This is a genomic window from Noviherbaspirillum humi (assembly GCF_900188095.1).
Classification (GTDB): Bacteria; Pseudomonadota; Gammaproteobacteria; order Burkholderiales; family Burkholderiaceae_D; genus Noviherbaspirillum; species Noviherbaspirillum humi.
This window is the reverse complement of record NZ_FZOT01000010.1, coordinates 1-165,138: the sequence shown is the minus strand read 5'-3', so window position 1 is coordinate 165,138 and position 165,138 is coordinate 1. Positions and strand designations below refer to the sequence as shown.

The 165,138-nt window shown below is 64.2% G+C and carries 141 protein-coding genes; 77 read left to right on the top strand and 64 right to left on the bottom strand.

Translation table 11 applies throughout. The annotated features are described in order from the left end of the window. The coding region (locus CHB88_RS25400) for a hypothetical protein (RefSeq protein WP_217900181.1) at positions 1-215 on the bottom strand (215 nt) is incomplete at its 3' end. A 145-nt stretch (positions 216-360) separates the two neighbouring features. Between CHB88_RS25400 and CHB88_RS15315 the strand changes: the two genes are divergently transcribed. Both CHB88_RS15315 and CHB88_RS15310 read left to right on the top strand, forming a co-directional pair. Next, the gene (locus CHB88_RS15315; protein ID WP_089400199.1) at positions 361-1,491 is read left to right on the top strand and encodes a fatty acid desaturase family protein; all 1,131 of its coding nucleotides are present in this window, start codon (positions 361-363) and stop codon (positions 1,489-1,491) included. Positions 1,492-1,505: 14 nt separating this feature from the next. Then, positions 1,506-2,375 carry a crotonase/enoyl-CoA hydratase family protein gene (locus CHB88_RS15310; protein ID WP_089400198.1) on the top strand — a complete coding sequence of 290 codons (870 nt, stop codon included), beginning with the start codon at positions 1,506-1,508 and terminating at the stop codon, positions 2,373-2,375. Between the two features lie 52 nt (positions 2,376-2,427). On the opposite strand, the gene pdeR is transcribed toward CHB88_RS15310, so the two are convergent. Then, a complete protein-coding gene (pdeR, locus tag CHB88_RS15305) occupies positions 2,428-4,413 on the bottom strand; it encodes a cyclic di-GMP phosphodiesterase (RefSeq protein ID WP_089400197.1) in 1,986 nt (661 codons plus the stop codon). A 391-nt stretch (positions 4,414-4,804) separates the two neighbouring features. Here pdeR and zwf point away from each other — a divergent pair, with 391 nt between their 5' ends. After that, positions 4,805-6,289 (top strand): glucose-6-phosphate dehydrogenase, encoded by a 1,485-nt coding sequence (gene zwf, locus CHB88_RS15300; RefSeq protein ID WP_245844995.1) that lies wholly within the window; start codon positions 4,805-4,807, stop codon positions 6,287-6,289. 41 nt (positions 6,290-6,330) lie between these two features. On the opposite strand, the gene CHB88_RS15295 is transcribed toward zwf, so the two are convergent. From CHB88_RS15295 to CHB88_RS15280, 4 genes are all read right to left on the bottom strand, one after another. Continuing rightward, positions 6,331-6,792, bottom strand: coding sequence for a GFA family protein (locus CHB88_RS15295; RefSeq protein WP_176442502.1), 462 nt, complete (start codon positions 6,790-6,792; stop codon positions 6,331-6,333). 1 nt (position 6,793) lies between these two features. Further along, positions 6,794-7,090 carry a DUF427 domain-containing protein gene (locus tag CHB88_RS15290; RefSeq protein WP_089400195.1) on the bottom strand — a complete coding sequence of 99 codons (297 nt, stop codon included), beginning with the start codon at positions 7,088-7,090 and terminating at the stop codon, positions 6,794-6,796. 74 nt (positions 7,091-7,164) lie between these two features. Continuing rightward, positions 7,165-7,716, bottom strand: coding sequence for a chromate transporter (locus CHB88_RS15285; RefSeq protein WP_089400194.1), 552 nt, complete (start codon positions 7,714-7,716; stop codon positions 7,165-7,167). After that, positions 7,713-8,309 (bottom strand): chromate transporter, encoded by a 597-nt coding sequence (locus CHB88_RS15280; protein ID WP_089400193.1) that lies wholly within the window; start codon positions 8,307-8,309, stop codon positions 7,713-7,715. The genes CHB88_RS15285 and CHB88_RS15280 overlap by 4 nt, the downstream gene beginning before the upstream one ends. Positions 8,310-8,506: 197 nt before the next feature. Here CHB88_RS15280 and CHB88_RS15275 point away from each other — a divergent pair, with 197 nt between their 5' ends. Further along, entirely contained in the window at positions 8,507-9,364 is an 858-nt protein-coding gene (locus CHB88_RS15275) for an SMP-30/gluconolactonase/LRE family protein (protein WP_089400192.1), read from the top strand. A gap of 456 nt (positions 9,365-9,820) precedes the next feature. On the opposite strand, the gene CHB88_RS15270 is transcribed toward CHB88_RS15275, so the two are convergent. Further along, positions 9,821-10,633 (bottom strand): SDR family NAD(P)-dependent oxidoreductase, encoded by an 813-nt coding sequence (locus CHB88_RS15270; RefSeq protein WP_089400191.1) that lies wholly within the window; start codon positions 10,631-10,633, stop codon positions 9,821-9,823. 152 nt (positions 10,634-10,785) lie between these two features. On the opposite strand from CHB88_RS15270, the gene CHB88_RS15265 reads away from it, so the two are divergent. The 3 genes from CHB88_RS15265 to CHB88_RS15255 all read left to right on the top strand — a co-directional run bounded on the left by CHB88_RS15265 (position 10,786) and on the right by CHB88_RS15255 (position 15,850). Further along, positions 10,786-11,109, top strand: a complete 324-nt coding sequence (locus CHB88_RS15265; protein ID WP_089400190.1) for a thioredoxin family protein — start codon at positions 10,786-10,788, stop codon at positions 11,107-11,109. Positions 11,110-11,429: 320 nt separating this feature from the next. Then, entirely contained in the window at positions 11,430-14,285 is a 2,856-nt protein-coding gene (locus CHB88_RS15260) for a bifunctional diguanylate cyclase/phosphodiesterase (protein WP_176442501.1), read from the top strand. Beyond that, positions 14,282-15,850 carry a methyl-accepting chemotaxis protein gene (locus CHB88_RS15255; RefSeq protein ID WP_089400188.1) on the top strand — a complete coding sequence of 523 codons (1,569 nt, stop codon included), beginning with the start codon at positions 14,282-14,284 and terminating at the stop codon, positions 15,848-15,850. The genes CHB88_RS15260 and CHB88_RS15255 overlap by 4 nt, the downstream gene beginning before the upstream one ends. 500 nt (positions 15,851-16,350) lie before the next feature. Here the strand turns inward: CHB88_RS15255 and CHB88_RS15250 are convergent, their stop codons facing one another. From CHB88_RS15250 to CHB88_RS15190, 13 genes are all read right to left on the bottom strand, one after another. Further along, positions 16,351-16,602 (bottom strand): hypothetical protein, encoded by a 252-nt coding sequence (locus CHB88_RS15250; protein WP_089400187.1) that lies wholly within the window; start codon positions 16,600-16,602, stop codon positions 16,351-16,353. A 36-nt stretch (positions 16,603-16,638) separates the two neighbouring features. Then, positions 16,639-17,157, bottom strand: a complete 519-nt coding sequence (locus CHB88_RS15245; protein WP_089400216.1) for a FixH family protein — start codon at positions 17,155-17,157, stop codon at positions 16,639-16,641. Positions 17,158-17,168: 11 nt separating this feature from the next. Continuing rightward, entirely contained in the window at positions 17,169-18,569 is a 1,401-nt protein-coding gene (gene ccoG / locus CHB88_RS15240; protein WP_245844994.1) for a cytochrome c oxidase accessory protein CcoG, read from the bottom strand. A 47-nt stretch (positions 18,570-18,616) separates the two neighbouring features. Beyond that, a complete protein-coding gene (gene ccoP / locus CHB88_RS15235; protein WP_089400186.1) occupies positions 18,617-19,561 on the bottom strand; it encodes a cytochrome-c oxidase, cbb3-type subunit III in 945 nt (314 codons plus the stop codon). Then, on the bottom strand, positions 19,554-19,736 hold the full coding sequence (locus CHB88_RS15230) for a cbb3-type cytochrome oxidase subunit 3 (RefSeq protein WP_089400185.1): 183 nt from the start codon (positions 19,734-19,736) through the stop codon (positions 19,554-19,556). Before CHB88_RS15230 ends, ccoP begins: the two co-directional genes overlap by 8 nt. Before the next feature lie 2 nt (positions 19,737-19,738). Next, positions 19,739-20,353 (bottom strand): cytochrome-c oxidase, cbb3-type subunit II, encoded by a 615-nt coding sequence (ccoO, locus tag CHB88_RS15225; protein ID WP_089400184.1) that lies wholly within the window; start codon positions 20,351-20,353, stop codon positions 19,739-19,741. A gap of 28 nt (positions 20,354-20,381) precedes the next feature. Further along, complete coding sequence (ccoN, locus tag CHB88_RS15220) at positions 20,382-21,830, bottom strand: cytochrome-c oxidase, cbb3-type subunit I (RefSeq protein WP_089400183.1); 1,449 nt, start codon at positions 21,828-21,830, stop codon at positions 20,382-20,384. 386 nt (positions 21,831-22,216) lie between these two features. Beyond that, entirely contained in the window at positions 22,217-22,378 is a 162-nt protein-coding gene (ccoS, locus tag CHB88_RS15215; protein WP_089400182.1) for a cbb3-type cytochrome oxidase assembly protein CcoS, read from the bottom strand. Between the two features lie 57 nt (positions 22,379-22,435). Next, positions 22,436-23,077 (bottom strand): hypothetical protein, encoded by a 642-nt coding sequence (locus CHB88_RS15210; protein ID WP_089400181.1) that lies wholly within the window; start codon positions 23,075-23,077, stop codon positions 22,436-22,438. 155 nt (positions 23,078-23,232) lie between these two features. Next, positions 23,233-25,731: a heavy metal translocating P-type ATPase gene (locus tag CHB88_RS15205; protein WP_089400180.1), complete on the bottom strand. Its 2,499-nt coding sequence runs from the start codon at positions 25,729-25,731 to the stop codon at positions 23,233-23,235. Continuing rightward, the gene (locus CHB88_RS15200; protein WP_089400179.1) at positions 25,731-26,516 is read right to left on the bottom strand and encodes a sulfite exporter TauE/SafE family protein; all 786 of its coding nucleotides are present in this window, start codon (positions 26,514-26,516) and stop codon (positions 25,731-25,733) included. Before CHB88_RS15200 ends, CHB88_RS15205 begins: the two co-directional genes overlap by 1 nt. Positions 26,517-26,527: 11 nt before the next feature. Then, positions 26,528-27,997, bottom strand: a complete 1,470-nt coding sequence (gene hemN / locus CHB88_RS15195; RefSeq protein WP_089400178.1) for an oxygen-independent coproporphyrinogen III oxidase — start codon at positions 27,995-27,997, stop codon at positions 26,528-26,530. Between the two features lie 111 nt (positions 27,998-28,108). After that, positions 28,109-28,426, bottom strand: a complete 318-nt coding sequence (locus CHB88_RS15190) for a hypothetical protein (RefSeq protein WP_143131310.1) — start codon at positions 28,424-28,426, stop codon at positions 28,109-28,111. A 108-nt stretch (positions 28,427-28,534) separates the two neighbouring features. Here CHB88_RS15190 and CHB88_RS15185 point away from each other — a divergent pair, with 108 nt between their 5' ends. Together CHB88_RS15185 and CHB88_RS15180 are read left to right on the top strand one after the other, a co-directional pair. Continuing rightward, complete coding sequence (locus CHB88_RS15185; protein ID WP_089400176.1) at positions 28,535-28,747, top strand: hypervirulence associated TUDOR domain-containing protein; 213 nt, start codon at positions 28,535-28,537, stop codon at positions 28,745-28,747. A 250-nt stretch (positions 28,748-28,997) separates the two neighbouring features. Further along, complete coding sequence (locus CHB88_RS15180; RefSeq protein ID WP_089400175.1) at positions 28,998-31,394, top strand: bifunctional diguanylate cyclase/phosphodiesterase; 2,397 nt, start codon at positions 28,998-29,000, stop codon at positions 31,392-31,394. A 185-nt stretch (positions 31,395-31,579) separates the two neighbouring features. On the opposite strand, the gene CHB88_RS15175 is transcribed toward CHB88_RS15180, so the two are convergent. Both CHB88_RS15175 and CHB88_RS15170 read right to left on the bottom strand, forming a co-directional pair. Beyond that, positions 31,580-33,706, bottom strand: a complete 2,127-nt coding sequence (locus tag CHB88_RS15175) for a diguanylate cyclase domain-containing protein (RefSeq protein WP_089400174.1) — start codon at positions 33,704-33,706, stop codon at positions 31,580-31,582. A gap of 630 nt (positions 33,707-34,336) precedes the next feature. Continuing rightward, positions 34,337-35,344 (bottom strand): Bug family tripartite tricarboxylate transporter substrate binding protein, encoded by a 1,008-nt coding sequence (locus CHB88_RS15170; protein ID WP_089400173.1) that lies wholly within the window; start codon positions 35,342-35,344, stop codon positions 34,337-34,339. Between the two features lie 348 nt (positions 35,345-35,692). On the opposite strand from CHB88_RS15170, the gene CHB88_RS15165 reads away from it, so the two are divergent. Both CHB88_RS15165 and CHB88_RS15160 read left to right on the top strand, forming a co-directional pair. Further along, positions 35,693-36,151 (top strand): (2Fe-2S)-binding protein, encoded by a 459-nt coding sequence (locus tag CHB88_RS15165; RefSeq protein ID WP_089400214.1) that lies wholly within the window; start codon positions 35,693-35,695, stop codon positions 36,149-36,151. A 2-nt stretch (positions 36,152-36,153) separates the two neighbouring features. Then, positions 36,154-38,361, top strand: coding sequence for a xanthine dehydrogenase family protein molybdopterin-binding subunit (locus CHB88_RS15160; protein ID WP_217900180.1), 2,208 nt, complete (start codon positions 36,154-36,156; stop codon positions 38,359-38,361). A gap of 198 nt (positions 38,362-38,559) precedes the next feature. Here CHB88_RS15160 and CHB88_RS15155 read toward each other — a convergent pair whose 3' ends face one another. Next, positions 38,560-39,084 carry a hypothetical protein gene (locus CHB88_RS15155; protein ID WP_089400171.1) on the bottom strand — a complete coding sequence of 175 codons (525 nt, stop codon included), beginning with the start codon at positions 39,082-39,084 and terminating at the stop codon, positions 38,560-38,562. Positions 39,085-39,158: 74 nt separating this feature from the next. Continuing rightward, positions 39,159-39,563 (bottom strand): hypothetical protein, encoded by a 405-nt coding sequence (locus tag CHB88_RS15150; protein ID WP_143131309.1) that lies wholly within the window; start codon positions 39,561-39,563, stop codon positions 39,159-39,161. Between the two features lie 317 nt (positions 39,564-39,880). Here CHB88_RS15150 and CHB88_RS15145 point away from each other — a divergent pair, with 317 nt between their 5' ends. The 3 genes from CHB88_RS15145 (at position 39,881) to CHB88_RS15135 (ending at position 44,245) form a co-directional block, all read left to right on the top strand. Next, entirely contained in the window at positions 39,881-41,797 is a 1,917-nt protein-coding gene (locus CHB88_RS15145; RefSeq protein ID WP_089400169.1) for a DUF4153 domain-containing protein, read from the top strand. Between the two features lie 301 nt (positions 41,798-42,098). Then, positions 42,099-42,665 (top strand): hypothetical protein, encoded by a 567-nt coding sequence (locus CHB88_RS15140; RefSeq protein WP_143131308.1) that lies wholly within the window; start codon positions 42,099-42,101, stop codon positions 42,663-42,665. Between the two features lie 329 nt (positions 42,666-42,994). Continuing rightward, on the top strand, positions 42,995-44,245 hold the full coding sequence (locus CHB88_RS15135; RefSeq protein WP_089400167.1) for a TIGR03862 family flavoprotein: 1,251 nt from the start codon (positions 42,995-42,997) through the stop codon (positions 44,243-44,245). 150 nt (positions 44,246-44,395) lie between these two features. Here CHB88_RS15135 and CHB88_RS15130 read toward each other — a convergent pair whose 3' ends face one another. Continuing rightward, positions 44,396-46,600, bottom strand: a complete 2,205-nt coding sequence (locus CHB88_RS15130) for an OsmC domain/YcaO domain-containing protein (RefSeq protein WP_089400166.1) — start codon at positions 46,598-46,600, stop codon at positions 44,396-44,398. A gap of 226 nt (positions 46,601-46,826) precedes the next feature. On the opposite strand from CHB88_RS15130, the gene CHB88_RS15125 reads away from it, so the two are divergent. Further along, positions 46,827-47,327, top strand: a complete 501-nt coding sequence (locus CHB88_RS15125; RefSeq protein ID WP_089400165.1) for a DUF2127 domain-containing protein — start codon at positions 46,827-46,829, stop codon at positions 47,325-47,327. 180 nt (positions 47,328-47,507) lie between these two features. On the opposite strand, the gene CHB88_RS15120 is transcribed toward CHB88_RS15125, so the two are convergent. Next, the gene (locus tag CHB88_RS15120; protein WP_089400164.1) at positions 47,508-48,287 is read right to left on the bottom strand and encodes an IclR family transcriptional regulator; all 780 of its coding nucleotides are present in this window, start codon (positions 48,285-48,287) and stop codon (positions 47,508-47,510) included. Between the two features lie 172 nt (positions 48,288-48,459). Here CHB88_RS15120 and CHB88_RS15115 point away from each other — a divergent pair, with 172 nt between their 5' ends. From CHB88_RS15115 to CHB88_RS15105, 3 genes are read left to right on the top strand one after another with little or no spacing between them, the layout of a single operon-like run. Further along, positions 48,460-49,452 (top strand): tripartite tricarboxylate transporter substrate binding protein, encoded by a 993-nt coding sequence (locus tag CHB88_RS15115; RefSeq protein ID WP_089400163.1) that lies wholly within the window; start codon positions 48,460-48,462, stop codon positions 49,450-49,452. 27 nt (positions 49,453-49,479) lie between these two features. Continuing rightward, positions 49,480-50,280 (top strand): enoyl-CoA hydratase/isomerase family protein, encoded by an 801-nt coding sequence (locus tag CHB88_RS15110; protein WP_089400213.1) that lies wholly within the window; start codon positions 49,480-49,482, stop codon positions 50,278-50,280. Positions 50,281-50,285: 5 nt separating this feature from the next. Next, on the top strand, positions 50,286-52,373 hold the full coding sequence (locus tag CHB88_RS15105; protein WP_089400162.1) for an acetate--CoA ligase family protein: 2,088 nt from the start codon (positions 50,286-50,288) through the stop codon (positions 52,371-52,373). 183 nt (positions 52,374-52,556) lie between these two features. Here CHB88_RS15105 and CHB88_RS15100 read toward each other — a convergent pair whose 3' ends face one another. Both CHB88_RS15100 and CHB88_RS15095 read right to left on the bottom strand, forming a co-directional pair. Beyond that, positions 52,557-53,120 carry an NADPH-dependent FMN reductase gene (locus tag CHB88_RS15100; RefSeq protein WP_089400161.1) on the bottom strand — a complete coding sequence of 188 codons (564 nt, stop codon included), beginning with the start codon at positions 53,118-53,120 and terminating at the stop codon, positions 52,557-52,559. A gap of 109 nt (positions 53,121-53,229) precedes the next feature. Continuing rightward, a complete protein-coding gene (locus tag CHB88_RS15095) occupies positions 53,230-54,249 on the bottom strand; it encodes a Bug family tripartite tricarboxylate transporter substrate binding protein (RefSeq protein ID WP_089400160.1) in 1,020 nt (339 codons plus the stop codon). Between the two features lie 241 nt (positions 54,250-54,490). Here CHB88_RS15095 and CHB88_RS15090 point away from each other — a divergent pair, with 241 nt between their 5' ends. From CHB88_RS15090 to CHB88_RS15075, 4 genes are all read left to right on the top strand, one after another. Then, on the top strand, positions 54,491-55,660 hold the full coding sequence (locus tag CHB88_RS15090; RefSeq protein WP_089400159.1) for a zinc-dependent alcohol dehydrogenase: 1,170 nt from the start codon (positions 54,491-54,493) through the stop codon (positions 55,658-55,660). A gap of 23 nt (positions 55,661-55,683) precedes the next feature. Continuing rightward, complete coding sequence (locus CHB88_RS15085) at positions 55,684-56,235, top strand: hypothetical protein (protein WP_217900179.1); 552 nt, start codon at positions 55,684-55,686, stop codon at positions 56,233-56,235. Positions 56,236-56,515: 280 nt separating this feature from the next. Beyond that, on the top strand, positions 56,516-57,103 hold the full coding sequence (locus CHB88_RS15080; protein WP_089400158.1) for a BPSL1445 family SYLF domain-containing lipoprotein: 588 nt from the start codon (positions 56,516-56,518) through the stop codon (positions 57,101-57,103). A 130-nt stretch (positions 57,104-57,233) separates the two neighbouring features. Next, positions 57,234-58,265, top strand: coding sequence for a sensor domain-containing diguanylate cyclase (locus CHB88_RS15075; protein ID WP_143131307.1), 1,032 nt, complete (start codon positions 57,234-57,236; stop codon positions 58,263-58,265). A 45-nt stretch (positions 58,266-58,310) separates the two neighbouring features. On the opposite strand, the gene CHB88_RS15070 is transcribed toward CHB88_RS15075, so the two are convergent. From CHB88_RS15070 to CHB88_RS15055, 4 genes are all read right to left on the bottom strand, one after another. Continuing rightward, on the bottom strand, positions 58,311-61,475 hold the full coding sequence (locus CHB88_RS15070; RefSeq protein ID WP_089400156.1) for an efflux RND transporter permease subunit: 3,165 nt from the start codon (positions 61,473-61,475) through the stop codon (positions 58,311-58,313). 18 nt (positions 61,476-61,493) lie between these two features. Next, entirely contained in the window at positions 61,494-62,687 is a 1,194-nt protein-coding gene (locus CHB88_RS15065) for an efflux RND transporter periplasmic adaptor subunit (protein ID WP_089400155.1), read from the bottom strand. 4 nt (positions 62,688-62,691) lie between these two features. Next, the gene (locus CHB88_RS15060; RefSeq protein ID WP_245844992.1) at positions 62,692-63,909 is read right to left on the bottom strand and encodes a TolC family protein; all 1,218 of its coding nucleotides are present in this window, start codon (positions 63,907-63,909) and stop codon (positions 62,692-62,694) included. Positions 63,910-64,289: 380 nt separating this feature from the next. Next, positions 64,290-65,639 (bottom strand): N,N-dimethylformamidase beta subunit family domain-containing protein, encoded by a 1,350-nt coding sequence (locus CHB88_RS15055; protein WP_089400153.1) that lies wholly within the window; start codon positions 65,637-65,639, stop codon positions 64,290-64,292. A 700-nt stretch (positions 65,640-66,339) separates the two neighbouring features. Between CHB88_RS15055 and pabB the strand changes: the two genes are divergently transcribed. The 5 genes from pabB to CHB88_RS15030 all read left to right on the top strand — a co-directional run bounded on the left by pabB (position 66,340) and on the right by CHB88_RS15030 (position 74,106). Next, positions 66,340-68,160 carry an aminodeoxychorismate synthase component I gene (gene pabB / locus CHB88_RS15045; protein ID WP_089400151.1) on the top strand — a complete coding sequence of 607 codons (1,821 nt, stop codon included), beginning with the start codon at positions 66,340-66,342 and terminating at the stop codon, positions 68,158-68,160. Between the two features lie 350 nt (positions 68,161-68,510). After that, on the top strand, positions 68,511-69,011 hold the full coding sequence (locus CHB88_RS24595) for a hypothetical protein (RefSeq protein WP_143131306.1): 501 nt from the start codon (positions 68,511-68,513) through the stop codon (positions 69,009-69,011). A 10-nt stretch (positions 69,012-69,021) separates the two neighbouring features. After that, complete coding sequence (rpoD, locus tag CHB88_RS15040) at positions 69,022-71,520, top strand: RNA polymerase sigma factor RpoD (protein ID WP_089400150.1); 2,499 nt, start codon at positions 69,022-69,024, stop codon at positions 71,518-71,520. 306 nt (positions 71,521-71,826) lie between these two features. After that, positions 71,827-73,071 carry a Gfo/Idh/MocA family protein gene (locus CHB88_RS15035; RefSeq protein WP_089400149.1) on the top strand — a complete coding sequence of 415 codons (1,245 nt, stop codon included), beginning with the start codon at positions 71,827-71,829 and terminating at the stop codon, positions 73,069-73,071. 36 nt (positions 73,072-73,107) lie between these two features. Further along, entirely contained in the window at positions 73,108-74,106 is a 999-nt protein-coding gene (locus CHB88_RS15030) for an SDR family oxidoreductase (RefSeq protein WP_089400148.1), read from the top strand. On the opposite strand, the gene CHB88_RS15025 is transcribed toward CHB88_RS15030, so the two are convergent. The 3 genes from CHB88_RS15025 to CHB88_RS15015 all read right to left on the bottom strand — a co-directional run bounded on the left by CHB88_RS15025 (position 74,019) and on the right by CHB88_RS15015 (position 76,854). Then, a complete protein-coding gene (locus tag CHB88_RS15025) occupies positions 74,019-74,276 on the bottom strand; it encodes a hypothetical protein (RefSeq protein ID WP_143131305.1) in 258 nt (85 codons plus the stop codon). The genes CHB88_RS15030 and CHB88_RS15025 overlap by 88 nt on opposite strands. Before the next feature lie 306 nt (positions 74,277-74,582). Next, positions 74,583-75,761: an ABC transporter substrate-binding protein gene (locus CHB88_RS15020; RefSeq protein WP_089400146.1), complete on the bottom strand. Its 1,179-nt coding sequence runs from the start codon at positions 75,759-75,761 to the stop codon at positions 74,583-74,585. Positions 75,762-75,783: 22 nt separating this feature from the next. Then, positions 75,784-76,854 carry an aromatic ring-hydroxylating dioxygenase subunit alpha gene (locus CHB88_RS15015; RefSeq protein WP_089400145.1) on the bottom strand — a complete coding sequence of 357 codons (1,071 nt, stop codon included), beginning with the start codon at positions 76,852-76,854 and terminating at the stop codon, positions 75,784-75,786. A 152-nt stretch (positions 76,855-77,006) separates the two neighbouring features. Between CHB88_RS15015 and CHB88_RS15010 the strand changes: the two genes are divergently transcribed. Together CHB88_RS15010 and CHB88_RS15005 are read left to right on the top strand one after the other, a co-directional pair. After that, positions 77,007-77,708, top strand: a complete 702-nt coding sequence (locus tag CHB88_RS15010) for a TetR/AcrR family transcriptional regulator (protein WP_089400144.1) — start codon at positions 77,007-77,009, stop codon at positions 77,706-77,708. A gap of 138 nt (positions 77,709-77,846) precedes the next feature. Continuing rightward, positions 77,847-78,050, top strand: a complete 204-nt coding sequence (locus tag CHB88_RS15005; protein ID WP_089400143.1) for a hypothetical protein — start codon at positions 77,847-77,849, stop codon at positions 78,048-78,050. 56 nt (positions 78,051-78,106) lie between these two features. Here the strand turns inward: CHB88_RS15005 and CHB88_RS15000 are convergent, their stop codons facing one another. The 4 genes from CHB88_RS15000 to CHB88_RS14985 form a co-directional block, all read right to left on the bottom strand. Continuing rightward, positions 78,107-79,444, bottom strand: a complete 1,338-nt coding sequence (locus CHB88_RS15000) for a M20/M25/M40 family metallo-hydrolase (protein WP_089400142.1) — start codon at positions 79,442-79,444, stop codon at positions 78,107-78,109. 115 nt (positions 79,445-79,559) lie between these two features. Continuing rightward, a complete protein-coding gene (locus tag CHB88_RS14995) occupies positions 79,560-81,230 on the bottom strand; it encodes an L-lactate permease (protein WP_176442504.1) in 1,671 nt (556 codons plus the stop codon). 434 nt (positions 81,231-81,664) lie between these two features. Next, entirely contained in the window at positions 81,665-82,288 is a 624-nt protein-coding gene (locus CHB88_RS14990) for a YbhB/YbcL family Raf kinase inhibitor-like protein (RefSeq protein ID WP_089400141.1), read from the bottom strand. An 18-nt stretch (positions 82,289-82,306) separates the two neighbouring features. After that, on the bottom strand, positions 82,307-83,203 hold the full coding sequence (locus CHB88_RS14985) for an SDR family oxidoreductase (protein ID WP_089400140.1): 897 nt from the start codon (positions 83,201-83,203) through the stop codon (positions 82,307-82,309). Between the two features lie 193 nt (positions 83,204-83,396). Here CHB88_RS14985 and CHB88_RS14980 point away from each other — a divergent pair, with 193 nt between their 5' ends. Continuing rightward, positions 83,397-84,005, top strand: coding sequence for a type 1 glutamine amidotransferase domain-containing protein (locus tag CHB88_RS14980; protein ID WP_089400139.1), 609 nt, complete (start codon positions 83,397-83,399; stop codon positions 84,003-84,005). 63 nt (positions 84,006-84,068) lie between these two features. Then, on the top strand, positions 84,069-84,323 hold the full coding sequence (locus tag CHB88_RS14975) for a hypothetical protein (RefSeq protein WP_089400138.1): 255 nt from the start codon (positions 84,069-84,071) through the stop codon (positions 84,321-84,323). 123 nt (positions 84,324-84,446) lie between these two features. On the opposite strand, the gene CHB88_RS14970 is transcribed toward CHB88_RS14975, so the two are convergent. Both CHB88_RS14970 and CHB88_RS14960 read right to left on the bottom strand, forming a co-directional pair. After that, a complete protein-coding gene (locus CHB88_RS14970) occupies positions 84,447-85,670 on the bottom strand; it encodes an extracellular catalytic domain type 1 short-chain-length polyhydroxyalkanoate depolymerase (RefSeq protein WP_143131304.1) in 1,224 nt (407 codons plus the stop codon). A 19-nt stretch (positions 85,671-85,689) separates the two neighbouring features. Next, positions 85,690-86,103, bottom strand: a complete 414-nt coding sequence (locus tag CHB88_RS14960) for a CopG family transcriptional regulator (RefSeq protein WP_089400136.1) — start codon at positions 86,101-86,103, stop codon at positions 85,690-85,692. A gap of 573 nt (positions 86,104-86,676) precedes the next feature. Here CHB88_RS14960 and CHB88_RS14955 point away from each other — a divergent pair. Next, on the top strand, positions 86,677-87,270 hold the full coding sequence (locus tag CHB88_RS14955) for a class I SAM-dependent methyltransferase (protein ID WP_089400210.1): 594 nt from the start codon (positions 86,677-86,679) through the stop codon (positions 87,268-87,270). Between the two features lie 646 nt (positions 87,271-87,916). Here CHB88_RS14955 and CHB88_RS14950 read toward each other — a convergent pair. Beyond that, the gene (locus CHB88_RS14950; protein ID WP_089400209.1) at positions 87,917-88,117 is read right to left on the bottom strand and encodes a globin family protein; all 201 of its coding nucleotides are present in this window, start codon (positions 88,115-88,117) and stop codon (positions 87,917-87,919) included. Positions 88,118-88,300: 183 nt separating this feature from the next. Between CHB88_RS14950 and CHB88_RS14945 the strand changes: the two genes are divergently transcribed. From CHB88_RS14945 to CHB88_RS14920, 6 genes are all read left to right on the top strand, one after another. Next, entirely contained in the window at positions 88,301-89,374 is a 1,074-nt protein-coding gene (locus tag CHB88_RS14945; RefSeq protein ID WP_089400135.1) for a LacI family DNA-binding transcriptional regulator, read from the top strand. Positions 89,375-89,626: 252 nt separating this feature from the next. Continuing rightward, a complete protein-coding gene (gene kdgD / locus CHB88_RS14940; RefSeq protein WP_089400134.1) occupies positions 89,627-90,538 on the top strand; it encodes a 5-dehydro-4-deoxyglucarate dehydratase in 912 nt (303 codons plus the stop codon). 31 nt (positions 90,539-90,569) lie between these two features. Next, positions 90,570-91,922 carry a glucarate dehydratase gene (gene gudD, locus CHB88_RS14935; protein WP_089400133.1) on the top strand — a complete coding sequence of 451 codons (1,353 nt, stop codon included), beginning with the start codon at positions 90,570-90,572 and terminating at the stop codon, positions 91,920-91,922. A 152-nt stretch (positions 91,923-92,074) separates the two neighbouring features. Then, a complete protein-coding gene (locus CHB88_RS14930) occupies positions 92,075-93,055 on the top strand; it encodes a Bug family tripartite tricarboxylate transporter substrate binding protein (RefSeq protein ID WP_245844991.1) in 981 nt (326 codons plus the stop codon). A 112-nt stretch (positions 93,056-93,167) separates the two neighbouring features. Next, positions 93,168-94,757 (top strand): aldehyde dehydrogenase (NADP(+)), encoded by a 1,590-nt coding sequence (locus tag CHB88_RS14925; protein WP_089400132.1) that lies wholly within the window; start codon positions 93,168-93,170, stop codon positions 94,755-94,757. Between the two features lie 378 nt (positions 94,758-95,135). Then, positions 95,136-96,656: a methyl-accepting chemotaxis protein gene (locus CHB88_RS14920; RefSeq protein WP_245844990.1), complete on the top strand. Its 1,521-nt coding sequence runs from the start codon at positions 95,136-95,138 to the stop codon at positions 96,654-96,656. A 197-nt stretch (positions 96,657-96,853) separates the two neighbouring features. Here CHB88_RS14920 and CHB88_RS14915 read toward each other — a convergent pair whose 3' ends face one another. Genes CHB88_RS14915 through CHB88_RS14905 form a run of 3 tightly spaced genes read right to left on the bottom strand, consistent with a single transcriptional unit; the run spans position 96,854 to position 98,486 of the window. Further along, positions 96,854-97,204, bottom strand: coding sequence for a cupredoxin domain-containing protein (locus CHB88_RS14915; protein WP_176442499.1), 351 nt, complete (start codon positions 97,202-97,204; stop codon positions 96,854-96,856). A gap of 11 nt (positions 97,205-97,215) precedes the next feature. Continuing rightward, positions 97,216-97,740, bottom strand: a complete 525-nt coding sequence (locus CHB88_RS14910) for a DUF4142 domain-containing protein (protein ID WP_089400129.1) — start codon at positions 97,738-97,740, stop codon at positions 97,216-97,218. Between the two features lie 32 nt (positions 97,741-97,772). Further along, positions 97,773-98,486 (bottom strand): RNA polymerase sigma factor, encoded by a 714-nt coding sequence (locus CHB88_RS14905; protein ID WP_089400128.1) that lies wholly within the window; start codon positions 98,484-98,486, stop codon positions 97,773-97,775. A 234-nt stretch (positions 98,487-98,720) separates the two neighbouring features. Here CHB88_RS14905 and CHB88_RS25680 point away from each other — a divergent pair, with 234 nt between their 5' ends. The 3 genes from CHB88_RS25680 to CHB88_RS14890 all read left to right on the top strand — a co-directional run bounded on the left by CHB88_RS25680 (position 98,721) and on the right by CHB88_RS14890 (position 101,238). Further along, the gene (locus CHB88_RS25680; RefSeq protein WP_245844989.1) at positions 98,721-99,245 is read left to right on the top strand and encodes a glycine zipper 2TM domain-containing protein; all 525 of its coding nucleotides are present in this window, start codon (positions 98,721-98,723) and stop codon (positions 99,243-99,245) included. A gap of 123 nt (positions 99,246-99,368) precedes the next feature. Continuing rightward, a complete protein-coding gene (locus CHB88_RS25200) occupies positions 99,369-101,030 on the top strand; it encodes a methyl-accepting chemotaxis protein (protein ID WP_176442498.1) in 1,662 nt (553 codons plus the stop codon). Continuing rightward, positions 101,002-101,238 carry a hypothetical protein gene (locus CHB88_RS14890; RefSeq protein WP_176442497.1) on the top strand — a complete coding sequence of 79 codons (237 nt, stop codon included), beginning with the start codon at positions 101,002-101,004 and terminating at the stop codon, positions 101,236-101,238. The genes CHB88_RS25200 and CHB88_RS14890 overlap by 29 nt, the downstream gene beginning before the upstream one ends. 33 nt (positions 101,239-101,271) lie before the next feature. Here CHB88_RS14890 and CHB88_RS14885 read toward each other — a convergent pair whose 3' ends face one another. The 3 genes from CHB88_RS14885 to CHB88_RS14875 form a co-directional block, all read right to left on the bottom strand. Then, positions 101,272-101,757 carry an SRPBCC family protein gene (locus CHB88_RS14885; protein ID WP_089400125.1) on the bottom strand — a complete coding sequence of 162 codons (486 nt, stop codon included), beginning with the start codon at positions 101,755-101,757 and terminating at the stop codon, positions 101,272-101,274. Positions 101,758-101,825: 68 nt separating this feature from the next. Further along, positions 101,826-102,728 carry an alpha/beta hydrolase gene (locus tag CHB88_RS14880; protein WP_089400124.1) on the bottom strand — a complete coding sequence of 301 codons (903 nt, stop codon included), beginning with the start codon at positions 102,726-102,728 and terminating at the stop codon, positions 101,826-101,828. 124 nt (positions 102,729-102,852) lie between these two features. Continuing rightward, positions 102,853-103,794, bottom strand: a complete 942-nt coding sequence (locus CHB88_RS14875; protein ID WP_089400123.1) for an alpha/beta hydrolase — start codon at positions 103,792-103,794, stop codon at positions 102,853-102,855. Positions 103,795-104,036: 242 nt separating this feature from the next. Between CHB88_RS14875 and glf the strand changes: the two genes are divergently transcribed. After that, the gene (glf, locus tag CHB88_RS14870) at positions 104,037-105,188 is read left to right on the top strand and encodes a UDP-galactopyranose mutase (RefSeq protein WP_089400207.1); all 1,152 of its coding nucleotides are present in this window, start codon (positions 104,037-104,039) and stop codon (positions 105,186-105,188) included. Between the two features lie 12 nt (positions 105,189-105,200). Here glf and CHB88_RS14865 read toward each other — a convergent pair whose 3' ends face one another. Then, the gene (locus CHB88_RS14865; RefSeq protein ID WP_089400122.1) at positions 105,201-105,467 is read right to left on the bottom strand and encodes a hypothetical protein; all 267 of its coding nucleotides are present in this window, start codon (positions 105,465-105,467) and stop codon (positions 105,201-105,203) included. A 200-nt stretch (positions 105,468-105,667) separates the two neighbouring features. Here CHB88_RS14865 and CHB88_RS14860 point away from each other — a divergent pair, with 200 nt between their 5' ends. The 5 genes from CHB88_RS14860 (at position 105,668) to CHB88_RS14840 (ending at position 116,028) form a co-directional block, all read left to right on the top strand. Next, positions 105,668-106,606, top strand: a complete 939-nt coding sequence (locus CHB88_RS14860) for a 2-hydroxyacid dehydrogenase (RefSeq protein WP_089400121.1) — start codon at positions 105,668-105,670, stop codon at positions 106,604-106,606. Between the two features lie 186 nt (positions 106,607-106,792). After that, positions 106,793-108,133 carry an efflux RND transporter periplasmic adaptor subunit gene (locus CHB88_RS14855; protein WP_089400120.1) on the top strand — a complete coding sequence of 447 codons (1,341 nt, stop codon included), beginning with the start codon at positions 106,793-106,795 and terminating at the stop codon, positions 108,131-108,133. Between the two features lie 21 nt (positions 108,134-108,154). Next, on the top strand, positions 108,155-111,244 hold the full coding sequence (locus CHB88_RS14850; protein ID WP_089400119.1) for an efflux RND transporter permease subunit: 3,090 nt from the start codon (positions 108,155-108,157) through the stop codon (positions 111,242-111,244). Continuing rightward, a complete protein-coding gene (locus CHB88_RS14845) occupies positions 111,241-114,591 on the top strand; it encodes an efflux RND transporter permease subunit (RefSeq protein WP_089400118.1) in 3,351 nt (1,116 codons plus the stop codon). The genes CHB88_RS14850 and CHB88_RS14845 overlap by 4 nt, the downstream gene beginning before the upstream one ends. 33 nt (positions 114,592-114,624) lie before the next feature. After that, the gene (locus CHB88_RS14840; protein ID WP_089400206.1) at positions 114,625-116,028 is read left to right on the top strand and encodes an efflux transporter outer membrane subunit; all 1,404 of its coding nucleotides are present in this window, start codon (positions 114,625-114,627) and stop codon (positions 116,026-116,028) included. Positions 116,029-116,036: 8 nt separating this feature from the next. On the opposite strand, the gene CHB88_RS14835 is transcribed toward CHB88_RS14840, so the two are convergent. The 7 genes from CHB88_RS14835 to CHB88_RS14800 form a co-directional block, all read right to left on the bottom strand. Beyond that, positions 116,037-117,122 (bottom strand): FecR domain-containing protein, encoded by a 1,086-nt coding sequence (locus CHB88_RS14835; RefSeq protein WP_143131302.1) that lies wholly within the window; start codon positions 117,120-117,122, stop codon positions 116,037-116,039. A gap of 125 nt (positions 117,123-117,247) precedes the next feature. Beyond that, on the bottom strand, positions 117,248-118,201 hold the full coding sequence (locus CHB88_RS14830) for a diguanylate cyclase domain-containing protein (RefSeq protein ID WP_217900178.1): 954 nt from the start codon (positions 118,199-118,201) through the stop codon (positions 117,248-117,250). 13 nt (positions 118,202-118,214) lie between these two features. Continuing rightward, positions 118,215-118,535, bottom strand: coding sequence for a sensor histidine kinase (locus CHB88_RS14825; protein ID WP_089400116.1), 321 nt, complete (start codon positions 118,533-118,535; stop codon positions 118,215-118,217). Positions 118,536-118,541: 6 nt separating this feature from the next. Continuing rightward, on the bottom strand, positions 118,542-120,635 hold the full coding sequence (locus CHB88_RS14820; protein ID WP_089400115.1) for a CHASE2 domain-containing protein: 2,094 nt from the start codon (positions 120,633-120,635) through the stop codon (positions 118,542-118,544). A gap of 1,573 nt (positions 120,636-122,208) precedes the next feature. After that, on the bottom strand, positions 122,209-123,210 hold the full coding sequence (locus tag CHB88_RS14810) for a hypothetical protein (RefSeq protein WP_089400113.1): 1,002 nt from the start codon (positions 123,208-123,210) through the stop codon (positions 122,209-122,211). Between the two features lie 459 nt (positions 123,211-123,669). Further along, complete coding sequence (locus CHB88_RS14805; protein WP_089400112.1) at positions 123,670-124,647, bottom strand: ParB/RepB/Spo0J family partition protein; 978 nt, start codon at positions 124,645-124,647, stop codon at positions 123,670-123,672. Then, positions 124,644-125,771, bottom strand: a complete 1,128-nt coding sequence (locus tag CHB88_RS14800) for a ParA family protein (RefSeq protein WP_245844996.1) — start codon at positions 125,769-125,771, stop codon at positions 124,644-124,646. The genes CHB88_RS14805 and CHB88_RS14800 overlap by 4 nt, the downstream gene beginning before the upstream one ends. 334 nt (positions 125,772-126,105) lie before the next feature. On the opposite strand from CHB88_RS14800, the gene CHB88_RS24585 reads away from it, so the two are divergent. Continuing rightward, positions 126,106-126,333, top strand: coding sequence for a hypothetical protein (locus tag CHB88_RS24585; RefSeq protein ID WP_143131301.1), 228 nt, complete (start codon positions 126,106-126,108; stop codon positions 126,331-126,333). Between the two features lie 622 nt (positions 126,334-126,955). Here the strand turns inward: CHB88_RS24585 and CHB88_RS14795 are convergent. After that, positions 126,956-127,942 (bottom strand): XdhC family protein, encoded by a 987-nt coding sequence (locus CHB88_RS14795; protein ID WP_089400110.1) that lies wholly within the window; start codon positions 127,940-127,942, stop codon positions 126,956-126,958. A 68-nt stretch (positions 127,943-128,010) separates the two neighbouring features. Next, on the bottom strand, positions 128,011-128,394 hold the full coding sequence (locus tag CHB88_RS14790) for a non-heme iron oxygenase ferredoxin subunit (RefSeq protein ID WP_089400109.1): 384 nt from the start codon (positions 128,392-128,394) through the stop codon (positions 128,011-128,013). A 369-nt stretch (positions 128,395-128,763) separates the two neighbouring features. Between CHB88_RS14790 and CHB88_RS14785 the strand changes: the two genes are divergently transcribed. The 13 genes from CHB88_RS14785 to CHB88_RS14725 all read left to right on the top strand — a co-directional run bounded on the left by CHB88_RS14785 (position 128,764) and on the right by CHB88_RS14725 (position 139,204). Next, positions 128,764-129,264, top strand: a complete 501-nt coding sequence (locus CHB88_RS14785) for a hypothetical protein (protein WP_089400108.1) — start codon at positions 128,764-128,766, stop codon at positions 129,262-129,264. A 20-nt stretch (positions 129,265-129,284) separates the two neighbouring features. Continuing rightward, positions 129,285-129,584, top strand: coding sequence for a hypothetical protein (locus CHB88_RS14780; protein ID WP_089400107.1), 300 nt, complete (start codon positions 129,285-129,287; stop codon positions 129,582-129,584). 69 nt (positions 129,585-129,653) lie between these two features. Beyond that, on the top strand, positions 129,654-130,601 hold the full coding sequence (locus tag CHB88_RS14775) for a substrate-binding domain-containing protein (RefSeq protein WP_089400106.1): 948 nt from the start codon (positions 129,654-129,656) through the stop codon (positions 130,599-130,601). 68 nt (positions 130,602-130,669) lie between these two features. Continuing rightward, entirely contained in the window at positions 130,670-131,512 is an 843-nt protein-coding gene (locus CHB88_RS14770) for a 3-methyl-2-oxobutanoate hydroxymethyltransferase (protein ID WP_089400105.1), read from the top strand. A gap of 9 nt (positions 131,513-131,521) precedes the next feature. Beyond that, positions 131,522-132,382 (top strand): alpha/beta fold hydrolase, encoded by an 861-nt coding sequence (locus CHB88_RS14765; RefSeq protein WP_089400104.1) that lies wholly within the window; start codon positions 131,522-131,524, stop codon positions 132,380-132,382. 41 nt (positions 132,383-132,423) lie between these two features. After that, positions 132,424-133,467 (top strand): amidohydrolase family protein, encoded by a 1,044-nt coding sequence (locus CHB88_RS14760; protein ID WP_089400103.1) that lies wholly within the window; start codon positions 132,424-132,426, stop codon positions 133,465-133,467. A 28-nt stretch (positions 133,468-133,495) separates the two neighbouring features. Then, on the top strand, positions 133,496-134,191 hold the full coding sequence (locus CHB88_RS14755) for an RraA family protein (RefSeq protein WP_089400102.1): 696 nt from the start codon (positions 133,496-133,498) through the stop codon (positions 134,189-134,191). Positions 134,192-134,245: 54 nt separating this feature from the next. After that, positions 134,246-135,358 (top strand): zinc-dependent alcohol dehydrogenase, encoded by a 1,113-nt coding sequence (locus tag CHB88_RS14750; protein ID WP_089400101.1) that lies wholly within the window; start codon positions 134,246-134,248, stop codon positions 135,356-135,358. A gap of 6 nt (positions 135,359-135,364) precedes the next feature. Next, positions 135,365-136,426, top strand: a complete 1,062-nt coding sequence (locus CHB88_RS14745) for a CobW family GTP-binding protein (protein WP_089400100.1) — start codon at positions 135,365-135,367, stop codon at positions 136,424-136,426. Between the two features lie 20 nt (positions 136,427-136,446). After that, complete coding sequence (locus CHB88_RS14740; protein WP_089400099.1) at positions 136,447-136,935, top strand: hypothetical protein; 489 nt, start codon at positions 136,447-136,449, stop codon at positions 136,933-136,935. A gap of 147 nt (positions 136,936-137,082) precedes the next feature. Then, positions 137,083-138,072 (top strand): Bug family tripartite tricarboxylate transporter substrate binding protein, encoded by a 990-nt coding sequence (locus CHB88_RS14735; protein WP_089400204.1) that lies wholly within the window; start codon positions 137,083-137,085, stop codon positions 138,070-138,072. Between the two features lie 18 nt (positions 138,073-138,090). Further along, complete coding sequence (locus CHB88_RS14730) at positions 138,091-138,852, top strand: molybdate ABC transporter substrate-binding protein (RefSeq protein ID WP_176442496.1); 762 nt, start codon at positions 138,091-138,093, stop codon at positions 138,850-138,852. Positions 138,853-138,988: 136 nt separating this feature from the next. After that, the gene (locus CHB88_RS14725) at positions 138,989-139,204 is read left to right on the top strand and encodes a hypothetical protein (RefSeq protein ID WP_089400097.1); all 216 of its coding nucleotides are present in this window, start codon (positions 138,989-138,991) and stop codon (positions 139,202-139,204) included. 356 nt (positions 139,205-139,560) lie between these two features. On the opposite strand, the gene CHB88_RS25675 is transcribed toward CHB88_RS14725, so the two are convergent. Beyond that, positions 139,561-139,836, bottom strand: coding sequence for a hypothetical protein (locus CHB88_RS25675; protein WP_245844987.1), 276 nt, complete (start codon positions 139,834-139,836; stop codon positions 139,561-139,563). On the opposite strand from CHB88_RS25675, the gene CHB88_RS14720 reads away from it, so the two are divergent. Then, positions 139,810-140,754: a YsnF/AvaK domain-containing protein gene (locus CHB88_RS14720; protein ID WP_245844986.1), complete on the top strand. Its 945-nt coding sequence runs from the start codon at positions 139,810-139,812 to the stop codon at positions 140,752-140,754. The genes CHB88_RS25675 and CHB88_RS14720 overlap by 27 nt on opposite strands. A 78-nt stretch (positions 140,755-140,832) precedes the next feature. Here the strand turns inward: CHB88_RS14720 and CHB88_RS14715 are convergent, their stop codons facing one another. Together CHB88_RS14715 and CHB88_RS14710 are read right to left on the bottom strand one after the other, a co-directional pair. Beyond that, a complete protein-coding gene (locus CHB88_RS14715; protein WP_089400095.1) occupies positions 140,833-142,356 on the bottom strand; it encodes a sensor domain-containing diguanylate cyclase in 1,524 nt (507 codons plus the stop codon). 77 nt (positions 142,357-142,433) lie between these two features. Further along, the gene (locus CHB88_RS14710; RefSeq protein WP_089400094.1) at positions 142,434-143,612 is read right to left on the bottom strand and encodes an MFS transporter; all 1,179 of its coding nucleotides are present in this window, start codon (positions 143,610-143,612) and stop codon (positions 142,434-142,436) included. Positions 143,613-143,835: 223 nt separating this feature from the next. Here CHB88_RS14710 and CHB88_RS25670 point away from each other — a divergent pair, with 223 nt between their 5' ends. Then, on the top strand, positions 143,836-144,399 hold the full coding sequence (locus CHB88_RS25670) for an SEC-C metal-binding domain-containing protein (protein ID WP_245844985.1): 564 nt from the start codon (positions 143,836-143,838) through the stop codon (positions 144,397-144,399). Positions 144,400-144,412: 13 nt separating this feature from the next. On the opposite strand, the gene CHB88_RS14700 is transcribed toward CHB88_RS25670, so the two are convergent. Together CHB88_RS14700 and CHB88_RS14695 are read right to left on the bottom strand one after the other, a co-directional pair. Next, the gene (locus CHB88_RS14700) at positions 144,413-145,762 is read right to left on the bottom strand and encodes a hypothetical protein (protein WP_089400092.1); all 1,350 of its coding nucleotides are present in this window, start codon (positions 145,760-145,762) and stop codon (positions 144,413-144,415) included. A 41-nt stretch (positions 145,763-145,803) separates the two neighbouring features. Continuing rightward, positions 145,804-146,412 carry an isochorismatase family protein gene (locus CHB88_RS14695; protein WP_089400091.1) on the bottom strand — a complete coding sequence of 203 codons (609 nt, stop codon included), beginning with the start codon at positions 146,410-146,412 and terminating at the stop codon, positions 145,804-145,806. A 160-nt stretch (positions 146,413-146,572) separates the two neighbouring features. Between CHB88_RS14695 and CHB88_RS14690 the strand changes: the two genes are divergently transcribed. Next, positions 146,573-148,492 carry a thiamine pyrophosphate-binding protein gene (locus CHB88_RS14690; protein WP_245844984.1) on the top strand — a complete coding sequence of 640 codons (1,920 nt, stop codon included), beginning with the start codon at positions 146,573-146,575 and terminating at the stop codon, positions 148,490-148,492. Between the two features lie 634 nt (positions 148,493-149,126). Here the strand turns inward: CHB88_RS14690 and CHB88_RS14685 are convergent. Further along, a complete protein-coding gene (locus CHB88_RS14685; protein ID WP_176442494.1) occupies positions 149,127-149,507 on the bottom strand; it encodes a c-type cytochrome in 381 nt (126 codons plus the stop codon). A gap of 490 nt (positions 149,508-149,997) precedes the next feature. Between CHB88_RS14685 and CHB88_RS14680 the strand changes: the two genes are divergently transcribed. The 13 genes from CHB88_RS14680 to CHB88_RS14620 all read left to right on the top strand — a co-directional run bounded on the left by CHB88_RS14680 (position 149,998) and on the right by CHB88_RS14620 (position 165,023). Beyond that, on the top strand, positions 149,998-150,798 hold the full coding sequence (locus CHB88_RS14680) for a HoxN/HupN/NixA family nickel/cobalt transporter (RefSeq protein WP_089400089.1): 801 nt from the start codon (positions 149,998-150,000) through the stop codon (positions 150,796-150,798). Positions 150,799-150,887: 89 nt separating this feature from the next. Next, positions 150,888-151,724 carry an IclR family transcriptional regulator gene (locus CHB88_RS14675; protein WP_176442493.1) on the top strand — a complete coding sequence of 279 codons (837 nt, stop codon included), beginning with the start codon at positions 150,888-150,890 and terminating at the stop codon, positions 151,722-151,724. Between the two features lie 59 nt (positions 151,725-151,783). Continuing rightward, complete coding sequence (locus CHB88_RS14670) at positions 151,784-152,797, top strand: 2Fe-2S iron-sulfur cluster-binding protein (protein WP_089400088.1); 1,014 nt, start codon at positions 151,784-151,786, stop codon at positions 152,795-152,797. Between the two features lie 188 nt (positions 152,798-152,985). Beyond that, complete coding sequence (locus CHB88_RS14665) at positions 152,986-154,806, top strand: ethanolamine ammonia-lyase reactivating factor EutA (protein ID WP_089400087.1); 1,821 nt, start codon at positions 152,986-152,988, stop codon at positions 154,804-154,806. A 72-nt stretch (positions 154,807-154,878) separates the two neighbouring features. Continuing rightward, the gene (locus CHB88_RS14660; RefSeq protein ID WP_089400086.1) at positions 154,879-155,571 is read left to right on the top strand and encodes a class II aldolase/adducin family protein; all 693 of its coding nucleotides are present in this window, start codon (positions 154,879-154,881) and stop codon (positions 155,569-155,571) included. Positions 155,572-155,771: 200 nt separating this feature from the next. After that, a complete protein-coding gene (locus CHB88_RS14655) occupies positions 155,772-157,517 on the top strand; it encodes an ABC transporter permease (RefSeq protein WP_089400085.1) in 1,746 nt (581 codons plus the stop codon). A 31-nt stretch (positions 157,518-157,548) separates the two neighbouring features. Continuing rightward, complete coding sequence (locus tag CHB88_RS14650) at positions 157,549-158,670, top strand: ABC transporter ATP-binding protein (protein WP_089400084.1); 1,122 nt, start codon at positions 157,549-157,551, stop codon at positions 158,668-158,670. Between the two features lie 55 nt (positions 158,671-158,725). Continuing rightward, positions 158,726-159,325 (top strand): cupin domain-containing protein, encoded by a 600-nt coding sequence (locus CHB88_RS14645; protein ID WP_089400083.1) that lies wholly within the window; start codon positions 158,726-158,728, stop codon positions 159,323-159,325. A gap of 42 nt (positions 159,326-159,367) precedes the next feature. Continuing rightward, positions 159,368-159,982, top strand: a complete 615-nt coding sequence (locus CHB88_RS14640; protein WP_089400082.1) for a cupin domain-containing protein — start codon at positions 159,368-159,370, stop codon at positions 159,980-159,982. Between the two features lie 70 nt (positions 159,983-160,052). Then, positions 160,053-161,168: a cupin domain-containing protein gene (locus tag CHB88_RS14635; RefSeq protein WP_089400081.1), complete on the top strand. Its 1,116-nt coding sequence runs from the start codon at positions 160,053-160,055 to the stop codon at positions 161,166-161,168. Positions 161,169-161,368: 200 nt separating this feature from the next. Further along, the gene (locus tag CHB88_RS14630; RefSeq protein WP_089400080.1) at positions 161,369-162,622 is read left to right on the top strand and encodes a porin; all 1,254 of its coding nucleotides are present in this window, start codon (positions 161,369-161,371) and stop codon (positions 162,620-162,622) included. 163 nt (positions 162,623-162,785) lie between these two features. Beyond that, positions 162,786-163,874, top strand: a complete 1,089-nt coding sequence (locus tag CHB88_RS14625) for an ABC transporter substrate-binding protein (protein WP_245844983.1) — start codon at positions 162,786-162,788, stop codon at positions 163,872-163,874. A 66-nt stretch (positions 163,875-163,940) separates the two neighbouring features. Further along, complete coding sequence (locus CHB88_RS14620; protein WP_217900177.1) at positions 163,941-165,023, top strand: ABC transporter substrate-binding protein; 1,083 nt, start codon at positions 163,941-163,943, stop codon at positions 165,021-165,023. Positions 165,024-165,138: the final 115 nt, after the last annotated feature.

The window sequence follows — 165,138 nt, the reverse complement described above, 5'->3', positions numbered from 1 at the left end:
GGTACCGCTCCGCAGGCGAGCGGCATGCCGCTCGAAACCCCTGCTTCGCCCTTGCACTGCATCCCTTCCTGCTTGAACGCACATGCCACAAAGATACTGAACAGGCTCTGAGGCATGTCCGAATGCAAACCCGGGATGTTACGCCCCTCTTCGGCAAACTGCCAAACGGCTGCACCGGCCCGAAAGCGGCGCCAATCAGATTCAGAAGTTTGCATATTGATATTTATCAGACTTTCATAAACCGCCTAAAGAAAGATAAGGCGGGTGAGTTGCGTTCTTTTCACCGTCTTGCTTCGCGGTAAGCGCCACTATGATGTGTCAAAAGGCGACTCCTGGACAACCAATACAACGAAAAAAGCCATGACCCCCATCCTGAAAAGCCCTGCATCGCTTCCGTCCATGACCCGAGCGAAGAAGCCGCAAATCTCTCACCGCGATCTGGTCATGGAAATGGCCGGCTTCGCCGAGAAGAACACGGCCCATGGCCTGACGCTTTTCATTGCCGACTTCGCCCTGTTCTCGGCCGCGATTGCCGGAGTGCTGTTTGCCCCTCACCTGGCACTCAAGCTGCTGGCCTCGATCGTCGCCGGCGCCAAAATGGCGAACCTGGCCTCGCTGGGCCACGATGCCGCGCACAACAGCCTCACCGCTTCGCGCCGTCTCAACTGGCTGCTCGGCGTGCTGTCCTTCATGCCCTGCCTGTTCAATTACCGGCTGTGGGTCTATGACCATCACGCGCTGCACCACCCGCACGTCAACGGCGACCATGTCGACTCCTTCAAGCCGCTGTCCAAGGCGGAGTACGATGCGCTGCCGCCTTCGGCCCAGGCCTGGCATCGCTTCATCCGTTCCGGCAACCCGCTCGCCTTCGGCCTGTACTATATCTGCCAGCGCTGGTGGCAGGTGAAGCTGATGCCTCGGGCCTTCCTGCCGCGCGCCCAGCATGCCTCCGCCTGGAAGCACTTCGCCTTCGTCGCGACCTATTTCGCCGCTTTCACTACCCTGCTGGCGTGCGCCCCGCTGTTCGCGCCGGTTTCTTTGCTGGAAGCAGTGGCGCTCGGCTTGCTGCTGCCTTTCTTCATCTTCCAGGCGCTGATGTCGGCTTCGCTGTACATCAACCATACCCATCCCGACATTCCCTGGTTCACGGCCGGCGCGCCGCGCGCCCTGACCCAGCAGGCGGAGATGCTGACGGTGCATCTGCGCCTGCCGCGCCTGCTGGCGAAGCTGGTGCACCACTTCTTCGATCATCCGGCGCATCACGTTTATCCGGCGATTCCCTGCTATCAGCTGGGCAAGGCGCAGGAGCGCATGAATGAACTGCTGGGCGAGCGCGCCGTCGTAGTCGACTTTTCGTTCTCCGCCCTGGCGCGCATCGTCAACCAATGCAAGCTGTACGACTACGAAAATCACCGCTGGCTCGATTACCAGGGCGTACCGACCACGCCGGTTTGCCGGCCGGTCGCCGAATACAACACTCTTCCCCGCTGACAGGAGCACCGACCATGGAACTGCGCAACCACCCGAACTGCCGCATCTTCACTGAAGCCGGCCCTCTTTCCCAGATCACCGCCTGGTATGAAGAAGGCCGCAATATCCTCTGGACCATGCTGCATGCCCATCCGCGCCCCTGCTTCAATCCGGAACTGCTGAAGGATATCCAGACGCTGATGCACGCGGCGCGCGACAGCGGCCTGCCCATCGATTTCTGGGTCACCGGCTCCACCGTGCCCAACATCTTCAACGTCGGCGGCGACCTGTCCTACTTCGCGGAACACATCCGCGCCGGCGACCGCGAAGCGCTGCGCCGCTATGCGCTGGATTGCGTCGAGGCGGTCCATGCCGCCATGGTCGGCTTCGGCATCAATGCCATCTCGATCGCCATGATCGAGGGCAGCGCCCTCGGCGGCGGCCTGGAGGCGGCGCTGGCGCATGAATACGTGCTGGCGCAAAAGGATGCGAAGATGGGCTTCCCGGAAATCGCCTTCAACCTCTACCCGGGCATGGGCGCCTACTCGCTGGTGGCGCGCAAGGCCAGCTGCCGCGTCGCGGAGGAACTGATCAGCACCGGCGAATCGCATACCGCCGAATGGTTCGCCGCGCGCGGCCTGGTGGACCGCACCTTCGACGCCGGCGATGCCTACAAGGCCACCCGTACCTTCGTCGACGAGATGCGCCCCAAGCTCAATGGCATCCGCGCCATGCTGCGCGCCCGCCGCCGGGTGCAGGCCATCGACCGCGCCGAACTGATCGAGATCACCGAGGATTGGGCGCGCTCCGCCTTCATGCTGGAAGAAAAGGATCTGGCTTACATGGAACGGCTGGTGATGCTGCAGAACCGCCGCGTCGGCAAGACGCACCTGCTCGCGGCCTGAAGGCCGTTCCAACCCGGCGGGGTCGACAAGCGCTCCGTCGGCGGCGGCAGGCTCAGGCCACGGCCTTGAGCCTGCCGTTGCTTGCCAGCCATGCCGGCACGTCCTTGGCCGGCATGGGCTTGCTGAACAGGTAGCCTTGCGCGTGATTGACGCCGATGGTGCGCAGGAAGTCGACCTGCTCCTGGGTTTCCACGCCTTCGGCCACGATATCGAGTTGCAGCTCGTGCGCCACCGCCACCATGGAACGCAGCAGGCGCTGGGCGCGGATGTCGTTATGGATGGTGCTGATGAAGCTGCGGTCCAGCTTGAGCGAATCCATCGGCAGCCGCGCCAGTTGAGACAGCGATGAGTAGCCGGTGCCGAAGTCGTCGAGATGCACCTCGGCGCCGAGTTCGCCGAACTGGCGAATCAGGTGCAGGGCCTGGACCTCATCCTCGATCAGGCAGCTTTCGGTCAGCTCGATGTCGAGCAGGGAGCGCCCCGGTCCGATGGCCTGCAAGGCATTGCGGAAATCCTCGATCAGCGTCGGGTGCCGCAGCTGCCGCGCCGACACGTTGATCGCCACCCGCAGTTCCACGCCCTGCCGCCGCCATTCGCCGACCTGCCTGGCGGCGGTTTCCATCACCCATTTTCCGAGCGGGATGATGAGGCCCGATTCCTCCGCATAGGGAATGAAGAGCGAAGGCATGACCATGCCCCGCTCCGGCGATTTCCAGCGGATCAGCGCTTCCATGCTTTCCACACGGCCGGTCTTGAGGCATTGCTTGGGCTGATAGTAAAGCTCGAACTGGTTCTCTTCCAGCGCGCGGCGCATGTTGGTATCGAGCCAGACGAATTCGCTCACCTTGCGGTTCATCTCCGGCAGGAACACGCGGTAGGTATGGCGTCCGCCATCCTTGGCGGCGTACATCGCCATGTCGGCGCTGCGCACCAGTTCCTCCATGCTGCCGCCATGGGCCGGATACATCGCGATGCCGATCGAACAGCTGGAGTAGATCTCCGCGGGATGCAGCTGGAACGGCACTTTCATGCGATCGAGGATGCGCTGCGCCACCGCTTCCACCTCCGCCTGCGAATCGCTGTTGACCATGACCAGGAATTCGTCGCCGCCGAGCCGCGCCAGGGTATCTTCCGCGCCCAGGCAGCAGGCCACGGCGTCGGCGGCAGCCTTGATCAGGGTGTCGCCCATGATGTGGCCGTAGTGGTCGTTCACCGTCTTGAAATTGTCGAGGTCGAGGAAGAGCAGCCCGAACTGGGCGCCTTCCTTCTGCGTGGCGGCGACGATCAGTTCCTGCACCGCGTGCCGGTTCGGCAGGCCGGTCAGCACGTCCGTATTGGCCAGCTGCACCAGCTTTTCCTTGGCAAGCAGCTCTTCGGTGATGTCGGTGCCGGAGCACACCAGGAAGCTTTCCTCCTCGCCGGAACCGCTGCGCACCAGCTTGTTGCGCCACAAAACCTGGCGTACGCCGCGCTGGGTCCGGATCGGGCGGATTACTTCGAAAGAAGATTTGGTGGAAAAGAAGTCGCGGATGTTGGCCCGCGCCGCATCATGCTCGCTGGCGGGCATGAACAGCTCATGCGCGTCCAGCCCGAGCAGGTTTTCTTCCTTCAGGCCGCTCAACTCCTCGCACAGCCGGTTGAAGCGTTTGATCTTGCCGCGGCTGTCGATGATGACCACCAGGGAATTCACTTCCGACACCACCTGTTCGGCGAAGGTCAGCCCCTGCTCGAGGTCGCGCGCCACGGCGTCGGTGTCCTGGTAGTCGGCTGCGGTGCCGACCCAGGAATGGGTATCGGTCCTGCGCCCCACGAGGTGCAGCCGCATGCGGTTGCCGAGCACCAGCAGATCCAGCGAACGGTGCGAGGTCACGCCCGTCATGCTGCGGATGGAATGCGCCTGCTCCCGACTGAGGGCAACGGCCACCGCGGTCGTTTTTTCGTCGCCGGACAAATGCAGGGCGTCGCTGTCCGCTGACAGGCGCCAGTAGGGACTGGTGGTGCCGAATTGGAGGTAAAGCAGGTTGTCGGCTGGGTTCATTGGGGCAGGCGTCAGGAATCGTATCGGCATTCATTGCACCGCCGGCGCGGCATCGAATGAAAGCACGCGGGCCTAGTAAGAATGCGGGCGATAATGAATATTACCTCAATGCAATTATGTTGCAAGGTAAAACTGACAATGTGTTCCTGCCATTGCATTCGGTTTCACTCATAAACAGGGAATCCTTCGCCGCCAGGGAGTTCCATGCGTTTTTCTCAACTTACTCGAAAATCGGCTGCGGGCGCCAAACCGTGCGGGCTCGATCATGGATTTGCGCAAGGCTTCACCCCAGCCCTCCATGGTCAAGCTGGGCGGTTTGATTTTCCATCGCCTTCTTGACTGCCGCAGGGACGGATACAATGACCTCCCACCCACCAACCCGCGCTTGCCCATGCACAATACCGCCGGACAGGCTCCGAGCCAGGCTACCCTGGACCATCTTCCGCTGGACATGATCATCGTCGGCGGCGCCGGCGATCTCGCGGTGCGCAAGCTGCTGCCGGCGCTGTACACGGCGCATCTGCATGGCACGCTGCGCCCGGCGACCCGGATCATCGCCTGCGGCCGCCATCCGTACAGCCGCGATGAATACATCGCCTTCGTACGCGACCAGGCCCAGCCTTTCATCGACAGCAAAAACCTCGACCCGCGTACCTGGGACAGCTTTCTTGCGCTGCTCGACTACGTCTGCCTGGACGCTTCCGACGCGGCCGGCTTCGAGCGCCTGCGCCGCGCCTGCCAGGAAGGCGGCCAGCGCGTGTTCTACCTCGCCACCGCGCCGACGCTGTTCACCGCCATCTGCGACAACCTGGCTGCGGCCGGCCTGGTGGATGGCAGCAGCCGGGTGGTGCTGGAAAAGCCCCTCGGGCACGACCTGAATTCGGCGCGCGAGATCAACGAGGCGGTCGGCCGGCGTTTCACGGAATCGCAGATCTACCGCATCGACCACTACCTCGGCAAGGAAACGGTGCAGAACCTGATGGTGCTCCGCTTCGGCAACGCCATCCTGGAGCCGCTGTGGCGCGCGCCGAACATCGAAAGCGTGCAGATCACGGTGGCCGAGTCGGTCGGCGTGGGCAGCCGCGCCGGCTTCTACGACGGCACCGGCGCCATGCGCGACATGGTGCAGAACCATATCCTGCAATTGCTGTGCATTATCGCGATGGAGCCGCCGGTCTCGCTCGACCCCGACGCAGTGCGCGACGAGAAGCTGAAGGTGCTGCGCTCGCTGCGCCGCATGAAGCTGGCCGACATCGCCCGCGACACGGTGCGCGGCCAGTACGTCGGCGGCGCCGTCGACGGCGAGCCGGTGCCGGGCTACCTGCAGGAAGACGGCGTGCCGGCCGGCAGCGCCACCGAGACCTTCGTCGCGCTGCGGGCCCACGTGAACAACTGGCGCTGGGCCAACGTGCCGTTCTTCATCCGCACCGGCAAGCGCATGGCGCGGCGCATGTCGCAGATCGTGATCCAGTTCGCCAATCCACCGTTCTCCATCTTCCCTGAAGCCCAGCACAACCATACCAACCGGCTGGTGATCCAATTGCAGCCGGAAGAGTCGATCCAGCTGCAGCTGATGGCCAAGCAACCGGGCAGCGGCATGCAAATGCTGCCGGTGAACCTGAACCTCGACCTGCAATCCGCCTTCACCGAGCGCCGGCCCGAGGCCTATGAGCGGCTGCTGGTGGACGTGATCAAGGGACGGCTGACGCATTTCATGCGGCGCGACGAGCTGGAGGCGGCATGGAGCTGGGTCGATCCCATCCTGGAAGGCTGGCGCCTGCTGGACGAGCCGCCGCTGCGCTACAAGGCCGGCACCCGGGGGCCGGACGCGGCGGCCGCCCTGCTGGCGCGGGATGGCATGGAGTGGGTCGAATGACACCGGGCGCGACCCGGCTGCGGTAGGGAGAAAGGGCGGCGCTAGATCCTGACCACGCCTTCTTTCTCCAGGATAGGCGGCGCCAGCAGCACCTTGGGGATGCCATGGTCCATGTGCGTCCAGCTGCGGGCGGCGAGGGTCCAGATGTCGGCGATGGGCTTGAAGAAATCCGAATCATCGAGATTGGCCGCATGCACCAGCACCACGCCGGGCAGCAGCTCGCTGCGGGCGTAGAGCTGCGAGCCGCACTGCGCGCAGAAGCCGCGCAGCGGATGGTTGGTCTTCTTCTCCGCGAATGCCTGCTCCCGGCAGGGTCCCTCCACGCGGAAGCCGGCGCTTGCCGCCACCACCACCGGCACGAAACCGGTGCCGGAGGCATGCTGGCAGGAGAGGCAATGGCAGTTGTACATCGCCAGCGGCGACCCGCTGCAGGAGAAGTGAACGGCGCCGCAGGCGCACTGGCCGCGGATGTCGGCCGGCGCGGTCGGGGAAGCGGCATCCATCTCAGGCTCCGCCGTCGACGGTGACGCCGCGCCAGAACGCGATGCGGCCGCGGATGTTTTCCGCCGCCGGCTTGGGCTCCGGGTAATACCAGGCGGCGTCGGCATTGCGCTTGCCGTCCACTTCCACATGGTAGTAATGGGCCGTGCCTTTCCAGGGACAGATGCTGGTGGTGGCGCTGGGAGTGAAATGGGCTTGCCGGATGGCGCCGGGAGGAAAGTAGACGTTGCCTTCCACCAGCTCGACCTCGTCCTGCGCGGCTTCGGCCAGCACGGCTCCGTTCCAGGTGGCAATCGGCATGGGCGCTCCAGGTCTCGGGATGGACTGCTCTTTATACTGCAAGCCCCGGGGCTTGTCGACGTTTCAGCAAAGTATCAGCGCGGCACGCCCGACAGGCCGGCGAAGAACACGACGATGTAAAACAGCGCCACCGTGAACACGATCAGGTACGGATTGAGCTTGGTGAAATACGCCAGCGCGGTGGCAATCGCCGTCGTCGCCCAGCCGAGCAGGCTCAGGTGCACCGCCTGCAGGATGGTGACGGCGCCGGCGAAGATCAGGCCGACCGCGATCGGCGCCAGGCCGCGCTCGATCGCCTTGCGCCAGGGCGAATCCGGATGCCGGTGCCAGAAACTGGTGGCGAAGACGAACAGGGTCGATGACGGCAGGTACATTGCCAGCGTGGCCACCACCACGCCCGGAACGCCGCCGAGCTGCCAGCCGATCAGCGAGGCGATCAGCGTGTTCGGCCCCGGCGTGGCGCGCGAGATGGCGAACATGTCGGCGAACTGCTGCGCCGAGAACCAGTGCTGCACGTTCACCGTCTGGTGCTGGATGTCGGCGATGATGGCCTGGCCGCCGCCGATGGAGAGCAGCGACAGGGGCGCGAACACCAGGAACAACCGCCACAGCAAGCCGTCCATCATTTCCTCCTCGCGGCGAGAAAGATGCTCAGCGGCGCCAGCACCACCACGACCGGAATCATCGAGACATGGAACACGCCGACGGCGACGAAAGTGACGATGCCGATCAGGATGGGCGCGGCGCGGCGTTCGATGCGGCGCGCGGCCTTGATGCCGGCGGCCAGGGTGGCGCCCACGCCCACCGTGGCGATGCCGAGCAGGAGGAAGTGGGTCAGCGGGTACCGGGCCACGCCTGAATAAATCGCACCGACGATGAGGATGACGCAGATCGCCGGCACCACCATGCCGGCGGTGGCGACCACCGCGCCGATGGCGCCGCGCAGGCGCTGGCCTACATACAGCGCGACATTGACCGGATTGGCGCCCGGCATGATCTGCGCCACCGTCATCCCGGTGAGGAAGTCCTGTTCCTTGAGCCAGCCGCGCTGGTCCACCACTGCCCGATACACCCAGGCCTGAGTGCCGCCGCCGAAGGAGGTGACGCCCACCTGCAGGAAGCAGAGGAACAGGGCCCAGAGCGAGATGACGGGCGCTTCCGGGCCGGCTTCATGCGCTGTGCCGCCGGCGCGGCTCACGCCGCTCTCATTGGCCTGCATGGCTGGCTCCGCATGAAAAAAACCTCGGCCTGCCCGTGCATGCAGGCTGAAATGACGCAATGCGCATCGACGTCTCCAGTTGTTCCATATGAAGGAACGTTGTTCTTTTAAGTGGTTTCACGGTACCATTCGCCGGTAAGCGCTGTCAACCGCGCCCATGATGAACAGGCCGCAGAAGCCGCCATGCAGGAGGAGACATGAACCCATCCGCCACGTCCGGGCCGACGCTGCTCGTCGACGGCCTCGCCTTTGCCGAAGCGCCGCGCTGGCATCGGAACAGGCTCTGGTTTTCCGACTTCCATACCGAGCGCATTCATTGCCTGGACGAGGATGGCGCGCTGCAAACCGTGGCCACGGTGCCGGGCCGGCCTTCCGGGCTCGGCTGGCTGCCGGACGGACGCCTGCTGGCTGTCTCGATGCACAACCGCAGCGTGCTGCGCCGGGAAGGGGATGGCTGGGTGACGCATGCGGCGCTGGATCACCTCGCGCCATGCGATTGCAACGACATGGTAGTGGATGCGCGGGGCCGCGCCTATGTCGGCAACTTCGGCTTCGACCTGATGGCGAAGGAAGCGCCGCGGCCGACGGTGCTGATCATGGTGTCGCCCGAAGGCGAAGCCAGCATTGCCGCCGCCGACCTGCTGTTCCCGAACGGCTGCATCATCACGCCCGATGGCGGCACGCTGATCGTGGCCGAGACCTTCGGCCAGCGCCTGACGGCCTTCGACATCGCCGCCGACGGCGGGCTGCGCCGGCGCCGCATCTGGGCCGACCTGCCCGGCGTGTCGCCGGATGGCATCTGCCTCGATGCGGAAGGCGCCGTCTGGGTTGCGTCGCCGCCGACGCGCGAGTTCCTGCGCGTGCGGGAGGGCGGCGAGATCCTGCAGCGCATTCCGGTGGAACGCCAGGCGATCGCCTGCGCGCTCGGCGGCGCCGACCGGCGCACGCTTTACCTCGTCACCGGGCGGGTATCGAATGCACAGCGCGCGCTGAGCGATCGTACCGGCCGCATCCATGCACTACGGGTCGAGGTGCCGGGCGACGGCCTGCCCTGATCATCGAAGCTCGTGGCGGGAATCGAAATTTCGCATCAGTTGTTTTCGAAGCGAAAATCGCGGTCTCAAAACAGCGTCGTGATTCTAGAGGTGGTACTCGGATCACTGGCGCCGGTCTCGTAGAGCATGCCTCGTGTCCGCAGGCGTGGACATGGGGAGGCCAATTCATAAAGAATTCCCCTCCCATTCAAGGGGAGGGCTGGGAGCGTAGCAGGTGTTTCGCGGAGCACTGCTCCGCGCCTGTGCAGCCAGCAGCGCTTGCAAGCGCTGCTGTGGGTGGGGATGGGTTTCTATCGCGCTTAGAGAACGTTCTTTACGTGCGGAAGAAACCCATCCCCCTCCCATCCTCCTCCTTGAAAGGGGAGGAGTTTTCTCTACTGCGCGACCTCACCCCACGTCGTGGCTCAGACGCATGACGCTATTCCGAATTTCGGGCTCGCACCACTAGAAAACCCGCTACACCTTCATGCCCGGCAGATTGAGCGAGGCGGTATTGCCGCCATCCACTGCCAGCGCCTGGCCGGTGATATAGCTGGCATCCTCGCTGGCGAGGAAGGCGACCGCCGACGCCACTTCCTGCGGATGACCGTAGCGCCGCAGTTCGCAGCGCGATCCCAGCCTGTCTTCCTTGCCGGCCTCGCGCGCCCGCTGGAACACGCCCGCCGTCATGCCGGTCTCGATCAAACCCGGGCAGACGGCATTGACGCGGATATGCCATTGGCCGAGATCGCAGGCCGAGGTCATGGTGAGGTTGATCACCGCCGCCTTGGAGGCGCTGTAGGCATTGCCGCCGGCGCCGGAGCGGATGCCGGCCACCGAGGCGGTATTGACGATGGCGCCGTCCTGCCGCTCGCGCATGACGCGGGCGGCATGCTTGGTGAAGTTCACCGCGCCGAACAAATTCACGTTCAACACCTGGTGCCAGATGGCGAGATCGTTCTCGGTCACGGCTGAATAGTCGCCGCCCGAGATGCCGGCATTGTTGCACAGCACATCGATGCGGCCGAAGGACTCGGCCACCTCGCGCACCGCTTCCGCTACCGACTGCTCGTCGGCGATGTCGAGCGCCCGGCTCCATGGCTGCGGCCCTGCCTGCCTGCCGGCTGCGGCGCCGGGCTCCATGAGCGCGCTGACCGTGGCCGCCAGCCCGGATTCATTCCGGTCCACCAGCGCCAGCGTGGCGCCTTCCTGCGCCAGCCGCAGCGCGATCGCCCTGCCGATGCCGCTCGCCGCCCCGGTGACGATGGCCACCTTGTCATGAAAACGCATGCCTGTCTCCTTGCCTGTCTTGTCGTTCGCGGCGATTTGCCGATGGTCATTTATACCGGATTTCCGCGAGCTCGTTATCCGCCTGGGCCGGCGCAGCGCAAAACGGGCGGGCCGTTTATGCTGTCGAAGCAAAATCAATCCAAGGAACCGCCATGGAAGCCAGCCAAGCCTATCTCGCCCTCGACCTCAAGCGCGAGGAAGTCGATGCCCTCGCCGGCTCCGCCGTTCTCGAGTTCGGCACCAACTGGTGCGGCTTTTGCCAGGCGGCCCAGCCCGCGATCCGCGCCGCCCTGGCCGACCATCCCGGAATGCGCCGCATCATGGTGGAAGACGGCCCCGGCCGTCCGCTCGGCCGCTCCTACCGCGTGAAATTGTGGCCAACCCTGATCTTTCTGCGCGACGGCAGAGAGGTGGCGCGCCTAGTCAGGCCGGACGACGCTCGAGAAATACGGGACGCGTTGAAGCAGATCGGCTGAATCCCTCAGCCGGCACGGCTGTTGAACCTGTTCATGCAGCGCGTGCCGCAGGCACGCGCTTGATGGCCATGTCGGGACAACGATTGCCCGCATGGCCGCGGCCGCGCTTCGACCGGACCCGGGAAATTTTGATTCAAATCAAGTTTTCCAGGACGTAACAAAGCACTATCCATCCCAATCGGTTGCCTCCAGATGAACCGGTAACCGCCCTGCTCGCCTCGGTGGCGATGCGCACAGGGACAACGGATCTGTCGAAGCAATGCGAATCGCCTCGGGGACGCAGGCTTGCAGACCGCCCCGTAAATGATGGTCGTCCCCAGATGAAACTGAACAGTAGTCACCTGTCTGTCCCGGAAACGCTCTGCCGCGGCGCTGCGCCCGCAGCCCCCTGTCTCTCCGAGCCCTTCGCCATCTGCCTGGTCGACCCGGAGTCCGGACGCATCCTGGAAGCCAATGATGCCGCCGCGCGCTGCTGGGACTGCGACGGCTTGCCCGGCATGACGCTGGATGCCGTTTGCACGCTGGGCGCCGCTGAAACGAAATCCGTACTGGCGCAGTTCATGGCCGGCCGCGCCGAGGGGCTGGAGTGCCGCTTGCGGCGTGCCGACGGCGCCGAGCGCCATGCGCTGCTGCATGGCCGGCCGGCGCAGCGCGGCGACTGCAGCCTGATCCAGCTCGCCTTTTTCGACATCACCCGCTACAAGAGGGGGCTCGACGCCCGGGTTTCGCATGTGCTGAATGCTTCGCCGGATGCGATGCTGATGGCGGATGCAGGCGGCAGCATCCGCTTCGCCAACCATGCGGCGCATGCCGTCTTCGGCTATGGCGACGGCGAGCTGATCGGCCATGGCGTGGATCAGCTGGTGCCGGCCGCCCTGCGCGGCCAGCATGAAAGGCAGCGGGCGGTCTACCAGGAACAGCCGCGCGCCCGGCCGATGTCGGAAAAGAAAAGCCTGGTCGGCGTGCGCCGCGACGGCAGCGAATTTCCGCTGGAGATCAGCCTCATGCCCATGAGCCTGGACGGCTGCCACGCCACCATCGCAGTGGTGCAGGACATCACCGAACGCAAGCAGGCCGAGGACAGGCTCACGGCCAGCGAGCGGCGCTGGAAGTTTGCGCTGGAAGGCGCCGGCGACGGCGTCTGGGACTGGAACCTCGCCACCGACGAGGTCTACTATTCACCCCGTTTCGCCGCCCTGCTCGGCGATCTCGATTTCGGCCACAGCTATGCCTGCTGGATGCGCCGCATCCATCCTGACGACCGCCACCGCATGCAGCAGGAGCTCGATGCCTATTTCTCCGGCAAACGCCAAAATTTCCTGGTGGAGCTGCGCATGCAGACGCGCGACCGTGGCTGGCGCTGGATGCTGGCGCGCGGCATGGTGGCGGCCTGGGACGGCGATGGCCGGGGGCAGCGCATGATCGGCACCCTGTGCGACATCAGCGAACGCAAGGAATCGGAAGAAGCGCTGCAGCTGGCGGCCATGGTGTACCAACATAGCGCCGAGGCGATGATGGTCACGGATGCCGACAATGTCATCGTCGCCGTCAACCCGGCCTTTACCACGCTCACCGGCTACAGCGCCATAGAAGCCATCGGCAGGAATCCGAGCATGCTCCGCTCCGGCAAGCAGGACAAGGCGTTCTATGAGGCCATGTGGGACAGCCTGAAGAATACGGGTTCGTGGCGCGGCCGCATTCACAACCGGCGCAAGAACGGGGATGAACTGGTGGAGCAGGTGACGATCAACACCATCCGCAACGAGGACGGCGAAATCTGCCGCTACGTCGCCCTGTTTGCCGACATCACCGAGAAAACCCGCTTCGACGAGCGCATGTGGCGCCAGGCGAATTTCGACACGCTCACCCAGCTGCCGAACCGGCGCATGTCGCTCGACCGGCTGGAGCACGACATCATGCGGGCGCGCCGCACCGACAAGGCGATCGCGCTGCTGTTCATCGACATCGACAACTTCAAGGAAGTCAACGATACCTTCGGCCACCAGATGGGCGATGCGCTGCTGGTGGAAGCCAGCCACCGCATCATGTCCTGCGTGCGCTCGACCGACACCGTGGCGCGCTTCGGCGGCGATGAGTTCACCATCGTCATGTCGGACCTCGACGAGACCGAGCGGGTGCAGGAAGTCGCGCAGCAGATCATCGCGCGGCTGAGCGCGCCGTTCAAGCTTGCGGACGAGAAGCTGTACACCTCGGCCAGCATCGGCATCACCCTGTTTCCGAACGATGCCCATGATGCGGAAACCCTGCTCAAGAACGCCGACCAGGCGATGTATGAAGCCAAGAGCAGCGGGCGCAACCGCTACTGCTTTTTCACCCACTCGATGCTGGAAACCACCCAGACCCGCGTCATGCTCGCGCGCGACATGCGCGAGGCCATCGAGCACGAGAATTTCGAGATCTATTTCCAGCCCATCGTCGACCTGAACAGCAACCGCATCGTCAAGGCGGAAGCCCTGCTGCGCTGGCAGCATCCGACCCGGGGCATGATATCGCCGGTCGTTTTCATTCCCATCGCCGAGGCCAACGGCCTGATCGTCCCGCTCAGCAACTGGATGTTCCGCGAGGTGGCGAAGATGGCGCGGCGCTGGCGCGAGCTGGCATCCAGCCCCATCCAGTTCAGCATCAACGTCTCGCCGGCCCAGTTCCACGGCGACAGCGAAATGCCCGAATGCTGGATCGATACCTGCCGCGAGTACGCCATCCCCGGCGAGACCATCGTGCTGGAGATCACCGAAGGCTTGCTGCTGAAAGCCAACGACGACGTCGGCGGCAAGCTGCGCGCCCTGCACCAGGCCGGCATCCAGATCGCCCTCGACGACTTCGGCACCGGCTACTCGTCGCTTTCCTATCTGAAGAAGTTCGACATCGATTTCATCAAGATCGACAAGTCCTTCGTGCGCGACCTAGAAACCGACCCGAACGACCTGGTGCTGAGCGAAGCCATCGTGGTGATGGCGCACAAGCTCGGCCTGAAGGTCATCGCCGAAGGCATTGAAAGCGCAGGACAGAAGGCGCTGCTGGCCGCCGCCGGCTGCGATTACGGCCAGGGGTATTTGTATGCCAAGCCGATGCCGGCAGCGGCATTCGAGAACCTGCTGCGGGAAGCCCGCGCGGCCGAAGAAGCCGCATCCGCTATTGAGAAAGCCCACCGATGAGATTGAACCTGCCGGTAACGGACCAAGAATATGTGCTGGCCGAAGGCCGCTCCATCGTTTCCAAGACCGACCTCGATGGCAACATCCAGTACGTCAATCCCTATTTCTGCGAAGTCAGCGGCTACACGGAAGACGAGCTGATGGGCCAGCCGCAGAACATCATCCGGCATCCCGACATGCCGCCGGCGGCCTTTGCCGACATGTGGGCCACCATCAGGATCGGCCTCCCCTGGACCGGCGTGGTGAAGAACCGGCGCAAGAACGGCGGCTACTACTGGGTGCTGGCGAACGTGACGCCAATAGCCGAAGGCGGGCGCACGCTTGGCTACATGTCGGTGCGCACCAGGCCGAGCCACGTCCAGGTGCGGGCATGCGAAGCGCTGTACCGCGACATGCGCGAGGGCCGGGCAGCGCACCTGCTGCTCAGGCAGGGCGCGCTGCGGCGGCGCGGCCCGGCCGGCTGGCTTGCGGCCCTGCGCGCGATGCCGCTTTCCCGCAAGCTCGGCTGCAATTTCGCGCTGTCGGCCGGACTGATGGCGGCCAGCGCCGGCATCGGCCTGCAACTGGAAGGCGACGGCGCCTGGATTGCCCTGCTGGCACTGGGCGGGATTACCCTACAAGGCTGGCAATGGCTGGCGCTGCATCGCGGCGTGGCGGCTCCGGTCGCGCAGGCGACCCGGGTAGCCCGGGCGATCGCCGCCGGCGATTTGAGCAGAGAGTTCAGCCAGGCCGGACATGACGACATGGGCCAGCTGATGCGGGCGCTGCAGCAGATGAACGTCAACCTGGTGGCCATCATCCAGGATGTGCGGACGAATGTCGCTTCCATGCAGGCCGGCACCCGCGCCATCGCCGCCGGCAACGCCGACCTGGCGCACCGCACTACCGCCCAGGCCGCCAGCCTGGAGGAAACCGCCGCCAGCATGGAGCAATTCGCGTCGACGGTAAAGCAAAACTCGGACGCCGCGGCGCAAGGAAATGCCCTCGCCCGCCAGGCGTCCGAAACGGCCGCGCGCGGCGGCGCGGCCGTGAGCCGGGTCGGCGCCACGATGAACGACATCAGCGCTTCGGCCCGCAAGATCGTGGACATCATCGGCCTGATCGACGGCATCGCCTTCCAGACCAACATCCTGGCCTTGAACGCCTCGGTCGAAGCGGCCCGGGCCGGCGAGCAGGGGCGCGGCTTCGCCGTCGTGGCGGGCGAGGTGCGCAGCCTGGCCCAGCGCTCGGCCACCGCGGCCCGGGAGATCAAGCACCTGATCGACGATTCGGCGCACAGGGTGGAGGAAGGCAACCGGCTTGTCGCCGAAGCCATGGGCACGGTGGATGACATCGTTCAGTCGGTGCAGCAGGTCGCTGGCATCATCGAGGAAATCAGCACGGCGAGCGGCGAGCAGAATCAGGGCATCACCCAGGTCAACGGCGCGGTCGCGCATCTCGATCAGGTGACGCAGCAGAACGCCCAGCTGGTGGAGGAAGCGGCGACGGCGGCCGCAGGCCTGGACAAGGAAGCGGTGCACCTGTCGCAGGCAGTGAGCGTGTTCAAGTTGAGAAAAGCGACGTGAGGGTTTCGCAGAACACTGCTCTGCGCCCGTGGAGCCGGTCAGACATGCAAGCCTGACCGTGGGGAGGTAGCGCCGCATAGAATGCTCCTCCCCTTTCAAGGGGGAGGTTGGCGGGAGTTGGGTTTCTTCCGCACGTAAAGAACGTTCTCTAAGCGCGATAGAAACCCATCCCCACCCACAGCAGCGCTTGCAAGCGCTGCTCCGCGAAACCCCTGCTACGCCCCCAAGCCTCCCCTTGAAAGGGAGGGAACTTCCTTTGTGGTTGAACCTCACCCACGGCTGGGCTTGCAAGCGCAACCGGCTCCGCAGGCGCACCGCATGCGGTGCGAAACCCCTGCCTTTCCACGGTTGCGCTTGCAAGCGCAACCGGCTCCGCAGGCGCACCGCATGCGGTGCGAAACCCCTGCTACGCCCCCTCCCTTGAGAAGGGAACTTTCTTTATGCTTGAACCTCACCCCTGGGCGCGCTTCAGCTGTCGCACGCTTTGAAAATGGCTGCAATCAAACCCGCTTTCCGCTGCTGCTGGTCGGATAATTCGGCACCTGCAGCAGGTAATAGGTCAGCATGCTGGCCAGCCCGCAGAATATCCAGAAGCCGAAGAAGCCCAGGGTGTAGATGCCCATGGGCGGGATGTCGATATGGCTGCCGATGAATGCCATGTCCTGCGGATCGAAGCAGGAAAAGAAGAATCCTTCCGCCACGATCGCGATCAAAAACGATGGCCAGAGAACCACCATTGCCAGTCTTGCCATCTCGTCACCTCCTCTGCTGCCCGAATCGACAGGTTGTCAGTCCGCCTTGATGTCGACGGTTCTTTGCTGCGGCCAGGCCCAGCGGCCGTTGAGGCGCCACTTGCCGTCGCCGCTTTCCATCAATACCTGCCAGTGTGCCATTTCCAGCATGGGCAGTGCCACCGAAAATTGGCCGTCCGCGTCGGGCTGCAGCAGAAAATTCAGGTCCTTGCCGGGCTGGGTGGAGTGGACCAGCCGCAGGCGGATCGCATCCGTGCCTGGCTGGCCGGCGCGCGCCAGCGTGCCGGCGAGGCGGCCGGCGGCCGGATCGTAGGCAAGATGGGTCGACATGCCGAGCGCCGAGGCGGCGCGATCGCGGCTGAGGTCGAGATTGATGGCCTTGCCCTGCTTGTAGTAGTCGTCGACCACCAGGGCATCCTGGCCCTTGGCGGCGAGCCAGGCGGTGTAGCTGCCGGCCACCACCACCGCGGTGGGGCCGAGCGCCAGCAGCCAGGGCCAGCGGTGGGCGTACCAGGGTTTGCCGGAACCGGGATTGGGAAGGGAAGCGGTTTGCATGGTGAATCCTTTCAACGCGGCACGAGGAATACCGCTTTTTCCTTGACTTTTACATCGGGCGCATCGATCGCCGTGACTTCGAAGGCGATCTTGTTCGAGCCCTTCTCGCCCTTGCCGTGATTCACCCGCACCCGCACCGGCACGGCGCGAGATCCGGTGGCCGGCAGGTCGACCACATCGGGCGTGGCAAGCCTGATGCTGTCGATGCCTATCACGCTGATGCGGTAGCTGTGCGGGAACTCGTCGGTGTTCATCACCTGCAGGCGATACACGTTTTCGATCATGCCGTCTTCCACTTCCCGGCTCAGGGCGCCGCGGTCGCGGATCACGTCCACCTTCAGCGGCGTGCGGGTCAGCAGGGTGCCGAAGAAGGCGCCGACCACCAGCAGCAGCAGGGCGCTGTAGATCAGCACGCGGGGACGCAGCGTGCGGCGGCGGATGTCGCGATTGGACAGCCGGTGCTTCATGCCGTTTCCGGTGGCGTAGCGGATCAGGCCGCGCGGCTGGTTGGTCTTGTCCATCACCATATTGCAGGCGTCGATGCAGGCGGCGCAGCCGATGCAGTCGTACTGCAGGCCATCGCGGATGTCGATGCCGGTGGGGCAAACCTGCACGCACATGCTGCAGTCGATGCAGCTGCCGAGCGGCCCGGCATCGGCCTTGGAATTCCTGGAGCGGGCGCCGCGCGGCTCGCCGCGTTCCCGGTCATAGGTGATGATCAGGGTATCGTCATCGAACATCGAGCTCTGGAAGCGGGCATAGGGGCACATGTACTTGCACACCTGCTCGCGCATCCAGCCGGCATTGCCATAGGTGGCGAAGGCGTAGAACAGCACCCAGAACCATTCCCACGGACCCAGGCCGAAGCTGGCGGCTTCGCGCGCCAGTTCGCGCACCGGGGTGAAGTAGCCGACGAAGGTGAAGCCGGTCCACAGCGCCAGCGTGCCCCAGGCGAAGTGCTTGGCGGTCTTGCGCGCCAGCTTCTGCATGCTCCACGGTTGCTTGTCGAGGCGCATGCGGGCGCTGCGGGCGCCTTCGATCTTCCGCTCGATCCACAGGAACATCTCGGTGTAGACCGTCTGCGGGCAGGCATAGCCGCACCAGACCCGTCCCGCCACCGCGGTGAACAGGAACAGCGAAAAGGCGCAGATGATCAGCAGAACCGCGAGGTAGATGAAGTCCTGCGGCCAGAGCACGATGCCGAAGATGTAGAACTTGCGGGCCGTGAGGTCGAACAGCACGGCCTGGCGGTCGTTCCACGTCAGCCAGGGGACGCCGTAGAACACGAGCTGGGTCAGCCAGACGCAGGCCCAGCGCAGCCGGGCATAGAAGCCATCCACTTCGCGCGGATAGATCTCCTCGCGAGCCGCGTACATGTTGATGACGGAGACCGCCGGCGGCTGCTTGCTCATGATGTCACTCACTGCGTTTGGCTTTCAGGTTGCAACAGTTTTACGGCTTACTTTTGTCCCACGACCGCGCCTGAGGCAGCGGTTTCGTTCGACAGGCTCCACACGTAGGCGGCCAGCACATGCACCTTGGACTCGCCGAGGAAGTCCTTGAACGAGGGCATGACGTTGTTGCGGCCCTTGTTGACGGTTTCCATCACGGTTTCCACGCTGCCGCCGTACAGCCAGACCTTGTCGGACAGGTTGGGCGCGCCCAGCATCGGGTTGCCCTTGCCTTCGGCGCCGTGGCAGGCGGCGCAGGCGGCGAACTTGGACTTGCCGAATGCCGCCTTGATCGGATCGGCGGTATTGCCGGACAGGGTCATGACGTAGTGGGCGACGTTCTCCACATCCTTGTCGGTACCGAGGGCTGCGGCCATCGATGGCATCTGGCCATTGCGGCCGTTGAGGATGGTGGTCTTGATGACGTCGGGCGCGCCGCCGTAGAGCCAGTCCTTGTCGGTCAGGTTGGGGAAGCCCTTGCTGCCGCGGGCGTCGGAACCGTGGCACTGCGCGCAATAAGTCAGGAACAGGCGTTCGCCGATGGCGCGAGCCTGGGGATCGGCGGCCACGGTCCGGATGTCCTGCTGCAGGTACTTGTCGAACAGCGGGCCGTAGTCGGCGTCGGCCTTTTTCAGCTCGTCATGGTACTGGCCGGTGGAAGCCCAGCCGAGCTTGCCGGCGTAGGAACCGAGGCCCGGGTACAGCACCAGGTAAATCACGCTGAACACGATGGTGATGTAGAACAGCCACATCCACCAGCGGGGCATCGGGTTGTTGTACTCCTCCAGGCCGTCATAGACATGGCCAGTGGTGCCGGGCTTGCCGTCGGCGCCGACGGGGGCTTCGATCTTCACCTTGGCCTGCGCCCACAGCAGCAGGGCGCAGCCGGCGATGCCGAGCACCGTCAGCACCGTGATGTAGATACTCCAGAATTCGTTGGTGAAGTCAGACACGATTGTTCTCCATGCGTGGCGTTTCGGCATCGTCTTCCAGCGGCAGGCGGGCGGCGGCATCGAAGTCGTCGCGGCGGTGCATGCCGTAGGTCCACCAGATGATGCCGAGGAAGGTAATGAAGCTGATCACGGTGATGACGCTGCGGGCGTCGAGAAAGATCTGGTCCAGTTCCATGATTACCTCCGGGTCTTGATCTGGGTGCCCATGCCCTGCAGGTAGGCGATCAGCGCATCCTGCTCGGTCTTGTCGGCCAGCTGTTCCGGCGCTTCCTTGATTTCCTGGTCGGTGTAGGGATGGCCCAGGGTCCTCAGGGCCTGCATCTTCGGCACGACTTCCTGCGGGTTCAGCTTGTTCTTCGCCAGCCACGGATAGCTCGGCATGTTCGACTCCGGCACCACGTCGCGCGGATTGGTCAGGTGGATGCGGTGCCACTCATCGCTGTAGCGGCCGCCGACCCGGGCCAGGTCCGGACCGGTGCGCTTGGAGCCCCACTGGAACGGACGGTCATACACGAACTCGCCGGCCACGGAGTAGTGGCCATAGCGCTCGGTTTCGGCGCGGAAGGGGCGGATCATCTGCGAATGGCAGTTGTAGCAGCCTTCGCGCACATAGATGTCGCGGCCGACCAGGCGCAGCGGCTCGTAGGGCTTCAATCCCGCCACCGGCTCGGTGGTGGATTTCTGGAAGAACAGCGGCACGATCTCGGCGAGGCCGCCGACGCTGACCACCAGAATCACCAGCGCGATCAGCAGCCAGGGATTCCTCTCGATTTTGTCATGGGTGAATTTCATTGCTAGCTCCGAATGGTTTCCATTGCGCTCAGGCTGCGGCTTTCAGTTCCTCGGCCTTCCTGGCCGGGACGGCGTCGATCCTGGCTTCCACCGCCGTGCCGTCGCGCACCGTGAGGAACACATTGACGGCCATGATCACCATGCCGCTCAGGTAGAGCAGGCCGCCGCCGAAGCGGATCACGTAGTAGGGATAGGTAGCCTTGACGCCTTCGACGAAGGTGTAGGTCAGCGTGCCGTCGGCATTCACCGCGCGCCACATCAGACCCTGCATCACGCCGGCGATCCACATGGACGCGATGTACAGCACGATGCCGATGGTGGCGACCCAGAAGTGGGTGTCGATCAGGCGCACGCTCCACATTTCCTGCTTGCCGCACAGACGCGGCACCAGGTAGTAGATGGAACCCATGGTGATGAAGCCGACCCAGCCGAGGGCGCCGGCGTGGACGTGGCCGACGGTCCAGTCGGTGTAGTGCGACAGCGCGTTGACGGTCTTGATGGACATCATCGGGCCTTCGAAGGTGGCCATGCCGTAGAAGGACAGGGAGACCACCAGGAACTTCAAGATCGGGTCGGTGCGCAGCTTGTGCCAGGCGCCGGACAGGGTCATGATGCCGTTGATCATGCCGCCCCAGGACGGTGCCAGCAGGATCAGCGAGAACACCATGCCGAGGGACTGCGCCCAGTCGGGCAGCGCGGTGTAGTGCAGGTGGTGCGGGCCCGCCCACATGTAGGTGAAGATCAGCGCCCAGAAGTGGACGATCGACAGGCGGTAGGAGAACACCGGGCGCTCTGCCTGCTTCGGAATGAAGTAGTACATCATGCCGAGGAAGCCGGCGGTCAGGAAGAAGCCCACCGCATTATGGCCGTACCACCACTGGATCATCGCGTCCTGCACGCCGGCGTAGGCGGAGTAGGACTTGGTCAGCGACACCGGCACGGCGGCGCTGTTGACGATGTGCAGCAGGGCCACCGCCAGAATGAAGCCGCCAAAGAACCAGTTGGCGACATAGATGTGGGACACCTTGCGCTTGACGATGGTGCCGAAGAAGACGAAGGCGTAGGCCACCCAGACCAGGGCGATCAGGATGTCGATCGGCCACTCCAGTTCGGCGTACTCCTTGCCGGAGGACAGGCCCATCGGCAGGGTGATGGCGGCGGCGACGATGACCGCCTGCCAGCCCCAGAAGGTGAAGGCGGCCAGCGCGTCGGAAAACAGGCGCGCCTGGCTGGTACGCTGGACGACGTAATAGGACGTGGCGAACAGCGCGCAGCCGCCGAAGGCGAAGATGACGGCATTGGTATGCAGCGGCCGCAGGCGGCCGTACGTCAGCCAGGGGATGTCCAGGTTGAGCGCCGGCCAGGCGAGTTGGGCGGCGATCCAGACGCCGACCAGCATGCCGACCACGCCCCAGACAACCGTCGCGATCGCGAATTGCTTCACGACCTTGTAGTTGTAATTGTTTGCGGTGTCCACGATAGGTTCTCCAGAGGTGCTAGTACGATGCTGGCAGGTTACGTGGCAAGACCTCAAAAAACTTGACCTGAATCAAATTGGCCCAAGTGCGCCGCGTGCGGGTCGATCGAGCATGAAAAGCGCTGGAAAAAGAGATAAGGAAGTTGCCTGTTAGGCTTGCAGGAGGGGCATTGCGCGGCGCTTCGAACGCTGCATGCGATGGCCTGCGCATGGCATGGAATCGCTTGCGCGGCGTTGCTCGCCTTGCAGCAGAACCTGCTTAAAAAATGGGCAGGCCTTCGGCGGGCTTGCGCCGCCGGCGATGGCTGATGAGCGCCGGCTAGGCGTTTTGGAAAGCGCTTATCGGCATGATGCCGAGTGCGCCGGAATGCCGTTCGATGCGGGGTTCATTTGCGCTCGGCATCCGGCGCATCGTCGTCCTGCAGAATGCGCATGGCCGGTCCTACCATGTCGTCGAACTGGCCGCTGTCGGACATGCGGAAGAACAGCCAGATCGCGAGGAACACGATGACGACGCTGAGCGGGACGAGCAGATAGAGGGATTCCATGCGGCGAGAGTACCGGGGGAAGACCGGCCGCGCTTGATCTGGGTCAAAAATGGCGGGCTACTGCAGGATCGCCACGGCAGTCGCGCGCGGCGGCAGCGCCCGCTGGCCGGCGGCGGTATTGGCCGACAGCACCGACACCGCGAACTGGACCGCCGGGTCGGCGTAGAAGGCGGCCGAGGTCTGGTTGAAGTTGATGCGTATGCCATTGGCAGCGGACCGGACCCGGGCCGGGATCTGGATGCCGTTGCCGGCATTGCCATCGTCGTCGAGGGTGATCAGGAAGGCGGCCAGGTTTTCCGCCGCCGTGTCGCTGGTCAGCGGCGACACCTGGTAGCGGGCGGCTTCGTACAGCGAGGTGAAGTCCCTCGGCAGGTCGCCGGGCAGCGCGAACAGCACCAGGTCGCCGACGAGGAAGGTGACGACATCGCCGCCGCCATAGCCGAAATAGGTGCCGTCCGCGCCGGTGAGGTCCCTGTCGTCGGGCCGGGCGGAATTCACGAACTGCAGGCCGGCGATGACCGGCCGCTGCAGGCGTTCGTAAAGGGGACGGGAAAAGACCGGCCAGGGATCGCCGAACACGAAGGCGACATCGACCACGCCGCCGCCGCAGCCGGCGAGCAGCAGGCCGGCCGCGGCCACGACGCCGACGCATTTGGCAAGGCGTTCGCAAAGCGCACGCAAGGAGTCGGTCAGGGGCATGCTTTCAAACCGGAAACGATGCGGCATGGCAGGGCGGCTGCACCGGTTGCCGCGAAGACCGGCGCGCCTTCATGTCAATGAGACCATGGCAATCCGGCGATCGGCATGCCTCGCGCTTGCCGGCATGACCGGCATCAAATGAAAGCGCGCCAGGCCTATGCGGACGGCGCCAGCTCGACGCTTTTCACGGCCGGCGTGCGCTGCCGCGGCACCCGGCGCAGCCGCAGCGCATTCAACAACACGACCACCGAACTGACCGACATCCCCACCGCCGACAGCCAGGGATTGAGCAGGCCGAGCGCCGCCGACGGGATGGCGATCAGGTTGTAGACGCTGGCCCAGGCCAGGTTCTGCTTCACCACCGCCATGGTCTGGCGGGCGGCGTCGGCCGCGTCGATGAGGGAAGACAGGCGGTCGGTCAGCAGCACCGCGTCGGCATGGGTTTGGGCGATTGCCGCGCCGGCGCCCATGGCAAAGGACACATCGGCCGCCTGCAGCACTGCCGCGTCGTTGATGCCGTCGCCCACCATCGCCACCACCGCGCCCTCGCGCTGCAATTGCTGCACGAAGGCCAGCTTGCATTCCGGCTTCTGCCCGCCATGGGCGTCGTCGATGCCGAGGTCGGCGGCGACATGGCGCACCACCGCCTCGCCGTCGCCGCTGAGCAGCATGATGCGCTTGCCGATCGCCTTGAAATGGCGCACGACGTCGCGGGCGTCGGCACGCACCGTGTCCACCAGTTCCAGCCGCGCCAGCCACTGCCCGTCGCAGCCGAGATAGACCGGCGTGGCGTCGCTGTCGGGACTGCCGTCGTCCGCCGCGGCGCCGGCGACCTCCCCGACGAAGGCGAGATGGCCGAGCCGGTAGCGCCGGCCGTCGAGCGTGCCTTCGATTCCCGCGCCATTGGTCTGGTTGGTCGCCGAAACACCCGGGACGGCGAGCGCCTGCTTCCGTGCGGCCGCCATGATGGCCGCGGCGAGCGGATGGGCGCAGCCCGACTCCAGCGCCGCGGCGATGCGCAGGCAGTCTGTCTCACTGGCGCTGCCCAGCGCCGCCATCCGCCGCAAAACCGGGCGGCCATGGGTCAGGGTGCCGGTCTTGTCGAAGATGACATGAGTAGCGCGCTGCAGGGTTTCCGGCACATGCGCCTGCACCACCAGCACGCCCTGCCGCGCGAGGCGATCGACGGCGGCGGCGAGTGCGGTCGGCATGGCCAGCGACAGCGCGCAGGGACAGGACACCACCAGCACCGCGATGGCGATCGGCCAGGCGCGCGACGGGTCGGCCCAGTGCCACCAGGCGAACACCGCCGCCGCCAGCAGCAGCAGGCCGCCGACGAACCAGGCGGCGACGCGGTCAGCCCACAGCGCCAGGCGCGGCTTCTCCTCCCCTGCCCGCTCCACCAGCTTCAGCAGCGCCGAGAGCGTGCTCTCCCGTGTCGGGCGCAGCACCCGGGCGATGACTGCCTGCGACACGTTGACCGCGCCGCCGGGCAGCTCGTCGTCCGCGGCCTTGCGCAGCAGCCGGCTCTCGCCGCTCAGCAGCGAGGCGTCGATGCGGGTATCGCCCTCGAGGATGCGGCAGTCGGCGGCGATGGTCTCGCCCGGCTTGATCAGAATGACATCGCCGGCGCGCAGCTGGGCGGCGGGCACGGTCTGGGCCGCGCTGGCGCCGGCGTCTCCGAGCGGGTAGTCCGGCAGGCGCGAGGCGGAGGCAGGCAGCGCATGCTGCAATCGTTCCAGCGCCGATGCCGCCTTGCGCCGCGCCAGCAGCTCCAGGTAGCGGCTGCCGATCAGCAGGAAGATGAACATCGTCACCGAATCGAAATACACCTCGCCGCTGTCCCGCAGCGTGGCGATGACGCTGCCGAGGAAGGCGGCGCCTATGCCGAGCGCCACCGGCACGTCCATGCCGAGCATGCGGCTCTTCAGATTGGACCACGCGCCCTGGAAGAAAGGCAGGGCGGAATAGAAAACCGCCGGCAGGGTCAGCGCCAGGCTGGCCCAGCGCATGAGCCGCGCCATGTCGGCCTCCATGGTGCCGTCGGCGGCGATGTAGGCCGGGTAGGCGTACATCATGACCTGCATCATCGACAGGCCGGCGACGAACATCTGGCGGAACAGGCGCTTCTCGCCCAGCTGCAGCTGCTGCTGGTGGCGCGCCGGGTCGTAGGGATAGGCGGCATAGCCGAGCTCGCGCAGGGCGGCGAAGATGTCGCTCGGCTTGCAGGCATCGCGCTGCCAGCGCACCCGCAGCTTCTCAGCGGCGACGTTGAGCTGCGCGCCGCGCACGCCGGGCACCTGCAGCAGCCGGCGCTCGATCAGCCAGACGCAGGCGGCGCAGCGGATGTTCCCGATCGACAGCGTGGCTTCGAGCACGCCCTCTTCGGCTCGCGCCTGCGCGGCGAAATCGGCGACGACTTCCGGCGCGTCGTACAGCATCAGCTCCGGCGGCACCAGGGACTCATCGTCCGCCTTCGGCGATAAGCCGCTGCGGCTGCGGTAGTAGTCATCCAGGCCGTTGTCGACAATGGCCTGGGCGACCGCGGCGCAGCCGGGGCAGCACAGGGCGCGCGGCGCGCTGTCGATCTGCACCGACCAATGGGAGCCGGGCGGCACCGGCGTGCCGCAATGGAAACAGGAAGCGTCGCCCATCAGTGCGCTCCCGGCGTCAGGCACAGCGCTTCCAGCCAGCCCAGCGGCAGGCCGCCGGTGGCGGCGCGCGCCAGGCCGAGCAGGCCGAAGCCCAGCACCAGCAGGCCGGCGGCCAGACGCACCCTGGGCGAGCGGGTCCAGGCTTGCAGGCGGGCGCCGAACATGCCGAGCGAAAACAGCATCGGCAGGGTGCCGGCGCCGAAGGCCAGCATGATGGCCGCGCCGCTGGCGGCGGAGCCGCTCAGCATGGCGGTGGTGAGCATGCTGTACACCATGCCGCAGGGCAGCCAGCCCCACAGGCCGCCCAAGGCGAACGCGCGCAGCGGCGTGTCCATCGGCAGGAAGTGTCTGGTCAGCGGCTGGATCCGGCGCCACAGGACGCGGCCGAGGCGCTCGATATGCGACAGGCCTTGCCAGACATTCATCAGGGTCAGGCCGAGCGCCACCAGCATCAGGCTGGCAAGCCAGTAGCCCGCGGTCTGCACCACCGACAGCAGGCCGAGCGCGCGCGCGCCGGCGGAAAAACCGCCAGCAATGGCGCCGGCCGTGGCATAGCTGGCAAGACGGCCGGCATTGTAGGAAACGACGCGCAAGGCATCATCGAAGGCGGCGGCCTGGCTCAATGCGGCCGAGCCGCCGGCCACCGCTATCGGGATGCGACGCTTGCCGCCGGCGGCCGACAGCGCGCCGACGATGCCCCCGCACATGCCGACGCAATGCACGCTGCCAAGCAGGCCGATGAGGAAGAACGGCAGCAGCGCGATCGGACTGGTGGCAAGGAACATAGGCTCTTGGTTCAGATGGTTTGCGAATAGCGCGGCCGCGGCGGCGCCTGCACCAAAATATGCGACTCAGGCTCGATCGCCTGCGCGACCGCCGTACGGCTGGTGAGATAGCGGTCGAACACCATGCAGATATTGCGCACCAGGAGACGACCCGCCGGCGTCACCGTGATCCAGTCGCTGCCGATGGCGACCAAGCCATCCTTTTCCATCTGGCGCAGGCGCTGCAGTTCCGGCGCGAAGTAGTCCTCGAAAGTGATCGGATGCACGAGTTCCAGCGCAGAAATGGAAAGCTCGAAATTGCACATCAACATCTGGATGATGATGCGGCGCAGGAGGTCGTCGCTGCTGAGCGCGATGCCGCGCGCCACCGGCAGTTCGCCCATCTCGATGCGCTCGTAGTAGGCGTCCAGCGTCTTTTCATTCTGGCTATACGAGGCGCCGACGGCGCTGATGGCGGAGACGCCGACCGACACCATGTCCGCTTCCGCATGGGTCGAATAACCCTGGAAATTGCGGTGCAGGCGGCCCTGGCGTTGAGCCACGGCGAGGTCGTCGGTCGGCTTGGCGAAATGGTCCATGCCGATGTAGACATAGCCGGCGGCGGTCAGGCGGTCGATGCACAGGGCGAGCATGCGCAGCTTGGTTTCCGGGTCGGGCAGCACATGGTCGGCGATGCGGCGCTGGGCCTTGAACAGGTGCGGCAGGTGGGCGTAGTTGTAAATCGAGATGCGGTCCGGCGAGGCCTGGATCACCTTGGCCAGGGTCTGCGCCATGGTGGCTTCGCTTTGCTTCGGCAGGCCGTAGATCAGGTCGATGCTGATGGAGCGGAAGCCGGCTTCGCGGGACGCGGCGATGGCGCCGAGGGTCTGCTCGTCGGACTGCACGCGGTTGACCGCCTTCTGCACCTCGGGATCGAAATCCTGCACGCCGAGGCTGATGCGGTTGAAGCCCTGGCGGCGCAGCGAATGGATGCGCTCGGCATCGACGGTGCGCGGGTCGATCTCGATGGAGTACTCGCCGGTCTGGTCGTCGGCGAACTGGAAGTGGCGACGCAGATGGGCCATCAGGTCTTCCATCTGCGTGTCGCTCAGGTAAGTCGGCGTGCCGCCGCCGAAGTGCAGCTGCTCCACCCGGTTCAGGCCGGCGAAGAGCTTGCCCTGCATCTCGATCTCGCGCTTCAGGTAGGTGAGATAGGTTTCGGCCTTGCTGCGGTTCTTGGTGACGATCTTGTTGCAGGCGCAGTAGTAGCAGAGGTTCTCGCAGAACGGGATGTGCACGTACAGCGACAGCGAATTGCGCGCCCCCCGGGTCCGCACGTTCGACACCGACTGCAGATAATCGCCGACGCGGAAGGCCTCGGTGAAGCGGTCGGCGGTGGGATACGAGGTATAGCGCGGGCCGAGCTGGCTCAGCCTGCGCACCAGGTCGGGATCGAACCTGACGGCGGAAATGGCGGATTCGTGGGGGATGGCGACTGACATGATGACTGGCTCCAGCAACGCCGGACGCGGAATGCGGTCTGGCGAATCGACGGTCGCAGTGTACGTTTTTGGTCCTCGGCGCAACCTTGATCTAAGTCAAAATTGACCGGGTTAGAAGAGCGTCCTTCCGGCTGTGCCGTTTGGACACGGGCAGTCGGTGCTCGTCACCAACGACATCCTGGAGAAGGCCATGGAGCCGGTGACTGCGCGCGTCGCGGCATCGTGGTGGGCGGCATCCAGAACGATGCGTTCACGTCGAAACACTTGGTCTTGTACAGGTAAGGACTCGATGTCGTCCCCTGAGAACATCCGGCGTCGGCCAATCAGGCGGGGCCGCATGATAAAAAGGCCATGGGCGCAATCCACGCTGGCAGCAATGCCATCCAAGTTCACCACCTGACCAGAGGCCGTTCCCAGGAATGCTTCCAAGGCCTTCGGGATCCGATGCAGGTTGCGGGCTGTGGCGTTCCGAGCGCGCCGCGTTGATGATTGCAGAGCCGGCCGCTGGGGCTGGCGTTTTCTCTCAAGGAGCACAACATGACAAATTCGTTCAAGAAAGGCGATAAAGTCGAGTGGCATTCGTCGCAAGGGTCGGTTCAAGGGATCGTGAAAAAGAAGCTGACCTCGCCCACCAGCATCAAGGGCCATCATGTCGATGCATCGCCCGATGAGCCGCAATACCTGGTGGAAAGCGACAAGACCGGTGCCGAAGCGGCCCACAAGCCGGACGCACTCAAGAAGCTGCACTGAGCAAAACGGGAGCGTCCGCCGAACATCCTTCGGGATTGACCGGCTGCTTCACCCTCAGGACGGCTGGCCAGGCTGCGCTGTTGCACCGATTTCATTACGGACAACATTCCGGCGACAGCGTGGTCTTTTAAGCAAGTTTTCGTCGACAAATCCGCCGATGGCGGAGAGCCGGTGCCGCCTGGACCGTTCTGGACTTTCGCAATGCGGTCGAATGAACGAGAATGGGCAACCTCATTCTTTGATTTGACTCATGAAAGCGCGCCTTCGGGACTGGCGGGTCCGGACTTACCTGTATGGAGTTATCCTCGCGACGATTCTCCCCGCTTTCATCCTTGTCGCCTGGAATGCCTATAGCCAGTTTCAACAGGCGGAGAGGGCGGCCGCCAACGAAGCCTATACGCTGGCCAGGATAACCGCCAACAACACCCAGGCCTTTCTGTCGGACGCGCGGAATCTGCTTGAATCATTGGCTATGCGAATCGCCAACCGGCGCAGCGGTCTGTCAGGCAAGTGCGATCCGATCTTCGATGAATTCAAGGACCTGCATCCGCACTTCGCCAACCTGAGCCAGTCGAGCATCGATGGCTATATCATCTGCTCCAGCATGCCGCAGCCGCAGAACGTGAACACCCGGGTCGCCGACACGCAATGGTTCAAGCAGGTGCATGCGGAAAAACAGTTCATCGTCGCGCCGCCCTACAAAGGCGTCGTGACCGGCAAGACCGTATCGGTGCTGGCTGCGCCCATCAAGGATGAGAAAGGGCAGGTCATCGGGGCGCTGCAACTGCCCATCGACCTGGTCAACATGAGGCCGATCGCGAGCAAGCAGGATCTTCCGGATTCGATCATCGTCTCCATCTTCGCTTCCGACGGCACGATGATTTCCCGCTCACACGCGCCCGAAGAATTCGTCGGGAAAAATCTGCGCGGCGTGGACGCCGTCGAAATGGTGTTGAGCCAGCGCGATGGAACGGGGAAATCCCAATCCTCGCAAGGCGTGGAGCGCATTTACGGTTTTGTCCCCATACCTGGCACCGACTGGTTCGCCATCGCCGGCATTGCGACAAGCAACGTCCTGAAGGCATCACGAAGCACCGCGCTGAACAATGCGCTGTTCGGTTCGGCAACCCTGCTTTGCCTGGCGCTGCTTGCCATCGCCATCGGCAACCGCATCGCCCGCCCGATCGCGGTCCTGCAGAAAACCGCCGCAACGGTCGCCTCGGGCGACCATAGCCAGCGCGCACCCATCCTGGGCCCCTTGGAGATGGCGGAAGTGGCGACGCAATTCAACGGCATGCTCGATGTCATTGAAGAAAATCTGGCCGATCAGAAGCGGCGCGAATCCCGTATCTACGAACTGGCCTTTTACGATGCGCTGACCGGCCTGCCCAACCGCAGACTGCTCTCCGACAGGCTGGATCAACAGATCGATGCGCTCCTGAGGGACAGGAAAATCGGCGGCCTGTTCTACATCGACCTCGACAATTTCAAGGACATCAACGACATGCACGGCCACTCGGCCGGAGACATGTTTCTGCAGACCGTTGCCGAACGCATGAATCGGCATGTCGACGATCACACCACGCTCTACCGCCTCGGCGGCGACGAGTTCATCCTGGTCGCGACCGATCTGGGCGCCACCCAGGACGAAGCGGCGACCGCCGCCATGGACCTGGCCATGAAGTTGAAATCGGCGCTCAAACAGCCGGTGGCGATCAATGGCGGCTCCTGCTTCTCCGGCGCGAGCATCGGCGTGACCCTGTTTCCCAAAGTCGGCGACACGAAGACCCTGCTGCTGCAGGAAGCCGACATCGCCGTCTACCGCGCCAAGCATGCCGGTCGGGACCGGGTCGTCCTGTTCGAAACCGCCATGCGCCTGGAGATCGCCGATCGGTTGGGAATGCAGAGGGATCTTCGGCAGGCATTGCAAGAATCGCAGCTCAAGGTTCATATCCAACCGCAGTTCGATGCCGAAGGCACCACACGGGGCGCGGAACTGTTATTGCGATGGCATTCCAGGTCGCGAGGGGCTGTGGCGCCGAACCTGTTCATCCCGCTGGCCGAGCAGAGCGACCTGATCGTCGAAATCGGAAACTGGGTGCTGATGCAGGCTTGCCGGCTTGAAGTGGAGTCGAAGGCGGCCGGCCACGCCTGCCCGTTGTCGATCAACGTGAGCCCGAGACAGTTCCGGCATCCGGCTTTCGTTGAGCAAGTCACCCAAGCCCTCGCTTCCACTGGCGCGAATCCCCGCCGGCTGGTGTTCGAGGTCACCGAGGGTCTGCTGATCGAAGACTTGGAGTCTGCCATCGCACGGATGCGGGAATTGGCCTCCCTGGGAATTCGCTTTTCCATCGATGACTTCGGCACCGGGTATTCAAGCCTTGCCTACCTCAAGCGGCTGCCCCTGTACGAACTGAAGATCGACAAAAGCTTCATCAAGGACGTGCCGCACGACGCGGATAGCGTGGCCATCGTGCAGTCGATCCTGGGCATGGCCATGCACCTCGGCTTGCATGTCGTGGCCGAAGGGGTGGAGTCGGAAGGCCAAGTCGATTTCCTGACCCAGTATGGATGCAGCATGCAGGGTTACTACTTCGCGCGGCCGCAGCCGGCCGACGCATGGCTGGCTGCCGCGGTGGCGCATTGACCTGTCCGATTCGGATGGATGACGCCCTATCCTTGCGCCGGTTTGCATTCCTTCGGTTGCTGCCCGTCGCTCCCGTTCACCCGCCGTCTCGGACCGGCGCGGCCAGGCTTTTCACCGACTCGATTCAAAGCAGTCATTACCGTATTGAAGCGGCTCGCGGCGCTCCTGCCGGATTCCCGCCGAACTCAGGCGAATGCTTCGGATTTCAATGATTTCGCCGGATGGATGGCGTACCGGTTGCGTCCCGCTTTTTTCGCGCTGTACATTGCCTGATCCGCCAGCCGGACAAGCTCGTTCGGAGCGGTGCCGGCCCCCGCGCTGATGGCGATTCCGATGCTGGTCGAGACCTGGACGGTGTGTCCGTCCACCTGCATCGGTGAATTGATCGCATCCAGTATCTTTTCGGCCATGACGACAGCGGCCGCATGCGCCTGGTCCAGGTCCTCGGCAACGATCACGAACTCGTCGCCGGACAGACGGGCGACCATGTCGCACTCGCGCAGGCGTGCCCGCAGCCGGCGGCCGAATTCGAGCAATACCTGATCGCCAACCTGGTGACCATATGTGTCATTGATCGCCTTGAAGCAATCGATATCCAGGAACATGGCGGCCATCTGCTTTCCGCTGCGCCGCGCGCGGAAGATGGCATCCCTGAGGCGTTGCATGCAGGCGGCCCGGTTCGGCAATCCCGTGAGCGCGTCGGTCAACAAGTCCTGCTGCAATGCCAGCTGATAGTTCCGGGTGTCCGTGACGTCATGCGCCACCACATAGAATCCGTGCGGGCAGTGTCCCTTGCCGGCCGCCATGCCGTCAGGGATGAATTGCAGCTGCAGATGCTGCACACCGTTGCCGGCTGGACGGGAGTGGTCAAACGTGACGGCTTCTCCTTGCCGCGCCTTGGCGATTTGCGGAAGAAGCTTGGCGTACGCAGGCTCGCCGAGGATGGCGCCAAGCGTGGCGCCCAGATAAGCGGCAGGCGGCGCGCCAAGCCATTGTTCGCACACGCGATTGATGAAATTGCAGCGCCCTTCGCCGTCAACATAGGCGATCAGCACCGGGATGCTGTCTGTAATGGTGCGCAGTCTTGCTTCGCTCGAAGCGAGATCCGCCGTACGGTCCGCGATTCGCTGCTCGAGCGAGAGATTGAGTTTTTGCAGCGCGAGCTGATTTGCCTGCAGGTCAGTCACAAGCGCCGAGAGCGCCGACCCGAGTCCGTTGACTTCGCTATAGCCTGAAACGACCGGGCGCAAGCTCGATGACCGCCCTGACATCAAGTCCTTGGCCGCTGCCGAAAGGGATGCCAAGGGCCCGCTGATGCGACGTGCGTTGAAGAGCCCCAGCAGGGAAAACAGCAGGGCGATGGTTAGCCCGCTCCAGAAAACATGCTGCTGCATTTCCCTTACCTGCGCATACGCTTCGTTCGCATCTTGCCGCACCAGCATTTTCCAGCCCAAGCCCGGATAGGATTGGTAGCCGCGGGTCGCACTGAAGCCGACCAGATATTGCTTGCCGTCGGGCCAGCGTTCCACCATGTATCCATCCCGGCCTTCGCGGGCAGCGGCAACGCTCGGCAGGTCGATGCGCATTCCGATCAAGCCTTGCGGGCCGAGCAGCACCGTTCCATCGCTGGCAACGACGATGCCCTGCGCTGGCAGCCGGCCCACGCCTGTCGACAGAACGGATCGTTGCACATCGTCGGCCCAGCTCCAGCTCAAATGGGCGCCAATGACGCCCACCGGTCGCCCGTTCGCGTCGCTGAACGGGAAGGCCACGTCGACGAACCGCAGGGGCTCGCCAGTGGGATTGGGAAGCTTGCTCGCGAGCAGCTTGGCATCATGGACATCGCCGATGTGAACCCCTCGCAGCGCATTGCCGAACCAGGGTCGCTTCGACACATCGGCGCCGACCAGCAGCCCATTGGTTGCCGCCAGCACTTTTCCATTCAGGTCCGCGATGCCGATCCAGGCGTAACTGGGATAGGTTGCCTTCATCTGGTCCAGCAGGCGCTGCTTGTCGGCTGCGGACTCGGCCGGGTCGGCCAGAAATTTTCGGGCGGCGAGCAGCTCGAATTCCCGATAGCGTTCGAACATGCCCTTGTCCAGCTTGTCACTCGCCTGGAATGCCAGGTTTGCAAGCTGCATGCCTACTTGCTCACGCATCTTGGCAGTGGCGGAAATGCCAATGACATAAACGATCACCAGCGTGAGCGCGGTCGACAGCAGGCAAAACCAGAAAGCCAGGCTGGCGCCGAGACTCCAAACCGGAGCCTTCAGGCCCGAAAGCGCCTGTCTTATCGTGTTCATTGAAAGCATGGGTCTAATCAGACGAGGATGAGCGTTTCCGTTTTAAACGGAAAACAGAATGAGGAACGTAAGGCGGCAATAGGTAGGCTTTGTCTCAACGGATCAACTGCGGCTCACTCCATGGCACGTCCACCCGAAGGACGGCAGAAGCTTACATTGATTTCTTTCTCTGGGGCAAGATTTCGTTGTAGGTTTCCTGCCACTCATTCTTTGCGACCGTAGCCGGCTTGGAAAGCAGCAAGGCCCCGAGCGGCAACCTGCCTTGTCATCGAATTTTCCTCGGCAGGTGCCCTCCCCATCGCGCGGACGTATTCCACGATGCTCCCGCGCTGCGCGCACATTCCCGTGGCCAGCGGCACCGCCACGGCAAGCGTACGTATGTACACCCGCACATCATGTGTGTGATGCGATGTCTGCGACAGCCGCCGATGCCCTGCCTCGCTCAATCGGAACCGTCCATGGCAAGTCCCTCTTGCATTCTCATGAAACGCGGCAGTCAAAGACCATTCGGTTACCTGCTTGGTACCACCGCAAGCGAAAGCCATTCATTACGGCCACGCCGCCTTGAAAAAACACCGCGGTTAAAAAAAACCGGCGCAATGCGCCGGCCGAAAACCTCAACCTCTGTGGTTGAATTCCTTACTCCTGCTCGATTTTCGCGTCCTTGATCACCTTGCCCCAGTACTCGTACTCGGCGCGGGCGGTCTTCAGCAATTCTTCCGGCGTGCCCAGCTTGGGGTTGATGCCCTGCTGGTCGAGCGTGGTCTTGACGTCGGGCGACTGGATGGCCTCGCGCAGAGCCGCGTTGTAGGCGGCCACCAGTTCCTTGGACATGCCCTTCGGACCCCACAGCGCATACCAGCCGTCGGCATTGAAGTTGGTGACACCGGCTTCGTGCAAGGTCGGCACCTTGGGGAAGGTCGGGTCGTGTTCCTTGCGGGTGGCGCCGAAGATCTTCAGCTTGCCGCTGTTGGCCAGCGGCACCGCCATGTGCAGCGGCATGATGGTCAGCATGACGTGGCCGCCGAGCAGGTCCTGGAAGGCCGGGGCGCTGCCCTTGTAGGGAACGTGGTTCCATTGCACCCCGGTCATGCTGGCGATCTGCTCCATGCAGAGGTGGTGGAAGGTGCCCTTGCCCGGCGAGGCGTAAGTAACCTGGTTCGGGTTTTTCTTCAGGTAGGCAATCATTTCCTTCACGTTCGATGCCGGGAAGGAAGGATGGGCCACCAGCGCATAGTTGGTGTTGCCGATCATGCCGATCGGCTCGAAGCTGTTGATGACGTCGAACGGCACCTTCTTGTAGAAGTAAGGCAGGGTCAGCGCGGTATTGGTGCTGACCATCACCGTCTGGCCGTCGGGCGCGGCCTTGGCCACCGCCTCGCTGCCGATGATGCCGGAAGCGCCGGGACGGTTCTCCACATACGACGGCTGGCCGAGACGCTTGGTGATGGTCGTGGGCAGCAGTCGCGCGCAGAGATCGGGCGTGGTGCCGGGCGTGAAGGGAACGATGATCTTGATCTGGCCGTTCACCAGCTTGGGCTGGGCGCGCAGCGCCGGAGTCGCGCCGGCCATGGCGGTGCCAGCGGCGGCAAGCAGCATCCGGGTCAGCTGACGGCGCTTCTGATCGATGTCGTTGAAATGGCTCAAAGTGGTCTCCTTCTGGTAAGGGATGTGGCCAGGCCGTCTTGTTGTGGTCCTGCGGTTCGGCTAAGCCATCATCGCCGGCAATCGCTGAAAAGGCCAGCGTCTTCCGGTGTTCAGCGCGCTAATATATCATGGTCATGTTTGAGCGGGCTATATTTTTATAGCGCGCTCATTTTTATCGCATGCACCTCGCGGCTGTCGTGACACTCGGTTTCGAAAGCATGCGCCAAAGCAATAATCCGCTGGTAATATTGCCCGATCCCCGGCTGGCAGGGCGGCGGCGGATGCGGAGACAGCGTGGCGTTCCTGACCGGCGCCACATGCATCATCAACAATAAACAAGGACGATTCATGCAATTAGACATCAATGGCAAGAAACTGGAGGCGGACGTCGCGCCGGATACCCCGCTGCTGTGGGTGCTGCGCGATACCCTAGGCATGACGGGCACCAAGTTCGGCTGCGGCATGGCCCAGTGCGGCGCCTGCACGGTGCACGTCGACGGCGCGGCCACCCGCTCCTGCGTAATGCCGGTGGCAGCGCTGGAAGGCAAGAAGATCACCACCATCGAAGGCTTGTCGAAGAACGGCGAGCATCCGCTGCAGAAGGCCTGGGTGGCGGAGAACGTGCCGCAGTGCGGCTACTGCCAGTCCGGCCAGATCATGACCGCGGCCGCCTTCCTGAAAACCAATCCCAAGCCCAACCGCAAGCAGATCGTGGATGCGATGAGCGGCAACGTCTGCCGCTGCGGCACCTACAACCAGATCGTCTGCGCCATCGAGCGCGCATGCGGCACGCGCAAGGGAGCCTGAGCATGGACCAGCACAGCACCAGCATCAAGCTCTCGCGCCGCCAGTTCCTGCTCGGCACCGGCAGCGCCGTGATCGGCGTGTCCTTCGGCGCCGGCGGCCTCGCCGCTGCCGGACTGGCCCAAGCCCAGCAGTCCGGCATGGCGCCGAACCAGTGGATCACCATCGGCACCGACGGCATCGTCACCATCGTTTCCCCCGCTTCCGAAATGGGCCAGGGCACCATGACCGCCATGCCGCTGTGCGTGGCGGAGGACCTGGATGCCGACTGGAGCAAGGTAAAAGTCGTACAGGCCGGCCTCGACGCCAAATCCTACGGCAACAAGCTGTTCGGCGGCGCCATGGCCACCGGCGCTTCCCGCACCACCCGCGGCTATTACGAGTCGCTGCGCCTGGCCGGCGCCCAGGCGCGCCAGGTGCTGCTGCTGGCCGCCGCCGACAAGTGGGGCGTGCCGGCTGCGGAACTGTCCACCGAACCCGGCGTGGTCAAGCATGCGAAGAGCGGCCGCCGCATGGGCTATGGCGAGATCGCCGCCTTCGCCCAGGTGCCGGACAAGCTGCCGCAGGTCACCCCGGCCATGCTCAAGCCGATCAAGGATTGCCGCTACATCGGCAAGGGCGTCAAGCGCATCGACATCCAGGACAAGACCACCGGCCGCGCGAAATACGGCATCGACGTCCGCCTCGACAACATGCTGTACGGCGCCATCCTGCGCGCCCCGGTGCAGAAGGACAAGCCGGTGTCGGTCGACGACAGCGGCGCCAAGGCGGTCAAGGGCTACGTCAAGACGGTGATGCTGCCTTACGGCGTCGGCGTGCTGGCGGAAAACACCTGGGCCGCGCGCCAGGCGAAGGAAGCGTTGAAGGTGACCTGGAGCGGCGATTCGCCGGCGAAGACCTACGACAGCGAGGAAGTGGTCAAGGCGTACCAGGCGGTGGCCAACGATCTCGACGCATCCAAGATCGGCGTGGTCGCCGAGAAGCATGGCGAGGCGCGGGAGAACATCGCCAAGGCGGCGAAGGTGCTGAAGGCCGATGTCCAGGCGCAGCACGTGGCGCACATGACGATGGAGCCGATGAACGCCACCGCGCGCTGGACCGGCGACAAGCTGGAACTGTGGACGCCGACCCAAGGGCCGTCGATCGCCGCCGGCGCGCTGGCCGCCATCCTCAAGGTGCAGCCGGCCAACCTCACCATCAACACCACGCTGATGGGCGGCGGTTTCGGCCGCCGCGTGGAGCCGGACTTCTCCATCGACGCCGCGCTGATGGCCAAGGAAGCCGACGGCCGCCCGGTGAAGGTGACCTGGACTCGCGAGGACGACGTCAGGCACGACAAGTTCCGTCCGCTGGTCGCCCAGCACATGGAAGTCGGCCTGGATGCGCAGGGCAACATCGTCGGCTGGCATCACCGCCTGGTGGGCGAGTCCATCTATGCCCGCGCCAACCCCGGCCTGTTCGCCAGCGTCGGCGGCAAGGATTCGCCGTTCTACGAGGGCGCCGAGATCAGCTACGGCATCCATGACAAGCAGATCGAGTTCGTGCGTCAGCAGCGCGGCGTGGATGTCAGCTTCTGGCGCGCCGTCGGCGGCGGCTACACCAAGATGGCGATCGAGACCATGATCGACGAGCTGGCCGCCGAACGGAAGATGGACCCGGTGCAGTACCGCCTGCAGCTGCTGGAAAAGCAGCCGCGCGCCCAGGCCGTCATCCGCGAAGCGGCGAAGATGGCCGGCTGGGGCAAGAAGCGCCCGGCCGGGCGCGCGCTCGGCATCGCCTACTCCGACATGTGGGAAACCCATGTCGCCGAAGTGGCGGAAGTGTCGGTGGACAAGAAGACCGGCGCGATCACCGTGCACAACGTCTGGGCGGCGGTGGATGCCGGCGTGGCGGTGCTGCCGCAGAACGTGGCGACCCAGATCGAGGGCGGCATCCTGTTCGGCATATCCGGCGCGCTGAAGGAGCAGGTGGTGTTCAAGAACGGCGAGCCGCAGCAGTCGAACTTCCATGACTACCCGGTGCTGCGCATGAACGAAGTGCCGAACGTCACGGTGAAAGTGATCCAGACCGACAACCCGCCGGGCGGCGTGGGAGAGAGCGGCCTGCCGCCGATCGCGCCGGCCATTTCCAATGCGGTGGCGACGCTGACCGGCGTCCGCCTGCGCAACCTGCCGATGCGGCCGGAGGCGGTGCAGGCGGCATTGTCGGCCTGATCGCCAGCGCTCCCGGTTGAGATTGGCCTTCGGGCCGTAGCGCCGCTTATCGCGTGTCGATAGGCGGCGCTTTTTTACATAGCACCTATGGGTAGTCGTTTGCTCTGATGTATCACCATCAAGCCGCCTGAATCACCACTATGTAAGGGGCTCGGCCGATCCCGGCTCACAAATTGTGCAGTTGTTGAATGGACTGATTCAATTAGACATTGTCCGCTTCAATGCTTTCATCGCGCGAAAGCACATGCAGCCCTCCCGCAATGCCAGCAAGGTGGTCGTCACGATAAGAACGATGCCGAAGCCAATACCGCTTCTCTGTCCGACCGATAGCCAACTCGAATTCGGGCCGAAATTCATGATCACCAACCCCAAGGCAAGAAACGCCCCAACCACACCCAGGATGATCATGGCGACGCCATCGTCACCATAAATTGATCCGTCATCATGGTTGATCCATCCGTATATGCGTTGCCAGCGCCTCGGTCGCGAAAGAGCGACGGTGACCTCCATGCCATCATGCAGATCCGGATGTCCGTCGACTACGGCCGAGTAAATCGTCGTACCAGCCGACACAAAATTGAAAATGGTATAGCGGCCTCTGCTTGAACTACTCCGGCTCACTCCAAAGATTTTCTCGAACGAGACCGTTTCTATATGCATGGTCTTTAATAAGAAAGCGTTGAGAGGCGAAAGGCAGATAACTATGACGGCTTTGTACGGCATGCTGGCAGGAGAACATGGCGGAAGCAATACCACAGATTCGTGATCCGTAATCTCTGAGTATTAGCCCCACGCTCCTATCGTTCAGCCATGGACGGCGGCGTGATGCGGTTGTCGTGATACCGACGCAGGTAGGAATGCAACACAAGTCGGCCATCGCCATCACGCCTCGCCTTGGCAATGATGATTCCCTCTTCCCCAGGCTTGAGATTGGGACCGCAGCTCGTCATCCTGAATTTCAAATCGACTTTGTCTCCCGTATGAATCCGCGAGTCGGATGTGTCCAGGACTTGCAGAATCCTTGCCACCGCCGTTCCGTCATCCGCATCGAATAGGGAAACCTTTGCGATGATGTCCGCGTCGGGCCGCGGCTCTGGGATGGTCTTGAAGAAAATCGTGTCTTCCAGACTGAGGCCCAAGCATGCATTCGCCGGGGATGCCAGCAGCAGTAAGCAACAAATCAATGCAGCGGAATAACGCATGGTTCTCTCCGAGGGTTGGGTAATGCAAGACGCCACATGCAATTGAACAATCGATCGTCAAGCGCAAGCGCCACGCTATTGATGATCGCCTCATCCTGCAATTGAAATCGACACGCCGGCCTATCCAGTTGGTGGAATAGAACTGCCGTTGCAGCAAACTGCGGAAAAAGCTTACAGCGTCCATGAATGACAGTGACCCTTGGCAAACGGGCAAGTAGAATGCCCGCACGGCCCATCAACCGCGTCACGTTGAATTTCAGCTACTGCATTTCCCATCGAGCCGGCGTGGAAGCCAATCGCATTCAATCGCTCGGTTCATGCTCGAAACTCGCCGTTTGTCCATTGCAATAAAGCGCTCGCCGCAAAATCCGGCGAAATGCAGCAACCAAACATGGAGGGAACTCATGCCGACTTTAGCCGCCGATCAAGAAGCTCCTTTGCCGGAGTCGGCAGTAACTGCCCGGGAAGGATGGCTTCGGCTCCTGACCGGCGGGCTGCAGGGACTTCTTCTATACGTTTTATACTTTTCGGCCACCTCGGATTGGTGGTCACCGGCCAATCAGATTCTTTTCGCGCCATTGCTGCTGGTAAGTCTGTTTGCGCCGATCCTGCTGATCGTCAGCCTGGGTCATTTGCGACGGCGGCCGGCATCGATCTGGCTGGCCATAGCCGCCGTCATCATCGCTTCACTTGGCGTGTATGACATATGGCGCGGCGACACGGCTGCATCGACTCTCTCATCTCGCGGCAATGTCTCGTTTCCATCAACCTTGCTGGTTTTCTTCCTTGCCATCGGTTTTTTCATTGCGCATTCATTGCTGTTGTCGGGGGTGCAGGACAAAAGGCATATCGCGCGGTACGCCACGCACTTCGAGAATGCCTGGAAGCTCATTATCCAGCTTGGCTTTTCCTATGCGTTCGTTGGCGTGCTCTGGGGAGCGCTTTTTCTTGGCGCCCTTTTGTTTTCCCTCATCAAACTGGATTTCCTGCGCGACCTCCTGGAAAAGTCATGGTTCGCAATTCCGGTGACGACCCTGGGCTTTTCCTGCGCGCTGCACATCACCGACGTTCGGCCCGCCATCGTGCAGGGCATCCGCTCATTGCTGCTGGTACTGCTGTCGTGGATCCTGCCTGTCGCCACGCTCATCGTGCTCGGCTTCCTCGTCAGCCTTCCGGTGGCCGGTTTGCAACCGCTGTGGGAGACGAAAAGCGCCACGGCAATACTGCTGGGGGCGGCCGCCATGCTCGTGGTGTTGATCAATGCCGCTTTCCAGAATGGCGAAGTATCAAGCGCCATTTCGCGCATCGTGCGAATCAGCGCAAGGTTGGCAGCCCTTGCCTTGCTGCCCGTCGTGGCTCTCGCCATCTACGCGCTTTATCTGCGGGTGCATGAGCATGGCTGGACCACCGACCGCATCATCGCGGCATCTTTTCTGCTGGTCGCAACATGTTATGCGCTTGGTTACGCAATTTCGGTATTTCATCCTGTATGGATGCGGTCGGTTGCTCGGACCAACATGGCAACCGCCTATCTCATCCTGGTGGAACTGCTGGCGCTGTTTTCGCCGCTGTTCGATCCGGCACGTATCTCAGTCAACAGCCAGCTGGCGCGGCTGCGGGGAGGAAGAATCGCAGCGGCTGAGTTCGACTATGAATACCTGCGCTTTCAGGGCGCCCGTTACGGAAGGGAGGCGCTCGAACAGTTACTTCAGGCGCAGGGAACGGATGCGGAAACGATACGGCGAAAGGCACAAGCCGCGCTTATGAAGAAGAACCGCTGGGATAAGCAGGAAGGCGCGAGTGTCAGTAGTGATCAACTGTCTCGGAACATCACAGTCTGGCCGAAAAATGAAAGATTGCCTTTTGCTTACACCAGCCAGCAATGGGCGGCAAGTGATCAAGCATGGCAATTGCCGACCTGCCTGCGGTCGCCACAGTCCAAATGCGATGCCTTCATGCTCGATATCACGGGTGACGGTAAAAACGACATTCTTCTGCTCCCAGCCGAAAAGCATGTTTCAGGCGCCATCTTCGTCGAAGGCGCCGACCATTCTTGGTGGCTGTTCGGCACCCTTCCCCTTGCGCTAACGGGATGCGACTCGTTCCGAGAGAAGTTAATAGCCGGTGATTATCGACTTGAACCGGTCAGGACCAGGCAATTGAGGGTCGGGAACCAGTCGATTGAAGTACACAAACAATACAGAAGCAGCAACGTGACATGTCCTTCCGAGTGAAACCGCGTCGCAGTGCCTCACATGATTGCGGTGATTTCTCTTTGCTGGCCAAGCGGCATCTCGGCAGAGGCTAGGATAACCACGCCGGCCGCAGTGACTCCCACTATGCTTTCAGAAGAAAGCAGTAGGTGACTCGCCCAGATGGGTGCAGCCATTTAATGAGCTCGCAAGTAGCATCTGGTGGTCGATTTTTGATGTGCGTGAAATTTTGAAACGATGCAAGCGCTGCATGGAAGGTACGCAAGACGGTTCGAACCCTATCAGCAGTCATTTGGCATATATTCAACACGGGAGAAAATCGATGGCATGGGAAACCTTTGAGTGGAATGGGATAAAGGGAGTCAGCGGTGACATTCCCATCGACCTGTTCGCTACGACATTGAAGCAAATCGCCGATGCTTATGAAGAACGGTTTTCTCGAAAGCCCACCAAAGCGGAAATCATGTACGCGCTGGAGGCCGTTCTGGCGCCTCTCCCTGCCAGATACATTTCAGACTTTGAGAACCCGATACCCGAATCTTTAAACAAAGACTCCAGTGACGAGCAAGGCAGACTGCTTGATACCGATCGATACGAAGGCATTTATACCGATGTCTCCATTCCTGGCTATCACGCTGTGATGGAGCGCCGTTCAGACGGCGGTGTAAATGTTGTTGAAGCGATCCGAGTTATCACCTTAGAGGTTCGGGATTCAATATTGATTTGCGATTACGAGATAAATAAAAACCTTACAGATGAAGATGCACGGCTTTTAATCACGACCGCTCTTCTGCAAAAATTCTACGCAAACGATTACAAGAATGAAGCCGCGTCTATCCGTTTCTCGAACAAGCAGACCGGTCGGCAGTGCACATGGGCATATGATTGAGGCCGGCTGTTTTGTTATTAGGACCAATTCTTGCCAGATTGCTTTGTAAGAAGCAATTGCAAGGTTGAGCCCTGCCAGGAAGTGTCCTTATGAGCAAGCAGTCTCGTCGCGGTAGTAAAGACGGTCTGGTTGCCGAATATAAACGAGCGCATGTAGCGGAAAGTTGTCGTTCCCTCATCCATTGCCAACTACGGCTAACTAGGCGCCTATCCAGTATCATGTCGCCCTGCGCAACGCGAAGCCGCAGCAAGCTCTAGCCACTGCCTATGCATCCGCGGGCCTGCTATACCGCTCTGCCGCCTTCCTGAAAACCCCACAGCTTGATCCCGATGCCCGAATTCTCCCCCGTCCAAGTCGCCATTATCGGAGGCGGTCCGGCCGGCCTGATGGCTGCGGAAGTCCTCGCTCAATCCGGCATCCAGATCGACATCTACGACGCCATGCCGTCGCCCGGCCGCAAGTTTCTGCTGGCGGGCATCGGCGGACTGAACATCACCCACAGTGAAGACTACGAGGTTTTCTGCAGCCGCTACGGCGACGGTCAGACTCAACTGCAGGCGATGCTCGACCGCCTGCCGCCACAGGCGCTGCGCGACTGGGTGCATGGTCTTGGCATCGATACCTTCGTCGGCAGTTCCGGCCGCGTCTTTCCGGCGGAGATGAAGGCAGCGCCGCTGCTGCGGGCCTGGCTGCACCGACTGCGCGATGCCGGCGTGCGGCTGCATACCCGGCATCGCTGGCTGGGGTGGGATGAGGATGGCGCGCTGCGCATGGCAGGGCCGTCCGGAACCTTCATCCTGCGCCCGCGTGCGACCGTTCTCGCGCTCGGCGGCGCCAGCTGGACTAAGCTCGGATCGGACGGCACTTGGGTGCCGCTGCTGCAGGCGCGCGGCGTGCGGATCGCACCACTGCAAAGCGCCAACTGCGGTTTCGAAGCAGCCTGGAGCCCTTACCTGCGCGAGAAATTCGCCGGCGCGCATCTCAAGTCGGTGGCGCTGATGCTGACCGGCCGGGATGGCCGGCAGGAACGCAGGCTGGGGGAAATGGTGGTCAGCGATTTCGGTGTCGAAGGCAGCCTGATCTACGCGTTCTCCGCAAAGCTGCGGGAACTGATCAATAGGGACGGCAAAGCGACCTTCCTGCTTGACCTAGCCCCCGGACGCAGCGCCGAACAGGTGCTGGCGGAAGTCAGCCATCCGCGCGGCGCGCGTTCCGTGTCCAGCCACCTGAAGAGCCGCCTCGGGCTGGGCGGCGTGAAGGCCGCCCTGCTGAATGAAGTGCTGAGCCGCGAGCAGATGCATGACGCGGCGGCGCTCGCCGCTGCCATCAAGGGATTGCCGATCACAGTGCATGCCGCGCGGCCGCTGGAGGAGGCGATCAGCACGGCGGGCGGCGTGTGTTTCGAGAGCGTGGATGAGCACCTGATGCTCCGCGACGTGCCAGGCGTGTTCGTCGCCGGCGAGATGCTCGATTGGGAAGCGCCTACCGGCGGCTATCTGCTGAATGCCTGCTTCGCCACGGGTGTGGCGGCAGGCTTGGGCGTGAAGGCGTGGTTGGACCAGGTGAAGGCGGCAAACTGATGCGACGGCCGCCTGATGCAGGGAAGCCGGCGAACTTTGCCGGCGGCATCAGCACGGCTGCATGCCGGCACGGGGGCTCGTGCAGGCATCGACCCTATCCCTGCACTGGGTGATGGAAGGCATCACCGTTACCGGTGCTGCCTTGTTTCATTAACGCGCTGAAGCCGCAGCCTTCGCCCGCGCCACATGCAGCTTCCGGTAGCTGTCGATCAGGCGCTGGTGACGGTCGAGGCCTTCCAGTTTCATGCTGGTCGGCGTCAGGCCGAAGAAGCGCACGCTGCCGTCCACCGAGCCCAGCACCGCGTTCATGCGCGCATCGCCGAACATGCGGCGGAAATTGACGATGTAATCGTCCAGCTCCAGTTCCTCATCAAGCATTACTTCCAGAACCACGTTCAGCGCCTGATAGAACAGGCCGCGATCCACCGTGTTGTCGTTGTACTGCAGGAAGGCGCCCACCAGCTCATGCGCCGCCTCGAAGTCCTGCAAGGCGAGGTTGATCAGCAACTTCAGCTCGAGCACCGTGAGCTGGCCCCACTCGGTGTTTTCGTCGAACTCGATGCCGATGAGCGTGGCAATGTCGGAGTATTCATCGAGCTCGTTGTTTTCCAGGCGGTCGAGCAGCGCTTCCAGGCGGGCGTTGTCGAGGCGGTGCAGGTTCAGGATATCCTCGCGGAACAGCAGCGCCTTGTTGGTGTTATCCCAGATCAGGTCCTCAACCGGATAGATTTCCGAATAACCGGGGACCAGGATCCGGCACGCAGTCGCACCGAGCTGGTCGTACACCGCGATGTAAACCTCCTTGCCCATCTCTTCGAGAATGCCGAGCAGGGTCGCGGCTTCCTCGGCATTCGAGTTTTCGCCGTGGCCGGAGAAATCCCACTCGACGAAATCGAAATTCGCCTTGGCGCTGAAGAAGCGCCACGACACCACGCCGCTGGAATCGATGAAGTGTTCGACGAAGTTGTTCGGCTCGGTGACGGCATTGCTGACGAAGGTGGGCTGAGGCAGGTCGTTCAAGCCCTCGAAGCTGCGGCCCTGCAGCAGTTCAGTCAGGCTGCGCTCCAGCGCCACCTCGAAGCTGGGATGCGCGCCGAAGGAAGCAAAGACGCCGCCGGTGCGCGGGTTCATCAAAGTGACGCACATCACCGGATAGGTGCCGCCCAGCGACGCATCCTTCACCAGCACCGGAAAGCCCCGCTCTTCCAGCCCCTGGATGCCGGCCAGGATGCGCGGGTATTTCGCCAGCACCTCCTGCGGCACATCGGGCAGGGTCAGTTCGCCTTCCAGGATCTCGCGCTTGACCGCCCGCTCGAAGATCTCGGACAGGCACTGCACCTGGGCTTCCGCCAGCGTGTTGCCGGCGCTCATGCCGTTGCTGACGAAGAGGTTTTCCACCAGGTTGGACGGGAAATAGACCACCTTGCCATCCGATTGCCGCACGAAGGGCAGCGAGCAGATGCCCCGCTGCGCATTGCCCGAGTTGGTGTCGATCAGGTGCGAGCCGCGCAGCTCGCCGTCGGGGTTATAGATGGACAGGCAGTACTCGTCCAGAATTTCCGCCGGCAGCGCATCCCTGCGCCTGGGCTTGAACCAGCGCTCGTCCGGGTAATGCACGAAGTCCGCGTTCGCGATGTCTTCGCCCCAGAATGAGCCGGCATAGAAATGATTGCAGTTGAGCCGCTCGATGTACTCGCCCAAGGCCGACGCCAGCGCGCTTTCCTTGGTCGAGCCCTTGCCGTTGGTGAAGCACATCGGCGAGTGCGCATCGCGGATATGCAGCGACCACACATTGGGCACGAGATTGCGCCAGGAAGCGATCTCGATCTTGATGCCCAGGTCCGCCAGAAGGCCCGACATGTTGGCGATGGTCTGCTCCAGCGGCAGGTCCTTGCCCGGAATATAGGTGCTGGCGCCGGGAGCCGGCTTCAGCGTCAGCAGCGACTGGGCATCGGCATCCAGGTTCTCCACTTCTTCGATCACGAACTCGGGCCCGGCCTGCACCACCTTCTTCACCGTGCAGCGCTCGATGGAGCGCAGGATGCCCTGGCGGTCGTAGGCGGAGATATCCGGCGGCAGCTCGACCTGGATCTTAAAGATCTGCTGGTAGCGGTTCTCCGGATCAACGATATTGTTCTGCGACAGGCGGATGTTTTCGGTCGGAATGTTGCGCGTGACGCAGTACAGCTTGACGAAGTAAGCCGCGCACAGGGCCGAGGAAGCCAGAAAATAATCGAAGGGGCCGGGTGCGGAGCCATCGCCCTTGTAGCGGATGGGCTGGTCGGCGATCACCGTGAAATCATCGAACTTGGCCTCGAGACGAAGCTTGTCGAGAAAATTGACTTTAATTTCCATGGGGGATTTTCAGAAATGCTGCTCGTATTGACGTGGCCGCTATTATCCGCCAAGTGGGCCTCCCGCAAGGAAAAGGCGTAACCATGGTCGCTTTGTCATGCAGCCGCATTGCCCTGTGTCGAGCGCCCGCGCGGCGAAACGGCTACCATTTGCACATTCCTCTGACGCGGGCGGCGCGGCATCGGATCCCGCTCCCGCTGCTCTCCTTCATCGGTTGATTGATTTCATGAACCTCGACAACCCACGCCTTCAAGCCCGCGAGGCGACGCGCCTGGCAGAAGGACTGCGCACGGTGGCCCTGCTCGAGGCGACCAAGGGCATCGTCGTGCTGCTGGCAGGCATGGGCATGTTCGCCCTGCTGCATCAGGATGTGCAGGCGCTGGCGGAGCGGCTGGTGCAGCATGCGCAGCTGAACCTGGCGTCGCACTACCCGCGCATTTTTCTCGACCTCGCTGCCGGGCTGAACGATCGCCGTCTGTGGCAACTCGCGGCTGCCGCGCTCGCCTATGCCCTGCTGCGGATGGTGGAAGCGTATGGCTTGTGGCGCCGCCGGCAATGGGCGCAATGGCTGGCCGCGCTCAGCGGCGGCATCTACCTGCCCTTCGAACTGGCGGAACTGCATCGCCAGGTCACTGGACTGGGCCTGCTGGTGCTGGCGGTGAATGCGGCGATCGTGGGCTTCATGGCTTACAGCCTGCATCGTGAGCGGGCTGCTGCGGCAGGATGAAGGAGGAGAGGCTTGGGTGCGAGCCGCCATCGTAGCGTGTCCGGGAGCAGGACCGGAAACCTTGGCGTTGCGACGGCTTGCTTCCGCATTCCGCCTCTCCCGTGCCGGCAACTGCCAACGCTTTCAGCCTGCGGTCAAACATCTTCCGTCACGGTCCCTGTCAAGCCTGAATCCATCAACTCACATCGCTTCAATCATGCGGCGCATGCTGACCGCCAGTGCCAGCAATCCCGGCGCCAATTCCGATTCCACCGCCGCGGAAGCGGCTTGGGTGGAGACGCTGAAATTCAGCACATAGACCGGATGTCCATCGGCGACGATAGGCGTCGCCAACGCCACTACTTCAGGCTGCCAGCATGCGACGCAGTAACCTCGCTGTCGGACATTCTCGATGGCCGCGAGGATCTGCCGTTCCAGCTCGCGCCACCCTCCTGTCCGGCGGCTCTTGAAATGCGCCATCAAGGCGTGCCGCTGTTCATCGGGCGCTGCCGCCAGATAGGCACGCCCCAGCGATGTCAGCTCGATCGGCACGCGCTGGCCCGCCACGACATTGCGCAGGGTCGGCTTGCGGTTATAGCGCACGGATTCCAGGTACACCATCTCTTCGCGGTCGGCGATGGCCAGCCCCACATTGATTTTTTTCTTTTCGGCTACCACCCGCATCATGGGGCTGACGGCTTGCAGCACGGGCGAGCCGGAGCGCATTGCATGCGCCAGGCTCAATACCGGAGCGGCCAGGCGATAGGCTCGCCGGCCACGGTCATAGTCGAGCAAGCCGGTTCCGACCAGCGTCTGGGTCAGGCGGCTCACCGTGGCGCGCGACAGTCCGGTACGTTCCGCCAGTTCGCCGTTGCCCAGCAGGCTGGCTCCCGGCCGGAAGGCGCGCAGGATTTCCACGCCGCGTTCAAGCGAGCGATTCTGCGGCGGTTGCTGTAGCCGGCCGCGCTTTGCCGTGCTCATCGATCGTTTTCCATGTGCCGTGTTTCTTCATGACCTCATTTCCACCAGATGGAAATAGGAGCAATCATGGCCCGATCTTAACGCATAAACTGCCGACAACCGAGAAGAGCAAGGGCACAGGCCTCTTTGGCCGCACACCTTCCATTCATCCACCTTCCTTCAGGAGACAACCATGCAAAAGCTTTGGCGATTCTCGCTTCGCAATGGCGGCGCCATCCTAACGCTCGCGGCAACGCTCACCGGCATCTGCGCCGGCTCCGCTTTCGCCGCCTATCCGGAAAAGCTCGTGAAAATCGTCGTGCCTTTCGCGCCTGGGGGAGGAACGGACTTGATCGCCCGAGCACTCGCGACCGAGATGTCCAGGGACCTTGGACAATCCGTGATCGTCGAGAACAAGCCCGGCGCCGGCACCATCATCGGAACGGAAGCGGTCGCCAAGAGCGCGCCGGATGGCTATACCCTGTTGATGGCGACGTTTGCTCATGCGGTCAATCCCGGCATGCAAGCCAAATTGCCTTACGCAACGGACAAGGCCTTTGCGCCTGTCGTGCTGATCGGCCGCTCGCCGAACATTCTCGTCGTCAAATCGGAAAGCCCGTACAAGTCGGTCCAGGATATCGCTGCCGCCGCCAGGGCCAAACCCGGCAGCCTGACTTACGCATCGCAAGGCAACGGCACGTCGGCCCACCTGGCCGGCGAATTGTTCAAGAACCTGGCCAAGGTCAGCCTGACCCACGTTCCCTACAAGGGCGCCGGTCCCGCGCTTACCGACCTGCTGGGCGGCCAGGTGGACATGATGTTCGGCACCGCTGCCGCCGTCACGCCTTTCATCCAGAGCGGGAAGCTGCGTGCCCTGGGAGTGACCACCGCGCAGCGTTCCCCGGCCTATCCGAACGTACCGACAATCGCCGAGAGCGGCGTGGCCGAGTATGCCGCGGAGAGCTGGTATGGCTTGTATGCCCCGGCCGGCACGCCACCGGACGTGATCGCCAGGATCAATGCCGCCACGAAGAAGGCGACCCAGTCCGACGCTTTCCGCAAGCGCGCCCAGGAGGAAGGCCTGATCGTCAATGCCGGCGCGCCGGCCGAACTGGACGCCTATGTGCGCGGCGAGGAAGCCCGCTGGCGGAAGATCGTCAAGGAAAGCAATATCACCGCCAACTGAACCAACGACATCGCAAGGATGGATACCATGAACACCGAACTCATCGATCTGCAGATTCAGTCTGGAATCGCGACCATTTACCTCAATCGCCCGGAGAAACGCAATGCGATGAGCGACGACATGCGCGCGCAGTTCATCGCGGCGCTGGAGCGCGTTGCCGCGGACAAGTCGATCCGCGCCCTGGTGCTGACCGGGAACGGCAAGGGCTTCTGCGCAGGCGGCGACGTCGCCGGCATGGAGCGGCGCATGCAGGCACCGGCCGGCGAAGTGGCCTTCAACGGCTGGAGCCGCCAGCAGCGGGTCCATTACACGGTATCCCTGCTGCACACCATGCCCAAGCCCACCATCGCCGCGGTCAATGGCGCCGCTTCCGGTCTCGGCGCGGACACGGCGCTCGCCTGCGACTTCATCATCGCCAGCGACGCGGCCAGCTTCACCTGGTCCTATATCCATCGCGGCCTGATCCCCGATGGCGGCGGGATGTACTTCCTGCCGCGCCGCGTCGGCCTGGTCAAGGCCAAGGAGTTGATCTTCAGCGGCCGCAAGGTGGGCGCCGAGGAGGCGCTGCGGATCGGCATCGCCGACCGCCTGACCGGCGCCGATGCGCTGGTTGCCGATGCCCAGGCATGGGCGGCGGAACTGAGCAAAGGCTCGGCCACCGCGCTGGCATTGGGCAAGACCATCCTGAACCAAAGCTTCGAACTGCTGGCCGAGCAGGTCTTCGCACAGGGCAGCCAGGCCCAGGGCATCTGCTATACCAGCACCGAGCACCGCGACGCGGTCATGGCGTTCCTCGAAAAGAGCGCTGCGCGCACCGGCAAGGAGTGAGAAACATGGACGCGATTTCCCGCCTGCTCAAGCCGCGCAGCGTCGCCGTCATCGGCGCATCCGCCGATGTGAAAAAGACCGCCGGACGTCCGGTATCGTACTTGCTCAAGCATGGCTTCAAGGGCGCCATCTACCCGGTCAATCCGCGCGTCGAGAGCATCGCCGGATTGCGCTGCCATCCCGACGTCGCGTCGCTGCCGGAGGTGCCCGACGTCGGCATCGTGCTGCTCGGCGCGGAGCGCGCACACCTGGCGGTGCGGGAGCTGGCGGCGCGCGGCGCGGCGGCGGCCATCGTGCTCGCCAGCGGCTATACCGAAACCGGCGAGGAGGGCGCCCGGCGCCAGAAGCAACTGCTGGAAGCGGCCGGGAAGATGCGCCTGCTGGGGCCCAATACGATCGGCCTAGTCAACCTCACCGACGACATCGTCCTGTCCGCCAGCGGCGCCCTGGAGATGGCGCATTTTCCGGCCGGCGCGGTTGGCGTGGTGTCGCAAAGCGGCGGCATCCTGGGCGCGCTGCTGTCGCGCGCCGCGGCCCGGGGCATCGGCTTGTCCAAGCTGGTTTCCACCAGCAACGAAGCCGACCTCGACCTGTCCGACTTCATCGATCACCTGGCCGATGATGAAGCGACCAAGGTCATTGCGCTGTATGTCGAAAGCGTGCGCAATCCCGACACCTTCCGCGCCGCCGCGTTGAAGGCGGCGCGCGCCGGCAAGCCGATCGTGGCATTCAAGATCGGCCGGTCGGAGGCCGGCGCCAAGGCCGCCGTCTCGCATACCGGCGCGCTGGCCGGCGCCGACCGCATGTACGATGCACTGTTCAGGCAGGTTGGCATCATCCGCGCGCAGACATTTGCCGATCTGCTCGACATTCCCGCGGCATTGGCAACGGGACGCGTGCTGCGCGGCAATCGCGTCGCCGTGCTGACTTCCACCGGCGGCGCCGGGACTCTGGTGTCGGATAACCTGGGCGTGTCCGGCTTCGAGACCCCGCCGCCGGATGAAGAGACCGCGGCCCGCCTGCGGGCGCTGCAGAGCGGCGACCACGCGGCGCTCGACCGGAACCCGATCGACGTGACGCTCGCCGGGCTGCAACCCGACCTGCTGCGGGGAGCGATCCAAGCGCTGCTCGACAGCCCTGGCTATGACGCGCTGTGCATCATCGTCGGTTCTTCCGGCCTGGCGATGCCCGAGCTGATGGCCGGCGCGATCCAGGACTGCATGCATACCAGCGACAAGCCGGTCCTGGCATACGTAAGTCCGCATGCGCCCGAAGTGGCCGCGCTGCTTACCCAGCGCGGCGTGCCGGCTTTCATGGCGCCGGAAAGCTGCGCGGCGGCACTTGGCGGCATGCGCCAGGCGGCGCGCTGGCGTGCGCCATCCATGCAGCCGGGCCTGCAGGCACAAGCGTCGACCGCAGAACTTCCGGTTGGATCACTCGATGAAGCCCAGGCCAAGCAGCTGTTCGCCCGCTTCGGCGTGCCGGGGGTGCGGGAGGCGGTGGTCAAGACCGCAGCCGAGGCCGAACGCGCCGCGCGGGAGCTCGGGGAGGGCGTGGTGCTCAAGATCCTGTCGAACGAGATTACCCACAAGAGCGATGTCGGCGGCGTCGCCGTCAACCTGAAGCCGGAAGAAGTCGGTACACGGCTGGAAGCGATGACCGTCGAAGTCCGGTCCAACACCGGCATCGCGCCCGATCGGTTCCTCGTGCAGGAAATGATCAAGGGCGGCACGGAACTCATCCTGGGCTTCCACCGGGATGCGCTCGGCTCGGCGATTCTGCTCGGCATGGGCGGCATCGCGGCCGAGCTTTTCAATGACACCACGATGCGCCTGCTGCCGCCGGCAGGCGGACTCAGCCGAACCGAGGCGCTGGAACTGGCGCGGGAACTCAAGAGCTGGCCGCTTCTCGACGGCTTTCGCGGCCGTCCGAAGGCAGACGTCGATGCCCTTGCATCGGCCATCGTCGCCTTTTCTGAAATGGCCGCGCAGCTGGGAAGCCGTCTCGTCGAAGCCGAAATCAATCCGCTGTTCGTCCTGCCGGAAGGGCAAGGGGTGCGGGCGGCCGATGGCGTGGTTGTGCTCGGCCAGTAGGCCGGCGGCGGGTATGGCGTGGATGTGGCGCAGCTGGCGACGGCCGCCCGTGGTTCTCCTGCACGGGCGCTACCGTGATCGGCAGCGCCGGAGGACGTGGCTGCAACGGTCATTCGCCGTCGACGCAACTGGTCGACGGCTTGGGCGCGGTCGGGCGGCGCTTTCCTGAAATCCGCCGCGTCCTCAGGCCGCCTGCTTCGCCGCGTGCAGCTGCACCCAGCCGGCGACGGCATTGGCGAACTTGGTGAGAAATTCGCGGGTGCTGTCCACCGTCAGCTTGCCCTCGGCGTCGAACAGGTTGGCCACGCCGCCGATATACGCTTCCGGCTGCTGCATGCAAGGCATGTTGAGGAACACCAGCGACTGGCGCAGGGCGTGATTGGCGCCGAAGCCGCCCATCGGGCCCTGGGAGATGGACACCACGGCCGCCGGCTTCCCTCCCCAGGCGGCCTTGCCATAGGGGCGCGAGCCGACGTCGATGGCGTTCTTCAGCATCGCCGGCACGCCGCGGTTGTATTCCGGCGTGACGAACAGGATGCCGTCGCAGGCACGCAGGCGGTCGCGGAACTCGAGCCAGGTGGCGGGCGATTCGCCTGCGTCTTCCAGGTCCTGGTTGTAGAACGGCAGATTGTCGATCGGGATGATCTCCATCTGCATGCCGGCGGGGACCAGCTCGCCGATGGCGTTGGCGAGCTTGCGGCTGAAGGATTGCTTGCGGGGGCTTCCGACGACGACTCCGATTTTCATAGGGCTTTTCTCTCGCTGAGTGAATGAACTGAATGAACGAAAAACAGCGGTAGTAAAACATTAAATCGGAGATCGTGCAGGCCGCGCCGGCGCGGAAGCCGCCCGACCCTCAATCCGCCTTCAGCTTCATCTCCCGCAGCAGCGCCGTCCAGCGTTCGGTATCGCGCCGGATCAGCGCCGTGGTTTCGGCTGGCGTCAGCTGCAGGGGTCGGCCGCCGCTGGCCTTCCAGCGCTCGATCACGTCCGGCATGGCCATCACCTTGGCGAATTCGGCCTGCAGGCGCTGCACCACCGGCGCCGGCACGCCGGCCGGCGCGAACAGGCCGAACCAGCTTTCCATGTCGAGGTTGGCCACGCCGGTCTCGGCGACCGAGGGCACGTCGGGCAGCGAGGGCTGGCGCTCGCGGGACGACACTGCCAGCGGCTTGGCGCGGCCGCCCTCGATCTGGGTGCGAGCGGTGGGCGTGATGTCGAAGAACAGGTCGACCCGGCCGGCGAGCACATCCTGGTAGGCGGCCTGCGCGCCCTTGTAGGGGATGTGCAGCCAGTTGACGCCGGCGAGGTGGGCGGTAGCCGCGGCGGCCACATGCTGGCCGGAGCCGTTGCCGCCGGAGGCGTAGGAAATCTTGCCGGGATTGGCCTTCGAATACTGGATCAGCTCGCGCAGCGATTTCTGCGGCAGGTCCGACCGCGCCACCAGAGTATAGGAATAGGCGACCGCCAGTCCGATCGGCGTGAAGTCATGCAGCGGATCGTAGGACAGCTTGGCGTACATGCCGGGATTGAGGGCGATGTTGGACAGCGCTCCGAGCAGCAGGGTATAGCCGTCCGGCGCGGCCTTGGCCGCATAGTCGGTGCCGACCAGGGTGCCGGAGCCGGGCTTGTTCTCGACGATGACCGGCTGGCCGAGCAGCGGGCCGAGCTTGTCGGCCAGCAGGCGCGCGGTGTTGTCGAAGCCGCCGCCAGGCGGCTGCGGCACGATGATGCGAATCGATTTGGCGGGCCAGGCGGTCTGGGCGCCGGCGGCCAGCGGCAGCGCCGCAGCCAGCGCCGCGACTGCCAGCATGGCGCGCCGCCTGCCGGCCAGCGCCGGCGCATCGGGGATGGTGCGGTGTTCTACGGTGGGCATGTCGTCTCCTCGTCTGATGGATGGAAATGTTTTTTTTCTTCAATCATAAGGCATGGGTGGCGCATGCGCTGCGCCGCGGCGGAGACTTTTCCTTTCGACGCCGGCATCGGTCCGCTCCTGCCGGCGGCAAAGATTGCGCTTCGGCGAAAACCTTTTTGCGCGGCGGTGTCTGAATCAGGACGTTGGCAAACAATCATTGCCCTCTTCTTGCCCTTCGTCATCGATTCAACAGGAGAAGCTTATGCTGGCCATGAACTACCGAGGACCCTATCGCGTGCGCGCGGATTACAAGCCCGATCCGGAGATCGAGCATCCGAACGACGCCATCATCCGCGTGACCCGTTCCTGCATCTGCGGGTCGGACCTGCACCTGTACCACGGCCTGGTGCCGGACACACGGGTGGGAATGACCTTCGGCCACGAGTTCACCGGCATCGTCGAGGCGGTCGGTCCCTCGGTGCAGAACCTGAAGGTGGGCGACCATGTGCTGGTGCCCTTCAACATCTTCTGCGGCTCCTGCTTCTTCTGCCAGAAGGAGCTGTACGGCAACTGCCACAACACCAACTCGCAGGCCACGGCGGTGGGCGCCATCTATGGCTACTCCCACACCGCCGGCGGCTACGACGGCGGCCAGGCGGAACTGGTGCGGGTGCCGATGGCCGATGTCGGCCCGACGGTGATTCCCAAGGACCTCGACGTGGACGATGCGGTGCTGCTGACCGACGCCCTGCCCACCGGCTACCAGGCCGCCGAGATGGGCGGCATCGAGCAGGGCGATACGGTGGTGGTGTTCGGCGCCGGGCCGGTCGGCATCTTCGCCGCCAAGTCGGCCTGGCTGATGGGCGCCGGCCGGGTGATCGTGGTCGACCATGTCGAGTACCGGCTGGAGTTCGTGAAGAACTACGCCCAGTGCGAGGTGGTGAACTTCCGCGAGGTGAACGACATGGCGGAGCACATCAAGAAGATGACCGACTGGCTCGGCGCCGATGTCTGCATCGACGCGGTTGGCGGCGAAGCGGCGGGCAACGCCTTGCAGCACCTCACCGGCCGCTACCTGAAGCTGCAGGCCGGTTCCGCCACCGTCCTGCACTGGGCGATCAATTCGGTGCGCAAGGGCGGCACGGTGTCCATCGTCGGCGTGTACGGACCCACCTTCAACGCGGTGCCGATCGGCAATGCGCTCAACAAGGGCCTCACGCTGCGCATGAACCAGGCCAGCGTCAAGCGCCACCTGCCGCGCCTGATCGAGCACATCCAGGCCGGGCGCCTCGATCCGAAGCAGATCATCACCCACCGCGTGCCGCTGGAGGAAGTGTCGGATGCGTATCACATCTTCTCCAGCAAGCTGGATGACTGCATCAAGACGATCCTGGTGCCGCCCAACGTGCCGAATCTCGCGCTGGTCCACTGAACCCTGTCGAAAGGAATCCCACCATGCAGCAAGGACATGATGAACACTCCGGCCACGACCATGTCGGCTCGGTGACGCCGGCCGAACATCAGGCGCGCCAGCAGCGCGAACATTCCCACATCGTCGGCTGGGGCGCCGACCTCGACCACCGCAACCGGCCGGCCTATCCGATGGAACGCACGCCGCCGCGCCTGGAAGGCGTGCACTGGACCGAGCCGGAACCGCAGCCGGTGCACATGAAGGTGTTCCACTCCACCGAGCGGCCCGGCATCACGCCGGTGTTCGGCACCAGCTCGCCGCCCAGTGGGCTCTCCGGCATGATGCGCGACTTCGCCTTCCGCCTGAGCGAGAACGACATCCGCCACTGGCTGATCCTGCTGCTGGCGGACCGGGTCAACATGGTGGAAGGCATAGGCCAGGACCTGATGCGCGGCCACGTGCCGAACATCTTCGCCGAGATGGGCATCAAGGCCGAGTTCAGGCACAACCCGGCCGGCCTGGCGCGCAAGGTGGCGGTAGCCTCGGCGGTGGTCGGGCTCGGCTACTACCTGCTGCAGCGCCGCCGCACGCGCTGATGCCATGCGTCAAATCAATCGGCGCTTTGCTTGACCCACGTTAAGCAGGCGCCGGCACTCGCCCGATTTTGCAAGGTCGAAGGACAGGATAAATGGCGTCGCCGAAGAGTGCTGCAACTCGCTCCCACGGCGCCAGCCAAGGTCATGAACGATCCGATTCCGGCCCGGCCGGCCTGAAGTCTGCGCGCATTCCACGCCGGCGGACGGCCTGGTCGCGGCCGGAAAGACGGTTGCGAGGAGTCACCCGGTTTCACCCTTATCCACTTTTCCGGAGATAGCCATGCAAAGACGACAGTTCGTTATCGCTACCGCGGCCGGCGCCGCCGCCTCAATGCTGCTGGGCGCCTGCGGCACCACCGCCACCACCAGCGTCAGCAAGGGCGATGATCCCACCGCACGGCGGCGCGACATCAACACCAACGCCAGCAACGCGCTCAGCCGGCTGTACAGCAGCACTCCGGGCGCGCGCGACCTGGTGAGCAAGGCGCGGGGCGTGCTGGTGTTCCCGTCGGTGATCGCGGCCGGCCTCGGCGTCGGCGGCCAATATGGCGATGGCGTGCTGCAGGTCAGCGGAGCACCGGTGGACTATTACAACCTGGCGTCGGTATCGGTCGGTCTGCAGATCGGCGCTCAGTCCAAGGCGATCATGTTCCTCTTCATGACCCAGGACGCGCTCGACAAATTCCGCGCCAGCGAAGGCTGGTCGGTCGGTGCCGATGCGTCGGTGGCGGTACTGCGCGCCGGCGCCAATGGCGCCATCGATATCAACACCGTGCAGGGTCCGGTGGTGGCTTTCGTGCTGACCAATGCCGGCCTGATGGCGAACCTGACGCTCGAAGGCACCAAGATCACCAAGCTGAAATCCTGACGCCGCGGCGGGCGGCGGCAGGCCGGCAAGCCGCATGTCGGGGTTCCACTACAGGCTGTCGATCAAGAAGGACAGCAGCTTCCGGGTAGCCGCGACATACCGGCCTGCGGGGATTTGAAATACTTTTGGCGTGCCGGCGGGAATCCGCGCCGGCACGCCCCGCAACCACCCGCCACGCCACATGGATGCCGCCTCGCCCCTTGCCGCCACACCTGTTTCCAACAAGCCTTTCGCCACGCTGGAAGAATCGCTCGACGCACTGGTCAGATGCCTGTCGCTGATCGCTCCCATGAAGCACTGGATGGTCACCCGATTGAGCGGTGACGACTGGAGCATCCTGCACGCCGGCGGCGAACAGCGGGAAATCGCCCGTGGGATGGTGCTGCGCTGGTCGGACAGTTTCTGTTCGCGCATGATGCAAGGCCTGGGGCCGCGCTTCGCCGCCGACGCGCAGGCGGTTGCCGCCTACCGCGAGGCGCCGATCGGCCGGGCGATGCGCATCGGCGCCTATGTCGGGCAGCCGCTCACCGCCGACGACGGCACGCTGCTCGGCACGCTCTGCGGCGTGGATCCGGAAGCGAAGCCCGATTTTTCAACAGCGCAGCGAGAATTGATCCAGTCGCTGACGCGCACCATGAGCACCCTGCTCTCGGTATGGATGCAGAACGAGCGGGCGCGCCAGTCGGAGGCGCGGCTGCGCCTGCTGGCCGAGACCGACGCGCTGACCGGCGTCGCCAACCGCCATGGCTGGGAGGCGCTGATGCGGGAAGAAGAAGAGGCCTTGAACCGCCTCAGCGAGAACGCGCTGGTGATGGTGATCGACCTGGACGGACTGAAGCAGCGCAACGACACGCTCGGGCACCGCGAAGGCGACCGCTATATCGTCAGCGCCGCGCGGGAATTGGTGCAAGCCACGCGGGAAGAGGACATGGTGGCGCGCATCGGCGGGGACGAGTTCGCGGTATTCGTGCGCGGCGCCACGCGCGAGCAAGGGCCGCTGATGCATGAGCGCATCCGGCAAGCCTTCCGCCGCGCCGGCATCAAGGCCTCGATTGGCTACGCCTCGCGCCTTGCGCATGGCAGCCTGAACGAAGCGCTGCATGCGGCGGACGCCTCGATGTACCGCGACAAGGCCGGGCGCAAGGCTGACTGCGCCGCCTGAGCGGCTTCCGGGAAGGCGGCGCGGCCTGGTTCGGCCGGCGCCGCGTCAGGCCGCGTTCGCCGAAGAGGCGCTGCGCTGCGGCGGCGGGACCGGCGGCGTTTCCGGGTCCGGGGTGCGGACGTCATCGAACCACCGGTACAGCGCCGGCACCACCACCAGGGTCAGCAAGGTGGAAGACACCAGCCCGCCGATCACCACGATGGCCAGCGGCCGCTGCACTTCCGAGCCCGGACCCGTGGAGAACAGGAAGGGAATCAGGCCGAGCATGGCGACGGTGGCGGTCATCATCACCGGCCGGAAGCGCGAGACGGCACCCTGCCGCACCGCCTCCCGCAGCGGCACGCCGTCGCGGCGCAGGGTGCGGATGCAGGTCACCAGCACCACGCCATTGAGCACCGCGATGCCCCACAGCGCGATGAAGCCGACCGAGGCGGGAATGGATAAATACTCCCCGGCGACGAACAGGCCGACGATGCCGCCGATGGAGGCGAAGGGCAGCACCATGATGATCAGCGACGCCAGCTTGATGGAGCCGAACAGCAGGAACAGCAGGAACAGGATGGCGCCGACGGTCACCGGCACGATCACGCCGAGGTGGCCGAGCGCCCGCTCCATGTTCTGGAACTGGCCGCCCCACTCCAGTCGGTAGCCTTCCGGCAGCTGCACCTTCTGGCCCACCGCCTGCTGCAGCTCCGCCACGAAGCCGCCGAGGTCGCGCTCGCGCACGTTGACGCCGACCACGATGCGCCGTTGCGCCGCCTCGCGCGAAATCTGCGCCGGGCCGTCGTGCACCCGGATGTCGGCCACGCTGCCCAGGGTCGCCGAAGCGCCGGAGGGCGTAGTCACCAGCTGGCTGCGGATCGCCTCGAGATTGTTGCGGAAGCCTTCCGGCATGCGCACCACCGCGTTGTAGCGGCGCGTGCCCTCGTAGACCTCGGTGGCCACCTTGCCGCCGATGGCGGTCTCGATGATGTCGTGCACGTCGGCGACATTGATGCCGAGCCGGGCGATGGCCTGGCGGTTGATGTCGATCGACAGGTATTGCTGTCCGGCGATCTGCTCCACCCGCAGGTCGTAGGCGCCGCGCACGCCTTGCGCCACCCGGGCGATCTCGTCCGCCTTCTTCTTCAGCAGGTCCAGGTCTTCGCCGAACACCTTCACCGCGACGTCGGAGCGCACCCCGGTCACCATCTCGTCCACCCTGTCCGAGATCGGTTGGGCCATCACGATCTGCACGCCCGGCAGCTGCAGCAGCTTCTTGCGGATGGCGTCGGCGATGTCGTCCTGGTTCCAGCCGTCCGGCCACTCGTCGCGCGGCTTCAGGCTGACGATGGGCGTGGATTCGTTCTGCGCCTGCGGGTCGGCCGGCGACTCGCCGCGGCCGACGCCGGACACCGCCGACTTCACGCCCGGAACCGTCATCACCAGCGCCATGGCCTGCTGCTCCATCTTGATGGATTCGTCCAGCGAGATGTTGGGCACGCGGTTGATGCCGGGCACGATGGAGCCTTCCTTCATCTCGGGGATGAAGGCGGTGCCGAGCAGCGGCACGAGGGCGAGCGAGACGGCAAACGCCGCCACCGCGCCGCCTATGGTCTTCTTCGGATTGGCGAGCGCCGCCGACAGCAGGCGCAGGTAGGGCTTCTTCAGGATCGCGATCAGCTTCGTGTCGTGATCGCCGCCGCCCGGCTTGGCTTTCAGCAGGTAGGAGGACAGCACCGGCGTCAGCGTCAGCGACAGCACCAGCGAAATGAACAGCGCGATGGCGATGGTATAGGCCAGCGGCGCGAACATCTTGCCTTCGATGCCGGTAAGCGTCATCAGCGGCAGGAACACCAGGATGATGATGCTGATGCCGAAGATGACCGGCGTCGCCACTTCCTTGACCGCGCCGAGGATGATGCGCACCCGGCTGCGGCTCAGGGTCGGCTGGCCGAGATGCACGTGGGCGTTCTCCACCACCACCGCCGGTCCGTCCACCATCAGGCCGATGGCGATCGCCAGGCCGCCGAGCGACATGAGATTGGCCGACAGGCCGACATGGTTCATCACCATGAAGGTCGCCAGCGGCGTCAGCACCAGGGTGCCCACCACCGCGAGCGAGGAGCGGACATCACCGAGAAACAGGAACAGCACGATCACCACCAGCACCACGCCCTCGATCAGCACCTTGGTGACGGTATCGAGCGCCGCGTCCACCAGTTCCGAGCGGTCGTAATACGGCACGATCTTCAGGTCTTCCGGAATCATGCCCTTGGCATTGATTTCGGCCACCCGCTCCTGGATGCGCGACACCACTTCCTTCGCATTGCCGCCCCGCAGCATCATCACCACGCCGCCGACCGATTCCGTCACGCCGTTCTTCAGCAGCGCGCCGGCCCGCACCTCATGGCCGATCTCGACCTGGGCCACGTCCTTGACGGTGACCGGCACGCCGCCGCTTTCCTTGAGGACGATGTCCTTGATGTCGTCCAGGCTCTTGATCAAGCCCAGTCCGCGGATCAGGTACTGTTCGGCGAACTGCGGCAGCACGCCGCCGCCGGAGTTGGCGTTGTTCAGCGCCAGCGAGCGGTATACCTGCTGCAGCGACAGGCCGTAATGGCGCAGGCGGTCCGGGTTCACCAGCACCTGGTACTGCTTCACATAGCCGCCCTGGGAATTGATCTCGGCCACGCCCGGGATGGAGCGCAGCAGCGGCCGCACCACCCAATCCTGGATGTTGCGGCGCCGGGTCAGTTCGTCCACCGTCAGCGCGCGCTCGCCGTCATCGGCGCGTTCCAGGGTGTACTGGTAGACCTCGCCGAGGCCGGTTGAGACCGGGCCGAGTACCGGCGTGATGCCTTCCGGCAGACGCTGGCGGGACTCGATCAGCCGCTCCATCACCAGCTGCCGCGCAAAATAGACATCGGTCTCGTCGGTGAACACCAGGGTGATGAGCGACAGGCCCGGCTTGTTCAGCGAGCGGATCTCGGTCATGGCGGGCAGACCGGTCATGGCGATCTCGATCGGCGCCGTCACCAGGCGCTCCACTTCCTCCGGCGAGCGGCCGGCGGCTTCGGTGGCGATCTGCACCTGGACGTTGGTGACATCAGGGAAGGCGTCGACCGAGAGCTTCTGCGCCGCGCGCAGCCCGAACACCAGGAGGATGAGGGCAAGGACGAGCACCACCAGGCGCTGCGCCAGCGCGCCGCGTATCAGGGATTCAATCATGGCTGTTCCGGTCTGAGGTTATTGTTCGCCCATCTGCATGCGCTTGCGCTCATTGTTCAGGTGGAAGGCGCCCTCGGCGACGATGCGGTCGCCGTCTTTCAGGCCCGATTCCACCGGACGCATGCCGGCATGCTCGGGCCCGAGCTTGACCTTCACCAGCCGGAAGCGGCGCTCGCCCTGGTCCTGCAGCACGTGGTCTTCGTCGTTCTCGCGCAGCACCGCGCTGGCCGGCACCGCCAGCTTCTGCTCCGGCCGGCTTTCGATCAGCATGGTGGCCAGCATCTCCGGCTTCAGGCGCCGTTCGGGATTGGCCAGCTCGGTGCGCACGGTGACCGTGCGCTGCTCCGGGTCGACGGTGTCGCCGACATAAACCAGCTTGCCTTCCAGCTTTTCATTGCCCAGCGCCGGCACCTCGATGGTCACGCGCTGGCCGACCTGCACCTTGCTGATCTGCTGCTCGGGCACCTGGGCCACCGCCCAGACATGCGACAGGTCGGCGATGGTGAACAGGGCGTCGGCCGGCTGGATCACCTGCCCGAGCGCCAGCCGGCGCTCCACCACTACACCCGGCGCGGTGGCGAAGACCTGGGATACCGAGTTGATGGCGCCGCTCTTGCCCATGGCTTCGATGGCGCGCGGCGTCATGCCCTGCACCCGGAGCTGGTCGGCAGCGGCCCGCTTCTCCGCCTCGGCGATCGCCAGCTCGCTCTGCCGCTTCTGCAGTTCCGCTTCGCCGATCACGCCGGCCGAGAGCAGCAACTGCGCCCGCTCGACATTGCGCTTGTGCAGATCGGCCTGGGCGCGGGCGCGCAGATACGCTAGCTGGGACGTGCCGAGCTCGGTGCTGTGCAGCTGCGCCAGCAGGTCGCCAGCCTTCACCGGCTGCCCCAGCGTGGCATGCAGGTCGGTGACGCGGCCGATGACGTTGGCGCCGATGCGGGCCATGCGCTGCTCGTCGAATTCGATGCGTCCGGCGATGCGCAAGGTCTGGGTGATGGGCAGGCTGCCGACCGGCGAAACGCCGATCTGGCGCATCATTTCCTCGGTGGCGCTCACCAGCGCCGGGTCGGCGGCGGGCTTCGCGGCCGGCGCGGCTTGCGCAGCGCCGGGGCCGGCATCGTCGCAGCCGGCGAGCAGAAAGGCGGACATCAGCAGGGCCGTCAAGGCGGAGACGGTACGGCGCGGGGATGCGGAAAATGGGAAGCGTGTCATGTTCTTATTCCTGATGCAGGGTTTGGATGTCGACCATCGCCGCCTGGACTTCGTAGCGGGCCGCGATCAGTTCATTGCGTGCATTGCGGAACACCCGCTGCGCATCGAGGTAATCCAGGATGCCGCGCTCGCCGAAGCGGTAGGCGGCCTCGGCCACGCGCAGCGCTTCCTCCGCCTGGCGCAGGATGCCGGACTCCAGCGCCGCCACCTGGTTGCGGCTGATCTGATACTGGCGGTAGGCCGCTTCCAGGTTCTGCCGCAGCGCGAATTCGCTCTGGCTCTGCTCATATTGCAGGCGCGACAGCTGGGCGCCTGCCTCGGCCACCGGCCCCTGGCGCCGGTCCCAGATCGGGATGCTCACCACCAGGCCGACGCGGGAGCCGCGCACTTCCGGGTCCTGGTCGTAGCCGGCGCGCACCGCCACCGCCGGCAAGCGCAGGCTGCGTTCCAGCCGTACCTGCTCGCGGGCGCGGGCCGTCAGCGCCCGCACCTGGGCCAGGTCGGCATTGTTCGCCAGCGCCTGCCGCTGCAAGGCTTCCAGCGGCGGCAGCTCCGGCAGCTCGGGCGTTTCGGCGGCCAGCTCGAACTGCGCCGGCAGGTCGGCGCCGACGGCATTGCGCAGCAGGGCGCGGGCGGTTTCCACCCGCAGCCGGGCGGCTTCCATCGATTTCTGCGCGTTCAGGAATTCGGCATCGGCCTTGATGGCGTCGTAGCGCGGCGCCTCGCCGGTATTCACCCGCACCGTGACCCGCTCCAGGATCTGGGCCGAGGTGCGCATGTCCTCGACGGCGGTGCCGAATTCCGCCTGGCGCCGGCGCAGCTCGTGGTAGTGCAGCTTGATGCGGCGCAGCTGGTCGCGCTCCACGGTACGCAGCTGCGCCTGCTCCGCCGTGACGAAGGCGCCGGCGGCATCGATGCGCGCGGCGCGCTGCGGCGGCAGGTCGAGGCGCTGCGTCAGCGACAGGCTCTGGACGCTGCCGGCGGGCGCTCCCGGCAGCCTCGCCCGCTGGCGGCCGCCGTTCCATTCCACCTCCGGCTTGGGCAGTGCCCTGGCCGTTTCGACCGCCGCACGCGCGGCATTCACCTGCTCGCGGGCAGCCTGCAGGCGCGGATGCTGCTGCATGGCCATGTCGACGAGCTGCTGCAGGGTGTAGACCGGCTCGGCATGGAGGGATGGCAGGGCGCAGCACAGGCTGAGGAGGACAAGGAAGGCGGAAAGCAAGCGGCGCGCGGATGACGGCCGGGATCGGACAAGGTGTTGACTATTCGGCATTTGTTCTAGACAAGGTCTGCGAGGGAGGTCGGAAATTTAACATCGGGCAAACCGCTGGAAAATCGCCGTTTCTTTGATGCTTACTTCTGAAAAACCGAAGTAAATCAAATATAACCTTCCGGAAAAAGGAAAAGCCGGCGCTTGCCGGCTTGCAACTGAACGTCATTGTACGGGATTTGTCAGCTTCTTGTCAGGAACGGTCAGATCGGAAGGTAACGAGGCATGGCTTGGGCAAGAGGCCTTTTGGGGCAGAAAAATCGTTCTTGAGAAGGAAAGGAAGGACGCTTTTTCCGATGCATGGCGTTCCTTCCTTCATTTCTGCCGCGACTTCAGTTCACGAAGCGGTTCAGCACATTGCGCGTCATCTGCTGCACCGCCGGATTCACGCGGTCGGCACGCTCGCCGAAGTCGTCCAGGCCCCAGTTCCACTGCATGGAGCCGGTGGCGAACACGCCGGCGCCGCTGCCATGGGTGTAGTAGGTCATGTTCGCATAGCGGCGTTCGGTGCCGACCATGTAGGGCGAGGCGGCGATGACGGTGATGCCGGCCGGCGAAGAGGCGTCGACCCGGTCCACTTCGTAGCCGAGCAATCCCTTCAGCACCGAGCCGGCCTGCAGCCCGGTCTGGCGGCAGATCCAGGCCAGGCTGGTGCAGTCGGAGATCACCATGTCGAGGTCAACCGAGTTGTAGTCGTACATGACGCCGATGAGCGATGCCTCCGGCCGGTTCACCGGCGCGCCGCGGAACAGGTAGGTGGCTTCCGCGGGATTGCTGTTGTACTGCGGATCGAGGCTGGGCGCGCTGAACTTGTAGGCGACCATGTTGCGCCGCGGACGACCATCGAACTGGCCGGGCTCCAGCCGTACCTGCCAGTAGCCGTTGTTGGCTCCAAGGAAGGCAAGGTGCACGCCGGCATTGCGGGCCGACTCGATCGAATCGCGCATGCCGCGGGTCCAGTATTCGTCGTGGCCCACCGAGAGAAAAGCCTTGTGCTGACGCAGGCTCATCGGCAGCGTTTCGGTGTCGATGTTGGTGGCATAGGCGAGGTCATAGCCTTCCCGCTCGAGGAAGCGCAGGGCCTTGGCTTCCCAGCTGAAGAAGTCGCCGGCCCCCTTGCCGCTGCTCGGGCGCTGCAGGTTGAGATAAGGCCGATTGAAGGAAACCTTGTACGCGGCGACGCCGCCGATACTGCCCTCGCCGTAGATGCTGTAGCCGCCGTAGTAGTTGTAGGCGGCGTAGGTGGTCACGCTCTGCTGGAACAGCAGCGCCGTGCTGCGGTTGTCGTCGCGCACGGTGAAGATGATGTAGCTCTGCTTGCCGCTGGAGCCGGTGAGCTTGGCGAGATAGATGCCGCTGGCCCAGTCGGTCGGATCGGCGGTGTTGTGCGGGACCGAAAGCACGTAGGGATTGGTCCAGTTGCACTCCACCAGACGCACGCTGGCGTCGAGCGCACAGGCGGGCTGGCGCGATCCGCTTCGCGTGATCGGGCCGGCGACCCGCCGGCCGCCGGCGCCTCCGTACCAGCCCATGCGATAGATGGTGATGGTGTAGCTGGGATCGACGGTGTTGACGTACAGATTGATCGACTCGCCGCGATTGATGCTGGTGGCCGAGGCATAGCCTTCGATCTCGTGCTGGCTGGCGTAGTTCGCGTCGCTGATGAACCAGTCGCTGCTCACGCCCTGCGCCGCAGTCTTCGCGTTTTCACGCTGGATGACGTTGAGCGTCGGTGATGGAGTCGGGGTTGGCGTCGGTGCTGGTGCTGGCGTCGGGGTTGGCGCTGGCGCTGGTGCTGGAGTCGGCGCCGGCACGGGCGCCGGAACCGGTGCAGGAGCTGGCGCCGGCGCGGGCGTCGGGCTGGGCGTCGCCGACCGTACCGTGTCGGCTGCGGTCGTGCTGCTGCCTCCGCCGCCGCCTCCACAGGCTGAAAGCGAAGCGCAGATCAGGACGAGAGCGAGTCTGGACGGCGTCGAGGGCATGGCGGGCTATCCTTCCTTAGACCAATAGTTTGTAAATTTGAAACACACTCATTCTTGCGGTGCACAAGATTGGCTCGCTGACATACCTCAGGCTTTGCGCGCATCGGCGAAGGTTGTTGAAGACAGGTTGACCGGCGGCAGACCGAATTACATTGGGGCAATGCACTTCGTGGCATCTGCGCCAACGCTGGCCGCCCAAAATGCCTTCCTGGTCGGGGTTGCGCCGGTGGTGTGTTGATCGATGGATCACGCCGGCTCGTTCGTCCTGGCGGTGAGAGGGAGCGCTGCTGTGGGGCGCCTGGACGGAAGCGGCGTTCGGCCTCGGCACGGCGGCCGCGGTCGGCCAAGCCCGCTGCCTTATAATGTGCGCCCTTCGATTTTCCGCTTCCACTCGCTACGCATGGACTGCTTCGCCCTGCTCGACGATGCCACCGCCGACGACCGGCATCGCCGCTCCCGCTTGTACACCGGCTTCGCCGGCGAACTGGTGTGCGCGAGCGCCCGGGACCTGCCGCATGTGCTGCAGGCGATGCAGCAAGCCTTGCAGGCAGGCCGGCATGCGCTCGGCTTGTTCAGCTACGAACTCGGCGCGGACATGCTTGGCATCGCGGCCAGGGCGAACATCAGCGTACCGCCGGCGCGCATACTCCTGTTCGATGGCTGCCGCCGCCTGTGCTCAACCGAAGCCATGCAATGGCTCGACGAAGAGGCAGGCCAAGGGCCTGCCGGCATCCTCGCGGCGAAAGAGAGCGTCGACGAAGCGCAGTTCGCACAGGCCATCGCCCGCATTCGCGCCTACATCGAAGCCGGCGACACCTACCAGGTGAACTACACCTATCGCCTGCGCTTTGATGCCTACGGCGCGCCGCTCGCACTTTACCGGCGCCTGCGCCAACGCCAGCCGGTTCCCTACGGCGCCTTCATCGCCCTGCCCGATGGCGGCGCGGTGCTGTCGCTGTCACCCGAACTATTCATCGCGCACGAGGAGGGCCGCCTCACCGCCCGGCCGATGAAGGGCACCGCGCCGGCCAGCGGCGACGCGGCGGCAGATGCGGCGCGTGCCGAAGCGCTTGCGGCGGATGCGAAGAACCGCGCCGAGAACCTGATGATCGTCGACCTGCTGCGCAACGATGTCGGGCGGGTCGCCGTCACCGGCAGCGTGCGCGTGCCGCATCTGTTCAAGGTCGAGCATTACCGCAGTGTGCTGCAGATGACCTCCACCATCCAGGCCGAACTGAGAAGCGACGCCACGCTGCAGGATGTCTTCGCGGCGCTGTATCCCTGCGGCTCCATCACCGGCGCGCCGAAGCGCCGCACCATGCAAATCATCCGCGAATTGGAGCCGGATGCGCGCGGCTGGTACACCGGGAGCCTGGGCTGGTTCGACGCGGCGCCGTCGCCGCGCCGCAGCGGCGACTTCTGCCTGTCGGTGCCGATACGCACGCTGACGCTCTCGCCGCCGAAGCAAGACGGCCTGCGCCGCGGCGAGCTCGGCATCGGCGCCGGCATCGTGCATGACAGCGATGCGCTCACCGAACTTGCGGAGTGCCGCCTGAAGGCGGCTTTTCTCACGCAGCTCGGGGATGAATTCGAACTGATCGAAACGATACACGCGCAGCGCGGGGAAGGCTGCCGCCATCTCGCTCTGCACCTCGGCCGGCTGGCGCAGTCCGCCGCCTGCTTCGGTTTCCGCTTCGACCGCAACGCAGTTCAGGCGCGCCTGCAGCAGGCATGCGCCGAGCTGCCGGACGACAGGCCGCACCGGTTGCGCCTTGCCTTGTCTGCGCAGGGCGCGGTATCGCTGCAGAGCGCGCCGCTGACGCCGCTGGCCGCGCCGGTGAAGGTGATGCTGGCGAAAGCGCCGGTCGATCTGCCGCCGCTTTTCCTGCGCCACAAGACCACGGTGCGCGCGCCCTACGATGCCGCCTGGCGCGAGGCCGAAGCGCATGGCGCATTCGACCAGCTGTTCTTCAACACCCGCGGCGAGCTGACCGAGGGTGGGCGCAGCAACCTCTTCCTGAAGCTCGATGGCCGCTGGTATACGCCGCCGTTGCAGGCCGGCCTGCTGCCCGGCGTGATGCGCCAGGCTTTGCTGGCCGATCCGGCATGGGCTGCGCGCGAAAGGACGCTCACCCTCGAGGACCTGCGCCGGGCCGAACGCATCGTGGTCTGCAACGCCCTGCGCGGCGCGCTCGATGCCATGCTGATCGACGCGCGCTGAGCAGCCCTTCCCGTCCAAGCGGCCGCTCCTGTCGGCGCCGGAAGAATTGGCTTGGGCCAATGGCGGCGCGCATTGCCAGGGAAGCGCGCACGTCGGCGTTTCGGGCCACTGCCAGGATCGGCTGTTTCCAAATCGCCTTCTTCTCCGCTTGCGAGCGATCGTGCCGGTCGACGCCACCCGCTGCACAAGGATGCGGCCGCACGCTTCTCGTCTGCCGCAAATGGCAGCGGTGCGCCTGGCGGTGCCGGTAAGAACCGCGCCGCCCACTGCGCCACCATCGGCGGCTTCCTCGGCATCCGGGGGTTCTCTGTCCTCGACAACAGCCGTCGGGCCAGGCTCGACCGCGCGGGATGCAAGGCGCAGCGGGCCGCTCCGAGGCCGGCATCGGCGCCGCCCCGGTTCACTCACGGTCCCGCGACCTGTCGGCAGCCGAATGGTTCCGCCGCCATCCACCGCCTACGGCGCATTGCGCCCAGGGGGCTTTGTTTTTCAAGGGCCGCATTTTGCAAGCCTTTGCCCTTGCAAAGCACAGGCGCGGACCACATCTCCCACCGGCTGGCAAGCGCAAAATGCCCTGCCGATGCGAACCCGCACACGTTGTCGAATTCTCTTTGAACGGATTTGCGGAACCCCGCTATAATCGCGTTCCTTTTTTCTTCAGGCATTTTTATCGGCCTGATCAATCGTTAGCCAAGAAACAATACACGCGCATCTATTTGCTGACTGGTCATGTGAAGGCATGCTTTACGCATGCCTTCATGCATTTGCGGGAATCTTTTGCTGCATCCGACTCTCCATTTGCATCCGGCGGTTTCTTTCGACGTCCTGGAAATCGGCTGGCCCTGATCTGATGTTTTCACAATGAATAAATCTTCCAAAACGCTGTCACTTTCCAACCGTCCGGCAAAGCCGGCCAACGATGCTTCCGCCGAGGAGTCGCCGCAGAAGACTACGCTGGTCCAGGTGATCAACAACGAGATCGTGCCGACCCAGGTCACCGTAGTGACCAAGACGCGCTCCCGGCTGACCAAGCGTTCGGCCGAAGCCGAGCCTGCAGAACCACCTGTCGCGGAAGCGCCGCCGACCGCGGCGCCGGCTGCTGCGGAAGCGGAAGGCGAGACGACGGAAGAAGCCGTGGCAGCACCCAAGGTACGCGTGGTGAAGAAAGTGGCCAAAAAACTGGAACCGAAGAAGCCGGAAGCTCCGGCGGAAGTACCGCCGCTGCCGCAGGCCGGCGCGTCCCTGCATGCGCAGGCGAGCCAGATCACCGACGCCTCGGCACTGGCGGCGGTGGATACCTCCGGCTACGTCCTGCCCGGCACCAAGACGCCGGCGCGGCGCGGCCGCAAGCCGTCCGAATTCGTTCCCGAGAACGAAGAGATCGCCGCGCTGAACGCCATGGAACGGGCCGAGATGAAGGCCGCCAACAGCGCCCGCCGCAGCAAGGCGGTGGTCAAGGACGGCGCGCCCAGCGCCAAGGAACTCGAGCAGCGCCGCCAGCAGATCAAGGCGCTGATCACCATCGGCAAGGATCGCGGCTACCTCACCCATGCCGAGATCAACGATCACCTGCCGGAAAACATCATCGATCCGGAAGCGATCGAAGGCATCATCGGCACCATCACCGACATGGGCATCGCCGTCTACGAGCAGGCGCCCGACGCGGAGATGCTGCTGCTGACCGACAAGGTCGCCGCCGTCACCAGCGATGACGAGGTGGAAGCCGCCGCCCAGACCGCGCTCTCCACCGTCGATTCCGACTTCGGCCGCACCACCGACCCGGTGCGCATGTACATGCGGGAAATGGCGTCGGTGGAACTGCTCACCCGCCAGGGCGAAATCGACATCGCGCGCCGCATCGAAGGCGGCCTGAAGGACATGATCCAGGCCATCTCCGCCAGCCCCGCCACCATCGCCGAGATCCTGGCGATGGCGGACAAGATCCGCAGCGAGGAAATGCCGATCGATGAACTGGTCGACGGCCTGGTGGAAGACGATGCCGGGGATGAGCCGGCGCCGGTGGCCCTGGCCGCGCCCGCAGACGACGCCGATGGCGAGGACGAGGAAGACGCCGAAGAGGCGGAAGACGAGGAGGACGACGACGCCACCCCGTCCGCCGGCGGCGGCGTGTCGGCCGAGCAGCTGGCGCAGATGCGGAAAGTGGCGCTGGAAAAGTTCGATTTCATCGCCGAACGATTCGCCCGCCTGCGCCATGTAGCCGACACCCAGGCCTGGCTCGGCAAGGATTACGCCACGGTGCAGGAAGAAATCACCGGCGCCCTGCTCGGCATCCGCTTCACCGCCAAGGCGGTGGAAAAGCTGTGCGACATCCTGCGCAAGCAGATGGAGGAAGTGCGCAAGATCGAGCGCCAGGTGATGGAGATCGTGGTCAATCGCTGCGGCATGCCGCGCGAGCGCTTCATCAAGGTCTTCCCCGGCAATGAAACCAATCCGGCGTGGTCCGAAGGGGAAGCCAGTGCCGGCGAGCCCTGGAGCGCCTCGCTCGGCCGCAGCCTGCCGGCGCTGCGGGAACTGCAGGCCAGGATGGTGGCGCTGGAAGAGCGCGCCGGCCTGCCCCTGCCTGAACTGCGCAAGGTCAATCGGCAGATGAATGCCGGCGAGCGCCGCACCCTGCAGGCCAAGCGCGAGATGACCGAGGCCAACCTGCGCCTGGTGATCTCGATCGCGAAGAAGTACGTCAACCGCGGCCTGCAGTTCCTCGACCTGATCCAGGAAGGCAACATCGGCCTGCTGAAGGCGGTGGACAAGTTCGAATACCGGCGCGGCTACAAGTTCTCGACCTATGCGACCTGGTGGATCCGCCAGGCCATCACCCGGGCCATCGCCGACCAGGCCCGTACCATCCGGGTGCCGGTGCACATGATCGAGACCATTAACAAGATGAACCGCATTTCGCGCCAGATCGTGGCCGAGACCGGTTCCGAGCCGGACCCGGCCACCCTGGCCAAGCGCATGGATATGCCCGAGAGCAAAATCCGCGAGATCCTGAAGATCGCCAAGGAGCCGGTATCGATGGAATCGCCGATGGGCGACGACGGCGATTCCCAGCTCGGCGATTTCATCGAGGACAGCACCACCCTTTCGCCGGAAGCGGCGGCGCTGAACGCTTCCATGCGCAAGGCGGTGAACGAGATGCTGGATTCGCTGTCGCCGCGCGAAGCCAAGGTGCTGCGCATGCGCTATGGCCTGGACACCACTTCCGACCATACCCTGGAGGAAGTCGGCAAGCAGTTCGAGGTGACGCGCGAGCGCATTCGCCAGATCGAAACCAAGGCGATGAACAAGCTGCGCAATCCGTCCCGCGCCGACAAGCTGCGCGCCTTCCTGGAAAACGGCTGATCGTCGCGCATCCGGCACGGGACGAGCCGGCCGCATGAAAAGGGGCGCTCATCGATCGATGAGCGCCCCTTTTGCTTGCATGGCATACGCTCCCCCGAGCGTTCTGGCCTCGAATCGCTTTGGCCTGATTTGGATGAGTGGAGAAATGAATATCCGGTTCGTCTGTTGCCAGTAGAGAGCGGCGGGCTCTCTTTTCAGGTCATCCGCGGGAACCCTGCACAACGCTTGTCCGGGACATGAGGGACCATTCGGGGAACCAAACCCATGGGTGATGTCGAAGCAACCACGTTGACATCTTGAAAACCCATGAACCTTCATCCTTTGGCGCCCCCGTTGCCGCGCCGCCGCTTCCTGCGATTTGCCGTCGGCGCGCTCGCCGTTCCATGGGTCGGGCCGGCCGGGGCCGCATCGCCGGACAAGGTGCAGTTTCCGCCCATCCTCGCGCCGACCGAAAAGCCGGAGAAAACGGAGCAGTTCACGCCGCCCGGCGAGCGCATCGGTTTCGCCGTCGTCGGCCTGGGCCGGATTTCGGTGAACCAGATCCTGCCTGCCTTTTCCCGATGCAAGCATGCGCGGGTCACCGCCCTGGTCAGCGGCGACCGCGACAAGGCGCTCGCGATCGCCCGGCAGTACGGCATTTCCGAGCGCGCAGTATTCGACTACCGTACCTACGAGCGCCTGGCCGACGATGCCGCGACGCAGGCTGTCTACATCGGCCTGCCGAACCATATGCATGCCGAGTACACGGTGCGCGCGGCGCAGGCGGGCAAGCATGTGCTGTGCGAGAAGCCGATGGCCAACAGCGTTGCCGAGTGCCGGCAGATGATCGACGCCTGCGCCCGGGCGCAGCGCAGGCTGATGATCGCCTACCGCAGCCAGTACGAGGCGAACGATCGCGCGCTGCTGAAGATGATCCGGGCGAAGCAGCTGGGCACGCTGCGCGAATTCATCTCCAGCAATTGCCAGAATCAGGGCGATCCCGACCAGTGGCGCTTGAAGCGCGCCCTGGCCGGCGGCGGCGCCCTGCCGGATGTCGGCATCTATTGCCTAAACGCGGCGCGTTTCCTCTCCGGCGAGGAGCCGATCGAGGTGATCGGGCATACCTGGAGCAATCCGGCCGATCCGCGCTTTCGCGAAGTAGAGGAAGCGGCGCATTTCATCCTGCGCTTCCCAAGCGGATTCACCGCGACCTGCACGACCAGCTACAGCGCCCACCAGGCCAAGTTCCTGCGGCTGGCGGGCAGCGAGGCGTGGGCGGAGATGGACCCGGCCTATGCGTATTCCGGGCTGCGGCTTCGCATCGGCAGGCTGGTGGACGGACGCGATACGGTTCAGGAATTCGCGCTCGAATCCGCCGACCAGTTCGCCCGCCAGATCGACCACATGGCCGAATGCATCGCGTCGTCGCGCCAGCCGCATACGCCGGGCGAGGAAGGCTTGCAGGACATGCGCATCATCGAGGCCATCTACCAGTCGGCGCGCGAAGGCCGGCCGGTGCGGCTCGGCCCGCCCCCGGGACCGCTGCGCGGACCGGAGCCGGAAGACGCCTGACAGGCCGAACCGAATCAACCATCGAGGAGAAATCGCATGACACCGAAACAGCCGAAGCCCGGCTCCGCCGAGGAGACCGCGGGCATACAGCGCAAGATTCAGCAGGAGACGGACGACAGGGAAGCCGGGCAGCAGGCCGGCCAATCCGCTGCCGGTCCGGTCCAGGCCGGCTTGAAGGAACAGCCCGCGCCCCCCTTCCCCGCCAGGCGCCTGCCGAAGCCAGGCCTGGAATCGCAGCTCGATCCGGCGCCGAGATTCATGGCGCCCGACTACCAGGGCAGCGGAAAGCTGGCGGGGCGAGCAGCCATCATCACCGGAGGCGATTCCGGCATCGGCCGCGCCGTCGCCGTGCTGTTCGCGCGTGAAGGCGCCGATGTCGCGGTGCTGTACCTGAACGAGCATGAAGACGCGGAGGCGACCAAGCGTTGCGTCGAGCAGGAAGGCAGGCGCTGCCTGCTGGTCGCCGGCGACGTGCGCGATGCCGGGTTTTGCGCGGATGCGGTCCGGCAGACCGTGGCCGCCTTCGGCAAGCTCGACGTGCTGGTCAACAATGCCGCCTTCCAGGAGCATGCGATGTCGCTCGAGGAGATAACCGACGAGCATTTCGACATGACCATGCGCACCAATGTCTACGGTTACTTCAACATGACGCGGGCAGCGCTGCCGCACCTGAAGCCGGGCGCGGCGATCGTGAACTCCGGCTCGGAGACCGGCCTGTTCGGCCAGCCCATCCTGCTGGACTACTCAACCACCAAGGGCGCGATCCACGCCTTCACCCGGGCGCTCGCCACCAACCTGGCGCCGCGCGGCATCCGGGTCAACGCAGTGGCGCCGGGGCCGGTCTGGACGCCGCTCAATCCGGCCGACCAGCCGCTGGACCAGGTGGCGCAATTCGGGTCCGGCACCGACATGAAGCGGCCGGCGCAGCCGGAGGAAGTATCGCCGGCCTACGTCTTCCTCGCTTCGCCGGTCTGCTCCAGCTTCATCACCGGCATCGTGCTGCCGGTGATGGGCGGCGTCACCGGCAGCGCCTGACGCGGCTTCGGCGACAGCCGCCGTATTGGCCCATGCAGCACGTCCAGGATGTTCTTCGCCGCGCCGGTGCCCGTGCCGGCATCGGCGGTCACGCCGCCGATGTGCGGGCTGAGGAGGGCATTCGGCACCGCCTGGAACAGGTGCGGCGCAGTCCGCGGCTCATTTTTCAAGCTGTCGACGCCTGCCGCATGCAGCTTGCCGGCCATCGAGGTGGCATGACGTCCGGCGCCTCGGACGCCGTCAAATGACGAAGATCACCAGGTGAGCGATGGCGACCAGCCCCATCGCCAGCAGTACCGCGCCGAAGAATGCCGCTTCGCGCTTCCAGTTGTCCATGTGTGCCTGCTTTGCCGCGTTGAATACGAGGGCAACGATACACCGGGATGCTTACGCGATGCTTATCGGCGGCCTCGCCCGTCCTTGCAAGTTGCCGCAGCATGGCGAAGCGGCCATGCGGCCGCGCCGCGCATGAAGCGTCAGCTCGCGCCCTTGAGCGGGCACTTGTCGTGGTAGGCGTCCTGAGTATTCTTGAGCGGGGTCGCCGCCGTCTTCAGGTTGAGCCGTCCCTTGCCATCCTTCGCCACCTGCATCACGTGCATGTCCTGGATCGGGAAATGATTGTTGTTGAACTTGAAGCTGCCGCGAACCGACTTGAAGTCGGCGGCGCTGAGGGCATTCATGAAGGCCTGCTTGTCGGCGACATTGCCCTTCACCCTGGCCAGCGCCGAATCCAGCAGCTGGGCCGCGTCATAGCTCTGCGCCGCGTAGTTCGACGGGATGCGGCCGTACTTCTTTTCGAACTCCTCCACGAAGCGCTGGCTCTGCGGATTGTTGAAGTCCGGCGCCCAGAAGCCGCCGCTGACCAGGCCGACGGCGCTGTCGCCGATGGACGGCAGCGTGATGGCATCGGCAACGAAGGTCGACAGCAAGGGCGTGGACTTCATCAGTCCCGCTTGGGCGTACTGCTTGGCGAACGCCACGCCGAGGCCGCCCGGGAAGAAGGCAAACACCGCATCCGGCTTGGCGGCCGACACCTGCGACAGCTCAGCCGCGAAGTCGAGCTGGTTCAGCTGGGTGTAAAGCTCATCCACCACCTCGTTCTTGTAGTAGCGCTTGAACCCGGCCACGATGTCCTTGCCGGCCTGGTAGTTCGGCGCCATCACGAGCACCCGCTTGTAGCCTTTTTCGGCGGCATACTTGCCGACCGCCTCGGCCGCCTGGTCGCCCTGCCAGGAGGTGATGAACTGGTAGGGCGAACACTGCTCGCCGGCGATCTGCGACGGGCCGGCGTTCGAACCGATCAGGAACACTTCCTGGCCGGTGACGTACTTGTGGATCGCCATCATGACGTTGGAAAACGAGATGCCGGTGATGATCGGCACCTTCTCGCGCTCCACCAGGCGCCGCGCCACCTGGTTCGCCACGTCCGGCTTGAGCTGGCTGTCCTCCTTGATGATCTGCACCGGCACGCCGCCGAGCTTGCCGCCGTTGCGCTCCACCAGCAGCATGAAGCCGTCCAGCTGGTCCTTGCCAACCGCGGCCTGCGCGCCGGACAGTTCGCCGATGAAGCCTATCTTGAGCGGGTCCTGGGCGTGAGCGCCCGAGGCCGCGGAAAGCGCGAGCAGCGCCGCGGCCGCCGTCAACTTGAGTTTCATGTTTGTCTCCTCCAGGGGGTGGTCAGGTGGCAGGCACCAGCTTTTCGGACCTGCTTTCTTCCTTCGGCTGCTGTTCCGCCTTCAGCATGCGTTCGAGGGCGCGGCGCATCTTCACCGGGCCGGCATCGATGCTCAGCAGCACCGGCTTCATGTCCCAGAAATTCGCCCCGCCGAGCGCTTCCTGCTGCGCATTGAGAATGGGGGTGTCCTGCTCCAGGAAGGCGTAGCGGCGCATGTCGGCGAACTTGGCGTACTCCTCCGGTGTGAGGCGGGTTCCGGAGGGAAGCGCGGCGGCGAAATGATAATGGGTGGTGGTCTCGGTTTCCGGCGTGAGGATGTGAATGCCGTAGTACCAGCCATGGTCTTCACGCTGCCCGCCGGGCGCCTGCACCCCGGAATCGAGGCGGAAGCAGCTCGGCGGCACCCACTGCATGTTGGTCCACATGTCGACCGGCTTGCCGTCGCGCTTGTACAGCATGTCGAAGATGCCGGGCACGGTGATGTTCGGCATCCAGCGGTCGCAGTGGATGGTGTTTCCATCCTCCCTGACCACCTGGTCGGCGCCGACCTGCTCCGGGCTGCCCAGCAATCCGTCGTGCAGATAGGTGATGTGGCTCAGGTCGAGCAGGTTCTCCGCCATCAGCTCGTAGTTCGACTTGATGTGGATGTAGCCGCCGGTGCTGGTGAGGTAGCCCGCTTCCTGGTCGAGCACGCCGTAGTCCGGTATCAGCGCGGCATCATGCGATTCGTCCCCCATCCATATCCAGAGCATGCCGTGCTTGTCGGCCACCGGGTAGGCGCGGACCTTGGCGGCCGCCGGAACCTTTCCTTCGCCGTGCGGGTTCTTCACGCATTTCCCGGAGCAGTCGAACTGCAGGCCGTGATAGGCGCATTCGATCGCGTCGTTGCGCAGCTTGCCGAGATGAAGGGGGATGAAGCGGTGCGGACAGCGGTCCTGCAGCGCCACCGCCTCGCCGTTCTGCTTGCGGTAAAAGACGACCGGCTCGTCCAGCAGGCGGCGATGGAACAGGGATTCGGAATTGACCTGGCTGCTCCAGCAGGCCACATACCAGGCATTGCGGATGAAAGGCATGGGTGTCTCCTATTGATGTGCTCGTCGGCGCAGTTCATTCTACACGCATAAATTTACAGAGCAAGCGGTTTGTAAGTTGATTTTTGCCTCAAGCGGCCGCCGGGCGCAGCTATAATTCGGGAACGAAGCCGATACCGATGACGGGAAGAACGATGCTTAAATCCAGGAAACAGGAAACGCCAGACCCGTCCGACGCCGGACCGTCCGGCGCGTCCCTGCCCGAGGCATCATCCGAAACGGGCGCCAGGCGGCCCCGGCGCTCGCAGGTCGACCGCAGCCGCGAGGCGCGGGAGAAGCTGCTTCAGGCGACCATCGAAGTCCTGATGCAGCGCGGCTACAGCGGACTCACCACCAAGGAAGTGGCCAGCTGCGCCGGCATGTCGAACGGCGCGCTGATGCATCACTACGCCAACAAGGCGGAGCTGGTGGTGGCTGCCACCGCCGCCGTCTATGACGAAGCGATCAAGCGCGGCCAGCGGGTGGCGAAAAGCGCCAAGGCCAGCGAGAGCCCGATCGAAGGCTTCATCACCGATTGCCTGAGCGTCTACTTCGACTGGCCTTTCATTGCCGCGCTGGAAGTCATCATGGTGGCCCGCACCGACGACGAATTAATGCAGCGCATCCTGCCGGTCATGGAGAACTACCGCAGCACCACCAATGAACTGTGGCTCAGCGTATTCAAGAACGCGGGCATGACCCCAACCCAGGCCAGGACCGTCCTCAACCTGACCCTTAACCTGGTGCGCGGCATGGCCGTCAACCGGATGTGGCAAAAGGACGAGAAGCATTACAAGCTTTATCTCAAGGAGTGGGTGCGGATAGTGCGGGAGCAGATCGGCCCGGTCGGCGGTTGAAGCGCCCGCCTCTGGAGCGCCGTTTGACCGGCATCAAAGGAAAGGCATTCGGCCAACATGGCCGCATATTGCATCGCAATATAGCAATAGCCCGGCTACGAACCCTGTTCTTCATCAGACGCCACAAGGAGGTGCGCCATGACTGCCGAGAACATCCTGCCCCGCTATCTCAGTCTCGAACGCTTCGCAAAGGTCACCGGCTATCCGATGGACCAGGCCTACCACAACATCGAAGATGGAAAGTGGATGCAGGGAGAGCTCTTCACCATTGACGATGAGGGCCAGATCATGATCGACATGCAGGCCTATTACGACACGGTGGAAAACAGCGGCAGCGAATGATCGCCGTGCCTGCCGCCGTCTGATCTGCGGGCGGCGGCAGGCGCCGGAAGCCGCGCTTACTGCCGCGGCGGCCGCTTGGCGAGCAGCGGGTCGCTCACGCCCTGCACGCCGGCAAGGCCGAGAATGGCCATCAGCGCCTTGGCCGGACCGAGATGCGCATTGGCCGGATCGAACCACTCTTCCGGCGAATGAATGCCCTGCGAGAAGCCGCCGGCGCCGACCACCGCCGCCGGAATGCCGAGGCTGATCGGCAGGTTGGCTTCGGTGCTGCGCGCGCCGGCCAGCTTCGGCGTGGCGCCGATGGCCTTCACCGCCAGCCAGAGCGACTGCACCACCGCATGGTTGGGCGACGGCGATCCGCCGGGACGGGCGCCGACCTGCTCGATGTCCACCTTGATCTTGTCGCTGTTCCAGCGCTTGTTCTCGGCCGCGGCCGCATCCTTGGCGATCTGCAGCGCCTTGGCTTCCAGCTTCAGCAGCTCGTCGTTGTCGTTGGAGCGCATGTCGAGGTCCATGGTGGCCTCGGCGGCGATGGAGTTGACCGAGGTGCCGCCGGCGATGGTGCCGACGGTGAAGGTGGTCTTGGGCGTGGCCGGGGTCTGCAGCTCGCTGATGCCGGCGATGGCGCGGCCGAGCGCATGGATGGCGCTGGGCTGGCCGAATGCCTGGTAGCTGTGCCCGCCCGGTCCCTTGTAGGTGATGCGGTAGCGGTTGCTGCCGGCGGCCTGGAAGGAGATTTCCTCGTTCGGCACGGTCGGCGATTCGAGGGCGATGTAGCCGTCGATGTCCTTGTGGTCCTTGAACACCTGCTTGATGCCCTTCAGATCGCCCAGACCTTCCTCGCCGACGGTACCGCACAGCCAGACGTCGCCGACGGTGCGCAGGCCGCTCGCCTTGAAGGCGCGCACCAGCGAGAGGATGGAGGCCAGGCCGCGCGCGTCGTCGGCGATGCCGGGCGCATACAGCTTGCCGCCGTTCTCGCGTATCGTCAGGTTGGTGTTTTCCGGGAACACGGTGTCGAGGTGGGCGGAGAGCAGCAGCTTCGGTCCGCCGCCGGCGCCGGGCAGCACGCCGCAGACATTGCTGGCGGCATCCATGCGCACCTCGTTCAGCCCCGCTTCCTTCAGGCGGCCGAGATAATATTCGGCGCGGCGCTTTTCCTTGAAGGTCGGCGCGGCAATGACGACGATCGCCTTCTGGTCTTCCAGGGTTTTGGCATCATCCTGCTTGAGAAAGTCCAGCGCCTGCTTGACCGCAGGAGCGGCGGCAATTTTGGCGAAGGCCGCTTCCTGCTGCGGCGAAATGCTGACTTCCTGCGCGGCGGCGCCGATGCCGGCGCCGGCCAGGAGCGCGCCCGCGGCGGCGCGCCATGCTTGGTTTGCTTGGGGGATCATATCTTCCTTTTTTGGATGAAGTGCTGTTTTCAGATACGGCGAAACCAGTGTATCCAATAGTAGGGAAGAATGGGGCGGCTGCGGAGATCGCCGCCCCGGTGATTGCGAGGAGAGCTTACTTCACGACCATCATGGTGAACGGATAGACATAGGCCTGCAGCGTCACCAGCACGCCCACCAGCACCGCCAGCGCGATGGAATGGAAGAACACATAGCGCAGGATCTCTCCTTCATGGCCGTACCACTTGGTGGCGGTGGACGCCACCACGATGGACTGGGCATCGATCATCTTGCCCATCACGCCGCCGGAAGAGTTGGCGGCCGCCATCAGGTTCGGCGGCAGGCCGATCTGCTCGGCGGTGGTGCGCTGCAGGCTGCCGAACAGCACGTTGGCGGCGGTGTCGGAGCCGGTCAGCGCCACGCCCAGCCAGCCGAGCAGGGTGCCGAACATCGGGTACAGCACGCCGGTATGGGCGAAGGCCAGGCCGAGGGTGGCATCGAGGCCGGAGTACTTGGTCAGGTAGCCGACGGCGAACATGGCGCAGATGGTGAGCAGCGAGAACTTCACCAGCTTGATGGTGTTCCAGTATTCACGCAACATGCGCGGCAGCGAATAGCCCATGACGAGGCCCGCCACCAGCGCCGACAGGAAAATGCCGGTGCCGGCCATGGACAAGATGTTGAAGTTGAACACCGCCGCCTCCGGCGTGGCCTTGGCCACTACCGGCGGCACCTTCATGACCAGGTTGTGCAAGCCCGGGATCGGATACTTCCACGCCCAGAGACCGTCCAGCACTTTCTTGACTTCGGGGATGCCCCAGATGAAGACGAATACAGAAAGGAAGATCCAGGGCATCCAGGCGCGGGCCTGGGAGATCGCCGGCAGCGCCGGCGCAGGCGCGGCGCCCGGCTCGGCGCTCACCTGACTGGCGGAGTCATCCTTGCGCTTGCCGAGGGCAGTGGAGGTCCAGATATTCTTCGGCTTCCACATCTTCAGGAACAGGGTCAGTGTGGTCATCGAGACGATCGAGGCGATCACGTCCACCAGCCACGGACCATGGTAGTTGGAGACCAGGTACTGCGGGATGGCGAAGGACACGCCAGCCACCAGGATCGCCGGCCAGATCTCGCGCATGCCACGGAAGCCGGCGAAGGCCCAGATCAGCCAGAACGGCACCAGGATGGAGAAGAACGGCAGCTGGCGGCCGATCATGGCGGAGAGCTGCAGCAGATCCAGTCCGGAGACGGCCGACAGCGCGATCACCGGCGAGCCGAGCGCGCCGTAGGCCACCGGCGCGGTATTGGCGATCAGCGCCAGGCCCGATGCCGCCAGCGGCGAGAAGCCCAGGCCCATCAGGATGGCACCGGTGACGGCGACCGGCGTGCCGAAACCTGCCGCGCCCTCGAAGAAAGCGCCGAAGCAGAAGGCCACCAGCAGCAGCTGCAGGCGCCTGTCTTCGGTAACGCCGGCCAGGCTGTTCTGCAGCACGCTGAAGTAGCCGTTAAGGGTAGTCAGCCGGTGCAGGAAAATGATGTTGAGGACAATCCAGCCAATCGGGAACAGGCCGGCGGCGATGCCGTAGCCGGCCGCCTTGCCCGCCATGTCGGCCGGCATGCCGAATACGAGAGCGGCGATGCCGATGCCCGCGACGAGCGCGAGGCCGGCTGCGAGATGAGCGCGGACATGGAAGAAAGCCAGTGCCATCAGCAGCACGGCCACCGGAATGCCGGCGACGATGGTCGACAGCGCGGAACTGCTAAGCGGGTCGTAAACTTGTTGCCAAATCATGATGTTCCAAAAGATGAGCGTGATGAACCCGGCCTCGCCACGGTGGGCGCAGCCAAGAGTGAGCATGACAATTGATGGACGTGGGATTCCCTAACGCCCGCGTCGATGACGCAGGCAGTCCGAACCAGCGCCACCCTTTCAGGTGAAACGCTGGCGTGGTGACGGACGGCCGCGCCCGGAAGCTGGCGGTCAGGGCATGACCTGACCTGGACGGAGACCGGCGCTGTGGTTGGCGCGCCGGCCTGCTGAAGCAGGCCTGTGAGCCGCTGCAGCGAAGAAGCCGTCCCGGGAGAGACCGATCGGGCTCTGAAACCGGCTTAAACTGGAAGGATAAAGGATGTCTATTACAAATTGCTTACGGGAATCGCGAAAACCCCGTTCATCCGGCGTATTGTGATGGTTTATAGCGGCCATGCCTCACTTATGTCTCGCTAATTCGCCAGCGGCGCGGCCGGCCCAGCGTCAACCTTAATGCTGCCGTCCTGCCGCTCGTAGGTGGCGATCAGGCAGCCGCTGGCAATGGCCCGGTCATGCAGCGCCTCGAGCACCGCATCCCGCCCCGGCGTGCCGGAGAAGGCCGGTCCCGGCGCCAGGGCGAACACCTGGAAAGCATAGCGATGAATGCCGTGCCCGGGCGGCGGATCGGGCGGCAGCCAGCTCGCCTGCAGATAGGAATTGCGGCCGAGGGTGGCGTCGCCCGGCGCGGCCTCGCTGGATGCCAGTTCGCCTTCGCGCAGAACGCCATCTTCCGGCGGCAGGTCGACGGCAATGGCATGCACCAGCGGATGCGGCGTCGGCGCATCCGCATCCTCCACGATCAACAGCACCGAGCCGGCGCCCGGCGGAATGCCGTGCCACTCCAGCGGCGGCGAGGCGCCGCTGCCGTCGGCGGTGTACGCCATCGGGATCGGCCCATGGTCGTGAAAGGCGAGGCTGGTGACGTCAATGGCCGCCGTGCCGGTCTGCAGATGCACCTGGTTGAAGAGAATCTGATCGAGGCCGGCGCGCCGGTTGCGCAGCGCATGGCCGACCGCTTCGGGCAATTTTTCCAGCATGGTGTTCCTCTCCATTCATTATTGGGTCGCGCCGCCGCTGCCGTACACCTGGGCGGTGCCGCCGGCCCGGTGAAGCGCACCTTCCGGATTGCGCGGCGGCTCCTCGTATTGCTGCCGGTTCAGCTGGGTGGCGGCGAGCTTTTCCGCCAGGCCCGGCATGACGCGATGCATGGTGGTATTGAGCTTGGACATCACGCCTACCTTCACGGCGCGCACCGGCCGGCTCGCAGCACGCAGGATGGCCATGGCCACCTGGTGCGGGTCGATCATCGGCGTTGGTAATTTTGGCTCCTTGTCCATGTAATTTTTGGCGTGCTGCGGAAAAGGCGTATTGACCGCCGTCGGCTGAATCAAGGTAATCGACACCGGCGCCTTGTCCACATGCTCCACCTCCACCCGCAATGCATCGGTGAAACCCTTGACCGCATGCTTGGATGCCGAATACATGCCCTGCAGCGGAATGACCGCATCCGAGACTTCGCTGCCGACGTTGATCAGCGCTCCGCCATTGGCGCGCAAGTGCGGCAGCGCCACCAGGGAGCCGTTGACCACGCCCCAGAAGTTGGTATCGAACAGGCGGCGGCTGTCTTCTTCGGAGACCTGGTCGAGCCGGCCGTAGATGGACCCGCCGGCATCGTTCACCCAGGTATCGATATGGCCGTAGCGCTCGATCGCCGCGGCAGCGACCTTTTCCACCTGGGCGCGGTCGCCGACATCGGCCACGACATAGATGGCATCCCCGCCGGCTTCGCGGATGCCATCGACGGCGGCGCGCAACGCTTCTTCGCTGCGCGCGGCCAGCACCAGCTTGGCGCCGCGCAGGCAGGCGGCGGCGGCCGTCGCCAGGCCGATGCCGCTGGAAGCGCCGGTGATGACCATGACTTGCTGGTCGATCGGTTTCAGGGTGACAGGCATGAGAACTCCTTTTCCAAATGAAATGGGCAGGCCGGTGTTCGGCCGACAAAGGCGGCTCTACATGCAATGTCCATACCGCGTGAAGCAGGGAAATGAAAGGCCTGGCGCGCGATATGCATACGGATGCCGATTTTGCGTTCGCCGCCATACCCGTTTCACGGATGAAGGCGGCTCTATTCACGAAGGAGATCTCATGGATACAAGCGATACCCATCTGCAAGGCACGCGCATCGCCATCCTGGTGGTGGAAGGATTCGAGCAAGTGGAATTCACCGAGCCGAAACGGGCGCTGGAAAGCGAAGGCGTGGTCACCCAGGTGATTTCGCAGCAGCCGGGCAAGGTGCAGGGATTCAATCACCACGACAAGGGCAGCCAGTTCGACGTCGACCTGACTTTCGCCGACGCCGACGCCAGCCAGTTCGACGGCGTTTTGCTGCCGGGCGGCGTGATCAACGGCGATCAGCTGCGGATGGTGCCGGAGGCGCAACGCTTCGTGCGCCAGATCGACGAGGCAGGCAAACCCGTTTTCGTCATCTGCCATGGCGGCTGGCTGCTGGTCTCCGCCGGCCTGGTCGATGGCCGCAGCATGACCAGTTGGCCGACGCTGCAGGACGACATCCGGCACGCCGGCGGCACCTGGCTCGACCAGGAAGTGGTGGTGGATGGCAATTGGGTCAGCAGCCGCAAGCCGGACGACCTGCCGGCCTTCTGCCGGACAATGATCGACCTGCTGCATCAACGAAAAGCCGGCCAGACCTTGGCCGGCAAGGGCGATCAGCAGGGCATCGGGTTGCCGGGCTAGCGCATCGTTGCTTTCCGGGCTGGACATGCGGGGGAAATGGTCTACCCTGACGAGGGAGGGCATATGTTTCTCGCCAGAGAGTCCGGGCCTTACTATCGCCGATACTGGATCCGCGCGTCGGTCACGCTCGTGCGCCCGGTGATCGGCCATGCCTATCTCCTGACCAAGACCAAGGTCTACAACGGCGATCCGAGGAATGCCCTGCGCCCCTTGCTGTACAGCCAGGCGCGGCTCAATTCCGACGACACGCTGGAAGTGCTCACCAGCGCGGAGCGCGCCGCCCTGTGCGCCATCGAAGCGATCGCGTGCGGGCGCTGATCATGATGGATGCATGATCGGCGCCCGCCCCCGACCCATCAAGCCCTGCCGAATCGATCCTGGCACCCTGCCGGGCCTGACGCTGCGCCCGGGCGGGCATACCCGATCCCGGGCATCGAACCATCAAGCCTTGCCGCGCTGCGGATGGGCCATGAAGAACCTCAGCATCTCGGAAGAAGCATCCGGGCCTTTCGGGTCAGTGTACGACCCGGCCGCGCTGCCGCCCGACCAGGCATGGCCCGCCCCGTGGACCAGCCAGTGCTCGGCGATCACGCGGTCGTCCTTGTCAAGAAAATCCGTCCTGGTATAGCCGCGGCCCCGCTCGGCCCTGCCCTTGACGATGCGGGTCTCGCCGGCATTTGCGGCGCCGTCGGGCATGCCCATGCATTGCCGCAGCGCCTGCTGGCCATTGGCCGAATGGACCGTATGGTCGCGGTCGCCATGGAAGACGATCACCGGCACGGGTTGGCGGCTGGGCGTCAGCCTGCCCGCCTTGCCGTTCTTCATGGCGCCGAAGGCTGACGCCACGTCATGCGCCGATCCGACCGGCAAGCCGGAGTGGATGGCAACCGCTGCATACAGATCGGGATAGGCGCAGGCAAGGATGGCGGCCATCGCGCCGCCGGCGGAGAGGCCGGACACATAGGTTCGGGCCGAATCAGTACGGTATTCGCGCATGACCTGCCGGGTCATGTCGGCGATGATGGAAGGTTCGCCGCGATCCCGCGCCTGGTCGGACGGATTGAACCAGTTCCAGCAATTCGACCCGTTGGCATTCGCGGCCTGCGCGGGGTAGAGCACCAGGCAGCCGTGCTGGTCGGCGAGCCGGTTCATGGCGGTGCCGGCGGCGAAATCGTCGGGGTTCTGCTTGCAGCCATGCAGCATCACGACCAGCGCCGGGCGCTCGGCGCTGTCGGCGTTGTAATTGGCAGGCACATACAGCTTGTAGGCGCGCGTGCCCGCCGCATTCGAACATGAGCCGGAAAGGAAGCGCCCTGTGTTCCCCGGCCTGTCGGCGGTGTCCGGCCCGGTTCTGAATTCCACGTCTTCGGCCGCTTGCCGTGCGGCGGGAGTGAACCACTTACCGCCCTTGCCGACGCGAAACCGGGCCAGGAAGTCGCGCGATAAGTCGCCGGACTGCGGTTGCGCCTCGGGCCGGTCCGCGGCGGGCTCCTCCTGGCTTCCATTGCGCAGGACCGGGTCGACAACATCGGCCATGTTTCCGGCGGGCGTGCCGCCGCCGTTCAGGGCTCGCTGGATGGCGGCGGTAGCGGCGGCGGGTCCGGCGGTGCGCAGCAGGTTGGTTGCCTCGCGCATCTGCGCGAGAAAATCTTCATTGAGTTTCATCGGGTTCTTTCAGGTTGATTTACCGGATGCGGCCGGCGAGGGCCGCCTTCACGGCGGGGCTGGCGTGCAGGACGCCGAGCACGGTAATGGATTCGATGGTCGCCAGCGCCAGTTCCGGCGAGACGTCGGCATCGATGCTGCCCAGGCCGAGCACCTGGATCTGTAAAACCTGACCTGCCTGCCGCACCGTTTCCAGGTCGGCGCGGGAGAAATGCTGCAAGCCGAGCACGAGCTGCTTGCGGGTAACGGTCTGCCGGATTACATCGGCATGGGCGACGATCTGGTTGCGTATGGCGGTACGGATGAGGTCGGTGCGGTTCGAATAGAACCCCTCCTGCACCAGCAGATCGATCTGGCCGAGGTCGATGGGACCGAGGTTGATCGTTATCTTTTCCGTATCGGCGTTTTTCGTCTTCAGGTCTTGTGCGCTCATGCTGGCTTCCAGTTGTCATTTTCCATCCCTATGCCATCCATGTGGATGGTCATTGGATGGTTAACCATACTCCCTCGGCGGCAGAGGTCAATGCAACTCTTGGTTTTTTTGTGGAGTCACCGTGAGTATGAAAATGCGGCTATTGCCCGCAATGCACGGGGACTGTCTTCTCCAGCGCAGAGCGCAACCCACCCCAGGATTTCGCCATTTGCCAGACGGTCCGAGCATGAGTGTGCTAAAAGGCGTTCCTTACCGCCTGAGCTTGAAGCGCTCTTCAAATTAAGTTACGGGATAGTCGCGATGCTTAAACCATCCATGAGCATCGCTGTTGTGCGTCATCCCATACATGTCACGGATTCCCAACTTCTCGCTCAGTTTCTTATGCTTTAGCGTAAAGTGCCGTAGAAGAAAAGAAGGGAAGAACGCTGGACTGCCTACAACATACTCACGCCATAGAGCTGACTTAATAAAACTGACGCATTCATGCTCAATAAAAAAGTTGTAGTTCTGCGGTAATGAATGAAGTACTACAGCAAGCTGCGGCGGCGGCCGTACCGAGAATGGATCCATAAAATGAAAACTTTTTTACATGTTGGTTGCGGCCCGCAGAATAAGTATCAGTTAAAAGGATTCGGTTCGAATGAATGGGCAGAGATTCGATTCGATATCGATGGAAGTGTTAAGCCAGACATTGTTGGCTCTCTCACTGACATGTCCAAGGTGGGGTCCGGAAGCGTAGACGCAATCTATTCCGCCCATAACATTGAACATCTTTTCCCGCATGAGGTACCCATCGCATTAGGTGAGTTTTATAGGGTGCTGAAACCACAGGGATTTGTTGTTATAACCTGCCCTGATTTAGTGAGCGTATGTGAGGCGGTCGTCAAGGATAGGCTACTAGAGCCTTTATATCAGTCGCCGGCTGGGCCGATCTCACCTATCGATATCTTGTATGGGCATCGGGGCTACATAGCGCAGGGCAATGAATTTATGGCGCACAAATGCGGATTCACCTATTCGGCACTATGCGGGACCTTCCGAAATGCTGGGTTTAAAAGTCTTTTTGGCGGAGCGAGACCTGCTGCTTTTGATTTGTGGCTATTCGCATCCAAGGCAGCGTTAACAGATAGTGAAATCACAAAATGCGCACCCGCATTTCTACCATAGGATGGACTTACCTCGCCTGATTCCGGAGACGCCGGTGTGGTGGCAGTGATAGTTGAACCGCTTCGTGCTGCGCCTCTTCTTCATGCACCAGGATTTGGGTTGGATGTGTCTGAGATACATGCTGCGATGGCAGATCGCCGCCATTAGCTACGCCGGTGCTCGATTGCCGGCCCAATTCTGCTTTGTGCAATCGGGATCCAGCAAGTCGTGGGAGGCTGGCCAAACGTCTCCAGGGCGGCGACGTTTTCCTTGGGCCATACGAGCTTCCAGGTGCAATACTCCAGGAGCCTGTTCAGTATTTATTTGACAAGGGGTCAGCCACGAGAGGCGGTCGAATGCCAGGGCGAAGCAGGGAGCTCGGGCAGCATGCTGCTCGAAACCCCTGCTTCGCCCTGGCACTGCATCCCTTCCTGCTTGAACGCACTGCCACAAAATTCTGATCAGGGTCTTAGAGCGCGAGTCGAATTGACAAATTGGGCTATTTCACTTCATGGGAAGCACGGCTGGCGTGAATTGGATGTCTCGGGACAGCTGCACCTGATCCAGAGCGATTGCATAGATACCCCCCGATTGCCATCCTTCGCGCCAATCCATTACGGTTCGACTTCTCAGCCCGGCAAGTTCGGGCGCAGCGCTGAAAATCCATTCACCCTTCAAACGCCTTCTGCGCCGCCTCCTCCGGCGTCAACCCGTCATAGAACAGGTCGGTGAACCATTCCACCTGCTCCTCGATGTAATCCTGGGCCTGGGCCACGGTGGCGCCGCCGGCCACCAGATGTCCTTCCACCTCGATGCACCAGTTGATCAGCGCTTCGGTTTCCGGGTCGAGCTTTTCCTTCTTAGCCATGGGCTTCACCTTTGTCTTCGCGCCGCAGCGCCGAGCGCGGAGCATAACCGCATTCCTGGATGGCGGTTGGAAAACCCGTTTGACAGGTGAACGCCCGGCCCGTTTCGGAGGTTTCAAAACAATGCCGCCGGATTGTTGCCTCCATGGTAACGCTACCATCAAGCGCGATGATAGAATCGCCGAATGAGCAAACTGCCGCCCTCCCCTACCGAACCCGCACCTGCGCCGCCCGAGCGCAAGAGCCGCCGCAAGAGCGGCGGCTTCACGCTGAGCGACGTCGCCAAGCTGGCCGGCGTGGCGCCGATCACCGCTTCCCGCGCCCTCAACACGCCGGACGCGGTATCGCCGGCGGTGCTGCAGCGGGTGCGGGAGGCGGTGGCGCAGACCGGCTACGTGCCGAACATGCTGGCTGGCGGCCTTGCGTCGCGCAAGAGCCGGCTGGTGGCGGCGGTGGTGCCGACCATCGCCGGCCCGGTGTTCCAGGAGACGGTGCAATCGCTCACCGAGGCGCTGGCGCAGGCTGGCTACCAGCTCATGCTGGGCCAGACCGGCTACGAGAATTCGCGCGAGGATGCGCTGCTGGAAGCCATCGTCGGCCGCCGTCCGGACGGCATCGTGCTCACGGGCGTGATGCACTCGCCCGAAGGCAGGCGCCGGCTGCTGTCGGCCGGCATTCCGGTTGTCGAAACCTGGGACCTGACACCGACGCCGATCGACATGCTGGTAGGTTTCTCCCATGAAAAAATCGGTACCGCCGTTGCCGAATATCTTCACCGGCGCGGCTGCCGCCGGGTGGCAGCGATCCAGGGCATCGATGAGCGCGGCGAGCGCCGCAGCAGGTCGTTCTCCGACACTGCCATCCGGCTCGGCATGGTCGACGCCCGTCATGGCGCGGTTCCCGTCCGCCGTGTCGCCGCGCCGACCACCCTGGGCAGCGGCCGCAGCGCCCTAGGCGAACTGCTGGCGCAGGATCCGGGGATCGACGCGGTGTTCTGCAGTTCCGACCAGCTGGCGCTTGGCGTGCTGATCGAGGCCCAGGCGCGCGGCATCAAGGTGCCTGATGAACTGGCCGTCATCGGCCTCGGCGACTTCAACTATGCCAAGGACCTGCATCCCTCGCTGACGACGGTGCGCATCGACGGCACCGCCATCGGCCGCATCGCCGCCCGCTTCATCATCGACCGGGTGGAGGGCCGCCCCGTCACCGAGCCGGTATGCGACATCGGCTTTTCCATCGTCGCCCGCGAGAGCGCCTGATTTCCCTTTTTCAATGCTGACAAAAAACCGTTGACGCGTTGATTTGGTAGCGCTACCATTTGCGATCACTGAACTTGGTAGCGCTACCATCCGATTGAAAGCGGAGCGCTTCCAAGGCAAGAAGGTTTCCAGCGGCCGGCCGCCCGAGCGCAACGGTTCCGCCGCACGACCCGGCCGCGCCGGCCGGATAGCGCCAATCCGGGCATGACGCCCGCACTTATTGCATCACTGCACACTGAAAAGGTAGACAACATGACGCCCCAAGAACTCAAGCTCGTACTGCAAAGCGGCCTGCTCTCGTTCCCGCTGACCGACTTCGACGCCCAGCTGAAATTCAACCCGGGTCCGTACGCCGAGCGTCTCGAGTGGCTCATGCCCTACGGCGCCTCCGCCCTGTTCGCCGCCGGCGGCACCGGCGAGTTCTTCTCGCTGGAGCCTGAAGAGTTCTCGCAGGTCGTCAAGACCGCGGTGGAAACCTGCCGCGGCCGCATGCCAATCATCGCCGGCGCCGGCGGCGGCACCACCCTGGCCATCAAGTACGCGCAGGAAGCCGAGCGCCTCGGCGCCCAGGGCGTGCTGCTGCTGCCGCACTACCTGACCGAAGCCAGCCAGGAAGGCCTGATCGCCCACGTGCAGGCGGTGTGCAAGAGCGTCAAGTTCGGCGTCATCGTCTACAACCGCGGCGGCTGCCGCCTGACCCCGCAATCGCTGCAGATCCTGGCCGACACCTGCCCGAACCTGATCGGCTTCAAGGACGGCTTCGGCGACATCGAATCCATGGTGGCCATCCGCCTCACGCTGGGCGACCGCTTCGCCTATCTCGGCGGCCTGCCCACCGCCGAAGTATTCGCCGGCGCCTACAAGGCCATGGGCTGCCCGGTCTACTCCTCCGCCGTGTTCAACTTCATCCCGAAGACCGCGATCGAGTTCTACAACGCCCACGCCGCCGGCGACACCGCGACCACCGACCGCCTGATCAAGGACTTCTTCCTGCCCTACATCGAGCTGCGCAACCGCGGCCAGGGCTATGCCGTGTCCATCGTCAAGGCCGGCGCCACCATCATCGGCCACAGCGCCGGTCCGGTGCGCCCGCCCCTGTCCGACCTGAAGCCGGCCGAAGTCGAGCAGCTCGCCGCGCTCATGGCCCGCCTCGGCCCCCAGTAATCTCCCGATCAAGATCAGGCAAGGAAAAACCATGTCCACGCAAACCCTGAATGCCCCGACCGGCGCGCCGGTCGTCACCGAGATGCGCGTCGTCCCGGTGGCCGGCCGCGACAGCATGCTGCTCAACCTGAGCGGCGCCCACGGCCCCTACTTCACCCGCAACATCGTCATCCTCACCGACAGCGCCGGCAACACCGGCGTCGGCGAAGTGCCGGGCGGCGAGCGCATCCGCCAGACCCTGGAAGACGCCCGCTCGCTGATCTTCGGCCAGCGCATCGGCAACTGGCAATCCGTGCTGAACACGGTGCGCAAGCAGTTCGCCGACCGCGACGCTGGCGGCCGCGGCCTGCAGACCTTCGACCTGCGCATCACCATCCACGCCGTCACCGCGCTGGAAGCGGCGCTGCTCGACCTGGTCGGCAAGTTCCTCGGCGTGCCGGTCGCCGCCCTGCTCGGCGAAGGCCAGCAGCGCGAAGAGGTGGAGATGCTCGGCTACCTGTTCTACGTCGGCGACCGCACCGCGACCGACCTGCCGTATGCGAGCGAGCCGGAGGCGGAAGACGACTGGTTCCGCGTGCGCCACGAGAAGGCCATGACGCCCGAAGGCGTGGTGCGCCTGGCCGAAGCCGCCTACAAGCGCTACGGCTTCAACGACTTCAAGCTCAAGGGCGGCGTGCTGCGCGGCGAGGAGGAGATCGAGGCGGTCAAGGCGCTGCACGAGCGCTTCCCGAAGGCCCGCATCACTCTCGACCCGAACGGCGGCTGGCTGCTGAAGGATGCAATCCGCCTGTGCCGCGACCAGCACGACGTGCTGGCCTATGCGGAAGACCCCTGCGGCGCCGAGAACGGCTTCTCCGGCCGCGAAGTGATGGCCGAATTCCGCCGCGCCACCGGCCTGCCGACCGCCACCAACATGATCGCCACCGACTGGCGCGAGATGGGCCATGCGATCCAGCTGCAGTCGGTCGACATCCCGCTGGCCGATCCGCACTTCTGGACCATGCAGGGCTCGGTGCGCGTGGCGCAGATGTGCAATGAATGGGGCCTGACCTGGGGTTCGCACTCCAACAACCACTTCGACATCTCGCTGGCGATGTTCACCCAGGTGGCCGCCGCCGCGCCGGGCAAGATCACCGCGATCGACACCCACTGGATCTGGCAGGACGGCCAGCGCCTCACCAAGCAGCCGCTGCAGATCAAGGGCGGCATGGTGCAGGTGCCGAAGCAGCCGGGCCTGGGCGTGGAAATCGACATGGAACAGATCGAGGCCGCGCACCAGATGTACCGCAACATGGGCCTGGGCGCGCGCGACGACGCGGTCGCCATGCAATACCTGATCCCCGGATGGAAGTTCGACAACAAGCGTCCCTGCATGGTGCGCTGATCCTGGCAGCCGGCGCCGGCACGCTTTTGCGCGGCGCCGGAACCATAACAAGAGCGGGCCGCGCGATGCGCGCGTCCGCCGGCAGTTTTTGCAGTCCTCGGAATGCGGCCCACCGGCCGCGGAACATGTTTAAGCCGTTCAAAGGAGATTCCATGAAATTCAAGAAAATGATGGCAGGCCTGGCCTCGGGCATGGTCTTTGGCCTCGCACTGAGCGCCGGCGCCCAGGCGGCCGGCTACCCGGAAAAGCCGATCACCGCCATCGTGCCGTTCCCCGCAGGCGGCTCCACCGACCAGATCGCGCGCGCCATCGGCCCCAGGATCACCCAGAAGCTGGGCCAGTCCTGGATCGTCGAGAACAAGCCCGGCGCCACCGGCGCCATCGGCGCGGCCCAGGTCAAGCGCTCCCCGCCGGACGGTTACACCCTGCTGGTGGCCTCCATCGGCGTCTATTCGGTCAACCCGGTGCTGCAAAAGAACCTGCAGTACGACCCGGCCAAGGATTTCGACCTGCTGACGGTGGCGGTGCGCGCGCCCAACGTGCTGGTGGCAAGCCCCTCCTTCCCCGCCAATAACGTGGCCGACCTGGTGACCAACCTGAAGAAGAACCCGGGCAAGATTACCTTCGCCAATTCCGGCGCCGGTTCGTCCGACCACCTCACCGCTGCGTTGTTCTGGCAGAAGACCGGCACCACCGGCGTGCACGTGCCGTACAAGGGCGGCGCGCCGGCCATCACCGACCTGCTCGGCGGCCATGCCGACGTCTCGTTCCAGAACATCAACGCCGTGGTCAACCACATCAAGACCGGCAAGCTGAAGGCGCTGGCCATCACCGGCGACAAGCGCTCGCCGCTGCTGCCCAACGTGCCGACCCTGGCCGAAGCCGGCGTGAAGGAAGCGGACGTCTATTCCTGGCAAGGCATCGCCGCGCCCAAGGGACTGCAGCCGGACGTGAAGACCAAGCTGCATGACGCCATCGTCGGCGCGCTCAACGATCCGGAGGTCAAGCGCGGCCTGGTGGAGCAAGGCTTCGAGGTGGTTGCCAACACCCCCGAGCAATTCACCAAGTTCCAGGCGCAGGAACTGGCGCGCTGGAAGCAGGTGATCACCGTCGGCAAGATCGAAGTCGACTGATCCCGCATGAAACCGGGCCGGGTCTCCTTGGAGACCCGGCTTCTTTTTTATCGGGCGGTGCCATCGCGGCGCGCCCTTACGAATCATCGAAGCAAACTTTCAGGAGTACTCTATGTTGAACGGTGAAATGTTCATTGGCGCCGCCGCAGTGCGCGGCGAGCACGGCAGCGTGCGCGGCTACAACCCCGCCACCGGCGAAGACCTCGAGCCGGCGTATGGCTTGGCAAGCGCGGCTGAAGTGGACCGCGCATGCGCGCTGGCATGGGCAGCGTTCGACACTTACCGCGACACCCCGCTCGAGCAGCGCGCCGCCTTCCTCGAGCGCATCGCCCAGAACATCCTCGACCTCGGCGATGCGCTGGTCGAACGCGCCATGGCCGAATCCGGTCTGCCGCGCGCGCGCATCGAAGGCGAGCGCGGCCGCACCGTCGGCCAGCTGCGCCTGTTCGCGGAAGTCGTGCGCGAAGGCAGCTGGCTCGAAGTGCGCCTCGACTCCGCCCAGCCGCAGCGCCAGCCGCTGCCGCGCTCGGACCTGCGCCAGCGCCACATCGCCGTCGGCCCGGTCGCCGTTTTCGGCGCCTCCAACTTCCCGCTGGCCTTCTCGGTCGCCGGCGGCGATACCGCCTCTGCCCTGGCCGCAGGCTGCCCGGTGGTGGTGAAGGCGCATTCCGCCCATCCCGGCACGTCGGAGCTGGTCGGCCGCGCGATTCGCGACGCGGCGGCCCAGTGCGGCATGCCCGAAGGCGTGTTCTCGCTGCTGTTCGCCGAGCGCGACAATGCCGTCAAGCTGGTCACCGACTGGCGCATCAAGTCGGTCGGCTTCACCGGCTCGCGCGGCGGCGGAATGTCCCTGGTGCGCGCCTGCGCCGGCCGGCCCGAGCCCATTCCCGTCTTCGCCGAGATGAGCAGCATCAACCCGGTGTTCCTGCTGCCGGCCGCGCTCAAGGAGCGCGCCGAGTCCATCGGCAAGAACTTCATCGCCTCGCTGACCATGGGCGCCGGCCAGTTCTGCACCAATCCCGGCCTCGTGCTGACGCTCGAAGGTCCCGAAACCGACGCCTTCCTGCGCTCGGCCTCGGCCGCGCTCGAAGCCAGCGCCGGCGCCACCATGCTGACCGCCGGCATCCACCGCGCCTATGAACAAGGCGTGGCGAAAATCGCAGCCAACGAGCAGGTGAAGACGATTGCGCGCGGCACCGCCGGCACCACCAAGCATGCCTGCCAGGGCGGCCTCTTCCTCGCCACCGCGGCCGATTTCCTGGCCGATCCGGAGATGCAGGAAGAAATCTTCGGCGCCGCCTCGCTGGTCGTGGCGTGCAAGAACCTCGACGAGATGCGCGCGGTGGCCGAGCGCCTGGAAGGGCAATTGACCGCCACCATCCAGATGGAGGCGGAAGACGAAGCGATCGCGCGCAGCCTGCTGCCGACGCTGGAACGCAAGGCCGGCCGCATCCTGGTCAATGGCTATCCGACCGGCGTCGAGGTGTGCCATGCGATGGTCCACGGCGGCCCGTTCCCGGCCACGTCGGATGCGCGCATGACGTCCGTCGGCACGCTGGCGATCCGGCGCTTCCTGCGCCCGGTGTGCTACCAGGACCTGCCGCAAGCCCTGCTGCCGCAAGCGCTCAGGGATGACAATCCGCTGCAGCTGCCGCGTCGCCTGGACGGGCGCCTGGCGCTGCCGGAGCAGGGCAAGGCCTGAAACCGAAAGCCCAAACCGGCGAAGGCGGGGCGGTGTTCCTGCTCAAGACCGGCGGCACGATAGCACCGCGCAAGCGCGCTGGCGGACGGGATGCCGCGGCGCATGCGCACGCCTGACGGTGCAGCGCCGCCCTCCCCGGCCCACGCGCCTCAACGGTGTCTCCTCCACCCATGACGGGTGGCTTGCCCGGCACGGTCACGCCGTGCCGGGATTTTTATGGCAGCACGCCGGGCCGCGGCCGCGGATGGCGGAAGAACCTCCATGCGGCCTGGCGCGTTTTCTCATACGTCCTCTTACATCACGTTTGCAATCATGCGGTTCTCGGATCTGAAAATTGGTACTCGTCTGGGCTTGGGTTTTGCCGTCGTCCTGCTTCTCATGACTGTGATCACCGGCATCGCGATCTGGCGCCTGTCGACGGTGGCTGAAGCGGTGCGCAGCACGGTGGAGAGGCCCCTGGCGAAGGAAAGGATGGTCAGCGACTGGTACCGCTTCATTTACAGCGGAGCGCGGCGCACCATGGCCGTGGCGAAGAGCACGGACACATCGCTCGCCGAATTTTTCAGCGCCGACTCGGCCGTCGCCACGAAATCGTCGTTCGAGCTGAAGCAGGGAATCGAGAAGCTTCTGGCGACCGAAGAAGAAAGGGCGATGTACCGGGAGATTGGCGAGAGGCAGAAGATCTCGATCAGCGCGAAGGATGCGCTGTTCAAGGCCAAGGCGGAAGGAAGAACGGAGGAGGCCGCCCGGATCTTCGAGCAATCGTTCCTGCCGAACCTGAAAGCCTATCAGGACCTGGTGGAGAAGTTCCAGGGGATGCAGCGCGCCAGCATCGACGCCGCCGGACAGGAAATCAACGACATCTACCGGTCCAGCCGCAACCAGCTGGTGGCACTCGGCCTGGCGGCCATGGTCATCGGCGCCCTGTTCGTCCTGCGGCTCACCCGGAGCATCACCAGGCCGCTCGGCGATGCCGTCAGCGTTGCCAAGACGGTGGCTGCCGGAGACCTTTCGCTCGAAATATCGGTTGCTTCCCGTGACGAGACCGGGGAGCTGCTCCACGCGCTGCAAGCGATGAATCGCAGCCTGAACGATATCGTCGGGCAGGTGCGCTCTTCCACCGGGCACATCGCCACGGCGTCGGCGCAGATCGCAGCCGGCAATCTGGACCTCTCGGCGCGCACCGAGCAGCAAGCCGGCTCCCTGCAGCAGACGGCGGCTTCGGTCGAGGAAATGACGGCCACCGCGAGGCAGAGCACGGATGTCGCGCGCCAGGCCAATACGCTGGCGTCGAATGCGGCGAAGGTTGCGTCGCAAGGCGGCCATCTCATTGCCCAGGTGATCGATACCATGAAACGAATCGACGAATCCGCCAGGCAGATCGCCGACATCACCGGCGTCATCGATGGCATCGCGTTTCAAACCAATCTGCTGGCGTTGAATGCCGCCGTTGAGGCAGCCCGTGCCGGAGAAAACGGCAGGGGATTCGCGGTGGTTGCCGCCGAAGTGCGCAGTCTTGCGCAACGCTCGGCCGGGGCTGCGCGGGAGATAAAAGGCCTGATCGCGACTTCGACCGACCGGGTGCAGACAGGCACCGCCCTGGTCAGCCAGACCGGAACCACCATGAACGACATCATGGAGAGCTTCAACCGCGTCAACGGCTTCATCGATGAAATCGTGCGGTCCAGCGAAGAACAGCACCGGGGCGTCGAGCAGATCAACCAGGCGGTGGGAGAAATGGACCAGGTCACGCAGCGCAATGCCGCCCTGGTGGAGGAAGCGGCGGCGGCGGCCGGTTCGCTGGAAGAGCAGGCCCGCAGGATGAATGCGGCGGTCAGCAGATTCAAGCTGGCCGAGTCAGGAAAAACCGCGTCTGAATCGCTGGCGCTGCCCGCCTAAGCCGTGCTGGCCGGTGCCAGTTCATATCGGTTCCTCTGCGGCAAGCCGATGTCGGGCAGGCATCCGACGCGGCCTCGCCGTCCTGACGGCGGACGCGCGTGAGAAGGCCAGGACGCGGCCCGGCCTTCTCACGCGCGTCCGCCAACACTTACCAACGCTCTCGTTGCTGCCCGTCCGAAGGCGAGCCGACACACGCCTCACCTGCCGACCGCGACATCCGCCTTCATCACTGGATGGTAGGCACAGTAATACGACACCTTCCCCGCTGAGGTGAACCGGCGCGACCATGATCGTCCGGCGGCGATTTCGCCCGAGTCGAATTTCGGCGAAGCCGCCGTCACCGTGTGCGGCACGATGTCCCGGTTGATCCAGACCACCGTATCGCCGGCTTGCGCCTCCAGCGTCTGCGGATGGAAGGCCATGCCTTCAATGACCACCGTGTGCGTCTTGCCGGCCGCCACCGAATCGGGACTGCCGACAACGGCGAGCAACACCGCAGCCAGGCAGGTCGACCATCGGGGCTTGCAGCGCGCAAGCAGGCGGCGCATGCCCATCTCCCTTATTTGAAGGTAGCCTGGATGTGCCTGGCATGCTCCAGGTGGGCGACGAAGGCCGGACGGACCTTGACCAGCGTGGCCTTCAGCTCGTCGTTCTTGGCGCTCGGGATCAGGGTCTTGTCGACCGCGTCCAGCACGGTCTGGTGATAGGTGACCTCATTGTCGATGTAGGCCTTGTCGAAGGCGGCGCCATCCAGCTTCTTCAGCTTTTGCAGCGTCGCATCGCCATCCTCCTTCAGGCCCTTGCTGGTCGGGTTTTCCTCCGGCTTCACCTTGAGCTTCTTCACCAGATCGGTCGCCTGCTTGTTGACCGCGCTATGGTCGGTCACCATCTGCTTGGCAAAGGCTTGCACCTCCTTGTTCTTCGACTTGGACTCGGCCAGCTTGCCGGCATTGATGTCGACGGTATTGGCGGCCACCACGATGGCGGCGATCTGCGCGTCGTTCGGCGCGGCGGACTGCGCCTGCGCCGGCAGGGAAGCGAGGGCGCCGAGGCCGAGGAGAAGTATTGCTGCGGTGTGCTTCATGGCATGTCTCCTTTCAGGGTTTGATTCCGGAATCACTGCGCTTCATCTTGCACCGTCGGCAGCCGGCTGCACACGCTGGCGACGATGCGGTCGCAGCGCTCGCCGTCGAAGCCGAAAGCGCCCTCGAAGGCGATGTCGAGCTCGCGCGCCAGCGCTTCGCGCAGCATGCTGCGGGCGCGGAAATAACGGGTGCGCACGGTGGCTTCCGGCATGCCCAGCAGCGCCGCCACTTCCTCGACCGGCATTTCTTCGACGGCGCGCAGCACGAATACGGTGCGGAAGGCTTGCGGCAGCGCGTCGATCTTCGCCTCCAGCAGGCGGCGCGCCTCCGTCCGCATGGCGTGCTGCTCCGGCGAACCGGCGGCATCGCTCATGGCAGGTTCCGCCCGGGCCGTTTCCTCCCAGGCCGGATCGATGTCCGATCCCAGCTGGACGATCTCGGCCTGGCGCGTCGACCGGCGCTGCCGCATGTAGGCTTCGTTGATGGCGATGCGCGTCAGCCAGGTGGACAGGGCCGACTCGCCGCGGAACTGATCCAGCTTGCGGTAAGCCTGCAGATAGGCCTCCTGCAGCGCCTCCTCGGCCTCGACGTCGTCGCGCAGGATGCTGCGCACGACCCGGAACAGCTGGCGGTTGTGGCGCCGCATCAGCACCATGAACGCCTGGCTGGCGCCGGCACGGATATGCGGCACGAGTTCGGCATCCGGAAGCCGGCTGAAGTCCGGGGCTTGCTGGGTGAAGGGCATGGCGTCTCCTGATTGTCGTTTTAGTCATTAGATGATCGGCGGGCCTTCGCCGTTCCGGCGCGATTCTTGTCTGCTTGATCACGAACAGGCCGCGATTAGTCGCCCGCTTACAACCTGTTACGGCAGAAACCGGATTATTGCCACCCGGCCAGCATGCCTGCCGTTATGATGCGAAGCGTGTGCCGCCAAGCCGGCATCGCAGTCCGCACCACCGACCGCCGTACAGGGAGAAATATGAAGATTGCAACCGCCGCGCTCATGCTTGCATTGAGCGCCACGCCATGGATGGCAAGCGCCCAAACTTACCAGATCATCGAACAGCCGCGCCAGCAATGCTGGAACGAGCAGGTGCCGGTGCAGGCGTCGGCGGGCATCGGCGGCGCGATCGTCGGCGGCCTTGCCGGCGGCATCCTCGGCAACCAGATCGGGCAGGGCAATGGCCGCACCGTGGCCACCGCCGTCGGCGCCGCCACCGGCGCGGTGGTCGGCGACCGCATGTCCGCCACCACGGCGCAGATGCAGACGGTGCGCCGCTGCCGCACGGTGATGGAACAGGTGCGGGTGCCAGTTCAGGCGCCGGTTCAGGTGCAGGTGCCGGCACAATTGGTGATGCTGCCCCCGGCAGTCGGCCCGGCGCCGGTGTACCTGCTGCCGCCGGCTACGGTGGTCGAGCAGCGCGTGATCTATCCGGGCGAACCGTACCGCCCGCATCCGGGGCGCGGGCATGGACACTGGAAGCACCATCATTTCGATGACTGAGGATTCGGCCATCGCCAGCGCCTGATTCGGACGCGCTCGTCGATACATTCAGCCCGGTTCCCGATGCACGTTCGGGAACCGGGCTTTTTGTTTTTGAACGAGCTATTCCGAGCTTCCCGTCTCTTGGCGAACGACGACCGGACCAGACAGCTTTGCCGTCATTTCAAGCCAGCATTTGCGCAGGCAGGCTGGCGTATCAAGGTTGAAGCCGTCATGGCGTTGAACAGCCACTTGGCATTCGCTCGCCGGCTACGCCGACCCAGCGCTCCGTCCGGTCAAGTCGCAAGTCTTCACCAGCAACCTTCTTCGCAAGCAGATAATTCGCCCATTCGCAATCTGCCAAACGGCATCTCTTTTCCGCTCCGCTGCAACCGATATCCATTGAGTGGCCATGGCTCATCGAATTACGGCCATCCAGTAGTTCGATCCGCAACCCATTCCCGGAGCCCATGCATGCGAATCAAGACCCGTCTTGTCTGCGCATTTTTACTTCTCTTGTCATTCAGCGTCGCCATGGGCCTGCTCGGCGTCTACGGCATGGACCAAGCCAACCGAGGCATCAAGAACGTCTACGAGCAGCGCCTGCAAACGGTGGCGAAGCTGAATGCCTTCGGCCGGCTGGGCGAGCGCAGCCATCTGGCGCTTGCCACCGCGCTGCTCAATCCCGCGCCCGAGGTACTGAAGAGCGAGGTCGACAAGGCCAGGGCGGCCACCGCCGGGGCGGATAGCGCCCTGAGCGACCCGCTCTTCAGCCTGCTGGACGATCGGGAAAAACAACGCTTGGAAAAGCTGGCCGCTGCCCACAAGGCACTGGTGGTCCAGGGTTTGAAACCGACGATGGATGCGCTCGACAACCTGATGCTCGATGACGCCAGCCAGCTGCTGCGAACGAAGGTCGTGCCGCTGATGGCCGTGTGGGAAAAAGCCTTGTCGGAACTGGCCGATCTGCAGGAAGTGGCGGCCAGGCGCGAATACGACGGCGTCATCCGGCAATCCGGCTTCGCCAAGTCCGCCATCGCCGCCCTGGCGCTGGCCACTGCCACGGCGTGTCTGGTCACGGGAATCATCGTGGTGCGCAGCCTGTACCGGGAATTGGGCGCGGAGCCGTCCGAATCCGCCGAGCTGGCGCGCAAGATCAGCGCGGGAAATCTGGCGGCGCAGGTTTCCGTGGCGCCGGAGGACAAGCGCAGCCTGGTGTTCGCGATGAACGGGATGCGGCTGCAGCTCGCCAGAATCGTCACCGGCATCCGCCAGGCGGCAGAAATCGTGGCAACCCGGTCCAATGTAATCGTTGCCGCCAACAGCCGCATTGCCGAGCGCAGCCTGGAACACGAACAGCACCTTGCCCGCACCACGGCGTCGACGACACAGTTGCTGGCCTCCGTCGGCCGGAATGCGGAAGGCGCCGCCCAGGCCAGCAGGCTGGCCGGCGTCGCATGCGAGGAAGTGAGCCGGGGCGAGCAATCGGTTTCCCGGTTCATCGCCACCATGCGCTCCATCGACGCCAGCTCGAGCAAGATCAACGACATCACCAGCGTCATCGATGGCATTGCCTTCCAGACCAACATCCTGGCCCTGAATGCCGCCGTGGAAGCGGCCAGGGCCGGCGAGCAGGGGCGGAGCTTCGCCGTGGTCGCGTCCGAAGTCCGCGCCCTGGCGCAGCGCCGTGGCCGCGAAGGAAATCAAGCAGCTGATCGTCCATGCCAACGCCGAAGTGAAGGCGGGAACCACGCTTGCCGACGAAGCCGGAAAGAACATGGGCAGGATTCTCTTCGCCATCCATGAGTCCCGGGAGCTGGTGGATCAGATTGCCGACGCCACGCAAAGACAGGCGGAGGACATCCGCGATGTCGGCCAGGCCATCGGCCTGATGGGCAGAATGACGCAGGAAGGCGCCGAGATGATCCGGGAAGCGGAAGCGGCGGCGATGGAGCTGCATCAGCAGGCAAGCCTGCTGGCGGACGACGTGTCGATATTCAACCTGCCGAGTTGAGCGGGCCGGCATCCGCCTCGCCGCGGCACTCGCTCAAGACTGCGCCGTCACCAATGCCGTCAACTGGTCGGCGCACTGCCCCCAGCCCTGGTGGAAGCCCATCTTCTCATGCGCTTCCCGGTCCGCCGCGCTCCAGTGCCGCACGCGCGCGGTATAGCGTGTCTTGTCGCCTTCCGGCTCGAAGCTGACGATGACGGTCATGAACGGCTTCGCCGACGGTTCCCAGGCGCTCGAGTAGGCATCGGTGATGACCAGGCGCCGGTTCGGCACCACCTCCAGATAGACGCCCCGATTGGGAAACTCGGTGCCGTCCGGTCCGCGCATGACGATCAGGCTGGCGCCGCCCGGGCGCACATCAAGCTCCGCATGCGGCACCATCCATGGCAGCGGCGCGAACCATTGCTTGAGCAGCGCCGGGTCGGTCCATGCCTGGAACAGCTTTTCCGGCGGCGCGCCGATCAGGCGCTCCAGCACCAGTTCCCGTTGCCCTTCGCCTGCCGTGTTCTCCGTCGTGCCCATGTCTGCGCTCCCTGCGGTTGATGTGGCTTGCCAGCTTATCAGCATTGACGGCCGGTTTGCACGGCGCCTCAGGAACCGAACAATTCCTTGAACGCCTTGCGGTAAGCCGTCGCACCGAGGCGCATGCTGTTGTTGTGGCTGCCGCCCTCCACCAGCACCAGCCGCTTCTTGTCCGGCGCCGCTGCATACAGTTCTTCGCTGAAGCGCGAGGGCACGTAGCGGTCGTCGGTGCCGTGCACGATGAGCACCGGCAGGTTGACCTTGGCGATCTTGTCGACCGACGCGAATTTCTGCGACATCAGCAGCTGCAGCGGCAGCCAGGGATAAGTGAGGGAGCGCGCGATGTCGGCCAGCGAAGTGAAGCTGGACTCCACGATCAGGCCCGCCGCCCCGCCCTTGCGCTCGTCTTCCCCTTTCGCGATCCGGGCGGCGAGGTCGATGGCGATGGCGCCGCCGAGCGAATGGCCGTAGATGAAGCGCTTGTCCGCATTCGGCACCAGGGTGGTGAACTTGTCCCAGGCCACCTGCGCATCCTCGTATACCGTCTGCTCCGACGGCAGGCCGCCATCGCTCTTGCCGAAGCCGCGATAGTCGATGGCCAGCACCGAGAAGCCGAAGTCATGCAGTTGCTGGATGCGGAACAGCTGGCCGGTGAGGTTCCAGCGCGCGCCGTGCAGGTACAGCACCGCCGGCGCATTGCGCCGCTCCGAGGGCCACCACCAGGCATGCACATGCTCGGTCTTGTCCTTGTGCGCTACCGGCAGCCGGTATTCGGCCACGCCCTCCGGCAGGCCGGCATACCAGCTGGCGGTGCCGGGCTCGATGCGGAAGGTGAGTTCGCGCTCCTTCTGCGCCAGCTGGGTGCAGCCGACCGCGGTGAGCAGGGAACCGAGGCTGAAGAGGGTGAGGAGGCGGCCGGCGCGGCGCCGGGCTTTTTGCAAGAGGCGGGAAGATAAGGCTTTGTCAATCATCGATGTGGGCGAAAAACAAAGGGCGCCACGATAGCGGCGCCTTCATGCCATCAGACAACGGAAACATGGGATCGTTCGATGCCTCGCCACGCTCGATAAATGGCGCTGCCAGCGTTCGAGAGGATCATGCGCCGCCGGCTTCCCTCAGCGCCCGCGCGCATACCGCCACCGCCTCGTTCGCCTGCCGTATCACCCGCCCCATCGGCAGGAAGCCGTGGATCTGGCCGGGATAGTCCACGTACTCGACCCGGTTGCCGGCGGTGTGCAGCTTGTCGGCATAGTCGCGTCCCTCGTCATGCAGCGGGTCATAGCCGGCGGTGAGCACCAGGGCCGGCGGCAGATTGTGGAAATCGCTGGCCAGCGCCGGCGACAGGCGCCAGTCATCGAGGTCGGCCTCCGGACCGACATAGGCGCGGGTGAAGTAATCGATGACGTCGCGCGTGAGCAGATAGCCCTGCCCATTGGCCGCATGCGAGGGCGTGGCGTAGTGCAGGTCGGTGGCCGGATACACCAGCAGCTGGAAGACCAGCTTCGGCGCGCCGGCATCGCGCGCCATCAGTGCCATGACCGCCGCCAGGTTGCCGCCGGCACTGTCGCCGCCGACGGCGATGCGGTCTGGATCGATGCCCAGGGTGGCGGCATTCGCCTGCGCCCATTGCAGCGCGGCCCAGCTGTCCTCCACCGCCGCCGGAAAGCGATGCTCCGGGCCGAGCCGGTAATCCACCGCCAGCACCGACCAGCCGGACTGGTTGCACAGCTGGCGGCAAAGGGTGTCGTGGGTTTCGAGATCGCCGATGGTGTGCCCGCCGCCATGGTAGTAGACCAGCAGCGGCAGCGCGGCATCCGGCGCCGAACCGAGCGGACGATAGCGGCGCAGCATCAGCCGGCCACCGGGGCCGTCGATAGGCAGATCGTCCACCGCGCCGACCTCGGGCGCGTCGGGCTGGCTGAATTGGCGGCGGTCGCGGTAATAGGCGCGCGCTTCCGCAACCGGGAGCGTGTGGTACGAGGGCAGGTTCTTGCTGGCGATGAAGTCCAGCAGCGCCTTGGCGTCCGGATCGAGCATGTTCTCCTCATGGTCTTGTCGTATGGGTCAAGAATAGCAAGACCGCGTTTTTTCCGCTGCGGCAAGGGACGGGATGCTATGGCGCGAAAGATTTCCTGCGGTCAGCATGGCGACCCGCTTTCCTGTCGCGGATCAAGTCTGTGCGTTTAGTGCGCTTCTAGACTTGCAAGAAATGAAACCATCAACCCTGCCGGGAACTCTTTATCAGGGTGTTTCCATTCAACCTGCACAGGAAAGTCAACGTGAAGAAAATCGCAGTCATCGGCGCCGGTTTCTCCGGCGCGGTCATCGCGCATGAGCTTGCCAAGGCCGGCTACCAGATCGACGTATTCGACTCGCGACCGCACGTCGCCGGCAACTGCCACTCGGAGCGCGATGAAGAGACCGGCGTGATGGTGCATGTCTACGGCCCGCACATCTTCCACACCAGCAATGAAAAGGTGTGGAATTACGTGCGCCAGTTCGACGAGTTCATGCCCTTCACCAACCGCGTCAAGGCCATCACCAAGGGCCGGGTGTTTTCGCTGCCGGTCAACCTGCTGACCATCAACCAGTTCTTCGGCAAGACCTTCAATCCGAGGGAGGCGGAAGCCTTCATGGCGACGATCGGCGACCAGAGCATCGAATCGCCGCAGAGCTTCGAGGAGCAGGCGCTGCGCTTCGTCGGCCGCGATCTCTACGAAGCCTTCTTCAAGGGCTACACCACCAAGCAGTGGGGCATGCATCCGTCGGAGCTGCCGGCCAGCATTCTCAAGCGCCTGCCGGTGCGCTTCAACTACGACGACAATTACTACGCCAGCACCTTCCAGGGCATGCCGAAGAACGGCTATACCTACATCGTCGAGCGCATGCTGGAGCATCCGGCCATCACGGTGCACTTATCCACTAGGTTCGAGCGCGACATGGCGGGCGATTACGCCCACCTGTTCTACAGCGGCCCGATCGATGCCTGGTTCGGCTACTCCGTCGGCCGCCTCGGCTACCGCACCCTGGACTTCGCCGCCGAGCGCCACGAGGGCGACTACCAGGGCAATGCGGTGCTGAATTATTGCGACGAGGATGTGCCCTGGACCCGGATCTCGGAGCACAAGCATTTCTCGCCGTGGGAATCGCATGAGAAGACGCTGATCTACAAGGAGTACAGCCGCTTCTGCGAGGAAAAGGACACGCCGTACTATCCGATCCGTTTGACCAAGGAAAAGACGCAGCTGAAGGAGTACATCGAGATGGCGCAGGGGGAGAAGCGCACCACCTTCGTCGGCCGGCTCGGAACCTACCGCTACCTCGACATGCACATCACCATCGGCGAGGCGCTGGACGTGGCCGAACGCTTCCTCGATGTCGAGCGCAATGGCGGCGCCATGCCGGCCTTCATGGTCAACCCCCTGGGCTGAAACCCGGCAAGATTAGGGCTGCCAGCGGCCGCCGTAATCGAATCCATCCGGCTCCGCATCGCTGGCGCCGTCGCGCCGGCTGCCCGATTCGGCCAATGCCTTGCCGAACGAATAAATGCGGGCGGTCTGCCAGTCGGAGCGCTGGAACACGCCGTCGCCCATCATGGCCGACATGGCGGGCGGATCGTTCTTCCCATAGGCCTCATCGTTTTCCAATTGCCGTTCCAGTCGCCTCTGCTCGAGGCGGCCGGCCATCGATACCACTTTGCCAACGCTCATCGTCTGCCGCTCATTCAATGCTTGAGATTTCAGTATAGAGAGATGGCGCGCGCATCGAAGCGGGAATTTGTTTCCTCATGTTTCAGGTCCGGCCGCGGTCGATCCTTACCGCGTTCCGCCCGCAGGGCTACAATCCGGGTTCGCGCGATGCCGGCATGGACCGAATCGCAACGCAAAAGAACAGCCATGGAGGAACCTGAATGAGTCAACGCATCCTGCAGAACGGGCGCCTGCTGCCCACGCTCGAAGACGCCCTGGCGCGGGAGTTCGACATCCATCCCTTGTGGAAGGAAGCCGATCCCGCCGCCTTCCTGGCGCGCCATGGCGCCGAGTTCACCGGCATGGTGACGTCGGCCGTGGTCGGGGCCGATGGCGCGCTGATGCGCTCGCTGCCTTCGCTGAAGGTGATCAGCAGCTTCGGCGTCGGCTACGACAGCATCGATATCGATACCGCCCGGGCGCTCGGCATCCATGTCAGCAATACGCCCGACGTGCTCAACGACTGCGTGGCCGACCTGGCGATGGGCTTGCTGATCGACGCCGCCCGCGGCCTGTCCGCCGCCGACCGCTTCGTGCGCCGCGGCGACTGGCTCAATGCCAAGTTCCGTCTCACCACCCAGGTGACGAAGAAGCGTCTCGGCATCGTCGGCCTCGGCCGCATCGGCCGCGCCGTCGCCCGGCGCGCCGCCGGCTTCGAGATGGACATCCGCTATCACAACCGGCGACCGGCGGAAGGCGTGGCGCACGAATACATGGCGTCGCTGGAAGAGCTGGCGCGGTGGGCCGATTTCCTGGTGGTGACCGCCGCCGGCGGCGCCGGCACGCGCCACCTGATCTCGCGCGAGGTGCTGCAGGCGCTTGGCCCGGATGGCTTCCTGATCAATGTCGCGCGCGGCACGGTGGTTGACGAAGCGGCGCTGGTGGCGGCCCTGCGCGACGGCTTGATCGCCGGCGCCGGGCTGGACGTCTTCGAGAAGGAGCCGCACGTGCCGCCGGCCTTGTTCGAACTCGACAACGTGGTGCTGCTGCCGCACATCGCCAGCGGCACCCATGAGACGCGCCAGGCCATGTCCGACCTGGTGCTGAACAACCTGCGCAGCTATCTGCGCGAAGGCAGGCTGCTGACCCCCGTCTGCTGACGCTACATTCCGATACAAGCCGGCGCCCTGGCGACATGCCGGCGACACATTCCGGGCGGACAATCGGTTTCCGGCAATCACACTACAATCTGAATGCCGTACTGCCGGTTCGGCGGTACGGGTCTGGCAAAGATTGCAAATGAACCGGACGGCGCCATCGCCGTCTCAAGGAAACCGTCCACGCCCATGCAAGAACAAGCTCCCTCCGGCCGTCCCGTGCGGTCACGCCGCAAGACCTTTCTCTCCGTCATCCTGGTGCTGCTCGGCCTGGCCGCCCTTGGCGGTTTCGCCTACTACCTCACCCATCGCCAGCCTGCCGGCGAAGGCGGTGGGGCGGGCGGTCCCGGCGGCCCGGGCGGCGCCCGGCGCGGCCCGCCCGCCACCACCGTCGGCGTGGCGCGGGCGGAAATGGTGGACTTGCCGGTGACGCTGGAAGCGCTCGGCACCGTCACCGCCGCCGCCAGCGTGACGGTGCGGCCTCAGGTCTCCGGCGTGCTGAAGGAAGTGGCCTTCACCGAGGGCCAATTGGTGAAGCAGGGGCAGCTGCTGGCGGTGATCGATCCGCGTCCGTTCGAAATCGCGCTGATGCAGACCACCGGCCAGCGCCAGCGCGACGAAGCCCAGCTCGACAATGCGCGCCTGTCGCTGCAGCGCTTCCAGACCCTCCTGGCCCAGGATTCGATCGCCCGGCAGGAAGTGGACACGCAGGCCGCCCTGGTGAAGCAGCTGCAGGGCACGGTGATGGCCGACCGCGCCGCCGAGAACAACGCCAAGCTGAACCTGAGCTATACCCGCGTCCTGGCGCCGATCGCCGGACGCATCGGCCTGCGCCAGGTCGATCCGGGCAACGTCGTCTCCACCAACGATGCCAACGGCCTGGTCGCCATCACCCAGGTGACGCCGATCGACGTCACCTTCGCCGTGCCGCAGGACCGGGTGCCGGAAGTGCGCGCCAGCCTGAACGAGGGTAGCGCGCTGCCGGTGACGGTTTTCGACCGCGGCCGCGAAACCGAACTCGCCAGCGGCCGATTCCTGGCGCTGGACAACCTGGTCGACGTGCAGACCGGCACGGTGAAGGCCAAGGCCCGCTTCACGAACGAGACGCTGGCGCTGTTCCCGAGCCAGTTCGTCAACGTGCGCATGCGGGTGCGCCAGCTGAAGGATGCGATCGTGGTGCCGGTGAACGCGGTGCGCCATGGCAGCAACGGCGATTATGTCTATGTGGTGGACGCCGCCGCCCGCACCGTGGCCCTGCGCCCGGTCAAGCGCGGCCTCGCGACCCCGGACAAGCTGCAGATCACGAGCGGCCTGCAGGCCGGCGAACAGGTGGTCACCGAGGGCGCCGACCGGCTGCAGGATGGCGCACGCGTCAACCTCCCCGGCGAGCGCGCCGGCCAGGCCGGCCAGCAAGGCGGACAGCGCCAGGGCGGCCGGCGCCGCAATGCCGAAGGCGCCGCCGGCGCAGCGCCGGGACCAGCCCAGGGAAGCGGCCAGGGCCGTCCCCGTTCCAACGACGCGCCGAAATAAGCGCCAGCCGAGGAGTCCCGCATGAGCCCTTCCCGGCCCTTCATCCAGCGCCCGGTGGCGACGTCGCTGCTGATGCTGGCGATCGTCCTCGCCGGCCTGATCGGCTTCCGCCTGCTGCCGCTGTCGGCGCTGCCGCAGGTCGACTTCCCCACCATCCAGGTGCAGACCTTGTATCCCGGCGCCTCGCCGGAGGTGATGGCGCAGACCGTCACCGCGCCGCTGGAGCGCCAGTTCGGCCAGATGGCCGGCCTGCAGCGCATGAGTTCCACCAGCGCCGCCGGCGTGTCCATCGTCACGCTGCAGTTCGATCTCGGCCTGGCGCTCGACGTCGCCGAGCAGCAGGTGCAGGCGGCGATCAACGCCGGCGGCTCGCTGCTGCCGGCCGACCTGCCGGCGCCGCCGGTGTATGCCAAGGTCAATCCGGCCGATGCGCCGGTGCTGACGCTGGCCATCACCTCCGACACCCTGCCGCTGACCGAGGTGCAGAACCTCGTCAATACCCGCCTGGCGCTGAAGATCAGCCAGGTGAACGGCGTCGGCCTGGTCACGCTCAGCGGCGGCCAGCGTCCGGCGGTGCGCATCCAGGCCGACACCCAGGCGCTGGCTTCCTACGGCCTCGGCCTCGACACGGTGCGCAACGCGATTTCCGCCGCCAACGCCAACAGCGCCAAGGGCAGCTTCGACGGCCCGGCGCGGCAATACGCGATCAATGCCAACGACCAGCTGCTCACCGCGAACGACTACCGCAACCTGATCGTGGCATGGCGCAATGGCGCGCCGGTGCGCCTGTCCAACGTGGCCCAGGTGGTCGACAGCGCCGAGAACGTCAAGCTGGCGGCCTGGTCCGGCCTGAAGCCGGCCATCATCCTGAACGTGCAGCGCCAGCCCGGCGCCAACGTCATCAACACCGTCGACGCCATCAAGCAGCGCCTGCCGGAACTGCAGGCCGGCCTGCCCACCTCGCTGAAGGTGGACGTGCTGAGCGACCGCACCAGCGGCATCCGCGCCTCGGTGGAGCATGTGGAACTGGAGCTGGTGCTGGCGGTGGTGCTGGTGGTGCTGGTGATCTTCGCCTTCCTCGGCGACCTGCGCGCCACCCTGATCGCCAGCCTGGCGGTGCCGATCTCGCTCATCGGCGCATGCGGCCTGATGTACCTGCTCGGCTACAGCCTGAACAACCTCAGCCTGATGGCGCTGACCATCGCCACCGGCTTCGTCGTCGACGATGCCATCGTGATGATCGAAAACATCGCCCGCTACATCGAGGAAGGCGAAACGCCGATGGCGGCCGCCCTCAAGGGCGCGACCCAGATCGGCTTCACCATCATTTCGCTCACCATCTCGCTGATCGCGGTGCTGATCCCGCTGCTGTTCATGGGCGACGTGGTCGGCCGCCTGTTCCGCGAATTCGCGGTGACGCTGGCCATCACCATCCTCATCTCCGCCGTGGTGTCGCTGACGCTGGTGCCGATGATGTCGGGCCGGATGCTGAACGCGTCGAGCCAGCATGCCGGCCTCGCCGGCCGCCTGCACGGCGCCTTCGACCGCATCATCCGCCGCTATGACGGCGCGCTGCAATGGGTGCTGGCGCGCCAGGGCCTGACATTGGCCGTGGCGCTGCTGACCCTGGTGCTGACGGTGGTGATGTACGTGCTGATCCCGAAGGGCCTGTTCCCGCGTCAGGACACCGGCCAGCTGATGGCGCGGGTGGAGGCGGCCCGGTCGATTTCCTTCGAACGCATGGCCGAGCTGCAGCAGTCGGTGGTGAAGGCGGTGCTGGAAGATCCGGCGGTGGAGACCGTCGGCTCACTGGTCGGCGTGGATGCGGCGAACAACACCATGCTCAATGCCGGCACCCTGCAGATCAACCTGAAGCGCGACCGCGACGACCTCGAAACCATCATGGACCGGCTGCGCCAGCGCGCCGGCCGCATCGCTGGCGTCGCGCTCTACCTGCAGCCGACGCAGGACCTGACCATCGACGCCGAGACCGGCGCCACCCAGTTCCGGGTGTCGCTGGAAGGCGCCAATGCCGGCGTGGTGAACGAGTGGGCGCAGAAGCTGGCGCAGCGCATGCGCTCCTCATCGGCGCTGCGCAACGTCACCTCGGACGCGGGCGCCACCGGCGTGGCCGCCTATGTCGACATCGACCGCGATACCGCATCCCGCCTGTCGGTCACCGCCGCCTCGGTCGACGACGCGCTCTACAATGCCTTCGGCCAGCGCATCGTCTCCACCATCTTCACCGAGACCAACCAGTACCGGGTGATCCTGGAAGCGGCGCCCGGCCTGCTGAGCACGCCGGAGTCGCTCGGCCAGCTGCCGGTGCGCACCGGCTCCGGCAAGCCGACCCCGCTGTCGGCCATCGCCACCATCACCGAGCGTCCGGCGCCGCTGCAGATCACCCATGTGTCCCAGTATCCGGCCGCCACCCTCGGCTTCGACCTGGCGCCGGGCACCGCGCTCGGCCAGGGCGTGGAAGCGGTGCGCGAAGCGGCGCAGGCCGTCGGCCTGCCGCCGTCGGTGACGCTGCACTTCCTCGGCGCCGCCGGCGCCTACGAAGCCTCGCTCAGCAACCAGCTGTGGCTGATCCTGGCCGCCATCGTCTGCGTCTACATCGTGCTCGGCGTGCTGTACGAAAGCTACGTGCACCCGCTCACCATCCTCTCCACCCTGCCCTCCGCCGGCGTCGGCGCGCTGCTGGCGCTGGTGGTCGCCGGCCATGACCTCGGGGTGATCGGCATCATCGGCATCATCCTGCTGATCGGCATCGTCAAGAAGAACGCCATCATGATGATCGACTTCGCCATCGATGCCGAGCGCAGCGAGGGGCGCTCGCCGCGCGACGCCATCCACCAGGCGGCGCTGCTGCGCTTCCGGCCCATTCTGATGACCACCCTGGCCGCGCTGTTCGCCGCCCTGCCGCTGATGTTCGGCTGGGGCGAAGGCGCCGAGCTGCGCCGCCCGCTCGGCCTGGCGATCTTCGGCGGCCTGGTGCTGAGCCAGCTGCTGACGCTGTTCACCACGCCGGTGATCTACCTCGCCTTCGACCGCCTCGGCCAGCGCCTGCGGCCGCGCGCGGCCGGCGCCGCGGAGGAAGCCGCGCCGTGAACCTGTCATCACCCTTCATCAGGCGGCCGGTGGCGACGGTGCTGCTGACCATCGGCCTGGCGCTGGCCGGCATCGCCGCCTTCTTCCTGCTGCCGGTATCGCCGCTGCCGCAGATGGATTTGCCGGTGATCACCGTCAGCGCCAGCCTGCCCGGCGCCAGCCCGGACACCATGGCCACCAGCGTCGCCACGCCGCTGGAGCGGCGGCTCGGCGTCATCCCGGGCGTCAATGAACTGACGTCCTCGAGTCGCCTCGGCGCCACCAGCATCAGCCTGCAGTTCGACTTCGACCGCAACATCGACGCCGCCGCGCGCGAAGTGCAGGCGGCGATCAATGCCTCGCGCGCCGACCTGCCGGCGACGCTGCGCAGCAATCCGACCTACCGCAAGGCCAATCCGTCCGACGCGCCGATCATCATCCTGGCGCTCACCTCCCCCACGCGCTCGCCGGGCCAGATCTACGACGAGGTGTCGAACGTGGTGCAGCAGAAGCTGGCTCAGGTCAACGGCGTCGGCGACGTGGAGCTGGGCGGCGGCTCGCTGCCGGCGGTGCGGGTCGAACTCGCGCCGTTTTCGCTGAACCGCTTCGGCATCAGCATGGAGGACGTGCGCGCCGCGATCCAGGCCACCACCGCCAACCGCCCCAAGGGCGCGCTCGAGAGCCAAGGCCGGCGGCTGCAGATTTACACCGGCGCCAGCGGCGCCGGCACCACCGTCACCGGCGGCGGGCGCAGCGCCGCCGACTACCGCGACCTGGTGATCGCCTGGCGCAACAACGCCCCGGTGCGCCTGCGCGACGTGGCCGAGGTCAGCGACGGCGTGGAGAACAGCTATACCCTCGGCCTGTTCAACGGCGAGCCGGCGATCATCGTGCTGATCCGGCGCGAACCGGGCGCCAACGTGATCAAGACGGTGGAAGGCGTACGCAATCTGCTGCCGGAACTGCAGGCGCAGCTGCCGCCGGATGTGCGGCTGCAGGTGGCGTCCGACCGCACCCTGTCGATCCGCGCCTCCCTCAAGGAAATCGAGCTGACCCTGATCATCGCCATCATCCTGGTGGTCGTCGTGGTCAGTGCCTTCCTGCGCAGCCTGCGCGCCACCATCATCCCGGCGGTGGCGACCGGCGTGTCGCTGCTCGCCACCTTCGGCGTGATGTACTTGCTCGGCTTTTCGCTGAACAACATCAGCCTGATGGCGCTGACGGTGGCCACCGGCTTCGTGGTGGACGACGCCATCGTGGTGCTGGAAAACACCAGCCGCCATCTCGAAGCGGGCATGAGCCGCTTCGAGGCGGCGCTGCAGGGCGCGCGCGAAGTCGGCTTCACCGTGCTGTCGATCAGCCTGTCGCTGGTGGCGGTGTTCATTCCGCTGCTGTTCATGGGCGGGCAGGTGGGCCGGCTGTTCCGCGAGTTCGCCATCACGCTGTCGGTGGCGGTGCTGATCTCGATGGTGATTTCGCTCACGACCACGCCGATGATGTGCGCCTGGCTGCTCAAGCCCGAAGCCGCGCACCGGCCGCCGGGACGCATCGGCCGCTGGTCGGAGCGGCTCTTCGGCGGCGTGCTGCGCGCCTACGGCCACAGCCTGGACTGGGCCATCGCCCATCGCTGGCTGATGATGCTGGTGATGTTCTTCGTCATCGGCCTCAACGTCTACCTCTTCATCGCCGCGCCCAAGGGATTTTTCCCGCGCCAGGACAGCGGCCAGATCAATGCCGGCGTGCGCGCCGACCGCAGCATTTCCTTCCAGGCCATGCAGGGCAAGATGCGCCAGCTGGTGGAGATCATCCGGCGCGACCCGGCGGTGGACACCGTGGTCGGCTTCACCGGCGGCAGCCGCGCCGGCGGCGGCTTCATGTTCATCAGCCTGAAGCCGCGCGACCAGCGCGCCGAGAGCGGGCAGGCGGTGATCGCCCGGCTGCGGCCGCAGCTGGCGCAGATCAGCGGCGTCAGCCTGTTCCTGAATCCGGTGCAGGACTTGCGCATCGGCGGACGGCAAAGCAACTCCACCTACCAATACACCCTGAAGAGCGACAACAGCACCGACCTGAAGCGCTGGTCTGCCCGGCTGGCGAATGCGATGAAGGCGCAGCCGGCGCTCATCGATGTCGATACCGACCTCGAGGAAAGCGGCGTGCAGACTTTCCTCACCATCGACCGCGACACCGCCTCCCGCCTCGGCATCTCCAACCGCGACATCGACAACGCGCTCTACAATGCCTTCGGCCAGCGGCAGGTGGCCACCATCTACTCCGAACTGAACCAGTACCGGGTGATCATGGAAGTGGCGCCGCGCTACGCCACCAGCCCGCAGGCGCTGAACGACATCTACGTGCCGGCGCGCGGCGTGGCGCCGGTCGCCGCCGGCAATGCCAGCGCGGCGGTGGCGGCGGCCGGAACGGCGTCCGGCACCGCGACGGCATCGGCCGCGACCGCTTCCACCGCTTCGGCGACGGCCGCCACATCGGCCGCGCCGGGTTCGTCCGCCGCTTCCGGCACCACCGCCAGCGCGGCCAGCAGCGTGGTCAATCCCTCGCTGCGCGACCAGGCCAGCGGCCAGGCGCTGAGCACGACGCCGACCACCATGGTGCCGCTGTCGGCCTTCGTCCGCTTCGAGGAAACCTCCGCGCCGAGTTCGGTCAGCCACGACGATGCGGAGCTGGCCACCACCATTTCCTTCGACCTGGCCGAGGGCAGCAAACTGGCGGACGGCGTGGCGGCGGTGAAGCAGGCGGAGGCTGACATCGGCATGCCCAACAGCGTGCGCGGCAGCTTCGAGGGCGCCGCCCGCAGCGCGCAGGAATCGCAGCGTCAGCAGTCGCTGCTGATCGTGGCGGCGCTGGTGGTGATCTACATCCTGCTCGGCGTGCTGTATGAGAGCCTGGTGCATCCGGTGACGGTGCTGTCCACCCTGCCTTCGGCCGGCGTCGGCGCGGTGCTGGCGCTGCTGCTGTTCAACATGGATTTTTCCATCATCGCCCTGATTGGGGTTTTCCTGCTGCTCGGCATCGTCAAGAAGAACGCCATCCTGATCATCGATTTCGCCCTCGATGCCGAACGCTCGCGCGGGCTGACGCCGGAGCAGGCGGTGCGCGAAGCCTGCCTGCTGCGCTTCCGGCCCATCCTGATGACCACGCTCGCCGCCGCGCTCGGCGCGCTGCCGCTGGCGATCGGCTTCGGCGAAGGCGCCGAGCTGCGCCAGCCGCTCGGCATCGCCATCATCGGCGGCCTGATCGCCAGCCAGCTGCTGACGCTGCTGACCACGCCGGCCGTCTACCTGGTGCTGGACCGCCTGCGCCGGCGCAGCGCGTCGGAAAGGCAGCTCGCCCGTGCCGCCGAAGCGACGTGACCGAATGACACCGAAGCCATGAAGAAGAAAAGCATGATCCCTCCCCTTCCCTCGCGCGCCGCGCTAGCGCTGCTGGCCACGCTGTTCACGGGAGGCTGCGCCGTCGGGCCGGCCTACGAGCGTCCTGCCGTGCCGATGACGGCAAACTTCAAGGAGGCGCAGGGCTGGGTGCCCGCCGCGCCGGCCGATGCGGTGGAGCGCGGCAAGTGGTGGCAGCTGTTTCAGGACCCGGTGCTGAACGAACTGGAGGAAGCGGTCGCCGTATCGAATCAAAACATCGCGGCCGCGGTAGCCGCCTACCAGCAAGCGCGCGCCGTGGTCGGCCAGCAGCGCGCCACCCTGTTCCCGAGCGTGGTGCTGGACGGCGGCGTGGATCGTTCCGGCGGACGCTCATCGTCCAGCAGCAGTGCCGGCAACCGCGGCACCAGCTATCAAGCCAGCATCGGCGCAAGCTGGGAAGTGGATGTCTGGGGACGCCTGCGCGAGGCGGTGAACAACGCTTCCGCCGGGGCCGAAGCCAGCGCCGCCGACATCGCCACCGCCCGCCTTTCCGCCCAGGGCGAACTCGCCGTCGACTATCTGACGCTGCGCCAGCTCGACGCCCAGATCGCGCTGCTGCGGGAAGCGATCGAAGGCTATGGACGGGTGCTGCAGATCAACCAGAACCGGTACGACGCCGGCGTGGCCGCGCGCACCGACGTGCTGCAGGCGCAAACCCAGTTGGCGAACACGCAGGCAGAAGAGGCCGGCCTGGTGCGGCAGCGGGCGCAGCTGGAACATGCGATCGCCGTATTGATCGGCAAGCCGCCGGCGGAATTCTCCCTCGCGCCCCAGCCCTGGCAGGTGACGGTGCCGGCGGTGCCGGCCGGCATGCCTTCCACGCTGCTGCAGCGCAGGCCGGATGTCGCCGCGGCCGAACGCCGGGTGGCCGCCGCCAATGCGCAGATCGGCATCGCCCGTGCCGCCTACTTCCCCAGCCTGGCGCTGAATGCCTCCTATGGTTCCACCGTCAGCAGCGTGGCGGAACTGTTCGCGGCCTCTTCCAGCCTGTGGGCGCTGGGATTGTCGACGGCGCAAACCGTATTCAATGCCGGTGCGACGCGGGAACGCGTGGCGGGTGCGGAGGCCCTGCGCGAGCAGACCATTGCCCGCTATCGGCAAACCGTATTAACAGCTTTTCAGGATGTGGAGGACGCCCTTTCGGCGGCCCAGGTGCTGGCCCGCCAGCAGGAGTTCAGGCGCCAGGCATCGCAATCGGCCGATCTGGTCGAGACGCAGCAATTGAACCGCTACCGTGCCGGCCAGATCGGCTATACGGACGTGGTGACGGCGCAGGTCACCGCCCTAAATGCACGACGGGCGCTGGTCCAGGTGCAAGCCGACCGGCAAACTTCGGCTGTCGCCCTGCTACAGGCGCTGGGCGGCAGCTGGGACTGATCGGGGGCTTACTGCGGGTTCGGAACCGGCAGGCTGGGCAGCTTGAATTCATGGGTCTGCACCGATGGCTTGCCTTCCATGCCGTTGACATCCAGCGCCGTCACGACGATGTGGTAGGTGCCGCGCACGGACTTCTTCAGCTCAGCTTCGTTGGTATTGGTCATCGACTCGTCCACCACGTCGTGCATGTTGCGATCCGCCGCCATCCGGACCCGGTAGCCGGCGGCGCCCTTGACCGGATCGATCGCGACCACGATGTTGCCGTTGCGCGGCGGCGTGCAATTGATGCAGAAGCGCGGCGGATCCAGCAATTGCCCCATCTTCACCTTGCCGTCGGCATTCTGTATCAGGCCGGTGCCCGAGGGAAGCAGTCGCTCCCGCGTCTCCCTCGCGTGCTTCACCGCGACCTCGCCTTCCAGCACCTCCGTCGCGGTCGTGCCATTGTTCACGTGCACGCGGAAGCGCGTGCCGCGCACGCCGGCAATCCAGGTGACGGTGCGCACCTCGAATTTGCCCATGTTTTCCTTGAGCGAGTTCACTTCCAGTTCGGCGCTGCCGTTAAGCAGCGTGATCTCGGTTTTCGGGCTTTTCGTGAAGCGCGTCATGCGCAGCCGGGTGAGCCTGATGTAGCTGTTCGACGGCAGGGAAATGCGGCTGCCGTCGGGCAGGCCGATGGTCAGGAAGCTCTTGCGGCCGAGATTGATCTTCATGCCTTCGGTGATCTTGTCGTCGGCGCTCAGGGTGCCGACCGCGCCGCGCTCGCCGATCCGGTAGACATGGCCGGACATGGAAACGATGTTGCCTTCCACCGGGTCTTCCGGCAGCAGGCGTTGCGGAATGACGAGGCGGCTCCCGGCCTTCACCGTCGGCGTGGACGGCAGCCGGTTGGCCTTCGCCAGTTCGCGCCAGTTCTCCGCTTTCGCCGTGGTCTGTTCCGCGATCGCGGGCAAGGTTTCATCCGGCGCAACGGTGTAGATGACCTGATTGCCCTCGACGGCGACGGCGCCCGTTCTTCCGGCCGCCGTGGCGTGTTGCGCCGACAGGCTCAAGCAAACGCATGCCGCGGCAAATATCAGCTTGCGCAATCCCTGCATGTTGGCCTCCAAAGGTGGGTAACGATCGATCCATGTGGGTTGGATCCAGTGTATGGGCCGCTATTCCGGCTGTCAGCATGACTTAGGTTAGGTTGCGGCCTTGTCCATGTTGCACGTGCCGGCGGTCAGCCGATGAACAGCGCGGAGGAAATCCGGTCGCGTCCTTCGCGCTTCGATTTGTAGAGCTGTTCGTCGGCCTGTTCCAGGATGGCTTGCCGCTGGCAGTTGAAGTTGCAGGTGAGCGAGAGGACGCCGAAACTGAGCGTGACGAAGGGCGCAACCTGTGATTTTTCGTGCGGAATCCGGAGCCGGTGAATTTCCTGTCGTATCCGCTCGGCCACGGCGACCGCGCCGGACAGCGCAACTTGCGGAAGAATGCAGGCGAATTCCTCGCCGCCGATGCGCGCCGCCAGATCGGAAAGCCGGTTCATGTTGGCGCTGACGGCGGCGCTGACCAGGCGCAGGCAGTCGTCGCCGGCCACGTGGCCGTAGGTGTCGTTGAACTGCTTGAAATAGTCGACATCCATGGTGATCAACGACAGCGGCAGATGCACCCGGCTCAGGCGCATGATTTCCTTGTCCAGCTTGTCGTCGAAGCTGACGCGGTTCGACAGACCCGTCAGGCCATCGGTCGATGCCATCCTGAGCAGCCGGTCCCGGTTGTGCTTCAGGGCGAGCTGGACCTCGATGCGCGCCTTCAGCACGTCTTTCTTGATCGGCTTGCTGACGTAGTCCACCGCTCCGGTCTGCAGTCCGCTCACTTCGCTGCGCGCATCCACCATGGAGGTGACGAAGATCACCGGCGTCTCGGCCAATTCGGGTATGTTTTTCAATTCGGTGCAGATGTGGATGCCATCCATGTCGGGCAGCACCATATCGAGCAGGATCAGATCCGGCTTGCAGGCGAGCGCCGTTTCGATGGCGGCGCGGCCGTTGTCGGCAATGTAGACGTGATAATCGTCGCCCAGCATGGCCGACAGCAGCTGGAGATAGATTTCCTCGTCGTCGACGACGAGTATGGTTCCCTTTTTCAGCTCCGCGGCAGCGTCGGTCATGCTTTCGACTTGGCTGTTGTTCATGTCGACTCCATGTTCATAATGATGCCATTCGCTCCGTCAGGTGCGGGATCAGGATGGAGAACGTGCTGCCCTTCCCCGGCTCGCTCGCCACCTCCACCATGCCGCCATGCTTTTCCGCCACGATCTTCACGAACACCAGGCCGAGGCCGATGCCTTTCTGGCGATCCCTGTTGCTCGATTCGATGCGCTGGAAGGCGGTGAAGAGCCGCGCCTTGTCGGGCTCGGCGATGCCATATCCGTTGTCCCGCACGCGGCAAGCGATGTATAGACGGTCGTCCTGTTCGGCCACGTCGAACCCGCACCTGACCTGCGCATGCTCGGGGCTGTATTTGATGGCATTCTACAGCAGGTTTTCCACCGCCCGCAGCAACAGCGCCCGGTCGCCGCGAATCAGGTAACGCTGGCTCGCCGGTTCCGCCCACAGCGAGATCTTGCGCTGCTGCGCAAGGCTCCACATGCTCTGGCAGGCATCGGTAGCGATTTCGTGAAAATCCTGCGGCGTCAGGTCGAGCGGCTTGGATTGCGCCTTTGCCAGCTGGGTGAAGTCGTCCGCAAGCGTCAGGGTCTTCTCGCAAGCCTGTGCGATGCGGTTGAACAATTCTTCCTCGGGCATGGCCATGTCCGGCATCTTCTGCAATTCAAGCATGGCCAGGATGGCGTTCTGCGGTCCGCGCATGTCATGCGAGAGGAAGCGCATGAATTGTTCACGCTCTCTTTCCACGGCGCGGATCTGGGTGACGTCCACCATGCTGATGATCCAGCCCTTGAGTTCGCCCGATGCCGAGCGGCACGGCGCGCTGCTGATGATGAAATCCTTGCCCTTGCCGTCCGATGCCTCGACGCCGGCGGCAAGGTTGCCGGCTTGGTCTGGATCGGTCAGCATGGTCCATCGGAAATCGGCGCCGGCCCGCGTGAGTGACAGGCCGGCGAAAAGCGAATGGAGGTCGGCTTCCGAGCATGCGGCGTTGCGCAACGCCTTGAATTGGGAGCGCGCATGCCGATTGGCCAGCAGAATGCGGCCGTCGGTCGTCGTCACCAGCGTTATGTTGGGCAGGCTTTCGATGCTGTCGCCGATGAACTGCAGCAGGTCGCGGACCCGTTGAGCGGCGTGGCGCATCAGCGCGATCCTTCGTCCCGTCACGTCTTGAATGCGCTCGCCGATCGTCCGCACGCCGATGCCGCCTTCCGTCAGCAGCCGCGGCCCTTTCTCGAGTTCGCGAAACTCCGTGTCCATGTAGCTGATGGCCGCCTCCAGGCGGCGCCAGCTCCAGAGGGGATAGGCGAGCGCCAGGCAAAGCAGGGCGGCTGAAGGCGCGATCCAGAGCCCCGCGCGGAAGCTGGCCATGCTCGAGGCCAGGGTAAGCGCCATCAGAAGCAAGGTGACGAGCAATGCGGTGCGCGGCGAAAAGCGGAGACAGCATGCCATGGCCAGCAACGGCGGGATGATGCTCAAGGGCGAGGTGATCCAGGGAGAAGCGCTTCTGACCAACTGGCCGGAAAGTATGGCGTTCAGGATGTTGGCATTGATTTCCACGCCCGGCATGATGCCGCCCTCCCCGGTCACGGGCGTGGGCAGATGATCTGCAAGATTCATCGCGGTTGAACCGATCAGCACATAGCGATTGCGGAAGACTTCCGCGGGCACTTCGCCTCGCAGCGCTTCTGCATAGGAGACGGTTGGATAGCTGCCGGCGCCGCCGACGAACGGCACGAAAGCGCGATGCGTTCTGCCGGCGTGGCCTTGATCTACGGCCCGGTCGGAGAATATCGACGCGCCTGGCGTCGCCGTTTCCTCCAGCACGGCATCGAGCGGCTTGCCGGTTCCCGCGGCGGCCATCGCCAGCGCCAGATGCGTCCAGCGCTGGCCGTATATCTTTTGGGCGAGGAACACGCTGCGCGCCACGCCGTCGGCATCGATTTCGATGTTGATATGACCGACGTGGCATGCCGCATTGCTTAGCTTCGGGATCGGCACCGCATAGCCCGGGCCTTCTCCCGGATTTTTCGCCGACATGGCGAGCACCACCTTGCCCTGTCGGCGCAGCGCCAGCGCCAGCGCCTGATCGCCGCCGACGCGATCGCCATCGGAAACGGGCTCCGGTTCGGTGAAGAGGATGTCCATCCCGATGACTTTGGCGCCCGCTTGCGCCAGTTGCTCGATCAAGGCGGCATGGGTGGAACGCTTCCATGGCCAGCGGCCGACCTCCCTGAGGCTCTTGTCATCGATGTCGATGATGAGGATGTCATCCCGATGCTTGACCGGATTCAGCAGCACCATCTTGTCATACAGGATCTGGTCCACTCGCCCGATGCCGTTGAATGAACCGAGCCAGGCTGCGATGAAGGCGATGAAGACCGACATTCCGATCCACTCCCGAACCACGGGTTCGAGATGACGGTAACTGTCTATCAAGTGGCCCAGCTTCTCGCCCATGACGTTTGCCTGAATCACACTGTCGAATTGGTGCTTCTGATCGGCTGCTTTTGCTCAAGCAGTTTCATCGCTGTTGCGTACGCACTCGCGTTGTAGCGCTCGAAGGGTTGGCGGCGTGAACGGGGCATGTGGCTGCTCTCCCGTTCAGTCGCACCGTTTCCAGTTTGCTTAGACGTAAGATACCGGCAAACCGTCTGGACGACGCGCAAACATGACCTTTCTCACCACGCCTTTCATTGCGCTGGTCGCACGATCACCACATGGCAATCGCACAATATTGGGTCCGGGACAATGGCTATTTTCCGCGGTGGCACTGTGATCGATGACCCGTGGCGGGCTTGAATCGGGTAAGCGCTGATTTTTAGTTGACACGCGATTAAATAATGCGCAATTTAAATTGGTTGCTGAATGGCGTGTTACGTCCTCCGATGATTTCGGAGCGCAAAGATCGATCCTGTGAAAGTCGGCGTGGGACGCTGTTGAAAGCGACTGATGCCGGCGTTTTGTCTGTCCGATTTTGCTCATGACACCCTCTGGGTCCGCTCCGATTCCGCTCATGCTGGATAACCGAGCCTCTTTGACAGGAGTTTGGCATCGGAAAAAAAAAATTAACGCGTAGAAATATTTTCATTCGACAAGGTAGTTCGCCAGCGCTAAGGTTTCCGTATGGAAACTACAGGAGCTGCTGTGTATTCAGGTCTGCTGCTTCGGGTGTTACTGACATTGGCCCCGCTTCTGGCGGTCTGCGACGCACTGCTGCTGAACCACCATATCGAACAGGACCAGGCACTACTTCTATCCGTCGCCAACCAGGCGAGGCAAGTCGTGCTCGCCCAAGAGACGAACCGGTCCAACGTACGCCGCTGATCCGGCAACCATGCAGGTCGATGCTTATCCTGCCGGTCGTTCCTTTCATCCGGGGCTGCGGCCGGTTCGATGATGGGACGCGCTCCATATCCGCCTTGCGCTGCACAATCCCGTCGCGCAATTCTCGTATGGCTGCGTGCGGCTCTAGCGCCGAATGCGTTTTCGTCTTTGCCGATGGTCATCGCCTGCACCAACCCCGCGGGAACCAGCCGGTCGACGGGCCCATACGTTGCGCACAAAGGTCACGCCCGGAAAGCCGATCCGCACGGTCCACGACAGTTCAGAGAAAGACGCACTCACAGGCTTGCGCTGATCATTGCCCTATCACGGGCCGCATCAAACGGGTCGAGACGCTTGTCCTAGTTTCTCCCTGACAGACTGTGCAGGACATGTCGAGAAACCTGCCCGGCGATCCATGCGCGGTGAGTCGGGTGATGTACCAACCCGCCTTCTCGGCGACAAGCGCCAGAGTAAAAGCCCGCATCCAAGGAATCAGCATGAATCAGAGCGGCGCGTACTGCGGGGGGTGATCGTCTTCGTGGCCGCATCTTTCAACTGCAATTCTCGTCCCGGTCATAAACTTGCATAGACGCATTATTTTCCCAGGTTTTTCGCTGCCGACGGTTTCCGATTGCCTCTTCATGGTGCTTCAGCCTGGTGTTCCTTTACCGCGGCTTCTTCCACTACGTGAATGCGGACCGTTGCTTCAAACGGCGTACCTTTCCCCATGTGACGTAGCGAACTGCGGCGCGGCTCGCAGAAGGAGCGTACCCTCCTGAATCCGCTTGGCGAAGCGTAGGTTGACCGGGAAGCTGCCGGTATTCGATTCGACCAGATGCGTGTCACTGCCCGCTCGGAAAACGCCGATCGGCGCCCCGTGCTGGTCGCAAACCCAGTAACCGTCATAACGCGCATCGAGGTTGGACAACAAGCGCTGCATCTCGCCCTGCTGACTTTCTTCCTGTTGAACCGTGTCTCGGGATTCCTTCAACCAGCGGAAGTCTAGGTTCCGTTTCAGCATGGCAGCGAGATAGGCCACCACCTCTCGGCCGCGAAGCTTTTCGAGGCAGTGCGCGACGGCGGCGACCACGTCTCCAAGCCGGCTGCCACGACTGCGTGCCAGCTTCATCAGGTAGCAGACACCGCTTTTCTTCACGCCCAGTCCAAGCAGGCAAAGCAATTCGGCTGGCAATCCCGTTTTGCGATCGATCTGGTTTTTGTCGGCAGGCTCCGCAGTCGCGGTTGTATTCTGTAAAGATTGTTCGGGTTTGGTAAGTTCTTCTTGTATACGGCCGTCTTCCATTTTGGCAGGCCGCGGGCTGTGAATAACTTCGCTTAGGCCGAGCAGCACCAGGGCCTTTCCAGTGAGCTGAATCGGGGACAGGTGGAATTCTCCATTGTGCTCCCGCCGTTTCTGGGAACGTTCGATATAGCCCTTGCCATCAAGTTGGCGCAAACCGCGGTATAGCGTCGACTCGGATGCAATCAACGCTTCAGCACGAAGCGTATCCCGGCGGGGGAAAACCGCCTTCTCGGGGTTTTTGATATTGATGAAGGTGAGTATCCCGAATAGGACGCGTCTCGCCGTCTGGTCGAGGTCCAGGCAATTCATCGGATCGAAAACAGCCGCTCGTGCCGCGATCAGGGGAGCTGGTAAAAACCTGGCGCAAGCAACCGCCTGGCTTGCCCCGGCATCGGGGCGATCCATAGTAAAAGGTTGCACGATCTCACTCCGCTAGCCCGAAGGCAGCAAAGGATTGATAGGGCACGATTGGGGAGATTTAAGGCGAGTATCTACTCGGCGGTTTCGTGAAAATCACGAAAATCTCCGTAAGCGTGCAAGAAATTGGCTGTGGCGTCTTGCACTTCGAAGCACTTACGGATAGACTCGGAACTGTCCAGATTTCGATGTCATCTTGCCGTATCGGGTGCTTCGAAAGCGGCTGAAGCCCGGCTCCAACCGGGCTTTTGCTTTTTTCGGCCACTAATCTGTATCGATCAGGTTTTCATGGCCTTCTCCTTCTACCAAACTATCAAGTCGTTGATTCATAAGGGTTCTCTACTAGAGCAAACCTGCATGTTGAATCGAGTATGAAGGGACGGCTCTTGTTGAGAAGGATTGAAAACAGTAAGTGCTTGATTTCAAAGCTTTCTCTACTAGAGCAGATCAGTCCCCGCCTTTCATTCCTTTTGCCAGCGCCTCAAGTACGTTTCTGATGGCGTCATGGGCTGCCTCAGCCATTTCCGGCGATTTGAAATCGAGCCGAATCGTCCGGTCGTTTCGCCGTACATCGCAATAGACTGCCTTACCCACTTTTATGCGAACCGGCTCAAGCTTTGCCGGCTTCGTCGGCATTTCGCCAGCACCCGCAAATTTCACTGCACGGGCCTGGTCGAGTTCGCCGGAAATCACCTTCGACACAGCCTCCACCACCCGTTGCGCATGGCCGGATTTTGCTGCCGCAGCCAAGGCTTGGGCAGCGTTGGCGCCGATGGCTGCCGGGTGCTCGTTGAGAAGGTGGACGGCTTCGGCCGGAAGTTCGGCAAACGCCATCAATCGGGAAACTTGCTGCCGCGAAATTCCGGCCATGTCAGCCAACTCTTCATGGGAGAGATCGCCTCGACGGGAACGCAGCATGCAGAAACCGAGATACTTTTCGTAATCCGGCAGATGCGGTTGAAGGAGGTTGGCATAGAAGGCATTGACGTCCGCCTGTTCCTTGTCGGTGTTGCGAACCACTGCCGGAATGCTTTCCCGGCCGAGATCCCGGAAGACCGCGACGCGGTTGTGTCCGGAAATGATTTCGTAACCCCCGCTTTCCCGCTGCCTGACCGTGATGGGCGTCACCAGTTCGTTCTGGCGAAGGTTCTCGCGTAGCTCCTGATATTCCTCCGCCGTCAGCTTGCGCCGCCGCCCTTCAATCTCGTGCAATTCGCTCAGCGCTATCTCGAGGCTGGAAGCCTTGGCTTCGGCTTCCTTCAAACGCTTCTCGAGTTCTTCCGCGCGGGCTTCTGCGGCGTCCATGCGTTGGGTTGCATTGAGGAACATCGCCGGCGCGGTCTTGACCGACTTTTCCGCCGGCTTTTCGATGGAGCGCGCCTTGACGCCGGCCGTCTTCGCGCCCAGCTTGTCGTAGATGCTCATGCATTACTCCAGGAAAGCGCCAACTGGTCCAGAATGTAATCCGCGAGCCTATCCAGCGGCTCCTTGTAGCGCCGATAAGCTTCCATGCTGCCGTCGGGCTTGCTCAGGTCGTAGATGGTTTTCAGCTGGGCCGATGCCGTACGCGCCGCCGTGCTTTCGGGGATCTCGATTCCGTTGATGTGCGTGCCATAGGCTTGCTTCATCCAGGTCTTGACCAGGCGGGAGATTTCATTCGCCTGCACCTTGGTATAGATGATGGAAATGAAGTCGTAGCGTTTCTGCTTTGCGTCCGGGAGGCTGTCAACCAGCTCGGAAAAGATTCCCCAGAACTGTACGCTCGACGCAAAATCAAGGGCGTCCGGCGGGCAAGGCATCAGCAGGCCATCGGCCGCGATCATGGCGTTCAGCGTCAGGTGGGAAAGGCTGGGAGAGGTATCGATCAGAATCAGGTCGAAATCCTTGCGCAGCGGAGCGATGCCGTTCTTCAGCACTTCCCAGAAATGGAAGCCGCGCTGCTGCATGGCTTTTGCCGGGAGCGCGAATTCCGCCGCCAGCAGACCGCTGGAGGCGGGAATGACGCAGAGGTTATGCCAGTAGGTCTCCTGCACGGCGTAGCGCAGATCGGACTGGTCGTCGTGAATGAAGGGCATGATGGTATGTTCCACCTCGACATCCTGCTCCGGGCTGATGCCGGCGAGCTGCGTTGCCGTGCCCTGGCCGTCGCAATCGATGATCAAAACCCGCAAGCCGCGCAGCGTTGCCGCCTGCCCGATCGCGACGGTCGTGCTGGTTTTTGCCACGCCGCCCTTGTAATTGCAGACCGCAATGACCTTGCCTTCCCTTCCTTCCGGACGGGAAGGGTGGCCGCCGATGGCTTTTACCCAGGTAATCGCTTCTTCGAGAGAATATTCCTTGGCTTTCGACCCTTCGATCTTTCGTCCAGAAGGCAGATTATGCTTTTGGGTGAGGTACTTGATCTGGGTCTTGTCGACGCCGCACAAGTCCGCGATCGCGCCGCTATTGAACGTCGGAGCGACCTTGCGCGGATGGGGTTCTATCATTGCATCCCGCACTTGCGCCAAGACATCCGCCGCGGTATTGGCAAGCAGGTCCAAGTCGTCCATGCTGACTTGTTGTAAACTCATGATCACTCCGTTTTTGGCGAATTGTTCTGCATTTCTTGAATAATATAACAAAATACGGAAATGAAATATGTTTACAGAAAAATTTTACGCCTTTGATATCTATTTTTGGCAATCCATTTCCCTTAAAAAACGCGGACTAACAGGACGTTCTTAAAGAGAACTGCGAAAGTTGCTGCTAAACATCTGTTTTAAAAGCAGAAATCTTTGCGATCCAAGTAAATGTCCCCGAAATTGTCTATCAAATGACACTATTGATTATAAAAACCCGTTGAAGGCAACTGCGACCGGCTTTTGGAGCTGTGGAAGCCGGTTGTTGGAATATTTGCGAAGCCTAAATCGCACTGAAGAACCCAATGAAGAAGGCGCCGGGCATGTCGTTTTCTTTCGTGACGATAACCGGACATGCAACCTGATCAAGGAGAACTGTTCACGAGCCGGCAAGGGGAAACAAGCCGAGCGGTTGCAGATCTCCTTCAAGCCGAAAAAATCGGACGGGAAGGAGCCTGCGGAAGGCATTCACGGCATTCACGGCATTCCGTGATCAGTACTTCAAAGTCACATGCCGATTTCCCTAAAGACGTTTTGGTCATTCCATCCACGGTGACAGCACAGCCAAACTCGGTTTGGCCCGAGTGGCCGGAAGCCCATGGACTAAAAACGAAGTTAATTCGCTTTCGCGAAGAACGCTCCACGCCCGCAGGAAGTAGTGAGCATCAATAGTGTTGACGTCCAAGCGTCCGTCGCCCTCCACGAGCCTCGGCGAATAAGGGCATCCTAGGTTGCTCAGGATCAGCCACGCCGACTTGCGACTGTCTCAAGCCGTCCAAACCAGCACCGCATCTGGGAAAAAGCCTGAAAAGGGATGCAGGAGCCCAGCCGAGCCCGCGATTGATCGACCAATAACAAACCCGGTCCGAGTCCGTTGTTCGATCGGCAGGGCAGCCCGTCCCGGTTCCCGCCGCAGCCCATCCCGATCGAGGCGTCTTATCGTCTCGTCGGAATCATGGTCCTGAAAGCCAAGGACCCGGCCCACTTTGGGAATCGGCAATTGCCAAGCCGGCACTTACCAACCCCGTTGCCGAAAATGAAAAGGCGAGGTTGCCCTCGCCTTCCTTGCACTGTGCCGGCCGCATTGCGCGCCGGCTTCCGGAGCATTGCCCCGGCTATGCTACCGCACAGGAACTGGCCTCCGACGGCACCTCCCGTTCCGCCGCCGCGTTTTTCACCGCCACGATCTCCGCCAGGATGGAAATGGCGATTTCAGGGGGCGTCCGGCTGCCGATGCGCAGTCCGACCGGGCCATGCAGCCGGCCGATCTCTTCCGGCGTCAAGTCGAACAGGGCCAGCCTTTCCTTGCGCTTGGCCGTATTGGCGCGGGAGCCTAGGGCGCCGACATAGAAGGCATTCGACTTCAGCGCCTCGAGCAAAGCCATGTCATCCAGCTTGGGATCATGGGTGAGGGCGACGACCGCGGAATGGGCATCGAGCTGCATGGCCAGCACCTGGTCATCCGGCATGGCGCTGCTCAGGGTTACGCCGGAAACATCCCAATTCGCCGAATACTCTTCCCGTGGATCGCACACCGTGACGTTGAAATCCAGCGTCTGCGCCATGGTGGCGAGATAACGCGAAAGTTGGCCGGCGCCAATGATGAGCATCCGCCAGCGAGGCCCGTGAATGGTACGCAGCACCTTGCCGTCGAAACTGATCTGCTCGTCGCGCGCCGCCGGCGACAGCGTGACGCGGCCGGTTTCCATGTCCAGCACCCGCGCCAGCACTTCATGCTCGGTGGTGCGCGCGATCAGCTCGGCGATCCATGCGGTATCGCCCAGCGGCTCCTGCATCAGGCGGAGCGTGCCGCCGCAGGGCAGGCCGAAGCGGGCAGCCTCTTCCTTGGTCACGCCGTAGACCGTGAGCGCCGGCTTGCCGCTGGTCAGCGGCGCCTTGCGCACCCGTTCGATCAGGTCGTCCTCGACGCAACCGCCCGAAACCGAACCCACCACCTGCCCGTCTTCGCGCACCGCGAGCAGCGCGCCCGGCGGGCGGGGCGATGAGCCCCAGGTCTCGATCACCGTCACCAAGTCCACCCGGTGACCCTGGCGGCGCCACTCGAGCGCCGAGCGCAGGACATCCAAATCCACACTATCCATGTCGTGCTTGCCTCTCCGGAACCAAGATATTGCAGCCATGCCCGCAGGCTGGCCAGACAGGCGCTACTTTATACCGCTTTCGGACAGGCCGCCTTCTCGTCCAGGCCAAAGGCGGGCTGGTCGGGATCGATGAATACCCGACCGTCGATCACCTGCACGGCATAGGTGCGCAGCGGGATCATGCAGGGCGGCGCCACCACTTCGCCGGTCTTGATATTGAAGGCGCCGTTATGAAAATCGCATTCGACCACGTCGCCGTCGATATCGCCTTCGGAGAGCGATCCCGGGCCATGAGTGCACAGGTCGTCGGTGACGTAATATGCGTTGTCAATGTTGAATACGGCGAGCGCCAGGCCATCCTTTTCCACTTTGGTGGCGCAACCCGGCTCGATTTCGGCGGCGCTGCAGAGCTCCATCAGACGAAGCGAATTGATATCCTTTGTCTCGGTCATTGTCGTTCTCGGTCTCTCTTGGGTTATTCGAGGGTTCCCGACTTCGTGCGGGAATCCGCCCTGATTCTTCATTGACATCAAAGCGCCACCAATGATATCGTAAAACCGTTTAAAGGAACATGGTCTCACATAGCAGAACGCCCTGATTCCGGAGTGTTTCCGGGCATTGCCTGCAAGGGAACCACGCACAGCAGACGGCGCACGAACGCCGCGGCCCACATCCGCAAAGAGGAGACACGATGCCGAACCGACCAACCCATGTCGTGCCGCATGGCGCGAGCGCCGCCGCTTTCCGCCGGTAGGACGCTACCAGAGCCATCCGCCGATGCGAAACCACATCAACCGCGCCACCCTATATACCGGAACGCGATGACTGACAGCAGCGCGAAAATCGGGGTGCGTCATCGCATCGCCGATCCGAACTCCGCTCCGCGAAGCATCAAGTTCGTGGGGCTGGGGCACGGCGGCCACCGGATGGCCTGCGCCGTGGCGCGCCATCGCATGCGCAATGTCGAAGTGCTGACCCCCGAGACCCAGGCTGCCGTCACGCCGCTCGGGCAGGAAGGCGAGCCGGCCGAACTGCTGCGCGCGATCGGCGTCGAGAACAGCGCAATGATGAAGGTCATGCAGGGCGCCAACATGGTTTTCATCGCCGCCGCCGTCGGCGACGACCTGTCGTTCGCGCCGCTGGTCGGCAATCTCTCGCGGCGCATGGGCGTGCTGGTAACCGCCATTTTGATCCAGCCGGCAGACCTGGACGACGCCGCCGCCCGCGCGGAGCGCGCCGCGCTGCGCAAGGCCTCGGACTTGCTGGTCATCGCCTCCGACGAGTCCTACGCGCTCGACATGCTGAGCGCCCTCGGCGCCTAGCCCGCGGACAGGGATGCGCCATGCTAGGTTCTGCCCGAAAAAGCCCGGCCCAGCTGCAGGCGCTGGAAGCGGTCCGGCAATGGACCAGCCAGCGCTTCAGCCTGCTGCCGGATGAAACGGTGATGGTGACGGAAATGGCTTGCAGCCTGCCCGGATGCCCGCCGCTGGAAACCGTGATCGCATTCTGGACCGCGGATGGCAAGCGGCACCATTACAAGATTTTCAAGCCGGCGCTGGAGGTAGTGGAGGATGACCTGCCGCCTTACTGGATGAAGGATGCGCTGGTCGTGCCGGAAGGCATGAGCTGCGACTGCTGCTGAAAAGCCGCGGCCAACCGGATGAAGCCAACCGGATGCGATGAGCAACGGAACAAGCAAAGGAAAAAGAACATGACAGATCGCAAGCTGAAAACCGCCCTGCAGACCATGGGCCATACCCGCGCCCTCAAGAATGGCGCCGTGCGCCCGCAAACCTTCGATTTTGAATTCGAGGAAGTGCCGGCGATCATCCAGGCGTTCCGGCGCATGGTGCGCGGCCTCGAGTTCGACATCAGCGAGATGGCGATCACCACTTACATCACCGCCCGCGCCTACGGCAAGCGCATCACCGCGCTGCCGCTGCCGGTGATGCGCGCCTACCACCATGGCGCGATGAAGGTGAATTCCACGCTGGGCATCACCGATCCGAAGCAGCTGGAGGGCAGGCGCGTGGGCGTCAACCGCGGCTATACCGTCACCGCCGGCGTCTGGGCGAGGGCGGTGCTGCAGCACGAATACGGCGTCGATCTTTCCAAGATCACCTGGGTACTGTCGGGCGACGAGCATGTGGCCGAATTCCAGGCGCCGGGCAACGTGGTGCCGGTCGAGGCCGGCCGGAAGCTGGAGGACATGCTGATTGCCGGAGAGCTGGCGGCCGCCAGCGGCATCGAGATCGACCAACCGAATGTCAAGCCCCTGCTGCCCAATGCGGCGGAACTTGGCTTCACCGCGCTGCGCGAGCGCGGCTACTACCCGATCAATCATCTGGTGGTGGTAAAGGATGAATTGCTCGAAGCGCAGCCGGGCCTCGCCACCGACATCTTCAATGCCTTCGTCGCCGCCAAGCAGCCGTATCTCGAAGAGCTGAAAACCGGCCAGTTCAGCGCGCCGGGCAAGAACGACGATACCTACCGCCGCGTCATGCAGATCACCGGCAAGGATCCGCTGCCGTATGGCGTCGAACCGAACCGGAAGATGATCGAGGCGGTGATCCGCTATGCAACCGAGCAGGGCATCCTGAAGCAGCCGTTTACGGTGGATGAATTGTTCGCCGCCGAAACGCTGAAGCTGGAAGGCTAGGGCGGCTGAAGGCTGAAAAAATAAAGACCAAAGACCAATACAGAAGAATCGAAAAGGAAGAGACGAGCATGCAGCCCAAGCAAGACAGCATCACCATTCCCGCCCTGCAGCGGATGAAGCGCGACGGCAAGAAGATCGTCGGCGTGGTCGCCTGGGATTACCAGATCGCCCGCATCGCCGACCGCGCCGGCGTGGACATCGTGTCCGTTGGCGACACCGTCGGCATCAACCTGTGGGGCCACAGCAATCCGCTGGAAGTGACGATGGAAGAAATGATCATCGTCTGCAAGGCGGTGCGGCGCGGCGTGCAGCGCGCGATGGTGAGCTGCGACTTTCCCTTCGGCCCGCTGCAGGAAGGCACCGATTCGGCGGTGAAGGCGGCGATCCGCCTGGTGAAGGAAGCCGGCGCCGACATCATCAAGCTCGACGGCGCGGCCGACTTCCCGGAAGCGGTGACGGCCATCACGCGCGCCGGCATCCCGGTGTTCGCCCAGTTCGGCATCACGCCGCAGACGGCGCTGCAGTACGGCATCGACTATGCCGCCATGCTCAAGGGCGACGTGCAGGTGCCGGCGGAGATGACCGAGCGACTGGTCGAGGAAGCGAAGCGCCTGGAAGCGGCCGGCGCGGCGCTGCTCGACTTCACCAATTCCGGCCCGATCGTCGGGCCGGCGGTGGCGCAGGCGGTATCCATCCCGGTGATCGGCGGCCTCGGCGGCGGTCCCTGGCTGGACGGCCGCATGCGCATGGCCCATGCGGCGATCGGCTATGCCGCCAGCAACCTCGACAACCCGGCCGACACGTATGCCCAGGTCGCGCGCACCACGCTGGAGGCGCTCGGCGCCTATGCGGAAGACGTGCGCGCCACCCGCCAGATCAAGGGCGGCATCAAGGTCAAGCCGGCGGCGTGAGGAGGGACGATGGCTACCGCGATCATCGACGGCATCAAAACGCGTTATGAGGTGGTGGGGGAGGGCGAGCCGCTGCTGATGTTTTCCCCCGGCGGCTTCGACGCCACCCTGGAGAAATGGTCCTCGCTCGGCATCTATGCGAAAACAAAGCCGCTGGAGCACCTCACCAAACGCTATCAATGCATCATCTACGACCGCCGCGAGACCGGGCAGTCCGGTGGCCGCGTGGAACGGGTAGGCTGGAGCGATTTCGTCGCCCAGGGCAAGGGCTTGCTCGATCATCTCGGTATTAAAAAGGCGCACCTGATGGGCGGCTGCATGGGCTGTTCGCCGGTGGCCGCCTTCGCCGTCGCGCATCCGGAAGCCGTGCAGAGCATGGTGCTGTACTGGCCGGTGGGCGGCGCGAAGTACCGGATTTCCAGCCACCAGCGCTTCGCCGAGCATCTCGCTTTCGTGCATCAGAACGGCTTGCAGGCGGTGGTGGACCTGGTGCAAAAGGATGGCAAGGCCTTCGGCGCCGATCCGCGCGGCGGCCCCTGGGCATCGGTGATCCGCAGCGATCCGGCATTTGCCGCGGCCTATGCGGCGCAGAGCGCAGACAAGTACAAGCTGGTCGTGGCGGCCATGGGCCGCACCCTGTTCGACCGCGACACCGCGCCCGGCGCCGAGCCGGAGGAACTGATGCAGCTCGACATCCCGGCCCTGATTGTGCCGGGACGGGATGCATCGCATGCCACCTCGGCCGCCCGCTACCTGGAAGAGTGCCTGCCGAAGTCGGAATACTGGGATGTCACGCCCGAGCAGCAGACCGAGGCCGCCACCGCCGAACGCCTGCTCGATTTTCTCGGGCGGGCCGGCTCGGGCGCCTAGCGCCGGTAAACAACAAGCACAAGACAGGAGACATCCGCACCATGATCATCGACATTCATTGTCACTACACCACCGAGCCGAAGGCGCTGCAGCTGTTCCGCGACAAGCAGCTGGCCGGGGTGCTGGACCCGGCGCGCAAGCCGGCATCCATGGATCTCGGCATCAGCGACGAGCAGCTGATCGAGAGCGTACAGCCGCAGCTCAAGCTGCAGAAGGAGCGCGGCGCCGACCTCACCATCTTCTCGCCGCGCGCCGCCGGCATGGCTCACCATGTCGGCACCGAAGCGGTCAGCCGGCAGTGGGCGCGGGTGAGCAACGATCTCATCCACCGCCTCTGCACCCTGATGCCGGACAACTTCGCCGGCGTGGCGCAGCTGCCGCAGTTTCCCGGGGTGTCGCCGAAGAACTGCGTCGAGGAGCTGGAGCGGGTGGTGAACGAGCTCGGCTTCGTTGGCGTCAACCTGAATCCCGATCCGTCCGGCGGCTACTGGACCGATCCGCCGCTGACCGACCGCCACTGGTATCCGATCTACGAGAAGCTGTGCGAGCTGGACGTGCCGGCGATGATCCATGTGTCGTCGTCCTGCAATCCCAACTTCCACCATACCGGCGCGCACTACATCAATGCCGACACCACCGCCTTCATGCAGCTGATACAGGGCGACCTGTTCAAGGACTTTCCGTCGCTGCGCTTCGTCATTCCGCACGGCGGCGGCGCGGTGCCCTTCCACTGGGGACGCTATCGCGGCATGTGCCTCAATATGCGCAAGGTCTCGCTGCTGGACCATCTGATGAACAATGTGTTCTTCGATACCTGCGTCTACCACCGTCCCGGCCTGGAGCTGCTCACCAGCGTGGTCCCGATCGACAACATCATGTTCGCTTCCGAGCTGATGGGCGCGGTGCCGGGCATCGATCCGGAGACCGGCCACCATTTCGACGACACCAAGCGCTATCTCGACCAGATCGGCTTCCTCGGCGAGCAGGACCGCTACAAGCTGTTCGAAGGCAATGCCCGCCGAATCTATCCGCGCCTGGACAAGCTGCTGACCGAACGCGGCCGGCCGGCGCGCCAGGCGGCCTGAACCAATACATTTAAAGAGAGAAAGAGACATGACCCAGCCATCCCTATCCGACATCCGCCGCGACTTCGAGCGCGTCTCGCCCGACATCGTGCAGAAGGCATCGCAATTCGCCTCGTCGATCTTCGCCGATGTCGCCGGCCGCCGCGGCGCCCTCGATGCCCGCATCCAGCCGCTGGCGCGCGAGATGCGCATCGCCGGCCCGGCCTTCACCATCGAAGTCCGCCCCGGCGACAACCTGATGATCCATGCCGCCATGGCGATGGCCAAGCCGGGTGACGTGCTGGTCATCGACGGCAAGGCGGACCGCACCGCGGCGCTTATGGGCGCCATCATGATGACCGCCTGCAAGCAGCTCGGCCTGGCCGGCGTGGTGCTCGACGGCTGCCACCGCGATACCGAGGAACTGCTGGAACTCGGCTTCCCGGTGTACTCCATCGGCGCCAATCCGAACGGGCCGAGCAAGAATGTCCCCGGCCGCATCAACTGGCCGATCAATGCCGGCGGCGTGGCGATCAACCCGGGCGACCTGGTGGTGGCCGACGCCGACGGCGTGGTGGTGGTGGAACGGGAGAAAGCCGCTTCGCTGCTGGAGCCGGCGGCGAAGAAGGTGGCGGCGGAGCGCGCCCGCATCGACGGCATCCTGAGCGGAAAGAACATCCGGCCGGGCTGGCTGGACGAGGCATTGCGCGCCGCCGGCGTGCTCAAGGAAGGCGAGACGCTGTAAGCGCCTCGTGACTCACAATCGAACGAGAACACTAGAGAAAAGAAGGAAGACGACGTGGAAAAAGTAAAAGCAGCAGTCAAGACCGGCGCCGGCAAGATCGAGCTCCAGGAATTCCCCATGCCGGAGATCCCGGTCGACGGCGCGCTGATGCGGGTCGACGTGGCCGGCATCTGCGGCACCGACGTCAAGATGTTCAAGCAGGGCCTGACCACCGGCGGTCCGGTGATCATGGGCCATGAAAACATCGGCACCATCGTCAAGGCCGGCCCCGAGTTCGTCGCCCGCAAGGGCTTCAAGGAAGGCGACCTGGTGTTCGTCGAGCATTACGTCGCCTGCGGCAAGTGCGAATGGTGCCACCAGGGCGAATACCGCCATTGCGAGAACACCGACTGGCGCACCAACCCCGACGGCATCCGCTACGGCTACAGCACCAGCGACAAGCCGCCGCACCTGTGGGGCGGCTTTGCCCAGTACATGTACCTGCCGTGGAACGCGGTGGTGCACAAGGTGCCGGACGGCGTATCGCCGGAACTCGCCGGCCTGGTGACGCCGATGGCCAACGGCATCGAATGGGCGCTGTTCGACTGCAACGTCGGCTACAACTCCACCGTGCTGATCCAGGGTCCGGGCCAGCAGGGCCTGTCGCAGACCATCGCCTGCAAGCAGGCCGGCGCTTCGCTGATCATCGTCACCGGCACCTCCAAGGATGCGGCCCGCCTGGAAGTGGCGAAGAAGCTCGGCGCCGACTACGTGATCGACGTGCAAAAGGAAGACCCGCTCAAGCGCATCATGGAAATTACTGGCGGCAAGGGCGTGGACGTGGCGCTGGACTGCACCGCCGGCGCCGGCACGGTGCCCATCCTGCTCGCCGTGGAAGCGCTCAAGCGCAAGGGCGGCACCATGCTGATCCAGGGCGAGATGGCGGAGTTCCCCAACTTCCCGATCGGCAAGGTCACCACCAAGTACATCACCATCAAGAGCGCCCGCGGCCACAGCTACCGCGCCTGCGAACTGGCGCTGCAGCAGCTCGCCTCCAAGCGCTTCCCGCTGGAACTGCTGACCACGCACCGCTTCGGCCTGAAGGATACCGAGTATGCGATCAAGTCGGTCGGCGGCGAGGGCGCCAAGGATGTGGTGCACGTCTCGCTCATGCCGTGGATGGAATGAGCGGCAATGAGTGACGCTGCACTCCCCGGCGCGCGGATTCCCGTCACGGTGCTGACCGGGTATCTGGGCGCCGGCAAGACCACGCTGCTCAACCGCATCCTGTCGGAGGACCATGGCCGGCGCTATGCCGTCATCGTCAACGAGTTCGGCGAGGTCGGCATCGACAACGACCTGATCCTCAACACCGACGAGGAACTGTTCGAGATGAACAACGGCTGCATCTGCTGCACCGTGCGCGGCGACCTGATCCGCACCCTGCATGGCCTGCTCGGCCGGGCGGGGCAGGGCGGCTTCGACGCCATCATCGTCGAGACCACCGGCCTGGCCGACCCCGGCCCGGTGGCGCAGACCTTCTTCGTCGATCCCTTCCTGCAGGAACGCACGGTGCTGGACTCGGTCACCACCGTGGTCGATGCCCGGCATGTGATGCTGCGCCTGGACGACAGCCGGGAAGCGGTGGAGCAGGTGGCCTTCGCCGACCAGATCGTGCTGAACAAGACCGAGCTGGTGAACGAGGACGAACTGCGCCGGGTGGAAGCGCGGCTGCGCCGACTCAATCCGCTGGCGCCGATCCATCGCGCGCAGCGTTCCAACGTCGCGCTGGACAAGGTGCTCGGCCGCGGCGGCTTCGACATCGAACGCATCGTCACGCTGGAGCCGGATTTCCTCAATCCGGCGCACGGTGAAGCGGGGCATGTGCATGACGAGCACTGCGGCCATGACCATCATGATCACGAGCACCATGAACACCACGACCATGAGCACGACAGCGGCATCGCCAGCATTTCGCTGACCTCGCGCCGCCCGATGGACGGCACCCGCATCAGCCTCTGGCTCAACGGCTTGGTGGCGAGCAAGGGCCCGGACATTCTGCGCGCCAAGGGCATCATCGACGTGCAGGGCGAGGAGCGACGGCTGGTGTTCCAGTCCGTGCACATGATCCTGGAGGGCGATCTGCAGCGGCCATGGCGGCCGGACGAGGACCGCTACAGCCGGCTGGTGTTCATCGGACGCAATTTGAACCGGGAAGCATTGCAGGCCGGGTTCCTCGGCTGCGAGGCGACCTGATTTATCGAACGGAAAACGACATGCTAGTGACCAGCACGGCTTACCTCGCGAGCGACACCAGCCATCGCATCGATCATCCCAATTCCTCGCCGCGCCATATCCGCGTGGTGGGAATCGGCATCAAGGGCGCCGATTCGGCCCAGACCTTGAACGCGGCGCAGATGCGCCATGTGCGCAGCGTTTCCCTGCCTGCCAGTGCCGGACCCGGCGCCAGCATGGAAGCCACGCTGCAATGCGCGCGCGACCAGGGCGTCGACCTGACAAGCGAGCTGCGCGACGCCGATCTGATCTTCCTGGTGGCACATGCGGGCGATGATGTCAGCATGGCCCCGGCAATCAAGCAGCTGGCGCGCCAGCAGAACGTGTCCATCACCGGCGTGCTGGTGCAGGACCGCAGCGCCGCCCAGGATGCCGCCAGCCTGGAAGTGCTGCGCGCCTCGTCCGACATGCTGATCATCGCCTCGGACAATGACTACGTGGAAGACATGCTGCAGGAGCTCGGCGCCTGACAGGCAGGCGAACCAGAACAGAGAGAGCGCGAACCACGCGCCGCAAGAAGGAGACGAGGAGCGCCCCGGCGCCAGTCTGGCAGGCTGATGCCGCCTGCCGGTGCATCCCCGTCCTTGAAGAATCGAAATTCAATCAGGATGGAAGACATGAAAACTGCAAACAATCTCATCAAGACCGGACTGCGTTGCCTGATCGCCGGCGCGGCCCTGGTCTCGGCCAGCGCCGGCGCGCAAAGCAATTACCCCAACAAGCCGGTGCGCATCATCGTGCCGTTCTCCCCCGGGGGCACGGCCGACATGCTCGGGCGCCTGGTGGCGCAGAAGCTCACCGAGAGCATGAAGCAAACCTTCGTCGTCGAGAACCGCGGCGGCGCCGGCGGCGTGGTCGGCTCGGACCTGGTGGCGAAAGCGGCGCCGGACGGCTATACGCTGGTGGTGTCGGGCGTCGCGTCGCATGCGATCGCGCCGACGCTGTCGAAGAAGATGCCGTTCGATCCGATCCGCGACTTCACCCATATCGCCCTGTTCGGCGGCCCGCCCAGCATGCTGGCGGTTCACCCCAGCGTGCCGGCCAAGGACCTGAAGTCCTTCGTCGCCCTGGCCAAGTCCAAGCCGGGAGAACTCAGCTATGCCTCGCCCGGCAACGGCACCATGGGCCATCTGGCGGCGGAGCAGTTCAAGCAGCTGGCCAAGATCGACATGACCCATGTGCCGTACAAGGGCGCCGGTCCGGCGGTGGCGGACCTGATCGCCGGCCATGTGCCGGCCGCATCCAACACCCTGTCCACCATGTCCAGCCATGTGAAGGCGGGCAAGGCGCGCGCGCTGGCCGTCAGTTCGAAAGCGCGGGTGGAAGAATTTCCGGACGTGCCGACCTTCGCCGAACTCGGCTATCCCGAGATGGTGGCGACGATCTGGTTCTCGCTGTCGGGGCCGAAGGGCATGCCGCAAGACATCGTCAATCGCCTGAATGCGGAAGTGGTGAAGGCCCTGCAGGCGCCGGACGTGCGGGAAAAGCTGAAGCCGGAAGGCATCGAGACCAACAATATGGATGCCAAGGCCTTCACGCAATTCGTGGCGGCGGAACTGAAACGCTGGGCGCCGGTCGTGAAGGCGTCGGGCGCGCAGGTGGATTGAAACATGCGGGAAAATCGAATGAAGAAAAACACAAAAACCACAAGGCTGTTCATGTCGGCGGCGTTGGCTGCGGTCGCTTGTCTCGGGCAGGCGGCGGAAATCCGCGTGCTGAGCGCGGCCGCGGTTCAGGTGCCGCTGACGGAAGTCGTCGCCCGCTATGAGAAGGAGAGCGGCGACAAGGTTCTGGTGGAGTATTCGACCGCCGGCGGCGTCGATGCCAAGCTCAAGGAGGGCTATCAGGCCGACCTGGTGATCAGCGATCGCCAGCGCCTGGAAGCGCTCGCCACTCAGCGCGTGCTGCCGTCCGGTTCGCCGCGCACCCTGGGCGTGGTACAGATCGGCGTGGCGGTGCGCGCCGGCGGCAAGCGGCCGGACATCGCCAGCGTCGAAGGCTTCAAGGCTTCGCTGCTGCGCGCCGACTCCGTTGCCTACGGCGATCCGCCCAAGGGCTCCACCACCGGCGTGCATTTCGCCAAGCTGCTGCAGCAGATGGGCATCGCCGAGGCAATACGGCCAGCGGCGCAACTGGCGCCCAACGGCCTGGCGGTGATGAAGCTGGTGGACGAGGGCAAGGCCGAGCTGGGCATCACCCAGATCAGCGAGATCCTGCACGTCAGCCCCGGCACGCTGGTCGGCCCCCTGCCGCAGGAGCTGCAGCTCAAGACCAGCTATGCGGCTGCCCCGGGCACCGGGCCGGAGCAGGAAGGAGCCGCGAAATTGCTGGACGCGTTGAGCAGCGCCCGTGCGAAAGAGGATTTCAAGCACGCCGGTTTCGATTGAGCGGAGCCGCAGATGCTTCCTGGAATGATAACTACATATACGCTTTGCTTATAACTGCTATCCGGTCTCTGAATTAGATTTATTACCTCGTAGACTTTATACTGCACCGCAATAAGCATTCACGCATGGAGCAGATATGTCTACGGTTGCAACCCGCCCCACCAGCATCACCGGCCTGCAGGAGTCGTCGTTCGTCAGCGCCTTCTTCGGCCGCCTGTTCGCCAATCAGCCCCAGGCTGAAGCGCCGGCACGCAACAGCCGCTTCGCTGCGCTGGATGCGATCGAAGTTGCCCCGCGGCTGTCTTCGGTCGCCATCGAGTGCGACAGCTGGGTGAGCTGGATGAAGCGCTGATCACCAGAGATCGGGTCATCGCAAGCCGTCCTCGTCAGTGGCGGCGCCAAACGAATCCCTTCCTGCCTGGGCACGAAGGGATTTTTATTTGCCTGTTGCATGGCCGCCGCGCAGGTGCTTTGGCGTCGGCGCGCAGCATCACGGGTGACAGGGGTCGGCCGTTTCGCCGACCACCGGCTTTTCCGACGGGTATCGCACCCAAGCCCGGGACGCGTTCGAGCTCAAGCGATGCGGCGCGCCTTGAAACCTTCCTGAGAAAAACCGTGTGCGCCGGCCAATGCGCGGTATGCATGTCCATCAGGCATAGCAGGAAAGCATTGTGAATCTTTCCATATTCCGCCTGTCTACTTTCTTCTTCATTTTTCAGCTTTGAGGGCTTCGGCCTGCGAAAGGAGAAAGTCATGCAGGACCATACGGTTATTGCCGCTTTTGAAAATTCTGGTGACGCGCAGTCGGCCGTGAATGCGTTGGCTCAGGCGGGCATTTCCCGCACCAATATCCAGATGCATCCCGCTGCGGATTCCGGCTTGTCGAGTGATACCACCACCACGACTTCCGCAGAGCATTCCGGTGGAATCGGCGGCTTCTTCCGGTCGCTGTTCGGCATGGATGACGATTACCGCGATACCCATGATGTCTACGCCGAGTCGGTGCGCCGCGGTCACTATGTTGTGACGGTAAATGCCGACAGCGACAGCCAGCTGGAGCAGGCGTCGGACATCCTGAACCGCTTCAATCCGGTGGACGTCGACCAGCGCGCCCAGCATTGGCGCAGCCAGGGCTGGGCCGGCTACGACGAAAACGCGCCGCAGCTCGGCCGCGACGAGATCGAGCGCGACCGCACCGCCTATGCCGCCATGCCGCGCACCGACACTACCGCCGATTCCACCGCCGACACGCAACGCATCCCGGTGATCCAGGAAGAACTGAAGGTGGGCAAGCGCATGGTGCAGCGCGGCGGCGTGCGCGTATTCCAGCGCGTGCGCGAAACCCCGGTGAACGAAGAAGTGCGCCTGCGCGAAGAGCAGGTCAAGGTGGAGCGCCATCCGGTCGACCGCCCGGCTTCGGAAGCCGATTTCGCCAGCATCAAGGAAGGCGCGGTGGAGCTGCGCGAGACCGCCGAGGAAGCCGTGGTGTCCAAGACCGCGCGCGTGGTGGAGGAAGTGGAAGTGGGCAAGGAAGTGCGTGATCGCACCGAGCAGATCAACGACACCGTGCGCCGCACCGATGTGGAGGTGGAGCAGCTCGGCGCCGGCGATCGCGGCATGGCGCGCACCGATGCCATGATGGCCGACGACGATACCGAATATCGTCGCCACTGGCAAAATACCTACGGCACCTCCGGCGGCCGCTATGAAGACTACGGCGATGCCTACCGCTATGGTTCGCAGATGGCGGGCGCCGACAGCTTCAAGAATTACCGCTGGGAAGAGGCCGAGCCGCAGCTGCGCAGCGACTGGGAACGCGATCATCCGGGCAGCACCTGGGAGAAGGTGAAGGATGCGGTGCGCTACAGCGTCGAGCGCGCCCGCGGCCATCGGACCCACTGAGCAGGCCAGTACTACTAAGCAGGGCAGTACGTTGACAGCGTCCGTCGCCGGGTCTCCGGCGACGGACGCTTTTGATTTTCAGGCGGCGTGCCGGGCCGTTCCCTGCGGCGCTTCCGCTTCGGTTGCCGCGCCGCGCATCAGGCAAGCCTGGTTGCGTCCCTGCGCCTTGGCCTGGTACAGCGCCATGTCGGCCAGGGCCAGGAGCCGGTCGGAATTGTGCGCGTGGCCGCTATCGGTGCTGGCCACGCCGATGCTGATGGTGACGCAGCGCGAGGCGCTGGCGCCCGAATGCTCGATGCCGAGCGCTTCCACCGCTTCGCACAGGCGCTGCGCCACCGTCAGCGCGCCTTCGGCGCCGCTCGACAGGATCACGGCAAACTCTTCGCCGCCATAGCGCGCCACCCGGTCGACATGACGATGCAGCGCTTCCTTGAGCGTCTGCGCCACCCTGAGCAGGCAGGCATCGCCGGCCTGGTGGCCGTAGGTGTCGTTGTAGGACTTGAAGTCGTCCACGTCCAGCAGCATCAGCGCCAGCGGCAGGCCCTCCTTCTGGTGCCGCATCCATTCCTGCTGCAGGGCGAGGTCGAAGCTGCGGCGGTTCGGAATGCGCGTCAGCCCGTCCAGGCTGGAGAGCCGGTCCAGTTCCCAGTTCTTGCGGCGCAGATCGCGCTGTGCCTGAAAGGCGCGGTAAGCCCAGGCCAGCAAGGCGCCGATGACCACCAGAACGAACAGGCTGATGAAGCCGGCCCGCACCGAGCGCAGCATCCAGTGATTGAATGCCTTCTCGAACAGGACGCCGGCATACACCACGATATCGCCTTCCGGCACCATCTTGTATGCCGCCATGCGCTCCTTGCCGTCCAGCGGCGAGGTCGAATGGTAGACGCCGCTCGGCGCCTTCGCCAGCTGAGCGAACAGCGGACCGCTGGCATTGTTGCGGCCGACATGCTGCTGCATGTTCGGATAGCGCGCCACCAGGTCGCCGTTGAGCTTGTAGACCGCGATGGTGGGTTCGACACTGAAGCCGAACAGTCCATAAAACTCGGTCAGGTGTTCGGTCGCGATGCCGGCTGTGATCATGCCGAGCCGTCGGCCATCCTGGTCGAACACCGGCAGGGAAAGCGTGAACAGCACCGATCCTTCCGGGCCGCCGACCCTGATCGCCGGACCGACGAACAGTTCCGAGCCGTCCTGCTTCATCCGGAATTGCGTCTGCTTGCCGAGATCGTGCAAGCCGGCCGCGGCGGCATCCGACATGGCGACGATGCGGCCTGCCGCGTCGAACACGGCGATGGTGCGGCAGCCGTTGAAACTCTCGCAATACGACTTCAGGCGCCAGCGCCGAGCCGCCTGGCTGGACTGGTCGAAGCCGCCCGACTCGGCAATGGAGTCGGCGATCAATCCGAGAACCGCCTGTCCTTCATGCAGCGAATTGCTGATATGCGCCGCCACCACGCGCGTCACGTCGGTGACGGTGGTTTCCTGGCGTTCGCGGGTTTCGCTGTAATCAGCCCATATCTGCAGGCTGGTGGCGCCCGCGACGACGATCGCGATCCAAGCGGCGACGGCGACGGCATTGATGCGCGATGGATGGAAGGCCATGCTGGAAACTGCGCTGGAAGCGTGGGCAGGGGAAAGTTGGCGGATGGATGAAATGTAGCACGGTTTCCGGTTGGCAACTACCTCCCGCCGCTCGGTTTGGCCTGCAACCCGGACGAGGCATCCGCTTTGCTGCGCCGGGCATTGAGCCAGCCGCCGAACAGCAGCAGCACCGCGTTCGACCAGAATATCGGATACAGGCCGAGGGCGGAGCCGAGCGAACCGAACAGCAGCGGCACCATGATCTGGGTGAACTTGTTCACCGTCAGCCGCACGCCCAGCGCCTCTCCGGCCCGCCCCGGCGGCGAATGGTTGTAAGTCATGATGATCGAGAGCGGCTGGCCGCAGCCCAGGCCAAGTCCCAGCAGGAACGAGATCAGCGCCAGCACGTAGGGATCGCGGAACACCGGGAACAGGAAGTAGGTAAGGCCGGACATTAGCAGGCAGCCGGTCAGCATCCGCACTTCGCCGATGCGCCGCGCCATCGATCCCATGCCGAGGCGCACCACGAAAGCCGCCGCCGCCTGCATGCCGAGGATCAGGCCGATGTGGGACGCGTCCAGGCCGATGCCGCGCCCATAGATCGGCATGTAGAAATTGAAGAGGTCGATGCCGGTCAGGATCAGGCCGCTGGTGATATAGGTGCCGCGCAGCGATTTGTCGCCCAGCAGTTCGCGCACGCCGCCCGCCTGCTCTTCCTTGGCGGGGCGTATCGTCGGCGGGATGAAGCCGGGCGCCGCCAGAAGCACCAGCGCCGGCGCCAGCGCGATGCCGGCCAGCGCCAGGCTGCTCGGCGCATAGCCGGCATGGTCGATCAGGGCGCCGACCAGTATCGGCCCGGCCATGCCGGAGATCGACGCCCCCAGGCTGAAGGTGCCGAAGTTGCGGGTGCGGGCGCTGGCATCGCCGAAGGAGCCGATCAGGTTGTGCACCGAGACGTGGAAGAAGATGTTGCCGACGCCGATCAGCGCCGCCGACAGGTAGAGCGCCGGCAGCGTCGGCCAGAGCGCCGGCAGCAGCAGCCCGAGTGCGAGGCCGGTGCCGCCGCCCACCATCGGCCAGCGCACGCCGATGCGGTCCGATATGCGCCCGGCGTGAATCGCCAGCAGCATGGGAAACACCGCATAGAGGGAGGCAAGCAGGCCCACTGCCGGCGGCGGCGCCCCCAGGTGCAGCGCGAACAGGCTCATCAGCATCTTGCTGCCCTTGAGGCTGATCTGGTTCAGGACGGCGAGGAAGACGGTGAGATAGATCGCCATGGATGCGTGATGGAGGAGGGCGCCGGCCGCATGACTTCCCGGGTTCGGCCGCAGAGGTGACATGAGGGCGAATTCTAGCGTATATTCTGTCATGCAGACTGCTGTTCTGCATATGGGAACAACGGGGCGCGGCGAGATTGCCAAGTCTTCCCGCCTCGGGCACCATTCCCTCCGTCTGGCCGCACGGCGTTCCGCCCCGGCCGCGTCGATGGCAGCACACCTCATGAAACCAGGCAGAAACGATCCCTGTCCCTGCGGCAGCGGCAAGAAATTCAAGAAATGCTGCGGCGAGATCATCGCCCTCACGCCCGTCGCTGCGGCGCCTGCCATGCAGCGGCCACGCCAGGCGCGCGCCTGCGGCGACTGCACCGCCTGCTGCGACGGCTGGGTGGCCGGCACCATCCATGGCCACGAGATGAAGCCGGGCGTGCGCTGCCATTTCGTCACCGACGGCGGTTGCAGCATCTACGACACCCGGCCCGAATCCCCCTGCCGCAATTTCATCTGCGGCTGGGCGATCGAAGGCAGCCCTTTTCCCGAGAGCTTCAGCCCGCCGCAGACCGGCGTGATCATCGTGCCGGTGCGCTGGCGCGACAGGACGGCTTTCCTGCTCAAGTCCGCCGGCCGCGATCCGGATGCCGGCCTGCTGAACTGGATGGCCGATTACAGCCGCCGCACCGGCCATCCCTTCTTTTACGAAGAGAAGGGCGAGAAGCTCGGCTTCGGCCCGCCCGAGTTCCAGCTCGACATGCTGCAGCGGGCCCGGCGCGGCGAACCGATGTGGTAGGGCGTCCGCTTGCTTACTTGTCGAAGTAGCCGGACTCGATGAAGCGCAGCCACAGGTTGCCGACCACCTTGATGCTGTCCTGGGTATAGAGGTAGTGCGAGAAGTCGCGCACCCGCGCCACCCGGTACTTGGCGACCTGAGGTTCCATCACTTCCCGGTGCGCGTCCACCACCTTCGGCGGAATCGCCTCGTCGCGGGTGCCGTTCATGTCCAGCACGGGAATCGTCTTGAGCGCGGCCGGCGGCAAGCTTGGCTCCATCACTTCCTGCAGCAGCGCCGGCAAACCGCGTTGCCGATACTCCGCCGGCAGCCAGTCGGCCTGCCACAGGCGCAGCGCGGTCTCGGTCAGCGCGGCGGCGTTGAACTGCATCGGCGCATCCTCGCCGCTTTTGAAGCGCGGGCTCTTGAGCGCGTTTTGCCACCAGCGCTGACGGGTAGCCTCATCGAGCTCCCGGGTGTAGTAAGTGAAGTCGTCGTAGCCGCGCTCCCGCAGCCGGAGTGCCGTCTGCGCATAGGGCGTCGCGTAATCCCCGGCCTTGCTCTTGCGGTAGACGTAGGCCAGGCCGGTGCTGCTCGTGCCCCAGCCGAGATAGCCGTCGGGCGGCAGGTGCTTTGCCAGCGGATAAAGGAAGGCGCCGCCGGTCGACATGCCCCAGTAAAGCAGAAGCGCCTGGTCCCGCTGCGCGGGCGGCAGCGCATGCTCGATGGCCTTGCGGTAGCCGGCAAGATAGGTTTGCGCCGTGGTGGCCAGCATCTGGCGGTACAGCTGGGTGTCGGCCTTGGGCATGCGGTAGGTGGAACTGTCGCCGGAAGTCGCTTCCTTGCCGGCGGTCGTCTTCACCTCGAAATCGGCTGCGGACCAGGGCGCCGCCTGCCGGCGGTTGAAGATGGGCATGCGCTGTTCCAGCGGGATGTCCTGCCAGGAGCCGCTGCCGTCGCGGGCAAGGAAGTTCCAGCGACCGACGCGGGTCAGCGCAATGAAGGTGACGCCACGCTTGGCCAGCCAGACGCCTGGGCCTTCCTTGCCTTCCGGCGTTTCCAGAAAGTCCATCGCGTATTCGCTGCCGGGCTCGCCGCCCGCCACCACCAGCTTGCGGCCATGATGGCGCCGCGGATTGTCGGGCACCAGCGTGACTACCACCTGTGTAAAGGACTGGCCGTAGGCAGTGAAGTCTATATAGTCGATCTGCTTCCGGTAGCCGCTTGTTTCAGGATATTCGTTCCCGTTGCGGATGGCGGCGATGGCTTCCGGTTCCAGGGTGCCTCTGTCCGGCGGCAAGCTCCAGCCGGCCGCAAGCGCAGGCATCGATGCCAGCAGTGACACCACCAAAGCCACCGGCACTGCGAATTTCGAATGCATCATCGTCTCCTCATGGGTAATTGATTATCTGGCGATGCAGCTGCTCATTCACCCAGCAGCCGCAGAATCTCCTCCGTCCGCCGCACCCACGCCAGGCGCGGAAAGACATGGTCCATCAGGTGCTCATGGGTCGCCGTCGACGGCGAGGTGCAGGCGTCGCGCGCCAGCACCAGGTTGTAGTCGAGATCGCGCGCCGCATAGGCGGTGCTGGCGATGCCGATTTCGGTCGAGCCGCCGCACAGGATCAGGGTATCGACGCCGCGGGTGCGCAGCGCGAGGTCGAGATAGGTCTGGAAGAAGGCGCTCCAGCGGTATTTCGGGATGAGGTAATCCTCGGGCTGCGGCGCCAGCGCCGCCACGATGCGGGAACCGTCGCCGCCGGCCACCGCGGGCCGAAAAGTCGGCGCTTCCGCAGGATCGCGCCGTCTGCCGCCGAAATCCATGTCGCGCAGGGTATGGGCGCTGGTTGCATTGTCGGGCCGGTGGCTGGCGCAGGCATGGGCGACCATCATGCCGCGGCTTCGCGCCGCATGGAGCAGCCGTGCCGCCGCCGCGATGACCGGAGAATAGCGGGACCGGGTCGCCGCATCGCGCTCGACATGGCCTTCGAGGAAGTCGAACAGCAGCAGGGCAGTACGGTCGGCATTCAGCATCAGGGCTTCCTCATGCAGGTGGTTCCGTATAAAAGAACCATGTTTCGTTATCGTTTTATTTTGCCAGGAAATGTGATTAGATGGTCAGCACGCGCGGCAAGCAGACCGGGTTGCGCTACGCCTGCCGCGATGAACGCACAAGAACAGACACGGAGACGACATGAGCGAGGAAAACGACAAGCCAGGCATCGGCATGGACCGGCGCAACTTTTTGAAGAGTGCCGCCATCACCGCCGGCGCGGCCACCGCTGGAGCAATGGCGACCGGCGCGGTGCAAGCGCAGGCCGCCGACGCCAAGCCCGGCGCCGCGCCGAAGAAAGCCGACCGGCCCTACGACGAAAAGCTGATCCCCCGCCCGGGCTCCGACTTCATGGTGGACGTGATCAAGAGCCTTAACATTTCCTACATCGCCGCCAATCCCGGCTCCAGTTTCCGCAGCCTGCATGAGTCGGTGGTGAATTACGGCGGCAACAGCAAGCCGGAGCTCATCACCTGCATGCATGAAGAGGCTTCGGTGGCGATCGCCCATGGCTACGCCAAGGCGGCCGGCAAGCCGATGGCCGTCATGCTGCATGGCACCGTCGGCCTGCAGCATGCGGCGATGGCCATCTACAACGCCTGGTGCGACCGGGTGCCGGTGATGATGTTCGCCGGGAACGGGCTGGACGCCGCCAAGCGCCGCCCCGGCACCGAGTGGTATCACTCCGTGCAGGATGCGGCGGCGATGGTGCGCGACTACGTGAAATGGGACGATCAGCCCATGTCGCTGCAGCATTTCGCCGAGTCGGCGGTGCGCGGCTACAAGATCGCCACCACCGCGCCGATGGAGCCGGTGCTGCTGATGGCCGACATGGATCTGCAGGAGAATCCGATCGAGCATGAGGCGGAACTGTCGATTCCGCCGCTGTCGCCCTCCATTCCCTCGCAGGCGGACAGCGCCGCGCTGGCCGAGGCGTCGCGGATGCTGGTGAGCGCCAGCTCGCCGCTGATCATCGTCGAACGCGGGGCGCGCGACCAAGAAGGCCTGCGCCGCCTGGTGGCCTTTGCTGAGGCGTTGAACGCGCCGGTAGTCGATCTCGGCGCGCGCATGAACTTCCCGACGACCCATTATCTGAACCAGACTGATCTGCGCGCCCAATTGACCCGTGCCGCCGATGTGATCCTGATGCTGGACGTGGCCGACCCTTGGGGGCAGCTCAATACCGTCACCGATCCCTTCCATGAGACCCGCCGCAATGCGCGCAAGGATGTGAAGGTCATCACCCTGTCCTTCAGCGACGTCTACCTGAAGTCCAACTATCAGGATTTCCAGCGCTTCCTGCCGGTGAACCTCGCCATCACCGGCGACGTGCAGGCCAGCCTGCCGGCCTTCACCGAGCAGGTGAGGCGCGCGGCGGACGGCTCCCTGCGCCAGGCGCTGTCGGCGCGCAGCGCTGACCTGCGCAAGGCCCATGAGGACATGCGCCGCCGTGCGCGCGACGCCGCCGCAATCGGCTGGAATCTGAGCCCGGTGAGCACCGCGCGGCTGGCGGCGGAAGTCTGGGAGGCGGTGCGCAATGAACCCTGGTCGCTGGTGGTGAGCGACCGCATCACCTGGGCGCGCCGCTTGTGGCCGGCGACCGAGTATCACCAGATGCTCGGCGGCTCCGGCGGGCAGGGCGTCGGCTACTCGCTGCCGGGCGCCATCGGCGCCGCCCTTGCCAATCGCGACAAGGGTCTTTTTTCGGTCACCTTCCAGCCGGACGGTGACCTGATGTACGGCCCGGGAGCGCTATGGACGGCGGCGCATCACAAGATTCCGCTGCTGTTCGTCATGCACAACAACCGCGGCTATTTCCAGGAAGTGATGCATCTGCAGCGCATGGCCTCCCTGCACAACCGCCGCACCGACCAGGCGTGGATAGGCAATGCGATCGACAATCCGGCGATCGACTACGCCAAGCTGGCGCAGGCGCATGGCGTGTGGGCGGAGGGACCGATCACCGATCCCGGCCAGCTCGGTCCCGCCCTTCGCCGCGCGGTGGAAGTGGTCAAGCGCGGCGCGCCGGCGCTGATCGACGTGGTGTGCCAGGCGCGCTGAGCCCATTGCGCTTGCAAGCGCAACCGTGGTGGAGGTTCAAGCATAAAGAAAGTGCCTCCCTTTCAAGGGGGGCACAGCGAGGGTTTCGCGAAGCACTGCTTCGCGCCTGCGGAGCCGGTCGGGCATGCAGGCCCGACCGTGGGGCACAGCGAGGGTTTCGCAGAGCACCGCTCTGCGCTCGCGCAGCCGAATGCGCTTGCAAGCGCATTCGTGGGTGAGGATGGGTTTCTACTGCGTTTGGAAGAACGTCCTTTGAATGCAGAAGAAACCCACCCCCACCCCAACCCTCCCCCTGAAGGGGAGGGGGCTTCTTTATGCTTGAACCTCACCCCACGGTCGGGCCTGCATGCCCGACCGGCTTCGCAGGCGCAACGCATGCGTTGCGAAACCCCTGCTTCGCCCCCTGCTACGCCTCGTGCTACGCTTCGTGCTACGTTCCATCTCCTTGAAGGAGAGAGCTTTCGTGCCGGTTCAATCACCCTGCGACTATCCGAACGGAACGCATGCGTGCCAAACACTGATCGTGTGAATCGAAATCCACATGATCAGTTTCCAGAGAAGCACATGACCAGTTTCCAGAGAAGCCAATGCGACCCGGAGGCATGACGTAATTCTGGATTTCGGGCACGCACCACTAGAACCGGTTCAGCAGCGGGATGTCCTTCGCCGCCGGGCCGCGTTCAATGCCGGCGATGTAGGCGTAGATGTCAGCCAGATCCTGCGCGCTCACGAACTGCTGCGGATAGCGCGGCATCACGCCGCGGGGCTGGCGCACCTGCATCTCGAATGCGGCATAGGGAAAGGGATTCGGCGCCAGCCGCGGGCCCGCGCCGCGCTCGCCGCCTTGGCCGGCGGTGCCATGGCAGCTGTAGCACTGGTTCTTCATGTAGAGATCGCGCCCCCGCTCCGGAGAACCGGAGGGAGGCTGGCCGCCATCGGCGCCGAACGCCGCGCCCGACGCGGCCGCCAGCAGGGCGGCCAGGAAGGCGCCAGCCAGCAAAGGCTTGCTCATCATTTCGTCTCCTCGTTGGTGTGATCTTCCATGCCGAGCAGCCCCATTGCCCGGCGGGCGGGAGGATTCGCTTCCCGCGCGGGCTGCCGATGCCGCTTTACAACTTTGGCAAAGTGTAGCACCATCATTTCGAATCAGACCGGCATTCCACATACAAGAACCGCCCCGCCTTCCGGTCACCGCCCGCCGCCACGTCGTTCCGACGCCGAAAGCCTTGCGTACGCCATCTCTCCTCTGCAATCGCTGGAATCCGGACCCTCTACCGCACACGCCGGAAGTTCCTCTATATCGAACGCCGTTTCATTTTCTGTTGCTCGCCGAGGAAATTGACCTTACAATGGGTTTACGTACCGGCAACGGTTCGAAGGGATTGATACAGATCCCGCCTCTGGAGCGCGTCATGAATGCAATCCCTGTTCGGGTGCGCGACACGCTTCATGCACGAACCGCCGCCAAGAACAGAGAAGACAAAAACCGAGACGGAGACAAGTTAATGGACGCAATGCCGCAAGACTGGCTGGGCTTGATGCTGGTGGTATTCATTCTCGGGCTGAAGCACGGAATGGACCCCGATCACCTCGCTACCATCGATGGAATGACACGCTTCAATGCCGACAAGCATCCGCGCCTGTCGCGCTGGTCCGGGTGCCTGTTCTCGCTCGGCCATGGCATCGTGGTGACGCTGGTCGCTGCCCTGGTCGCGCTGACGGCGCGCGAATGGTCGGCGCCAACCTGGCTGGAAGACTTCGGCGCCTGGATCTCCATCGTGTTTCTTACCCTGCTCGGCGTGGTCAACCTGCGCGAAGTGCTGCGATCGGCGCCGGACCAGGTGGTGCGCACCGTCGGCATCAAGGGCCGCTTCCTGCGCCGCTTTTCCGAAACCAGCCATCCGGTGGTCATCGCCTCCGTCGGCGCCGCCTTCGCCTTGTCCTTCGACACCGTCAGCCAGACGGCGCTGTTCGCCCTGACCGCATCCAGCCTCGCCGGCTGGCTGTTCTCCATCCTGCTCGGCCTGCTGTTCATGGTCGGCATGATGGTGACCGACGGCATCAACGGCCTGTGGGTGGCGCGCATGCTGCGCCAGACCGGCCGCCGTGCCCTGATCGCTTCCCGCGTCATGGGCTTGTCGATCGGCTTCCTCAGCCTCGCCATCGCCGGCCTCGGCATGGCGAAATACTTTGCGCCGGCTTTCTCCGTGATGCTGGAAGGCGCCGGCATGCTGCTGAGCGCAGGCCTCGTCGCCATCCTGCTGTCGAGCTTCGGCCTGGCGCTGCGTCTGTCGCGAACCGCATGATCCGGCCGCCTTTCATCATCCACATCCAGACGATCGTAGCCGCCTCGTAAGGTAAACTCGCGTTCTTTATAGAGGAATAGGGGGCCGAAATGGCAAAAACCGCATCCGCAGCCAAACCCAAAGTGCGCCTGTCGTCGGTGGCGAACGCCATGCGCCTGCTGAAGAGCTTCAGCGACGACAACTACGAAATCGGCATCAGCGAACTGGCCAAGCAGCTGCGCCTGGCCAAGAGCACGGCGCACCGCCTCGCCAGCACCCTGGTGGAAGCCGGCATGCTGGAACAGAACGCCGAGACCGGCAAATACAAGCTCGGCCTGGTGGTATTCGAGCTCGGTTCCCTGGTCCGGCGCAAGATGGACTTCTCCAATGAAGCCAAGCCGGTGCTGATGCACCTGCGCGAAAAAACCGGGGAAACGGTGCACCTCGCCATCCTGGAAAGCGCGAGCATCATCTATACCAACACCCTCGAGAGCAAGCAGTCCATCCGCATGACTTCCGACGTCGGCCTGCGCCGCTCCGCCTTCGCTTCGGCGGAAGGCATGGTGCTGCTCGCTTTCCAGAGCAAGCAGGAAATCGAGCTGCTGCTCAAGAGCCGCGACCCGAGCGTTCCGAAAGAGGTCGCCGCCAATACCGCAGCGCTTGCCAAGGAATTCGCCACCATACGCAACCGCGGCTATTCGATCGACGACGAAGAGAGCGAACCCGGCCTGTGCAGCATCGCCGCCCCGATCCGCGACTACACCGGCAACGTCGTCGCCGCTGTCAGCATCGCCGGTCCGGCTCAGCGCCTGAACAAGAAGACGCTGCAGGCCTTCGCCCAGGACGTGGTCGAGGCCGCCGAGGCCATTTCCTCGCGCCTCGGCTTTCGCCATATCCGACCGATCCGCCTGGAACAGAAGGCGGCGGCGGTGGCGGAATTTTTCTAGCGCGCCAGCCGTCGAAACCCATCACGACCCCAGCAACCCGAATCGCACCGAGCCACGCCATGTTCAAGATCGAGATCGCCGACAACCCGAACAGCTACGAATGCCCGTCCGACGACACGCTCACCCGTGCCGGCCTGCGCGCGGGCCTCGGCTTGTCCTATGAATGCAACGTCGGCTCCTGCGGCAGCTGCAAGGTGGAACTGCTTTCCGGCACGGTGGAATCCAACTGGCCGGAGGCGCCGGCGCTGAGCGATCGCGACCGCGCCAAGAACCGCATCCTGGGCTGCCAGTCGCGTCCGACCAGCGATTGCCGCATCAAGGCGCGGGTGCTGGACCAGTACCAGCCGCCGCGCCGGCCGCAGAAATTCAGTGCCACGCTGATGCGCAGCCTTCAGCTCACGCCCGACATGCGCGAGTTCCAGTTCGCGCTGCAGGCGCCAGTCGATTTCCTTCCGGGCCAGTATGCGCTGCTGTATTTCCCGGGCGTGGACGGCGGACGGGCGTATTCGATGTCCAACATTCCGCGTGCCGACGGCCAGTGGCATTTCCAGATCAAGCGCGTGCCGGGCGGCGCCGGCACCGAGGCGCTGTTCGAGAAGCTGAGCGAAGGCGACACGATCGCGATCGACGGCCCGTATGGCCAGGCATACCTGCGCACCGACAGCCCGCGCGACATCGTCTGCATCGGCGGCGGCTCTGGCCTGGCGCCGGTGATTTCGATTGCCCGCGGCATGGCGGCCACGCCCGCCTTGGCCGGCCGCAAGCTGCATTTCTTCTACGGCGGCCGCCGTCCGGAGGACATCTGCGGCGAAGACATGCTGCGCGAACTGCCCGGCTACGGCGAACGCATCTTCTATCACCCGATCATCTCCATGCCGGAGCGGGAAGACCCCGCCTACTGGGCGGGCAAGGTCGGCTTCGTGCACGACCTGGCGCTGGAAACCATCGGCAAGGCGCTGGCGGAGCATGAAATCTATTTCGCCGGCCCGCCGGCGATGGCCACGGCGGTGCAGCGCATGCTGATCCAGGAAAAGGTGCCGCAGGCCCAGGTGCATTACGACGCGTTCTACTGAGCGGCCCGAACGCCGAACGAAGAACGGATGGGCGAACCGGAATTCGATCGCCTGCAGGAGACAAGAGATAAGCCGCGCATGACGCGGCCGGAGGAGAGCGAAGTGTGATCAGGCCGCGCAGCGCGAGCGCGCCGGCCCGGCTCTCCGCCGAGAAATGCAAACGGCAACACACTTTGAGCGAGCAAGCCATGTCAGACAACGAGCAGTCGAAGGCCCGCAAGGGACACAGCATCTACGATCACCAGTACGGCGAGAACTTCAACCATGTGCACGAGGAAGGCGAGGATGCCGACCACGATCACGACCATGATGATTTCGAGCCAAGCGGGCCGCTGGAGGAAAACGCGATCTGGCTGCAGGACAATGTGCAGCTGACCAGCGTCGGCATCGACATCGGCTCCTCCGGCACGCAGATCGTCTTTTCCCGCGTGAAGCTGCGCCGCCACGGCGAGGACCTCTCCAGCCGCTATTTCGTCATCGGCCGCGAAACGCTGTACCAGTCGCCGGTCTCGCTCACGCCCTATCAAAGCGAGACGCGCATCGACGAGCGTTCGCTCGGCGCCATCATCGACAATGCCTATGCCGCCGCCGGCCTGCATCCGGACAACATCGATACCGGCGCCGTCATCCTGACCGGCGAGGCGCTGCGGCGAGAAAACGCGCAGGCCATTGCCGGCGTCATCGCCGACCAGGGCGGCGAATTCGTCTGCGCCACCGCCGGCCATCACATGGAATCCATGCTGGCCGCCTACGGCTCCGGCGCTGCCCGCGCCTCCCACGACAGCAAGAAGCGCATCCTCAACATCGACATCGGCGGCGGCACCACCAAGCTGGCCATCCTGGAGGGCGGCAAGGTCAAGGCCACCGCCGCCGTCCATCTCGGCGGGCGCCTGCTGGTGGTGGACCAGGATTCGATCATCACCCGGCTCGACCCGGCCGGACGCTATCTCGCGCAGCAGGCCGGCTTCGATTGGCAGGTCGGCAGCCGCGCCACCCAGCAGGAACTGCGCACCGTCGCCGCCTGGATGGCCCAGGCGCTGGTGCAGGTGATCAGCGGCGCAGCCCTGCCCAAGGAAGTGGAAGCCCTCTACCTCACCGACCTTCTGCCGCAGTTCGGCGCCATCGACGGCGTCATGTTCTCCGGCGGCGTGGGCGAATACGTCTACGAACGGGAAGACCGCAACTTCGGCGACATGGGCCTGCATTTCGGCGGCGCCATCCGGGCATTGATCCGCGACGGCGCCTTCCCGCTGGCAGTGCTGCCGGCCGGCGAGTGCATCCGCGCCACTGCGCTCGGCGCTTCCGAGTATTCAGTGCAGCTGTCCGGCAATACGGTCTACATCTCCAGCCCGGCGGACCTGCTGCCGCGGCGTAACCTGCAGGTGCTGCAGCCGGCCTGCGAACTGGGCGAGGAGGTCGATGCCGATGCGGTGGCGGCCGCCATCCGCAAGCATTTCACCGCCTTCGACCTGGTGGAGGGCGAAGCCGACGTCGCGATCGCCTTCCGCTGGCAGGGCCGTCCGTCCTATCAGCGCATTTCGGCGTTCGGCAACGGCATCGCCAAGGGCCTGGCCAATTCCATCGCCAAGGGAAAGCCGCTCTATATCATTCTCGACGGCGACCTGGCGCAATCGCTCGGCGCGTACATGCGGGAAGAGCTGGAAATCAAGAGCGAGCTGATGGTGATCGACGGCGTGACCCTGCTGGATTTCGACTACATCGACCTCGGCCGCATCCGCATTCCGTCGCTGACCGTGCCGGTAACGGTGAAGTCGCTGGTGTTCAGCGAAGACCCGCGCACGCCGCAGAGCAGCGATCCCACCGCGATGCATTACAAGGCGGTGAAGCATGGACATTCCCACGGCCATGGGCATCACCATCACCACCATGGCCACCACCACCATCATCACGGCCACGATCACGGCCATGATCACGGCCATGATCACGGCCATGAGCATGGTGATGACCATGTCCATGCCGACGATGCGGTGACCGGCGGCAAATCGTAGACGGACAACCATGCACTAGCGCCGGACAATAACAACACCAGCCGGCGTTCAATTCAGAAAAGAGGAGACGACATGCAAGAGGCAGCAAGCCTGAAGCAGGATCTGGTCGATGCCATCCTGATGATGGAGCGGGCGCAGATCATCGACTTCAACGGACATTTCAGCGCCCGCATTCCCGGCACCCAGCACATGCTGATCAATTCCGGCGCCTCGGTGCGCAGCGCCCTGACGACCAAGGATATCGTCGTCATCGACTTCGACGGCAATCTGGTCGAAGGCGATACGCCGCCGCCGATGGAGTTTCACATCCATGCGGCCATCTACCGGCGCCGCCCGGATGTCAATGCCGTTGCCCACACCCATCCGCTCTGGTCGACGCTGCTCAGCATGGTCGGCAAGCCGTTGCTGCCCGTCATCATGCAGGCCGCGGTGCTGGGTGACATCCGCCAGTTTCCGAAAACCGCCTCCATCAACAACCGCCAGCTCGGCGACGAACTGGCCGAATGCCTCGGCGATGGGCGGGCGGTGATGCTCAAGTCGCACGGCGCCGTGGTGGCTTCGACCGGCATCACCGAAACCTTCGTGCTCGGCGTGTACCTGGAGGAAACGGCGCAGCGCCAGTACATGGCAAGCCAGATCGGGGAGCCCATGGTGCTGTCGCCGGAGCAGGTAGAGAAGATCGCCGGCAACCTGTGGAAGCCCAACCTGCTGAAGAAGGTATGGGATTACCACCATGCGAAGCTGAAGGCGGCCTTGCCCGGCTGAAAGCGGAAGTTATTTCCATAACAGGCTCATTTTTTATTGACACGGGGTGAGCCCATAGGTACATTCATCCGTGTTTCTATGTAGACCATCGTTCCATATAAGAGAACGAAAAAGCCGGCCCGAAGAGTGGCGGAAAAAGCGTACAACGCAAGAGATGCAGCCGGTTTCAGTACCGGCAGCGAAACAAGGAGACATACAAGATGGAAGCAGTAAGCCAGCTGGAAACCCAACCGGTCGTCGCGCGCAGCGGCTGGCGGCGGTTGGACTTCAAATGGGTGGTCATCGGCCTGAGCGTTGCCGTCGTTGCCTATCTCGCCCTGATGCCCCTGATCTTCCTCCTCTGGCAGAGCTTCTTCACGCCGGAAACGGCGGGCAAGGCATCCACTTTCACGCTGGAAAACTACGTCGAAGCCTACTCCAGCCTGGAGACGGTGAAGCTATTCTTCACCTCGGTACGCTTCGCCGTCGGCACCTCCATCTTCGCCTTCCTCGTTGGCACGCTGCTGGCCTGGATGAACGAACGCACCAACACCCCGCTTAAATCGCTGTTCTTCGCGCTTTCCATCATTCCGCTGATCATCCCGGGCATCCTGTTCACGGTATCGTGGATCCTGCTGGCCAGCCCGAAGATCGGCATCCTGAACATGGTGCTGCAGAAGTGGTTCAGCACCGACTACGTGTTCTTCGACATTTATTCGATGTGGGGCATGATCTGGGTCGACGGCCTGCATTACTCCTCCATGGCCTTCCTGATCATGACCGCCGCCTTCCGTTCCATGGACCCGTCGCTGGAAGAGTCCGCCATGATGAGCGGCGCCTCGGTGCGGCAGATCGTCTGGCACATCACCCTGAAGCTGACCTGGCCGGCGATCTTCGCCACGCTGCTGATCCTGTTCGTGCGCGCCATCGAATCCTTCGAAGTGCCGGCGCTGCTCGGACTGCCGGTCGGCATCCAGGTCTTCACTTCCTCGATCTACCAGGCCATCCACCAGTATCCGAGCAAGGTCGGCCTCGCATCGTCCTACGCCGTCACGCTGCTGATCATCACCACCGTCGGCGTCTACCTGCAATCCCGGCTTTCCGGCAAGGGCAGCAAGTACTCCACCATGACCGGCAAGGGCTTCCGTCCACGCGTCATGGACTTGGGTAAGTGGCGCTACCTGACCGCCGGCGTCTTCATCCTGTACTTTTCGCTGATCGTGGTGCTGCCCTTCCTGGTGCTGCTCTGGTCTTCGCTGCAGAAGTTCTACAGCGTGCCGTCCTGGGCGGCGGTGCAGAACCTGACCCTGGAAGCCTACAAGTTCGTCCTGACCTACCCGACCCTGACCAACGCGGTCTGGAACAGCACCCTGCTTGCCCTGGGCAGCGCCACCATCGTCATGCTGCTCACCTCGGTGATCTGCTGGATCGTGGTCAAGACCAAGATTCCCGGCCGCTGGGTGCTGGACAACCTGGCTTCGCTGCCCATGGTCTTCCCCGGCCTGGTCCTCGGCCTGGCGATCATGGTGTTCTACCTGAACGTGGACGTCGGCATCTACGGCACCATCTGGATTCTCTTCATCGCCTACGTCACCCGCTTCCTGCCCTACGGCCTGCGTTACAACACGACCACGATGATGCAGATCCACAAGGAGCTGGAAGAATCAGCCTCCATGAGCGGCGCATCCTGGGGCCAGGTGTTCTGGCGCATCATCCTGCCGCTGCTGAAGCCGGGCCTGCTGGCGGGATGGATCTACGTCGTCATCGTGTCCATCCGCGAGCTGTCCACATCCATCCTGCTGTACAGCCCGGGCACCGAGGTGGCTTCCGTGCTGATCTGGGAACTGTGGGAGAACGGTCAGTACGTCGAACTCTCTGCGCTCGGCGTCATGCTGATCATCTCGCTGTTCTGCCTGGTGATGGTGGCCCAGATGCTGGGCAAGCGCTTCGGCGTCAAGGAAAGCTGACAAGAACCCAAAAAAGATTGAAGGAGACCCCATGCTAAGCGTCAAAGCACTGTTCACCGAGTACCCGAACGACCAGGGCCAGATCGTCAAGGCGGCGCAGAACGTCACGTTCGACGTCCCGGAAGGCAAGCTGTTCACCCTGCTCGGCCCCTCCGGCTGCGGCAAGACGACCACCCTGCGCTCCATCGCCGGCCTGGAAAAGCCGAAGTCCGGCGAGATCACCGTCGCCGGCCGCACCGTCTATTCCTCCGCCGGCAACGTTTTCGTTCAGCCCAACCAGCGCGCCTTCGGCATGGTGTTCCAGTCGTACGCCATCTGGCCGCACATGAACGTATTCAAGAACGCCGCCTTCCCGCTGGAAGTCGGCAGCAAGAAGTACAGCAAGAAGGATATCGAGCAGCGCGTCATGCGGGTGCTGGCGGCGGTGGGTCTGGACCATCTCGCCGACCGCGAGGCGACCAAGCTCTCCGGCGGCCAGCAGCAGCGCCTCGCTTTGGCGCGCGCCCTGGTGATGGAGCCGAAGCTGCTGCTGCTCGACGAACCGCTCTCCAACCTCGATGCCAAGCTGCGCGAGCGCATGCGCTTCGAACTCAAGCGCATGCAGCGGGAGCTCGGCCTGACCACCATCTACGTCACCCACGACCAAAGCGAGGCGCTGGCGCTGTCGCACGAGATCGCGGTGATGCGCGAAGGCCAGATCATCCAGATCGGCTCGCCGCGCGACATCTACGAACGCCCGAACAGCAAGTTCGTCGCCGACTTCGTCGGCCTCACCAACTTCGTCGAGGCCACCGTGCTCGCCCCGGAAAACAATGAAGGCGGCTACCGCGTCGAATCCAGCCTCGGCCAGCTCAGCGTGGTCTCGCTGGAAGCGCTGCGTCCGGGCGAGCAGGTGCTGATTTCCATCCGCCCGGAAGATGTCGAATTGTGCGAGAACCGCCCGGATGGCACCAACGTCATCCACGGCACGGTGGACTTCAAGGTGTTCCTCGGCGAATACCTCGACTTCCAGGTCAAGTTCGGCGACCGTTCGCTGCTGGCGCGTGTGCACCCCTCGCTGAAGACGCCGGTCGGCGAAGGCATCTATGCCTGCCTGAACCCGGAGAAGTGCATCGCGATCCGCGACGACGTCGCGTTGAAGAAGGCAGCCTGAGAAAGGCGCGGCCGCGCCTGCCATGGCGCGGTCGAAGAATGACTGGAGACGAGCAATGACGAGCGAAAGCAAGGCCAACGGCGCCCCGGCGCCCAAGGAAAACTATCACAGCAAGAAGGACAGGGTGTTCCTGCGCGCCATCGCCGGTCCCTACAACCTGAAGGACGAACTCACCCGGCTGCGCGCCATGCCGCGGGTGCGCAAGGGCAAGGAACTGAAGTTCGTCGACGGCCCGCAAGCCTATAGCCGTCATTACGTGGAGCCGAAGGATGGCATCAGCCAGGGCTTCCACATTCACCTGGAAGAATATGGTCCCGGCGGCAAGTCGCAGAAGCACGGCCATGTCAACGAGGCGGCGTTCTACATCCTGGACGGCACCGGCTACGAGATCCACGACGGCATCCGCTACGACTGGAAGGCAGGCGACGTGGCCATCGTGCACAACAACTGCGTGCACCAGCACTTCAACGCCGATCCGGTCAAGCCGGCGCGCGCGCTCGTGATCAAGACCAAGCCGATGTACATGTTCATGAACATGCTGTTCCAGCAGCAGGTTGAGGCGCGTTCCGACGTGCCGGCGCCGGGCGGCGAAGGTTTCGAGGCGAGGGAGTACGAGGATAACTACAACTATGGGGATTACTCCGCCAAGGAGTGAAGCCCGACGCAATGGCCAGCAGGGAATTGGAAAGGAAGACAGATGGCATGGAGTGAATCGAAGGCCTGGCTCAAGGGCAAGCTGAACCAGGAGCTGTATGAGGGACTGCTGCAGGATGCGGCGGAAGCGCCGGCGCGCAACGCCAAGCGCAAGAAGGTAGTGACGCCGGAAGAGATGCCGTGGGAGATGTCGCGCCAGGGCATCCTCAAGCACCTGCTCAATGAAAAGATGAACACCCGCATGGAGTCGGTGGACGCCTACATGCAGATCATCCCGCCGGGCAGCCGCTCGGGCAAGCACCGTCACTTGGCGGAAGAATGCGTGTACGTGCTGGAAGGGCGGGGCTATGACCTGCACCAGGACTGCGACGTGGAGATCACCGACACCTACCACTGGAAGGCGCAGGACGAGGTCAAGCGCTTCGAGTGGGAGGCGGGGGATGTGATCTACATTCCGCCCAACACGATTCACCAGCACTTCAACGCCGATCCGGAGCGGCCGGTGCGGCTGATCTCGGCGATCAACCGCATCTACGAGAAGTTCGGGCTGAACGATCTGGAGCAGATCGAGGATGCGCCGGAGTACCAGCCGGGATTGATCCTCACCCCCGAGCTGATCCAGCAGTACCTCACCAGGAAAGCCGTGGAAACGGTTTGACGCAAGGGAGTTGTAGCCGATCCACACCAGGCGCGGCACAAAACTATTTCGATAAACGCCGGAGCATGACATGACCAAGAACGCTATCGTTTCAGAAGACCTCGCGAAGAAATTCGCTACCGAGAAGGAATCGCCTTACACCCGCTGGGTGGCCGCCGAAGGACTCGACATCATCAGCGCCCACTACGTGCCCAGCCTGCAAACCGTGGACCTGAAGCCTTGGGCCCGCCGCGGCGGCAAGGGCGTTTTCATCAACCATGAAGCCTCGCGCACGTCGAATGACTGCTATGTCTGCGAGATCCCGCCCGGCAAGCAGCTCGAGCCGCAGCGCCAGCTGTTCGAGGAAATGATCTATGTCCTCGCCGGCCGCGGTTCCACCACCGTCTGGAACGATGCCGGCAAGCGCGTCACCTTCGAATGGCAGGCCGGTTCCCTGTTCGCCATTCCGCTCAACGCCCATTGCCAGCACTTCAATGCTTCCGGCAAGGATGCGGCCCGCTTCGTCGCCGTCACCAACGGCCCGTCGGTGATCAACCTGTATGAAGATGTCAACTTCATCTTCAATACCCAGTACGACTTCAAGAACCGCTTCTCCGGCGAGCCGGACTACTTCGACAACAAGGGCGAGCAGAAGGGCCTGCTGCTGGAAACGAACTTCGTCGCCGATGCGGTCAACCTGCCGCTGATCGCCGCCAAGGAGCGCGGCGCAGGCGGCGGACACATCCGCTTCAACATGGCCAAGGGCTCGATGAACAGCCACATCTCGCAGTTCCCGGTCGGTACCTACAAGAAGGCGCACTGCCATGGCCCGGGCGCCCACGTCATCATTCTGTCGGGCGAAGGCTACAGCCTGATGTGGCCGGAAGGCGAAGAGCCGCGCCGCTACGAGTGGGAAGTAGGTTCCATGATCGTGCCGCCGAACATGTGGTTCCACCAGCATTTCAACACCGGCACCACGCCGGCGCGTTATCTCGCGTTCAAGCATGAGGTGGTCTCGATCCGCAATGCCCAGGGCGTGCCCAAGGCCTGGATCAGCAAGCGCCTCGGCGGCGACCAGATCGACTACGCCGACGAAAGCCCGGTGGTGCGTTCCCTGTTCGCCGACGCGCTCGCCAAGCACAACCTGGAGTCGCGCATGAGCGACGCCTATCAGGCGGAACTGGCGGACTTGCCGCCAAAGGTGTAATAATCGAAGCGGCCGTCGCCGTGGCTTTCATGAAGCAAGCGCAGCATTCGTAACAAGAGGGGAACACGCGGGGCATTGCGTCCATAAGCAAGCGGACCATTGTCCCGCATGGAGGAACACGGCGCCGTCAACATAGCATCCGAAACTTGTCGCTTTGTAAAAGAGCAGTAAAAAACTACTTAGAGGAGAGGAGTGCAAGTATGAAGAGAAACAACACGATACTCGCCGCAGCCGTCGCGGCGGCCTTGGGCCTGCCGATGCTGGCGCAGGCGCAGACCAGCGTGCAGGTCTACGGTCGGCTTTACCCGCAGATCAACAACTACGACATCACCGGCGCCACCGCGCGCGGCACCGCCGGCATCAGCACGCTGTCCGGGGGCGCTACCGGCCCGGCCGCCACCACCCCGGCGGACGTCAAGGGCACCGGCATGGAATCGCCGAATGCCCGCCTCGGCTTCCGCGGCACCGAAGACCTCGGCGCCGGCCTGAAAGCGCTGTTCCAGCTGGAGATGGGATTCGATGTCTCGAATGGCCAGCTCGGAACCGCAAACACCCTTTTTTCGCGTGACACTTTCGTCGGCCTCGGCGGCGATTTCGGCACTGTGAAACTGGGTAACATGGATACCGTCTACAAGAACCTGGGCGATACGCTCAGCTTCTTCGGCGTTTCCAGCGGCAACTTCATTTCGACCAGCAATATCCTGTCCAAGCCCAGCATCGGCGGCACCAGCAGCCGATCCAGCTTCCACCTGCGCCGCGCCAACAGCATCATTTATGAAACCCCGAGCATCGGCGGCTTCCAGGCGGCATTCGACTACTCGCTGGGCGAAACCCCGGGTGACTTCTTCGACAACTCCGTCATCTCCGGCGGCGTCAAGTACGAGAACGGTCCGATCTACGCCGCCATCGCGCACGAGCGCCATCGCAACCTGTTCGGCGGCTCCAACAACGTCGCCACCGCGCTGCGCAATTTCACCGCCACGGCCGGCAGCACCACCCCGCTGCCCGGCGTGCGCTCCGTGGACACCGGCACCCGCCTGACTGGCCAATACCGCATCGGCAACGATCTGCGCGTGGAAGCCAACATTGCACGCCTCGAGTACGACGAGACGGGCGGCGCAGCAGGACGCTTCTCCAACTACAAGACGACCACCTGGTCGATCGGCGCGGAACAGCGGATTGCAGCCTTCACCCTGGCGGCGTCCTACGGCAAGCAGACTGACGGTTCCTGCGCTCTGGTGGGCGGGGCGGCCTGCAGCACATCGGGCCTGAACGCGAGCCAGCTGAACCTTGGCGTCGCCTATAACCTGTCCAAGCGCACCGCGCTGTACGCGCTCGCCAGCAAGTACTGGAACGGCAATTCTTCCCGCGCTTCCAACGTGGTAGACGCACCGCGCCTGGAGTATGGTCAGGACATCCGCCAGCTCGCGCTCGGCATCGTTCACAACTTCTGACCAGTGAACACGCGGCGTCCGGCCCGATCCTCCGGATGCTGCGTTGCTGTACCCGCCTGGCGGCTTACAGAGGAGCCGCCAGGCGGATTTTTTCAGATGAACATCACAAGAGGCGCCGACAGGCGTCCGACGCCGGCTTAGCCAAAGCCGCAAGGAGACTGCAGTGAAAAGCATTGCCCTATCCGCATGGCATTGCGCGCTAGCGGCCTGCGCCATCGGCTTCATTGCCGTGTCGGGCAACGCCGCTGCTCAGGCCAGGAATCCGCCCGCATCCATCTATACCTATCAAGGCGAAGATCGCGAACAGCGCCTGCTGGATGGCGCGCGCAAGGAAGGTACGGTCGCCGTTTACACCTCGCTCAATGTCAAGGATTCCGCTCCCATCGTCGAAGCCTTCGAGAAGAAGTACGCTGCGCAAAAGATCAAGGTAACGCTGTGGCGCGCTAGCGGCGAGAAGGTGGTGCAGCGCGCCCTGACCGAAGCCCGTGCCGGCCGCTTCACGCCGGATGTCTTCGAAAGCGACGGCATCGAAATGGAAATCCTGGCGCGCGAAAAGCTGATGCAGGAATTCTACAGCCCAGCCTTCAAAACCCTCCCGCCGCAAGCCTTCCCGGCGCACAGGCAATATGTGGCGGACCGTTTCAATTTTTTCACCATCGCTTACAACACCAAGCTGGTGAAGCCGGAAGACGTACCCAATAACTACCAGGACCTGCTCGACCCGAAGTGGGCCGGCAAGATCGCCCTCGAAGCCGGCGATGCCGACTGGTTCATGGCGCTCGCCAAGAGCATGGGCGAAAAGGAAGGCATGGCGTATTTTCGCAAGCTCGCCGACATGAAGCCGCAGATCCGCACCGGCCACACGCTGGTGTCGGAGCTGGTGGCCGCGGGCGAGATCCCGCTGGCCGCCGCGGTTTATAACCACGCGGTCGAGCGGCTGGCGAAGAATGGCGCCCCGATCAAGTGGAAGGCCCTGGCGCCGACCATGGGAAGGCCCGGCGCCGTCGGCGTCGCGAGGCATGCGCCGCATCCGCATGCGGCCTTGCTGTTCGCCGATTTTCTGCTATCGCCGGAAGGACAGGAGTTGATCAAGCAGCGCAACCGGGTACCGGCCTCCACCCAGGTGGAAAGCCCCCTCAACCAGTTCAAGTACGAGACCATCAACCCGGCGCAGGTGCTGGACGAGGCCGACAAGTGGGAAACACTCTGGAACAACCTGTTCCTCAAGAACGCCGGCGCCTCCAAGCAATAACCCAACGGGCGGCATCGAACCGACCCGGATGACACTGTAGTTCATGAAAAAGAAAGAGACCTTACCATGCTAGACCGAATCGTAAAGACCTTCTCCAGCAAGGCAGTGCTCGCCTTCGGCGGCCTCGCCACCGGCGCGGCGCTGATGCTCGGCGCATCCAGCGCTTTCGCCCAGGCCAAGGGCGTCGTGGAAGCCGCCAACATGCAGGGACCGGACCGCCAGCAGAAGCTGGTGGCCGCCGCCAAGAAGGAAGGCGAGCTGATGATCTATACCTCGGCGCCGGTGGATGACATGACGGTGCTCACCAACGCCTTCGAGCAGAAGTACGGCATCAAGGCCAAGATCTGGCGCGCCGGTTCGGAGAAGGTCTTGCAGCGGGCGGTGATGGAAGCCAAGGGCCGCCGCTACGACGCCGACATCGTCGAGACCAACGGCCCGGAACTGGAAGCGCTGCATCGGGAAAAGCTGTTCCAGGAAGTGAAGTCGCCTTACCTGGCCGACCTGATTCCGCAGGCCATCCTGCCCCACAAGGAGTGGATCGCCACCCGGCTCAACATCTTCTCGCTGGCCTACAACACCAACAAGGTGAAGAAGGAAGATGTGCCCAAGACTTACCAGGACCTGCTCGACCCGAAGTGGAAGGGCCGGCTCGGCATCGAGGCAGAGGATGCGGACTGGTTCGCCGGCACCATCATGGAAATGGGCGAGCAGAAAGGCCTGAAGCTGTTCCGTGACATCGTCGCCACCAACGGCCTGTCGGTTCGCAAGGGCCACACCCTGCTGGCCAACCTGGTGGCGTCCGGCGAAGTGCCGCTGGCGCTGACCACCTACAACTACAAGGTGGAGCAGTTGAAGAACAAGGGCGCGCCCGTGGACTGGGCGGTGATTCCGCCGGCCATGGCGCGGCCCAACGGCATCGGCATGATGAAGAATTCCCAGCATCCCAACGCCGCCGTGCTGTTCATCGATTTCGTGCTCTCCGACGGCCAGGAGATCCTGCTCAAGCGCGATTTCGTCCCGACGAGCAAGAAGGTCGACACCAAGCTCAACAAGATTCCGCTGAAGTTCATCGACCCGAAAGTCATCCTCGACGAGAACGAGAAGTGGACCAAGCTGTACGAAGAGATCATCACCAGGCAATCGAAATAACGCCGCATCCGCAACGAGGAAGACACCATGGGTAAAGAGTCGCACTACAACAGCAAGAAGGACCGCGTGTTCCTGCGCGCCATCGCCGGCCCCTACAACCTGAAGGCCGAGCTCG

Excerpts from the sequence above, each read along its gene's own strand:
- CHB88_RS15315 (WP_089400199.1), top strand. The coding sequence starts at position 361 with ATGACCCCCATCCTGAAAAGCCCTGCATCGCTTCCGTCCATGACCCGA.
- CHB88_RS15310 (WP_089400198.1), top strand. The coding sequence starts at position 1,506 with ATGGAACTGCGCAACCACCCGAACTGCCGCATCTTCACTGAAGCCGGC.
- pdeR (WP_089400197.1), bottom strand. The coding sequence starts at position 4,413 with ATGAACCCAGCCGACAACCTGCTTTACCTCCAATTCGGCACCACCAGT.
- zwf (WP_245844995.1), top strand. The coding sequence starts at position 4,805 with ATGCACAATACCGCCGGACAGGCTCCGAGCCAGGCTACCCTGGACCAT.
- CHB88_RS15295 (WP_176442502.1), bottom strand. The coding sequence starts at position 6,792 with ATGGATGCCGCTTCCCCGACCGCGCCGGCCGACATCCGCGGCCAGTGC.
- CHB88_RS15290 (WP_089400195.1), bottom strand. The coding sequence starts at position 7,090 with ATGCCGATTGCCACCTGGAACGGAGCCGTGCTGGCCGAAGCCGCGCAG.
- CHB88_RS15285 (WP_089400194.1), bottom strand. The coding sequence starts at position 7,716 with ATGATGGACGGCTTGCTGTGGCGGTTGTTCCTGGTGTTCGCGCCCCTG.
- CHB88_RS15280 (WP_089400193.1), bottom strand. The coding sequence starts at position 8,309 with ATGCAGGCCAATGAGAGCGGCGTGAGCCGCGCCGGCGGCACAGCGCAT.
- CHB88_RS15275 (WP_089400192.1), top strand. The coding sequence starts at position 8,507 with ATGAACCCATCCGCCACGTCCGGGCCGACGCTGCTCGTCGACGGCCTC.
- CHB88_RS15270 (WP_089400191.1), bottom strand. The coding sequence starts at position 10,633 with ATGCGTTTTCATGACAAGGTGGCCATCGTCACCGGGGCGGCGAGCGGC.
- CHB88_RS15265 (WP_089400190.1), top strand. The coding sequence starts at position 10,786 with ATGGAAGCCAGCCAAGCCTATCTCGCCCTCGACCTCAAGCGCGAGGAA.
- CHB88_RS15260 (WP_176442501.1), top strand. The coding sequence starts at position 11,430 with ATGAAACTGAACAGTAGTCACCTGTCTGTCCCGGAAACGCTCTGCCGC.
- CHB88_RS15255 (WP_089400188.1), top strand. The coding sequence starts at position 14,282 with ATGAGATTGAACCTGCCGGTAACGGACCAAGAATATGTGCTGGCCGAA.
- CHB88_RS15250 (WP_089400187.1), bottom strand. The coding sequence starts at position 16,602 with ATGGCAAGACTGGCAATGGTGGTTCTCTGGCCATCGTTTTTGATCGCG.
- CHB88_RS15245 (WP_089400216.1), bottom strand. The coding sequence starts at position 17,157 with ATGCAAACCGCTTCCCTTCCCAATCCCGGTTCCGGCAAACCCTGGTAC.
- ccoG (WP_245844994.1), bottom strand. The coding sequence starts at position 18,569 with ATGAGCAAGCAGCCGCCGGCGGTCTCCGTCATCAACATGTACGCGGCT.
- CHB88_RS15230 (WP_089400185.1), bottom strand. The coding sequence starts at position 19,736 with ATGGAACTGGACCAGATCTTTCTCGACGCCCGCAGCGTCATCACCGTG.
- ccoO (WP_089400184.1), bottom strand. The coding sequence starts at position 20,353 with ATGAAATTCACCCATGACAAAATCGAGAGGAATCCCTGGCTGCTGATC.
- ccoS (WP_089400182.1), bottom strand. The coding sequence starts at position 22,378 with ATGGAATCCCTCTATCTGCTCGTCCCGCTCAGCGTCGTCATCGTGTTC.
- CHB88_RS15210 (WP_089400181.1), bottom strand. The coding sequence starts at position 23,077 with ATGCCCCTGACCGACTCCTTGCGTGCGCTTTGCGAACGCCTTGCCAAA.
- CHB88_RS15205 (WP_089400180.1), bottom strand. The coding sequence starts at position 25,731 with ATGGGCGACGCTTCCTGTTTCCATTGCGGCACGCCGGTGCCGCCCGGC.
- CHB88_RS15200 (WP_089400179.1), bottom strand. The coding sequence starts at position 26,516 with ATGTTCCTTGCCACCAGTCCGATCGCGCTGCTGCCGTTCTTCCTCATC.
- hemN (WP_089400178.1), bottom strand. The coding sequence starts at position 27,997 with ATGTCAGTCGCCATCCCCCACGAATCCGCCATTTCCGCCGTCAGGTTC.
- CHB88_RS15185 (WP_089400176.1), top strand. The coding sequence starts at position 28,535 with ATGACAAATTCGTTCAAGAAAGGCGATAAAGTCGAGTGGCATTCGTCG.
- CHB88_RS15180 (WP_089400175.1), top strand. The coding sequence starts at position 28,998 with ATGAAAGCGCGCCTTCGGGACTGGCGGGTCCGGACTTACCTGTATGGA.
- CHB88_RS15175 (WP_089400174.1), bottom strand. The coding sequence starts at position 33,706 with ATGCTTTCAATGAACACGATAAGACAGGCGCTTTCGGGCCTGAAGGCT.
- CHB88_RS15165 (WP_089400214.1), top strand. The coding sequence starts at position 35,693 with ATGCAATTAGACATCAATGGCAAGAAACTGGAGGCGGACGTCGCGCCG.
- CHB88_RS15160 (WP_217900180.1), top strand. The coding sequence starts at position 36,154 with ATGGACCAGCACAGCACCAGCATCAAGCTCTCGCGCCGCCAGTTCCTG.
- CHB88_RS15155 (WP_089400171.1), bottom strand. The coding sequence starts at position 39,084 with ATGCCGTACAAAGCCGTCATAGTTATCTGCCTTTCGCCTCTCAACGCT.
- CHB88_RS15150 (WP_143131309.1), bottom strand. The coding sequence starts at position 39,563 with ATGCGTTATTCCGCTGCATTGATTTGTTGCTTACTGCTGCTGGCATCC.
- CHB88_RS15145 (WP_089400169.1), top strand. The coding sequence starts at position 39,881 with ATGCTCGAAACTCGCCGTTTGTCCATTGCAATAAAGCGCTCGCCGCAA.
- CHB88_RS15140 (WP_143131308.1), top strand. The coding sequence starts at position 42,099 with ATGGCATGGGAAACCTTTGAGTGGAATGGGATAAAGGGAGTCAGCGGT.
- CHB88_RS15135 (WP_089400167.1), top strand. The coding sequence starts at position 42,995 with ATGCCCGAATTCTCCCCCGTCCAAGTCGCCATTATCGGAGGCGGTCCG.
- CHB88_RS15130 (WP_089400166.1), bottom strand. The coding sequence starts at position 46,600 with ATGGAAATTAAAGTCAATTTTCTCGACAAGCTTCGTCTCGAGGCCAAG.
- CHB88_RS15125 (WP_089400165.1), top strand. The coding sequence starts at position 46,827 with ATGAACCTCGACAACCCACGCCTTCAAGCCCGCGAGGCGACGCGCCTG.
- CHB88_RS15120 (WP_089400164.1), bottom strand. The coding sequence starts at position 48,287 with ATGAGCACGGCAAAGCGCGGCCGGCTACAGCAACCGCCGCAGAATCGC.
- CHB88_RS15115 (WP_089400163.1), top strand. The coding sequence starts at position 48,460 with ATGCAAAAGCTTTGGCGATTCTCGCTTCGCAATGGCGGCGCCATCCTA.
- CHB88_RS15110 (WP_089400213.1), top strand. The coding sequence starts at position 49,480 with ATGAACACCGAACTCATCGATCTGCAGATTCAGTCTGGAATCGCGACC.
- CHB88_RS15105 (WP_089400162.1), top strand. The coding sequence starts at position 50,286 with ATGGACGCGATTTCCCGCCTGCTCAAGCCGCGCAGCGTCGCCGTCATC.
- CHB88_RS15100 (WP_089400161.1), bottom strand. The coding sequence starts at position 53,120 with ATGAAAATCGGAGTCGTCGTCGGAAGCCCCCGCAAGCAATCCTTCAGC.
- CHB88_RS15095 (WP_089400160.1), bottom strand. The coding sequence starts at position 54,249 with ATGCCCACCGTAGAACACCGCACCATCCCCGATGCGCCGGCGCTGGCC.
- CHB88_RS15090 (WP_089400159.1), top strand. The coding sequence starts at position 54,491 with ATGCTGGCCATGAACTACCGAGGACCCTATCGCGTGCGCGCGGATTAC.
- CHB88_RS15085 (WP_217900179.1), top strand. The coding sequence starts at position 55,684 with ATGCAGCAAGGACATGATGAACACTCCGGCCACGACCATGTCGGCTCG.
- CHB88_RS15080 (WP_089400158.1), top strand. The coding sequence starts at position 56,516 with ATGCAAAGACGACAGTTCGTTATCGCTACCGCGGCCGGCGCCGCCGCC.
- CHB88_RS15070 (WP_089400156.1), bottom strand. The coding sequence starts at position 61,475 with ATGATTGAATCCCTGATACGCGGCGCGCTGGCGCAGCGCCTGGTGGTG.
- CHB88_RS15065 (WP_089400155.1), bottom strand. The coding sequence starts at position 62,687 with ATGACACGCTTCCCATTTTCCGCATCCCCGCGCCGTACCGTCTCCGCC.
- pabB (WP_089400151.1), top strand. The coding sequence starts at position 66,340 with ATGGACTGCTTCGCCCTGCTCGACGATGCCACCGCCGACGACCGGCAT.
- CHB88_RS24595 (WP_143131306.1), top strand. The coding sequence starts at position 68,511 with ATGCAAGGCGCAGCGGGCCGCTCCGAGGCCGGCATCGGCGCCGCCCCG.
- rpoD (WP_089400150.1), top strand. The coding sequence starts at position 69,022 with ATGAATAAATCTTCCAAAACGCTGTCACTTTCCAACCGTCCGGCAAAG.
- CHB88_RS15035 (WP_089400149.1), top strand. The coding sequence starts at position 71,827 with ATGAACCTTCATCCTTTGGCGCCCCCGTTGCCGCGCCGCCGCTTCCTG.
- CHB88_RS15030 (WP_089400148.1), top strand. The coding sequence starts at position 73,108 with ATGACACCGAAACAGCCGAAGCCCGGCTCCGCCGAGGAGACCGCGGGC.
- CHB88_RS15020 (WP_089400146.1), bottom strand. The coding sequence starts at position 75,761 with ATGAAACTCAAGTTGACGGCGGCCGCGGCGCTGCTCGCGCTTTCCGCG.
- CHB88_RS15015 (WP_089400145.1), bottom strand. The coding sequence starts at position 76,854 with ATGCCTTTCATCCGCAATGCCTGGTATGTGGCCTGCTGGAGCAGCCAG.
- CHB88_RS15010 (WP_089400144.1), top strand. The coding sequence starts at position 77,007 with ATGCTTAAATCCAGGAAACAGGAAACGCCAGACCCGTCCGACGCCGGA.
- CHB88_RS15005 (WP_089400143.1), top strand. The coding sequence starts at position 77,847 with ATGACTGCCGAGAACATCCTGCCCCGCTATCTCAGTCTCGAACGCTTC.
- CHB88_RS15000 (WP_089400142.1), bottom strand. The coding sequence starts at position 79,444 with ATGATCCCCCAAGCAAACCAAGCATGGCGCGCCGCCGCGGGCGCGCTC.
- CHB88_RS14990 (WP_089400141.1), bottom strand. The coding sequence starts at position 82,288 with ATGCTGGAAAAATTGCCCGAAGCGGTCGGCCATGCGCTGCGCAACCGG.
- CHB88_RS14985 (WP_089400140.1), bottom strand. The coding sequence starts at position 83,203 with ATGCCTGTCACCCTGAAACCGATCGACCAGCAAGTCATGGTCATCACC.
- CHB88_RS14980 (WP_089400139.1), top strand. The coding sequence starts at position 83,397 with ATGGATACAAGCGATACCCATCTGCAAGGCACGCGCATCGCCATCCTG.
- CHB88_RS14975 (WP_089400138.1), top strand. The coding sequence starts at position 84,069 with ATGTTTCTCGCCAGAGAGTCCGGGCCTTACTATCGCCGATACTGGATC.
- CHB88_RS14970 (WP_143131304.1), bottom strand. The coding sequence starts at position 85,670 with ATGAAACTCAATGAAGATTTTCTCGCGCAGATGCGCGAGGCAACCAAC.
- CHB88_RS14960 (WP_089400136.1), bottom strand. The coding sequence starts at position 86,103 with ATGAGCGCACAAGACCTGAAGACGAAAAACGCCGATACGGAAAAGATA.
- CHB88_RS14955 (WP_089400210.1), top strand. The coding sequence starts at position 86,677 with ATGAAAACTTTTTTACATGTTGGTTGCGGCCCGCAGAATAAGTATCAG.
- CHB88_RS14950 (WP_089400209.1), bottom strand. The coding sequence starts at position 88,117 with ATGGCTAAGAAGGAAAAGCTCGACCCGGAAACCGAAGCGCTGATCAAC.
- CHB88_RS14945 (WP_089400135.1), top strand. The coding sequence starts at position 88,301 with ATGAGCAAACTGCCGCCCTCCCCTACCGAACCCGCACCTGCGCCGCCC.
- kdgD (WP_089400134.1), top strand. The coding sequence starts at position 89,627 with ATGACGCCCCAAGAACTCAAGCTCGTACTGCAAAGCGGCCTGCTCTCG.
- gudD (WP_089400133.1), top strand. The coding sequence starts at position 90,570 with ATGTCCACGCAAACCCTGAATGCCCCGACCGGCGCGCCGGTCGTCACC.
- CHB88_RS14930 (WP_245844991.1), top strand. The coding sequence starts at position 92,075 with ATGAAATTCAAGAAAATGATGGCAGGCCTGGCCTCGGGCATGGTCTTT.
- CHB88_RS14925 (WP_089400132.1), top strand. The coding sequence starts at position 93,168 with ATGTTGAACGGTGAAATGTTCATTGGCGCCGCCGCAGTGCGCGGCGAG.
- CHB88_RS14920 (WP_245844990.1), top strand. The coding sequence starts at position 95,136 with ATGACTGTGATCACCGGCATCGCGATCTGGCGCCTGTCGACGGTGGCT.
- CHB88_RS14915 (WP_176442499.1), bottom strand. The coding sequence starts at position 97,204 with ATGCGCCGCCTGCTTGCGCGCTGCAAGCCCCGATGGTCGACCTGCCTG.
- CHB88_RS14910 (WP_089400129.1), bottom strand. The coding sequence starts at position 97,740 with ATGAAGCACACCGCAGCAATACTTCTCCTCGGCCTCGGCGCCCTCGCT.
- CHB88_RS14905 (WP_089400128.1), bottom strand. The coding sequence starts at position 98,486 with ATGCCCTTCACCCAGCAAGCCCCGGACTTCAGCCGGCTTCCGGATGCC.
- CHB88_RS25680 (WP_245844989.1), top strand. The coding sequence starts at position 98,721 with ATGAAGATTGCAACCGCCGCGCTCATGCTTGCATTGAGCGCCACGCCA.
- CHB88_RS14890 (WP_176442497.1), top strand. The coding sequence starts at position 101,002 with ATGGGCAGGATTCTCTTCGCCATCCATGAGTCCCGGGAGCTGGTGGAT.
- CHB88_RS14885 (WP_089400125.1), bottom strand. The coding sequence starts at position 101,757 with ATGGGCACGACGGAGAACACGGCAGGCGAAGGGCAACGGGAACTGGTG.
- CHB88_RS14880 (WP_089400124.1), bottom strand. The coding sequence starts at position 102,728 with ATGATTGACAAAGCCTTATCTTCCCGCCTCTTGCAAAAAGCCCGGCGC.
- CHB88_RS14875 (WP_089400123.1), bottom strand. The coding sequence starts at position 103,794 with ATGCTCGATCCGGACGCCAAGGCGCTGCTGGACTTCATCGCCAGCAAG.
- CHB88_RS14865 (WP_089400122.1), bottom strand. The coding sequence starts at position 105,467 with ATGAGCGTTGGCAAAGTGGTATCGATGGCCGGCCGCCTCGAGCAGAGG.
- CHB88_RS14860 (WP_089400121.1), top strand. The coding sequence starts at position 105,668 with ATGAGTCAACGCATCCTGCAGAACGGGCGCCTGCTGCCCACGCTCGAA.
- CHB88_RS14855 (WP_089400120.1), top strand. The coding sequence starts at position 106,793 with ATGCAAGAACAAGCTCCCTCCGGCCGTCCCGTGCGGTCACGCCGCAAG.
- CHB88_RS14850 (WP_089400119.1), top strand. The coding sequence starts at position 108,155 with ATGAGCCCTTCCCGGCCCTTCATCCAGCGCCCGGTGGCGACGTCGCTG.
- CHB88_RS14840 (WP_089400206.1), top strand. The coding sequence starts at position 114,625 with ATGATCCCTCCCCTTCCCTCGCGCGCCGCGCTAGCGCTGCTGGCCACG.
- CHB88_RS14835 (WP_143131302.1), bottom strand. The coding sequence starts at position 117,122 with ATGCAGGGATTGCGCAAGCTGATATTTGCCGCGGCATGCGTTTGCTTG.
- CHB88_RS14830 (WP_217900178.1), bottom strand. The coding sequence starts at position 118,201 with ATGAACAACAGCCAAGTCGAAAGCATGACCGACGCTGCCGCGGAGCTG.
- CHB88_RS14820 (WP_089400115.1), bottom strand. The coding sequence starts at position 120,635 with ATGGGCGAGAAGCTGGGCCACTTGATAGACAGTTACCGTCATCTCGAA.
- CHB88_RS14810 (WP_089400113.1), bottom strand. The coding sequence starts at position 123,210 with ATGGATCGCCCCGATGCCGGGGCAAGCCAGGCGGTTGCTTGCGCCAGG.
- CHB88_RS14805 (WP_089400112.1), bottom strand. The coding sequence starts at position 124,647 with ATGAGCATCTACGACAAGCTGGGCGCGAAGACGGCCGGCGTCAAGGCG.
- CHB88_RS14800 (WP_245844996.1), bottom strand. The coding sequence starts at position 125,771 with ATGGACGACTTGGACCTGCTTGCCAATACCGCGGCGGATGTCTTGGCG.
- CHB88_RS14795 (WP_089400110.1), bottom strand. The coding sequence starts at position 127,942 with ATGGATAGTGTGGATTTGGATGTCCTGCGCTCGGCGCTCGAGTGGCGC.
- CHB88_RS14790 (WP_089400109.1), bottom strand. The coding sequence starts at position 128,394 with ATGACCGAGACAAAGGATATCAATTCGCTTCGTCTGATGGAGCTCTGC.
- CHB88_RS14785 (WP_089400108.1), top strand. The coding sequence starts at position 128,764 with ATGACTGACAGCAGCGCGAAAATCGGGGTGCGTCATCGCATCGCCGAT.
- CHB88_RS14780 (WP_089400107.1), top strand. The coding sequence starts at position 129,285 with ATGCTAGGTTCTGCCCGAAAAAGCCCGGCCCAGCTGCAGGCGCTGGAA.
- CHB88_RS14775 (WP_089400106.1), top strand. The coding sequence starts at position 129,654 with ATGACAGATCGCAAGCTGAAAACCGCCCTGCAGACCATGGGCCATACC.
- CHB88_RS14770 (WP_089400105.1), top strand. The coding sequence starts at position 130,670 with ATGCAGCCCAAGCAAGACAGCATCACCATTCCCGCCCTGCAGCGGATG.
- CHB88_RS14765 (WP_089400104.1), top strand. The coding sequence starts at position 131,522 with ATGGCTACCGCGATCATCGACGGCATCAAAACGCGTTATGAGGTGGTG.
- CHB88_RS14760 (WP_089400103.1), top strand. The coding sequence starts at position 132,424 with ATGATCATCGACATTCATTGTCACTACACCACCGAGCCGAAGGCGCTG.
- CHB88_RS14755 (WP_089400102.1), top strand. The coding sequence starts at position 133,496 with ATGACCCAGCCATCCCTATCCGACATCCGCCGCGACTTCGAGCGCGTC.
- CHB88_RS14745 (WP_089400100.1), top strand. The coding sequence starts at position 135,365 with ATGAGTGACGCTGCACTCCCCGGCGCGCGGATTCCCGTCACGGTGCTG.
- CHB88_RS14740 (WP_089400099.1), top strand. The coding sequence starts at position 136,447 with ATGCTAGTGACCAGCACGGCTTACCTCGCGAGCGACACCAGCCATCGC.
- CHB88_RS14735 (WP_089400204.1), top strand. The coding sequence starts at position 137,083 with ATGAAAACTGCAAACAATCTCATCAAGACCGGACTGCGTTGCCTGATC.
- CHB88_RS14730 (WP_176442496.1), top strand. The coding sequence starts at position 138,091 with ATGAAGAAAAACACAAAAACCACAAGGCTGTTCATGTCGGCGGCGTTG.
- CHB88_RS14725 (WP_089400097.1), top strand. The coding sequence starts at position 138,989 with ATGTCTACGGTTGCAACCCGCCCCACCAGCATCACCGGCCTGCAGGAG.
- CHB88_RS14720 (WP_245844986.1), top strand. The coding sequence starts at position 139,810 with ATGGATGACGATTACCGCGATACCCATGATGTCTACGCCGAGTCGGTG.
- CHB88_RS25675 (WP_245844987.1), bottom strand. The coding sequence starts at position 139,836 with ATGGGTATCGCGGTAATCGTCATCCATGCCGAACAGCGACCGGAAGAA.
- CHB88_RS14715 (WP_089400095.1), bottom strand. The coding sequence starts at position 142,356 with ATGGCCTTCCATCCATCGCGCATCAATGCCGTCGCCGTCGCCGCTTGG.
- CHB88_RS14710 (WP_089400094.1), bottom strand. The coding sequence starts at position 143,612 with ATGGCGATCTATCTCACCGTCTTCCTCGCCGTCCTGAACCAGATCAGC.
- CHB88_RS25670 (WP_245844985.1), top strand. The coding sequence starts at position 143,836 with ATGAAACCAGGCAGAAACGATCCCTGTCCCTGCGGCAGCGGCAAGAAA.
- CHB88_RS14700 (WP_089400092.1), bottom strand. The coding sequence starts at position 145,762 with ATGATGCATTCGAAATTCGCAGTGCCGGTGGCTTTGGTGGTGTCACTG.
- CHB88_RS14695 (WP_089400091.1), bottom strand. The coding sequence starts at position 146,412 with ATGCTGAATGCCGACCGTACTGCCCTGCTGCTGTTCGACTTCCTCGAA.
- CHB88_RS14690 (WP_245844984.1), top strand. The coding sequence starts at position 146,573 with ATGAGCGAGGAAAACGACAAGCCAGGCATCGGCATGGACCGGCGCAAC.
- CHB88_RS14685 (WP_176442494.1), bottom strand. The coding sequence starts at position 149,507 with ATGATGAGCAAGCCTTTGCTGGCTGGCGCCTTCCTGGCCGCCCTGCTG.
- CHB88_RS14680 (WP_089400089.1), top strand. The coding sequence starts at position 149,998 with ATGGACGCAATGCCGCAAGACTGGCTGGGCTTGATGCTGGTGGTATTC.
- CHB88_RS14675 (WP_176442493.1), top strand. The coding sequence starts at position 150,888 with ATGGCAAAAACCGCATCCGCAGCCAAACCCAAAGTGCGCCTGTCGTCG.
- CHB88_RS14670 (WP_089400088.1), top strand. The coding sequence starts at position 151,784 with ATGTTCAAGATCGAGATCGCCGACAACCCGAACAGCTACGAATGCCCG.
- CHB88_RS14665 (WP_089400087.1), top strand. The coding sequence starts at position 152,986 with ATGTCAGACAACGAGCAGTCGAAGGCCCGCAAGGGACACAGCATCTAC.
- CHB88_RS14660 (WP_089400086.1), top strand. The coding sequence starts at position 154,879 with ATGCAAGAGGCAGCAAGCCTGAAGCAGGATCTGGTCGATGCCATCCTG.
- CHB88_RS14655 (WP_089400085.1), top strand. The coding sequence starts at position 155,772 with ATGGAAGCAGTAAGCCAGCTGGAAACCCAACCGGTCGTCGCGCGCAGC.
- CHB88_RS14650 (WP_089400084.1), top strand. The coding sequence starts at position 157,549 with ATGCTAAGCGTCAAAGCACTGTTCACCGAGTACCCGAACGACCAGGGC.
- CHB88_RS14645 (WP_089400083.1), top strand. The coding sequence starts at position 158,726 with ATGACGAGCGAAAGCAAGGCCAACGGCGCCCCGGCGCCCAAGGAAAAC.
- CHB88_RS14640 (WP_089400082.1), top strand. The coding sequence starts at position 159,368 with ATGGCATGGAGTGAATCGAAGGCCTGGCTCAAGGGCAAGCTGAACCAG.
- CHB88_RS14635 (WP_089400081.1), top strand. The coding sequence starts at position 160,053 with ATGACCAAGAACGCTATCGTTTCAGAAGACCTCGCGAAGAAATTCGCT.
- CHB88_RS14630 (WP_089400080.1), top strand. The coding sequence starts at position 161,369 with ATGAAGAGAAACAACACGATACTCGCCGCAGCCGTCGCGGCGGCCTTG.
- CHB88_RS14620 (WP_217900177.1), top strand. The coding sequence starts at position 163,941 with ATGCTAGACCGAATCGTAAAGACCTTCTCCAGCAAGGCAGTGCTCGCC.